The organism is Achromobacter ruhlandii, from assembly GCF_002082135.1.
GTDB lineage: Bacteria > Pseudomonadota > Gammaproteobacteria > Burkholderiales > Burkholderiaceae_B > Achromobacter > Achromobacter ruhlandii.
This window is the reverse complement of record NZ_CP017433.1, coordinates 526,231-693,729: the sequence shown is the minus strand read 5'-3', so window position 1 is coordinate 693,729 and position 167,499 is coordinate 526,231. Positions and strand designations below refer to the sequence as shown.

General features: G+C 66.9%; 165 protein-coding genes, 4 tRNA genes, 3 rRNA genes and 1 other RNA gene (1 of these 173 only partly in view). 76 read left to right on the top strand and 97 right to left on the bottom strand.

Annotation, left to right across the window (positions count from 1 at the left end; translation table 11 throughout):
- Window positions 1-51 precede the first annotated feature (51 nt).
- The 6 genes from rrf to AruCF_RS03165 form a co-directional block, all read right to left on the bottom strand.
- Window positions 52-164 (bottom strand): 5S ribosomal RNA (rrf, locus tag AruCF_RS03190).
- 201 nt (window positions 165-365) lie between these two features.
- Window positions 366-3,246 (bottom strand): 23S ribosomal RNA (locus tag AruCF_RS03185).
- A 296-nt stretch (window positions 3,247-3,542) separates the two neighbouring features.
- A tRNA-Ala gene (locus AruCF_RS03180) sits at window positions 3,543-3,618 on the bottom strand.
- Between the two features lie 30 nt (window positions 3,619-3,648).
- Window positions 3,649-3,725 (bottom strand) — tRNA-Ile (locus AruCF_RS03175).
- A 130-nt stretch (window positions 3,726-3,855) separates the two neighbouring features.
- Window positions 3,856-5,386: ribosomal RNA gene (locus tag AruCF_RS03170) — 16S ribosomal RNA — on the bottom strand.
- The 16S, 23S and 5S rRNA genes sit together here with 2 tRNA genes alongside, the layout of an rRNA operon.
- Before the next feature lie 1,350 nt (window positions 5,387-6,736).
- On the bottom strand, window positions 6,737-7,213 hold the full coding sequence (locus tag AruCF_RS03165) for an Lrp/AsnC family transcriptional regulator (protein WP_006392938.1): 477 nt from the start codon (window positions 7,211-7,213) through the stop codon (window positions 6,737-6,739).
- A 156-nt stretch (window positions 7,214-7,369) separates the two neighbouring features.
- Here AruCF_RS03165 and hppD point away from each other — a divergent pair, with 156 nt between their 5' ends.
- A complete protein-coding gene (hppD, locus tag AruCF_RS03160) occupies window positions 7,370-8,482 on the top strand; it encodes a 4-hydroxyphenylpyruvate dioxygenase (RefSeq protein ID WP_049071368.1) in 1,113 nt (370 codons plus the stop codon).
- 84 nt (window positions 8,483-8,566) lie between these two features.
- On the opposite strand, the gene msrA is transcribed toward hppD, so the two are convergent.
- The 3 genes from msrA to ilvD are packed head-to-tail and all read right to left on the bottom strand — an operon-like array spanning window position 8,567 to window position 11,164.
- Entirely contained in the window at window positions 8,567-9,121 is a 555-nt protein-coding gene (gene msrA / locus AruCF_RS03155; RefSeq protein ID WP_049071366.1) for a peptide-methionine (S)-S-oxide reductase MsrA, read from the bottom strand.
- Between the two features lie 38 nt (window positions 9,122-9,159).
- Window positions 9,160-9,495: a c-type cytochrome gene (locus AruCF_RS03150; protein ID WP_049071364.1), complete on the bottom strand. Its 336-nt coding sequence runs from the start codon at window positions 9,493-9,495 to the stop codon at window positions 9,160-9,162.
- Window positions 9,479-11,164: a dihydroxy-acid dehydratase gene (gene ilvD / locus AruCF_RS03145; protein WP_049071362.1), complete on the bottom strand. Its 1,686-nt coding sequence runs from the start codon at window positions 11,162-11,164 to the stop codon at window positions 9,479-9,481. Before ilvD ends, AruCF_RS03150 begins: the two co-directional genes overlap by 17 nt.
- 174 nt (window positions 11,165-11,338) lie before the next feature.
- Between ilvD and lgt the strand changes: the two genes are divergently transcribed.
- Window positions 11,339-12,127 (top strand): prolipoprotein diacylglyceryl transferase, encoded by a 789-nt coding sequence (gene lgt / locus AruCF_RS03140; RefSeq protein WP_049071361.1) that lies wholly within the window; start codon window positions 11,339-11,341, stop codon window positions 12,125-12,127.
- Here the strand turns inward: lgt and AruCF_RS03135 are convergent.
- The 4 genes from AruCF_RS03135 to AruCF_RS03120 all read right to left on the bottom strand — a co-directional run bounded on the left by AruCF_RS03135 (window position 12,102) and on the right by AruCF_RS03120 (window position 14,018).
- A complete protein-coding gene (locus AruCF_RS03135) occupies window positions 12,102-12,872 on the bottom strand; it encodes an SIMPL domain-containing protein (RefSeq protein WP_049071359.1) in 771 nt (256 codons plus the stop codon). The genes lgt and AruCF_RS03135 overlap by 26 nt on opposite strands.
- 75 nt (window positions 12,873-12,947) lie before the next feature.
- Window positions 12,948-13,132: non-coding RNA, 6S RNA (ssrS, locus tag AruCF_RS03130), on the bottom strand.
- A gap of 44 nt (window positions 13,133-13,176) precedes the next feature.
- On the bottom strand, window positions 13,177-13,488 hold the full coding sequence (locus AruCF_RS03125) for a cell division protein ZapA (RefSeq protein WP_006388757.1): 312 nt from the start codon (window positions 13,486-13,488) through the stop codon (window positions 13,177-13,179).
- Entirely contained in the window at window positions 13,488-14,018 is a 531-nt protein-coding gene (locus AruCF_RS03120; RefSeq protein WP_100504555.1) for a hypothetical protein, read from the bottom strand. The genes AruCF_RS03125 and AruCF_RS03120 overlap by 1 nt, the downstream gene beginning before the upstream one ends.
- Window positions 14,019-14,416: 398 nt before the next feature.
- Here AruCF_RS03120 and AruCF_RS03115 point away from each other — a divergent pair, with 398 nt between their 5' ends.
- From AruCF_RS03115 to AruCF_RS03100, 4 genes are all read left to right on the top strand, one after another.
- Window positions 14,417-14,881 (top strand): tripartite tricarboxylate transporter TctB family protein, encoded by a 465-nt coding sequence (locus AruCF_RS03115; RefSeq protein ID WP_049071356.1) that lies wholly within the window; start codon window positions 14,417-14,419, stop codon window positions 14,879-14,881.
- A 13-nt stretch (window positions 14,882-14,894) separates the two neighbouring features.
- Window positions 14,895-16,400, top strand: coding sequence for a tripartite tricarboxylate transporter permease (locus AruCF_RS03110; protein ID WP_049071355.1), 1,506 nt, complete (start codon window positions 14,895-14,897; stop codon window positions 16,398-16,400).
- A gap of 202 nt (window positions 16,401-16,602) precedes the next feature.
- A complete protein-coding gene (locus AruCF_RS03105; RefSeq protein ID WP_054416340.1) occupies window positions 16,603-18,207 on the top strand; it encodes a gamma-glutamyltransferase family protein in 1,605 nt (534 codons plus the stop codon).
- A gap of 52 nt (window positions 18,208-18,259) precedes the next feature.
- On the top strand, window positions 18,260-19,165 hold the full coding sequence (locus AruCF_RS03100; RefSeq protein WP_049071353.1) for an NAD(P)-dependent oxidoreductase: 906 nt from the start codon (window positions 18,260-18,262) through the stop codon (window positions 19,163-19,165).
- A 49-nt stretch (window positions 19,166-19,214) separates the two neighbouring features.
- Here AruCF_RS03100 and AruCF_RS03095 read toward each other — a convergent pair whose 3' ends face one another.
- On the bottom strand, window positions 19,215-19,847 hold the full coding sequence (locus AruCF_RS03095) for an FMN-dependent NADH-azoreductase (protein WP_049071352.1): 633 nt from the start codon (window positions 19,845-19,847) through the stop codon (window positions 19,215-19,217).
- A 124-nt stretch (window positions 19,848-19,971) separates the two neighbouring features.
- Between AruCF_RS03095 and AruCF_RS03090 the strand changes: the two genes are divergently transcribed.
- Window positions 19,972-20,913 carry a LysR family transcriptional regulator gene (locus AruCF_RS03090; protein WP_049071350.1) on the top strand — a complete coding sequence of 314 codons (942 nt, stop codon included), beginning with the start codon at window positions 19,972-19,974 and terminating at the stop codon, window positions 20,911-20,913.
- Here AruCF_RS03090 and AruCF_RS03085 read toward each other — a convergent pair.
- The 6 genes from AruCF_RS03085 to AruCF_RS03060 form a co-directional block, all read right to left on the bottom strand.
- The gene (locus AruCF_RS03085; protein WP_049071348.1) at window positions 20,907-21,836 is read right to left on the bottom strand and encodes a 2-hydroxyacid dehydrogenase; all 930 of its coding nucleotides are present in this window, start codon (window positions 21,834-21,836) and stop codon (window positions 20,907-20,909) included. The two genes, AruCF_RS03090 and AruCF_RS03085, sit on opposite strands and share 7 nt — an antisense overlap.
- A gap of 111 nt (window positions 21,837-21,947) precedes the next feature.
- Window positions 21,948-23,471: a tripartite tricarboxylate transporter permease gene (locus AruCF_RS03080; RefSeq protein WP_049071345.1), complete on the bottom strand. Its 1,524-nt coding sequence runs from the start codon at window positions 23,469-23,471 to the stop codon at window positions 21,948-21,950.
- Between the two features lie 6 nt (window positions 23,472-23,477).
- Window positions 23,478-23,957 carry a tripartite tricarboxylate transporter TctB family protein gene (locus AruCF_RS03075; protein WP_049071344.1) on the bottom strand — a complete coding sequence of 160 codons (480 nt, stop codon included), beginning with the start codon at window positions 23,955-23,957 and terminating at the stop codon, window positions 23,478-23,480.
- 212 nt (window positions 23,958-24,169) lie between these two features.
- A complete protein-coding gene (locus AruCF_RS03070; protein ID WP_231891652.1) occupies window positions 24,170-25,702 on the bottom strand; it encodes a sensor histidine kinase in 1,533 nt (510 codons plus the stop codon).
- 7 nt (window positions 25,703-25,709) lie between these two features.
- A complete protein-coding gene (locus tag AruCF_RS03065; protein WP_020925157.1) occupies window positions 25,710-26,396 on the bottom strand; it encodes a response regulator in 687 nt (228 codons plus the stop codon).
- A complete protein-coding gene (locus AruCF_RS03060) occupies window positions 26,377-26,949 on the bottom strand; it encodes an RNA pyrophosphohydrolase (protein ID WP_049071340.1) in 573 nt (190 codons plus the stop codon). The genes AruCF_RS03065 and AruCF_RS03060 overlap by 20 nt, the downstream gene beginning before the upstream one ends.
- A 65-nt stretch (window positions 26,950-27,014) precedes the next feature.
- Here AruCF_RS03060 and AruCF_RS03055 point away from each other — a divergent pair, with 65 nt between their 5' ends.
- The 10 genes from AruCF_RS03055 to AruCF_RS03010 all read left to right on the top strand — a co-directional run bounded on the left by AruCF_RS03055 (window position 27,015) and on the right by AruCF_RS03010 (window position 36,011).
- On the top strand, window positions 27,015-28,745 hold the full coding sequence (locus AruCF_RS03055) for a proline--tRNA ligase (protein WP_083036510.1): 1,731 nt from the start codon (window positions 27,015-27,017) through the stop codon (window positions 28,743-28,745).
- 57 nt (window positions 28,746-28,802) lie between these two features.
- Window positions 28,803-29,225, top strand: a complete 423-nt coding sequence (ybgC, locus tag AruCF_RS03050) for a tol-pal system-associated acyl-CoA thioesterase (protein ID WP_049071336.1) — start codon at window positions 28,803-28,805, stop codon at window positions 29,223-29,225.
- 2 nt (window positions 29,226-29,227) lie between these two features.
- Window positions 29,228-29,908: a protein TolQ gene (gene tolQ, locus AruCF_RS03045; protein ID WP_049071335.1), complete on the top strand. Its 681-nt coding sequence runs from the start codon at window positions 29,228-29,230 to the stop codon at window positions 29,906-29,908.
- Window positions 29,908-30,366, top strand: a complete 459-nt coding sequence (locus AruCF_RS03040) for an ExbD/TolR family protein (RefSeq protein WP_006392914.1) — start codon at window positions 29,908-29,910, stop codon at window positions 30,364-30,366. Before tolQ ends, AruCF_RS03040 begins: the two co-directional genes overlap by 1 nt.
- A gap of 39 nt (window positions 30,367-30,405) precedes the next feature.
- Entirely contained in the window at window positions 30,406-31,518 is a 1,113-nt protein-coding gene (gene tolA, locus AruCF_RS03035) for a cell envelope integrity protein TolA (RefSeq protein ID WP_049071333.1), read from the top strand.
- Between the two features lie 16 nt (window positions 31,519-31,534).
- Window positions 31,535-32,857, top strand: a complete 1,323-nt coding sequence (tolB, locus tag AruCF_RS03030) for a Tol-Pal system beta propeller repeat protein TolB (RefSeq protein WP_049071331.1) — start codon at window positions 31,535-31,537, stop codon at window positions 32,855-32,857.
- A 31-nt stretch (window positions 32,858-32,888) separates the two neighbouring features.
- A complete protein-coding gene (gene pal / locus AruCF_RS03025) occupies window positions 32,889-33,389 on the top strand; it encodes a peptidoglycan-associated lipoprotein Pal (RefSeq protein ID WP_006388738.1) in 501 nt (166 codons plus the stop codon).
- Window positions 33,390-33,475: 86 nt separating this feature from the next.
- The gene (ybgF, locus tag AruCF_RS03020; protein WP_049071329.1) at window positions 33,476-34,168 is read left to right on the top strand and encodes a tol-pal system protein YbgF; all 693 of its coding nucleotides are present in this window, start codon (window positions 33,476-33,478) and stop codon (window positions 34,166-34,168) included.
- Window positions 34,168-35,211 carry a FecCD family ABC transporter permease gene (locus tag AruCF_RS03015; RefSeq protein ID WP_049071327.1) on the top strand — a complete coding sequence of 348 codons (1,044 nt, stop codon included), beginning with the start codon at window positions 34,168-34,170 and terminating at the stop codon, window positions 35,209-35,211. Before ybgF ends, AruCF_RS03015 begins: the two co-directional genes overlap by 1 nt.
- On the top strand, window positions 35,208-36,011 hold the full coding sequence (locus AruCF_RS03010) for an ABC transporter ATP-binding protein (protein ID WP_049071325.1): 804 nt from the start codon (window positions 35,208-35,210) through the stop codon (window positions 36,009-36,011). The genes AruCF_RS03015 and AruCF_RS03010 overlap by 4 nt, the downstream gene beginning before the upstream one ends.
- A gap of 54 nt (window positions 36,012-36,065) precedes the next feature.
- Here AruCF_RS03010 and AruCF_RS03005 read toward each other — a convergent pair whose 3' ends face one another.
- Window positions 36,066-36,563, bottom strand: a complete 498-nt coding sequence (locus AruCF_RS03005) for a YbaK/EbsC family protein (protein ID WP_049071322.1) — start codon at window positions 36,561-36,563, stop codon at window positions 36,066-36,068.
- Between the two features lie 141 nt (window positions 36,564-36,704).
- On the opposite strand from AruCF_RS03005, the gene AruCF_RS03000 reads away from it, so the two are divergent.
- Window positions 36,705-37,514, top strand: coding sequence for an alpha/beta fold hydrolase (locus AruCF_RS03000; RefSeq protein ID WP_049071321.1), 810 nt, complete (start codon window positions 36,705-36,707; stop codon window positions 37,512-37,514).
- Window positions 37,515-37,527: 13 nt separating this feature from the next.
- Here the strand turns inward: AruCF_RS03000 and AruCF_RS02995 are convergent, their stop codons facing one another.
- Window positions 37,528-37,998, bottom strand: a complete 471-nt coding sequence (locus AruCF_RS02995; RefSeq protein ID WP_006388732.1) for an Lrp/AsnC family transcriptional regulator — start codon at window positions 37,996-37,998, stop codon at window positions 37,528-37,530.
- 244 nt (window positions 37,999-38,242) lie between these two features.
- Between AruCF_RS02995 and AruCF_RS02990 the strand changes: the two genes are divergently transcribed.
- Complete coding sequence (locus AruCF_RS02990) at window positions 38,243-39,199, top strand: DMT family transporter (RefSeq protein WP_235432735.1); 957 nt, start codon at window positions 38,243-38,245, stop codon at window positions 39,197-39,199.
- 70 nt (window positions 39,200-39,269) lie between these two features.
- On the opposite strand, the gene fusA is transcribed toward AruCF_RS02990, so the two are convergent.
- From fusA to AruCF_RS02970, 4 genes are all read right to left on the bottom strand, one after another.
- Window positions 39,270-41,381 (bottom strand): elongation factor G, encoded by a 2,112-nt coding sequence (fusA, locus tag AruCF_RS02985; protein ID WP_049071316.1) that lies wholly within the window; start codon window positions 41,379-41,381, stop codon window positions 39,270-39,272.
- 280 nt (window positions 41,382-41,661) lie between these two features.
- Window positions 41,662-42,126 (bottom strand): universal stress protein, encoded by a 465-nt coding sequence (locus AruCF_RS02980; RefSeq protein WP_006388728.1) that lies wholly within the window; start codon window positions 42,124-42,126, stop codon window positions 41,662-41,664.
- Window positions 42,127-42,213: 87 nt separating this feature from the next.
- Complete coding sequence (locus tag AruCF_RS02975) at window positions 42,214-42,558, bottom strand: protein tyrosine phosphatase family protein (RefSeq protein WP_025137488.1); 345 nt, start codon at window positions 42,556-42,558, stop codon at window positions 42,214-42,216.
- A gap of 46 nt (window positions 42,559-42,604) precedes the next feature.
- Entirely contained in the window at window positions 42,605-44,008 is a 1,404-nt protein-coding gene (locus AruCF_RS02970) for an aminotransferase-like domain-containing protein (protein ID WP_144419196.1), read from the bottom strand.
- Between the two features lie 173 nt (window positions 44,009-44,181).
- Here AruCF_RS02970 and AruCF_RS02965 point away from each other — a divergent pair, with 173 nt between their 5' ends.
- Window positions 44,182-45,108, top strand: a complete 927-nt coding sequence (locus tag AruCF_RS02965; protein ID WP_100508681.1) for a DMT family transporter — start codon at window positions 44,182-44,184, stop codon at window positions 45,106-45,108.
- Window positions 45,105-45,749 carry a LysE family translocator gene (locus tag AruCF_RS02960; RefSeq protein ID WP_049071312.1) on the top strand — a complete coding sequence of 215 codons (645 nt, stop codon included), beginning with the start codon at window positions 45,105-45,107 and terminating at the stop codon, window positions 45,747-45,749. Before AruCF_RS02965 ends, AruCF_RS02960 begins: the two co-directional genes overlap by 4 nt.
- A gap of 52 nt (window positions 45,750-45,801) precedes the next feature.
- On the opposite strand, the gene AruCF_RS02955 is transcribed toward AruCF_RS02960, so the two are convergent.
- Together AruCF_RS02955 and AruCF_RS02950 are read right to left on the bottom strand one after the other, a co-directional pair.
- Window positions 45,802-46,494 (bottom strand): LrgB family protein, encoded by a 693-nt coding sequence (locus AruCF_RS02955; RefSeq protein ID WP_049071309.1) that lies wholly within the window; start codon window positions 46,492-46,494, stop codon window positions 45,802-45,804.
- Window positions 46,484-46,888 carry a CidA/LrgA family protein gene (locus tag AruCF_RS02950; protein ID WP_049071308.1) on the bottom strand — a complete coding sequence of 135 codons (405 nt, stop codon included), beginning with the start codon at window positions 46,886-46,888 and terminating at the stop codon, window positions 46,484-46,486. Before AruCF_RS02950 ends, AruCF_RS02955 begins: the two co-directional genes overlap by 11 nt.
- A 94-nt stretch (window positions 46,889-46,982) precedes the next feature.
- On the opposite strand from AruCF_RS02950, the gene AruCF_RS02945 reads away from it, so the two are divergent.
- From AruCF_RS02945 to AruCF_RS02905, 9 genes are all read left to right on the top strand, one after another.
- Window positions 46,983-47,870 (top strand): LysR family transcriptional regulator, encoded by an 888-nt coding sequence (locus AruCF_RS02945; protein WP_049071306.1) that lies wholly within the window; start codon window positions 46,983-46,985, stop codon window positions 47,868-47,870.
- 71 nt (window positions 47,871-47,941) lie between these two features.
- A complete protein-coding gene (locus AruCF_RS02940; protein WP_049077449.1) occupies window positions 47,942-48,829 on the top strand; it encodes an alpha/beta hydrolase in 888 nt (295 codons plus the stop codon).
- 254 nt (window positions 48,830-49,083) lie between these two features.
- Complete coding sequence (locus tag AruCF_RS02935; protein ID WP_049071304.1) at window positions 49,084-49,995, top strand: dihydrodipicolinate synthase family protein; 912 nt, start codon at window positions 49,084-49,086, stop codon at window positions 49,993-49,995.
- Between the two features lie 76 nt (window positions 49,996-50,071).
- A complete protein-coding gene (locus tag AruCF_RS02930; RefSeq protein WP_049077448.1) occupies window positions 50,072-50,827 on the top strand; it encodes an ABC transporter ATP-binding protein in 756 nt (251 codons plus the stop codon).
- Window positions 50,820-51,539 carry an ABC transporter ATP-binding protein gene (locus AruCF_RS02925; protein ID WP_049071301.1) on the top strand — a complete coding sequence of 240 codons (720 nt, stop codon included), beginning with the start codon at window positions 50,820-50,822 and terminating at the stop codon, window positions 51,537-51,539. The genes AruCF_RS02930 and AruCF_RS02925 overlap by 8 nt, the downstream gene beginning before the upstream one ends.
- A gap of 86 nt (window positions 51,540-51,625) precedes the next feature.
- A complete protein-coding gene (locus AruCF_RS02920; protein WP_049071300.1) occupies window positions 51,626-52,831 on the top strand; it encodes an ABC transporter substrate-binding protein in 1,206 nt (401 codons plus the stop codon).
- Between the two features lie 112 nt (window positions 52,832-52,943).
- Window positions 52,944-53,846: a branched-chain amino acid ABC transporter permease gene (locus AruCF_RS02915; protein WP_006388713.1), complete on the top strand. Its 903-nt coding sequence runs from the start codon at window positions 52,944-52,946 to the stop codon at window positions 53,844-53,846.
- Window position 53,847: 1 nt separating this feature from the next.
- Window positions 53,848-54,813 carry a branched-chain amino acid ABC transporter permease gene (locus AruCF_RS02910; protein ID WP_049071298.1) on the top strand — a complete coding sequence of 322 codons (966 nt, stop codon included), beginning with the start codon at window positions 53,848-53,850 and terminating at the stop codon, window positions 54,811-54,813.
- Entirely contained in the window at window positions 54,813-55,463 is a 651-nt protein-coding gene (locus AruCF_RS02905; protein WP_006392889.1) for a GntR family transcriptional regulator, read from the top strand. The genes AruCF_RS02910 and AruCF_RS02905 overlap by 1 nt, the downstream gene beginning before the upstream one ends.
- On the opposite strand, the gene AruCF_RS02900 is transcribed toward AruCF_RS02905, so the two are convergent.
- Window positions 55,438-55,929 carry a multidrug/biocide efflux PACE transporter gene (locus tag AruCF_RS02900; RefSeq protein ID WP_047993461.1) on the bottom strand — a complete coding sequence of 164 codons (492 nt, stop codon included), beginning with the start codon at window positions 55,927-55,929 and terminating at the stop codon, window positions 55,438-55,440. The genes AruCF_RS02905 and AruCF_RS02900 overlap by 26 nt on opposite strands.
- A 105-nt stretch (window positions 55,930-56,034) precedes the next feature.
- On the opposite strand from AruCF_RS02900, the gene AruCF_RS02895 reads away from it, so the two are divergent.
- On the top strand, window positions 56,035-56,898 hold the full coding sequence (locus AruCF_RS02895) for a LysR family transcriptional regulator (protein ID WP_049071297.1): 864 nt from the start codon (window positions 56,035-56,037) through the stop codon (window positions 56,896-56,898).
- A gap of 38 nt (window positions 56,899-56,936) precedes the next feature.
- Here the strand turns inward: AruCF_RS02895 and AruCF_RS02890 are convergent, their stop codons facing one another.
- Window positions 56,937-57,755: a ChbG/HpnK family deacetylase gene (locus AruCF_RS02890; RefSeq protein WP_049071295.1), complete on the bottom strand. Its 819-nt coding sequence runs from the start codon at window positions 57,753-57,755 to the stop codon at window positions 56,937-56,939.
- A gap of 36 nt (window positions 57,756-57,791) precedes the next feature.
- Between AruCF_RS02890 and AruCF_RS02885 the strand changes: the two genes are divergently transcribed.
- A complete protein-coding gene (locus tag AruCF_RS02885) occupies window positions 57,792-58,187 on the top strand; it encodes a GtrA family protein (protein ID WP_080977312.1) in 396 nt (131 codons plus the stop codon).
- Here the strand turns inward: AruCF_RS02885 and AruCF_RS02880 are convergent.
- Window positions 58,144-59,733 (bottom strand): ArnT family glycosyltransferase, encoded by a 1,590-nt coding sequence (locus tag AruCF_RS02880; protein ID WP_049071294.1) that lies wholly within the window; start codon window positions 59,731-59,733, stop codon window positions 58,144-58,146. The two genes, AruCF_RS02885 and AruCF_RS02880, sit on opposite strands and share 44 nt — an antisense overlap.
- Window positions 59,733-60,785 carry a glycosyltransferase family 2 protein gene (locus AruCF_RS02875; protein ID WP_049071292.1) on the bottom strand — a complete coding sequence of 351 codons (1,053 nt, stop codon included), beginning with the start codon at window positions 60,783-60,785 and terminating at the stop codon, window positions 59,733-59,735. The genes AruCF_RS02880 and AruCF_RS02875 overlap by 1 nt, the downstream gene beginning before the upstream one ends.
- A 267-nt stretch (window positions 60,786-61,052) precedes the next feature.
- On the opposite strand from AruCF_RS02875, the gene AruCF_RS02870 reads away from it, so the two are divergent.
- The 5 genes from AruCF_RS02870 (at window position 61,053) to AruCF_RS02850 (ending at window position 65,185) form a co-directional block, all read left to right on the top strand.
- Window positions 61,053-61,544 carry a GNAT family N-acetyltransferase gene (locus AruCF_RS02870; protein WP_049071291.1) on the top strand — a complete coding sequence of 164 codons (492 nt, stop codon included), beginning with the start codon at window positions 61,053-61,055 and terminating at the stop codon, window positions 61,542-61,544.
- 160 nt (window positions 61,545-61,704) lie between these two features.
- A complete protein-coding gene (gene gltS, locus AruCF_RS02865; RefSeq protein WP_054416318.1) occupies window positions 61,705-62,913 on the top strand; it encodes a sodium/glutamate symporter in 1,209 nt (402 codons plus the stop codon).
- Between the two features lie 2 nt (window positions 62,914-62,915).
- Window positions 62,916-64,412, top strand: coding sequence for a TAXI family TRAP transporter solute-binding subunit (locus tag AruCF_RS02860; RefSeq protein WP_144419073.1), 1,497 nt, complete (start codon window positions 62,916-62,918; stop codon window positions 64,410-64,412).
- Window positions 64,413-64,454: 42 nt separating this feature from the next.
- Window positions 64,455-64,718, top strand: a complete 264-nt coding sequence (locus AruCF_RS02855) for a hypothetical protein (RefSeq protein WP_006388697.1) — start codon at window positions 64,455-64,457, stop codon at window positions 64,716-64,718.
- Entirely contained in the window at window positions 64,718-65,185 is a 468-nt protein-coding gene (locus tag AruCF_RS02850) for a YaiI/YqxD family protein (protein ID WP_049071287.1), read from the top strand. The genes AruCF_RS02855 and AruCF_RS02850 overlap by 1 nt, the downstream gene beginning before the upstream one ends.
- Before the next feature lie 28 nt (window positions 65,186-65,213).
- On the opposite strand, the gene AruCF_RS29000 is transcribed toward AruCF_RS02850, so the two are convergent.
- The 7 genes from AruCF_RS29000 to AruCF_RS02820 all read right to left on the bottom strand — a co-directional run bounded on the left by AruCF_RS29000 (window position 65,214) and on the right by AruCF_RS02820 (window position 72,306).
- The gene (locus AruCF_RS29000; RefSeq protein ID WP_006388695.1) at window positions 65,214-65,381 is read right to left on the bottom strand and encodes a hypothetical protein; all 168 of its coding nucleotides are present in this window, start codon (window positions 65,379-65,381) and stop codon (window positions 65,214-65,216) included.
- Between the two features lie 284 nt (window positions 65,382-65,665).
- A tRNA-Val gene (locus AruCF_RS02845) sits at window positions 65,666-65,740 on the bottom strand.
- Window positions 65,741-65,801: 61 nt separating this feature from the next.
- Window positions 65,802-66,524, bottom strand: coding sequence for a DNA polymerase III subunit epsilon (gene dnaQ, locus AruCF_RS02840; RefSeq protein WP_049071285.1), 723 nt, complete (start codon window positions 66,522-66,524; stop codon window positions 65,802-65,804).
- Between the two features lie 4 nt (window positions 66,525-66,528).
- Window positions 66,529-69,645, bottom strand: a complete 3,117-nt coding sequence (locus tag AruCF_RS02835; protein ID WP_083036509.1) for an efflux RND transporter permease subunit — start codon at window positions 69,643-69,645, stop codon at window positions 66,529-66,531.
- Between the two features lie 30 nt (window positions 69,646-69,675).
- A complete protein-coding gene (locus AruCF_RS02830) occupies window positions 69,676-70,764 on the bottom strand; it encodes an efflux RND transporter periplasmic adaptor subunit (protein ID WP_049071282.1) in 1,089 nt (362 codons plus the stop codon).
- Window positions 70,765-71,015: 251 nt separating this feature from the next.
- Window positions 71,016-71,477: a ribonuclease HI gene (rnhA, locus tag AruCF_RS02825; RefSeq protein WP_049071280.1), complete on the bottom strand. Its 462-nt coding sequence runs from the start codon at window positions 71,475-71,477 to the stop codon at window positions 71,016-71,018.
- A 49-nt stretch (window positions 71,478-71,526) separates the two neighbouring features.
- Window positions 71,527-72,306 (bottom strand): class I SAM-dependent methyltransferase, encoded by a 780-nt coding sequence (locus AruCF_RS02820; RefSeq protein ID WP_049071278.1) that lies wholly within the window; start codon window positions 72,304-72,306, stop codon window positions 71,527-71,529.
- Window positions 72,307-72,327: 21 nt separating this feature from the next.
- Between AruCF_RS02820 and gloB the strand changes: the two genes are divergently transcribed.
- The 3 genes from gloB to fabI all read left to right on the top strand — a co-directional run bounded on the left by gloB (window position 72,328) and on the right by fabI (window position 75,484).
- Window positions 72,328-73,149 carry a hydroxyacylglutathione hydrolase gene (gene gloB / locus AruCF_RS02815; RefSeq protein ID WP_049071277.1) on the top strand — a complete coding sequence of 274 codons (822 nt, stop codon included), beginning with the start codon at window positions 72,328-72,330 and terminating at the stop codon, window positions 73,147-73,149.
- 7 nt (window positions 73,150-73,156) lie between these two features.
- On the top strand, window positions 73,157-74,575 hold the full coding sequence (locus AruCF_RS02810; RefSeq protein ID WP_063569692.1) for a transglycosylase SLT domain-containing protein: 1,419 nt from the start codon (window positions 73,157-73,159) through the stop codon (window positions 74,573-74,575).
- A 123-nt stretch (window positions 74,576-74,698) separates the two neighbouring features.
- Window positions 74,699-75,484 carry an enoyl-ACP reductase FabI gene (gene fabI / locus AruCF_RS02805; protein ID WP_006392868.1) on the top strand — a complete coding sequence of 262 codons (786 nt, stop codon included), beginning with the start codon at window positions 74,699-74,701 and terminating at the stop codon, window positions 75,482-75,484.
- A 76-nt stretch (window positions 75,485-75,560) separates the two neighbouring features.
- Here fabI and AruCF_RS02800 read toward each other — a convergent pair whose 3' ends face one another.
- A complete protein-coding gene (locus tag AruCF_RS02800) occupies window positions 75,561-75,959 on the bottom strand; it encodes an OsmC family protein (RefSeq protein WP_049071273.1) in 399 nt (132 codons plus the stop codon).
- 179 nt (window positions 75,960-76,138) lie between these two features.
- Here AruCF_RS02800 and AruCF_RS02795 point away from each other — a divergent pair, with 179 nt between their 5' ends.
- Complete coding sequence (locus tag AruCF_RS02795; RefSeq protein WP_049071270.1) at window positions 76,139-76,816, top strand: tellurite resistance TerB family protein; 678 nt, start codon at window positions 76,139-76,141, stop codon at window positions 76,814-76,816.
- Window positions 76,817-76,887: 71 nt separating this feature from the next.
- Here AruCF_RS02795 and AruCF_RS02790 read toward each other — a convergent pair whose 3' ends face one another.
- The 3 genes from AruCF_RS02790 to AruCF_RS02780 form a co-directional block, all read right to left on the bottom strand.
- On the bottom strand, window positions 76,888-77,874 hold the full coding sequence (locus tag AruCF_RS02790) for a tripartite tricarboxylate transporter substrate binding protein (RefSeq protein ID WP_049071268.1): 987 nt from the start codon (window positions 77,872-77,874) through the stop codon (window positions 76,888-76,890).
- Window positions 77,875-77,902: 28 nt separating this feature from the next.
- A complete protein-coding gene (gene nadC, locus AruCF_RS02785) occupies window positions 77,903-78,781 on the bottom strand; it encodes a carboxylating nicotinate-nucleotide diphosphorylase (RefSeq protein WP_049071267.1) in 879 nt (292 codons plus the stop codon).
- A gap of 84 nt (window positions 78,782-78,865) precedes the next feature.
- Window positions 78,866-79,801 (bottom strand): NUDIX hydrolase, encoded by a 936-nt coding sequence (locus AruCF_RS02780; RefSeq protein WP_049071265.1) that lies wholly within the window; start codon window positions 79,799-79,801, stop codon window positions 78,866-78,868.
- Window positions 79,802-80,035: 234 nt separating this feature from the next.
- Between AruCF_RS02780 and AruCF_RS02775 the strand changes: the two genes are divergently transcribed.
- A complete protein-coding gene (locus AruCF_RS02775; RefSeq protein ID WP_049071263.1) occupies window positions 80,036-80,269 on the top strand; it encodes a hypothetical protein in 234 nt (77 codons plus the stop codon).
- A 35-nt stretch (window positions 80,270-80,304) separates the two neighbouring features.
- Here the strand turns inward: AruCF_RS02775 and AruCF_RS02770 are convergent, their stop codons facing one another.
- The gene (locus tag AruCF_RS02770) at window positions 80,305-80,640 is read right to left on the bottom strand and encodes an STAS domain-containing protein (protein ID WP_049071260.1); all 336 of its coding nucleotides are present in this window, start codon (window positions 80,638-80,640) and stop codon (window positions 80,305-80,307) included.
- A gap of 208 nt (window positions 80,641-80,848) precedes the next feature.
- Between AruCF_RS02770 and AruCF_RS02765 the strand changes: the two genes are divergently transcribed.
- Together AruCF_RS02765 and alr are read left to right on the top strand one after the other, a co-directional pair.
- Complete coding sequence (locus AruCF_RS02765) at window positions 80,849-81,280, top strand: ATP-binding protein (RefSeq protein ID WP_049071258.1); 432 nt, start codon at window positions 80,849-80,851, stop codon at window positions 81,278-81,280.
- A gap of 131 nt (window positions 81,281-81,411) precedes the next feature.
- Window positions 81,412-82,563, top strand: a complete 1,152-nt coding sequence (gene alr / locus AruCF_RS02760; protein ID WP_049071257.1) for an alanine racemase — start codon at window positions 81,412-81,414, stop codon at window positions 82,561-82,563.
- Between the two features lie 66 nt (window positions 82,564-82,629).
- Here alr and AruCF_RS02755 read toward each other — a convergent pair whose 3' ends face one another.
- The gene (locus AruCF_RS02755; RefSeq protein WP_083036507.1) at window positions 82,630-85,098 is read right to left on the bottom strand and encodes an MFS transporter; all 2,469 of its coding nucleotides are present in this window, start codon (window positions 85,096-85,098) and stop codon (window positions 82,630-82,632) included.
- A gap of 109 nt (window positions 85,099-85,207) precedes the next feature.
- Here AruCF_RS02755 and AruCF_RS02750 point away from each other — a divergent pair, with 109 nt between their 5' ends.
- From AruCF_RS02750 to AruCF_RS02735, 4 genes are all read left to right on the top strand, one after another.
- The gene (locus AruCF_RS02750) at window positions 85,208-87,211 is read left to right on the top strand and encodes a SpoIIE family protein phosphatase (protein ID WP_049071253.1); all 2,004 of its coding nucleotides are present in this window, start codon (window positions 85,208-85,210) and stop codon (window positions 87,209-87,211) included.
- Window positions 87,208-88,395 (top strand): ABC transporter substrate-binding protein, encoded by a 1,188-nt coding sequence (locus tag AruCF_RS02745; protein ID WP_049071251.1) that lies wholly within the window; start codon window positions 87,208-87,210, stop codon window positions 88,393-88,395. Before AruCF_RS02750 ends, AruCF_RS02745 begins: the two co-directional genes overlap by 4 nt.
- 186 nt (window positions 88,396-88,581) lie before the next feature.
- Entirely contained in the window at window positions 88,582-89,154 is a 573-nt protein-coding gene (locus tag AruCF_RS02740; RefSeq protein ID WP_049071249.1) for a BspR family type III secretion system anti-sigma factor, read from the top strand.
- Between the two features lie 250 nt (window positions 89,155-89,404).
- Window positions 89,405-89,971: an RNA polymerase sigma factor gene (locus AruCF_RS02735; protein ID WP_049071248.1), complete on the top strand. Its 567-nt coding sequence runs from the start codon at window positions 89,405-89,407 to the stop codon at window positions 89,969-89,971.
- Window positions 89,972-90,000: 29 nt separating this feature from the next.
- On the opposite strand, the gene sctC is transcribed toward AruCF_RS02735, so the two are convergent.
- The 23 genes from sctC to AruCF_RS02620 all read right to left on the bottom strand — a co-directional run bounded on the left by sctC (window position 90,001) and on the right by AruCF_RS02620 (window position 107,390).
- Entirely contained in the window at window positions 90,001-91,890 is a 1,890-nt protein-coding gene (gene sctC, locus AruCF_RS02730) for a type III secretion system outer membrane ring subunit SctC (protein WP_049071246.1), read from the bottom strand.
- A 47-nt stretch (window positions 91,891-91,937) separates the two neighbouring features.
- Window positions 91,938-92,336, bottom strand: coding sequence for a CesT family type III secretion system chaperone (locus AruCF_RS02725; protein ID WP_049071244.1), 399 nt, complete (start codon window positions 92,334-92,336; stop codon window positions 91,938-91,940).
- Window positions 92,333-93,391, bottom strand: coding sequence for a type III secretion system export apparatus subunit SctU (gene sctU, locus AruCF_RS02720; RefSeq protein ID WP_049077446.1), 1,059 nt, complete (start codon window positions 93,389-93,391; stop codon window positions 92,333-92,335). Before sctU ends, AruCF_RS02725 begins: the two co-directional genes overlap by 4 nt.
- On the bottom strand, window positions 93,388-94,188 hold the full coding sequence (gene sctT, locus AruCF_RS02715) for a type III secretion system export apparatus subunit SctT (RefSeq protein WP_049071242.1): 801 nt from the start codon (window positions 94,186-94,188) through the stop codon (window positions 93,388-93,390). The genes sctU and sctT overlap by 4 nt, the downstream gene beginning before the upstream one ends.
- Window positions 94,189-94,203: 15 nt before the next feature.
- Window positions 94,204-94,470, bottom strand: a complete 267-nt coding sequence (sctS, locus tag AruCF_RS02710; protein WP_049071240.1) for a type III secretion system export apparatus subunit SctS — start codon at window positions 94,468-94,470, stop codon at window positions 94,204-94,206.
- Window positions 94,471-94,477: 7 nt separating this feature from the next.
- A complete protein-coding gene (gene sctR, locus AruCF_RS02705) occupies window positions 94,478-95,146 on the bottom strand; it encodes a type III secretion system export apparatus subunit SctR (RefSeq protein WP_049071239.1) in 669 nt (222 codons plus the stop codon).
- A complete protein-coding gene (gene sctQ / locus AruCF_RS02700; protein WP_049077444.1) occupies window positions 95,143-96,222 on the bottom strand; it encodes a type III secretion system cytoplasmic ring protein SctQ in 1,080 nt (359 codons plus the stop codon). The genes sctR and sctQ overlap by 4 nt, the downstream gene beginning before the upstream one ends.
- Before the next feature lie 12 nt (window positions 96,223-96,234).
- Entirely contained in the window at window positions 96,235-96,795 is a 561-nt protein-coding gene (locus AruCF_RS02695) for a hypothetical protein (RefSeq protein WP_049071237.1), read from the bottom strand.
- Window positions 96,792-97,298 carry a type III secretion protein gene (locus tag AruCF_RS02690; RefSeq protein WP_049071235.1) on the bottom strand — a complete coding sequence of 169 codons (507 nt, stop codon included), beginning with the start codon at window positions 97,296-97,298 and terminating at the stop codon, window positions 96,792-96,794. The genes AruCF_RS02695 and AruCF_RS02690 overlap by 4 nt, the downstream gene beginning before the upstream one ends.
- Entirely contained in the window at window positions 97,295-98,626 is a 1,332-nt protein-coding gene (gene sctN / locus AruCF_RS02685; RefSeq protein WP_049071234.1) for a type III secretion system ATPase SctN, read from the bottom strand. The genes AruCF_RS02690 and sctN overlap by 4 nt, the downstream gene beginning before the upstream one ends.
- Window positions 98,627-98,628: 2 nt before the next feature.
- Window positions 98,629-99,279 carry an HrpE/YscL family type III secretion apparatus protein gene (locus AruCF_RS02680; RefSeq protein ID WP_080977311.1) on the bottom strand — a complete coding sequence of 217 codons (651 nt, stop codon included), beginning with the start codon at window positions 99,277-99,279 and terminating at the stop codon, window positions 98,629-98,631.
- Window positions 99,249-99,905, bottom strand: a complete 657-nt coding sequence (locus AruCF_RS02675) for a SctK family type III secretion system sorting platform protein (RefSeq protein WP_049071231.1) — start codon at window positions 99,903-99,905, stop codon at window positions 99,249-99,251. Before AruCF_RS02675 ends, AruCF_RS02680 begins: the two co-directional genes overlap by 31 nt.
- 2 nt (window positions 99,906-99,907) lie before the next feature.
- Window positions 99,908-100,753 carry a type III secretion system inner membrane ring lipoprotein SctJ gene (sctJ, locus tag AruCF_RS02670; protein ID WP_049071229.1) on the bottom strand — a complete coding sequence of 282 codons (846 nt, stop codon included), beginning with the start codon at window positions 100,751-100,753 and terminating at the stop codon, window positions 99,908-99,910.
- Entirely contained in the window at window positions 100,753-101,169 is a 417-nt protein-coding gene (gene sctI / locus AruCF_RS02665; protein WP_049071227.1) for a type III secretion system inner rod subunit SctI, read from the bottom strand. Before sctI ends, sctJ begins: the two co-directional genes overlap by 1 nt.
- An 11-nt stretch (window positions 101,170-101,180) precedes the next feature.
- Window positions 101,181-101,573 carry a hypothetical protein gene (locus AruCF_RS02660; protein ID WP_231891649.1) on the bottom strand — a complete coding sequence of 131 codons (393 nt, stop codon included), beginning with the start codon at window positions 101,571-101,573 and terminating at the stop codon, window positions 101,181-101,183.
- A 69-nt stretch (window positions 101,574-101,642) separates the two neighbouring features.
- The gene (locus AruCF_RS02655; protein WP_269449578.1) at window positions 101,643-102,122 is read right to left on the bottom strand and encodes a SycD/LcrH family type III secretion system chaperone; all 480 of its coding nucleotides are present in this window, start codon (window positions 102,120-102,122) and stop codon (window positions 101,643-101,645) included.
- Window positions 102,123-102,148: 26 nt separating this feature from the next.
- Window positions 102,149-103,495, bottom strand: a complete 1,347-nt coding sequence (sctE, locus tag AruCF_RS02650) for a type III secretion system translocon subunit SseC family protein (protein WP_167385867.1) — start codon at window positions 103,493-103,495, stop codon at window positions 102,149-102,151.
- Window positions 103,458-104,279 (bottom strand): type III secretion system translocon subunit SctB, encoded by an 822-nt coding sequence (gene sctB, locus AruCF_RS02645; RefSeq protein WP_049071221.1) that lies wholly within the window; start codon window positions 104,277-104,279, stop codon window positions 103,458-103,460. The genes sctE and sctB overlap by 38 nt, the downstream gene beginning before the upstream one ends.
- Window position 104,280: 1 nt before the next feature.
- Window positions 104,281-104,784: a SycD/LcrH family type III secretion system chaperone gene (locus AruCF_RS02640; RefSeq protein WP_049071219.1), complete on the bottom strand. Its 504-nt coding sequence runs from the start codon at window positions 104,782-104,784 to the stop codon at window positions 104,281-104,283.
- A 25-nt stretch (window positions 104,785-104,809) separates the two neighbouring features.
- Window positions 104,810-105,121 (bottom strand): hypothetical protein, encoded by a 312-nt coding sequence (locus AruCF_RS02635; protein WP_049071217.1) that lies wholly within the window; start codon window positions 105,119-105,121, stop codon window positions 104,810-104,812.
- Window positions 105,122-105,158: 37 nt separating this feature from the next.
- Window positions 105,159-105,755 (bottom strand): hypothetical protein, encoded by a 597-nt coding sequence (locus AruCF_RS02630; protein ID WP_053085988.1) that lies wholly within the window; start codon window positions 105,753-105,755, stop codon window positions 105,159-105,161.
- 84 nt (window positions 105,756-105,839) lie between these two features.
- Window positions 105,840-106,643 (bottom strand): hypothetical protein, encoded by an 804-nt coding sequence (locus AruCF_RS02625; RefSeq protein WP_139122230.1) that lies wholly within the window; start codon window positions 106,641-106,643, stop codon window positions 105,840-105,842.
- Window positions 106,644-106,664: 21 nt separating this feature from the next.
- A complete protein-coding gene (locus AruCF_RS02620; protein WP_232732940.1) occupies window positions 106,665-107,390 on the bottom strand; it encodes a hypothetical protein in 726 nt (241 codons plus the stop codon).
- Between the two features lie 226 nt (window positions 107,391-107,616).
- Between AruCF_RS02620 and sctW the strand changes: the two genes are divergently transcribed.
- The 8 genes from sctW to AruCF_RS02580 are packed head-to-tail and all read left to right on the top strand — an operon-like array spanning window position 107,617 to window position 113,921.
- Window positions 107,617-108,717, top strand: a complete 1,101-nt coding sequence (gene sctW, locus AruCF_RS02615; protein WP_049071211.1) for a type III secretion system gatekeeper subunit SctW — start codon at window positions 107,617-107,619, stop codon at window positions 108,715-108,717.
- Window positions 108,714-109,094 (top strand): type III secretion system chaperone family protein, encoded by a 381-nt coding sequence (locus tag AruCF_RS02610; RefSeq protein WP_049071209.1) that lies wholly within the window; start codon window positions 108,714-108,716, stop codon window positions 109,092-109,094. The genes sctW and AruCF_RS02610 overlap by 4 nt, the downstream gene beginning before the upstream one ends.
- Before the next feature lie 24 nt (window positions 109,095-109,118).
- Window positions 109,119-109,526, top strand: a complete 408-nt coding sequence (sctX, locus tag AruCF_RS02605) for a type III secretion apparatus assembly protein SctX (RefSeq protein WP_049071207.1) — start codon at window positions 109,119-109,121, stop codon at window positions 109,524-109,526.
- 8 nt (window positions 109,527-109,534) lie between these two features.
- Window positions 109,535-109,894 carry a type III secretion apparatus assembly chaperone SctY gene (sctY, locus tag AruCF_RS02600; protein ID WP_049077437.1) on the top strand — a complete coding sequence of 120 codons (360 nt, stop codon included), beginning with the start codon at window positions 109,535-109,537 and terminating at the stop codon, window positions 109,892-109,894.
- An 8-nt stretch (window positions 109,895-109,902) separates the two neighbouring features.
- Window positions 109,903-111,996: a type III secretion system export apparatus subunit SctV gene (gene sctV / locus AruCF_RS02595; protein ID WP_049071206.1), complete on the top strand. Its 2,094-nt coding sequence runs from the start codon at window positions 109,903-109,905 to the stop codon at window positions 111,994-111,996.
- 25 nt (window positions 111,997-112,021) lie between these two features.
- Window positions 112,022-113,347, top strand: coding sequence for a type III secretion system inner membrane ring subunit SctD (gene sctD, locus AruCF_RS02590; RefSeq protein WP_049071205.1), 1,326 nt, complete (start codon window positions 112,022-112,024; stop codon window positions 113,345-113,347).
- 24 nt (window positions 113,348-113,371) lie between these two features.
- Window positions 113,372-113,644 carry an EscE/YscE/SsaE family type III secretion system needle protein co-chaperone gene (locus AruCF_RS02585; RefSeq protein WP_049071203.1) on the top strand — a complete coding sequence of 91 codons (273 nt, stop codon included), beginning with the start codon at window positions 113,372-113,374 and terminating at the stop codon, window positions 113,642-113,644.
- A gap of 10 nt (window positions 113,645-113,654) precedes the next feature.
- Window positions 113,655-113,921, top strand: a complete 267-nt coding sequence (locus AruCF_RS02580) for an EscF/YscF/HrpA family type III secretion system needle major subunit (protein WP_025137564.1) — start codon at window positions 113,655-113,657, stop codon at window positions 113,919-113,921.
- A gap of 27 nt (window positions 113,922-113,948) precedes the next feature.
- Here AruCF_RS02580 and AruCF_RS02575 read toward each other — a convergent pair whose 3' ends face one another.
- On the bottom strand, window positions 113,949-114,392 hold the full coding sequence (locus AruCF_RS02575) for a CesT family type III secretion system chaperone (protein WP_235432734.1): 444 nt from the start codon (window positions 114,390-114,392) through the stop codon (window positions 113,949-113,951).
- 162 nt (window positions 114,393-114,554) lie between these two features.
- On the opposite strand from AruCF_RS02575, the gene AruCF_RS02570 reads away from it, so the two are divergent.
- Both AruCF_RS02570 and AruCF_RS02565 read left to right on the top strand, forming a co-directional pair.
- On the top strand, window positions 114,555-115,469 hold the full coding sequence (locus AruCF_RS02570) for a hypothetical protein (RefSeq protein WP_049071200.1): 915 nt from the start codon (window positions 114,555-114,557) through the stop codon (window positions 115,467-115,469).
- A complete protein-coding gene (locus AruCF_RS02565) occupies window positions 115,466-117,259 on the top strand; it encodes a patatin-like phospholipase family protein (RefSeq protein ID WP_049071199.1) in 1,794 nt (597 codons plus the stop codon). The genes AruCF_RS02570 and AruCF_RS02565 overlap by 4 nt, the downstream gene beginning before the upstream one ends.
- Window positions 117,260-117,296: 37 nt before the next feature.
- Here AruCF_RS02565 and AruCF_RS02560 read toward each other — a convergent pair whose 3' ends face one another.
- Both AruCF_RS02560 and AruCF_RS02555 read right to left on the bottom strand, forming a co-directional pair.
- A complete protein-coding gene (locus tag AruCF_RS02560) occupies window positions 117,297-118,775 on the bottom strand; it encodes a glutamate-cysteine ligase family protein (protein WP_049071197.1) in 1,479 nt (492 codons plus the stop codon).
- A gap of 158 nt (window positions 118,776-118,933) precedes the next feature.
- A complete protein-coding gene (locus tag AruCF_RS02555; RefSeq protein ID WP_049071196.1) occupies window positions 118,934-119,839 on the bottom strand; it encodes a LysR substrate-binding domain-containing protein in 906 nt (301 codons plus the stop codon).
- A 144-nt stretch (window positions 119,840-119,983) separates the two neighbouring features.
- Between AruCF_RS02555 and AruCF_RS02550 the strand changes: the two genes are divergently transcribed.
- Both AruCF_RS02550 and AruCF_RS02545 read left to right on the top strand, forming a co-directional pair.
- Window positions 119,984-120,976: a Bug family tripartite tricarboxylate transporter substrate binding protein gene (locus AruCF_RS02550; RefSeq protein ID WP_049071194.1), complete on the top strand. Its 993-nt coding sequence runs from the start codon at window positions 119,984-119,986 to the stop codon at window positions 120,974-120,976.
- Between the two features lie 23 nt (window positions 120,977-120,999).
- Complete coding sequence (locus AruCF_RS02545; RefSeq protein WP_049071193.1) at window positions 121,000-122,274, top strand: hypothetical protein; 1,275 nt, start codon at window positions 121,000-121,002, stop codon at window positions 122,272-122,274.
- A 22-nt stretch (window positions 122,275-122,296) separates the two neighbouring features.
- Here the strand turns inward: AruCF_RS02545 and AruCF_RS02540 are convergent, their stop codons facing one another.
- Both AruCF_RS02540 and AruCF_RS02535 read right to left on the bottom strand, forming a co-directional pair.
- A complete protein-coding gene (locus AruCF_RS02540; protein WP_049071192.1) occupies window positions 122,297-122,839 on the bottom strand; it encodes a DsbA family oxidoreductase in 543 nt (180 codons plus the stop codon).
- Window positions 122,840-122,990: 151 nt separating this feature from the next.
- Window positions 122,991-123,956 (bottom strand): GlxA family transcriptional regulator, encoded by a 966-nt coding sequence (locus AruCF_RS02535; RefSeq protein ID WP_049071190.1) that lies wholly within the window; start codon window positions 123,954-123,956, stop codon window positions 122,991-122,993.
- Between the two features lie 131 nt (window positions 123,957-124,087).
- Between AruCF_RS02535 and AruCF_RS02530 the strand changes: the two genes are divergently transcribed.
- A complete protein-coding gene (locus tag AruCF_RS02530; RefSeq protein WP_049071189.1) occupies window positions 124,088-124,804 on the top strand; it encodes a GNAT family N-acetyltransferase in 717 nt (238 codons plus the stop codon).
- 64 nt (window positions 124,805-124,868) lie between these two features.
- On the opposite strand, the gene AruCF_RS02525 is transcribed toward AruCF_RS02530, so the two are convergent.
- Together AruCF_RS02525 and AruCF_RS02520 are read right to left on the bottom strand one after the other, a co-directional pair.
- A complete protein-coding gene (locus AruCF_RS02525) occupies window positions 124,869-125,645 on the bottom strand; it encodes a putative nucleotide-diphospho-sugar transferase (RefSeq protein WP_235432733.1) in 777 nt (258 codons plus the stop codon).
- Window positions 125,646-126,037: 392 nt separating this feature from the next.
- Window positions 126,038-126,418, bottom strand: coding sequence for a tautomerase family protein (locus tag AruCF_RS02520; RefSeq protein WP_049071188.1), 381 nt, complete (start codon window positions 126,416-126,418; stop codon window positions 126,038-126,040).
- Window positions 126,419-126,501: 83 nt separating this feature from the next.
- Between AruCF_RS02520 and AruCF_RS02515 the strand changes: the two genes are divergently transcribed.
- On the top strand, window positions 126,502-127,359 hold the full coding sequence (locus AruCF_RS02515; protein ID WP_049071187.1) for a LysR substrate-binding domain-containing protein: 858 nt from the start codon (window positions 126,502-126,504) through the stop codon (window positions 127,357-127,359).
- Window positions 127,360-127,521: 162 nt separating this feature from the next.
- On the opposite strand, the gene AruCF_RS02510 is transcribed toward AruCF_RS02515, so the two are convergent.
- The 4 genes from AruCF_RS02510 to AruCF_RS02495 all read right to left on the bottom strand — a co-directional run bounded on the left by AruCF_RS02510 (window position 127,522) and on the right by AruCF_RS02495 (window position 132,530).
- A tRNA-Ser gene (locus tag AruCF_RS02510) sits at window positions 127,522-127,612 on the bottom strand.
- Between the two features lie 182 nt (window positions 127,613-127,794).
- The gene (locus tag AruCF_RS02505; RefSeq protein WP_049071186.1) at window positions 127,795-129,345 is read right to left on the bottom strand and encodes a SpoVR family protein; all 1,551 of its coding nucleotides are present in this window, start codon (window positions 129,343-129,345) and stop codon (window positions 127,795-127,797) included.
- The gene (locus tag AruCF_RS02500) at window positions 129,342-130,601 is read right to left on the bottom strand and encodes a YeaH/YhbH family protein (RefSeq protein ID WP_049071185.1); all 1,260 of its coding nucleotides are present in this window, start codon (window positions 130,599-130,601) and stop codon (window positions 129,342-129,344) included. Before AruCF_RS02500 ends, AruCF_RS02505 begins: the two co-directional genes overlap by 4 nt.
- A 12-nt stretch (window positions 130,602-130,613) precedes the next feature.
- Window positions 130,614-132,530: a PrkA family serine protein kinase gene (locus tag AruCF_RS02495; RefSeq protein WP_369816849.1), complete on the bottom strand. Its 1,917-nt coding sequence runs from the start codon at window positions 132,528-132,530 to the stop codon at window positions 130,614-130,616.
- A gap of 823 nt (window positions 132,531-133,353) precedes the next feature.
- Between AruCF_RS02495 and AruCF_RS02490 the strand changes: the two genes are divergently transcribed.
- Window positions 133,354-134,616, top strand: coding sequence for a DUF3142 domain-containing protein (locus tag AruCF_RS02490; RefSeq protein WP_235432732.1), 1,263 nt, complete (start codon window positions 133,354-133,356; stop codon window positions 134,614-134,616).
- Entirely contained in the window at window positions 134,603-137,098 is a 2,496-nt protein-coding gene (locus AruCF_RS02485; RefSeq protein WP_049071183.1) for a hypothetical protein, read from the top strand. Before AruCF_RS02490 ends, AruCF_RS02485 begins: the two co-directional genes overlap by 14 nt.
- Window positions 137,099-137,117: 19 nt before the next feature.
- On the opposite strand, the gene ribD is transcribed toward AruCF_RS02485, so the two are convergent.
- Complete coding sequence (ribD, locus tag AruCF_RS02480; protein WP_144419195.1) at window positions 137,118-138,233, bottom strand: bifunctional diaminohydroxyphosphoribosylaminopyrimidine deaminase/5-amino-6-(5-phosphoribosylamino)uracil reductase RibD; 1,116 nt, start codon at window positions 138,231-138,233, stop codon at window positions 137,118-137,120.
- Between the two features lie 239 nt (window positions 138,234-138,472).
- Here ribD and AruCF_RS02475 point away from each other — a divergent pair, with 239 nt between their 5' ends.
- Both AruCF_RS02475 and AruCF_RS02470 read left to right on the top strand, forming a co-directional pair.
- Window positions 138,473-139,042 carry a cysteine hydrolase family protein gene (locus AruCF_RS02475; RefSeq protein ID WP_049071182.1) on the top strand — a complete coding sequence of 190 codons (570 nt, stop codon included), beginning with the start codon at window positions 138,473-138,475 and terminating at the stop codon, window positions 139,040-139,042.
- A 12-nt stretch (window positions 139,043-139,054) separates the two neighbouring features.
- On the top strand, window positions 139,055-140,014 hold the full coding sequence (locus tag AruCF_RS02470; RefSeq protein WP_144419194.1) for a GlxA family transcriptional regulator: 960 nt from the start codon (window positions 139,055-139,057) through the stop codon (window positions 140,012-140,014).
- 141 nt (window positions 140,015-140,155) lie between these two features.
- Here AruCF_RS02470 and nrdR read toward each other — a convergent pair whose 3' ends face one another.
- The gene (gene nrdR, locus AruCF_RS02465) at window positions 140,156-140,635 is read right to left on the bottom strand and encodes a transcriptional regulator NrdR (protein ID WP_006392798.1); all 480 of its coding nucleotides are present in this window, start codon (window positions 140,633-140,635) and stop codon (window positions 140,156-140,158) included.
- A gap of 206 nt (window positions 140,636-140,841) precedes the next feature.
- Entirely contained in the window at window positions 140,842-142,092 is a 1,251-nt protein-coding gene (glyA, locus tag AruCF_RS02460; RefSeq protein ID WP_049071180.1) for a serine hydroxymethyltransferase, read from the bottom strand.
- 205 nt (window positions 142,093-142,297) lie between these two features.
- On the opposite strand from glyA, the gene AruCF_RS02455 reads away from it, so the two are divergent.
- A complete protein-coding gene (locus AruCF_RS02455; protein WP_049071179.1) occupies window positions 142,298-142,936 on the top strand; it encodes a LysE family translocator in 639 nt (212 codons plus the stop codon).
- A 79-nt stretch (window positions 142,937-143,015) separates the two neighbouring features.
- Here AruCF_RS02455 and AruCF_RS02450 read toward each other — a convergent pair whose 3' ends face one another.
- Window positions 143,016-143,672, bottom strand: coding sequence for a YbhB/YbcL family Raf kinase inhibitor-like protein (locus tag AruCF_RS02450; protein ID WP_049077430.1), 657 nt, complete (start codon window positions 143,670-143,672; stop codon window positions 143,016-143,018).
- A gap of 72 nt (window positions 143,673-143,744) precedes the next feature.
- Window positions 143,745-144,974: a tyrosine--tRNA ligase gene (tyrS, locus tag AruCF_RS02445; protein WP_049071178.1), complete on the bottom strand. Its 1,230-nt coding sequence runs from the start codon at window positions 144,972-144,974 to the stop codon at window positions 143,745-143,747.
- Between the two features lie 259 nt (window positions 144,975-145,233).
- Between tyrS and AruCF_RS02440 the strand changes: the two genes are divergently transcribed.
- Together AruCF_RS02440 and AruCF_RS02435 are read left to right on the top strand one after the other, a co-directional pair.
- Window positions 145,234-146,646, top strand: a complete 1,413-nt coding sequence (locus tag AruCF_RS02440) for a M23 family metallopeptidase (protein WP_049071177.1) — start codon at window positions 145,234-145,236, stop codon at window positions 146,644-146,646.
- A gap of 79 nt (window positions 146,647-146,725) precedes the next feature.
- Complete coding sequence (locus AruCF_RS02435) at window positions 146,726-147,835, top strand: anhydro-N-acetylmuramic acid kinase (protein WP_049071176.1); 1,110 nt, start codon at window positions 146,726-146,728, stop codon at window positions 147,833-147,835.
- A gap of 105 nt (window positions 147,836-147,940) precedes the next feature.
- Here AruCF_RS02435 and erpA read toward each other — a convergent pair whose 3' ends face one another.
- From erpA to pmbA, 12 genes are all read right to left on the bottom strand, one after another.
- Window positions 147,941-148,312 (bottom strand): iron-sulfur cluster insertion protein ErpA, encoded by a 372-nt coding sequence (erpA, locus tag AruCF_RS02430; RefSeq protein ID WP_006388644.1) that lies wholly within the window; start codon window positions 148,310-148,312, stop codon window positions 147,941-147,943.
- A gap of 86 nt (window positions 148,313-148,398) precedes the next feature.
- Window positions 148,399-149,139, bottom strand: coding sequence for a DUF6776 family protein (locus AruCF_RS02425; RefSeq protein ID WP_049071175.1), 741 nt, complete (start codon window positions 149,137-149,139; stop codon window positions 148,399-148,401).
- Window positions 149,140-149,180: 41 nt separating this feature from the next.
- Complete coding sequence (gene argC, locus AruCF_RS02420; protein WP_049071174.1) at window positions 149,181-150,245, bottom strand: N-acetyl-gamma-glutamyl-phosphate reductase; 1,065 nt, start codon at window positions 150,243-150,245, stop codon at window positions 149,181-149,183.
- 187 nt (window positions 150,246-150,432) lie between these two features.
- Window positions 150,433-150,825 carry a 30S ribosomal protein S9 gene (gene rpsI / locus AruCF_RS02415; protein WP_006388641.1) on the bottom strand — a complete coding sequence of 131 codons (393 nt, stop codon included), beginning with the start codon at window positions 150,823-150,825 and terminating at the stop codon, window positions 150,433-150,435.
- Window positions 150,826-150,834: 9 nt separating this feature from the next.
- Window positions 150,835-151,263, bottom strand: coding sequence for a 50S ribosomal protein L13 (rplM, locus tag AruCF_RS02410; RefSeq protein WP_006217309.1), 429 nt, complete (start codon window positions 151,261-151,263; stop codon window positions 150,835-150,837).
- Between the two features lie 393 nt (window positions 151,264-151,656).
- A complete protein-coding gene (locus AruCF_RS02405; RefSeq protein WP_006388640.1) occupies window positions 151,657-152,370 on the bottom strand; it encodes an ABC transporter ATP-binding protein in 714 nt (237 codons plus the stop codon).
- A complete protein-coding gene (locus AruCF_RS02400) occupies window positions 152,367-153,155 on the bottom strand; it encodes an ABC transporter ATP-binding protein (RefSeq protein ID WP_049071173.1) in 789 nt (262 codons plus the stop codon). Before AruCF_RS02400 ends, AruCF_RS02405 begins: the two co-directional genes overlap by 4 nt.
- On the bottom strand, window positions 153,148-154,014 hold the full coding sequence (locus AruCF_RS02395; protein WP_006388638.1) for a branched-chain amino acid ABC transporter permease: 867 nt from the start codon (window positions 154,012-154,014) through the stop codon (window positions 153,148-153,150). Before AruCF_RS02395 ends, AruCF_RS02400 begins: the two co-directional genes overlap by 8 nt.
- 2 nt (window positions 154,015-154,016) lie before the next feature.
- Window positions 154,017-154,898, bottom strand: a complete 882-nt coding sequence (locus tag AruCF_RS02390) for a branched-chain amino acid ABC transporter permease (RefSeq protein WP_006388637.1) — start codon at window positions 154,896-154,898, stop codon at window positions 154,017-154,019.
- Between the two features lie 249 nt (window positions 154,899-155,147).
- Entirely contained in the window at window positions 155,148-156,302 is a 1,155-nt protein-coding gene (locus AruCF_RS02385) for an ABC transporter substrate-binding protein (RefSeq protein ID WP_049071171.1), read from the bottom strand.
- 256 nt (window positions 156,303-156,558) lie between these two features.
- On the bottom strand, window positions 156,559-157,782 hold the full coding sequence (locus AruCF_RS02380; RefSeq protein ID WP_049071169.1) for a TRAP transporter substrate-binding protein: 1,224 nt from the start codon (window positions 157,780-157,782) through the stop codon (window positions 156,559-156,561).
- A gap of 164 nt (window positions 157,783-157,946) precedes the next feature.
- Window positions 157,947-159,311, bottom strand: a complete 1,365-nt coding sequence (pmbA, locus tag AruCF_RS02375) for a metalloprotease PmbA (RefSeq protein ID WP_006388634.1) — start codon at window positions 159,309-159,311, stop codon at window positions 157,947-157,949.
- 58 nt (window positions 159,312-159,369) lie between these two features.
- Between pmbA and yjgA the strand changes: the two genes are divergently transcribed.
- From yjgA to AruCF_RS02345, 6 genes are all read left to right on the top strand, one after another.
- Window positions 159,370-159,918, top strand: a complete 549-nt coding sequence (yjgA, locus tag AruCF_RS02370) for a ribosome biogenesis factor YjgA (protein ID WP_049071168.1) — start codon at window positions 159,370-159,372, stop codon at window positions 159,916-159,918.
- A 15-nt stretch (window positions 159,919-159,933) separates the two neighbouring features.
- Window positions 159,934-160,611, top strand: coding sequence for an alpha/beta hydrolase (locus AruCF_RS02365; protein WP_049071166.1), 678 nt, complete (start codon window positions 159,934-159,936; stop codon window positions 160,609-160,611).
- Between the two features lie 315 nt (window positions 160,612-160,926).
- Entirely contained in the window at window positions 160,927-161,934 is a 1,008-nt protein-coding gene (locus AruCF_RS02360; RefSeq protein ID WP_049071164.1) for an ABC transporter substrate-binding protein, read from the top strand.
- A complete protein-coding gene (locus AruCF_RS02355; protein WP_006388630.1) occupies window positions 161,934-162,746 on the top strand; it encodes an ABC transporter ATP-binding protein in 813 nt (270 codons plus the stop codon). The genes AruCF_RS02360 and AruCF_RS02355 overlap by 1 nt, the downstream gene beginning before the upstream one ends.
- A gap of 3 nt (window positions 162,747-162,749) precedes the next feature.
- A complete protein-coding gene (locus tag AruCF_RS02350) occupies window positions 162,750-163,586 on the top strand; it encodes an ABC transporter permease (RefSeq protein ID WP_049071162.1) in 837 nt (278 codons plus the stop codon).
- A gap of 9 nt (window positions 163,587-163,595) precedes the next feature.
- Window positions 163,596-164,288 carry a cysteine hydrolase family protein gene (locus AruCF_RS02345; protein WP_049071161.1) on the top strand — a complete coding sequence of 231 codons (693 nt, stop codon included), beginning with the start codon at window positions 163,596-163,598 and terminating at the stop codon, window positions 164,286-164,288.
- 47 nt (window positions 164,289-164,335) lie between these two features.
- On the opposite strand, the gene AruCF_RS02340 is transcribed toward AruCF_RS02345, so the two are convergent.
- Window positions 164,336-166,777, bottom strand: coding sequence for a bifunctional acetate--CoA ligase family protein/GNAT family N-acetyltransferase (locus AruCF_RS02340; RefSeq protein ID WP_049071159.1), 2,442 nt, complete (start codon window positions 166,775-166,777; stop codon window positions 164,336-164,338).
- 120 nt (window positions 166,778-166,897) lie between these two features.
- On the opposite strand from AruCF_RS02340, the gene gltX reads away from it, so the two are divergent.
- A protein-coding gene (gene gltX / locus AruCF_RS02335) for a glutamate--tRNA ligase (RefSeq protein ID WP_049071156.1) crosses the window boundary here: on the top strand, window positions 166,898-167,499 show its 5' portion. The gene runs 805 nt beyond the window's last position; only the first 602 of its 1,407 coding nucleotides appear in the window; its start codon is at window positions 166,898-166,900; its stop codon lies off the right edge, out of view.

Genomic DNA, 167,499 nt, shown 5'->3' with positions numbered 1-167,499 from the left:
CCAAAGACAAAACCCCACAGGCGCGAGCCTATGGGGTTTTGAGCAATAAAAGCCTGACGATGACCTACTTTCACAGACGTCCGTCCACTATCATCGGCGCAAAGGCGTTTCACTGTCCTGTTCGGGATGGGAAGGAGTGGTACCACCTTGCTATGGTCGTCAGGCGTAACTGGTTGAGAGATTGTCTTTGAGGGACAACCGCTCCAATCTTGGAAGAAGCGCAACGTGTGGGGGATCAGAGACTAGCTCGATGATCCCGCACAGTGGGTGTAATTGGTGTTGGCTGGCTGCTGACGGGGCAGCCAGATTTTGTATTGAACGACACTTGGAACGCTATATCACCAGGTCATAACCATCAGTGTTATAGGATCAAGCCTCACGAGCAATTAGTATCGGTTAGCTTAACGCATTACTGCGCTTCCACACCCGACCTATCAACGTCCTGGTCTCGAACGACTCTTTAGGGGGATCAAGTCCCCGGGATACCTAATCTTCAGACGAGTTTCCCGCTTAGATGCCTTCAGCGGTTATCTCTTCCGTACTTAGCTACCCGGCAATGCCATTGGCATGACAACCGGTACACCAGAGGTACGTCCACTCCGGTCCTCTCGTACTAGGAGCAGGCTCCGTCAAGTATCCAACGCCCACGGCAGATAGGGACCAAACTGTCTCACGACGTTTTAAACCCAGCTCACGTACCTCTTTAAATGGCGAACAGCCATACCCTTGGGACCGGCTACAGCCCCAGGATGAGATGAGCCGACATCGAGGTGCCAAACACCGCCGTCGATATGAACTCTTGGGCGGTATCAGCCTGTTATCCCCAGAGTACCTTTTATCCGTTGAGCGATGGCCCTTCCATTCAGAACCACCGGATCACTATGTCCTGCTTTCGCACCTGTTCGACTTGTCAGTCTCACAGTCAAGCACGCTTATGCCATTGCACTATCAGCACGATTTCCGACCGTACCTAGCGTACCTTCGAACTCCTCCGTTACACTTTGGGAGGAGACCGCCCCAGTCAAACTGCCCACCATGCACTGTCCCCGATCCGGATAACGGACCAAGGTTAGAACCGCAAACAAACCAGGGTGGTATTTCAAGGATGGCTCCACGTGATCTAGCGACCACGCTTCAAAGCCTCCCACCTATCCTACACAGGCCGGTTCACAGTCCAATGCAAAGCTACAGTAAAGGTTCATGGGGTCTTGCCGTCTAGCCGCGGGTAGATTGCATCATCACAAACACTTCAACTTCGCTGAGTCTCAGGAGGAGACAGTGTGGCCATCGTTACGCCATTCGTGCAGGTCGGAACTTACCCGACAAGGAATTTCGCTACCTTAGGACCGTTATAGTTACGGCCGCCGTTTACCGGGGCTTCGATCAAGAGCTTGCACCCCATCACTTAACCTTCCGGCACCGGGCAGGCGTCACACCCTATACGTCGACTTTCGTCTTTGCAGAGTGCTGTGTTTTTAATAAACAGTCGCAGCCACCGATTCTCTGCGACCCCATCATGCTAAGCGCGCAGGCGCTTCACACTACCGGGGTATACCTTCTCCCGAAGTTACGGTATCAATTTGCCGAGTTCCTTCTCCTGAGTTCTCTCAAGCGCCTTGGAATATTCATCCCGTCCACCTGTGTCGGTTTGCGGTACGGTCTCGTACAGCTGAAGCTTAGAGGCTTTTCTTGGAACCACTTCCAATCACTTCGCAAGCAATGCTCGCTCGTGCCGTACCCTTGATTTACGCGCCCGGATTTGCCTAAGCGCCATCTTCGATACGTCAACAGGGACATCCAACACCCTGATGATCTTCCGCGATCCGTCCCCCCATCGCACTGTACGACGGTGCTGGAATATTAACCAGCTTCCCATCAGCTACGCATCTCTGCCTCGCCTTAGGGGCCGACTCACCCTGCGCCGATGAACGTTGCGCAGGAAACCTTGGACTTACGGCGAGGGGGCTTTTCACCCCCTTTATCGCTACTCATGTCAGCATTCGCACTTCTGATACCTCCAGCAGCCTTTACAAGCCACCTTCGCAGGCTTACAGAACGCTCTCCTACCGCGTGTACAAAGTACACACCCGCAGCTTCGGTTTATCGCTTAGCCCCGTTACATCTTCCGCGCAGGACGACTCGATCAGTGAGCTATTACGCTTTCTTTAAAGGATGGCTGCTTCTAAGCCAACCTCCTGACTGTCTATGCCTTCCCACTTCGTTTCCCACTTAGCGATAATTTGGGACCTTAGCTGGCGGTCTGGGTTGTTTCCCTCTTGAGTCCGGACGTTAGCACCCGGTGCTCTGTCTCCCAAGCTGTACTTGCGGGTATTCGGAGTTTGCCATAGTTTGGTAAGTCGCCATGACCCCCTAGCTATAACAGTGCTCTACCCCCCGCAGTAATACTTGAGGCACTACCTAAATAGTTTTCGGAGAGAACCAGCTATTTCCAGATTTGTTTAGCCTTTCACCCCTATCCACAGCTCATCCCCTAATTTTTCAACATTAGTGGGTTCGGTCCTCCAGCACGTGTTACCGTGCCTTCAACCTGGCCATGGATAGATCATCTGGTTTCGGGTCTACACCCAGCGACTGAATCGCCCTATTCGGACTCGCTTTCGCTACGGCTTCCCTATTCGGTTAACCTTGCCACTGAATGTAAGTCGCTGACCCATTATACAAAAGGTACGCAGTCACCCCACAAGGAGGCTCCTACTGTTTGTATGCATACGGTTTCAGGATCTATTTCACTCCCCTTCCGGGGTTCTTTTCGCCTTTCCCTCACGGTACTGGTTCACTATCGGTCGATCACGAGTATTTAGCCTTGGAGGATGGTCCCCCCATCTTCAAACAGGATTTCACGTGTCCCGCCCTACTTTTCTCACGCTTAGTTCCACACACAAAATTTCGTCTACAGGGCTATCACCTGCTACGGCCGGACTTTCCATTCCGTTCGACTATCTTGCATGCTAAAACGTGAAGGCTCTTCCGATTTCGCTCGCCACTACTTTCGGAATCTCGGTTGATTTCTTTTCCTCGAGCTACTGAGATGTTTCAGTTCACCCGGTTCGCTTCCACTGACCTATGTATTCAGTCAGGGATACTGCTTGCGCAGTGGGTTTCCCCATTCGGACATCTGCGGATCAAAGCTTGTTTGCCAGCTCCCCGCAGCTTTTCGCAGGCTACTACGTCCTTCATCGCCTGTGATCGCCAAGGCATCCACCATATGCACTTAGTCGCTTGATCCTATAACGCTGTAGGCTATAGGACCTGAGTATTAGCGTTTGTGCCGTTCATAAGTTTCAAAGCAGTCTGAGGTTATTCACCCCAGTCTTGAGAACTTGGAACAAAATTAATGCAATCACAACCCGTACCCATCTTCATCAGCAAGCTGATTACTCGATGAGCACATTTCGTTGTGCTTCTTCCAGATTGTTAAAGAACGAATATAGCTGTCAGGTAAAACCTAACTCATAAGACCGGGCAGACATTATCCGCACGACGCTATGAGTTAGCCTCTACATCCCACCAGGCACAGGTCTTGGTGGAGGTGAACGGGATCGAACCGATGACATCCTGCTTGCAAAGCAGGCGCTCTCCCAGCTGAGCTACACCCCCATATTCACGGCATCTCTACCTGCGAATACTTGGTGGGTCTGGTTGGATTCGAACCAACGACCCCCGCCTTATCAAGACGGTGCTCTAACCGACTGAGCTACAGACCCAAAACCTTCCCGGATCAGTAGTCAGAAGTCATGGACACAGGGAGGAGTCCCTCTACCCAAGCCCACAACCGATCCCAGCTATATCAAACAACCGATAAGAGTGGACGCTTAACACGAGCACTAAGCTCTGAAAGGAGGTGATCCAGCCGCACCTTCCGATACGGCTACCTTGTTACGACTTCACCCCAGTCATGAATCCTACCGTGGTAATCGCCCCCCTTGCGGTTAGGCTAACTACTTCTGGTAAAACCCACTCCCATGGTGTGACGGGCGGTGTGTACAAGACCCGGGAACGTATTCACCGCGACATGCTGATCCGCGATTACTAGCGATTCCGACTTCACGCAGTCGAGTTGCAGACTGCGATCCGGACTACGATCGGGTTTCTGGGATTGGCTCCCCCTCGCGGGTTGGCGACCCTCTGTCCCGACCATTGTATGACGTGTGAAGCCCTACCCATAAGGGCCATGAGGACTTGACGTCATCCCCACCTTCCTCCGGTTTGTCACCGGCAGTCTCATTAGAGTGCCCTTTCGTAGCAACTAATGACAAGGGTTGCGCTCGTTGCGGGACTTAACCCAACATCTCACGACACGAGCTGACGACAGCCATGCAGCACCTGTGTTCCGGTTCTCTTGCGAGCACTGCCAAATCTCTTCGGCATTCCAGACATGTCAAGGGTAGGTAAGGTTTTTCGCGTTGCATCGAATTAATCCACATCATCCACCGCTTGTGCGGGTCCCCGTCAATTCCTTTGAGTTTTAATCTTGCGACCGTACTCCCCAGGCGGTCAACTTCACGCGTTAGCTGCGCTACCAAGGCCCGAAGGCCCCAACAGCTAGTTGACATCGTTTAGGGCGTGGACTACCAGGGTATCTAATCCTGTTTGCTCCCCACGCTTTCGTGCATGAGCGTCAGTGTTATCCCAGGAGGCTGCCTTCGCCATCGGTGTTCCTCCGCATATCTACGCATTTCACTGCTACACGCGGAATTCCACCTCCCTCTGACACACTCTAGCCCGGTAGTTAAAAATGCAGTTCCAAAGTTAAGCTCTGGGATTTCACATCTTTCTTTCCGAACCGCCTGCGCACGCTTTACGCCCAGTAATTCCGATTAACGCTTGCACCCTACGTATTACCGCGGCTGCTGGCACGTAGTTAGCCGGTGCTTATTCTGCAGGTACCGTCAGTTTCACGGGGTATTAGCCCATGACGTTTCTTTCCTGCCAAAAGTGCTTTACAACCCGAAGGCCTTCATCGCACACGCGGGATGGCTGGATCAGGGTTTCCCCCATTGTCCAAAATTCCCCACTGCTGCCTCCCGTAGGAGTCTGGGCCGTGTCTCAGTCCCAGTGTGGCTGGTCGTCCTCTCAAACCAGCTACGGATCGTCGCCTTGGTGAGCCGTTACCCCACCAACTAGCTAATCCGATATCGGCCGCTCCAATAGTGCAAGGTCTTGCGATCCCCTGCTTTCCCCCGTAGGGCGTATGCGGTATTAGCTACGCTTTCGCGTAGTTATCCCCCGCTACTGGGCACGTTCCGATACATTACTCACCCGTTCGCCACTCGCCACCAGACCGAAGTCCGTGCTGCCGTTCGACTTGCATGTGTAAGGCATCCCGCTAGCGTTCAATCTGAGCCAGGATCAAACTCTTCAGTTTAATCTCTGTATTTGTTTCGTATTTCTTAGTTCCGAAGAACCGAGTCATACGTCGCTACTCAAAGGAAGTGAGGTATGTGCTTAGACTTGACATCTAAGGTACTTCACTTCTAGTGAGCACTTGATTTCATTGTGCTTGTGACGGGTTTTAAAAACCAGTCACTGTGCACTCGTATCAAGCGCCCACACTTATCGGTTGTTTAATTGTTAAAGAGCGGTACTGCTAAATTCTGTACTACCAAACTACTTGCTGCATCTTCTGCTTTCTTCGGCGATTTCGCTTTCGCGTCGATCGCTGTGTCAGCAGCAGAGAAACGAGATTATGAAGAAGTTTTTATCGTTTGTCAAGTCAGCGTTGTTTGCTTCACTTCGCTGCCTTGCCTACGACCCCTTCAGGTCTCACCAGGCTCGCGCCCGGCTTTCTCTTTAGCAGCTATCGAAATATCAGGGTTAACCCTAATTTTTCGGTAACCGCCAAGCCTGAAACTATAACACAACTTTTGCAGATTATGCAACCGGCTTTTGCCTAATTTGCACTCTATCTTGCAACCCCACCACTTCGTGAATCGCTTCACTTTGCAGCAGCCCCGGATCGCTCCAGAGGTTGGTTACCGCCCAGTTGGCTTGCAACGCCATTCAGACCACCCTACCGGGTAAACCCTGATTCGCCGTCACCAGCCAAGCCCAAGACTATAGCACAATTTTTGCAGATCGTGCAACTGGCTTCTGCCTGATTTGCACCGACTTACGCAAAATTCGCTGACCGCCGGTTCGAGAGAATCATCGCTGACTCACCGCCTTGCTGCCCTGCGACAGATTCGTCGCCGTGGCGTCAAATCCGTTGCACTTGCCTAGCTTCGCGGCTCACAAAACTGCGTGAACTGCGAAGGAGCGAGACTATAGCACAGATTTTTGGCTTGTCACGCCGGGATGACAGCCATTTTGCAGAAAGATGATGATTTCGGGGGACGCACCCCGCATTTGCCATGGAAAAGTCATCCGTTCTGCGCCATCTGCTCTACATGGAATGCGTATCACCAGGACCGAGCCTTGCGCGAAGCACCCCGCGGCTGACGGCACATCTGTAGCGCGCCGAGATGGATATACATCTCCACTCTATATATAGAGGTGTCTCCGTTTTCCATAGCGCCATATCCGTTTTCGCCCCTACGCCCAGGTGCAGTGGACCTGGCAGACGGTCTCGCCTGATAGCGGCCTATATATAACAAGGCGCCGTGGCGGGGAACATCCGCCCACTGCCACGCGCTCTGGTCTCTCTATATATAGACATCCTCTATGGGGGGGCTGATATAGAAGGCCTGATAGACACGAAGGGACGCATCCCGCTCCGCTACAGCCGCAACTCTGTCGTTTCCTTGATCTGCTGGAGCGCAAAGAACGAGCGCATGTCCACCACGGCGGGATGTCGCATCAGGGTGTCCATGGCGAACTTGGAGAAATGCGCCAGGTCGGCGACTTGAATGCGCAGCAGGTAGTCCATGTCGCCGGACATGGCGTAGCACTCGACCACCTCGGGCCAGAGCTGGACGTCGCGAGCGAAGTCGCTCATGGGCGCATGGCTGGAGCCGCTGTGCTTGTTCAGGCGGATGTTGACGTAGGCCAGCAGGCCCAGCCCGACCTTTTCGGCGTCGATCAGCGCCACGTATTTCTTGATGAAGCCCTTCTCTTCCAGCCGTCGCACCCGGCGCAGGCAGGGGCTGGGCGACAGGGAAACGCGGTCGGCCAACTCCTGGTTGCTCAGGCGGCCGTCGCGCTGCAATTCGGCCAGAATCCTTATATCTGTCCTGTCCAGCTCTATGTCAGACATTTTCAGCCCCATATTTTTTATCCTGGGCAATATTATTGCTCAACCTTGCCGCTTCCGCGACATGTTTGCAATTGTCTGCCTGCCTTTCCTCCCTACAATCTTCATCCTAGACTTGAACGACAAGTCGCCTCTATAACGACTCAAGGGAGCAGACTCATGAGCAGCGCTTTCCAACCCTGGGACAACCCGATGGGCACCGCCGGGTTCGAATTCATCGAATATGCCGCGCCGGACCCCGCCGCGCTGCGCAAGGTGTTCGAACTGCTGGGCTTCAAGGCGATCGCCAAGCATCGCCACAAGGACGTGACGCTGTACCGCCAGGGCGGCGTGAATTTCCTGATCAACGCCGAACCCGATTCCTTTGCGCAGCGCTTTGCCCGGCTGCACGGCCCGTCGATCTGTGCGATCGGTTTCCGTGTGCAGGACGCGGCCGCCGCGTACAAGCGCGCGCTGGAACTGGGCGCGTGGGGTTTCGACTCGCACAGCGGCCCGATGGAACTGAACATTCCCGCCATCAAGGGCATTGGCGATTCGCTGATCTACCTGGTGGACCGCTGGAACGGCAAGGAAGGCCATGGCGGCATCGGCGACATCAGCATCTATGACGTCGACTTCGTGCCGGTGGATCCGCAGAACGCGCAGGCCGACCTGAACCATCGCGGCGCCGGGCTGACGCTGGTGGACCACCTGACGCACAACGTGCACAAGGGCCGCATGGCCGAGTGGTCGGAGTTCTACGAGCGCCTGTTCAACTTCCGCGAAGTGCGCTACTTCGACATCGAGGGCAAGGTGACGGGCGTGAAGTCCAAGGCCATGACCTCGCCGTGCGGCAACATCCGCATTCCCATCAACGAGGAAGGCACCGAGGAGAAAGGCCAGATCCAGGAGTACCTGGACCTGTACCGCGGCGAGGGCATCCAGCACATCGCCATGGCCACCGAGGACATCTACGGCACGATCGAGGCGCTGCGCGCCAACGGCGTGGTGTTCCTGGATACCCCGGAAACCTACTACGAGCTGCTGGACCGCCGCCTGCCCAATCACGGCGAGGACGTGGCGCGCCTGCAGAAGAACCGCATCCTGCTGGACGGCGCCCCCGACGGCGGCCTGCTGCTGCAGATCTTCACCGAGAACCAGATCGGCCCGATCTTCTTCGAGATCATCCAGCGCAAGGGCAACGACGGTTTCGGCGAAGGCAATTTCAAGGCGCTGTTCGAGTCCATCGAGCTGGACCAGATGCGCCGCGGCGTGGTGAAAGCCGTCGACTGACCGCTTCCCCCGCCAGCGCCGGTACCCATGTGCCCGGCGCCGGCCTTGAAACCTCGCCTTGCGCGAGGTTTTTTTTCGCCTGTCCTACTTCTTCAGGCGATCCTGGAACTGCTTGCGGAACTTGGCGACCTTGGGCGCGATCACGAACTGGCAATAGCCCTGCTCGGGATGCAGCGCGAAATAATCGCGGTGATAGTCCTCGGCCTGCCAGAAACGCGCGGGCGCCAGCAGCTTGGTCACGATGGGCGCGTCGTAGACTTTCTGCGCCTCGACCTCGGCGATGACGGCCTCGGCCTGCTCGCGCTGCGTGTCGTTCTGCCAGAAGATGGCCGACTCGTACTGCGGGCCGATGTCGTTGCCCTGGCGGCCCGGAGTGGTCGGGTCGTGGGTGGCGAAGAAGACGCGCAGCAGGTCGCTGTAGGACAGTTCGGCCGGATCGAATTCGACGCGAGCCACTTCGATGTGGCCGGTGTCCTTGCCGCAGACCTGTTCGTAGCTGGGGTTGTCGACGTGTCCGCCGCTGTAGCCGGGCAGCACACTCTTGACGCCGCGCAGGTCGGTGAAGACCGCCTCGACGCACCAGAAACAGCCGCCGCCGAGAACGGCGACCTCATTGCCCGGGAAGGGTTGTTCTGCCATGACGATTCCTTTGCTGAAACTTTCCAGAGACGATACGACTACTTCTTGGCCGGCGCCAGCGTCAGGATCCATTCGGCCAGCAGGCGGGCGTCTTCCTGGCTGACGTGGGTTTGGGCCGGCATCGGCACGGCGCCCCAGGCGCCGCGGCCGCCCCCGCGGATCTTGCCCGCCAGGTAATCCACCATGGCATCTCCCTGCCCGGCGTAGCGCTCGGCCACGCTGGCCAGCGGCGGTCCGACGCGCTTGACGTCGATCTGGTGACAGGCCATGCAGGCCTTGCTCTTGGCCAGATCCAGGCCGGTGGTTTGCCCCTGGGCCGCGCCGGCGGCCAGCAGGCCGGCGGCGACCGCCAACAGACTACGTATCAAATGCATCGGTTACCGCCCCACGGCTCGCGGTGCTGGCGAGCTTGCCGAACTTGGCAAGCACACCGCGTGTATAACGCGGCTTGGGCTGGACCCAGGCCTGGCGACGAGCCGCCATTTCTTCGTCGCTGATATTGAGCTGCAACAGCAGCTGGTGGGCATCGATGGTAACCGAATCTCCCTCCCGGATCAGCGCGATGGGCCCGCCCACGAAGGCCTCGGGCGCGACGTGGCCGACCACCATGCCCCAGGTGCCGCCGGAGAAGCGGCCATCGGTGATGAGGCCCACGGTTTCGCCCAGCCCCTGTCCGACCAACGCGGAGGTCGGCGCCAACATCTCGCGCATGCCCGGCCCGCCCTTGGGGCCTTCGTAGCGGATCACCACCACGTCGCCGTCACGGATCTGGCGCGCCATGATGGCGGCCATGGCGTCATCCTCGGAATCGAAGACCCGCGCCGGTCCGGTGATGACCGGGTTCTTCAGGCCGGTGATCTTGGCCACGCAGCCTTCCGGCGACAGGTTGCCCTTGAGGATCGCCAGGTGGCCCTGGGGATAGAGGGCGCGGTCCAGCGGCATGATCACGTCCTGGTCGGCGCGCGGCGTATCGGGCACGTCGGCCAGCGATTGCGCCACGGTCTGGCCGGTGATGGTGATGCAATCCCCGTGCAGCAGGCCGGCGTTGAGCAACAGCTTCATGACCTGCGGAATGCCGCCGGCGCGATGCAGGTCGGTCGCCACGTATCTGCCGGATGGCTTGAGGTCACACAGCACCGGCACGCGCTGGCGAATGCGTTCGAAGTCGTCGATGGTCCAGGGCACCTCGGCGGCGTGGGCGATGGCCAGGAAATGCAGCACGGCATTGGTCGAGCCGCCCGTTGCCATGATGACGGAAACGGCGTTCTCGATGGACTCGCGCGTGATGATGTCGCGCGGACGCAGCCCCCGCCTGACCGCCTGCACCAGTACCCGGGCCGATTCCGCCGCCGACACGACCTTTTCGTCGTCCTCGTTGGCCATGGTGCTGGAATACGGCAGGCTCATGCCCATGGCTTCGAAGGCAGAGCTCATGGTGTTGGCGGTGTACATGCCGCCACAGGAGCCCGAACCGGGGATGGCGCATTTCTCGATCTGCTTGAAGTCGGCCTCTTCCATGCGGCCCATGGTGTATTCGCCGACCGCCTCGAACACCGAGACGATGGTCAGGTCCTTGCCCTGGTAGCGGCCCGGCTTGATGGTGCCGCCATAGACGTAGATACCCGGCACGTTCATGCGCGCCAGCGCGATCATGCCGCCCGGCATATTCTTGTCGCAGCCGCCGATGACCACCACGCCGTCCATCCACTGGCCCTGCGCGGCGGTCTCGATACAGTCGGCGATGACCTCGCGCGACACCAGCGAGTACTTCATGCCCTCGGTGCCCATGGACATGCCATCGGAAATGGTGGGCGTGCCGAACACCTGCGGATTGGCCTTGGCGCCGCGGATGGCCTCGATGGCGGCATCGGCCAGGCGCTGCAGGCCGCTGTTGCACGGCGTGATGGTCGAATGGCCGTTGGCCACGCCGATCATGGGATTCTCGAAATCGGCTTCCTGGTAGCCCAGCGCGTAATACATGGCGCGATTGGGAGCCCGGGCGACGCCGTGCGTGATGTGGCGGGAACGTTCGTTGTGCGACATGGTCTGTTGTCTCCTGTCGGCCGTCAGGGCGCGGACATGGCGATCGCGCCCGGGTGGGTAGCCAGCTCGCTCGCGGGCGAGTCTCGGGATACACCGGCATGCTGGGGCTTGCATGTCGATCTACCGCGGGGCTCGCCGGTTATTATCATTCAACTTCATTGTGTCGGGCGGAACATGCTGCAATATCCAAAATTCGACCCCGTTGCCCTGCAGATCGGGCCCCTGTCCATCCATTGGTACGGGCTGATGTACCTGGTGGGCTTCGCGCTGGTATACGTGCTGGGCCGGCGCCGCATCACGCGCGGCCACACCACTTCCCTGAACGTGCGCGACCTGGAGGATCTGATCTTCTACAGCGTGCTGGGCGTGGTGCTGGGCGGACGGCTGGGCTATGTGCTGTTCTACAAGCCGAGCTATTACCTGGCGCATCCGCTGGAAGTGGCCTACCTGTGGGAAGGCGGCATGTCGTTCCACGGCGGGCTGATCGGCGTGATCCTGGTGATGCTGCTGTTCGCCCGCAAGAAGGGCCTGCCCTTCTTCGCCGTCAGCGATTTCATCGCGCCGCTGATCCCGCTGGGGCTGGGCTTTGGCCGACTGGGCAATTTCATCAATGGCGAGTTGTGGGGCCGCCCCACCGACGTGCCGTGGGCGATGGTGTTCCCGAGCAGCGGCGACGGCATAGCGCGCCATCCGTCCCAACTGTATGAGCTGGGGCTGGAAGGCATCGTGCTGTTCGCGCTGATGTGGTGGTTTTCGAGCAAGCCGCGCCCCCTGGGCCAGGTGAGCGCGGTATTCCTGATGGGCTACGGAACGTTCCGTTTTCTGGTGGAATTCACCCGCGAGCCGGACAACTTCCTGGGCCTGCTCGCGGGCGGGTTGAGCATGGGACAATGGCTGTCCCTGCCGATGGTCGCCCTGGGCGCCATCATGTTCGTGCTTACTGCAAAACGATCGTCCCGTTGACCGAAATGCTGACCGTGACGTCCCCTGCTTCCAGGGGGACGTCCGCGCTGTAGCCTGCGCCGCCGGAGGCGTCCTTGGCCATGGCGCCCATCATGCGCGGCATCGGCGTGACGCCGCCGGCGCCGCCGAGTTCGAGCTTGCTCAGTCGGTAGCCCGAAAAACCGAAGGCGTTGGCCGCGGCCAGCGCGCGATCCTTGAAGGCCTGCGCGGCTTCCTTGAGCAGCTTGCGCTCCTCGGCCTCGCGCACCTCGCGCGACAGCGAGAAGCTGATGTTGGAAATGGCGGTCTTGTCGGACAGCTTCGAGGCCAGCGCGGCGGCGGCGGCAAAATCCTTCGATTCCAGGATGATCTCACCCTGGCCACGCCAAGTGGTGCTGGTCTTGCCCTTGCTGCTGCTGGTGGAATTGGGCCAGACGTTGAAGCTGCCGGTGCGCACGTCGACGCCCTTGGTGTCGCGCGCGCGCTTGGCCACGTCGTCCAGCATCTCGGTCAGCTTCTTGCCGGCGGTGGGCTGATCCGCCGCTTCGGTCTCGGCCGACAGCGAGATGCGCACCGTGTCCTGCTTGACCTCGGACGAGGCGGTGGCCTGCAACGTCAGTTCCGGCGACCGGTTGGCGGCGGATTCCGCCGTGGCGGGAGCCGTCGTCGGTGCCTGCGCAAAAACAGGCTGCGCCAGCGAGAGAGCGGCCACGGCCGCGCACGCCGCGCCAAGTTTGGTCAGCGAAAAAACGGGGGATTTCGACATGGACTGGTCCTATGAGGGAGGACGATGGGGGAGGCGCCCGGCGCGGACCTGCGCTCGTGGCAGGTCCGCTGGGATAGATGCCCCGCCTGTGCCGTCAAGGCCGGCATCTCGAACCCTGAGGTTCAAGGTGGTCGCGTTCCGAAGAGCGTCGGGTTCGTCTACGAGAGACAATCGCTCCAGCTCTGCACTCCCGCAACCAATATGCCATAAGACATAGGTTCAGAGAATGTATGGCCAGGTCACGGACACGGCAGGGACAAACTGAAAAACTTGAAAAAACCTGGGTGAAAACCGCTTATGAACGTCAGAGCAGCTTTTCTTGCCCTGACAGCGCGTCGTCTAGGACTGCGTTCATGTCCTCGATTCTACGCTTGAAGTCGCCGACCGCCAAACCGCCCAGCGGACCATCGGGCGCCTTCATGGCGAGCAGCTCGCCCGCAACCTGCAACGCGGCCATCACCGCGATGCGTTCGTTGCTGGAAACCTTGCCGGTGCCCTGGATGCGCAGCATGAGCTGGTCGACGTGGCGCACGGCAGCCAGCAGCGTGGGCTTTTCTTCGGCCGAGCACGCCAGCGAGTAGTCGCGCCCGAGGATCGTTACATCTACGCGTTCCATCAGTGTTGCTCTCCGGACGGCGCACCCGGCAGACGGGCCAGGACGGCGTCGATGCGCTCGCGGGCCGCGGCGGCGGCCACGCGCAGGCGCTGTAGTTCGGTGTCGCGGCTTTGCAGGTTGCCCTGCAGTTCGGTTTCGCGGGCGGAGAACCGCGCCTCGAGCGACTGGCGTTCGGCGGCTTCGCGAGCGAGCTGTTCGCGCAAGGCCACTTCGGCCTTCTGCGCCTGCTCCAGCATCGCGGTGACGGCGCCGTCGTTGTCCTGCAATTTGGCCTGCAGGGCGGCAATATCGGCGTCGCGGTCGGCGGCGCGTTGCTTGAGCGCGCGCGTCTCCGCTTCGGTTTCGTTCAGGCGGGCGCGCAATGCGTCACGCTCGGCATGAAGTTGCCGGGTGCGTTGCACCAGTTGCCCGATACGGGCGGCGAGTTGGTCTAGGTCTTGCAGCATGGGCGCTATCGTAAACCATCCAGGTGGGAATCGGGCCGCTTCACGCAAGGTGAGAAACACGGCAATATTCAGTAGGAAATGCAGCGGCATGGCCGGCGGCGGGCAACATACCTGATCAGGCACAACTAGAAAAGTCCCGCGCGCCCGGCAAGCGGCAGGTCACGCGAACCTGCTTTCGCATTTCTTTCTATCAACTTTCACTTAGCTTTCAAACAGCCCTCAATCTGCCCGCCCCGTTACATCTGGGGATCGGGAGTTCCCCAATTTTAGGGAAAACCCCAGGCTTTCACCTAGCTTACAGGGTTTGCATCGCTGCAGGCGTCCATTACCATTCGCCCTTTCAAGAAGCCACGCCGAAGCTTTCAGAAGAACACCGGGCACCGAGTCGTGCCTTTTTTGTGCCTGTCACATGGCTTTCCGGCAGCCGGGGCAGATCACAAACCTCTTTTTATCTACATGCTGTAAACAGGAGCCAACCAATCATGCAGCTACGCAATCGACAGGACTTCTGGTCGGGGGTGATGTTCATCGCCCTTGGACTGGGATTCGCCTGGCAAGCCAGCAGCTACCAAATGGGTACTGCCGCCCGTATGGGCCCCGGGTATTTTCCTTTCTGGCTGGGCATTGTCCTCGCATTGCTGGGTGCCATCGTGCTGCTTGGCTCGATGTCGAAGAAGGCCCAGGAAACCCACGTCGACAAGTTCGACTGGCGCATCGTGTTCCTCGTGGTCGGATCCGTGGTCGTCTACGGCCTGGTCCTGAAACTGCTGGGTATCTATATCTCGGTGTTCCTGCTGGTGGTGCTCAGCAGCCTGGCCAGCCACGAGTTCAGCCTCAAGGTCGCCGTCGCCAACGGCATCTTCCTGGTGGTGTTCTCGTATCTGGCGTTCGTCAAGGGGCTGGGGCTGATTTTCCCGCTGTGGCCGTCGTTTCTGGGCATGAACTGAGGAGCTACCGGTCATGGAATTGTTTGACAACCTGATGTTGGGTTTCTCGGTGGCGTTCACGCCCGAGAACCTGTTGTACGCGCTGCTGGGCTGCGTTCTGGGTACGCTGATCGGCGTGCTGCCGGGCATCGGCCCGGTCCCGACCATTGCGATGCTGCTGCCGATCACGTACGTGCTGCCGCCGGTGGCCGGCCTGATCATGCTGGCGGGTATCTACTACGGCGCTCAGTACGGTGGTTCGACCACGGCCATCCTGGTGGCATTGCCCGGGGAAACGTCCGCGGTGGTGACCGTGCTGGACGGTCACCAGATGGCCCGTAACGGCCGTGCCGGCGCCGCGCTGGCCATCGCCGCCCTGGGTTCGTTCTTCGCCGGTTGCGTGGCCACGCTGCTGCTGGCCGCCTTCGCGCCCCCGCTGGCAGAAGTCGCTTTCAAGTTCGGCCCCGCCGAGTACTTCTCGCTGATGTGCCTGGGCCTGGTCGGCGCCGTGGTGCTGGCCTCGGGTTCGCTGCCCAAGGCGATCGCGATGATCATCCTGGGTCTGCTGCTGGGCATGGTCGGCACCGACGTCAACTCGGGCGTGGCCCGCTTCGACTTCGGCGTGCCGGAACTGCAGGACGGCATCGACTTCGCCATCGTGGCCATGGGCGTGTTCGGCTTCGCCGAAATCATGACCAACCTGGAGCAGAAGGAAAACCGCGTCGACATCACCGACAAGATCGGCTCGCTGTACCCGAACAAGCAGGAATTCAAGGAATCCGCGCCCGCCGTGCTGCGTGGCACGGCCCTGGGTTCGGCCCTGGGCATCCTGCCGGGCGGCGGCGCGGTGCTGTCGTCGTTCGCGTCGTACACGCTGGAAAAGAAGATCTCCAAGAATCCGCAACGCTTCGGCAAGGGCCACCCGGCCGGCCTGGCGGGCCCCGAATCGGCCAACAACGCGGCCGCGCAGACCTCGTTCATCCCGCTGCTGACCCTGGGTATCCCGGGCAACGCCGTGATGGCGCTGATGGTCGGCGCGATGACGATCCACAACATCCAGCCCGGCCCGCAAGTGATGACGAGCCACCCCGAGCTGTTCTGGGGCCTGATCGCCTCGATGTGGATCGGCAACCTGATGCTGGTGGTGCTGAACCTGCCGCTGATCGGCCTGTGGGTCAAGCTGCTCAAGGTGCCCTACCGCATCCTGTTCCCGGCGATCCTGGTGTTCTGCACGATCGGTGTGTACTCGCTCAACTACAACTCGTTCGACATCTTCACGACGGCCATGTTCGGCGTCGTGGGCTATGTCTGGTCGAAGCTGAAGTGCGAAGGCGCGCCGCTGCTGCTGGGCCTGGTGCTCGGCCCCATGATGGAAGAGAACTTCCGTCGCGCCCTGCTGCTGTCGCGCGGCGACTTCAGCACCTTCGTGACGCGTCCGCTGTCGGCCTCGCTGCTGGCCGTGGCGGTGTTCCTGGTGATCCTGGTGGCCCTGCCGGCGATCCGCAAGAAGCGCGAAGAGACTTTCGTCGAAGAAGACTGAGGACGGCGCCGCCGCATTGCTCGGCGGTTTCGCTCCCGCCCAAACCCCCGGCTTGCCGGGGGTTTTTCTTTGGCCGCGCGGTTGCGCCTGCGCCGAGCGCGCACCGCGCTAGAAACCAGTTGCTACAACTCAATACAGGGTGTGGATGCAAACGCCGGCATCTACGTTAAGCTACGGGTTTACCCCCACGCGATGATTCGAGATGAATTTCGACTGGAACAACCCCTATCCCACAACGCGCACGCCGGTCTTCGCCCGCAACATCGTGGCCACTTCGCAGCCGCTGGCGGCGCAGGCCGGGCTGCGCGTATTGGCCGGTGGCGGCAACGCGGTGGATGCGGCCATCGCCGCGGCCGCGACGCTGACGCTGACCGAACCCGTCAGCAATGGCCTGGGATCGGATTGCTTCGCCATCGTCTGGGACGGCTCCAAGCTGCATGGCCTGAACGCCTCGGGGCCGGCGCCCGCCGCCTGGAGTCCGGACTATTTCCGCCGCCGGCACCAGGGCGCGATTCCGACCCGCGGTTGGGACAGCGTCACGGTGCCGGGCTGCGTGGCCGGTTGGGCCGCGCTGCATGAAAAACTGGGCCGCCTGTCGTTCGCCGACGTGCTGGCGCCCGCCATCGACTATGCCGAGCGCGGCTTCGCCGTCAGCCCCATGGTGCACCAGAAGTGGGCCGCACAGGCCGACGTGCTGCAGCCGCAACCCGGTTTCGCCGAACACTTCCTGCCGCGGGGCCGGGCGCCGCACATCGGCGAGCACTTCACGCTGAAAGGCGCCGCGGCGACGCTCAAGCGCATCGCCGCCAGCGGCGGCCGCGATTTCTACGAAGGCGAAACGGCCCACAAGCTGGTGGCCCATGCGCAGGCCCACGAGGCCGCCATGACGCTGGCCGACCTGCGCGACTACGCGCCGGAATGGGTGACGCCCGTCAGCCAGGCGTATCGCGGGCATACGCTGCACCAGATTCCGCCGAACGGCCAGGGCATCGCCGCCCTCATCGCGCTCGGGATCCTGCAGAACTTCGACCTGGCGGCGCGGCCGATCGATCATCCCGACACCCAGCACCTGCTGCTCGAGGCCATGAAGCTGGCCTTCGCCGATGTCTATGCGCACGTCGCGGACGCGCGCCACATGCGCGTGACGCCCGAACAGATGCTGCGCGCCGACTACCTGGCCGAACGCGCGCGGCTGATCGATCCGAATGTCGCCCAGGCATTCGCCTGCGGTCATGCGCCGCAGGGCGGCACGGTCTACCTGACTGCCGCCGACCGCAGTGGCATGATGGTCAGCTTCATCCAATCGAACTACATGGGGTTCGGTTCAGGCGTGGTTGTGCCGGGCACCGGCGTCAGCCTGCAGAACCGCGGCCATTGCTTCAGCACCGAAGCCGACCACCCCAACGCGGTGGCGGGTGGCAAGCGCCCCTTCCACACCATCATCCCGGGCTTCCTGATGCGCGACGGCGCGCCGGTCATGAGTTTCGGCGTGATGGGCGGCAACATGCAGCCGCAAGGCCAGGTGCAGACGCTGGTGCGCATGCTCGACTACGGCCAGCAGCCGCAGGCCGCTTGCGACGCGCCGCGCTGGAAATGGAACCAGGGGCTGGCGGTGGATGTGGAGCCCTCGATATCCGCCGCCGTGGCGCAAGGCCTGCGCGCCCGCGGCCACGTGCTCGAAGGCATCGACGACCCGTACATGGATTTCGGTTCCGGCCAGTTCATCTGGCGCCTGGGCGACCCGGCGGTGGATGGCTACGTCAGCGCCAGCGACAGCCGTCGCGACGGACTCGCCGCCGGCTTTTGATTGCGTTAAGGTTACTGCCTCAGGTTTTCCTTTCCACAGCGGAGTCCCCTGCATGGCATCGATCGGTACCAAGAGCTACGACGCAGTCGTGGCCCAGAAAGTCGCATTCCTCGGATTGGGCGTGATGGGCCTGCCCATGGCCGGCCACCTGGCCCGCGCCGGGCACGACGTCACCGTCTACAACCGCACGCCGTCCAAGGCGCAGGCCTGGGCCGCCGAGTTCGGTGGCCGCAGCGCCGTGACGCCGCGCGAGGCCGTGGCCGGCGCGCAGATCGTGTTTGCCTGCGTCGGCAATGACGACGACCTGCGCAGCGTGACGCTGGGCCCTGATGGCGCGTTCGCGGGCATGGCGCCGGGCGCGGTGTTCGTGGACCACACCACCGCCTCGGCCGACGTGGCGCGCGAGCTGTACGCGCAAGCCAAGGACCTGGGCCTGAATTTCATCGATGCGCCGGTATCCGGCGGCCAGGCCGGCGCGGTCAACGGCGTGCTGACGGTCATGTGTGGCGGCGAGCAGGCGGTGTTCGATGCGGTCAAGCCGGTGGCGCAGGCCTTCGGCCGCGCCGTCACGCGCGTGGGCCCGCCGGGCGCCGGACAACTGGCCAAGATGGTCAATCAGATCTGTATCGCCGGCATCGTGCAGGGCTTGTCCGAAGCCGTGGCGTTCGGCCAGGCGGCCGACCTCGACATGAAACTGGTGCTGGATGTGATCAGCAAGGGCGCGGCGCAGAGCTGGCAGATGGAGAACCGCGGCGGCACCATGGTCGACGACAAGTTCGACTTCGGCTTCGCGGTGGACTGGATGCGCAAGGATCTCGGCCTGGTGCTGGCCGAGGCGCGCCACAACGGCGCCCGACTGCCACTGACGGCGCTGGTGGATCAGTTCTATGGCGACGTGCAGAAAATGGGCGGCGGCCGCTGGGATACGTCCAGCCTGATCAAGCGCCTGCGCGATTGACCGACAGTCTGACAAAAAAAGCGGCCCCGAGGGGCCGCTTTTCATTGCGTCATGCGGCCTGCAGCGCACTCCGCGCCGGGGCCAGGTCGAGGGCGTCGATGCGCTGGCGCGCCAGCGCCACGCCTTCGAGCGCCGCGACTTCGCCCATGGCCATGCCTTCGGCGGCGATGAAGGTGACCTCGTTCATGCCCAGGAAGCCCAGCATCTGCCGCAGGTACGGCGTCATGGTGTCGTTGGGGGTGCCTTCGGCCTTGCCGCCACGCGCCGTCAGCACGAACACCTGCTTACCCTTCACCAACCCCTCCGCCACGCCTTCCGGCGTATAACGGAACGTGACGCCGGCCCGGGCCACGTGATCCAGATAGCTCTTGAGCTGGGCCGGCAGGGTGAAGTTGTATACCGGCACCGCGAACACGATGCGGTCGGCCTGCAGCAGTTCCGCGATCAGGGCGTCACTGCGTTCGACGATGCGCTGCTGCTCCAGGGTGCGCGCATCGGCGGGCGTGAACAGCGCGCCGGCGGTGGCGCCGTCAAAGTACGGCAACGGCTCGGCGCCGATATCACGGGTGGTGATAACAGCGGCGGGGTCGGCCTGCTTGATGCGGGCCACCATGTGATCGGCCAGCTCCTTGCTGTGCGAGCGGTTGCCGAGAATCGAGGACAGGATGACGAGGGTCTTCATAACGTGATCTCCAGTGCGGACCGCGAAAAGCGCGGGTCTTGAGTGCATGGCTTCACTGTAGATCGCTTAATTGATCACATAAACCCGGGTATGATGAACTGTTCGTTCCAAGCATAGAACAATCATGCAAGATCTAAATGACCTCTATTATTTTTCCCAAGTCGTAGAGCAAGGCGGCTTCAGCGCGGCGGCGCGGGCCCTGGATATCCCCAAATCCCGCCTGTCGCGCCGTATTTCCCACCTGGAGGAAAGCCTGGGCGTGCGGCTCCTGCACCGCACCACGCGGCGCCTGCGCCTGACCGCCGCCGGGGAACGCTATCTGCACTACTGCCGCGAGATGGCTGCCTCGGCCCGCGCGGCCGACGACGCAATGCGCCAGTTGCAGGCCGAACCCACCGGGCCGGTGGTGGTGAGCTGCCCGGTCTCGATCGCGCAGGACGTGCTGGCGCCGCTGCTGCCGGAATTCCTGGACGCCTGGCCGGCCATTTCGGTCCAGCTGCTGGTGACCAACCGCCGGGTGGACCTGATCCGCGAAGGGGTCGACCTGGCGCTGCGGGTGCGCACCAAGCTCGATACCGACGCCGAACTGGTGGTGCGCCACCTGGGCACGGCGCGCGGCACGCTGGTGGCCAGCCCGGCCTACATCCAGCGCCACGGCGCGCCCGACACGCCGCAGGACCTGGCCTCGCACACCACCCTGAGCTTCAGCGACCCGCAAAACGAAGTGCGTTGGCCGCTGCGCAACGACAAGGGCGAAGAGGTTCATATCGAACTCAAGCCGCAGTTGTCGTGCAACGACTTCATCGTGCTGGTGGAGGCCGCCGTGCGCGGCCGCGGCATCGCGCTGCTGCCGTCGATCGCGACCCAGGAGGAACTGCGCCGCGGCCAACTGGTGCCGGTCCTGCCGCAGTGGCAGTCGCCGGAAGGCATCGTCCACTGCATCTATCCGTCGCGGCGCGGCATGATGCCGGCGGTGCGCACCTTGCTGGATTTTCTGTCGCAGCGCCTGCCCCCCACCTACCAGCGGCTGGAGAAGCAAGGCGCCGCGGCGCCTGCCGCTCAGTAGCCGCGCTCGCGCTCGACCACGCCGGTGATGGGCTCGCCGCGCATCAGCCGGGCGACCTTGCCGGCAATCTGCTCGATGCTTTCGTCGCGCAGCGTGCGGGCGGCGATGTGCGGCGTGACATGCACGCGCGGATCGCGCCAGAACGGATGGTCCTTGGGCAGCGGCTCGGTATGGAACACGTCGAGCGTCGCGCCGGCGATCTCGCCCTCTTCCAGCATCCGCACCAGGTCTTCCTCGACCAGGTGTTCACCACGGCCGACGTTGACCAGATGCGCCTCGGGCAGCAGTTGGCCGAGCGTGTCGCGGTTGAGGATGCCACGGGTGTCGGGCGTGAGCGGCAGCACGTTCACCAGGAAGCGGGTGCGCGCCAGGAAGGCCGGCAACGCGTCCTGCCCGGAGAAGGACTCCACGCCGGGGATCTCGCGCGGCGTGCGCGACCAGCCCGCCACCGGATAACCGAACTCGGCCAGCGTCTGCGCCACGCGCGCGCCCACCTGGCCCAGGCCCAGCACGCCCACCGGCCAATCGGCCTGGCGCGTGCCTTCGCGGGTATCCCAGTGCTGGCGCGCCTGTGATTCGTCGAAGGCCTGGAAGTCGCGCGACACGCGCAGCAGCGCGTACAGGGCGTACTCGGCCATCTGCACCGACATGCCCGCGTCCTCGAGGCGGACGATGCGCACGTGCGGCGGGATTTCCTTCATCTTGAGCAAGGCATCCACGCCCGCGCCCAAATTGAACAGCGTCTCGATGCGGGCCTCGTGCCGGAACAGTTCCACAGGGGGTTTCCACACCAGGGCGACCTCGGCGCCGGAGGGCGGGCCATCGGGATTCCAGACGGAGATGCGACAGCCGGGCATGGCGGCTTGCAGGCGCGGAACCCAGACGTCGGGGTCGTGCAGGGGGCAGGCGAAAAGGATATGCATGGCTAGATCCGGACGGGCTCGGGAAATCGCAAGCATGGGGGAAGACGGCGCACAAATCAAACGGCCCGGCATGAAAGCCGGGCCGTGTCTGCACGCGGAACGCGAGGCCGGTCAGGCGGCTTGCGTCACTTGCGGCTTGTTCTTGTTCTTGCCGCGGCGCAGGAAGGCCCACACCTGCAGCAGGATCAGCAGTGCGCTGGCGCCGATGAACCAGGCGCTGATCGGACGTTCGACGAACACCGCCAGGTCACCGCGCGACAACAACAAGGCGCGACGGAAGTTCTCTTCGACCATGGGCCCCAGCACGAAGCCGAGCAGGATCGGCGCGACCGAGAATTCCAGCGTCATCAGGACGGCGCCGATCACGCCGAAAGCCAGCACTTCCCAGATCTGGAAGAGGCTGTTCTGGGTACTGAACACGCCCACCGCGATGAAGAACAGCGCCGACGGGAACAGGTAGCGGTAAGGCACCTGCAACAGCTTGACCCAGACGCCGATCAGCGGCACGTTGAGCACCATCAGCAGCACGTTGCCGACCCAGAAGCTGGCGATCAGGCCCCAGAAGATGTCCGGATGCTCGGTGATCAGCTGCGGGCCGGGCTGGATGCCCTGGATCAGCAGCGCGCCCAGGATCAGCGCCATCACCGCGTCGCCGGGGATGCCCAGGCTCATCGTGGGGATGAAGTCGACCTGCGTCTTCGAGTGCGACGAGGCTTCGGGCGAGGCCACGCCGGCGATCATGCCGGTGCCGAACTTCTCGGGCGTCTTGGAAATCTTGCGTTCCAGCGCGTAGGCAACGAAGGTGGTGATGGTCGGGCCGGTGCCGGGCATGGCGCCGAACAGCGTGCCCACGGCGGTGCCGCGCACCATGGGCCAGAAGGCCGTCTTCAGTTCCTGCTTGCTGGGACGCATGTCGCGCAGGCGCAGCTTGGCGCCGCTGCCGATGATGGTCATGCGATTGACGCTCATCAGGAAGTCGGCCACGCCGAACAGGCCCATCGAGATCGCCACCAGTTCCAGGCCGTCGGACAGGTCGAGCAGGCCGAACGAGAAGCGGATGGTGCCGGTGTTCACGTCGGTGCCGACCACGCCGCACATCAGGCCGAACAGCGTCATGGCCACGCCCTTGAGCGGCGAACCGCGCGACATGGTGGCGCCGGCCAGCAGGCCCAGCAGCATGATCGAGAAGATCTCGGTCGGGCCGAACTTGAAGGCGACTTCGACCAGCAGCGGCGAGGCGAAGATCATGACGATGATGCCGACCGAGGCCGCGAAGAACGAGCAGATCATCGTAATGCCGAGCGCCGTTCCTCCCTTGCCCTGTTTGGTCAATGGATACCCGTCAAGGCACGTCACCGCGTGCGGCGGGTGCGAAGGCAGGTTGAGCAGGATGGCGCCGATGGCGCCGCCGTATTGCGAGCCGTAGAAAATACCGGCCAGCATCAGGATGGCGGGCACCGGCTGCATCACGTAGGTCAGCGGCAGCAGGATCGAGATGGCCGACAGCGCGCCCATGCCGGGCAGCACGCCGATGAGGTTGCCCACCAGCACGCCGAAGAACGACCACATCAGGTTGTGGAGCTGGAACGCGACGCCGAAGCCGTACCAGAGGTCGGTTAGAGCTTGAGAAATCATGGCGCATCAACCCCAGCGAAACAGCGGCAGCTGCAGTTGCAGCGCCCACCAGAAAACCACCACCGCGATCACGGACATGCCGACCGACAGCACGAATGCCTGCTTGACCGTGTTCTTGCGGTCGCCCAGGGCGGAGATGAAGACAATGGCAAACGTGGCGGGCAGCAGGCCGCCATAGTGGCCCAGCAGCAGGAACGCGAGCGTACCCAGCAGGATGCAGACGCTGCCGCGCAGATCGGGCAGGCCATGCGCATGGCCGTCACCCGGGGCGGGTGGCGTGGATTCGCCGGAACGCGCCGAGATGGCGATCAGGATTCCCGTCAACGCCAGCAGGCCGCCCAATGCCGCGGGGAAGAACCCCGGACCCATGTGGCTGAGCGTTCCGATGTGATAGTCCGTACCACCGTAGATCGCCCCCAATCCGATAAGGACCATCAGCGCGCCGCCGTAATAGTCCTTTCTATTAATTGTTTTTTGCACTTCCATCCTCCTGAAGCAGGGCCGTGCCGGCCCTCGGGATGGCGCCAAGAGCGTGCGCCATCCGGCTCTTTACAACAAGCCGGCTGGCAGATTACGGAAGGAAGCTGCTAATCCGCTTTCTATGCGCTGCCGCAATCCTGAATCCGGGGGTTATCCCTGATGGAAAACGGTGTGATGCGCAATGCGGACTAGGAGGAAGGAATGAAAGCTTCGCGGAATTATTGTTCGCCGGTGAACTCGACGTCGGCGGGCCGCGGATACTGCGACACGGTCGTCGCCAGCGGCAGCCACAGCACCGAGGCCAGGCCCACGCCCCCCTGCGCATTGGGCTCGCCGTCGCGCAGTTCGATATCGCCGTCGTTGCGCCGCGCATAGGCGCGGGCGATGGCCAGCCCCAGGCCCGACCCCGATGAGGCCACCGGCTTGTCGGTGCCGACGCGCTCGAAGCGGGCGAAGGCGCGGGCGCGCAGCATCGGTTCCAGGCCGGGGCCGTTGTCGGACACGGCGACCTCGACCCGGTCGCCGAGCCGGCTGACCGAGACGGTGATGCGGGCGCCGACCGACGCGTAGTGGATGGCGTTGTGCACCAGGTTGGACAGCGCCTCGTGCAGCTCGGCCTCGTTGCCGGACACCGGGGCGTCGATTTCCTGGCCTTGTCCGTTGGCGGCCTGCACCCAGCCAAGGTCCTGCTGTTTTTCGTGCGCCAGCGGCAAGTATTGCAACACCACTTCGCGCGAGACCGCGTTCATGTCGAGCAACTGGCGCGGCAACGGGTCCGCCTGGTTGGCGTGCGCCAGCGACAGCAATTGCTCGGTCAGGCGGCGGGTGCGCCCCAGCTGATCGACGATGGCGCGCAAGCCTTCCTGGGCGCGCGCCGGATCGCGTTCGCGCAGGGCGTATTGCGCCTGGGTCAGCATGATGGCCAGCGGCGTACGCAACTGGTGCGAGGCGTCAGCCAGGAAATGCGATTGTTCTTCGAGGACGCGGCGATAGCGGGCGATGTGGTGGTTGACGGCATCGACCAGCGGCGCCACTTCGCTGGGCACGCGCGAGGCGTCGAGCGGCGTCAGGTCATCGGGCCGGCGGTTGCGGATGTCGGCGCGCAGGCGGCGCAGCGGCTTCAAGGCCCAGGACACGCCCCACCAGACCAGCAGCACGACCAGCGCCAGCATGCGCGCATCACGCAGGATTTCCTGGCGCCGGGCGTTGTTCTCGGCCTCGATACGCTTGCCGGTGCTTTCGGCGACCAGCACCAGCACCTGACGGTGCGCGCCCTGGTAATACAGGTCGCGCACCAGCGACACTACCCGCACCGGGTCATTGCGATAGACCCCGTCATAGAACACCGGCAGGCCATTGGAACGGGGCCAGGTCGGCGGGCGCGGCAGGTCCGGCATGCCCAGCAGCGTCTTGCCCTGTTCGGCCGGCACCGGGGAATCGTCAGGCAGCGGCGGATCGATCTGCTCGATGCGGAAATACTTGCGCAGCCCGGCGCGCGACTCCAGCATGACCTGGGCGTACAGCGGCGTGGCCACCTGCAGCGCGCCGTCGGGCGTGAATTCCAGGCTGCTTTCGAGCACGCGGGCGGGCTCGACCAGGGCGCTGTCGTAGGCCTCGTTGGTGATCTCGGACAGGGTGCGGTAGTCGTTCAGGCTGTCGATGACCAGCAGCGCCACCACGCCGGGCAGCAGCAGGATGATCAACAGGGCGCGAATGCCGACCCGCGGCAACCCAGGGATCCGGAGGCTCACGAGGGTGTCAGGAGTCGGCGGCTTCGCTGGCGACGCTTTCCAGCATGTAGCCGAGCCCGCGCACGGTGACGATGCGCACGTCGCTGCCGGCGAGCTTCTTGCGCAGGCGGTGCAGCACCACCTCGATGGCGTCGGGGTTGGCCTCGCTGTCGTGGGTGAAGACCTTGCCGAACAGCTGCGACTTGTCCACCGGATAGCCGCTGCGGGTCAGCAGCGCCGCCAGGGCGGCGTGCTCGCGCGGGGTCAGGAACAACAGCGAGCCGTCGAGCGTGAAGGCGCGGCTCTCGCTGTCGTAGGACAGCGAGCCGCACTGCAGGCGCGGGTGCTGGCGGCCGCGGCTGCGGCGCACCAGCGCGGTCAGGCGGGCTTCCAGTTCTTCCAGCGCGAACGGCTTGGTGAGGAAATCGTCGGCGCCCAGGTTCAGGCCGCGCACGCGGTCCTGCAGCGCGCCCTGGGCGGTCAGCAGCAGCACCGGGGTGCGGTCGTCGCGGTTGCGCATCTCGCGCAGCACCACCAGGCCATGCTTGTCGGGCAGGCGCAGGTCCATGACGATGGCATCGTATTCGGTGCCCGCCATGAAGGCTTCGGCCGTGCGGGCATCGGCCGCGTGATCCGGCACGAACCCGCTCTGCGCGAGCGCGCGCATCAGCCAGGACGCCATGTCCCGTTCATCTTCAACCAACAATATGCGCATGACCGTCCGTTCCTTCGGGCAAGTTCTCTGCCGTCCGCTGCCCATGCACGCGCTGACGCAGGTAGCGGGTTTCGTGATGACGCCGAAAGAGGATTGCCGACAACTCGTTCAACGCCTGGGTATAGACGTCCCGCTTGAACTCGATCACGGCATCCAGCGGCACCCAGTACTGGCTCCAGCGCCAGGCGTCGAATTCCGGATGCTGCGTCGCGCGCAGGCAAACGTCGCTGTCACGTCCCACCAGGCGCAACAAGAACCAAATCTGTTTTTGTCCTTTATAGTGGCCACGCCACTCACGCCGGACGAAGTGATCGGGCACGTTATAACGTAACCAATCGCGTGTACGCCCCAAAATACGGACATGCTCGGGCTTCAGGCCCACCTCTTCATGGAGCTCGCGATACATGGCCTGCACCGGGCTTTCGCCGTACTTGATGCCGCCCTGCGGGAACTGCCAGGCATGTTCCCTGATACGCTTGCCCCAAAAGACCTCGTTTCGACCGTTGACGAGAATGATGCCGACATTGGGGCGGTAGCCTTCGCGGTCAAGCATGGGCCACCCCCACCGAATTCAATACAATTACAGTCGATTATACGTATCTGCTGCCACCTTTAAACATGCGCGCATCCAACTACCACATCAACACCCTCAAAGAAGCCCCTTCCGAAGCCGAAGTCGCCAGCCACCAGCTGATGACCCGGGCCGGCATGATCCGCAAGCTCGCGGGCGGCATCTACACCTACATGCCCCTGGGCCTGAAGATCATCCGCAAGGTCGAGGCCATCGTCCGCGAGGAAATGAACGCCTCGGGCGCGATCGAGCTGCTGATGCCGGTGGTCCAGCCGGCCGAGCTCTGGATGGAATCGGGCCGCTGGGAGCAATACGGCGCGGAACTCCTGCGCATCAAGGACCGGCACCAGCGCGATTTCGTGCTGCAGCCGACCTCGGAAGAGGTGATCACCGACATCGCCCGCAACGAGATCCACAGCTATCGTCAGCTGCCGCTGAATTTCTATCACATCCAGACCAAGTTCCGGGACGAGCGCCGCCCCCGCTTCGGCCTGATGCGCGGCCGTGAATTCACCATGAAGGACGCCTACTCCTTCGACCGCGACGAAGCCGGCGCCCAGAAGAGCTACGACACCATGTACGCCGCCTACATGCGCATCTTCGGCCGCCTGGGCCTGGAATTCCGCGCCGTGGCGGCCGACACGGGCTCCATTGGCGGCACCCGCAGCCATGAATACCAGGTGATCGCCGACACCGGCGAAGACCTGCTGGTCTACAACGCCGATTCCGACTACGCCGCCAACATCGAGCTGGCCGAGGCCCCCAGCCTGTACGCCGAACGCGGCGCGGCCACCCAGCCCATGGCCGACGTGGCCACCCCGGGCGCCGCCAAGTGCGAAGACGTGGCCCGCCTATTGGACCTGCCGCTGGAACGCACGGTGAAGTCGATCGTCCTGGCCACCGACGGCGACAAGGGCAAGGTCGATATCTGGCTGCTGCTGCTGCGCGGCGACCACGAACTGAACGAGATCAAGGCCAGCAAGCTGCCCGGCCTGGCAGGCTTCCGCTTCGCCACCGAAAGCGAAATCGTCGAGCATTTCGGCTGCAAGCCCGGCTACCTGGGCCCGGTGCGCACCGCGCGCCCGGTGCACGTCATCGCCGACCGCACCGTGGCCAACATGGCCGATTTCGTCTGCGGCGCCAACCGCGAAGACTTCCACATCCAGGGGGTGAACTGGGGCCGCGACCTGCCCGAGCCCGAGCAAGTGGCCGACCTGCGCAACGTGGTGGCCGGCGACCCCTCGCCGGACGGCAAGGGCACGCTGTCGATCCAGCGCGGCATCGAGGTCGGACACGTTTTCTACCTGGGTAAAAAGTACTCCGAAGCCCTCAAGGCCACCTTCCTGGACGAGACCGGCAAGCCGGCCGTCCTGGAGATGGGCTGCTACGGCATCGGCATCACCCGGATCGTCGGCGCGGCCATCGAACAGAACCACGACGACCGCGGCATCATCTGGCCGCGCGCCATCGCGCCGTTCGAAGTGGTGATCTGCCCGGTGGGCTGGGGCAAAAGCGAAACCGTGCGTAACACCTCCTTGAAGCTGTACGAATCGCTGCTGGCGCGCGGCGTGGACGTCATCCTGGACGACCGCGATGCCCGCCCCGGCGTGATGTTCGCCGAGTGGGAATTGATCGGCGCGCCGCTCCGTGTAACAGTTGGAGAACGCGGTCTGAACGACGGTGTGGTGGAATTGCAGGCCCGTCGGGAAACCGAAGCGGCCAAGATTCCGGTAGAGTCCGCGCTTGAAGCCGTGCTGACGAAACTCGACACGCTGTAAACCTTATAGCAACTACGGACTTTTCGCGTCCCGACCCGCATCATCGAAACCCGCATCGTGACCGATCCGAAGTCCCCCGAATCCCGCCTGCAGGTCCGTGTCTACTATGAAGACACGGACGCGGGCGGGGTGGTTTTCTACGCCAACTACTTGAAATTCCTGGAACGCGCCCGCACCGAGTGGCTGCGCGACCTGGGAGTCAACCAATCCGGCCTGGCCGCCAGCGAGCAACGGCTGTTCGTCGTCCGCTCGCTGGACATGTCCTATCGCAAGCCGGCCAGACTGGACGATTTGCTTACCATACGCAGCCGGGTCACACGACTGGGCCGCGCTTCGATACACTTCGCGCAGCGCGCAGAACGGGACGGGGAACTGCTTGCCGAAGGCAATATCCAAGTCTGCTGCGTCGATGCCGTCAACATGCGGCCGGTGGAACTGCCGGCCGACGTCCGCGCCAAACTGGAATCAATTCAGGAATAACCATGCAAGCCACCAACGACATGTCGTTGCTTTCGTTGATTTCGCACGCCAGCGTGCCGGTCCAGCTGATCATGCTGATGCTCCTGGGCATCTCGATCATGTCCTGGACCTACATCTTCGCCAAGCGGCTGGCCATCAAGCGCGCCCACGCCCAGACCCGCCGCTTCGAGGATGATTTCTGGTCGGGCGGCGACCTGTCCATGCTGCAGCAGGCCGTGGCCTCGCGCCGCGACGAGCAAGGCGCCCTGGCCCGCATCTTCGACGCCGGCATGACCGAATTCCTGAAAGCCCGCCGCGGCAGCGCCAGCACGGACGCCACCGCCCTGCTCGACGGCCCGCGCCGCGCCATGCGCGCCGCCTACCAGCGCGAAATGGATGCGCTGGAATCGCACCTGAACTTCCTGGCTTCGGCCGGCTCCGTTTCACCCTACATCGGCCTGCTGGGCACGGTCTGGGGCATCATGCACGCCTTCATCGGCCTGTCGAACATGCAGCAGGCCACGCTGGCCTCGGTGGCTCCGGGCATCGCCGAAGCGCTGATCGCCACCGCCATCGGCCTGTTCGCCGCCATTCCCGCGGTGGTTGCCTACAACCGCTTCACCAACGACATCGACCGCATCTCGATCCGCTTCGACAGTTTCGTCGATGAGTTCCTGAACATTCTGCAACGGCAGGTGCGCTAATGCCCTCGGTAAGCTCGCGCGGCAGATCCGGCCGCCGCATGAAAGCCGACATCAACGTGGTGCCCTACATCGACGTGATGCTGGTGCTGCTGGTCATCTTCATGGTGACCGCGCCGCTGATCACGCCCGGCCTGATCCAGTTGCCCTCGGTGGGCGCGGCGTCCGATGTCCCGGTCAAGCCGCTTGAAGTCCAGATTTCGGAAGACGGCAAGATCGCGCTGCGCATGCGCGAACCGGGCGCCACCCTGCAGGACATCGCCCGCCCCGAACTGGTGGCGCAGGTGCGTTCGCGCATCACCGCGGAAACCCCGGTGGTGATTGCGGCCGACGGCAAGGTGCCCTACGAGACGGTCGTGAAGGTCATGGACGAGCTGCGTACCAATGGCATCACCCGCCTGGGCCTGCTGGTGGACCAGTCCGCCGGCGGCAACCAGCCCGCTCCCGCGAAGAAACGCTAACGCGACGCCCTCCGCCGGCGCCGCCGGCTTGCAACGCTCATGACGCCACCCATCATTCGACACCACAGCGGCCCCCCGGCCACGCCGCCCAACAACGACAACCGGATCGCCCTGATCCTGGCGTTGCTGGTGCACGCGCTGCTGCTGGCCGTGTTGATCTTCAACCTGAACTGGCGCACCGAAAACCCCGGCCCGGTGGAAGTGCAACTGTGGGCCGACGGCAATTCGCCCGTCTCGCCCCCGCCGCAACCCCAGCCCGAGCCTCCCAAGCCCCAGCCCCAGCCCAAGCCGCAGCCCGAGCCGGAACCGGAAAAGAAGCCCGAGGCTCCTCCTCCGCCGCCGCCCAAGCCGGAAGCCCAGGTCCAGCCCAAGCCCGACGAAGTCGACCCTGAGATCGCCCTGCAGGAAGCCAAGAAAAAGCGCGAGCAGGAAGAAAAGGCCCGCCAGGCCGCCGAAGCGGCCAAGGAGAAGGCGCGCCTGGAAGAAGAGCGCAAGCAGGCCGAACTGAAGGAAAAGAAGCGCCTCGAACAGGAACGCCAGGCGGCCGAGAAAGCCGCGGCCGACAAGGCGGCGGCGGAAAAGGCCGCTGCCGAGAAGGCCGCTGCCGAGAAGGCGGCCGCCGAGAAGAAGGCCAAGGAAGACGCCGCCAAGAAGGCTGCCGCTGACAAGGCTGCCGCCGACAAGGCCGCGGCGGAAAAGGCGGCAGCCGAGAAAGCCGCCGCTGAAAAGGCCGCGGCCGAAAAGAAGGCCAAGGAAGAGGCCGCCAAGAAGGCCGCCGCCGACAAGGCCCTCAAGGATGCGTTCCGCAACGACGCCCTGGGCGCGGCCGGCATCCCGGGCGGCACCGCCGACCGCAACCAGGCCGGTGGCGGGCGCGACAGCGGCTATGGCGCCAAGGTGCGCGCCTGCGTGCAGCCCGGCGTGGCCTACCCGCCGCCGCCGCGCAGCGGATCGGACAATCCGACGGCCCAATACCGGGTACAGTTAGGTTCTGACGGGAAGGTTAACGGGGTCACGTTGACCAGTTCTTCCGGCAACCCGGGCTTCGACCGCGCGGTCGAGACCGGCATCCGCCGTTGCAACCCCTTCCCCAAGCCTTCTACCGGCCGCTACGAGCCCATCATTGACGTTGTGTACAGAATGTATGATTGACAGGAGATTGCTGATTATGACTCCCGCCCATAGCCGACGAGCTTCCCCCCTCGTTCTCTGGCGATCGTATGGATTCGGCCTGTTGCTGCTGGCGCTTGCCTGCCTGATGGCCATCAAGCCCGCCCAGGCCCAGCTGCGTGTCGATATCTCCGGCACCGGCGCCACCCAATATCCCGTCGCCATCGCCGATTTCGCGGTGGACGACACCCATGGCCGCGCCCTGGCCGACGTGATCCGCGCCGACCTGACCCGTACCGGCCAGTTCCGCCTCATCAACGCCGCAGGGTCTGGCCTGAACGTCGATTCGCCCATCGCCCATGACGACTGGCGCGCCAAGGGCGCCGACTTCATCGCCTATGGCAGCATCGTGCGCGGCAACGACGGCCGCTACGACGTGCGCTACCGCTTGGCGGACACGGTCAAGAAGGGCCAGCTGGATGGCGTCGCATTCTCCGGCACCGAGCAGGAACTGCGCCGCGTCGCCCACCAGATCGCCGACCGCATCTATGAAAAGATCACCGGCGTGCGCGGCGTGTTCTCGACCCGCATCGCCTACGTGCTCAAGCAAGGCGCCACCTATGAACTGCAGGTGGCGGACGCCGATGGCCAGAATCCGCAGGTCGCCCTGCGCTCGCGCGAGCCGATCATTTCGCCGTCCTGGTCGCCCGATGGCTCCAAGCTGGCGTACGTGAGCTTCGAATCCGGCAAGCCGGTGGTGTACGTGCACACGCTGGCCACCAGCGCCCGCGTGCCGGTCGCCAACTTCAAGGGCAACAACAGCGCCCCCGGCTGGTCGCCCGACGGCACCCAGCTGGCCGTGGCCCTGACGCGTGACGGTCTGTCGCAAATTTACATCGTTAGCGCGGCCGGCGGCTCGAATATGAAGCGAGTTACGCGTTCTCCCGGGATTGACACCGAGCCGAGCTTTACGCCGGACGGCCGTTCCATTATCTTTACCAGTGACCGCAGCGGCGGGCCGCAGATTTACCAAACCGGCCTGGACGGTGGCGATGCTCGCCGCCTCACGTTTAATGGTGGTTACAACATCTCACCCCGAATTTCCCCCGATGGATCGACGCTGCTGTACGTTGCCAGACGCGACGGCGCGTTCCGTATCGCATCGTTGAACCTGTCCTCCGGCTCGGAGAACTTGTTGACCGATGGTCGTGACGATCAGTCGCCAAGCTTCGCGCCGAACGGCATGCAAGTCCTCTACGCCGCGATCCAAAACGGACGTAGCGTGCTTGCAGGTGTTTCGAGCGATGGTCGCGTACGGCAGACGCTTTCGGTACTGAACGGGGAAATACGTGAACCGACTTGGGGCCCATTTACCCGATAACACGTGTGACTCTCTTTGCAAAGGAACTATCATGAAGTCGCGCATTGCCAAAAGCCTAACCATCGCCGCTCTGGCCGCCACCCTGGCAGCTTGCAGCTCCGTCCCTCTCGACGATAAAGCGGGTCAGGGCGGAGGCGCTGGCCAAGGATCCTCGGCCTCCGGCCAGATCCTTGATCCCTTCAACCCCCAAAGCATCCTGGCGCAACAGCGCTCGGTATACTTTGACTTCGACAGCTACACGGTGTCCGACCAGTACCGCGGCTTGGTGGAAACCCACGCCCGTTACCTGGCCTCGCACCAGCAGCAGAAAATCAAGATCGAAGGCAACACCGACGAACGCGGCGGCGCCGAATACAACCTGGCCCTGGGCCAGCGCCGTGCCGACGCCGTGCGTCGCATGATGACCCTGCTGGGCGTCAGCGACAACCAGATCGAAACCATCAGCTTCGGCAAAGAAAAGCCGAAGGCGACTGGCTCGTCGGAAGCCGACTTTGCGGAAAACCGCCGCGCCGATATCGTTTATCAGCGCTAAGCTTTCCGTATAGTTAAGTGCCCCACCACGCGTCGGGACGGTCAACCGGCCGTCCCGACGTTTGTTTTTATCCCCCGGGAATTTTCATGCGCGATAACGTTCTGTCCCTGCGTCCCCTGATGGCGGCCACTGGCTTGGTGCTGGCCGCCCTGACGGCGCCCGCCCACGCTTTCTCCGATGATGAGGCCCGCAAGGCCATCCTGGATTTGCGCCAGCAGGTGCAGCAACAGAACGAGCAGAGCCAACGGGCCAAGCTGCAATTGGCCGACCAGATCCAGGCGCTGCAGCAGGAAATCGCCCAATTGCGCGACCAGCTCGAACTGGTGTCGCGCCAGCAGCCCAGCGCCAATAAGCCGGGCGGCGCGCCAGGCGGCGCCAACCCGCCGGGCGCCACGGCCGGCGACCCGCAGGAGCAGGCCGCCTACGACGGCGCCATCGACCTGTTCCGCAAGGGTCAGTACAAGGAGGCGTCCGAATCGCTGGCCGCCTTCACCGCGCTCTACCCCGCCAGCCAGCTCGCGCCCAGCGCCCAGTTCTACCTGGGCAGCAGCCGCTACGCGCTGAAGGACTTCAAGGGCGCCATCGAGCAATTGAACGCCATGGTGCAGAAGGCGCCCGACAACGCCCGCGCCCCCGACGCGCTGCTGGTGATCGCCGGCAGCCAGATCGAGATGAACAACCGCGCCGGCGCCAAGACCACGCTGCAGCGCATCGTGCGCGACTACCCGACCACGCCGGCCGCCAACACGGCCAAGAGCCGCCTGCAACTGTTGCAGTAATGGCGCGAGCCGCTTCCGCGGTCGCCGCTTACCGGCACATCCTGCGCCGCCGCGCGGGGCTCATCGCCCTGCTGCTGGCGGCGATTTGCATTGGGCTGCTGCTCGACTTCACGCTCGGCCCCTCGGGCCTGGGTTGGAGCGAGCTGTGGCGCACGCTGAGCGCGCCGGCGTCGGCCGATCCGACGCTGCGCGTGATCGTCTGGGACATCCGGCTGCCCTACGCCCTGATGGCCGCGCTGGTCGGCATGGCGCTGGGCCTGGCCGGGGCGGAAATGCAGACCATCCTGAACAATCCCCTGGCCAGCCCGTTCACGCTGGGCGTGTCGTCGGCGGCCGCCTTCGGCGCGTCGCTGGCCATCGTGCTGCACCTGGGGCTGCCCGGGATCCCCGACGGCTGGCTGATTGCCGGCAACGCCTTCCTGTTCGCCATGCTGGCGGCCCTGCTGCTGGACGGCGTGGCGCGCCGGGGCGGCATCAACACCTCGGGCGTGGTGCTGTTCGGCATCGCCATGGTGTTCACCTTCAACGCGCTGGTATCGCTGGTGCAGTTCACCGCCAGCGCCGAGGCGCTGCAGAGCCTGGTGTTCTGGACCATGGGCAGCCTGGCGCGCTCGAGCTGGACCACCGTGGCCGCCCTTGGACTGGCGTTCGCGCTGGCGCTGCCGCTGGCCATGCGCCAGTCCTGGAAACTGACCGCGCTGCGGCTGGGCGAGGAACGCGCCGCCAGTTTCGGCGTGGACGTGCGCCGCGTGCGCGTGACGGCGCTGGCGCGCGTCAGCCTGCTGTCGGCGCTGGCGGTGGCGTTCGTCGGCACCATCGGTTTCATCGGCCTGATCGCGCCCCATATCGCCCGCCGGCTGTTGGGCGAGGATCACCGCTTTTTCCTGCCGGGCAGCGCGCTGGTCGGCGGCGTCATCCTGTCGCTGGCCTCGGTGGCATCCAAGAACCTCGCGCCCGGCGTCATCGTGCCGGTCGGGATCGTCACCTCGCTGATCGGCATTCCATTCTTCGTCGCGGTGGTGCTGCGCCGGAGGCTGCCATGACGGGCGCCACGCGTGCGCCGGCGCTGGCGATCGACGGCATCAGCGCCGGCTATGGCGGCACGGACGTGCTGCACGACCTGTCCTTGCCGCGCCTGGGCGCTGGCGAGGTCACGGCCCTGCTGGGCCCCAATGGCAGCGGCAAATCGACGCTGCTCAAGGCGCTGGCGGGACTGGTGAAGGTGCGCGCCGGACGGGCGCGACTAAACGACCTGGAGCTGGCGCGGATGGATTTCGCCACCCGCGCGCGCCATCTGGTCTATCTGCCGCAAAGCCTGCCGGCCGCCGTGCACCTGCGCGTGTTCGAATCGGTGCTGGTGGCGGCCCGCGCCAGTGAGGCCGAGGGTCCGCCGACGGACCTGCACGGGATCGACCGGCTGCTGGAAAGGCTGGGCATCGGCCATCTGGCGCTGTCCTACCTGGACGCGCTGTCCGGCGGCCAGAAGCAGCTGGTGGGGCTGGCGCAGGCGCTGGTGCGGCGGCCGCGCGTGCTGCTGCTGGACGAACCGCTGTCGGCGCTGGACCTGAATTACCAGTTCCATGTGATGCGGCTGCTGAAACAGGAAACCGCCGACCACGGGCTGATCACGGTGATCGTGCTGCATGACCTGAACGTGGCGCTGCAGCACGCCGACCGGGCGGTGATGATCCATGGCGGCAGGCTGGTCGCCGCGGGCGCGCCGGCCGACGTCATCACGCCGGCCTCGCTGGCCGCCGTGTATGGCGTGCGGGGCCGGGTCGAGGCCTGCTCGCGGGGACGGCTGCAGGTGCTGATCGACGATCTGGAGGCCGATCCGCACTGACCCTGCGGCGGCGTCCGTCTGCCCGCGCCATGGCGCGGGGCTTTCCAGGCTGCGCTAGGCGCGCTGCGCCACGTCGGCGACCGGCGCGCCGGTCATGGCGGCCAATTGCCGCGGCGTCAGGTTGAAGACCGCGTGCGGGTGCCCCGCCGCCGCCCACAGGCTGTCGTACTGGAACAGGTCCTGGTCGAGCAGCATCACAGGCTTGACCGCGTGACCGATCGGGCAGACGCCGCCGATGGCGTAACCGGTCATCTCGCGCACGAACTTGGCATCGGCCTTGGCCAGCGCGCCGACCTGCTCGGCGACCTTGGACTCATCGACGCGGTTGATACCGCTGGCGATGACCAGCACCGGCGCGTCATCGGCGGCCCGGCGGAAGATGATCGACTTGGCGATCTGTGCCACCTCGCACCCCAGCCCCGCCGCCGCCTCGGCCGAGGTCTTGCCCGTCTGCGGTAGCACCACCACCGGCTTGTCATGGCCCATCTCGGCCAGCAGGCGGGCGACGCGTTGGGCGGACTCGGGAAGATCGGCGGGGGTGGCGAGCGACATCTGGCGAACTCCGTTCAGGACAAAAAGATCGGGAATCGAGTTTATCAGCCCGGCGAATGCCCCCGCCGCGGACGCGGGCGTGCCGCTGCCGCGGGAGTGAAACGGCTAGAATGCCCGGCTGGCTTTCCCGACCCCGACCCGATGCGTTCCGAACCCGTCCTGCCCCTGCAAAGCGCCGATATCGGCGGCTATGCCATGTCCTACACCGAATACGGCGAAGGGGCGCCCCTGGTGCTGGTGCACGGCTCGCTGTCGGACTGTCGCTACTGGAAATCGCAGATGGCGCCGCTGGGCCGTTCGTTCCGGGTGCTGGCGGTATGCCTGCGCCGCTATTGGCCCGAAAGCTGGGATGGCGAAGGCGACGGTTTCTCGGTGGCGCAGCACGGCGCCGACGTGCTGGCGTTCATCGACAAGGTGGCGGGCGGTCCCGCCCATCTGGTGGGCCATTCGCGCGGCGGCCGCGTGGCCCTGGAAGCCGCGCTGACCCGCCCCGACGCACTGCGCAGCCTGACGCTGGCCGACCCCGGCCTGCCGCTGCCTGGCGGCGACGACGCCCGGGGCGGCTTTCGCCAGCGGGCGCTCGAACTCATCCGCGACGGCGCCGTGGAAGAAGGCCTGGCGCTGTTCGTGGACACGGTGACCGGACCGGACACCTGGCAACGCATGGTGCCCTGGTTCAAGGAAATGGTGCGCGACAACGCCGGCACGCTGTTCGGCCAGGCTCGCGAGACGCCGGCCTCGCTGAGTCCGCAGGAGATCGCCTCGCTGACACTGCCGACGCTGCTCATCGGCGGCGCGTTGAGCCCCGATCCCTACCCCGCCGTGCTCGACGCGCTGGAGAGCTGGCTGCCGCAATCGCGGCGGGTGGACATTGCCGGCTCGTCGCACGGCATGAACCTGGGCAATCCGCGCGCCTTCAACGGCGCCATCGAATCGTTCCTGCGCGGTTGAGCGGCGCGAGTCGTCAGGGCTCGACCGACGGCGTGTGCTTGAGGCGCTTGAGCACGAAGGTCGAGCGGCTGTGCCGCACACCGGGCAGCTTGTAGAGCCGCTTGCGCAGGAACTCTTCATAACCTTCGGTGCCGGCCACCGCGACCTTGATCAGGTAGTCGTATTCGCCCGTCACCAGGAACGCTTCCACCACTTGCGGCAGGCGGGTGATCGCCTCGCCGAAGCGCGCCAGCGTGTCGTCGTCGTGGTGCTCGAGCGTGACCTCGATCATGACCGTGTCCGGCAGGCCCAGCGCCTTCTGGTTCAACAGGGCCGCGTAGCCCTCGATCACGCCCGCGTCCTCCAGCGCCTTGACCCGGTTCCAGCAGGGCGTGGGCGACAGGCCGACCTGCTCGGCCAGCTTCAGGTTGGTGAGGCGGCCGTCGGTGCGCAGCGCGCGCAGGATCTTGCGGTCGGTTTCGTCGATTTTGGGTGGGGTGGACACGGCGGAAAATCCGTAGAAGAGACTATCCCTGCAAAACCTGATTCTAGAGGATATATATTCCTTCAATACCGCCAAATTGGCGGGAATCAGGAAACCTATTTTCCCGACCCGGCCGTAGACTCTCCATCAAGACGGGTATTACCCCGCCCGTCGGATCCAGCGCCCGCGCCGTGGCACAACCCGGCGCTGGCGCCGGTGTAGTCCACCGCAGTGTGCCGCGCGCCGATCCGCGCGGCGGGAAATCATGTCTCACGCAGCAGCAGTCCCCGCAAGAACCGGCCTGGGCCTGTCCGGCACCGCCATGCTCCTGGCCGCGCCGGCGCTCTTCGCCTCCAACATGGTGGCCGCCCGCTGGGCCCACGACGCCGCCCTTCCCCCCGTGTTCCTGGCTTTCGGCCGCTGGCTGATCGCCTTCCTGATCCTGTTGCCGCTGGCCGCGCCGGCCTTGCTGCGGCATCGCCAGGCGCTGTGGCGCGGCCTGCCCACGCTGCTGCCGCTGGCGGTGCTGGGCATGGGCGTGGCGGTGGCGCCGCAGTACATCGGCGCCCAAAGCACCAGCGCCACCAACATCGCCCTGATCTTCTCATGCAGCCCGATCCTGGTGGCGCTGCTGGAGGCAGTCATCTGGCGCAAGCCCCTTTCGCCCCTGCGCGCCGCCGGGCTGGCGCTGGCGCTGGGCGGCGTGCTGGTGGTGCTGACGCGCGGCGACGCCTGGGCGCTGGCGCGGCTGGCGTTCGGCCAGGGCGACCTGTGGGTGCTGCTGGCCGCCACCGGCTGGGCGCTCTATACGGTGCTGCAGAAGCGCCTGGCGCAGCCGGCGGTGCCGGATGGCGCGCGGCTGGCGGCGATGATGCTGGGCGGCGCGATCGCGCTGGCGCCGTTCGCCGGCATCGAAGCCGCCACCGGCGCCACCCCGCCCTGGAGCGATCCACGGCTGGCGGCGGTGCTGCTGTTCCTGGCGGTGGTGCCGAGCCTGGGCGCGTATTACGTCTACGGCCGGTTGATCAGCCGCGCCGGTCCCGCCACGGCGGGCCTGTCGATGTTCCTGGTGCCGGTGTATGCCGCGCTGCTGGCCTGGCCGCTGCTGGGCGAGGCGCCGCAACTGTTCCATGCCTACGGCTTCGTGATGATCCTGCTGGGCGTGAAGCTGGCGTCCTCGCGCATGCGGGCGACGACGGGCGGGGCCGCCGCGCCGGCATGAAGCACACGTAGCGCCGACATGAAAAAAGGGCCACCCGCACGGGTGGCCCTTGTTCCGAGCCGATCGGAATTCAGCGGCCCGAACCCTGGGCCGCGATCACTTCCTGCGCCACCTGGCGCGGCGCTTCGGCGTAGTGCTTGAACTCCATCGTGTAAGTGGCGCGGCCCTGCGTCAGCGAGCGCAGCGAGGTGGAGTAGCCGAACATCTCAGCCAGCGGCACCTCGGCCCGCACCACCTTGCCGCCGCCCCCGGCGATGTCTTCCATGCCCTGCACCATGCCGCGACGCGACGACAGGTCGCCCATGACGTTGCCGGTGAAGTCCTCGGGCGTTTCCACCTCGACCTGCATCATCGGCTCCAGCAGCACCGGATCGGCGCGCCGCATGCCTTCCTTGAAGGCCATCGAGCCGGCCATCTTGAAGGCGTTTTCGTTCGAGTCCACGTCGTGATACGAACCGAAGAACAGCGTCACCTTGACGTCGACCACCGGATAGCCCGCCAGCACGCCGGCGTTGAGCGATTCGCGGATGCCCTTGTCCACCGCCGGGATGAACTCGCGCGGCACCACGCCGCCCTTGATGGCGTCGACGAACTCGTAACCCTTGCCCGGTTCCTGCGGCTCAATCTTGAGCACCACGTGGCCGTACTGGCCGCGGCCGCCCGACTGCTTGACGAACTTGCCTTCGACTTCGTCACAGGTCTTGCGGATGGTCTCGCGGTAGGCCACCTGCGGCTTGCCCACCGTGGCCTCGACGCCGAACTCGCGCTTCATGCGGTCGACCAGGATTTCCAGGTGCAGCTCGCCCATGCCGGAGATGATGGTCTGGCCGGATTCCTCGTCGGTGCGCACGCGGAACGAGGGATCTTCCTGCGCCAGCCGGCCCAGGGCGATGCCCATCTTTTCCTGGTCGGCCTTGGTCTTGGGCTCGACCGCCTGCGAGATGACCGGCTCGGGGAACACCATGCGTTCGAGCACGATGACGTGCGCCGGATCGGTCAGCGTGTCGCCGGTGGTGACATCCTTGACGCCTACCGCCGCGGCGATGTCGCCGGCATAGACCTCGGTGATCTCGCGCCGCTCGTTGGCGTGCATCTGCAGGATGCGGCCCAGGCGTTCCTTCTTTTCCTTGACCGGGTTGTAGACCGAGTCGCCGGACTTGACCACGCCCGAATAGACGCGGAAGAACACCAGCTGGCCGACGAACGGGTCGGTCATGATCTTGAAGGCCAGCGCCGAGAACGGTTCCTTGTCGGTGGGATGGCGCTCGATTTCGTGGTCGCGCTCGTCGTGGCCCTTGATGGCGGGCACGTCGACCGGCGACGGCAGGTAGTCGATGACCGCGTCCAGCATGGCCTGCACGCCCTTGTTCTTGAAGGCGCTGCCGCACAGCATGGGCACGATCTCGTTGGCGACCGTGCGCTGGCGCAGGCCCTGCTTGATCTCGGCCTCGGTCAGCGCCTCGCCGCCCAGGTATTTCTCCAGCAGCGTTTCATTGGCCTCGGCGGCCTTCTCGACCATCTTGTCGTGCCACTCCTGCGCCTGCGCCTGCAGCGCCGGCGGAATATCGCGGTACTCGAAACGCACGCCCTGGCTGGCGTCGTCCCAGATGATGGCCTTCATCTTGACCAGGTCGATGACGCCCTCGAAGCCGTCCTCGGCGCCCACCGGCAGTTGCACCGGCACGGCATCGCCCTTCAGGCGTTCGCTGATCTGGCGCTGCACGCGCAGGAAGTCGGCGCCGACGCGGTCCATCTTGTTGACGAAGGCCAGCCGCGGCACGCGGTACTTGTTGGCCTGGCGCCAGACGGTCTCGGATTGCGGCTGCACGCCGCCGACCGCGTCATAGACCATGACCGCGCCGTCCAGCACGCGCATGGAGCGTTCGACCTCGATGGTGAAGTCGACGTGGCCCGGCGTGTCGATGATGTTGATGCGGTGTTCGGGATAGTTGCCGCCCATGCCCTTCCAGAAGGCGGTGGTGGCGGCGGACGTGATGGTGATGCCGCGTTCCTGTTCCTGCTCCATCCAGTCCATCACGGCGGCGCCGTTATGCACTTCGCCGATCTTGTGGGTGATACCGGTATAGAAGAGGATGCGCTCGGTGGTCGTCGTCTTGCCCGCGTCGATGTGGGCGCTGATGCCGATGTTCCGGTATAGCTCGATAGGCGTCTTGCGAGTCATGGCCTCGTTCCTTGCAGTAATCACCAGGAATGGGCGGCAGGTCCGACCGGATACTGCCGCGGCGGGCGCCATGCCGCGTTGAGAGGTGTGCTCGGGTGTTGCGAAACCGCGCCCGCACTATCCTTGAATATTACGCGCCGCGAGCCGGTTTACAAGCTTTAGCCATAAGCGCCATAGGGGATGGCGCGGGCAAGAAAAAGCCCCTCGGCGGGGAGGGGCTGGGCGGGCGGCGCCGCCGGCGGGCCTGACAGCGGCCTGACGCCGGCGAGGCGGGCCGGGATTACTTCTTTTCTTCCTTGACGCGGTACACCAGCACGGCGGTGCTGGCCAGCGACAGCACCTTGGCGGTGACGCTGCCCAGCAGCAGGCGCGACAGGCCGCTGCGGCCGTGGCTGCCGATGAAGATCAGGTCGCAACCGGCGTCGGCGGCGGCCTGGACGATGCCGTCGGCCACGTTGAAGTTGGACACGGCGCGCGCCTCGGACTTCACGCCGGCGGTGTCGGCGCGGTCGGTGATCTGCTTGAGGTACTTGTCGGCCTGCTCGGCCGAGGCCTTTTCGTAGTCTTCGTCGGTGATGGCGTAGGCCGCGGCCATGCCGTCGAAACCGATGGTGGCGGCGAACGGCTGCGTCACGTAGAGGGCGACGACGTCAGCGCCCACCGAGCGCGCGAAGGAAATGCCGGCGTTGGCGGCTTGGGCCGACAGCGGCGAGCCGTCGGTGGGAATCAGGATCTTCTTGAACATCTTGCCTGCTCCTGTTTGAGAGGAAGCTCCATGCTACCGGAAACCCGCCAGGTTCACATCAAGCGAACCCGGCGCCATTGATACGCATCAACCCAGTTGCTGGGCGGCGGCGAACAGGTTGGTGCAGCGGGTGCCGGTGCGGCAGTACGCCAGCACCGGGCCCGGCAGGGTGCGCAGCAGTTCGGCGAAGCGGACCACGTCGGCCGCGGTCATGGCGCTGCCGACGACCGGCTGGTATTCGATTTTCAGGCCGGCGGCGGCGGCGGCCTTGGACACGTCGGCGGCGGTCGGCTGGTCGGGGCCGCCCTCGAAGTCGGGACGGTTGATGATGACGCTCTTGTAGCCGGCGGCGGCCACGTCGGCCATGTCGTCGGGACCCAGTTGCGGGGCGACGGCGAAGTTCTCGGTGAGGGGCTTGATGGGTGCGGACATGGCGATTCCTTGATGGGGGTGACTGCGTATTATTGTAGGAGCCGTTTCAGCCGAAAAGCTTTTCCAGCACGTTCCAGACGCCGCGATCATCGGCCATGGAAACGGAAAAGCGCAACATCGTCGACGGCCCCTGCGAGGGCGAGAACAGCGTGCCGGGCGCCAGCAACATGCCGCGGTCGGCGGCGGCGCGGGCCAGCACCTCGCTATCGCGGCCGCAATCGGCCCAGACGAACATGCCGGCCTGCGGCTCATGCCGGATGGTCAAGCCCAGCTTGAGCAACCCTTTCAGGCAGCGCTGGCGGGCCTCGTCCACGCGCTGGCGCACACGCTCGATGTGGCGTCGGTACTGGCCTTCCATCAGCACCCGGTGCACCACCCGCTCGCCCAGTTCGGGCGAGGTCAGCCCGGCCAGCATTTTCAGGTCGGCCAACTTCTGCAGGATATCGGGATTGGCGGCCAGGTAGCCGACCCGCAGGCTGGCCGCCAGCATCTTGGAATAACCGCTGACCAGGATAACGCGGTTGAGCCGGTCCAGCACCGCCAGCTTCATGGCGCCGCCGGGGTGCAGCTCGCCGTAGGTATCGTCTTCCACCACCAGGAAATCGTGGCGCTCGGCGATGCGCAGGATGTCGTAGGCGGCGCCCGCCGACAGGGTATGGCCGGTAGGGTTGTGCACCGCGCTGTTGATGATGAACAGCTTGGGCTTGTGCTGCGCCGCCAGTTGCTCCAGCAGGGCGATATCGGGGCCGTCGGGGCCGCGCGGCACCCCGATCAGGCGCGCGCCGAAGGCCGCCAGGCGGCCGAAGATAACGAACCAGGCCGGGTCCTCGACCAGCACGGTATCGCCCGGCTGCACCAGCAGGCGGGCGATCAGGTCGAGCCCGTGGGTGACGCCGTTGGTGGTGAGCAGATTGCGTTCGGGATGGGCCGGCACGCCGTCGCTCTGCAGCGACGCCGCGATCTGCTGGCGCAGCGGCGAAAACCCCTGCGGGTGGCCATAGGACACCAGATGGCCGCGCACCGAGCGGCCGACGGCGCGCACCGCGCCCGCCACCATTTCCGGATCGAGCCATTCCGCCGGCAGCAGGCCGGCGCCGCCCGGCATACCGGGACCGCCCCCCTCGCGGAACATGCTGCGCAACAGCCAGGCGATGTCGACCCGCGCGGGCGGGACAAAGGCCTGGCCGGCAGGCGCGGGCACGCTGGCCGCGGGAGCCAGCGGACCGCTGCGGGCGCGCACGAAGAATCCGGCGCCACGGCGCGACTGCACCAGGCCGCGTGCCACCAGCCGGTCGTAGGCCTCCACCACCGTGAAGCGGCTGACGCCGGATTGCTCGGCCATCTTGCGGATCGACGGCAGGCGGGTGCCAGGCCGCAGGCCCTGTTCGTCGATGCGCCGGGCCAGGCCGTCGGCCAGTTGCGCCACCAGCGTGGCGTCGGCCTGGCGCACGGGCTGCCAGGGCATGGAAGGCGAAGCAACTGTCATGGGAATTTCACCAGGCCAGTGGTTAAAGTGACATGCAAAGGTGTACCGGTACTGTACCGATGACTATGCGTAGAGTGACAGCAATGGCGTCAACCCGCAAGCCCTGTGGACCGCCCCTTTTTTCTGGACGCCCACCGATGCGCCGCACCGCGTTGTATCCCTCGCCCCAGGCCGCCCCCGTTGCGTCCCGCCCCTCGCCCTGGGAGGGCTATGGCTACGGCCTGCTGGGCGTGCTGGTGTTCTCGCTGACACTGCCGATGACACGGCTCGCGGTGGCCGAATTGCCGCCGCTGCTGGTGGGCCTGGGACGGGCCTTGCTGGCGGCTGTGCCGGCACTGGCCCTGCTGTGGCTGACCCGCAGCCGGCGGCCCGATCGCCGCGAATGGCCCGGCGTCATCCTGGCCGCGCTTGGCATCGTGGTGGGGTGGCCGCTTGCCTCGACGCTGGCGATGCAGACCGTCGCATCGTCGCACGGCGCGGTGTTCAACGGCCTGCTGCCGCTGTCCACGGCCGTCTTCGCGGCCTGGCGCAGCGGCGAACGTCCCTCGCCGGCATTCTGGGGCTGGGCCATGGTGGGCGCCGCCCTGGTATGCGCATTCGCGCTGCGCGAGGGCCAGGGCGCGCTGGCGATGGGCGATTTCTGGCTGTTGCTGGCGGTGCTGCTGGGCGGGATGGGCTATGCCGAGGGCGCGCGCGCCTCGCGCACGCTGGGGGGCTGGCGCACCATCTGCTGGGCGCTGGCCATCAGCGCGCCGGTGCTGGCGGTGCCGGTCGGCTGGATGGCCTCGCGGCAGGCCGGCTGGCCCGCCGTCGACGTCATCTGGGCCTGCGCCTATCTGGCGTTCGGCTCGATGTTCCTGGGATTTTTTGCCTGGTATCGCGGCCTGGCGGCGGGTGGCATTGCCCGCGTCGGACAGATCCAGTTGCTGCAGCCGTTCCTGACGGTCCTGGCCGCGGCCCTGTTTTTCGGCGAGGCCGTGGACCTGACCACGTTCCTGTTCGCCCTCGCCGTCATCGTGGTCATCGCCGGCGGCCGCCGCGCGATCGTTGGAGTCAAGAAATGACGCTGTTCCCTTCCAGTCTGGCCGACGTGCCGCTCACTTCCCTGTCCTTGCTGGGGCCCCTGGCCCTGTTCGCGCTGGTCAGCTCGATCACGCCCGGGCCCAACAACGTCATGCTGGCCGCATCCGGCCTGAACTTCGGCTTCCGCCGCAGTATGCCGCACCTGCTGGGCGTGAACCTGGGCTTCACGCTGATGATCTTCCTGGTGGGCATCGGCCTGGGTTCCGTGTTCCAGCAGTTGCCGGTGCTGTACACCGTGCTGAAGTACGGCGGCGCCGCCTACCTGCTGTACCTGGCCTGGAAGATCGCCAATTCGGGCGGGGTGGAAGAAGGCCATGCCCGCGGCAAGCCGATGACTTTCCTGCAGGCGGCAGCCTTCCAGTGGGTCAATCCCAAGGCCTGGGTGATGGCGGTGGGCATTATCGCGACCTACACGCCGCAAGCGGGCTTCTTCGCCAACCTGGTGATCGCCACGCTGGTCTGCGGCCTCGTCAACCTGCCCAGCATCGGCATCTGGGTCACCTTCGGCACCGCGCTGCGCCGGGTATTGCACAAGCCGCGGGCGATCCGGGCTTTCAACATCACCATGGCCCTGTTGCTGGTGGCCTCGCTGTATCCGGTGGTGCTGGAAGCGCTGCGCTGAACGCGCCGCCGGCGCCTGCAAGCGTCGGCCGGCCGCCGTGTCCACCACGCCGTCAGGCCAGCAGGGCCACCACCACGGCCGGCGTGACGAGCACGTTGAACAGGCCCGCCATCACCATCACCAGGCCTGCGACCGCGCCCTCCTCGGCCGCCAGTTCGCGCGCCTTGGCCGTGCCGGCGCCATGCGCGCCCATGCCGAACAGCGCGCCGCGCGCCAGGGCCGAGCGCAGCGGCAGCCAGCGCCGCATGAACTGGCCGATGGCCGCGCCGAACACCCCGGTGACGATCACGAACACCGCCGTCAGGTCCGGCGCGCCGCCGACGTGCGAGGAAACCGCCACCGCGAACGGCGTGGCCACCGAACGCGGCAGCAGGCTCAGCCGCAGGTCTGGCGGCAGGTCCAGCAGGCTGCCCAGCAGCCAGGCGCTGGCGCCGGCAATGGCGCTACCGACCGCCACGCCCGCCCCCAGCACCGGCCAGTAGCGCCGGATCAACGCGCGCTGCTCGTACAGCGGCAGCGCGAACGCGACGATCACCGGCCCCAGCATCATCATCAGCCAGTGCGAGCCCGACATGTAGTCGCGGTAGCCGGTATGCAGCAGCAGCGCCAGCATCAGCAACAAAGCCGGAGCCACCACCAGCGTGGAGGTCCACCAATAGGCATAGCGGCGGTAGAACAGCCGCGCGCAGGCATAGGCCAGTACCGTCGCCAGCGGCCAGAAAAGCAGGTTGAATTCAGTGCGCATGGCGGTTCATCCAGCGGTAGCAGAGGTCGATCGTCAGCGCCGTGCCGACCATGACCAGGGCCGTGCCCAGCAGGATCACGGCCAGCAGCTTGGCGCCCAGCACGCCCAGGAATTCACGGTGGTCCAGCAGCGACATCACGGCGGGCACGAAGAACAACAGCATCTCGCCCAGCAGCCAGCTCGCGCCCCGGTGCACGTTGCGCACCCGCAGCAGGCCCGAAGCCAGCAACGCCAGCACCAGCGCCATGCCGATGACGCCGCCGGGGATCGGCAGGCCGGCGACATTGGCCAGCGCCTGGCCCAGCAGGGAGAACAGGATGAGAAGAACGATCTGCAGCACGCGGCTGCGGCGCAGCAGGCTGCGCAGGACGATGGGGTAGCGAGGGCGAGACATGGAAATTTCCGGCGGACAGGAAACGTTTTACGCCGGGCAAGGCCATAGATAAAATGAATTTGTCGAATTCTCCCTATTCCAATCAGGCATAACCATGGATCTGCGCCCGCTGCGCGCGCTGGTGGAGGTGGTCCGCCAGGGTGGCTTCTCCCAGGCCGCCAAAATCGTTTTCGCCACCCAGCCCACGGTCAGCAAGGCGGTGCGCCAGCTGGAGGATGAAATCGGGATGCCGCTGCTGGACCGCCAGGCGCAGCCGCCCCGGCTGACCGAGGCCGGCGAAATCGTGTACCGGCGGGCCGTGAAGATGTTGGCCGAACGCGACGATCTGTACGCCGAGCTGGACGAGTTGCGCGGCCTCAAGCGCGGCGTGCTGCGGCTGGGCCTGCCGCCGCTGGGCAGCAGCACGCTGTTCGCGCCCATGTTCGCGCGCTTTCGCAGCCGCTATCCGCAGGTCGAGATCAGCCTGCTGGAACACGGCGGCCACCGGCTGGAGGAAATGGTCATGGCCGGCGAGATCGAGCTGGCGGCGTCGCTGCGACCGGTCTCCGAGGATTTCGACTGGCAGCCGGTGGCGCGCGAGCCGCTGATGGCGCTGCTGCCAGCCGATCATGCGCGTGCCCGCGCCGCCACCGTCGGCCTGGAACAGTTGCGCGATTCGCCTTTCATCCTGTTCGAGACCGGGTTCGCCCTCAACCGCATCATCCAGGAAGCCTGCCAACGGGCCGGTTTCGCGCCGGCCATCGCGGCGCGCAGCGGCCAGATCGACTTCATCGTGGCGCTGGTCAGCGCCGGACTGGGCGTGGCCTTCCTGCCCCGCGTGAAGGCCGAGGAAGAACGGCACGCGGGCGTGGCGCTAGTGCCGCTGCGCGATGCCCGGACCGACTGGGAGATGGGCCTGGTGTGGCGGCGCGGCGGGTATCTGTCGCCAGCGGCGCAGGCCTGGCTGGCCCTGGCGCGCGAGATGCATCCGGACACCGCTTGAAGCGATCCGCCAACGATCCGCGTTGTATGCTGGCGGCGCAACCACGCTCGTCGGCGTGGGTCTCATCCATCATGCCCGCCCTGCCCCGATTCACCGTCCGCCGCCTGATCGGCGCCGCCGTGCTCGCCGCCGCCAGCGTGGTCGGGTGCTCGCAACTCGACTCCTGGCAACGCCAGACCATCTTCTCCCCGCAGTCCGAGCCGCAGACCTGGTGGCGAGAGCCGGCCAAGGGCACGCAGGTCTACGACCTGGCGCTGGCCAATGGCGACAAGGTGCGGGCCTGGTATTGGCAAAGCCCGCAAGCCGACGCGCCCACCGTGCTGTATCTGCACGGCGCGCGCTGGAACCTGAACGGCAGCGCTTTTCGCATCGACGGCTGGACCCGCAAGGGCTATTCCGTGCTGGCCATCGACTACCGGGGCTTCGGCGCGTCGACGCCGCGCCTGCCGTCCGAGGCCAGCGCGCTGGAGGACGCCATGGCCGGCTTGAAGGAACTGGCCCGGTTGCAACCGGACCCGGCGCGCCGCTTCGTCTATGGCCACAGCCTGGGCGGCGCCATCGCCATCAACCTGGCGGCCCGCCCGGAACAACCGGACTTCGCCGGGCTGATTGTGGAGTCCAGTTTCACCAGCATCAGCGCGATGCTGGCCACCATGAAGTGGGGCCGCGTGCCCGGCGCCAGCCTGCTGGTCACGCAACCGTTCGACTCGGTGCAGACGCTGGCGCAGCTCCACACCCCGATGCTGTTCATGCATGGCACCGCCGATCGGGTGGTGCCGCACACGATGAGCGATGAGCTCTACGCCGCCGCCCGAGGCGTGGCGCCCGAGCTGAAGCGGCTGGTCAAGATCGAGGGCGCGACGCATTCGGGCGCGTTCCGCAGCGGCGAGCAATACGACGACGCCGTGAAGACTTTCATGCGCGACGCCAGCCGCGCCTATCAACGCAAGGCCGGCTGACCCTCGCGCCGCGCAACCACGGGTCGAGCCATCCGTTGCGCCCGCGGGATCGGGCGTGCGCGCCCGGCATTCGCTGGCTCCCTTGCCGCCCACTCCCCTGCGCCTTATCAGGCGCCCGCGCCGTCCTCCCCGGGGAAACCCGCTCTCGGGAAACTCCCATATCAAAATATCTTCTAAATATATTTAGCAGATATTAGACTTTCTCCCACCCGCCGCCCTTCCTTCGCGGCGCCGGCCATCCGAGGAGAATCCAGTTGAGTAACGTGCGTTGGCAGGGCGTCTTTCCTGCCGTAACCAGTAAGTTCCATGCCGACGAAACCCTCGACTTCGAAGCGATGCGCAAGCACTTCGGCTTCCTGATCGACAACGGCGTGCATGGCCTCGTCACCTGCGGTTCGCTGGGCGAAGCCAGCACCCTGACGCTGGAGGAAAAGCTGGCCGTGACGCGTTGCGCCGTGGAAGTCAGCGGCGGCCGCATCCCCGTGCTGGCCAACGTGTCGGAGACCAGCACCCGCGAGGCGCTGCGCTTCATCAAGGCGGCGGTGGACCTGGGCGTGGACGGCTTCATGCTGATGCCCTCGCTCATCTACGTGGCCGATGCGCGCGAGGCGATGCAGAGCATCCGCACCATGGCCGAGGCCGCCGCCAAGCCCTGCATGATCTACAACAACCCGGTCGCGTACCGCGTCGACCTCAAGCCCGAGCACATGGCCGAGCTGGCCGACTGCCCCTGGCTGGTGGCGATCAAGGAAAGCAGCGACGACATCCGCCGCGTGACCGACCTGCGCAACAAGCTGGGCGACCGCTTCCAGCTGTTCATCGGCGTCGACGACCTGTCGTTCGAAGCCCTGGCGCTGGGCGCCGACGGCCTGCTTGCCGGCCTGGTGACCGCCTTCCCGCGCGAGACCGTGGCCCTGTACGACCTGATGAAGGCCGGCAAGTGGCAGGAAGCGCTGGCGCTGTACCAGTGGTTCACGCCGCTGCTGCACCTGGATGTCTCGACCAAGCTGGTGCAGAACATCAAGCTGGCCGAGACCCTGGCCGGCGTCGGCAACGAGCACGTGCGCCGTCCGCGCCTGCCGCTGGTGGGCGCCGAGCGCGAGCGCTGCGCCGGCATCATCGAAGCGGCGCTGGCCAAGCGGCCGCGGCAATACCAGTCGAAGTAAACGACCCAGCCCGAAGCAGGACCGGCGCGCCCGCATGGCCGTGGCGCGCCGTCCTTGCGCCAGCCTCTCGGACACCATGCACAGCGACATCATCCTTCAGACCCGGGGCCTCACCAAGGAATTCCGCGGCTTCGTGGCGGTCAACGACGTCAACCTGAGCGTCAGGCGCGGCGCGATCCATGCGCTGATCGGTCCCAACGGGGCCGGCAAGACCACGGTCTTCAACCTGCTCACCAAGTTCCACATCCCGACCCGCGGCCAGATCGTCTACGACGGCGTCGACATCACCGGCGAACGGCCGGCGCAGACGGCGCGGCGCGGCATCGTGCGCTCGTTCCAGATCTCGGCGGTGTTTGCGCAGCTGTCGGTGCGCGAGAACGTGCGCGTGGCCTTGCAGCGCAAGCTGGGCGTGGACTACTGCTTCTGGCGTTCGGAGCGCTCGCTGGAGCGGCTGCATGCGCGGGTCGAGGAATTGCTCGACCAGGTCGGCCTGCGCGCGCAGCTGGACGTGGCCGCCGGGGACCTGCCCTACGGCCGCAAGCGCACGCTGGAGATCGCCACCACGCTGGCGCTGGAGCCCGAGCTGCTGTTGCTGGATGAGCCGACGCAGGGCATGGGCCACGAGGACGTGGACCGCGTCAAGCACCTGATCAAGCAGGTCTCGGCCGGCCGCAGCATCCTGATGGTGGAACACAACATGAAGGTGGTGGCCGACATCTGCGACACCATCACCGTCCTGCAACGCGGCGAGATCCTGGCCGAGGGTCCGTACGCCGAGGTGTCCGCGAACCCCGCGGTGCGCGAAGCGTACATGGGAGCGGAAGATGAATGACAAGACCCCGGCGCGGCCCATGCTGGAGATCCGCGATCTGCACGCCTGGTATGGCGAGTCGCACATCCTGCACGGCATCGACCTGGACGTGAAGGCGGGCGAGTGCATCACGCTGCTGGGCCGCAACGGCGCCGGCCGCAGTTCGACCCTGAAGTCGGTGCTGGGCCTGGTGGGCCGGCGCAGCGGCTCCATCAAGGTGCAAGGCCAGGAAACCATCGGCCTGCCGCCGCACAAGATCGCGCGCCGGGGCATCGGCTATTGCCCCGAAGAGCGCGGCATCTACGCCTCGCTGACCGCCGAGGAGAACCTCATGCTGCTGCCCTCGGTGGGGCCGGACGGCATGTCGGTGGAAGAGATCTACACGATGTTCCCCAACCTGAAGGAACGCGCCCACAGCCCCGGCACCCGGCTGTCGGGCGGCGAGCAGCAGATGCTGGCGATGGCGCGCATCCTGCGCACCGGCGCCCGCCTGCTGCTGCTCGATGAAATCACCGAAGGGCTGGCGCCTGTCATCGTGCAGGCGCTGGGCCGGGTGATCCGGCAATTGCAGGAGCGCGGCTACACCACCGTGCTGGTCGAGCAGAACTTCCGCTTCGCCCGGCACCTGGCCGACCGCCATTACGTCATCGAGCATGGCCAGGTGGCCGCCGTGATCGAGCGGGCCGAGGTCGAGCGGTCGCAGGACCGGCTCAACACCCTGCTCGGCATCTGAAGGCCGTCGCGCGCAGTTCCCCGTCGTTGCAGTTCCCGTGGTGCTTCCGACCGCAGTCCCCCCATTCCCCTACGGAGCGTAGTCAGATGAAATTGAATCGAATCGCAGCGGCGCTGTGCGCCATCGGCCTGGCGGGCGTCGCCCACGCCGAGGCCGGCATCAGCGACGGCATCGTCAAGGTCGGCGTGCTGACCGACCTGTCCGGCGTCTATTCCGATCTGGCCGGCAACGGCTCGGTGATCGCGGCGCGCATGGCGGCCGAAGAGATGGGCAACAAAGTGCTGGGCAAGCCGGTCGAAGTGGTGGCCGCCGACCACCAGAACAAGCCCGACGTCGCCGCCAACCTGGCGCGCGAATGGTTCGACCAGGGCAAGGTCGACATGATCACCGACTTTCCCACCGCCTCGACCGCGCTGGCCGTGATGGAGATCGCGCGCCAGAAGAACCGCGTGACCATGCCGTCCGCGGGCCTGTCGACCGCGATCCTGGGCGAAAAATGCTCGCCGCTGAACGCGCAGTGGACCACCAACACCTACGCGCTGGCGGCGGGCACGGCGCGCGCGCTGGTCAAGGAAGGCAAGAAGACCTGGTACTTCATCACCGCCGACTACACCTTCGGCCACTCGCTGGAGAAGGACGCGACCGAAGTCATCCAGGAGAACGGCGGCAGCGTCGTCGGCGTGTCGCGCCATCCCTTCCCCGGCAACGATTTCTCGTCGTTCCTGCTGAAGGCGCAGGCCTCCAAGGCCGACGTGATCGCCCTGGCCAACGCCGGCAACGACACCGTCAACGCGGTCAAGCAGGCCAACGAGTTCGGCATCACCAAGAAGCAGATCGTGGCGCCGCTGCTGACCTATATCTCGGACGTGCACAGCATGGGCCTGGCCAAGGCGCAGGGCATGTACCTGACCGAGGCGTTCTATTGGGATTACGACGACGCCTCGCGCGCCTGGGCCAGGAAGTTCTTCGAGAAGGCCAAGAAGATGCCGACGGCCTCGCAGGCCGGCGTCTACTCGGCCACGCTGTCGTACCTGAAAGCGATCGAGGCGGCCGGCACCGACGAGGCGCCGGCGGTCATGGCCAAGCTGCGCGAGATGACCATCAACGACGCCGTGATCCGCAACGGCAAGCTGCGCGCGGATGGCGCGCTGGTGCATGACATGCTGCTGTTGCAGGTGAAGGCGCCGGCCGAGTCCAAGGCGCCGTGGGACTACTACCACGTCAAGGCCGTGCTCAAGGGCGACGAGGTCTTCCCCAAGCCGCAGGCCGCCTGCGCGTTGAACAAGTCATGACGGCGCCCGGCGCCGGGCGGCCCCCGCCCGGCGCTGGCTCGATCCGCCCGTGGCGCGCGCTGGCGCGCGCCTCCCGCAACCCGACGCGTCCCGTGTCCGACCGCCGCCCACTATGTTCGACATCTCGCTTCCCGCCCTGCTCGCCCAACTGCTGGTGGGGCTGATCAACGGCTGCTTCTACGCCATCCTCAGCATGGGACTGGCCATCATCTTCGGCCTGCTCAACATCGTCAATTTCACCCACGGCGCCCAGTTCATGATGGCGGCGTTCCTGGCGTGGATCGGCTTCACCCAGCTGCCGCAGCTGCTGGGCCCGGGCGCGCAGATCAACTTCTGGGCGGCCCTGGTGCTGGCGCCGTTGATTGTCGGCGCGGTCGGGGTGGTCATCGAGAAGACGCTGCTCAAGCGGCTCTACCATCTGGACCACCTGTACGGCCTGCTGCTGACCTTCGGCATCGCGCTGATGATGGAAGGCGGGTTCCGCTACTTCTACGGCATTTCCGGCGTGGGCTACGAGCCGCCCGAGATCCTGCAGGGCGGCTTCGACCTGGGCTTCATGTTCCTGCCGGCGTACCGCGCCTTCGTGGTGGTGGCGTCGCTGCTGCTGTGCCTGCTGACCTGGTACCTGTTCGAGCGCACCCGCCTGGGCGCGCTGCTGCGCGCCGGCACCGAGAACGCCCGGCTGCTGCAGGCCTTCGGCGTCAACGTGCCGGTGATGATCACCCTGACCTACGGCTTCGGCGTGGCGCTGGCCGGCGTGGCGGGCGTGCTGGCCGCGCCCGTCATGCAGATCAACCCGCTGATGGGCTCCAACCTGCTCAATATCGTGTTCGCGGTGGTGGTGATCGGCGGCCTCGGCTCGATCATGGGCGCCATCGTCACCGGCCTGGCGCTGGGCCTGCTGGAAGGCCTGGCCAAAGTGTTCTACCCCGAAGCGTCCACCGTGGTCGTGTTCATCGTGATGGCGGTGGTGCTGCTGACGCGCCCCGCGGGCCTGTTCGGCAAGGAGAAATAAGGTGTCGCGCTTTCCTCTTTCCCTCCGCATCCTGGCGCTGCTGCTGGTGCCGGCGCTGCTGGTTCCGTGGTTCCCGCAAGTGGTCTATCCGGTGTTCGTGATGAAGGTGCTGTGCTTCGCGCTGTTCGCGCTGGCCTTCAACCTGCTGACGGGCTTCACCGGCCTGGTGTCGTTCGGCCATGCCGCCTTCTTCGGCTGGGCCGGCTATGCCGCCGGCGAAATGATGATCCTGTACGGCGCGGCCGGCCTGCCGCCCGAGCTGGCGATGCTGTGCGGCGTGGCCATGGCCGCCGCCATCGGCTATGCCATCGGCTGGCTGGCGATCCGCCGCACCGGCATCTATTTCGCCATGATCACGCTGGCGCTGTCGCAGGTGGCCTACTTCATGGCGGTGCAGGTGCGCTGGACGCGCGGCGAGGACGGCATGCAGGGCATTCCGCGCGGCAAGTTCCTGGGCCTGGTCGACCTGAGCGCCGACACCAACATGTATTACTTCACGCTGGGCGTGTTCGTGCTGGGGTTCCTGTTCGTCTACCGGGTCATCCATTCGCCCTTCGGACAGGTGCTCAAGACCATCCGCGACAACGCGCCGCGGGCGATTTCGCTGGGGTACGATACGGATCGGTGCAAGCTGCTGGCGTTCGTGCTGTCGGCCTCGGTGGCCGGCCTGGCGGGTTCGCTCAAGGCGCTGGTGCTGCAGCTGGTGGCGCTGAACGACGTGTCGCTGGCCACCTCCACCGAAGTCCTGCTGATGACGCTGCTGGGCGGGATCGGCACCGTGTGGGGCCCCGTGGTGGGCGCCACGCTGGTCGTCAGCCTGCAGAACTACCTGGCCACCCTTGGCGATGTCGTCACCATCGTCATCGGGTTGATTTTCGTGTTGTGCGTGTCGTTCTTCCGGCGCGGGTTCGTCGGCGAATGGCTGGCCTACACGCAGTGGCGCAAAACGAAGGAAAACAACCGTTGATGGCAGGAGCAGAACCCAAAAGGCGCGCGGCAGACGTCGCCTATGACCAGATCGAAAGCATGATCGCCACCCTGCAATTGCAGCCGGGCAGCGCGGTGGTGGAAGCCGATCTGGTCGAAAAGACCGGCCTGGGCCGCACCCCGCTGCGCGAAGCTTTGCTGCGCATGGTGGCGGCCGGCCTGATCCGCCAGGAACCGCGGCGCGGCCTGCGGGTCTCGATGATCCAGCTGGCCGACCACATGGACCTGATCCAGACCCGCCGGGCGCTGGAGCAGTTGATCGCCGCCAGCGCCGCGCGCCGCGCCACGCCGGCGCAACGCGCCCAGATCGTCGAATGCGCGACGCAGATGGTGCGCGCGGCCGAGGGCGGCAACCTGGACGACTACATGCAGGCCGACCAGTTGCTCGACCACGTCTGCCACAGCGCCTGCCGCAACGTCTCGGCGGTGAACGCGGTGGAACCGCTGATCATCCAGTGCCGGCGCTTCTGGTACGCCTACCAGCACGAGGGCGACATCGCCGAGGGCGCGCGCCGCCACATGGCCATGGCCGCCGGCATCGCCACGGGCGACGAAGCGGCGGCCATCCAGGGCGCGGATTCGCTGATGGACTACCTGGAGATGTTTACGCGCAAGGTGATTGACGCGTAGCGCTCGCGGCCGGGGCGGCGGCGTCCTTGGCGCCGCGCGCCAGCCAGGCCATGACGCGCGGGCGGGCGCGGTCGTAGCCCAGGTTGTAGAAGAAGGCGTACGGCAGGTAGAACAGCACCAGCGCGATGTCCAGCACGAAGGCCTGCCACAGGCTGATGTTCAGCCACCAGGCGGCCAGCGGGATCACGATCAGGATCAGCCCGAGCTCGAAGCCGAACGCGTGGATCACGCGCACGCGCAGGTTGCGAGTGATGCCCAGGCGATTTTCGAGGCGGTCGAAGCCGGCGTTGTAGATCATGTTCCAGACCAGCGCGATCCAGGCGATCACGGCGGTCAGCACGCCCATTTCGAACAGCGACTTGCCCATGGCCCAGGCGGCCACCGGCGCGCACAGGCCGATGGCGAGGATTTCGAACAGGAAAGCGTGGATGAAGCGCTCTTTGATGGTTTTCTTGGCTTGCGTCATGACCCACCTCTGAGGTCGTTTGTTTCAGTGACCGGGGGATTTTCGACGATATTTCCGGTACGATAAAGATAGAATCCATCGGAAATTCCGATACAACACCCCACCATGCGCCATTCCCTGGAATCCCTGGCCACCTTCGCCCAGGTGGCCGCCGAGGGCACCTTTTCAGCGGCGGCCCGCAAGCTGGGCAAGAGCCAATCCACCGTCAGCGAGACCATCGCCAACCTCGAGGTCGACCTGAACGTGACGCTGTTCGACCGCAGCCAGCGCCAGCCGTCCCTGACCGAGGCCGGCCAGGTGCTGCTGGGCCAGGCCTTGCAGGTGCTGGCGGCCAACGACCGCCTGAACCGCAGCGCCAGCCAGCTGTCGGCCGGCCTGGAGCCGCGCCTGACCGTAGTGCTGTCGGATACGTTTCAGTCCGAAACCTTTGAGAACATGCTTAGCCAGATCGACCAGCGCTATCCGGCGCTGCGCTTCGAATGCCTGATCGCGGAATATGAGGACGTGGTGGCGCTGGTGCAGCAGGGCCGCGCCCACCTGGGGCTGATGGCGGCGCAGGAAAGCTATCCGCCCGACATGGCCCACGCGACGCTGCGCGAAGCGTCGGAGATCGTGCTGTGCGTGGGCCGCGGCCATCCGCTGGCGACGCTATCGGGGGTCACCCGGGACCACCTGAAGACCGAGCGCGAGCTGCGCCTGAGCACCTATGAGCTGGACGACAAGGACTCCGCGCCGTCGCAGTCGACCTGGTCGGCGCCGGGCTACCTGATGCTGCTGGAAATGGCCACGCTGGGATTCGGCTGGACCGAACTGCCGCGCTGGATGTTGCAGCGCTTCGGCCGCGGGCAACTGGTGGAACTGGCGGTGCCGGGTTGGCCGCGCCAGATCCGGGTGGACGCGGTGTGGTCGACCCGCCGCCCGCTGGGGCCCGCCGGCGCCTGGCTGCTGCAGAGCCTGACGCGGGCCTGATGGCGGAAAACGCGGACGCCCTGGCGTCCCCGGCGCGCCTAGCGCGCGTTGAGCGGCAGGCGTGAAATGCGCACGCCGTTGGCGGCCAGCCAGTCGCCGAGCTTGGGGCAGGCCAGCACGTCATATTCCGCGCGGCGCTGGCGCGCCATGGCGCTGTCGTCCTGGCAGTCCTTGGCCGGATGGCACATCAGAAGGTCGCAATCCCGGGCATTGAACAGCCAGTTCTGCAGCAGGTCGGCGTAACGCCGCTTGCCGCCTTCGAAACCGTACACGCCCAGCAGGCGCCGGTTGGTGCGCAGGCCTTCGCGGCTGGCGCGGCGGCCCAGTTCGGCCGCGCCCAGCGCGCCGATGATGCGGGCCTTGATCGATTCCTTCAGCGGAATACCGGAAAGCATGCCAGGCGCGGTCTGGCGCAACCACGGCATGCGCGCGCCGTAGCGCTGCTTGAGCATGGCCAGCAGGCGCTCGCGGATCATCGGCAGTTGGTGCACGTGCTGATGCCCGTCGACATAGTCGGGCGCGCGGCCGAAGGCCGCCTCGAAAGCGTCGAACTGGCGCGCCAGATGCTGGTCGATCCAGGCCGTGTCCAGGCGGCGGGTGTAGGCGCGCAGGATCAGTTGCGACAGCGACGGCAGGTCGGCATCGAACGCATTGCCCAAGGGCTCGGTGAAGTTCACATGCAGGCCGAGATCGGCATCCTGCGCGGCCAGCCGCGCGGCGTTGGCGTTGAAGGTCGGGCCCAGCGACAGGCAGCTGACCGCGCTCAACCGGCCCATGCCGGCCAGCGTGATCATGCCTTCATCAATGTCGGCATTCATGCCAAAATCATCACCGCAAACCACTATGCGTTTGGTCAAGCTCTCACCCCGGTTTTTTTCATCGACACGCCCCACATGCGCGCCCTGGTCCAGCAAGTCACCCTGTTCATCATTGTCGGATGCGCAGCGGCCGCCACCCACTGGGGCGTCGCCGTCGCCTGCGTCGAAGGCCTGGGCGCCGCGCCGCTCCTGGCCAACCTGCTCGGCTGGCTGGTGGCGTTCGTGGTGTCCTTCAGCGGACACTATCGGCTCACGTTCAGACATTCGAAAACACCCTGGACCATAGCAGTACGTCGTTTCTTCTTCATTTCAGCCGCGGGCTTCGTCATCAATGAATCCGCTTACGCCTGGTTGCTGCGGGTAACCGCCGTCCGCTACGACATCCTGCTGGCGTTCATCCTGATCGGCCTGGCGATCGCCACCTTCATCACGAGCCGGCTTTGGGCATTCCGCCACAAACCCGCTGCTTGAAGGCGGCGTCCGACACCACCTGCCAGATCACGTATTTCACGCTGTTCGCCACCGGCTCCAGCCCCGCCAGCACGGGGTAAGCGCCCGAATCCGATTTGGTGCCCCAGACCCAGTAGCGCGCCCCATCGGGCGCCGCGCACAGGCGGGCCTGGAATTCCTGCGGACTGATCAGCACCTGCTTGCCCACCTCGGGTTCGAATTTGGCCGCGTCGTAGAGTTCCTTGCGCCAGTTGTCGCGCACCGGCACTTCCGGATTGAGCCAGTCGTCCACCACCCAGCTCGGCTTGGGCGCCTGGGCGTACAACGCCAGGTCGAACGGATAGGTGTGCAGCGACACATAGGTATCGCCAGGCTGCGCCAGCGGCCGGACCACGGCGGCCAGCGGTCCCGCGCTGCCCCGGGCACTGTGGGCGGCGATGCCGATGGCCACCACGCAGATGCCCGCGCCGACGCCAACGCAGATCCGCACCAGGCGCGGTGTCAGCTCGTCCGACTTCTGGCGCCCCGCGGCGACGATCACTTCGGCCAGCAGGAAGGCCAGCGGCGCAAGCGCCGGCAGCACGTAGCCGACCAGCTTGGAATTGGGCAGCGAGAAAAAGCCCACGATCACGACGAACCAGATCAAGGCCAGGCGCCGCAGGTCGCGCTGCGGGCCGTCGGCCCAGAAGGCCTTGCGCAGCACGCCGCCGCCCCACAGGGACCACGGCAGGCTCAGGCCCACCACCACCGGCAGGTAGAACCAGAACGGCTGGGCGTTGTTGAAGCCGGAGGCGGCAAAGCGCTGGAAGTGCTGGTAGACGAAGAAGTAGTCGTAAAAGCCGGGATAGCGGATCTGCATCAGCACGAACCACGGCACGGCGACCGCCGCGAACACCAGCAGCGCCGGCGGCCACAGCAACGCGGCCAGCGCGCGCCAGCGGCGCCCCCACACCAGCCAGATGAACAGGATGGCGCCGGGCAGCACCAGCCCGATAAGCCCCTTGGCCAGCACCGCCAGGCCCGCCAGCGCCGCGGCGGCCAGCGACATCCAGCGATAGGCCTGGCCGCGCTCCAGGCGCAGCACGGTATCGGCCGCGGCCAGCACGCACAGCGTGATCATGCCGGCCACCAGCATGTCGAGGTTGGCGAACTGCGAGCCGCCATAGAAGAACGGCACCGTGGCCAGCACCAGCGCGGTCAGCGTGGCAGTGGCGGCGTCGCGATAGCGCCGCACGAAGCCGTACAGCGCGGCAATCGCGGCCCAGGCCGCCAGCAACGACGGCAGGCGCGCCGCCCAGGGATGCACGCCGAACACGCTGAACGACAGTTCGGTCAGCCAGTAGTACAGCGGCGGCTTGTGGAAATACGGCATGCCATCGAGCAGCGGCACCATGTGCGACCCGCTGCGCAGCATGTCCCAGGCGACGCCGGCATAACGGCCCTCGTCGGGCAGCGTCAGCGGCCGCACCCAGGCCAGGAAGGCCAGCCAGAAGCCGATGGCGAGCAGGAACCATCCCGCCGGCGGGATCCTGTAGGAACGCGCCGGATCTTGCATCGCGGCGCCCATCAGTGTGCGACCTTGTCGGAGCGGGCGGCCTGCCCCTGGCGACGGCGCACCACGAACAGCGGGCGCCCTTTGACCTCGTCGAAGATACGGGCGACATACTCGCCCACCACGCCCAGCGATATCAGGTTGACGCCCGCAAAGAACAGCACCGCGGTGACGATCGTGGTCCAGCCGGAAACCGGGTTGCCGGACACCAGGTAATCGATCACCAGGAAGATCGCGTAGGCCATCGCCAGCACGGCGAACAGCACGCCGACCAGGCTCACCAGCCGCAGCGGCCAGGTGGTGAACGCGGTCAGGCCGTCCAGCGCGAGGCGCGCCAGGCGCATGCCGCCGAAGCGGCTGTCGCCATGCATGCGTTCGTCGGGCGTGTACGGCAAGGCCTCGCCCTTGAAGCCGACCCAGGCGTACAGGCCCTTCATGAAACGGGTGCGCTCGGGCAACGCGTTCAGCGCGTCCACCACGTTGCGGCTCATCAGGCGGAAGTCGCCGGCGTGAGCCGGCACATCAACGCCGCGGGCGCCGCTGAGCAGCTTGTAGAACCAGCGGGCGCCGGTGCGCTTGACCCAGGATTCGTCGTTGCGGGTCTCGCGCACGGCGTAGACCATCTCGGCGCCCGCGGCCCAGCGCGCCAGCATCTGTTCGATCAGGGCCGGCGGGTGCTGCATGTCGGCGTCCAGGCAGATGACGACGTCGCCGGTGGCGCTTTCCAGCCCCGCGCTCAGCGCCGCTTCCTTGCCGAAGTTGCGCGACAGCTGCACGTAGCGAAAGCCGTCGTACTGCGACCATTCGGCCATCAGCGCTTCGGTGCCGTCGGTGCTGCCATCATCGGCGACGATGATTTCCCAGCCGGTGGCCAGCGCCGCCAGCCGGCTGCGCAGCAGCGGCAGCAGCACGCGCAGGTTCTCGCATTCATTCAGGCAGGGAATGACGCAGGTCACGCAGGCGTCGTAAGGCACGTTGACGGTCGCCGTGCGCCAGACCGCGTCCACGGGCAACGCTTTGGTCAAGACTTGCTGCCCCATGGGCTCGGACCGGAATTGGATATGCATGATGCTCTGGAATTGGAATGCGGGACACTATGGCGGGCAGTATGCGCAGGCCGTCGTCGAATTTTCATCAAATGCGGCGGCTATCGGACGGAGGGCAATCAGCACGATTCTAGGAAGCATGGCGGGCCAATTTATGAAGTGCCGTGAAGACGAGGTTAATTTCTGTCCCTAGTTTGTGAAGGGACGTAAAGCGGCCGCCCGCGCGCCTCGGTAAAATGCGCGAAGTTCTTGTTTTCACAGGTGGTTATGCAATACCGAGTCCGCCCCATGCTGGCCGGCGACGTGGACGGCATCCTGGCCGTCCAGGCCCGGGCCTACCCGGGTTTCCTGCTGGAAAGCGCCGACTTCTTCCTGAACCGGCTGGCGCTGGCCCCCGCGCACTGCTGGGTGGCGCAGGCCGCCACGGACGACTTGCTCGGCTATCTGGTGTCGTATCCGTGGGACGCGGGCCTGCCCCCGACCCTGGACGCGCCCCTGGCCGCCTTGCCCGAGGCGGCCGACCACTGGTTCCTGCATGATTGCGCGGTGGCGCCCACGGCCCAGGGCCTGGGCGTGGGCCAGGCCCTGCTGCGCACCGCCGCCGGGCACGCCGCGCGGGCGGGACTGCGGCGCGCCAGCCTGGTCTCGCTGGGTTCGGCCGTGGGCTACTGGATACGCCACGGCTATGCGCCGGTCGCCGCGGGCGGCCGCGAGCTGGCCGACAAGCTCGAAGGCTACGGGCCGCAGGCCAGTTACATGGCGCGCGCCTTTCCGCTCTGACCCGCGGCGGCCGAGCGCCCCTCCCTTTTCCGTCCGTTGCCGCGCATGTCGCCCCGCCCGCGCCCCGGTAAGATGGGGGACGCAATCCCTGAAAGACATGGCGGCAACGATCCCGACAGCCTGACTTCGCTGCGTCCCGCGCCGGGACGCGAAGGTTTCCATGATTTCACTCTCGCCCGTCCAATCCCTGCTGGCCTGCTGCCTGGTGCTGGCCATCGGCCGCGTCCTGACCACCCGCATCGGCGTGCTGGCGCGCTACAGCATCCCGGACCCGATCGTCGGCGGCCTGCTGTTCGCGATCGGCGCCTATGCGCTGTCGACCTGGGGCGGCCATGCCATCTCGCTGGAAACCAGCATCAAGCCGACCCTGTTGCTGCTGTTCTTCGGCTGCATCGGCCTGACTGCCAACCTGAAGCTGCTGGCCAAGGGCGGCCCGCGGCTGATCGCCTTCCTGCTGGCGCTGATCCCCTTCCTGGTACTGCAGAACGCGGTCGGGCTGGGCATGGCCTGGCTGCTGGACATGCACCCGCTGATGGGCCTGCTGGGCGGCACCATCACGCTGGTCGGCGGACACGGCACGGGCGCGGCCTACGCCACCCGCTTTGCCGACGTCAACAACATCCAGGACGTGATGGCGCTGGCCATGACCGCGGCGACGATGGGCCTGGTGCTGGGCGGCGTGGTGGGCGGCCCCGTGGCGGAATGGCTGATGCGCCGCCACAAGCTGGCCGGCAGCCTGGATCGCCGCTCGACGGCGGGCCACGAGGCGCCCGACCTGACCGGGGCGCAACCGCCATCGACGGCGGCCTCGTTCATCACCTCGATGACCGCCGCCTTCGTCTGCCTGGTGGCGGGCGGCTACCTGGCCACGCTGGTGGAAGGCGCGCCGGTCAGCCTGCCCAATTTCCTCTGGTGCCTGGCGACCGGCGTGCTGATCCGCAACGGCGGCGAGCGCCTGGGCCTGAAGCTGGATGACCGCGCCACCGAAATCATCGGCACCATCACGCTGTCGCTGTTCCTGGCCATGACGATGATGACACTGGACCTGGGCAGCGTGGCGCGGCTGGCCGGGCCGCTCGCGCTGATCCTGGCGGTGCAGACGCTGTTCTGTGCGCTGTATTCGGCCTGGGTGGTGTTCCGCCTGCTCAGGAGCGACTACGAGGCCGCCATCATGTCGGCCGCGTTCTGCGGCTTTTCGCTGGGCGCCACCGCCACCGCCATCGCCAACATGCAGGCGCTGACGCGGCGCCACGGGCCCGCGCCGCAGGCCTTCATCGTGGTGCCGGTGACGGGCGCGTTCCTGGTGGATATTCTCAACGTGATCGTCTTGACCTCGTTGATCTCCCTGCCGTTCGTGGGAGGGATGTGATCATGCTCAAGCGCTTCTTCCTGCTGGCCCTGTGCCTGCTCCTGGCCGCCTGCGGCCGCGCCCCCGACACCGATACGCTGCGCGCCGACGTTGAACGCGGCCTGGCCGCCACCTATGGCGCGGACCTGTTCCGCATCGATGAAATCAAGCGCATGGGGTCCGCCGCCGACAGCAACGCGCCGGCAGGCGAGACCCGCCGCGTGGTCTATTACGACCTGCGGCTGGAAGTGACGCGCGACATCGCGCTGGGCGCCTGGGACCAGCCTGGCGCCGCCGCGCTGGTGACGCTGCTGGGCGCGGGCCCGCGCAGTATCAGCGGCGTGAAATCCAGCGGCAACCAGGCCGGCGACCGGATCGTTGCGCATGCCAGCGCCATCTACCGCAAAGCGGGCGAGGGCTGGGAGCGGGTGACGCCCGCCGGCTTCAAGGCCGCCGAAGCGCCCTCACTCGATACCGGCGCGCAGCCGCCCGTGACGCAGCGGCTGCTCGAAACGCTGGACCAGATCACGCATTCGGTCGCCTACAGCGCCTCCAGCACGGCGCAGCACGTGGTGCAGCAGGAACTGGAGCGCTCCGTCGCCCGCATCAACGGCCGGCTGGCGCGCATGCAACAAGGCTATCCGCTGGCCGGCGGCCCAGACCGCGGCGAGTACCTCACCTTCGCCCGGGCGCTGGGCGCGGTGGGCCAGGCGCGCCAGATCCGCGTCACGCCGCTGATTACCGGCGGCGGCGCCGAAAACATCGCCCTGCTGCGCAGCGGCGACGCCGTGGTCGGGCTGGCCCAGGCCGACACCGCCAAACTGGCGTACGAGGGCCGCGGCCCGTTCGCGTCGCAGGGGCCGTTCGCCGGCCTGCGCGCGCTGGGCAGCCTCTATCCCGAAATGGTGCATATCGTCGTGCGCGACGACGCCAAACTGCGCGGCGTGCGCGACCTGAAAGGCAAGAAGATCGCGCTCGGCGCGGAGGGTTCGGCGGTGCGGGCCACACTGGAGGCGGTGCTGGCGGCGCATGGCCTGCAGGCCGGACGCGACTACGAGGCGATTCCCACGCCTTTCACCGCCTCGCTGCCGGCGCTCAAGGCCGGCACGATCGATGCGGCGGCGCAGGTGATCGGCATTCCCGCCACGCCCCTGCGCGACGCGTTGACCCAGGCGCACCTGAAACTGCTGCCGCTCGATCCGGCCGCGGTCAAGGCACTGGCCGCGCAGGACAACGGGCTGATGCCGCTGGAGATCTCGGCGGGCACCTATCCGAACCAGCCCGAGCCGGTCGCCACCATCGGCACCGCGGCGCTGTTGCTGACCACCTCGGAGCTGACCCGCGACGAAGCCCTGCAGGTGGTGCGGGCGGTCTACCAGACCGGGCTGGACCTGCTGGCCGCCGGCTCGACCCAGGGCGCCCAGGTAAACGTCGCCAACGCCCGGCGCGGCCTGACCGTGCCGCTGCACGACGGCGCGGAAGAAGGCCTGGCCGCGCTGGAGAATGCCAAACCCCGCTGACGGCGCTTGCGCTTATGATGGCGCTCCCAATCAGGAATATCCATGAACAAATTCGATCTGCAAAAGAACCAGGCGCTGAAACTGGCCGGCCAACTCAAGCAAGCCGGCACGCCCGACCGTTTCGGCGCCGCCTCGCAGGTGCCCGACCGCCGTGAACAGCGCAAGCTCGACCAGGCCGCCGGCCTGGTGCCGTTTCCGCTGAAGCTGTCGCAGGCCCAGGCGGACCAGTTGCGCGCGGCGGCCGCCGAGCGCGGCCTGAGCACCAACGACATCATCGCCGAAGCCTTGCAGAAGGCCCTGGGCTGATGCATATCTGGGTCGACGCAGATGCCTGCCCCGGGGTCATCAAGGACATCCTGTTCCGCGCCGCGCAGCGCTGGCAGGTGCCCCTGACCCTGGTGGCGAATCAGGCGCTGCATACGCCGCCCTCCCCGCTGATCCGCGCGGTGCAGGTGCCGCGCGGCTTCGACGTGGCCGACGCTCACATCGCCGAACGCGCGGCGGCCGGCGACCTGGTGATCACGGGCGACATCCCGCTGGCCGCGCAGGTACTTGAAAAAGGCGCCATGGCGCTGAACCCGCGCGGTGAACGCTATTCACCGGAGACCATCCGCGAACGGCTGGCCCTGCGGGACATGATGGAGGAATTGCGCGCGAGCGGCGTGGACACGGGCGGACCGGCTTCGTTCAGCCAGGCGGACCGCAAGGCCTTCGCCAACCAGCTCGACACGCTGCTGGCGCGCGCGGCGCGACTGGCCGCGCCCAAGGCCTGAATGGCGCGGGACCGCGCGCCCGGCCGCGTCAATAGAACGTGATGTACGCCTTGTAGATGATGGTGCCGATGGCCGTGATAAGGCCGATGCCCATCAGCCCCATGCCGATATTGCGGTCGCGCAGTCCAAACCCGAGCAGCATGAGCGCCACGCCCGTGACGATGATGATCAACATGGTGTTGGTGCTGGGGTGCATGAAGGTCTCCCGGTAAGCGACCCGGCCGCGCTTTTTGGCCGAAAATTTTGCCGAAATTGCGACTTCAGGTTTCATCATAGACAACCCGGGGCACGATGGCGCGCAAATCCGCAAGCGACGCTTGCGGCATATCAAGGGCGCGCGCAAAACAAAAAAGCCAACCGGCTAAGGTTGGCTTCATTGTCGTTCGGGTTTTTGGCGTTTTTGCTTGGCGCAAAACGCTTACACCGATCTCGAATCACGATTGCCCGCTTTTCAGCCTGGCGATGCGCTTCGAGGGTCTTTGGTGGGTAGTACTGGGTTCGAACCAGTGACCCCTGCCGTGTGAAGGCAGTGCTCTACCACTGAGCTAACCACCCCGAAAGAGGCGAAATATTAGCACGCTTTTTTGAAAGTGTGCAAGTCGCCCCGCAAAAACTTTCAGGCGGCCGCCACCGGCGCGTCGAGCTTGCGCCAGACGCACTCGCCGCCCACCGACTTGTCCAGCGCCGCCAGGTAGGTTTCGTGCTCGGCCAGTTCGGCCTCGCTGGCCTTGACCACCGGCAGGCCGGAGGCGTCGAACCTGGCCAGCACCACGCCGCCACCCGCGCCCGTGTCGTTGTCGTCGACGTCGATCAGCAGCGCGTCCTGGCCGCGGGTCATGGCCAGCCAGACTTCCGCCAGCAACTGCGAGTCGAGCAAGGCGCCGTGCAGCGTCCGGTGCGCATTGGAGATGCCGAAGCGGTCGCACAGCGCGTCCAGCGAGTTGCGCTTGCCCGGGAACAGCGAGCGCGCGTGCAGCAGCGAGTCGGTGACCGTTTCGCAGTACTCGGTGATCGGGCCACGGCCGGTCTTGGCCAGTTCGGCGTTGAAGAACTTCACGTCGAACGCGGCGTTGTGCGCGATCAGCTCGGCGCCCTGTATGAACTTGACGAACTCGTCGGCGACGTCGCCGAAGCGCGGCTTGTCGGACAGGAATTCGGTGGTCAGGCCGTGCACCGCCAGCGCCTCGGGGTCGCTGTCGCGATCCGGGTTCAGGTAGATGTGCAGGTTGTTGCCGGTGGCCATCCGGTTGACCAGTTCGACGCAGCCGATTTCGACGATGCGGTGTCCCTGGGCGGGATCCAGCCCGGTGGTTTCAGTGTCAAAGATGATCTGGCGCATAAAGCTATTCCGACGCTTGGGCCGCGGGCGCCGACGGCGCCTGGCCATCCGCCGGGCCGGCCGGGGGATGCGCTGCGCTGCCGGCCGGGCCGGGTTTCCTGCGTGCGGTGGCGATCAGGGTGTAGGCCACCGGCACGACGAACAAGGTCAATAGTGTACCCAGCATCAGGCCGCCCACCAGGACCCAGCCGATCTGCTGGCGCGATTCGGCGCCCGCGCCCGAGGACAGCGCCAGCGGCACGGTGCCCAGCACCATGGCGCCGGTGGTCATCAGAATCGGCCGCAGGCGCAGCACGCTGGCCTCGGTCACGGCCTCGAATAGCGCCTTGCCCTCGTCGCGCAGCTGGTTGGTGAATTCGACGATCAGAATGCCGTGCTTGGTGATCAGGCCCACCAGCGTGATCAGGCCGATCTGGCTGTAGATCGACAGCGTGCCGCCGGTCAGCCACAACGCCAGCAGCGCGCCGGTCATGGACAGCGGCACCGACAGCATGATGATGAACGGGTTGCGCCAGCTCTCGAACTGCGCGGCCAGCACCAGGTAGATGAAGGCCAGCGCCATGGCGAACACCAGGTAGATGCTGCCCGACGAATCGCGGAATTCGCGCGACTGGCCGTCCAGATCGGTCACGACCGTGTTGGGCAGCACTTCGCGCGCCACCTGGTGCATGTGGGCCAGCACCTCGCCCAGCGCGTAGCCGGGGGCCACGGCGGCGTCGATCTTGACCGCGCGCAGGCGGTTGAAGTGGTTCAGCGACTGCGGCGACACGCCTTCGTGCACGGCCACCAGGTTGTCCAGCTGCACCATGCTGCCGTCGCGCGCCCGCACGTGGATGCCGGAAATATCCGTGGGCGTGGCGCGGTCGCGCGGCGTGACCTGCACGATCACGTCGTATTGCTCGCCCTGGTCCTTGTAGCGGGTCACCTGGCGCCCGCCCAGCATCGATTCGAGGGTGCGGCCCACGGTGTCGACGTTGGCGCCGACGTCGGCCATCTTGTCGCGGTCCACCCGCACCCGCAGCTCGGGCGTGTTCAGGCGCAGGTCGGTCTCCAGGTTGAGCAGGCCGGGATACTTGCGCAGCTCCGCCAGGAACACTTCGGTCAGGCGCGACAGCTCCGCGTACGAGGCCTGGCTCATGATGATGAACTCGACCGGCTTGGAACGCGCCGACTGGCCCAGCGACGGCGGATTGGTGGGGAACGCCCGCACGCCCGGCAGCGACGAGAACAGCGGCTGCAGCTCCTGGGTGATGGCCTGCTGGCGGCGGCCGCGTTCTTCCCAGGGTTTGAGGCGCAGGATGGCGGTGCCGTCGGTCACCGTGGGAAAGCCCACCGTGACCTGGCTGCCGCTGGCCTCGGGAATGGCGGCGTAGAACTGCTCGATGCCGAGCATGCTGTCGAGGGTGTAGTTCAGCGTCGCGCCTTCCGGCGAGCTGACGATGCCGAACACCACGCCGCGGTCCTCGACCGGGGCCAGCTCGCTCTTGACCACCTTGAACAACACGCCGCTGCCGGCCGCGACCGCCAGGCCGATCGCCACCACCACCCAGCGATGGCGCAGCGACAGCGCCAGCGCCCGCCGGTAGCCGTTGCTCATGGCGTTGAGCCAGCCTTCGATCAGGTTGTACCAACGGCTGTGGCTGCTCTGGTGGCGCAGCAGCACCGAACACATCATGGGCGTCAGCGTCAGCGCCACGAAGCCGGACACCAGCACCGCGCCGGCCAGCGCCAGCGCAAACTCGATGAACAGCCGCCCGGTGCGGCCGGTGGCGAACGCCAGAGGCGCGTACACCGTCACCAGGGTCATGGTCATGGCCACCACGGCAAAGCCGATCTCGCGCGAGCCGCGCAGCGCCGCTTCCTTGCGCGACATGCCGTCCTCGATGTGGCGGTAGATGTTCTCCAGCACCACGATGGCGTCGTCCACCACCAGGCCGATGGCCAGCACCATGGCCAGCAGCGTCAGCGTATTGATCGAGAAGCCGAACAGGTACATCAGCGCGCAGGCGCCCACCAGCGACACCGGAATGGTGACGATGGGAATGATGCTGGCGCGCAGGTTGCGCAGGAAGAAGAAGATCACCAGCACCACCAGGATGATGGCTTCGCCAATGGTGTGGAACACCGAGTCGATGGAGCGTTCGATGAACACCGACGAGTCGTAGGCGATGGTCAGCTTCATGCCCGCGGGCAGGTTCTCGTTCAGGCGCGCCACTTCCTCGCGCGCGGCCTTGGACAGCTCCAGCGGGTTGGCGGTGGACTGGCGCGTCACGCCGATGTTGATGGCCGGCTTGCCGTTGAAGCGCGACAGGATGCGGTCGTTGGCCGCGCCGATCTCGACCTTGGAGACGTCGCGCAGCCGCACCGGATAGCCCTTGACGTTGGCGACGATGACGTTCTCGAACTGCGCCGGCGTCTGCAGGTCGGTGGACGACACCACCGAGAACTCGCGCGCCCGCGACTCGATGCGGCCGGCCGGGATCTCCACGTTCTGGCTGCGCAGCGCCGACTCCACGTCCTGCACCGTCAGGCCGTAGGCGGCCAGCTTGTCGCGGTCCACGTAGATGCGCATGGACGGCAGGCGTTCGCCGAACACGCGCACCTCGGCCGCGCCGGGCAGCACCGACAAGCGGGTCTTGATGTAGCGGTTGATATAGTCGGAAGTCTGGATCGCCGAATACGCGCCGGACTCGACCGCGATGTAGATGATGGGCTGCGAATCGGCCTCGACCTTGCCGATGATGGGCTCGTCGATTTCGTCGGGCAGGAAGCGGCGCGCGCGCGAGACCTTGTCGCGCACCTCGGCCGCCGCCGCGTCCGGATTGCGCGACAGGTTGAACTTGATGTTGATCAGGCTGCGCTCGGAGCGGCTGCGTGAGGTCATCACGTCCACGCCCTCGATGCCCGCCAGTTGGTCCTCCAGCGGCTTGGTCACCTGCGACTCGATCACCTCGGGCGAGGCGCCCTTGTAGGTGGTGTCGACCGACACGATGGGCTCGTCGATCTTCGGATATTCGCGCACCGTCAGGCGCGAATACGAGATCAGACCGATCAGCACGATGACCAGCGACAGCACCGACGCGAACACCGGCCGGTTGATACAGGTTTCCGAGATACGCATGAAGGGCCGCCGTCCGCTGGAATGATGGCGTCAGGCGCCGTTGTTCACGACCTGCACGGCGCCGCCATCGGTGACGCGCTGCAGCCCCGACACCACCAACTGGTCGCCGGCCGCCACGCCCGTCAGGATCTCGACCTTGCCTTCGCGGCGCTCGCCGATGGTGACTTCGCGGCGCTCGGCCACGCCGTCCTTGACCCGGTACACGTACTGCGTCTCGCCGGACGGCGACAACGCCGCCTCGGGCGCGACCAGCGCCTTGTCCTGGTTGAACAGCAGTTGCACCCGCGCGAACATGCCCGGGCGCAGCAGCGAATCGGCGTTGGCCACGGTGGCGCGCAGCAGGATGGAGCGCCCGCCCGCGTCGACCAGCGGACTGACGGCATACACCAGGCCGGGGCGTTCCTGGCCGGGCAAGGCGTCCAGCCGCAGCGTGAGCTGCTGGCCCACGCCGACCTTGCTCAGATACATCTCGGGCACGCGGAAATCCACCTTGAGCGGGTCGATCGCCTCCAGCGGCGCCAGGTCCTGGCCCTGGTTGACGTAGTCGCCCACCGACACGCTGCGCAAGCCGGCAAAACCGGCGAAGGGCGCGCTGATGGTCATCTTGTCCAGGCGCGCCTGCGCCAGCGCCACCGCGGCTTCCTGCACCTTGAGCGTGCTGGCCGATTCGTCGCGCGCCTGCTGGCTGACGAAGCCCTTGGCCTGCAGCGCCACGGCGCGGCGATAGTGGCTCTGCGCCAGCGCCAGGTTGGCGCGCGCCTGCGCCAGTTCGGCGCGCGGCACGGAATCGTCCAGGCGGATCAGCGCCTGGCCGCGCTGGACCGGCTGCCCTTCCTTGAATTCGATCGACTGGATGCGGCCGGCCACTTCGGGCCGCAGCATCACGGCCTCATCCGAGCGCAGGCTGCCCACCGCCGACAGACCGCGGGCGAACGGAATTTCCGTGACGGCGGAGACTTCGACCCGCACTGGAGCCGCCTTGGAAACGGGTTTGGCGGGCGCGGCGGCGGTGGCCGCCGGCGTGGCGGCCGGCGCGAGCCAGCGCGGCACGAATACGCCCAGAGCGGCCCCCGCGGCCACTCCTGCCGCGATGGCGGCCAGCAATGCAGCTTTTTTCATGCGAATGTGGCGGTATCGCGGCGCGTGCCAGGCATCCGCCGCTGGGACGGCGCCGCAGGAACAGGATCAAGGGTTGGCACTTTAGCACCGGATTTACAACCTGGAACAATCCTGAAGCGCGCTGAAAGCACTAAACCAGCCGACCCAGGGTATTTCCCGATGCGGGCGGCCACGCCCGCGCGTCCGCATTGGTGAAAACGCGGAGCAATTGACGGACACCAGGCGGCACGCCGCGCCGCCCGGCGGGTGGCTCAAGCGCGCCGGACCGACTCGACGCCCTGGTTGGCCAATTGGTCGGCGCGCTCGTTGCCGGGGTCGCCGGCGTGGCCGCGGACCCAGCGCCACGACACGGTGTGACGCCGCACCTGCTCGTCCAGGGACTGCCACAGCTCGGCATTCTTGACCGGCTTCTTGTCGGCCGTCATCCAGCCGCGCCGCTTCCAGTTGGCCAGCCATTCGGTCATGCCTTTCATGACGTACTGGGAGTCGGTGTGGATGGTGACCGTGCACGGACGCTTGAGCGCGCGCAGACCCTCGATCACGGCCAGCAGTTCCATGCGGTTGTTGGTGGTCTGGGCCTCGCCGCCGTGCATGGTCTTTTCGTGCGCGCCGGCGCGCATCAACACGCCCCAGCCGCCCGGACCGGGATTGCCCTTGCAGGCGCCGTCGGTCCACATTTCCACTTTCTGGTCGTTCGCGTTGTTGTCCTGCATGGTGCTGCTTGTATGTCCTTGTTCTTTCGATATGAATCCGGCCCGCCGCTCAGGAGCGGTCGAAGCCGTCGCCGGCCTGGCGGTTGACCACCACCGACGCGGCGCGGGCGCGTTTGGGCTTGGTTTTCCAGGCGGGGCCGATGATACGCATGCCGGCCACGCGCTTGACGGCCGACACCAGGTAGACCGCGCCCCCCAGGCTCCACCAGCGCGCGCCGGCCGATTCCAGGAATCCCCAGCGCTGCAGCCATTTCTCGCTGCGGCAGGCCGGCGCGTAGCAGCCGAAATGGCTTTGCTCCACTTCCAGCGACAGCAGCTTGAACCAGTCCTTCAGGCGCGGCAGCGAGACCTGCGACGACGGCGGCTGCGGCAGCCAGGGCTCCATGCCGGGCATGCGGGTGCGCGCGCCCCACATGCTCCAGGGATTGAAACCGGAGATCACCACCCGCCCTTCCGGCACCAGCACCCGCTCGACCTCGCGCAGCACGTTGTGCGGCTCGCTGGTGCATTCGAAAGCGTGCGGCAGGATCAGCAGGTCGACGCTCTGCGATTCGAACGGCAGCGCTTCGGGCTGGGCCAGCACCACGCGCGACTGCCAACCGGCGATGTTCTCGGGCGTGGGGGTTTCAGTGCCGACATAGCCCTTGAAGGGCATGCGGTTGGCGCGCAGCAGATTCAGGTCGGCCAGGCCGACCTGCCAGGCGTAATATCCAAAGACGTCCGCCACGGCCGCGTCGAACTGCGCGCGCTCCCAGGCCAGGGCGTATTGCCCTGGCGGAGTCTGGAACCATTCGGCCAGTTCTACAATCGGCGGAGTTTCTTCTGCCACGTTTTCATCCCTTCGAATCCCATGCAAGCCTTGACCGCCCCCGCAGGCGGCCGCGAGCGCAACGCCGCGGTCTTGCCTCTGCCCGCCTTCACCGACAACTATATCTGGGCCATCGTCCGCGACGGCCAGGCCGCCGTGGTCGACCCGGGAGAAGCCGGGCCGGTACTGCAATGGCTGGCCCGTGAAGACCTGAAGCTGCGCGCCATTCTACTCACGCACCACCATGGCGACCATGTGGGCGGCGTGCTTGAATTGTCCCGCATCGGCGACATCACGGTATATGGCCCGGCGCGCGAGAAGCTGCCGCGCTGCGACGTGCCGCTGGCCGAGGGCGACCGCGTGGTGCTGCCGGAGCTGGACCTGGACCTGACCGTGCTGGACGTGCCGGGGCATACCGCCGGCCACATCGCCTACACCGGCCGGGCGGCGGGAAAACAGCCTGTGCTGTTCTGTGGCGACACCCTGTTTGCCGGGGGCTGTGGCCGGCTTTTCGAGGGCACTCCCGCGCAAATGTATGATTCCTTGGAAAAATTTTCCGTTTTACCGCCAGATACACAGGTTTTTTGCGCACACGAGTACACTCTAGCGAACTTGCGCTGGGCCACGGCGGTCGAACCCGCCAACCGCACCCTGCAACAGTGGTATCAGCGGGCCCGGCAATTACGCGCAGAAGGTCTCCCCACGCTTCCGTCGACCATCGGCCAGGAATGCGCGACCAATCCGTTTTTGCGTACGCAGCAAGTTGACGTCGTCCGCGCCGCAGGCAACTGGGCCGGCCACGACCACCCGACGCCGGTAGAGGTTTTTGCCTCCCTTCGTGAATGGAAGAACGATTTCAAGTGACCGCCCGATGAATTTCTCCCGACTCCTTCTGCCGCTTCTGCTGGCAGTCCTCGCCGGTTGCGCAGGAACCAAATCCCACGACAGCAAGAACCTCACCACCAACTCCCAAGGGCGCTACATCGCCCGCGACACGTCCCGCACGGTCGACCTGACCAATCCGCCGGTCGACGCCTGGGACCGCATCCGCCGCGGCTTCGCCATCCCCAACCTGAACACCGACCTCTCGCAGCAGTGGACCGACTACTACGCGTCCCACCCCGAGGCGGTGCAGCGCATGGCCGAGCGTGCCGGCAAGTACCTATATTTCATCGTCGACGAGATCAACCGCCGCGGCCTGCCGACCGAGCTGGCGCTGCTGCCGTTCGTCGAAAGCGCCTACAACCCCACCGCGCTCTCGCGCGCCCAGGCCTCGGGCCTGTGGCAGTTCGTGCCGGCCACCGGCCAGCACTTCAACCTGAAGCAGGACTGGTGGCGCGATGAGCGCCGCGACCCCATCGCCTCGACCAACGCGGCGCTGGACTACCTGGAAAAGCTGTTCGAAATGCAAGGCGACTGGTACCTGGCGCTGGCCTCGTACAACTGGGGCGAGGGCTCGGTGCAGCGCGCCATGGCCAAGAACGAGGCCGCCGGCCAGCCCACGGACTACCTGTCCCTGAACATGCCGGACGAGACCCGCAACTACGTGCCCAAGCTGCAGGCCATCAAGAACATCATCGCCGACCCGCAGCGCTACGCGGTGGCGCTGCCGCCGGTCGGCAACACGCCGTACTTCGTGACGGTGCAGAAGAACAGTGACATCGACCTGGAAATCGCCGCCAAGCTGGCCGAGATGCCGCTGGACGAATTCAAGGCCCTGAACCCGTCGTTCAACCGGCCCGTGATCCGCGGCGACCACGCCCCCACGCTGCTGCTGCCGGCCGACCGCGTCGAGATCTTCAACGCCAACCTGACCAACTACAAGGGCGACCTGAGCGCCTGGAAGGTCTACCACTCGCGCCGCGGCGAGTCGTACGCCTCGATCGCCAAGCGTTTCGGCGTGACCGAAGCCAAGCTGCGCGAGACCAACGACATCGGCTCGCGCCAGAAGGTGGCCTCCGGCCAGTCATTGCTGGTGCCGGGCGACCCCGGCGCCGGCGGCGTGCAACTGGCCTCGCTGGCCGCGCCGGTGGGCGCGCTGGATTCGGCCCCCGTCAATACCGGCAAGGCGCCGGCGCCGCGCGGCAAGGCCGCGGCCCCCGCCGTGCGCGGCGCGGCCGCCCGCCCCAATGTGCGCACGCACAAAGTGCGCCAGGGCGATACGCTGTTCTCGCTGGCCAAGCAGTACGGCACCTCGGTGGACGCGCTGCGCGCCCTGAACAACCTCAAGGGCAACGCCCTCAAGATCGGCGCCCAGCTGCGCGTGCCGGGCACCAACGCCCGCGGCTGATTTCTCCGCCGATCCGTCTTTCGCAGCGGCGCCCACCCGGGCGCCGCGCTGTTTTGTCCGCGAGACCGCCAAACTCCTTAAAATAGGCGGTCTCCAGCAGGTAAAAGATCAAAGGAATCACACATGGGCTTTCTCGCCGGCAAACGCATCCTGGTCACCGGGGTGCTTTCCAACCGCTCCATCGCCTACGGCATCGCGCGCGCCTGCCACCAACAGGGCGCCGAACTGGCCTTCACCTACGTCGGTGACCGCTTCAAGGACCGCGTGGCCGAATTCGCCGCCGAATTCGGCAGCGACATCGTGCTGCCCTGCGACGTCGCCGAAGACAGCCAGATCGAAGCCACCTTCACCGACCTGGCCAAGCGCTGGGACGGCCTGGACGGCCTGGTGCACTCGATCGGTTTCGCCCCGCGCGAAGCCATCGCCGGCAACTTCCTGGACGGCCTGTCGCGCGAAGGCTTCCGCATCGCCCACGACATCTCGGCCTACAGTTTCGCCGCCATGGCCAAGGCCGCGCTGCCGCTGATGGAAGGCCGCAACGGCTCGGTGCTGACGCTGACCTACCTGGGCGCCGAACGCGTGGTGCCCAACTACAACACCATGGGCCTGGCCAAGGCCTCGCTCGAAGCCAGCGTGCGCTACCTGGCCACCGCGCTGGGCCCGCGCGGCATCCGCGCCAACGGCATCTCGGCCGGCCCGATCAAGACGCTGGCCGCCAGCGGCATCAAAGACTTCTCGGCAATCCTGAAGTTCGTCGAGGCCCAGGCGCCGCTGCGCCGCAACGTCACCATCGATGACGTCGGCAACGTCGCCGCGTTCATGCTGTCGGACCTGGCCGCCGGCGTCACGGGTGAAATCACCCACGTGGACGCCGGTTTCTCGACCATCGTCCCGGGCATGGAAGAGTAATTCGACTGACCGGCCGGGCGCCCTGCCCGGCCGCCTCCCCGCACCAGGCGGTTCATCCGCCCGGCGGGCCGATCCCTCAGGCCGGCCGCACGATCAGCGTGGATACCTGCACGTCCACCGCCGTCATCAGCTTGTGGATCGGGCATTTCTCGGCCACGGCCAGCAATTCGTCGATCTGCGCGTCCGACAGTTCGCCATGCAGCGTCAGCTTGGCGGTCAGGCGATAGACGCCCTTGCGTTCCTCACTGGCATCGCGCACCACGTCCACCCCCACCGATTCCAGCGGCAGCCCCTTGCGCTGCGCGTAGACCATCAACGTCATGGCCTTGCAGCCGCCCAGCGCCGTGTCGAAGTAATCGTGCGGATCGGGGCCGGCGCCTTGCGGCTGCGGCATGTCCAGCGGCAAGTCGTGGCCTTCGGCCGTGGCGGTGAATTGCAGGGTCTTGGGCGCGTTCTGGCGCACGTGGATAGTCATGGGCGGAATTCCTCGCGTTGCGGGCGGCGCGCATGGCCGCCCCACCCCAGGTTGTAGCATCCGACGCCGCCGCCCCGGTCCGGCGCAACATCCATTTCTGACTGTAAGCTGAACTTCCTGCGGCGATGGCGGTCGCATATTCCTGTCCGCAAGAGGATTGCATTCACCAGGAAACCCGCATGAGCGCCAGACAACTTCTAGACCAATTGCTGCAATCCGGCCAGGGCCTGTTGGCCGACGCCGGTTCGAAAGTGCAGACCGCCACCGGCGGCAAGGGGGGCTCGTTCCTGACCGGCCTGGGCGGCGGCGCCCTGGGCGCCGGCGCGCTGGGGCTGCTGCTGGGCAGCAAGAAGGCCCGCAAGATCGGCGGCAAGGTCGCCATGTACGGCGGGATGGCCGCGCTTGGCGCCCTGGCCTACCGCGCCTACGGCGACTGGCAGCGCAATCAGGCCGGCGCGCCCGCCGCGCCGCCGCAGACGCTGGATCGCCTGCCGCCCCCCGAGGCCGAGCAGCACAGCAGCGCGGTGCTGACCGCGATGATCGGCGCGGCCAAGGCCGACGGCCATATCGGGCCGGAAGAACGTTCGCTGCTGGAAACCGAGATGGCCAAGCTGTCCGGCGACGCGCAGGACCAGCGCTGGCTCGAGGCCGAACTGGCGCGTCCGCTCGATCCCGCCCAGATCGCGCAATCGGCCAGGACGCCGGAGATGGCGGCCGAGATGTACCTGGCCAGCCTGCTGGTGGTGGACGAGGAGAGCTACATGGAACGCGCCTACCTGGACGAACTGGCGCGCCAGCTCAAGCTGCAGCCGGGCCTGAAGGAACAGTTGGAACAACACGCGCGCGCGGCCGCCTGACGGCGCCGCCTCGCCTCGACGCGGGACGGGCCAAGCGGCCAGGCCGCCTGCCCCGCCATTTCTCTTGCCCGTCAGTCGGCGCGCAATCCGATCGCATTGGTCAGCGCCGTATAGCGGTCGATGTCGGCATTGATCATGTCCTGGAACGCGCGCGGCGAACTGGTCGCGGGCGTGAAACCCTGTTCGCGCAGCGCCGCCTGCACGTCGGGCCGCGACATGATGCGCGTCAGCGTGGCATTCAGCTTGGCCACCACCGCCGGCGGCGTGGCGGCCGGCGCCAGCAGGCCGTGCCACTGGTCCAGCGCGTAGCCGCTCACGCCCTGCTCGGCCACCGTCGGCACCGCCGGCAACAGGGGCGAGCGCTGCGGCGACGTGACCGCCAGCGCGCGCAATCTGCCCGCGGCGATCAGGGGCGCGGCACTGGAAGCGGTGACCACGCCCACCCCGACCTGACCGGACGCGACGTCGGTCAGGGCCGGCCCGCAACCCTTGTAGGGCACGTGCTGCAACGATGCGCCGCTGGCTCGCGCCAGCATTTCACCGGCCAGGTGCTGCGGCGTGCCATTGCCGCACGAGGCGAACGCCAGCGGCCGCTCGGGCCGCGCGGCGTTGAGCGCGTCATCCAGCGTGCGCAGCGGCGACGCCGCCGGCACCACGAATACGGACGGCACGAAGGCCACATTGATCACCGCCGCGAAATCGCGCCTGGGCGCAAAGCCCAGGTTGCGGTAGACCCCGGGATTGATGGCGAACGAACTGTTGACCATCAGCAGCGTATAGCCGTCGGGCGGCGATTCGGCGACGATGCGGGCGCCGATGTTGCCGCTGGCGCCCGGCCGGTTCTCGACCACCACCGGCTGGCCGAACTGTTCCTGCAGGCTGGCTCCCAGGCGTCGCGCCAACAGGTCGGTGCCGCCGCCGGGCGGAAATGTCACCACGATGGTGACCGGGCGGGTCGGATAGGTCGCGTCCGCCGGCGCGTCGCCCGAAGGCGGGTTGCCGCAGGCGCCCAGCGCCAGGGCCAGCAGTAGCGGGGAAAATCGAAGCGCGCGTTTCATGATGCGTGTCCGTGACAGACGGCCGGTCTCAGGCGTCCAGGCCGATATCCAGCACCTTGGCGCTATGGGTCAGCCAACCCACCGCGATCTGGTCGACGCCGGTGGCGGCCACTTCGGCGGCGGTTTCGGGCGTGATGCGGCCGGAGGCTTCGGTGACGGCGCGGCCTCGCGCCATGGCAACCGCCTGGCGCAATTCGTCCAGGCTCATGTTGTCCAGCAGCACCACGTCCACGCCCAGGGCCAACGCGGTTTCCAGTTGCGCCAGGGTGTCCACTTCCAGCTCGATCCTGACCATGTGGCCGACGCCGGCGCGGGCCCGCCGCACCGCCGTCTCCACGTCGCCGGCCAGGGCGATGTGGTTGTCCTTGATCAGCACGGCATCGTCCAGACCGTAGCGGTGGTTGCTGCCGCCGCCCACGCGCACCGCGTACTTCTGCACCGCGCGCAGGCCCGGCAGGGTCTTGCGGGTGCAGGTGACACGGGCGCCGTAGCCGGCGATGGCGCGGGCGATCGAGGCCGTGGCCGTGGCCACGCCGCTGAGGTGGCAGAGAAAGTTCAGGGCCACCCGTTCGGCGCTGAGCATGGCGCGGGCATTGCCCCGCACGGTCGCGATTTCGGTGCCGGGTGCGAGCTCGGCGCCATCGCGCCGCGCCACGCGGAACTCGATGGCGGGGTCGAGCGCGCGGAACGCCAGGCGCGCCAGGTCCAGGCCGGCCAGCACGCCTTCCTGGCGCGCCACCAGGCGGGTCTGCGCCACCGCGTCGGCGGGCACGATGGCGTCGGTGGTCAGGTCTCCGGCCCGTCCCAGGTCTTCGAGCAGGGCCGCGCGCACCAGCGGCTCCAGCATGACATCCGGCAGGGAGGGAACGGCCAAACGGGCGGCAGGCGCTTCAGCATTAATGCTCATTTTGAGTATTTTGTGATTAAAAAAAGGCGCGCACCAATTGCGCATGCACTTATGCTAAAGATGAGTATATGGCCTTGTCAAGCGTCACAGGCTGCGCGACAGCGGCAGCTTGCTGCCCGCGATGGCGCGCTCCAGCAGCACGTCGCGGCGGAAGCGGAACAATTTGGCGGGCCGGCCCGCCGTGCCCGTCGCCATTTCGCCGGTCTCTTCGACCAGCGCCTGCTGCTCGATCAGGCGGCGGAAGTTCTGCTTGTGCAGGCCGCGCCCCGCCAAGGCTTCGACCGCCTGCTGCAGCTGCAGCAGGGTGAATTGCGCCGGCATCAGTTCGAACACCACCGGCCGGTACTTGATCTTGGCGCGCAGGCGCGCGATGCCGGTGGCCAGGATGCGGCGATGGTCGTGGCGCATCGGCTCGCCCGGCAACGGCGCGGCGCGCGCGTCCGGCTGGCGCCGCGCGGCCTCGGGCACCAGGCCGGCCTCGAACAGCAGTTCGTAGCGTTGCAGCACCATGTCTTCGTTCCAGGCCGCGCCTTCGAGCCCGAAGGTGATGGCGACGCGCTGGCCACGGCGGCTGCGCGTGGCGGCATCGGCGGCGGCGTCGCACCAGGCCCGCAGGCGCGGCACGATCAGCTCGTCCACCAGCGCCGGCGTGTCCGCGCGCCGGTCTTCCCAGGGGAAATAGCGATACCAATCCTGCCAGCCGACCTGCGCCACGCCGGTCTCGCCGGCTTCGCGCGTCAAGCCCAGGTAGCTGACCGACATGACGCGCGCGCCCGACTCATCGGAGCGATCGCCGTCGGCGAACGTGTAGAGCTGCTCGACGTAGCCGAGCGGATGGTGCGTCTGCGCCTCGACCCACGCGCGCAGGCCGGCCTGCAGCGATCGGTGCGACAGTTCGAACGGCCCCGCCGGCAAGGCCCGCGCGTCTTCGGTCGTCAGGACGCGCGGTTCGCCGTTGGTGACGGCGACCAGGACGGCAACGAGTTCGGCATGGACAGAGCGTTCGACGGATTCGGTCAAGGTAGATGGCTGGAAATGAGGGGAACCGGGCGCCGTGAGGCAAGGTCGCGAGCCACCGGGCGCGCCCTGTTTGGCGGCACCGCGACGCGCTCGGCATTATAAGGGCCGGGCCCTGCAACAGCCCCTTGCAAACGTGACAACGCAAACGGCGCCGCGCGCCGCCAGCGGCCCTAAGATGGGGAGGAATACCCGGCGCGTCGCCATCCTGGGACGCCCGCAACCGGAGACGTCATCATGCTGAAAACCGTCATCGATTCCTCCGCCACGAGCAAGCCGGAGCCGGCCGCCGACAAGGCCCCCGCCGTCGATCCCCGCAAGGGCACCGGTATCCTGCCGATGCCCGACCAGAGTCCCACGGTGGCAGGCATGCCGCGGCAGGGCCGCGCCATCGAGGCGCCGGGCGATCCCGGCGTCATCACGCCCGAGGACGATCTGCTCGACACCTCGCACGACAACCGCAAGCCGTGAGGCGGCCTGCGCGCCCACCCAGGGCGCGCGCCGCTTCAGGCGACCTTGGCGACCGCTTCCTGGCGCGTGTCGACCACCGTCAGGATGGCCAGGAAACCGCTGATGTCGAACACTTCTCGCACGTGCGGCTGCATCGCGCACAACGCCAGCGCGCCCGCCCCCTGCTTGAGCCGCTTGGCCAGCACCAGCACCACGCGCAGCCCGGCGCTGGAGATGTAGTTCAGGTTCGACATATCGAGCACAAAGCGGCGCTCGCCCTTTTCCACATGCGACAACAGGTCCGCCTCGATACCCGCGGCGTTGCCGCTGTTGATCTGGCCTTCGGGCGAGACAACCAGCACTTCCCCGACTTTCTCGATTGCGAGATTCATAGTGGTTCCCGGAAATTGACCGGCGCCCCGGATCCCGGCGCTTGCGGGCGGCGGCGCGATGCCGAGATGATACGCGAGGCGCCGGCGCGGCCAAACGCAAACTTCAAAACGCGCGCGCCATAGCCTGCCGATACGTCTGCCGATACGCCTGCCGGCCGCAATCGTGCATACTTCCACCTGCACGTGTACCCCTGAACGCAAGGCAACCATGCCCTCTCAGTCCGATACGCTTGATCTCGTCCCCGACGCCCGCGCCGTCGCTTCCGCCATCGAATGGCTCGAGGCCATTGCCGAGCGCGAGGGCTGGTCGCCGAAGCTGAGTTTTGGTCTGTCCTTGAGCCTGGACGAAGCGCTGACGAACATCGTTTCCTATGCCTTCGACGATCCCCTGCTCACCCCCGGTCCCGCCCATGTCCGCCTGGCCTGCCGCCAGGACGACGCGTGGATCTCGCTGGAGATAATCGACAATGGCCGGCCGTACGATCCCACCCTGACCCCGCCTCCCCCATTGGCCACTTCGCTCGATGACGCCGAAATCGGCGGCCACGGCGTGCGGCTGATGCAGCACTATCTGCACGACCTGCGCTACACGCGCGACGGCAACGAGAACCGCCTGACGCTCGTGATGCGCGCCGCGTGACTTCACCGGCGCGTCCAATGAAGACGCGCTATCGACAACTTGCAATGCATAGACAGAAAGTACCGAACAAAACCCGGTCCTCTGTCACTCATGCATAGACTGCGCGCCGGTTGCGCGCAGCCCTCGCCCAGATGCCGCCCGTGAACGCTCCCTATCGTCCAGAAGGATTGCTTGCCCGCCCCTTGTATGCCCGCGTCGACGCGGCTGCCGTGGCCCACAACCTCGCCCGCCTGCGCGCGGCGCTGCCCGCCACCGGCGCGCCCCGGCTGTGGGCCACGGTCAAGGCCGATGCCTACGGCCATGGCCTGGCAAGGGTGCTGCCGGCGTTGCGCGGCGCCGACGGCCTCGCGGTGCTGCACCTGGACGAAGCGCGCACCTGCCGCCGGCTGGGCTGGAAAGGCCCCGTGCTGGTCTATGGCGGCCTGTATTCGCCGGCCGACACGCTGTTGCTGGACACGCCGCAACTGCACCTGGTCATCACCCATCTCACGCAACTGCACTGGCTGGCGCAAGCGCCGGCGGCCGAGCGGCCGGCGATCTGGCTGCGTTTTGCCGGCGATATCCACCACACCGGTTTCAGCGCCGAGGACTATCACGCCGCGTTCGAACTGGCGCGCGCGCTGGCCGCGCGTGGCGTGGTGGGCGAAGTCGGCCACCTGAACCACTATGCGCGCGCCGACGAAGCCGATGGCGTGGATCACGCCGACGCGCGCTTTCGCGCCCTCATCGACGGCCTGCCGGGCCCCGTTTCCACCAGCAATTCCGCCGCCGTGCTGGGCCATGCGGCGCGCGCGGCAACCACCCAATGGGTACGCCCCGGCCTGGCGCTGTATGGCGCCAGCCCGTTCGCCGACCGCGGCGCCGCGCAGCTCGGCCTGCTGCCGGCGATGTCGCTGCACTCGCAGGTGGTGGGCATCCAGCGCGTGCAGGCCGGCGCGGGCGTGGGCTACAGCGGCGCCTTCCTGGCGCCCACCGGCATGGACGTGGGCATCGTCACCTGCGGCTACGCCGATGGCTATCCGCGCCATGCGCCCACCGGCACGCCGGTGGTGGTGGCCGGCGTGCGCACGCGTCTGCTGGGGCGCGTCTCGATGGACATGATGGCGGTGGACCTGGGCCCCGTGCCACACGCCGCAATCGGCGCGCCCGTGACCCTGTGGGGCGCGGATGGCCTGCCGGTCGAGGAAGTGGCGATGGCCGCGGGCACCATCGCCGCCCAATTGCTCACGGGCCTGAGCGCACGCGTGCCGGTGGCGTTGGCGGGCGCGAGTCCGGCGCGCTGAATGACGGCGCCCCCGCACCGCGGCGCCACACTCCGCACCGCGGCGGCGCGCACCGCCCGCGGCCGTTCAGGCCGAGTCCTGGCGCGGCCTGGCCGGCGCGAACAGCAGGAACAACAGCGTAGCGCCCAGATAGATCACACCGGTCGCGGCCAGGCCCGCGCCCATGCCGGCCGCGCCGAACATGGCGCCGACCACCAGCGGGCCCGCCATCTGCCCGAGCTTGTCGGCGGCGCGCATGACGCTGGTGGCGCCCGCCGCGCCGTAGCGCTGCACCTGCGGCAAGGCCAGCATGTAGGGCGATTGCGAAGCGCCGGCAAAGCAACTGGCCAGCGCCAGCAGTAGCACCGCGGCGGCGGCGGCCAGCAGGCCGCTGTTGAAGTACAGCCCCAGCATGCCAAGGCTGCCCACCAGCCCGCCCAGCACGATCCAGCTTTTCTTGATGCGGCTGCGATCCACCACCCGGCCCATCAGCGGCCCGACGTAAATCACACACAGGCCATAGATCATCAACACGCGGCCGATGCTGGACGCGGCCACGCCCTCGGCCTCCAGGTACAGCGGCAACGCGAACGACAACAGGCCCACCTGCGCGATCGAGAACGGAATCACGCTGCCCACCAGCAGCAGGCCGAAGTCGCGCGTGAACAGCAGTTTCAAGGTATCCGAAAGATGGGCGCGGGCGCGCCCAGCGGCCTGCGCGGCCAGCTTGCGGCCGCGGTCCATGTAGGGGCGCATCAGGATCAGCACGCCGGCCAGCGGCATCGCCAGCATCACGGCGCCCACCGCGAACACCGCGCGAAAGCCGACCTGCTCCATCAGCATTGCGCCGACCGCCGCGCCGGACAGGTGCCCCGCGAACAGGCCGGCGATCACGCCAGTCATGTTGCGGCCGCGATATTGCGGCGGGCTGCGGGTCACGATGAAGCCCTGCAGGCCCATCCAGGTCAGGCCATAACCCAGGCCCACCAGGCCGCGCGCGGCGCTGAACATCAGCAGGTTGGCGGCGGCCGCGCACGCCAGCATGCCGGCGGCCGACACGCCCAGGCCCGCCAGCACCGGCACCTGCCAGCCCTTGCGGTCGGTCAGGCGGCCGGCCAGCAGCGAGGTCAACAGGCCGCAGCCCATTTCCACCGAGATCGGCAAGGCCAGCAGCAGGTTGGCCGGCAATTCGAGACCGCCCGTCGGCAGGCTGCGCGCATACAGCGGCAGAAAGCCCAGCGGCAAGGCCCAGGCGAACAGGAAGCCGAACATCACGGGCCGCGCGATGCGGCCCACCTCGGACTCGTCATCCGGGCCGACACGGCTGCCGTCGGGCAGCGTGGCGCGCGCGGCGAAGGCGCGGTTCATCAACAGCGCCAGCAGCAACAGCATTTCGATCGCGGCCACCAGGGCCACCGCGACCACCGTGACCGCGTCGAGCGCGCGGCCGCGCACCCCGGCGGCAATCACGTCGCCCGACAGGCGCAACACCAGGTCGCCATGGGCGCGGGGGTCGGCCAGCGCCGCGCCCAGCGGCAGCACCAGCGTCAGGTCATCGGCCCGCGGACGGGCCCGCGGCAGGCCCGACACATCAAGCGGACCGCGCGCATCGGCCCCGTAGAGGATGCGGCCATCGCGATCGGCCAGCTCGATCTGCGCCACCGCCGGAAAGGTGGCGGCCAGGCGCGTGAATGGCGCGTCCACGCCGCGCAGCCGGTCCACCTCCAGGCCATACCCGAGCACCCGGTTCAGGTCGCGTTGCAGGCCTTCGGCCAGCAGCCCGACGTTGTTGCGCGTCACGTCGAGCCAGCCGCTGCGGAAGGTGGAAATGGTGTAGGCGGCGTAGACGCCCTGCGCCAGCACCAGCGCCAGCAACGGCACCACGAAACGGGCCCGGCCGCCGGCGGCCAGCGAGGTCAGCGGCACGATGTACTTGAAGACCGCGGCCAGGCCCAGCCCCACCAGCACCGTCACCACCAGCAGCACCTGCAGGTTGTCGATGATCAGCTGGCGGCTGGCCTCGCCGTCCTTGGCCGCCGACAGCACCACGGCGCCCAGCGCCTTGCCGCCCGCGGCGATCAGTGGCACGGCCACGGTAACGCGATCGTTGGCCACCGCGACCAGCGCGCCGGAGCCGCGCCGCGACAAGCCGGCCGCCGTGGCGCCGCCGCTGTCCAGCGTGCGCGCCAGCTGCGCCGCGTCGTCAGGCAGCTCACCCTGCGTCGCCAGGGCCTGGCCGTCGGCCAGCAGCACCGCCGCGCCCTGCAAGCCGCGCGAGCCCGCGACGCCGTCACGCAAGGTATCGCGCAGGCCGAAGAATTGTTCCAGCGGCTTGCCCAGGCGCAGGCCGTTTTCGATGTTGCCGGCCACGCGCCGCGCCACCACTTCGACGCGATCGGCGGTGGTGTCGACCACCAGCCGGTTCAATGCGGACAGGCTGAGCGCGCCGATCAGCGCCTGTGCGAGCAGCAGCACCGCCAGACAGGCCAGAGTGACTTCCAGTACCGGGCGGCGACGCAACCCATCGAGCACTATTTGTATTGGTTCGCTACGCATGGGACCACGCCGCCGCAAAGTATTTACACACGGGCACTAATGGTATTTACAATTAATGCAAATTGCATCTTATTTCACGCCCTTACCTCACCCGCCCCCTATCGCCCCCATGTCGTTGCGCTCGCTCCGTAGCAAGATTTTTCTACTGGTCGTAGCGCTGCTTCTGGCGGTGGCGGCATTCGTGATGCTGACGTCGCAACGCAACGTCACGCGCACGGTGGTGAACAGCGAACGCCACGCCGTCAGCAACGTGATGGAGCTGGTGTTGCGCGACGCCGAGGCGCGCTGGGGCGCGCTGCTGGCCGACAAGATCTCGACCGTGCGCAGCGGCCGACGCCAGCTGATGCAAAGCGGCACGGTGGTCGCGGCGGCGCTCAATGCCTACGCCGACCTGGCCGAGCGCGGCCTGGTGACGCCCGGCGCGGCCAAGGGCATGGCGCGCGCCTGGATCAACCGCCTCCGGCTGGACGACCGCCGCTACGCCTTCGTCTACGACGCCGACTTCCAGGTGCTGGCCAGCGGCAACCCCGACATGATCGACCGCGACCTGTCCACGCTGTCCGATTTCAAGAACCGGCCGCTGGCGCAGGCGCTGCTGGAAGAAAGCCGCACCTCGGGCTACGGCTTCGCCATCTACCGCTGGCCGCCGTCCGCGCAGCGCGGCGATGGCGAAACGCGCTACGCCTATTTCGGCTATTTCCGGCCGTGGAACTGGGTGTTCGCCATTTCCGACAGCGCCCAGGACGTGATCGAGCAGATCGACACGCGCCGCGCGCAGCTGGAAAACTCGGTGCGCGACACCCTGTCGAAACTGACCCTGGCGCAGTCGGGCTTCATCTTCATCGCGGCCGATGACGGGCGCATGATTGTGCCGCCGCCCGAGGCCCGCGCCGGCCTGCTGGACGCCACCGACCAAGCCGGTGCAACCCTGCGCGCGCTGCTGGCGCGGCAGGACGCTGGCGGCAAGCTGCAAAGCCTGCGCTTCGAGGGCGGCGACGGCCCCTGGCAGATCGACAGCGCGCGCTTCGCGCCGCTGGGCTGGACCGTGGTGGCAGTGGTGCCCGAAAGCGACCTCACCGCGCCGGCGCAAGAGCTGCTGAACCGGCAGGCGCTGATCTTCGTGGGCATGATGCTGGTGGCGCTGGTGTGCGCCTGGCTGGTGGCGGCACGCATCGTGCGGCCGCTGGAAACCCTGACCCACTATGCCCGCCTGCTGCCCGAACAGGACCTGACCGCGCAGTCGAGCGTGCCGGCCCACATCGCCGCCTTGCCCGACAAACACAAGGACGAAGTCGGCCGGCTGGCGGCGTCGTTCCTGTTCATGGACCACAAGCTGCGCGAGAACATTGCCCGCCTGATGCGCGAGACCACCGCGCGCGAACGCTTCGAAAGCGAACTGAACATTGCCCGCGCGATCCAGCTCGGCCTGCTGCCGGTGCCGTTGTCGCCCATCACGCGCGAACAGATCGACCTGAACGCGGTAATGCTGCCGGCCAAGGAAGTGGGCGGCGACCTGTACGACTACTTCACGCTGCCCGACGGCCGGCTGTGCCTGGCCATCGGCGACGTGTCGGACAAGGGCGTGCCGGCGGCGTTGTTCATGGCGGTCACGCGCACCCTGATCCGCGCCACCGCCGAGGACGAGACCGACCCGGCGCTGATGATGCAGAAGATCAACAACCGCCTGTCCGAGAACAACCCGAACATGATGTTCGTCACGCTGCTGGTGGGCGTGCTCGACATGACCACGGGCGAACTCAAGTGGGCCAATGCCGGCCACCTGCCGCCGGCGGTGGTCGGCGCCGACGGCGTGGTGCGGCTGCTGGAAGGCCGCAGCGGTCCGGCCTGTGGCGTGCAGGAAAACCTGGAATACCGCTGCCTGTCGACGGTGCTGGCGCCCGGCGAAATGCTGGTGGGCTATACCGACGGCATCACCGAGGCCGTGAATCCGCAGAATGCGCAGTACGGCGACCCGCGCCTGCTGGCCGTGCTGTCCAACCCTCCCGTGCCGGCGGCCAGCCTGGCCAAGCGTCTGCTGGAAGACGTGCAGGCCTTCGCCGACGGCGCGGAACAATCCGATGACATCACCTTGATCGTGATCCGCCGCCCATGAAGACATCGCTGTCCACCCTCTTGATGAGCCTGGCCCTGCTGGCGCCCGCCGCCAGCCACGCCCAGGCCGGGGCGGCGCCGTCCCCCACGGCCGCCACGTCCGCGGCCGCCGCGCCGCAGGTATTCCCCACCAAGCCCGTGGCGCGCCCCGATGGCGGGAAATGGCGCATCGGCTATTTCGAAAGCGGCGACTACAGCGAATATCCGCGCACGCTGCGCGTCACGGTCGACGGCTTGCAGAAGCTGGGCTGGATCACCGTGCCGGCCATTCCCGACGGCCTGAACGGCAGGCAGATGTGGGAGTACCTGGCGGACAACGCCCGCAGCGACACGCTGGAATTCGTGCGCGACGCCTGGTGGCAGCCCGGCAACTTCGACGCCGCCCAGCGGCCGGCGGTGCGCGCGGCGATCAAGCAGCGGCTGGAAGGCAAGAAAGACATCGACCTGATCATCGCCATGGGCACCTGGGCCGGCCAGGACATGGCGGCGATGGGCGCGCCGGTGCCCACCATCGTCGCCTCGACCAGCGACGCGGTCGGCGCCCGCATCACCCGTTCGGCGCAGGATAGCGGCCTGGACAACCTGCATGCCCGCGTCCAGCCCGAGCGCTATCAGCGCCAGGTGCGGCTGTTCCACGAGATCGTGCCGTTCAAGCGCCTCGGGCTGGTGTACGAGGACAGCCCGGAGGGCCGCACCTACAGCGCGGTCGACGCCGTCGAACAGGTGGCGCGCGAACAGGGTTTCAAGGTGCTCACCTGCAATGCGCCGTCCAACGGCATTGCGCAGGAGGCCGCCACCCGCAACGCGCTCGAGTGCTATGCCAGGCTGGCGCCGCAGATCGACGCCGCCTACGTCACCGTGCATCGCGGCGTGACGCCCGCGTCGATCGACACGGTCGCCGAGATCCTGCGCCAGGCCCGCGTGCCGAGCTTCTCGATGCTGGGCTCGGAGGAGGTCAAGCACGGGCTGCTGCTGAGCCTGGCCCAGGCCGACTACTCGTACGTGGGTCTGTTCTACGCGGAAACCATGGCGCGCATCTTCAACGGCGCCAAGGCGCGCGAACTGAGCCAGGTCTGGATCGATCCCGCCAAGATCGCCTTGAATCTGCAGACCGCGCGGGTCATCGGTTTCGACCCGCCGGTGGACATCCTGCTGGCGGCCGACGAGGTCTACGAAGCGCAGTGACGGCCTGACGGCAATGCCGTGGTGGTGGCGCCCTGTTTCCCGCCGGCGGCCGGAAATCTCACAATGGCATAAAATCCGCCTACGTGTCGTGGCGATGGAACCAAAGCGCTACTCGGGTTACTCAATCACAGGGGCTGTTGAATCTCCTATGGGCCCGATATCGGACACGCCGGATTTATTGGCTGCATGACAATCTCATCGGTTACCCCTTCCTCGCCGTTCGTCTCTCTCGACGCCTTCGCCCAGGCGGCGCAGAGCGGCCAGGACATCTACGTCGACATCGCGGGCGAAACACTGCGGGTGTTGGGCATGGGCACCACGCCCGGCGGCCGCAGCGTGGCGTGGGTCGCGCCCAATGTCGACACCACCGCGATGTTCGCGCAGGCCCTGGCGCACAGCTACGGCCAGGGCATCGCCAGCGCGGTGTCGCGTGAACTGGGCCTGGAACCGAATCCCGGCAAGCCACTGTCCGCGCGCACCGTCACGCTGGCGCTGGACATGGCGCAAACCTCTCGCGACGCCCTTTCCGGCGTCGACTTCCTGACGCGCCTGGCCCTGTCGGCCAGCAACGGCGCGCCTGCCTTCCAGCAAGCCTGTAGCGACGCCGGCGTGGCGCCCGCCAGCCTGGACGCCGCCCGCCGCGGCGCCCTGGACCTGGCCATGCAGGCCCGCTTCGACCAGGCCGCCCAATCCGGTCAGAGCCCGGTCTCCCTGGCCACCGCCGCCGCCTGGCTGCGCGACCTGCTCAAGACCGGCTGAGGGCCCGCGCGCCCTTGCGGCGTCGGATTCCGTCCCTCGAAATATCACCCGGATTGGCTTACTTGTTTTTACATATCTGACTTAAAAAAAGCTACTTTTGCCTCAATATTTCCATTTTCGAAATATTGTGACACCGGTAAGCTGCGATAATTCGCGGCACGCCGGTAGTAACTTGTAGCTTAATACACGTTTCTTTTCCCAATCCATGACCCATCCCAGCGACTGCACAGCCGCTTCCCAGGAAGCGGATTTGCCGCCCGTTCGCGCCGACGGCGAGGGGCAGGGATGGGATTCGGGCGAGGAATACCTGCTGCGCGACCTGGTGCGGGAACACGCCACCCGGCTGCAACGCTTCATCATCAAGCACATCGGCAATACCACCGAGGCCGAAGACCTGGCGCAGCAGGCCTTTGTCGAAGCGGCCCGCTCGTACCGCAGCTTCCGCGGCGAATCGCAACTTTCCTCCTGGCTCTACGGCATCGCGCTGAACCTGGTGCGCAACTACCTGTCGCGCGCGCCGGAACGGCGCCATGACTTCGTCAGCGACAGCGTGCTGGCCGAGCATGCCGCCAGCGACCTGTCGCCCGAGCGCGTGCTGGAACAGAACCAGACCATGGCGCTGCTGCAGGAATCGCTGGACGAACTGCCCGACAACATGCGCGACATCCTGCTCATGGTCGGCGTCGACGAGATCTCGTACGAAGATGCCGCCGCGATGCTGACGGTGCCCGTCGGCACCGTGCGCAGCCGCCTGTCGCGCGCGCGCGCGGCGCTGCGCGACAAGCTGGCCCAGAAGGGGCTGCGGCTCGACGACTGAGCCGCCCCCCCCGCGCGCCGCCGTCAGCGCTACGGCGCCCTGCCCGTCCCGGGCGCCGCCACCGGCTCGACCTGGATCACCGGCCCCTGCTGTGCGTTGGACTTGCCTTCCAGCACCGGCGCGGCCGTGGGCGTGCCATCCAGCCACTCGGAGGCCCGCACCGGGCCGCTGCTGCGGCGCAGTTCCACATTCGGTCCGAACACGATGCGCGTGCGCTGACTCTGCGCCAGGTCGAGGTATTGGCCCGCCGTCATGCGGTCGCCCCCCCAGGTGGCGTTAAGCATGGGACCGGTGCCGGCCCCGCCCGGCGTGGCCACCACTTCGCCGTTGATCGCGACCACTTTGGGGCGGATCAGGAACAGGCGCTCGCGCCGCTGCACGGTCTTGGACTTGTTCGAAAACAACAGCCCCAGGCCCGGGATGTCGCCCAGGATCGGCACCTTGTCGACCTGCTCGGAATTCTGGCTGCTGTTGTAGCCGCCGATCAGCAGCGTCTGGTCATTGCCGACGATGGCCAGGGTGCTGATGTTGCTCTTGCGCACCGTGGGCAGGTTGTCGATCTGGCGCTCTTCCTGGATGCGGCCGTCCTCGATGTCGACCGTCAGCTCGACGCGCGCGCCATTCTTCGATTCGATATGGCGCGGCGTCACGCGCAACGACGTGCCCACGGTCACCGGCGTCACGGTGGCCACGCGCTCGCCACGGGTCTGGATATAGAAGGTATCCGACAGGTCGATCATGGCGCCCAGGTTGTCGGCCGTCAGGATCGACGGCTGCGACAGGATGTTGGCCTGGCCCTTGGTCTGCAGCGCACGCAGGCGCGCCGCCAGCGTGTTGCCGACGCTGACGCCGATGGTGCCGGGCGACAGCGCCGCGCCGCTTTCCAACGGCAGGCCGCCGCTGGGGCTCAGGCCCAGGTTGCCATAGCCGAAGGTGGTGGAGCCGGCGCGCGCGCCCCAGGTCACGCCCAGCTCGCTGACAAGGTCGGAGTTGACGTCCACGATCATGGCCTCGATCTCGACCAGCGTGCTGGGCAGGTCGAGTTGCTCGATCAGGCTGCGGTAGATGGGAATGCGGTCCGGGATGTCCTGCACGATGATGGCGTTCAGGCGCGCATCGGCCTGCACGGTGGGCTCGCGCAGGCGCAGGCCCGACTTGCCGGTGCTGGCGGGCGCGGCTGGCTGGCCGACCGCCTGCCCGGCGGGCGCCGCGCCGCCATCGCCGCCGACCTGCGGGAACGCCGGCGGATTGTCGCGCAGCGGCGCCGCGATCGCGGCCAGGGTCTCGTTGTTGGCGCCGCCGCCGCCGCCCGTGATCAGGTTGCGCAGCACCGTCGACAGGCCCGGCGTCACCACCTTCTGGTCGCGGTAGCTGATGGTGCGGTCGTTAACCGAGGCGTGCTTGAGCCGGAACACCGCCACCTGCTGGCCGCCGGCGCCCATCGGCAGCGCGGCCACGGTGCGTTCCACCAGATCGACATAGCCCGGCGGGCCCGACACCAGCGCGATGCCCTGGTCGGGCAACTCGCCCCAGCCAAAGCGCGGGTCCAGCACGCCCAGCTGCTGCAGCGCCTGGCGCAGGGCGCTGATGGAACTGCCCATGGCGCTGACCGAACGCGTCTTCATGTCATTGGTGCGGCTGACGAACAACGTGCCGGCATAGACGAACCAGTTAAACCCATACACGCCGCCCAGGCGGTCCATGAACTCGGTTGGCGTGTTGGCATTGAACTTGCCATTGACCGTGCCGGTGACATTCGGGCCCAACTGCAACGACAGGCTGAAGCCGCCGGCGAACTCGCGCAGCAGCGTCTGCAAGTTCTCGTCGCGGGCATAGTAGCTGTAGGGCACGTTCGGCCAGTTCGGCGCGGCCTGCGCGCTCGCCGCCAGGCCCAGCGACAACGCGGTCGCCAGAATCATCCGCTTCAACACTCTCTCTCCTCGGGCGCCACGCCCGTCACGCTTGTTCATGCCAGCCGCCGCACGGCGCCGGCCCAAAAGGAAAGCGCATTGGTGAACGCGCCCAGGGCTTCGTCCAGCGCCAGTTCGCCGCTGCCGGGCTGCAGCGACTGCTGCAGCCACAGCGCGCGGCCCTGCGGGTCGACCACGCAGGTGGCCGCGTGCCGCGCCAGCATGCCCGCGGCCAGCTTGCCGATTTCGGTCACCAGCCGGTCGCGGTCGACATCGCCCGCCGGCAGCGCGCACAGGCGCGCGCTCATCGCCAGCCAACCGTCGCGCGCCGGCTGCAGATGCACGCGGTAGGTCTGGTCGACCACCACGGTGAGGCGGCCATCGGCACGGGTCGAAGGCGGCAGGCCGTGCCGCGCCGCGTAGGCGGATATCAGGGGATGTTGGGGTGCATTCATGTCGGGTCGTCCGGATTGCCGGCCAGCTTCCTGACGAGCCGCAGGACTTCGGCGACCGGCTCGATCAGTTCGCTGGGGATGTATTGGTCGGGCTGCGCGGACGCCATCAGCGCGCGCGCCAGGGGAATGTTCTGCATCACCGGCACGCCGGCCTCGCGCGCCGCGGCCATCATCTGCTCGGCCAGCGCGCCTTCGCCCTTGGCCAGCACCACCGGCAGCGGCGTCTCGTCAGGCTCGTAGTAAATGGCCACCGCCAGGTGGGTCGGGTTGGTCACCAGCACCGACGCCTTGCGCGTGCTGGCGACCGCGCCGTGCATCACCATCTCCTGGTGCAGGTGCTTGCGCTTGTGCTTGATGTGGGGGTCGCCCTCCATCTCCTTGAACTCCTGCTTGATGTCTTCCTTGCTCATCATCAGCCCCTTGCGGTACTGCATGCGTTGCCAGACGAAATCGGCCAGGGAAATCACCACATAGGCCACCGCGATGTTCACGATCAGCGTGCGCATCATGCCGCCCACGCCCGCCTCCAGGCCCGCCAGGCCGCTGTGCGGCACGGCCATCAGTTCCGGCAGCGCGTCGCGCACCACCAGCGTCACCAGCACCGACAGGAAGGCGATCTTGATGACGGATTTGAGCAGCTCGACCAGGTTCTTCTTGGAAAAGATGTTCTTCAGGTTGCTCATCACGTTGAGCTTCTTGGCCGAGGGCTTGAGCTTCTCGAACGCCAGCACCACGCCCACCTGCAGGAACTCGGCGAACATGCCCACGATCAGCACGATCAGCACGAACGGCAGCACCAGGTAGACGGCTTCGCGCAGGGCGGCCTCCAGCGCCACGGGCAGCGCCTGTTCGAACGGCTGCCCCACCAGCGTGGACGGGATCAGGACCAGCCGGCCCAGCGCCTCGACGATGCCGTGGGCATTGCCCAGCAAGTAGCCGAACAGCGCCAGCACCAGCAACGTCTGCGTGAAGTCCTTGCTGTGCGCGACGTCGCCCTTCTGGCGCGCTTCGCGCAGCTTCTTGTGGGTGGGCTGTTCGGTCTTTTCGCCGCTCATGGGGCCCGCCATTGGTTGTCCAGGAACGGCAGCGCCGAACCGATCTGCCCCGTGGCCTCGGCGGCATACTCGAACAGTGTGCTCATGTAGAGCACCATCACCAGCAGCGCCAGCGCGCTCTTGATCGGCATCGCCAGAAAGAACACCTGCAACTGCGGCGCGAAGCGGCTGACCAACGCGAGCCCGACTTCGGCCAGGAACATCGAGATGATGGCGGGCGCGGCGAACAGCAGCGTCAGCCGCAGGAAGCGACCCAGCTGGTCCAGCATCAGGGGCACGCTCTCGCGCCGCAGGGTCGGCGCCCAGTCCCACAGGTCCCACAGGCGAAAACTGTCGTACAGCATGGTCAGCATCAGCATGAAGCCGCCGCCCACCAGGAAGAACACCATGAAGGCCTGGTTGAACAGGATGCCCAGCGGCGAGGAATCGTTGCCGGTGGCCGGGTTGATGGTGGCGCCCAGGCTGGCGCCGCGCTGATTGTCGACCACGAAGCCCACCGCCTCGAAAATCCAGAACGGGATCGCCACCAGGAAACCCATCACCAGGCCGATGAAGACTTCCTTGGCCACCAGCAGCACCAATTCCACCGCGCCCAGCTCGATCACGGCGTAGCGCGGCGCCAGCGCGGGAACCAGCACGAGGCCGATGGCGGCGCACAAGGCGTAGCGCAGCATGCCGGGCAGCAGCTGGCGGTTGAACAGCGGCAGCATCGCGCACAGCGCCAGGATGCGCGGCTGCGTCAGCGCCAGCGTACCCAGGAAGACTTTCGCTTCGGCGTAGGTGATGCCCGAGATCATGGTGGCGCGCCGCTCCTAGTGGATCTTGTAGAAGAGGTCGAACACGGAGATCGTGAAGTTGTAAAGCTCGGCGCTGAGCCAGCGCGCCGTCAGCAGGATCGTGGCGAACACCGCGATCAGCTTGATGGCAAACGACAGCGTCTGTTCCTGGATCTGCGTCAACGCCTGGAACAGCGAAAACAGCGTGCCCACGATCGCCGCCACGGCGATCGGCGGCAGCGACAGCCACAGCACCAGGTAGAGCGCCTGGGTCATGTAAGAGACGAGGTCGACGGTGCCCATGGCGGCCTCAGGTATAGGACAGCACCAGGCCCTGGATCAGCCGCGTCCAACCGTCGACCATGACGAACAGGAACAGCTTCAGGGGCATGGAAATCGTGACCGGCGACACCATCATCATGCCCATCGCCAGCAGGATGTTGGAGACGATCAGGTCGATGATGACGAACGGCAGATACAGCAGGAAGCCAATCTGGAACGCGGCGGTCAGCTCCGACAGCAGGAACGACGGGATCAGCACCAGCAGGTCGTCTTCCTTGAGGTTGCGGGCCTGCTGCTCGCCCCACAGGCCGCGCGCGGTGCGCAGGAAGAAATCGCGCTGCTCCGCGCGGCTGTTCTTGAGCATGAAGGCGCGCATGGGCTCGGCGCCGCGCGCCACCGCGTCCAGGATGCCTTCGAGCCGGTCCGGCTCCGGCGTGCCCGGCGCCACCGCCGCCGGCGGGGCGCGCAGTTCGTCGCCGATCTGCATCACCACCGGCCCCATGACGTAGGCGGACAGGATCAGCGCCAGCCCGTACAGCGCCATGTTGGGCGGCACCTGCTGCACGCCCAGGGCATTGCGCACCAGCGTCAGCACCACCGCGATCTTCAGGAACGAGGTGGTCATGACCGCGGCCAGCGGCACCAGCGCCAGCAGCGCCAGGACGACCGCCAGGCTGATCGGATCCGCGCCGCTCATGCGCCCGCCTTGCCCAGCCGATGCAGCGTGACGCCGATGCGGCCGTCGATCTCGACCAGCTCGCCGCTGCCCACCAGCGCGCCGTTGGCGCGCACCAGCACCGGGCCATCGGCCAGCGGCCGCGCCAGGTCGAAGGTCTCGCCGGGTTGCAGTTGCCGCAGCTCGCCCAACGTAATCTGGCGTTCGCCCAGCTCGAACGTCAGTCGGACGGGGATGGCGTCGATATCGAGCGGTGTCTGGGCGCCCGCTTCGGCGTCCTGCGGCGGTTGCGGCGTCTCGGTCATGAGGGAAGTCCAGCCTTGGGTAACGAGGTATGAGGAATCCTGGCGGCGCACGCGCAGCCCCTGGCCGCCGGCGCCCAGCCACAGTTCGCCGTCGGGCGACACCAGATAGTGGTCGAGAAAAAGGGTGTCGCGCGGCGCCAGCCCGCGCAGTTCGGCGGCGCCCAGGTCGGTCCAGCCCAGGCAGGCGGCGATGCGCACCGGCACGGCATCGGTATCGATCTCATTGGCCGTCGGCGTGGCGCGGCCGACCAGGCCGGCCAGCAGCATCAGACCCAGCCCATCCGCCGCCAGCGTGGCGTAGATCGTCTCGCCGCTGGCGGGATGGCGCGCGGCCAGCGTCCAGTCATGCGCCAGCGCCGGCGCGGGGGTATCGCGGCCCACCACCCGCAGCGGACCGCCGGGCGATGCCTCGCCCAGCCCCGCGACCACTTCGGCCAACAGCGTCTCGATGGCGGCCGATGCCAGGGCCGGCGGCAATTCGCCCGCGTCCAGGTCCGGCAACCGCGCCGCCAGCCAGGCCGCGGCGGCACCCGCTGGCAGGCCCAGGCGCAACCGCGCGCCGGCCCATTCCAGGTCCGCCGACAGCGTGGCCGACTGCCGCAAGGCGTCGGGCACCCCGGGCGTAAAGCCCAGGCGCCAGCGTGTGGGCTCGGCATCGCCGCCGGCCAGCGGCGCCAGGGTGACCGCCAGATCGGCGCCGTGGCGGGCCACCAGCGAACGCGCGCGGGCCTCGTTGCCGGACAGGCGCGGCAAGGGCAGCGGGGACGGAGAGAGAAGCGTGCTTTCGGTCATGGGTTCCAGCAATCAACGGAGCGGCGCGTCGGCGTCGGTCTCCGCCAGGCAGGGGTCTTCCGGGTCGTCGGTGGCGACGCGCACGCGTGTCGGCCGGCCCAGGCTCTCGGCCAATTGTTCGGCCAGCGGCCGGGCCAGGGCAGTGAGGCGTTCGCGCGAGGTTTCGATGGCGCAGATGAAATCGGCGATCACGCGTCCTTCGGCCTCGTAGACCGACACGCTCACCCCCGGCAACACCTCGTCCTTCAATTCCACCCGCACCTGGCGCCGGCCCTGGCTGCCATCGGCCACCAGCAACTGCTCGGCGCTGCCCAGCAGGGCCTCGGCCAGCGCCCGGGACGGCCCGTCGGCGGGCGGGGCGGCATCGCCGCGCACAGCGCCGAACAGCGAAAACGGCGTGGGCGCCGCGGGCGGGGCCGGACGCGGGTCGTCGCCGTCTCGCGCCAGGGCCTGCTCGAATGCGCGGCGATCGGCATCGCTGGCCTGGCGGCCAGCCGCCTGCCCGTCCGACTGGGTCAACCCCGAACCCTGGGCAATCGCGGTGTCCAGGCCGATGCGTCGGTCGATGCTCATACCGGCTCGAACTCCTCGTGCTGCTCCCAGTCCTCGCGGTCGCGCGATAGCGATGCGGCCTCTTCCATCTCCATGTCTTCCTTGTGCTCCAGTGCCTTCAGGTGCTCGGCCAGGTGAATGCTGGCCAGTTCCACGAACTTGCCCGTCAGGCGCACCGCCTGCTGATGCTGGTCGCGGCGCTCGGCCAGCGCCTGGGCTTCGTCGCGCAGGCGTTGCGCGGCCTGGTCCAGCGCCTGCTCGCGCTGGCGCTCGCCTTCGCGCAGGCCAGCCACGCCCTGCAGCACGCTCTCGATCTCGCGCACCCGCACCACCCGGCTGCACAGGTCGCGGTACATGGCGCGCTCACGCCGCTCCGACTCATCGCGGAAATCCGCCAGCGCTTGCTCGGACGCCTGGCGCTCGGCCTCGGCCTCGGCGTGCCGCAGGCGCTGGCGCGACACCGCGATCTCGGCCTGGCCTTCGCGAAAGCGCTTGATGGCGAGCAATTCGTCGAACACGCTCATGCCGACCCCACGATGCCGGTCATCTGCGCCAACGCCTCGGGCAGCGTGGCCCGCTCATCGGTGCGCTGCCGCAGGAACTGATTGATCGCGCCGATCTTGTCGATGGCCTCGTCCGTCACGGCGTCGCCGCCGCGCTTGTATTCGCCGATCTTCACCAGCAGCTCGACTTCCTGGTACTTGGCCATCAACTCGCGCAGCCGGCCGGCGGCGCGTTTGTGCTCGGGCGTGATGACCGCGTTCATGACGCGACTGGCGGAGGCCAGCACGTCGATCGCCGGATAGTGGTTGGCCGCGCCCAGCTTGCGCGACAGCACGATGTGGCCGTCGAGGATGGAGCGGGTCTCGTCGGCGATGGGCTCGGTCATGTCGTCGCCCTCCACCAGCACGGTGTACAGCGCGGTGATCGAGCCGTGTTCGTTCATGCCGGCGCGCTCCATCAGCTTGGGCAGCGTGGCGAATACCGATGGCGGATAACCGCGGCGGGTCGGCGGTTCACCGGCGGCCAGGCCGATCTCGCGCTGGGCGCGCGCAAAACGCGTCACCGAGTCCATCAGGAACAGCACGCGCTTGCCCTGGTCGCGGAAGTATTCGGCGATGGCCGTGGCCACGTAGGCGGCCTTGGCCCGCTCCATCGACGACTTGTCGCTGGTGGCGCAGACGATCACGCTCTTGCGCCGGCCTTCGCGGCCCAGCTCGTGCTCCAGGAATTCACGCACTTCGCGGCCACGTTCGCCGATCAGCGCCACCACCGTCACGTCCACCGCCGCGCCCTTGACCAGCATGCCCATCAGCGTCGATTTGCCGCCCCCGGCGGCCGCGAAAATGCCCATGCGCTGGCCTTCGCCGCAGGTCAACACGCTGTCCAGCGCACGCACGCCCAGTTCCAGCGGTTGCGAAATGATGCGGCGCTTGAGCGGATCGGGCGCTTCGGCGAACACGGGGTAGAACTTGCTGGCCTCCAGCGGCCCCAGCTCGGCCTCGTCCAGCGGCCGGCCCAGCCCATCCAGCACGCGGCCCAGCAGGCCCGGCCCCACGGGCACCATGTGGGCGCGGCCGGTGGGGATGACCTCGGTGGCGGTGGAAATGCCGTACATGTCGCCGATCGGCGTGAGCAGCGCGGCGTCGCGGGCGAATCCGACCACCTCGCCCTTCATCTCGAAGTTCTCGCCGGGATTGCGCAGGATGCAGACCTCGCCCACCTTCACCGACGGCACCACCGCCTTGATGATGGTGCCGATCACCTGGGTCACGCGGCCCTTGATGCGCAGCGTCGGCGTGTCCTGCAGCGCCAGCTCCATCATTTCGGAGATGTAGTCGAACTGGCGCATCGCTAGACCCGGCTTCCCAAGGTGCGCTGGAAGGCCTGGCGCAGCGCCTGGATCTGCCCTTCCAGGCTGGCCTCGACCATGCCGATCTCGCTTTCCAGGATGCAGGCGCCGCGCGCCAGCCGGCCGTCGGCCAGGATGTCAAGGTAGCCGACACCCGGATACGCGGCCAGCAGGTCGTTGATCTGCTCGCGCACCGTATCGACCTCGGCCGGATTCAGGCGCAGGGTCATCTGCTTCTGGTTGCGCACCACCGCCAGGGCGTTGCGCACCACCACCATGACCTTCTCACGATCGTCGAAGCCATCGACCACCTTGCGCACGGCCGACATCACCAGTTCCACCATCTCGTTCTCGACGCCGGCGAAATACTCGACCGTGCGGCCGACGGTTTCGATCATCTTCTCGGCCTGGTCCAGCAGCGCCGTTTCGTGGCCCTCGTCATAGCCGCGCTGGCGCTCGGCCTCGAATGCCGCCTGGGCGCCGCCGATGATCTCATCGGCGCGCGCCCGCGCCTGCGCCAGCAACTGCCCGGCGTCGGCCCAGGCCAGATGTTCGGCGGCGCGCAGCACGCGCGCGGCGGGATCGACGCGGCCCGCGCCGCCCTCGTCCGCCTGGCGCGGGGTCAGCGGATCGCGGGGAATGAGGAAAGCCATGAGGAATCCGTTTGCTTGAGCAGGGACAGGCCCAGCGCCAGCGCCTGCGGCGCGGGCAGCGGCGCCGGCGGCGTGGGCTGGTCGGGCAGTTTCAATTCGGCCCGCAACGCCAGTTCGGGGCCGGCGCCGCTCAGGGCGGCGCGCAAGGCGCCCAGGCCCAGCGTGTCCACCGCGGCGGTGGTTTCGGCCAGGGTCCAGCCGGCGCTATCGGGCAGGCCGCCGTGCAGGCCGGCGGCGGCGCGGCGCGTGAAGTCGAGCAGTTCCGCGCCGAAATGGGCGATCAGCGTCCGCACCTCGTCACCGGCAATGGCGCGGCGCAAGCGCGGACCGCACAGCACCGCGCCCAGGCGTCGGGCGCACTGCGCCAGCGCATCCGGCGCCAGCAACGCCAGCGCCAGCTCGGGCCGCGCCGCATCGACCACCGGGCGCTGGCGCAGCCCGAGCGCGTCGAGGATCTCGCGCGACCAATGCCGATGCCAGGCCGGCGCCAACGCCGGCGCCGCGGCGATCACCGCAAGCGCCGCGGGCGGCGCATAGGTCGCGTGGCGGCTCGGATGCAGGGTACGGCTGGGCAGCTGGTTGAAAGCCACCAGTCCCCGCTCCAGCAGCGCCGATGCGGACGCCATCGCTAGCGCGCCTCGGCCACGGGTTCGCGGCGTTCGGGCCGGCCGCGGCCGGGCACGCCATAGCGCCACAGCACATAGCCCAGGGCGCCGGCCAGCGCCAGCACCAGCAGAACCAGCAGCGCCAGCCACGCCAGCAGCGTGGCGGACGATCCTTCCCCGACTTCCAGGCCCAGCACCTGGCGCGTGGCGGCGCCGGCGGCCGACGCCGGAGCGGCCGGTTGCGCCGACACCAGCGCGATCGAAACCCGGTCTTCCGTCAGCCCGGGAATCGCGTGCGTCACCAGCTTGCGGATCTGCGGTTGCAAGGCGTCGAGGTTGTAGCCCGTCTGGTGCTTGATGAACACGGCGGCGGTCGACGGCGTGGTGTTCTCGCCCACGCCGCCGCGCTCGGGCAGCACCACGTGCACCCGCGCGGCCAGCACGCCATCCATCTGCGACAGCGTGTTGGTCAGCTCCTGCGACAGGGCATAGATATAGCGGGCGCGCTCTTCCAGGGGCGACGACACCAGCCCTTCCTTGCGGAAGATCTGTCCCATGCCGTCGAAACGCTCGCGCGGCAGGCCGCGGGCCCGCAGGATATCGAGCGCGCGCGCCACCTGCTGGCCATCCACCGACACCGCCACGCCGGTCTTGGTGGTGGCCTTCTGCGCGGCGATGCCCGCGTCCAGCAGCACCGACAGCACCTCGTTGGCCTCGCTTTCGTTGGCGGCCGAGAACAATTCCACGCGCGAGCCGCAGGCGGCCAGCAGCAGCGCCAGGCACAGCAGCAGCCAGCGCAGGCGCGGCAGCGCCCCGGCCGGGCCAGGGCCGCGCGGCGCCGCGAGAGGCAGGGTTGTAGCGGCGTGCATTAGGACATCCTGACGAGCGAATCGATGTTCTGCGTGGTGCGCGAGACGGCCTTGCCGACCAGCTCGTACTGCACCGACACCTGCACCAGGTCGGCCTGCAACCGCAGCATGTCGGCGATGGCCGGCGCCGACGACATGGCGTCCAGGCGGCCCGAGATGTTCTGCCACTTTTCCGAATACTCGGTGGTGGTGCTGCGCAGGCTGGCCAGGATCTGGTTGCCAAGCGTGGCTGGCGCGGCGTCGACCGCGGGCGTGAAGGCAGTCTGCAGCGCGGCCTGCAGGCCGGTCAGCGCGGGCGCGCCGGCTTCGGGCGCGGCCATCAATTGCGCGAAGCGTTGCGTGACCAGCTCGGACGGCGCGGTCTTTATCGTGTCCAGCACGGGCGCCATTGCGGCGGAAAGCGCGGTGATCTCCATGATTTTCCTAGCTAAAACGTGTCGTTGTTCATCTCGTTCCGCAACCCCAGCAGCGAACGCGCCAGCGCGGCGCCTTCGTCACCGGCCGCGCCCTGCGCGCAAGCCTGCAGCACGCGCGTGCTCTCGGCCTTGCGGCCAGCCAGTTGCAGGGCCAGGCCGCGCCAGGCCGCCAACAGCGCGCGCTCGCCCGCGGCGCTGGCCTCTCCCTGCTCCAGCAGACGCACCGCCTCGTCCGCGCTACCTGCGTTCAGGCGCGCCACTGCCAGCCCCAGCCACGGATAGGCACGCCCCGGCCGAAGGGCGCGCAACGCCTGGAAGATGGCGTCGGCATGAGGCACGTCGCCGCGACCGGCGGCCAGAAATCCCACTTCGGCCAGGATGCGTGCGTCATCCGCATCAAGCACAAAAGCCGTCTCACCCGAGACGGCTGTTGCCGCGCCTGCGCCCGCCCTATCGATCATTGCATTCCCGTCTCACGAGGAGGCTCCTTTTCCCGTCAACACCAGCAGACTCGCCGCGCGCGCCCCCAATTGGGCGTAGGCGTCGTCGTCCTGGGCGGCGGCCGCCACCAATTGCAACGATTCGCGCGCGGCCTCGGCCTGCCCCAATGCCAGTTGGCATTCCGCCACGCGCAGCGTCGCTTCGGGCGCCAGCGGAAACAGCACGCCGACCAATGAATGGATCCGGATCGCTTCTTCGTAGCGTGCCTGCATCTGCAGGCACAGGGCCAGTCCCGCCAGGTAGTGCTTGCGGGTGGGACCGTACTGCGACAGAAAGGCGAACAACGGCAGCGCCTGGGCGTATTGGGCCTGCGCCACATGCGCATAGGCCATGGCGTAGATCACCTCGAGCTGGTCGGCCGTGAGCCGCTGGCTGGCCGGCAAGGCCGCCAGGCCGTCATACAGCTGCTGCCCGAAGGCGCTGCGCGAAGTCGCGGATGAGGTTTGGGACACGTGGTTTGCTCCGATATTGACGCCAGTCAGACCATGGCGCGCTTGCCGATATTGGCGGTGACCTGACTCATGCTGTCGGCCGCCGCATTAATCATCTTGCTGACCATCTGCATCGATTCGTCCATGGCCTGCATCACGCTCTTGATCTTCTCGCGGTCCTCCTCCATCGAAGCCTGCAGCTTGACCAGCAGCGCCTCCAGCGCTTTCTTGTCGGCCAGCACCTTGTCGGCAGCCTCCTGCGCCTGCGCCGACTTGATGGTCTCGGCGCCCGTGATGACCTGCCCCGCCCCCTTTGCCACCGCCGCGGCGCCCGACGCCACCTGGCCCGCGGTCTTGACGCTGTCGGCCACGGTGCGCGCCGTTTGCGAACCGACATTGGCGGCCGCGTTGGCGCCAGCGGACACCGCCCCCGCGCCGAACGAAGCCACCGCCATCACCACTCCGACCGTAATCGTCGCGGCCAGACCGACCGCCATCGCGATATAGCCCGCGGTCTGCGGATCGGCTCCCGCGACGACCGCGATGGCGCCAGCCATCTTGCCCAAGGCACCCGGCTCGATCAGGATGGCGCCGGTCATCAGCATCGCGGCGCCGGCAACGATGTTGCCAATCTTCTCGGCCAGCTCCGGTTCCACGCCGAACGCCTGCAACAGCTTGCTCACCACCTGGGTGACCAGATTGCTGATGCTGATTTCAGGGCCGCCGCACTCGGCCGATATCTGATTGGCCAGCAGACTGACCGCCCCCGCCACCGCGATGGCCGCGAGCGTCACCATGACCGGGCCGGCCGCGCCGCCCGTGACGGCCGTGGCCGCCACCGCCGCCACCACCATCAGCGCCGCCGCGATCGCGGCCACGATGGCGCCAATCCAGCCGAAGATCTTTCCCAGGATGCCGCCCTTCTCTGCCTCCTTGCTCTTCTGGATCCATTCGTCGACCTTGCGCGCCTGCTCCTCGTTGTTCTTGGCCTGCTCGATGCGGTTGTTTTCGATGTTTTCCTTGGCGCTGCGCAACTGCGCATCCTGCGTCTTGCCTTGCAGGGCGCGCAGCAGATCGACCATTTCGGCGGCAGAGAATTCACGGGCCGGCGGCGCGATGGCCGGCTTGCCGTTGGCGTTGGTCACGCCATCTCCGCCGCCGCTGCGGGCCTGCGCCACACTGGAGGCCCACTGCGATGCCAACGCGGCCAGGTCAAGCCCGCTGGCGGCGCGCAGGGCGGCCTCGGCCGCCGCGCCAGCGGCGGCTCCAGCGCCGGACGGCTCCAGCGTCGGTGTCAATCCGGCATTGACGGTCGATGGGCGGATGTCCATGGTGTCGGTTCCTCTTCTGACGGACTCAGAGATTGCGGGCGATGCCGCGATTGGTCTCGCCACGGCTCTGCTCGATCGCGCCGAGCTTGTCGCGGATGTCGCGGATGACGTCCATCATCTGCTGCATCATGTCATTGGCATGCTGCGCGCCGGACTCGGCCACCTTGGCCTGGGCCTCCAGCTGGGCCCTGGCGGCATCGGCCTCGCCCGCCTTGCGGTCATAGGCAGCCTGGACAATGCCGCCGACACCTCCGGCCATGCCGCTCAAGCCTTGGCCAATGCCGGAGGAATTGCTGGCAAAGCCATCCAGCCTGGCCTGCGTGACGGTCTGCTGCGCGGTCAACGGACTGGAGGTGGTGGTCATGCGGGCCGAGGCGCCCATGGCCGCCACGCCAGCGGCGCCGACGCCCGCCTGCAACGCGCCTCCCACGATCTGACTGATGCCTTGCGCCAGCGCGCCCTTGAAGCGCTCCTCCGCCGCTTCCTTGATCTTGTCGGCCGCGGCCAGCAGCGACTGTGTCTGCGCATCCAGCGATGCGGCGCGATCGGCCCGGGCCGCGTTGCGCTGTTCCTGCGATATCTTCTGCAGCAACGCCATCACCGCATACATATCGGTGTCGGCATTGGCCATCAGTTTGTTCAGCGCGTCGGCGGCGCCGGCAAAGGCGCCGCTCGCCGGCGGTGGCAGACCCAGCGCGGCCAGCTTGTCGGCCGCGCCCCCCTTGCCAATGAACTGCGCGGGGTCCAGCGCGGTGTAACCGGGAGCCGTCGCCTTGGCGGCTTCCGCGCCGGCCAGCGGGTCGAGCAACGCCGGGTTGATGCCGGCCGAATTATTGACGTTGATCATCTCAATTCTCCTTGGCGCCGCGCGCCGCCAACAGATCGCGCAAGCCTCGCGCACGCTCGGCCAGCGCGGCATGGCGATCCGGTTTGCACATGGCCAGCGCCAGGTCGCAGGATTGCAGGGCGGCCGCGGGCTGGCCCATTTCCAGCAGGCATTGCGCGGCATGGAACACGGGCGCCGGCTCCAGCGGATCGAGCAGTGTCGCGGCCATGTATTGCTGCAACGCGTCGGCATGCTTGCCCATGGCCTGGGCCGCGGCCCCCAGGGCCACGAGATAGCGATGCTCGGTGTGGTCCAGAGTCACCAGGTAGGCCAGCACCTTGAGGGCATCGGCATAGCGCCCCTTCTCATACAGGCCGTAGCCCAGCGCATAGAGCGCCTCGCATTCATCGGCGGTCATGCCCTTGAGCTGGCGCAGGCTGCCCCCGCGGGCCATCTGGTCGACGATCTGGTCTTGCAGCGCTGCATATTCCTCGCCGGTCATCGGCGCCTGGGCGGCGGTATTCATCACGGGCTCCCGGAGACGTCAGGCGTCAGACCATCGTGCGCGGACGCTTGACCGGCGCGCCTGGCGCGCGCGGCGTGGTGCGCTGGCGGGCGTAGGCGGCTTCCTGCTCGACTTCGCGGTCGACAGCCTCCATGTCCTGGCGGAACAACGCCTCGGCCTCCTGGCGCTGGCGCTCGTCCATCGGTTGCGCCTGCAGCGTGGCGCGCACCTTGTCGGGATCCAGCCCGAGCTTGCGCAGGTTGTCGTCCGATGCTTCGATTGACCGCTGGGCCTCGCGCACGGCGGCTTCTGCGCGTTCGATGAGGTCCTGGATGTTCTGGTCTTGGGTGTCGGCCATTGCCGTTCTCCGGATTGCGAGCGGGTGGAAAGGAGATTCAGCGCATATTGCCGATGATCGACGAACGGCTGTCCTGCATCTTCTTGATGAAGTTGGTCATGGTGTCGAAGGCTTCATTGCGCTTGTTCGACAGGCTCTGCAGGCGCAGCATGTCCATCTGCTGGCTGTTGCTGGCCGAGTCGAGCTTGCTCTTGAGGTCCGGGATCGCCTTCTCCAGGCCTTCGCGGGTCGGCATGCCGGTCACGTTCGCGCCGACGACATTGCCGGCGGCGTCCTTGATCGGCGTGGCCGTCACCGGCGCCGGGTCCATGCCCAGCTTGAACGCCTGGGTGGCATATTCGGTGGCCAGCGTCTTGTTGGTGGGCGTGCCCGCGCCTTCGCTGACCTTGTCGCCCGGCTTGGCGTCCTTGGAGTCCAGCGTGCCCTTCATGCCGTTCAGCTTGGCCTGCATATCGTTCAGCGCGCCGGTAAGCTCGTTGCGCTTCTGCACTTCCTCGATCTGGCTCTTGAGCTGGCTGTCCAGCAGCTTGGTACGCTCGGTCTGCACCATCATCAGGGCGGTCTCGATATCCATGCCGGAGATATCGGTCATGTTGATGGCGCCGACGCCGGCGGGGTTCATATTCACGCTCATGGGAGAGGCTCCTGGTCCGGGCGAATCGCCTGGTTTCGATGTTGCGGTTGGCCGACTATGCAGCGTAAGTAACGGAACCGGGCGTCAGGTTCCACGAATCTTTTCGGAAATCGCCATCCGGCTGTCCTGCATCTTCCTGATGTAGTTGGTCAGCATGTCGGCGGACTCATTGCGGCGGTTCATCAGCGCCTGCAGCCGCAGCAGCTGGTCCTGTTGCAGATTCGAAGCCTCGTCGATGGCGCCCTGGACCCGGGTCACCGCTTTGCGCAATTCGCCATATTCCGAGTCGTAGCGGATGCCGCCCGGGCAACGATTAAGGGTTTGCCCGGGGTAGTCGGGCGTCATGAAACCGTCGTGGCCCGCCATCCGGTCGACAAGTTGCGCGGCCAGCAAGTGGCCGCGCAGGTCTGCCTTGTCGCGCCACTGCTCCAGCAGATGGGCCTGCTCCGAAGGCAAATAGGCACGGGCAAAGTCTTTCATGTCGCCCATGTGGCCGAACAGGCGCCAGGTATTGCTGTCGGAGGCGAATCCCAGGTTGATGCCGGCCTCCGCCGCCGCCCGGTTGATGCGGTCGGCCTGGCGATAGCTCCAGCCGCCGCTGGCGTCATCCCATTCCTTGTCGTACTTGGCGCCCGCATTGAACTGCGCCTGCACCGCTTTCAGGCCGGCCTGCACGATGTTGAGCAACTCCAGGCGCCGGTTCAGCGCGCGTAATTCCTGGATCTGCGTCTCGACCTGCTTGTCCAGCAGACGGGCGCGCTCGCCCTGCACGCTGAGCATCGCGGTCTCCTGGTCGGCGCCCACCAGGTCAGCGCCGCGCACGCCGCTGGAACTCTCCAGGCCTACGCCTCCCAGGCTGGGCTGACTGGCATTGGCTGCTCCGACCATAATCCGCCCCCTTTTATTTCATCACCGCATGTTGCCGAGAATCGAAGAACGGCTCTCCTGCATCTTCTTGATGAAGTTGGTCATGACATCGAAGGCCTCATTGCGCTTGCCCGTCAGCCCTTGCAGCCGCAGCATTTCCATCTGCTGGGTATTGCTCAGGTTATCGAGCGAGCTCTTGATCTCGTTGACCGCCTGCTTGTTGGCATCGATGGCCTTGCCGTTGCTGGCCACCTGGGCCTCGAGCGCCGAGATCTTGGCGCCGAGCTGGTCGACGAACCCCTGCACCACGCGCCCCTTTGCATCCATGGTGCCGTTGCGATCGACGTCGCGGGGCGCATCGTCGCCGCTGGGAATCGTCAGCCCGGCCGCCTTGATCTGGTCCAGCGTGGCGTGCGAAAGCGCCTTATCATCGCCTTGCCCCCAGGACAGCCCGTACCAGCCCTCGGGGTTGGGACACTTGCTCGCCGACAGGCGGCCCTGCAGGTCCTTGAGCTGGTCAATCTGCCCCTGCAGCGCCACGTTGGACGACTCCAGCTTCAGGCTATCGGCGTTCTTGGCGTTCATGGCCTCGTTCAAGCCGGCCATCTGCGCATTGCGGCCATTGACCGAATCCAGCTGTTGGCGCAAGGCGTCCTCCAGCATCTGCGAGCGCTGGGTCTGCACCGCCATCAATGCGGTCTCCAGATCCATGCTGGACAGGTCCATGCCCGCAACGCCCCCCACTCCCACTCCGGAAACCGTAGCCATTCCTTTCTCCTTGATCGACCGTCCTCGTCGACACACGACAGCCGGACGGCACGGGTTAACCCTGAAACGCCTTGCGGCCTGGCCGAACTCCGTGGAATCCGCGGCCTGCCCGTGTACGTAACCGCCGCCGTGCCAGGGTTCCATGCAAAGAAGATGGAACTTTCCCCGCCCATCCGTTACTACCCCTGACTGTGCGCGGCCTTCGTCCGCCGTTCCTCGCGCCTTCATGAACCGTATCGACGCCGGCCTGCCTCCTTCCGCTTTCTCGTCCACGACCTCGCACGCCGACATCCAGCACGGCCAGCAGCAGGTCGGCACGATGCTGGGCCAGGCCGCCGTGGCGGTCGACGGCGAGGTCTCGCTGGCCGATTCCGCCGAGGAACTCAGCCTGCACATGGCCGAGAAGACCGAGGACAAGCACCACGCCGAACGCAAGATCGGCCGCGACGCCCCGCTGCAGCTGCTCAGCGCCGAGGCCATCGTGGCCTACCTGGCCGAGTCGCACGATGCCGACGCCCAGGAAAAACTGATCGAACTGGCGCGCCACCTGCTGGCCGGCGGCGCCGACCCGCGCCAGGCCGCCGCCCGGGCCTTCGGCGATGCCGCCCGCCAGTACCTCGGCCTGCAGTACGCGCTGCGCCAGGGCGAACGCGACGGCGCGCCCGAGGACGTGCTCGACGGCTTGCGCGAGGCGCTGGCCGACCTGGAACTGGAAAGCGGCCCGCAGATCCGCGCCAGCCTGAACACCATCGGCGCGGCCGCCGGCTATGCCGGCGACGCGCGCGGCGTGGCCGACTTCCAGCGCACCTATCAGGACGTGGTGCTGGGCGAAGCGTCGCTGGCCAAGACCCTGACGCTGGCGCTGGAACGCTTCGGCGGCAAGGACGTCGGCCGCGGCCTGCAGCAGCTGATCCAGGCGCTCGGCCAGGACCTGGCGGCGGCGCGCCCGTCCACCAGCCCGGACCGCCTGCAGGCCCTGATGCAGGATCTGTATCAGCTGGGCGTGGCGGTCACGGTGCTGGACGGCTGCGGCGAACTGGGTGAAAAGATGGCCCGTGACCACGGCAAGCCGCTGGCGGCCGACCGGCTGATGCAGGACCTGGTCAACATCAGCAACGAGAAATGGCTGTCGGAATCGCGCTTCGCCGCGCTCGCGGCCTCGCATGGCGCGGACTCGGTGGCGGCGCGCATCACATTCCTGGGCGGCGTACGGGCGGTGCTCAAGGACCTGCCGCTGCCGATGTTTCCCGACGTGGACGCGCGCCAGTCGGCCCTGAGCGCGGCGCAACTGGCCCTGGACGCGGCCATCGACGAGGAATACGAATGAACGGCCTGGATCGCGCCCTGGGCGCCTTCGGCGAAACCATCGGCCTGGAGCGGCTGGCCCTGGGCCCGCGCGGCAATGTGGCGCTGCAGCTGGACTCGGGCCGCCGGATTGCCATCGAGGCGGCCGGCGACGAGGTGCTGGTCTACGTGTCCGAGCCGGTGCCCTACGACGCCGCGCAGCGCCTGCTGCGGGCCTGGCGGCGGGCCCACCATGCCCACCTGGACGGCTCGCCGGTGCAGGCCGCCCTGCGCGAACAGGACGGCATCCCGCGCCTGCTGGCGCTGACGCGGCTGCCGGCCGCCCACAGCGACGCCCCCGCCTTGCGCCAGGCGGTGGAGCGGCTGGCGCGCTGGCTCGACGACACCCGCGCCGATTGACCCCGCGACGGAGACCCTCACACCATGTCCGATATGCGCATCAGCGGTTTCGCCTTCGACCGCGGCCTGGACGGCATTTCCTATGCCGGCCGCGAAGCGGCGGGCCAGCATTTGCCGGAGCGCCAGGAACTGACCCCGCCCGCCGACGGGGTCAAGGCGCAACTGGCCCAATTGCTGGACACGCCCAACACCGACCGCTACCTGGACAACCAGTTGCGTCCCACGCTGGCCAACCGCGACCTGCTGCTGCCCGGCAAGTTCGCCCAGGCCCTGCAGGCGACGCTGGATGGCCTGTCCGCCGCGGCCGAGCAGAGCCAGGACCGCAGCCCCGAGGACGCCCGCGCGCTCAACCGCGCCGTGCGGCTGCTCAAGGACGAGGCCGGCCTGCGCGACCTGGTCGCCATGTACCGCAGCGCGCTGTACCAGGGATGACCGCCGCCATGCCCTTGACGCCCGACGCCCGCGAGCTGCTCAGCCTGCTGGCCTATGTCTACCTGGAAAACAACCGGCCCGAAAAGACCGCCGTGGTGCTGAACGCGCTGCGCACGCTGGGGCTGGCGGACCCCCGCCAGCTCGCCACGCTGGCGCTGGCGCAATTGCGCGCCGGCAAGCCCGACGCCGCCCTGTCGACCCTGGACCAACTGGCCATGCAGGGCGGCGTCGATGCGCCCTTCCATCTGATCCGCTCGCAGGCCCTGCTGGCCCTGGAGCGGCGCGACGAGGCCGCCTCGGCCATGCGCGCCTACGTTGCCCTGCGCCCCGCCCCCGCGGCCGCGCCCACCGAAGCGGAAACGACGTGAGCCGCCCCATGCAAGCCCTGAACCGCGTCGTCGCCGCCGCCACCAGCCGCAACGATATCGTCCTGGCGGTCCTGATCGTCTCGATCATCTTCATGATGATCCTGCCGCTGCCGACGACACTGGTCGACGTGCTGATCGGCGCCAACATGACGCTATCGGCCATCCTGCTGATGGTGGCCATGTACCTGCCGTCGCCGCTGGCGTTCTCGTCATTCCCGTCGGTGCTGCTGGTCACCACGCTGTTCCGCCTGGGCATCTCGATCGCCACCACCCGCCTGATCCTGCTGCAGGGCGACGCCGGCCACATCATCGAGACCTTCGGCAACTTCGTGGTCGGCGGCAACCTGATCGTCGGCCTGGTGGTGTTCCTGATCCTCACCATCGTGCAGTTCGTGGTCATCACCAAGGGCGCCGAGCGGGTGGCCGAAGTGGCGGCGCGCTTTTCGCTGGACGCCATGCCCGGCAAGCAGATGTCGATCGACGCCGACCTGCGCGCCGGCACCATCGACATGGACGAGGCGCGCAAGCGCCGCTCGGTGGTGGAAAAGGAAAGCCAGCTGTACGGCGCCATGGACGGCGCCATGAAGTTCGTCAAAGGCGACGCCATCGCCGGCCTCATCATCGTCGCGGTCAACCTGCTCGGCGGCATTCTCATCGGCACCATGCAGCGCGGCCTGTCCGCCGGCGAAGCGGTGCAGGTGTATTCCATCCTGACCATCGGCGACGGCCTGATCGCGCAGATCCCCGCGCTCTTCATTGCCATCTGCGCCGGCATCATCGTGACCCGGGTGCAGACCGGCGACGGCCCCTCCAACGTCGGCAAGGACATCGGCGCCCAGGTGCTGGCGCAACCGCGCGCGCTGTTGATTGCCGCCGCCATCGCCGTCGGCATGGGCCTGATCCCCGGCATGCCCACCCTGACCTTCCTGGCGCTGGCCGCGGTGGTCGGCACCATCGGCTTCGTGCTGCTGCGCGGCACGCGCAAGGTGGTGGACGAAAAGACCGGCGAAATCACCGAGATCCCGGCGCTGGCGGCCGACGGCCAGAAGCCGCAGGCCAAGCCGCGCGCCGACGGCAGCGCCGAATTCGCGCCCACGCTGCCGCTGATGATCGACGTGGCCGCCGCGCTGCAGCGCAGCTTCGACGCCGATGAACTGAACGAGGAACTGCTGAAGATCCGCCGCGCGCTCTACTTCGACCTGGGCGTGCCGTTCCCCGGCATCCAGCTGCGCTTCAACGATGCGCTGCCCGCCGACACCTACAACATCCTGCTGTCCGAAGTGCCGGTATCGCAAGGCAAGCTGCGGCCGGGCGCGGTGCTGGTGCGCGACACGGAACAGAACCTGCAGGCGCTGCAGGTGCCCTACGAAACCGACAAACGCTTCCTGCCCAACATCCCCACGCTGTGGGTCGACGCCGGCCTGGCGCCGACGCTGTCGGCCGCCGGCATTCCGTTCCTGGACCCGCACCAGGTACTGACCTGGCATCTGGCCTTCGTGCTGAAGAAATACTCGTCGGACTTCATCGGCATCCAGGAGACGCGCTTCCTGCTGACGGCGATGGAAGACCGCTTCCCCGATCTGGTCAAGGAAGCGCTGCGCGTGATGCCGGTGCAGAAAATCGCCGAGATCCTGCAGCGGCTGGTGTCCGAGGATATCTCGGTGCGCAACCTGCGTGCGGTGCTGGAAGCGCTGATCGAATGGGGCCAGAAAGAGAAGGACTCGGTGCTGCTGACCGAATACGTGCGCGTCTCGCTCAAGCGCCATATCAGCTACAAATATTCGAGCGGCCAGAACATCCTGCCCGCCTACCTGCTGGCGCCCAACGTCGAAGAGACCGTGCGCGGTGCCATTCGCCAGACCTCGGCCGGCAGCTACCTGGCGCTCGATCCCAATGCCTCGCGCAAGCTGGTGGACAACATCAAGCGCGCCACCGGCGACCTGGCCGCCGCCGCGCAAAAGCCCGTGCTGCTGACCTCAATGGATATCCGCCGCTACCTGCGCAAGATGATCGAGCAGGACCTGTACGAATTGCCGGTGCTGTCCTACCAGGAGCTGACGCAGGAGATCAACGTACAGCCGCTGGCCAGGGTGGACCTGTGAACGCCCCCGCAACCGGAGCCCCCTCATGAGCGAAGCGCTGGAATTGCGCGTGCTGTCCGGGCTGCACCGCGATGCCCGCTGCCAGGTCGCGGACGGCTCGGTGCTGGGCGCCGATCCGGCCTGCGACATTGTGCTGGCCGACGATGGCATGGGCCCGCGCGCCGCGCGCATCCGCATCGGCGAAGCCGGCTGGGACCTGACGCTGGACGATGCCACGCCCGCCCGGCAGCCTGGCACGCCGTTCAACCGCCCGGTGCCGCTGGGCCCGGTCTGGATCACGGTGGCGCGGCGTGGCGATCCCTGGACCCACGCGCCGGATGCCGCCAACGATGCCGAGGCGCCCGTGCCCGAGCCCGCGGCGCCGCCCACGCCAACGGCCACTGCCGACAACGCTGACGAGGAACGCCAGCTGGAACGGCGGCTGCCCCTGCCACCGGCGCCCGGCAGGCGCCGAAAGCGCGACTCCTGGCCGGTGCTGCTGGGCCTGGGCGCGGTGGTGCTGACCATCTGCGTCGCCATCTTCCTGGCCTTGATGCCGCCCTCGACCGCCAGCCGCGCGCCGCGGGTCGACCCGCGCCTGGCCGCCGCCGAGCAGTCGGTGGGCCAGATCTCCGCCGTGTTCGAACGCATGGGCCTGACCTCGCGGCTGCATGTCTCCATGGCGCGCGACGGCATGGTCACGGTGTCGGGCTGGGTGCGCAATGCTGCCGAACAGGACGCGGTGGCGGCGGCGCTATCGCAGATCTGGCCGATGCCGGCGATGCGCATCAGCAACGAAGACGAGGTGGTGCGCACGGCCCGTGGCGCGCTGCGCGCCTTCAACGTGCGCTACGAACCGCGCTACGAAGGCGACGGCCGGCTGGCGGTGGCTGGCGTCGCCAGCAGCGCGCGCGAACGGGCCTCGGCGCTGGACGCGCTGCGGGCGCAACTGCCGGGCATGACGGTGCTGGGCAACGACATCGCGCTGACCCAGCAGCTCAGCGACACGCTGTCGAGCCAACTGGTGGACGCCGGCCTGTCCGGCGTCACGCTGACCTGGAAACCCGACCATCTCGAAATCGCCGCCGGCGCGCTGGACGACGACCAGCAGGCGCGCCTGGCGGACGTGCTGGACGACTTCAACAAACGCCACCTGGGCGTGGCCAGATTGGCGACCGCCAGTGCCGCGCCCGCCGCCGACAGCGTGCCTTTCGTGATCCGCAGCGTCGTCGGCGGCCCGCAGCCCTTTGTGGTGCTCGAAGACGGCAGTAAGCTGCTGGTGGGCGGGGTCTATCGCAAATACCGCCTGGTCGCCGTGGAAAACACCCGCATCATTTTCGAAGGCCCGCGCACCGCCATCGTGACGCGCTGACATGTCAACCGCCCGCCCGCACACATGAACGACCCGACCGCCCTCACTGAACTGGAACAACGCCTCGCCGGCCCCGACGGCGCCACGCTGCGCGCCGCGCTGGCGCAACGCCTTGCCACGCTCGAGCAGCAGGCCCGCCAGCGCCTGGACTCCGGCCTGGTGCCCGTCGCGTTCCAGCAATGCCAGGCGGTGGCGCAGGCCGCCGCCGCCGCGCGCGAAGTGCTGGCCGGGCTCGCCCTCGATTCCGACACCGGCGCCCCCGCGCCGCGCATGCCCTTTTCTCCCCTGAACCGCTAGGAGACGCACCATGGCCCTGAACGGATTGACCGGCTCGTCCGGCCTGAATTTCAACAGCGTGAACAACACCATCTACGACAGCATCCGCTCGCAGGAAAGCAATCTGCAGACAACGCTGTCGAACATGCGCACCAACGCCGACGGCAGCGTATCGCAGGCCGACATGCTGAAGATGCAGCAACAGGTGCAGCAATGGACCATGCTGATCGAAATCCAGAGCACCATCACCAAGCAGATCGCGGACTCGCTCAAGGGCGTGATCCAGAAGGCCAGCTAAGCCCTGCCCGGCTTCGGCCGCGCGGGTTCAGACCGACTGCATCATGAAGGCGGGATTGCGCCACGGCGCATCCGCGCCCGGTTCCGCGCGCGCGGCGCGTTTTTCCCAGGCCTCGACCTGGTTGAGCAACGCGTCGATCGCGGCCAGCAGCGCGTCCGCGCCGCATTGTTCGCGCGCCACGCCCAGCTGCAGATGCATGCGGCCGTCGGGGGCCGCGCATGCCACCACGCCGCCGCCCGCCTGCAGGAAATTGCCCTGCGCGGCCAGCAGGGCCAGCGCGCCATCCATCTTGCCCCCGCCCACCGCGCACGACAGCAGGATCTGGCCGCGCGCGCCGTGCGCCATCAGTTGCACCAGGTGGCGGCCATCGAAGGCCAGCTGGCACAGGCCGCCGTCAGCGGGCGCCAGCGCGGGAATGCCCAGCGCCTGGCCGAGTTCGGAAAGCACCTGGGCGAAATGAGGGTCTGACACGGTGACGAGTGGCGAGGCGGGCGCGGACTGGCGCGGCCGCGCCGGAGCGCGAGATGGACGAGGCGACATTATGGCACTCGCGCCGCGCGAATCCCAAGTCCCACGGAACCGGAAGGCATGCTGCCGTTACTCATGGGGTGATTTCCACTCCGCGAGTTATCCATGGCGCACAACTCCCTCACCGACATCGCGCGGGCCGCCGCCGAATACGCACAGGCGCATTTCCAGGCCGGCGACACCGAACAGCCCGCGCAATGGGCCGTCCCGCTGGACGACCATCATCAACTGGGCATGGCGCGCAACGCGCACGACGGCAGCGTGGTGCTGACCGCCTGGCGCCTCGCCTTCAACGACACGCCCGGCTTCGACGACCCGCAGGGCGAAGCGTTGCTGCGCCGCAGCTTCGATACGCGCCTGGGCGCCGGCCTGATCGGCGGCATCTCGCCCGAGCTGGGCCCGAGCCTCAGTCTGCCGCTGTACGCGGCCTGCGACGCGCAGGCGCTGCACGACATCGCCGAGGCCCTGTTGCGCGAACTCGACCGCCTGGCCGGCCCCGCCCCCGACGACGCGCCGACCGCGCCGCTGCCGCGCGGTCCGCAAGGCGATGCGCGGCAGGCCGAACGCGACCTGGCGCGGCTGGCGCGGGCCTGCGGACGGGATGCGCTGCCCGCCGGCGCGCGGCAGTTCGACCTGCTGTTCGACGACCTGCCCGGCCGCGTCACGCTGCATCCCGACAACCGCCGGCTGCTGACCGATTTCTTCCTGCATGACGCCGCCGTGCTGCATGGCAGCCTGCGCCGCGCCGTCATCAAGAGCGCGCTGCTGGTCAACCAGAACGCGCTGCGCGGCCACGCCTATGTGGTGGGTCTGGACAGCCGCCAGTTCATGACTGGCACCGGCCGCATCGCGCTCGACAGGCTGGACGACGACACCTGGCCGCGCTGGCTGCAATACCAGCTGGCGCAGGCGCGGGACACGCGCGCGCTGGTGCGCGACCTGGCGCTCGAAGGCGCGCAGATTTCCTTTGGCATGTCGGCTGGCGCCACGAGCGCCGCCGCGCCGGGAGCGCTGGTATGAACGGCATCTCCAGCGCCATCCAGAACAGCGCCGCAGCCTCCGTCTGGCAACCGCCAGCGCAGACGCCCACCTCGCTGCTCGGCCAGCTCAAAGGCCTATTCGTCACGCCCGACCGCGACGCCGCCCACGTTGACGCGGCCAAGCGTTCGTTCGAACAGTACTTCATGCGCGAGACCAGCGCGCTCGCTGACATGATGGGCCCCAAGGGCATCGAGAACTTCGCCGGCGACGTGCAGGCGCGTTTCGACGCCATCGTCCAGCGCGCCTTCGACGCGCTGCCGCGCAAGCAGGACGGCTCGGTCGATGGCAAGGACTTCGCCAGCGCCATGAAGTCGGCCGGCAAGGCCGCCTCCATGGCCCTGGACCGGTTGAAAGTGGACGCGGCGCGATCCGAGCTGATGGCCAACCAGCCACAGGCCGACATCCGGCCGCAGATCATTCCGCGTGGCGATAAGTACATCGTCATCCGCCCTGCGCCGCAGCTCGAGAACATGGCGCTGCGCGGCGGCGGCGCCAAGGGCATTGGCTACAGCGCCCACCTGGACCAGATGGAAAAGAGCGGCATGCTGACCGGACTCAAGCACCTGTCGGGCTCGTCCGCCGGCGCCCTCACCGCCACCTGCCTGGCGGCGGGCCTGAGCGCCGCGCAGTTCGAGCAGGGGCCGGCCGACGCGTTGTTCCGCCCGGGCATGCTCGATGCGCTCAAGGGCGGCGGCGACCTGGCGCGCATCTATCCCGACCTGAAGATGGAAGGCGGCCTGGCGCCCGCCGTCGCTTCCTTGAAGGTGGTCGACCAGACCACCGCGCGCAGCGTGCACGACTACCTGACGACGCACTGGAACACGCATGCGTTCCAGGACAAGCTGGTCGCGCTCGCCGGCCAGGGCCAGTTGAGCGACCGCCAGCTCGAACGCCTGAGCCGATTGCAGCAGTTGCCGGATTTCGACAAGGAACACAAGGACAGCATGATCACGTTCGGCGACCTGAAGCTGCTGAACACGCTGGCGCCCGACAAGTTCAAGCAGCTGACGCTCACCGGCTGGAACAAGACCGACCAGGTCGAGGAATACTTCGACGCCGACAGCGCGCCGGACATGCCCATCGCCTATGCCGCGCGCATGTCGATGTCGTTCCCGATCGCGTTCAAGGCGGTGTCGGTGGAGACGGCCGACGGCGGCAAGAAGGTCTACGCCGACGGCGGCATCGGCAGCAACATGCCGTCCGAGGTCTTCACCCACCCGAAGGACGCGCAAGGCGTGCCCACCGCATTGACGGGCGACGCACTCGGCCAGACGCAGGCCCGCACCCTGCTGCTGACCTTCGACGAAAACGGCAAGGCCTACCAGATCATGCATGGCGGCCCGCCTCAGGCCCCGACGCCGGGCGTGCTGGGCAAGATCAAGTCGTTCTTCGTCAACTTGATCACCAGCCATCCCGATCAGGCCGGCGCCGACTTCGCCGACAAGGTCAAGCTCCACGCGGCCGGCCCGAACGCCTTGCCGGTGTTCCACGGCGGCATCAGCACGCTGACCTCGGGCATCAGCGACGAAGTCCAGCACCAGGCGCACATGCTGTCGGCTTGGAAGTCGCTGGAGCAGATCGCGGTGCGCATCAATCAGGCCTATTCGATGGAATGCGACAACCTGGCGGACCTGGCGGGCTTGCTGACCGACGGCGAAAAGCAGGCGCTGCGCGCTCATGCCGCGCTGGATGGCCCGCAACGCCAGCTACTGGCGCTGGTGGACGGCAACGTCGCGCCCGGACCGGGACTGATGCCGCAACTGGCCTGAGCGACGGCCGGCCCCCTCCCGGGACCGGCCGCGCGATTCAGAGCGGCACCACCGCCCGGGCCTCGCACACCTTGGCCAGGCGCCTCGGATCGCCGTCCAGTTCGTGCCACAGGCGCAGCAGGCGGTCCGCGCCGCTGCTGCGCGCGGCCAGCGCGTAGCGCGCGTAGCCGAGCCAATGGCGTTCTCCCGGCGCCAGCCCGCCTTCGGCCACTGCCAGCACCTCGCCGGCCAACGCGTGCACCGCGGGATCGTGCAGCGCGTCGCGCATGGCGTCGGCGCGCATGGCCCGCAGCCGTAGCCAGCCCCATGCGCGCAGCAGGTCTTCGGCCTGCGACAGATTGCGCATCAGGCCCAATTGCAGCGCCGACGGCGCCATCACCAGCGTGGCCGCGATCTCGCGCCCCGCCTCCCGCAGCAGTTGCGCGTCGGCAAAACCGGCCCCGGGCGCACGGCCTTCGATATAGCCGTCGGCGCCAAGCTGCGCATACAGCTCCTCGATGCCGCCCGGCCGCCGCCAGGCCTCGCGCAACGCCTCCAGCGACGGCGGCGTCGCCAGCCGGTAGCGCCAGCGCGCATCGAGGAAGTGCGCAAACTGCGAGTACTCGAAGTGCGCGCCCCGCGGCGCGATGCAAAGGTTTTCGCCGGTGTCCGAACGACGGCCCGGCCATCCATCCGACGCCAGGAACGCCGACAGGCAGGGCGATCCGCGCAGGTACACCCCGGTGGCCGACTTATAGCCATCGTCCGTCGCCAGCGGCAGGCAGCGGCTGGCGGTGCCGGGCGCGAACATCCAGCGGAAGTAATCGCCCAGATCCACGAACGGCCGCTCGGGCAGGCGTTGCAGGTGGTGGTCGCCGGCATAGCGCGAATGGCGGAACATGCGGTCCCACACCGTCAGCCGGTTCTCCTTCAGGCCGGTGACGCGACCGCTCTCCAGCGGACTGTTGGCAAATAGCGCAATACTGGCGGGCGCCAGTGCCAGCACCACATTGAGCGCGCGCGCCGCCTGCGTCACGTCCACCGACGTGCACGGACTGTTCTGGGCCTTGGCGTCGATCCCCACGCGATGCAGCCATTCGCGATGGCCCACCAGCTCGCGGTAGATCGGACGCGGCACGTGCACCGCCGCGTACCACGACGCGTCCAGCGTGCAATCCGGGTGTTCCGACGCGTTCAGCAGCGCCGCGCCTTCCGCTTCCAGCGCGCGGCAGGCGTCGTGCAATTCACGCGTGGCGCGCCGCGCCAGTTCATCCAGTCCGCCCTCGTCTTCGGACACCGGGGCGAACGCGGTCTCGAGCAGATTGAAGCCATTGTCCAGGCCGCTCTCGCCGGCCGCCACCGACACACCCACAATGCGCCCGTCGATGCGCGCCAGGTCCGGCGCCTCGCCGCGCGCCGCCTTGATCGCGGCCAGGGCCTCGAAGTAGCCGCCCACCGGATGGCTGGCGCCGGTATCGCGCCGCGCCACCGCCATTTCCATCTCCAGTCCCAGCGTGCGTCCCGCGCGCGCCGTCATCGCGCCGCTCCGGCGGCGCGCGGACGGGTCCGCACAGGCGGAACGGAAGCGGTGGCGGCGTGCATCAAGACTGTCTCCTTGTTCTTCTGGCGCGGGACGCGCCGCAAGCTGAGTAACACCGATGGCGCCGGCGTTCCCCGGCGGCCGGCGCGATCGCCTCAGGCGGGCTCGGCCATGTCCTGGAAGCGCCGCGTCAGAATATCGACGAAGGCCTCGGTCACCACCGACGGCGCCGTCTGCGCGGGATACGCCATGCAGACCCGCACGGGCAGCTTGGGCGTGAACGGCCGTATCGACAGCTGTTGCGCGAACACGTCGGCAATGTAGGGATTGACGATGCCCAGCCCGGTGCCGGCCGCGGCCAGCGCGCAGATCGTCGAAGAATAGGTGGTCTCGATTTCGGACACCGGCTGCACCTGGTGCGCCAGCATCGCGCCGCGCAACTGCAGGTACACGTCGTCGTCCGCGTTCAGCACCAGCAGCCGGCGCTCGTTCAGGTCCGCGATGCCGATGGCCGGCAGCGCGGCCAGCGGATGATCCGGCCGCATCACGCAGACCGCGGCGCTCTCGTGCAGGGTTTGCAGCGCCAGGTGCGCGCCGTCCAGCGGCACCGTCGTCACCACCACGTCATAGGTGCCATGCAGCAGGCCTTCGCGCAGGTACTGGCTGCCCACCGTCTGCATGTTGATGTGCACATCGGGATAGCGCTGCGCGAATTCCTCGACCGCGCCGGGCAACATGCCCAGGCCCAGCGCCGGCGTGCAGGCCAGCCGCAGCACGCCGCTGCCGCTGCGGCGCATGGCGGCCACGCGGTCCTCGATGCGCTCCAGGCCGACGAAGTGGCGTTTGACCGTATCGAACAGGTCCTTGGCCTCGCGCGTCGGCCGCAGGCGGCCACGCTCCATGTCGAACAGCTTGAGGCCGCTGGCCTGCTGCGCCTGCGCCAGCAGGCGGCTGATCGAGGGTTGCGTGGTGCGCAGCATTTGCGCCGCGCCGGTGGTGGTGCCGGCCAGCATTACCGCGTGGAAGGCTTCGATCTGACGGAAATTCAGCGGTCGGCTCATGGGGTCACAGGGTATAGCAAACTTGCATAGACTATGCCGAAAAAAGAATTTTTTCAAATACTTATCGACTCCTACACTCGTGGCTCCTCAGGTGCTCTTGCTCCCGCACCCCAACGAAAAACCAACCGCTGTAGGGGAAATACCATGCGTTCAAGCCGTCCCTGGCGCCGCCGCGTCCTGCAAGCCTTCTGCCTGACCCTGGCGAGCGCGGCCCTGCCGTTCGCCGCCCAGGCCCAGTCCAATTATCCGGACCGCCCGTTACGAATCATCGTGCCGTTCACCGCCGGCGGCAGCTCCGACATCCAGGGCCGGCTGCTGGCCAAGTACCTGGGCAAGCTCTACAACCAGCCGGTCGTGGTCGAGAACCGGCCCGGCGCCGGCGGCCACATCGGCGGCAAATTCGTCGCCGAATCCGACCCCGACGGCTACACCCTGCTGCTCGGCTCCATCGGCCTGCATGCCACCTACGGCGTCTACAAGCACCTGAACTACCGCCCCGCCGACGCCCTCAAGGTCATCACCATCGTCGCCGAGATGCCGCACGTGGTCGTGGCCAGTCCGACGCTCCAGGCCAACACCCTGGCCGAACTCACCGCCCAGGCCAAGGCCAGCCCCGACAGCCTGCATTTCGGCTCGGCCGGCGTCGGCTCCTCGGTGCATATGGTAGGCGAACTCTACAAAATGGCCGCGCAGGCCCCGATCGCGCACATTCCCTATCGCGGCAGCTCGGCCGCCATCAACGACCTGATCGGCGGCCAGATCCAGCTGCTGTTCGAAAACGTGCCCACCACCATCGGCTACATCCAGACCGGCAAGCTCAAGGCGCTGGCCATCACCGGCGCCACGCGCTCGGCCGCGCTGCCCGACGTGCCCACCGCCGCCGAGGCCGGCCTGCCCGGCCTGACCGTGACCTCCTGGACCACCCTGGCCGCCGGCAAGGACGTGCCCGACGCGCTGATCGACAAGCTCAGCGCCGACCTGCGCCGCGTCTACGCCGATCCGGAATTCCGCGCCGGGCTCGAGCACCTGGGCATGGCGCCGGTGGGCAACAGCCCGGCCGAGGCGCGCGCCTTCGTCGAGCGCGAGCGCGCCCGCTGGAACAAGGTCATCGAAACCGAACACATCAGCGCCGGCTGAACGCCCTTCCCCTTCCTTCATTGATGAATCGCATGACCACTCCCGCCATCGCCTGCCGGCGCCTGGGTGGCCCGCCGGGCCACCACTTCTTCGGCTACTACAACAAGACCGTCTGGCACCAGAGCGGCCGCTATCTGCTTGCCAATCGGACCGCCTTCAAGGATGCGGTGCTCACGCCCGGCCTGCATGCCGAGGTCGGCTACTTCGACCTGCATGAAGGCGGCCGCTACCACGCCGTCGGCGCCACCACGGCATGGAACTGGCAGATGGGCTGCCAGCTGCAATGGCTGGACGGCAAGGCCGAACCGCAGCTGATCTACAACTGCCGCCGCGATGACGGCAGCGGCTTCTATCCCGGCTTTCGCTCGGCCGTGCACAACCTCGCCAGCGGCGAAACCCGCTACCTGCCATTGCCCATCTATGTCGCCTCGCCCAACAGCCGCTACGCGCTGTGCGTGGATTACCGCAGGCTCTACATCACGCACCAGACCATCGGCTACAGCGAGCACGCGCCCGGCCCCGTGGCCAACGCCCCGGCCGACGACGGCATCCATGCGCTCGACCTGGACAGCGGCGACCACCGCCTGCTGGTCAGCTACGCCGACCTGCGCAATTTCCATCCGCGCGCGTCGATGGAACGCGCCATCCACTGGGTCAGCCACATCGAGGTCAACCCCTCGTCCACGCGCATCCTGTTCCTGCACCGCTGGACCGAGCGGGTCGAGGACGAGACCTGCTTCCTGCACCGCCTCATCACCATGAACCCGGACGGCAGCGACATGCGCCTGCTGGAATGTTCCGACCACCCCCTGCCGCAACTGGCCGCCGACTTCGACCCGGCCGCGGTCGGCACCTTCGACTACGAGAAGTCGGAATACCAGATCTCGCATCCGCTGTGGCGCGACGACCGTTCGATCATCGTCTGGGGCCCGCACGCCGGCAGCATCCACTACCACTTATACGAAGACGCCGACGGCGGCCCGGTGCAGGTGGTGGGCGACGGCATCCTCACCGAAAACGGCCACATGACCTTCTCGCCCGTGGACACTCGCTGGCTGCTGAGCGACACCTACCCCGATCCCGTCACTCACGAACGCGTCCTGTTCCTGTACGACATGGAAACCGGGCAGCGCCATGACCTCGGCAGCTTCTACGCCGACCCCAAGCTGTCCAAGGAAAACCGCTGCGACCTGCATCCCCGCTGGAGCCGTGATGGCACCCAGGTCTGCATCGACTCGGTGCACGAAGGCGAGCGGCAGATGTACGTGCTGGACGTCGAGCCGATCGTGCGGACTTGAACCCGGCGGCGGCGCCGGCCCCTCAACCTTCGCGCGCCACCTGGCGCAGCGCCTGCTCGAACACGTCCGCCGGCTGTCCGCCGGACACCAGGTACTTGCCGTTCAGGATCACCGACGGCACCGACGTGATGCCGCGATCGCGCCACTCGGCCTCTTCCTTGCGCACCTCTTCGGTGTAGCGGCCCGAGGCCAGCACCGCGCGCGCCTCGGCCGCGTCCAGGCCGGCGAGGCCCGCCCAGTACAGCAGGCGATGGGCATCGAAGGTATTGAACGAGCGGTTGTCATCGGCCATGCGCATGCGCATGCCGACGGCCGCCGCGCGTTCGCTGATGACCTTGCGATTGGCCTGCACCTGTTCGCGGCTGTAGCCGTACTTCGCCATGAGCCGTTCGATGGTGTTCTGCCCGCCCTTGGGCATGTCGGGGTTGAGTTCGAACGGCCGGAAATGCAATTCGACCTCGGCCTCATCCCGCACACGCTCAATGGCGGCCAGCAGGCCTCCCAGGCCGACCGCGCACCACGGGCAGGCAACATCGGACACGAAATCGATAGTGATCTTGGACATGGCAATCTCCGGGAACAGTCCTCAAGCGTAGACCAAACCGGCGCGCGTCGATCAAGAAACCCTGGATGCGCCAGGGCCAGGGCGCCGCTATGTTCGCGCCGTATCCTCATGCCCCGCCGCGCGTCCCGCGCGCAGCCCATGCCGGGCCGCCTCAGGCCCCGGCGTCGCGCCGCAATTCCCGCACCCCGCGCCCGAGCTTCCTGCGCAACAGGCTGCGCAGCGTCGAGGTGTCGGCATAGCCGACCTGCGCCGCAACGGTGTCCAGGTCGCAACCATTGGCCACCAGCTGCCGCGCGCGCTGCACCCGCAGGTCCTGCACAAACGCCAGCGGCGACTTGCCCAGGACCAGCTCGGTGCGCCGCTGCAGCGTTCTGGCATGCACGCGCAGCGCCGCGGCCGCCTCCTGCAAGGCAAAGCCCCTGGAAAGATTCTCGCGCGCCCAGCGCTCGAAGCGCGCCACCAGCGGATCGGCATGCGCCAGGAAGTCGGGGATGATGTATTGCGCCTGCGACGAACGGTTGTCGATCAACAGGAATCGCGCCACCACCTCCGCCAGCCCGGGGCTGGCCTGCCGCATCAACCACAGCGCCAGATCCAGGTGCCCCATGGCCGCGCCCGCTGTCACCAAGCCGTCACCGGCAACAATCATGCGCGTGTCATCCAGGCGCACCGTCGGGTAGCGCTCGCGGAAAAGCGGCGCCAGCGACCAGGTGGTGGTGGCCTCGCGTCCATCCAGAAGACCGCTGTCGGCCACCACGAAAGTGCCAATGCACGCCGCCGCCACCCCGATGCCCTGCCCGCGCCAAGCGCGCAACTGCGCCTTGGCGCGCACCACGTCGGGCCGCGCCAGCGCGGCCAGCAGCTTGGGCGGCGTCTTGGCGTTCAGCGCTGGCACCACGACCCAATCCGGCCGCGCTACCTCGCCGGCCGGCCGCACCGCCATGGACAGTCCCAGCGCGGTGCGGATGCGCCGGCCCACGCCTGCCACGGTCACCTCGAACGGCGCCGGCGCATCCGACTGCATGGATGCCAGTTCGTTGGCGGTGTCGAAGGTGTCCAGCAGCGCCGTCAGGCCGGTGTCGAACACCCCATCCAGCGCGAGCAGGCAGATGCGCATGTCGTAAATAACCCGAATATTGTCATTTACGACTATAGATCGGCGCCTCTCGCGCTGTCTAGAATTCTCTCGGATTCAACGGCCCCGGCATCCGTCCGGTCACCCGGAGTCCCACAAACGAGACCCCCATCATGGAACACCCCGATCAGACCCAGCTCGACAATCCGGCCTGGTTCGCCCTGGCCGGCCGCCAGGCGCACCTGCGCCAAGGCGATGGCCTGGCCGCGCGTTACATGCCCGACGTCGCGCCCTTCGCCGCCGTGCGCAACACCACGCGCGACGCCTTCGACGCGCTGCGGCGACTCATTGCCCCGGACACGCCCGCCATGCTGCAGGCCTTGTATCTGCCGCCCCCGCTCGACGGCCTGCGTTCGGAGCCGCTGTTCTCCTTCTTCCAGATGATCGACCACGGCCCCGCCCCCGCCGCCGCCGACGAGCAGGATTTACTGACGCTGGGCGCGGGCGACGTCGCCGACATGATGGCGCTGGCCGCCGCCACGCGGCCGGGCCCGTTCGGTCCGCGCACCATCGAGACCGGCCAATACGTCGGCATGCGGCGCCGGGGCCGCCTGGTCGCCATGGCCGGTGAACGCATGCGGCTGGACGGCTACGTGGAGATCAGCGCGGTGTGCGTGGACGCCAGCTGCCGCGGCCAGGGCCTTGCCGGCCGCCTGATGGATCGACTACGGCGCGATATCCGTCTGCGCGGCGACACACCGTTCCTGCATGTCCGCGACAACAACGCGGCGGCCATCGCGCTCTACCAGCGCCTGGGCTTCCGTACGCGGCAGACTTTTCAGCTCCACCGCATTACAACGCTGGACACGCACGAATCCGCCTGTCTTTGAAGTCGCCCGACCGTCGATCGAACGGCCGCCTGGCGGCGCCGACATGCCGGGGCGGCAGCGCCCGCTATCGCGCCGCGTCCCGATCGAACAGGATCCGCTCGATCGCGCGCACCCTATCCCGGCGGCGCCTGACCGCGCGCACCGGCCTGCCGAAAAAGCGCTTGCGCTGCGTGGCTTCCCGGCTGGCCTGCAGGTGCTCGATGAACACCTCGGCGCACGGCGCGTTGTCAGTCTTGTCGAAGATCCAGCAGTAGGCGACGGGCAGACGCGCCTGCCGATAGCGCGGCGCGGCCGATGCGGCATCGCTGGCAAGCAGGCGCTCCAGCACCAGCTGATCCCACTCCTCTGGATTCTCCGCGCAGGCCTGGGCCCAGGCCTGCAACAGCTCGGCGGCGGCCGGCGTATGGTTGATGAACAGCGTGCCGCTCAGCAAATGGCCTTCGGGCTCATGGTAGGCGGCGATGTCACAGTCCAGCGCCGCCAGCGTCGGCCACGGATCGCGGTGGAACACTGCGTCCACGTCGACATACAACAACGGCCCCGTGTGTTTCCTGCGCATGGCGACCAGCACCGACGGCTTCATGGACGCGTTGCGCACCCAGGACCCGGTGGATTCGATCGGTTCGGCATCGACGGCAAGCCCCAGCCGTTGCGCCGAGCGCAGCAGGCGGTTCTTTTCCGTCTCGTAAATACTGTCGCGGGTGAAGAATGCCACCACCATGCCCGTCGCGCTGCCTCCCCGCCCGGCCGGCGCCGCCTTGTCGGGCCCCGGAAAGCTCGGAACCACCCGCGTCTGCTCCGCGGACCAGCCGAACCACTTGCGTCGAAACCAATCGAACATGATGCGCCACGCTTTTCGAGATCAGGTAAAGCGGGCGTACCGGCAACGTCATGGCGACAGCGCGGCGGCAGGCTCGCACAACGCTCCTCCCGCCGTCATGCGACGCACAGAGGGCGAGCGAGACGGGCACGGGGTCGAAGCGCAGGCGGAGTTTATGGATCGACACGATAAGCGTCGATGCTATTGCAATCAGTCGAAATCCAAATCGTCACGCTGAAACATTCTTCGCGCGGCTTCTCTCTGAAGCGCCTTTCCAGGCCCAACAGAACTTTCAACCGGCTTTCTCGAATACCGCTCGCGCCGCGGGTCGCGGCAAGCGCGACCCGTCCAAGGCCAACCTGCTCGCGGCGGCCGGCCTGGCCGCCTACACGAGAATCCTGTCGTCGGCCGGATCAGGCGTACTGCGCAAGGCCGCCTCCCAGCGACCAGTTTTCCTTCAAGACCTCGACGAGATTCACGAACACGTCCTCCGACCGCAGGCCGGGATTTTCACCGAGCAGCTGCGCAATCCGCCGGAACAGCGCCTTCTTCTGTTCCAGCGTGCGCGTATTGTTCGCGGTGATCTGGATGAACACAAGATCGTCGCTGCGAGCGATATCAAAATAGGTCGCGCCGTAGCGGAAGTTGGCCGCCTCGTGCTCGGTCATGACCATGAACTGGTCATCTTCGGGCACGTCGAACGTTTCATGCAGCGCGCGGTAAACGCCGTCGAAGATGGCCTGCCGGTAAGCCTCCGTCTTTCCGGAACGCAACGAGATTTGAGCGAATGGCATGGGAAATTCCTCCTTTGTGGTCCCGTGGCCTATTATCTATTCTGATAACTTATTCATTTTTATTTCAACGATAAAGTTTTGAAATGACAAAGCGTGCCCTTGACCTGGAAGCCGTCAGAGCCTTCATCCGCATCGCCGAGCTGGGCAGCTTCACCCGCGCCGCCGAAGCGTCACGGACCACGCAGGCCGCGGTCAGCTTGAAGCTGAAACGGCTGGAAGAAAGGCTGGGCTTCAGACTGGTCGAGCGAACGCCGCGCTACGTGGAGCTTTCGGCCCAGGGCGCGACCTTTCTTGACCATGCGCGCAAGCTGATCGAAGCCCATGACCGGGCGATCTCGGTCGTTGGAGGAACGCGGCAGCGCCTTGCCATCGGCATCAGCGACCACGTCGCGGGTCCGGAGCTGCCCGCGCTGATCGCGCGCATGAATGCCCAGGATCCTCACCTGCTGATCGAGATCCGGATCGGATCGTCGGCGGAACTGCTTCAACGTTTCGACCGCCGCGAACTCGATACAGTGATCGTGCGCTTCCAGGCGGGGCGCGGCGATGGGGAAATCCTGGCCGAAGAAAAATTCGGTTGGTTCGCGATGCCGGGTTGGCAGCATCGCGCGGGCGAGCCGCTGCCGCTGGCCACGATGGCGGAACCCTGCGGCGTGCGCGCCCTGGCCGGACAACTGCTCGACGAGGCCGGCATGCCCTGGACCGAGGTTTTCGTCGGCGGCGGCGTGATGACGGTCGCCGCCGCCGTCATGGCCGGGCTGGGGGTCGCCGCGCTCGCCCCGCGCATGGTGCCGTTCGGCGCGGTCGACGTCGGCCCCAGGCTGGGGCTGCCGGACCTGCCGCGGCTGCCCATCCTTCTGCACACCCGGGTCCGCGACAGCCGCGCGCGGGATGCGCTGGTCGCGCTCTCGGCGGCCTTTCGCGGCGTGGCGCGAAGCTAGGATCAGCAAGCGATGCCACGCCCCCCCCTCCGGGCCCCCGACAAAGGAGAACGCCGCCGCCGACGATCCTCCGGACAACAAAAAACCCGCAGAACCAATGTTCATGCGGGTTTCGGGGCAAAGCGCCAACGGGCTGCGCCGGGGCGACTCTTGCTAGATTCTTGGCGGACAGAGGGGGATTCGAACCCCCGATACGCTTTTGACGTATACACGCTTTCCAGGCGTGCGCCTTCAACCACTCGGCCACCTGTCCTGATCCGGTACGCATTGCTGAAAATGCGAATCCGCGATTCTAGCAGATCGGCAAGAAAGCTGCAGCGGCGTAGCGGCCCCAGAAAAAGGGGACGCGATTGCGTCCCCTTTTTGCCACGGGCGCCCGTGCGCACCCGGTGGCGACTGTCCCGGACGCAGTTGCCCGGGGCAGCCCTTGGCCGCTCAAGCGTTGGGCGGATCCTGCTCGCGGTACGAACTGACGGTGCCGTCGGGTTCGGTCTCCTCCAGCCGCACCCGGAAGCCCCACAGCCGCGCCAGATGCTTCATCACCTGCTCCGCGTCCTCGGCCGCGAGCGGCCGGCCGCGGCTCTTCAGGTGCCGCAGCACCAGCGAACGGTCGGTGTCGCGGTTGAAGCGGACCACCTGGATGTCCGGCACCAGATTGTCGCGGTTGTGCTGCGCGGCCAGCAGGCGGCGGATGTCGCGGTAACCCTCGTCGTCGTGGATCGCGGCGACCTCCAGCTTGGGATTGGCCTGGTGGTCCGAGATCGCGAAGAAGCGGAACTCGCGGATCAGGCGCGGCGACAGGTACTGCGAGATGAAGGACTCGTCCTTGAAGTTGCGCATGGCGAAGTCCAGCGTCTTCAGCCAATCGCCTCCCGCGATGTCCGGGAACCAGCGGCGATCCTCGTCGGTGGGCTTTTCGCAGATGCGGCGGATATCCGACATCATCGCGAAGCCCAGCGCGTACGGGTTGATGCCGCCGTAGCCGCGTTCGTCGAAGCCGCGCTGGCTGACCACGTTGGTGTGGCTCTGCAGGAACTCCATCATGAAGCCGTCGTTGACCAGTCCCTTCTCGTGCAGCCGGTTCAGGATGGTGTAGTGCCAGAACGTGGCCCAGCCTTCGTTCATCACCTTGGTCTGGGTCTGCGGATAGAAGTACTGGGCCACCTTGCGCACAATGCGCACCAGTTCCTTCTGCCACGGCGCCAGCTTGGGCGAATACTTCTCGATGAAGTACAGCAGGTTCTCTTCCGGCTCGGGCGGGAACACCGACGCGGCGACCCGCTCGTCCTTGTCGGCCTCCAGCCGCGGCAGCGTGCGCCACAGGTCGTTGTATTGCAACCGCGCGTGCTCCTGGCGCTCGGCCTGGCGCGCGGCCTCTTCCTTGTACGAGATCGGCGTCGGCCGCTTGTAGCGGTCCACGCCATGGTGCGACAGCGCGTGGCAGGAATCCAGCAGCGCCTCCACCGCGTCGATGCCGTAGCGGTCCTCGCAGTCCATCACGTACTTGCGGGCGAACACCAGGTAGTCCAGCACGCCGTCGGCGTCGGTCCACTGGCGGAACAGGTAGTTGCCCTTGAAGAACGAGTTATGGCCGTAGCAGGCGTGCGCGATCACCAGCGCCTGCATCGTCATGGAGTTCTCTTCCATGAGATATGCGATGCAAGGGTTGGAGTTGATCACGATCTCGTAGGCCAGGCCCTGCATGCCGCGCCGGTAGTACTGCTCGTTGCGGATGAACTCCTTGCCGTACGACCAGTGCGGATAGCCGATGGGCAGGCCCGCCGACGCGTACGCGTCCAGCATCTGCTCCGAGGTGATGACCTCGATCTGGTTCGGATAGGTGTCCAGCCCGTACTCGCGCGCGACCTGCGAGATCGCGTCGTCATAGGACTGGATCAGTTCGAACGTCCATTCGGAACCTTGCGACAACGGCCGGGGGCTGTCGGCCGATTCCGGCTCCACCAGTGCGCCCAGGATGGCATTCATACGGTTTCCTTCTTGAACAGGTCATGGAACACGGGATAGATTTCCCCGCGATCGCAAATCCGCCGCATCACGAAATGCGGCGCCAGCTTCTGTTCATATTCCGCCCACAGGCTGCTCTTGCGCGCCTCCTGCGAGTCGGGCACCTCGATATAGGCGAAGTAGCGCGTGGCCGGCAGCAGGTGCTCGGCCAAAAAGCGCGCGCTCTTGCCCGCGTCGGCGCCGAACGAGTCGCCGTCGCTGGCCTGCGCCGCATACACGTTCCAGGCCGTGGGCGGATAGCGCTTCTCGACGATCTCGCGCATCAGCTCCAGCGCCGACAGCACGATGGTGCCGCCGCTCTTGGGATCGTAGAAGAAGGTCTGCTCGTCCACTTCCTCGGCATTGTCGGTATGGCGGATGAAGACCAGGTCGACGTGCTCGTACTTGCGCGACAGGAACAGGTATAGCAGCGTGAAGAAACGCTTGGCCAGGTCCTTCTTGCCCTCGTCCATCGAGCCGGACACGTCCATCAGGCAGAACATGACCGCGCGCGCCATCGGGATCGCGACCGACACGCGGTTGCGGTAGCGCAGGTCCAGATCGTCCAGGAACGGCACGCGCGCCAGGCGCTCGCGGCAGTCCTCGACATCCTGCTCCAGGGCCTTGATCTGGTCGGCGGGCGCGCCCGCCGCCTTGGCCTTGGCCAGGCGTTCTTCCGCGTCTTCCAGGTCGGCGCGCGCCTTCACGCTCAGCGCCACCCGCCGCGCCAGCGACGACTTCAGCGTGCGGCTGATGCTGAGCATGCTGGGCGAGCCGGTAGTGGTATAGCCGGCGCGTTGCCATTTCTTCTGGCTGACCTCGCCCAGCTGGGTGCGCGCCAGGTGAGGCAGTTCCAGGTCTTCGAAGAACAGGTTGAGGAATTCGGCCCGCGACAGGCTGAAGGTGAACTGATCGACCGCCTCGCCCTCGCCGGGCTCGGAGCCGCCCTGGCCTTCTCCCCCCTGAGGCCGGTCGAACGTGTCGCCCTTGGCGAACTCGCGATTGCCCGGATGCACCATTTCCCGGTCGCCGCCCGCGCCGTGCCGGAAGGTCGGCTCGGAAATATCGCGGGCGGGCAGGTTGATCTCGCCGCCCTGATCCATGTCCTGGATCGAGCGGTCGCGGATCATCCCGTGGACCGCCTTGCGGATCTGGTCCTTGTAACGCCGCAGAAAGCGCTCCCGGTTAACGGCGCTCTTGTTGCGCCCGTTAAGACGGCGATCGATCAGTGAATTCATGATTCACCTCGCTCAGGAAGACTTCCTCACACGGAGATACCACTCGCACAGCAGCCTGACCTGCTTTTCCGTGTAGCCTTTCTCCACCATCCGATCCACGAAGCTCTGGTGCTTGGACTTGTCCTCGGCCGACGCCTTGGCGTTGAACGAGATCACCGGCAGCAGGTCCTCCGTATTCGAGAACATCTTCTTCTCGATCACTTCGCGCAGCTTTTCATAGCTGGTCCAGGTCGGGTTGCGGCCGTTGTTGTTGGCGCGCGCCCGCAGCACGAAGTTCACGATCTCATTGCGGAAGTCCTTCGGATTGGCGATGCCGGCCGGCTTCTCGATCTTCTCCAGTTCGTCGTTCAGGGCGCTGCGGTCGAAGCTCTCGCCGGTTTCCGGGTCGCGGAATTCCTCGTCCTGGATCCAGCAGTCGGCGAACGTGACGTAGCGGTCGAAAATGTTCTGGCCATACTCCGAATACGATTCCAGATACGCGGTCTGGATCTCCTTGCCGATAAACTCGGCGTAGCGCGGCGCCAGGAAGCCCTTGATGAACTCCAGGTAGCGCCGGCGGATTTCCTCCGGATAGTCCTCGCGCCCGATGCGCTGCTCGAGCACGTACATCAGGTGCACCGGATTGGCCGCCACCTCGGTCTGGTCGTAGTTGAAGACGCTGGACAGGATCTTGTACGCGAAGCGTGTCGAGACCCCGTTCATGCCCTCGTCGGTGCCGGCGTAGTCCTTGTACTCCTGCAACGCCTTGGCCTTCGGATCGACGTCCTTCAGGCTTTCGCCGTCATAGACGCGCAGCTTCGAGTAGATGCTGGAATTCTCCGGCTCCTTCAGCCGGGTCAGCACCGAGAACTGCGCCATCATGTCCAGCGTTCCCGGCGCGCACGGCGCCGTCGACAGCGAGCTGTGATGCAGCAGCTTCTCGTAGATGCGGACTTCTTCCGAGACCTGCAGGCAGTAAGGCACCTTGACGATATAGATACGGTCGAGGAACGCCTCGTTGTGCTTGTTGTTGCGGAAGGTCTGCCATTCCGACTCGTTCGAGTGCGCCAGGATGCAACCGTTGAACGGGATCGCCGAGAAACCCTCGGTGCCCTTGAAGTTGCCTTCCTGGGTCGCCGTCAAGAGCGGATGCAGCATCTTGATCGGCGCCTTGAACATTTCAACGAACTCGAGCAGGCCCTGGTTGGCCAGGCACAGGCCGCCGGAATAGCTGTAGGCGTCCGGGTCGTCCTGCGAATGGCGATCGAGCTTGCGGATGTCGACCTTGCCGACCAGCGACGAGATGTCCTGATTGTTCTCGTCGCCCGGTTCGGTCTTGGCGATCGCTACCTGGCGCAGCACCGACGGGTTCAGGCGCACCACGCGGAATTGCGAGATGTCGCCGTCGAACTCCTTCAGCCGCTTGACCGCCCACGGCGACATGATGCCTGTGAGGTAGCGGCGCGGAATGCCGTATTCCTTTTCGAGCGTGTCGCCGAAGCGTTCCGGGTGGAACAGGCCAAGCGGCGACTCGTTCACCGGCGAGCCCTTGAGCGCGTAGATGGGGAAGCTCTCCATCAGCACCTTGAGGCGTTCGGCGATGGACGACTTGCCGCCGCCGACCGGCCCCAGCAGATAGAGGATTTGCTTGCGCTCTTCCAGTCCCTGCGCGGCGTGCTTGAAGAACGCCACGATCTGCCCGATGACGTCCTCCATGCCGTAGAACTCCTGGAACGCTGGATAGCGCCGGATGGTCCGGTTGGAAAACAAACGGGAAAGACGTGGGTCGTTGCGCGTATCCACGATTTCAGGTTCGCCAATCGCCGCCAGCATGCGCTCAGCGGGGCTGGCGTACGCCATCGGGTCGCGTCGGGCGAGATCCAGATACTCCTCGAGAGAGAGCTCTGACTCCTGTTCTCTTGCATACTGCGACTTGAAGCCTTCGACGATGTTTTGCACGGAAACCTCCTACAACACGCGAAAAAGCCATGACGTCCCTACGTGTCCCCATTGTGTGCCTCAGTGCTTCAGCGTGACTAGTCAATCTCGCTATTAGCAATTTCGGCACGGTCGTATGTTGCTTTCGCCACACATCAACCATGAGCACGATCGGGCCCTTTCCGTTTAGGCTGCGCCCTTCGGACACAAGTTCCGTCAGGGATTGCAACCAACGTGAATAAGTTCACTCGTTCGCCTTCAGCATATTGCTGTAGAACGCGCACGGGATGCGTCCATGCATGAAATGGTCAGCAATGATTTGAAGGGATGAGCGATATCCCGGTGGATTCTTATGATCCGGACGCAAGTCCGGTGCGTTCGCTATGCGATGGCAGCGAACGGTCTGAACGGCGCGACAGCGACTGCGTTCAGCAAGTATCGATCCGGTGTGTGAAAGCGCCGGTACGCGATACTGGAATCCGTGGTGACGAGGGCGCGTGGCGGGTCGTGGTGCAAGCCATGCGCGCGTAGCGCCAAGTCATGGCCTAGCTTAAGCCCAATTGACGGTTTTGTGGCAATTCATTTGGGGCTACAGGGTAAAAAAACACCATCGACAACCCTTAGCCCGTGTCGCGAAAATCGTTCCCAAACTTGCTGCGATCCCGCCGCAAGCCGCGCCGGCAAACGCTATCCCCGCGATCGCCATGCGCTATCGCGCGATCAATTGGCAGCCGGGCAGGTCGAGTGCTAATACCCATTGCGCCGTCAAGGATAGAATCACGCATTCGTCGAACCCGCGTCCCACGCCTTTATTCAAACGCTGTCCCGCCTACCCATGTCGCCACGCCCGCGCCTGATCATGCAGGGGTCGCGCATCACTCGCGTGGCCAGGCGCGGCCGGCGCCTCGCGGCACTTTGCGCGCTGCCGCTCTGCGCCCTGCTGCTGGCGGCCTGCGAACGCGCCACGCCTCCTTTGCCCAACGATGCCTATGTCTGGCAACGGCGCTGGACGCCGGCCTTGGCGCATGCGCTGCGCGACAGCGCGGACGTGCTGCGCTCGTGGCGGGTGCTGGCGGCGGAACTGCGCGCCGACGGCGCCTGGGTCGACGCGGCGCCCGATCTGGCCGCGCTGGCCGCGACCGCGCGCCCGGTCGTGCCGGTGCTGCGGCTGGACGGTCGCGTCGGCGATCTGCGCGAGGCCGACATCGCCGCGCGCATCGCCGCCACGCTTGCCGCGTGGCGCGGCGCCGGCATCCGCGTGGCCGGCCTGGAAATCGACTACGACTGCGCCACCGCGCGATTGCCGGCCTATGCCGCGCTGCTTGCCAAACTGAAGACATGGCTGCCCGCGGACCTGCCGCTGTCGATCACCGCGCTGCCCACCTGGCTAGACAGCCCCGCGCTGGCCGACCTGCTGGCGGTGCCGGACGAAACCGTGCTGCAGGTCCACGCCGTGCTGAACCCCGCGCAAGGGTTGTTGTTCGACGCCACGCGGGCTCGCGCCTGGATCGATGCCTATGCCCGCCGCACCGGCAAACCGTGGCGGGTAGCGCTGCCGGCATACGGCAGCCGCGTCTCCTGGGACGAAAACGGCCGGATCGCCGCCGTTGAAAGCGAACGGCCCGCCTTGCTGCCCGGCGGCCGTTCAGCCGAGCTGCTGGCCGCGCCCGAAACCCTCGCGGCCTTCGTCAGCGTGCTGGACCGCGAACCGCCCGCGGGGCTGGCGGGCATTGTCTGGTTCCGCCTGCCAACCCAGGCCGATGCCCGCGCCTGGAGCCTGTCGACCTGGCGCGCGGTGCTGGCGCGCCAGCCCCTGGCGCCGGCGCTGGCGGTCGCGGCCGATCCGGCCGGGGCGGACGGCGCGCGCAACGTGATGCTGGCCAATCGTGGCAACGCCGACACGCCGCTGCCCTTCATCGTCAGGCTGGACGCCGCCTGCGACGCCGCCGACGGCATCAACGGCTACACCCTTGAATACGACCGCGACGGCAGCTATCTTCGCCGCGCGCGGGACGGCCTGCTGCGCGCCGGCGCCGAACGCGCCATTGGATGGATCCGCTGTGACGCCACAACCCCGAGCTTCCATGTACAACCGTAAATCGCTTGTCGCCGCGCTGGTGCTGGCCTGCGCCGCCGGCGCCGGCATCGTCATCGCCTGCGGCCCGGACTTCCCGCCGCAGTTGCTGGACGACCGCGCCGGCACGCTGCAGGGCACGCCCGCCAACTCGTTCGCGTACGAGGCGGCGCGGCTGCTGCCGGCCACCGACGCGTTGCGGGCCAACGAATCACCGCTGCTACCGGACGGCACGTACCGCTCCGACGCCATCCCTGAGGCGTTCGACGCGACGTTGACGCCGGCGCAACGGGAACAGGCGCGGGCGATGCGCGCCCGTCCCGACGGCGACCAGGCCTATGCTGCCGGCGACGGCCTGCCGGAAGCCGCGCGCCTCTATGCCGCCGCCGCGGTGGACTACCGCAGCGCCGCCCAGGCGCCGGACGAACCGCGCCTGGAACGCGCGCGCCAGCGCCTGCTGGCCATCCTGGCGCTGCCAGCGGAGCAGGCCGCGACCCGCAGCGTCTGGGCGGCCTATCTGCTGGCCGAAATCGGGGACATCGGAACCACGCCGGCGACGGATCACCCGGCGCAGGCCTATGCCCGGGTGCGCGAACTGGCGCGGCAAGGCGCGCCCGACCCCCTGGGCCTGGCCGTCGCCAGCTACGGCCAGGAAGCGCGCCTGTCGTTGTCCGGCAGCCTGGGCCAATGCGCCTACGAAGACCTGTTCAACGCCTCGCCCTGCATGGATGCGATCGCGCCGGCCGACCTGCAGCGGGCCGTGCGCCTGTACGCCGCCCAGGCCGCGCGCGAGTCGGTCAGCGGCCGCGAATCGTTGCGCCTGATGGCCGACTGGGCGCTGGCCGCGCCGGCGCGCGCCCTCCGCCTGATCGACGATCCGGTCAGCCAGCGCCTGCTGGTGGCGTACGGCCTGGCCCGCATCGGCGACATCGTCGACGGCAAGCCCGACAGCGCGCGCGATCCCTTCGCCAACTTCGAGGCCACCGGCCGCCTGAGCCTGGCCGATGCCGCCGACGGCACGCCCAATGTCACGCCCAACCCCGCGCTGCAATCGCTGGTGGCCGCGCTGCAGGCCCGGGATCCGCAACGCATCGCCGACGCCGACCGGGTCGCGGCGCTGGCCTACCGTGTCGGTCGTTACGACCTGGCGCAAGGTCTGGCCGACCGGCTCGACACGGCGCTGGCCTGGTGGGTGCGCGCCAAGCTGGCGATCCGTCGCGGTGACAACACGCTCGCCGCCCAGGCCTACGCCCGCGCGGTGGCCGCGTTCCCGCGCGGCGACGGCAGCGTCGAGGCGGAAGCGGGCGCCCTGCTCAAAGGCGAACAGGGCGTGCTGTCGCTGTCGCGCGGCCAATACGTCGAAGCCCTGGACCAGTTGTACCGGGCCGCGGCGGCCGGCGATGGCGCCCCGCCGCCGGAAGAAGGCTGGCCGCTCTCGCCCTATTGGAACGACGCGGCCTACGTGGCCGAACGCGTGCTGACGACCGATGAGCTCAAGGCCTATGTCGACCGGCTGCCGGCGCCCCCGCCCGCGCCATCGCGGCCGCCGGGTTTCAGCCGCTACACGACCGACCAGTTCTACGAATGGAGCCGGCTGAACCAGCCGCCCGTGCACGACCGCCTGCGCCAGCTGCTAGCGCGGCGGCTGGTGCGGGAGAACCGGGTGGCCGAGGCCCTGCCCTACCTCCCCGCGGATTCCGACCCGCGCTTCGCCTCGCTCGACTACGACAACGGCAACTGGAAGATCCAGGAATCCAATGTCCGCCAGCGCGCCGCGCAATACGGCGACGCGCTGCAGGCCGCCGGCAACGCCTGGGGCCGCACTGCTCGCGCCGAAGCCTGGTACAACGCCGCCACGCTGGCACGCCGCGACGGCATGCGCATCATGGGTTATGAGCAGGGACCGGACTACGCCGTCTATGAAGGCAACTATTCCGCCGGCGCCGGCCGCGATGCCAACCCCTGGTGGCGCGAGTCCCGTGCCGATGCCGGCATGCCGATGGAAACGCCGCAACAGCGGGCCGAGGCCGACCTGCCCGGCCCCTTCGTCACCCAGGAGGAACGCGCTCGCTATGCGGCCAGCGAGGCCCGGCCCAACGTGCGCTACCACTATCGCCAGATCGCCGCCGACTACGCGATGAAAGCCGCCGACGAACTGCCGACCCGCTCGCAGGCGTTCGCGGCGGTGCTGTGCCGAGGCGCCCGTTACGTCATCGACGACACGCCGGAACGGGCCACCGCCCTGTACCTGCGCTATGTCGACCAGGGCGCCCAGGTGCCCTTCAGCGCCACCTTCGGCCGCGAATGTCCGGAGCCGGACTTCCAGTCGGCCGCGCGCTTTCACTACATCCAGGCGTGGAAGGCCTGGGAGCGCGCGCGCCAACAGCATCCGGGCATCCTGCTCGCCGGCGGCCTGCTGGCGCTGGCGGCGCTCGGCGCCGGGCTGTGGGCCTGGCGCAATGGCACGCCGACCGGAGGCGGCAAGCGGCGCCAGGACGGCCTTTGAATATCGATGCTCCCAAGGGCTACCCGGCGGCGGGCAGTTCGACCCTGCGCAGCAGCCCGCGCCAATGCTCGGGCACCCGCGCCCGCACACGCAGGTCGGCCGCCACCCGCTCGGCTTCGATGAACTCGTAGCGCGGAGCCGCGTCCAGCCGTTCCAGCAAAGGCAGCTTGACCAGGCCCGCGGCGTCGCCCAGCAGCATCGGCGCCATATAGATAAGCAGCTCGTCGATGCAGCCGGCCGCGACCAACGCGCCGCTCAGGCCGGCCCCCGCTTCGACGTGGACTTCGTTGAACTGCTGCGCGGCCAGCCAGCGCATCATGGCCGGCAGGTCGACCCGGTCGGGCGTCTCGTCGGGCAGCGCCACCACCCGCACGTTGCGGGCCTCCAGCCGCGCCTGCTTGGCGGCGTCGGCGCGGGCCGTGAACACGATGACCTCGCCGCCGTCGAACAGCCGCGCGTCCTCGGGAATCTCGAAGCGGCCGTCGACCACCGCCCGGCGCGGCTGGCGCGGCGTCTGGACGCTGCGTACGGTCAGTTGCGGATCATCCTTGAGCACGGTGCCGATGCCGGTCAGCACCACGCAACTACGGGCGCGCCAGTGATGGCCGTCGGCGCGCGCCTCGGGCCCGGTGATCCATTGCGACAGGCCGTTGTGCAACGCGCTGCGGCCGTCCAGCGACGTCGCCATCTTGAGCCAGGTCCAGGGCAACCCGCGGCTCATGCGCGAGATGAAACCGGCATTCAGGGCCAGCGCCTCTTCGCGGCAAATGCCCGTGGTGACGGCGATGCCGGCCTCGCGCAGCCGCGCCAGCCCCTTGCCGTTGACCAGCGGATTGGGATCGCCGATCGCCACCACCACGCGCGCCGGCGCGGCCGCCAGCAGCGCGTCGACGCACGGCGGCGTGCGGCCGAAATGGCTGCACGGCTCCAGCGTGACATAGACGGTGGCCCCCCCCACCGATTCGCCGCGCGCCTGGGCATCGCGCAGGGCGCAGACTTCCGCGTGCGGGCCGCCGGGCGGCTGGGTCGCGCCTTCGCCCAGCACCCGGCCGTCGCGCACGATGACGCAGCCCACCCGGGGGTTGGGCGCGGTCGAGTACATGACGGTCTGCGCCAGGGCCAGGGCGCGCCGCATCCAGGACAGGTCGTCGGATTCGCTGGGGTTCTTCATCATGCAGGGATTGTATGTCCGCGGCGGATCGCCGGCACGCCGCGCCCGCCGTCCCGGGCCGGCGCGCTATGATCATGCCAGCGGCCCTGAAGCCATGTCCGTTTTGGGCCGATGCTGGTCTCGGGACGGTCTCGCCCGGGTGCCGGAGCGGGACCACAATACGCCACACACCCCTGAAATTCCAAGGCACGGAGCCCGCCGCCATGAAACAAGCACTGATCGTCATCGACGTCCAGGATTCCTTCCGCCAGCGTCCGTTTTGGGATGAGTCGGAATATCCGGCATTCGTGTCGCAACTGCAGGGCCTGATCGATGCCGCCCGCGCCCGCGACATCCCGGTGCTGCAGGTGTTCCACATCAGCGCCGCCAACGATCCGGCCAACCCGTTCTCGCTGGCCTCCGGCCACGTCAAGACGCTCAAGGAACTGCGCATCGCCCCCGACGCCGTGTTCCACAAGACCGTGCATTCCTCGCTCTACGCTAAGGACGCCGACGGCGCCACGCTGCGGGACTGGCTGCGCGAGCACGGCATCGAAGGCGTCATCGTCAGCGGCATCCGCACCGAGCAGTGCTGCGAGACCACCACCCGCCACGCCAGCGACGACGGCTTCAAGGTGGTGTTCCCGACCGACGCCACACTGACCTTCGCGATGCAGAGCCCGTCCGGCAAGCACTACACGCCGGCCGAGATCCGCGACGCCACCGAACTGGTGCTGCAGGGCCGCTTCGCCCGCATCGCCCGCGCCGCCGACGTCTTCGCCGACGCGCAATAGGACGGCATGGCCATGATTCCCGTGCACTTCGTCCTGCCCCGGGGAATCGTGCTGCTCGACGTGGCCGGGCCGGCCGAGGCGTTCCGGGTCGCCAACAAGCTGTGCCCGGACGCCTTCGCCCAGCATTTCTGCGGTCCGTCCACCGAAATCGAAAGCGGCATTCCCGGGCTGCACCTGGCCCGGATCCAGCCGCTGCCCGAGAAACTGCCGCCCGAGGCGCTGGTGATCGTGTCCGGCGTGGTCGGCAAGCACATCCGCCTGGATGAGCCCGAGGCCCGCGTCATCATCGACTGGCTGGCGGCTCGCCATCCGGCCGACGGCTTCACGCTGATGACGGTCTGCGCCGGCGCCCTGTTCGCCGCGGCGGCAGGCCTGACGCGCCAACGCGAATGCACCACCCACCATAGCTGCCTGGCGCAACTGGCCGACCTGGATCCCAGCGCCCGGCTGCACGACAACCGCATCTTCGTGGAAGACGGCAATCTGGTCAGCAGCGCCGGCATCACCGCCGGCATCGACCTGGCGCTACACATGGTGTCGCGCCATTGCGGCCCGCGCGTGGCCAGCGAAGTGGCGCGCGACATGGTGGTGTATCAGCGCCGCGCCGGCACCGACTCGGCGCTGTCGCCCTGGCTGGAACACCGCAACCACATGCATCCGGGCGTGCACCGCGTGCAGGACGCGGTGGTGCGCAACCCGGCGGCGCCGTGGTCGGCACAGTCGCTGGCCGAACAGGCCCACACCAGCCCGCGCCACCTGACGCGGCTGTTCCGCGAACACGCCGGCTGCACGCCCATGGACTACCTGTATCAGATACGCGTGGCGCTGGCGCGCGACATGCTGCGCGAAACGCGCTTGAACCTGGAGTTGGTGGCGGAGAAATCGGGCTTCGGCTCGGCTCAACACCTGCGCCGCGTGTGGCGCCGGTTCCAGCCACAGACGCCCAGCATGGCGCGAACGGTGGCGCCATAGCGCGCCGGGCGGCAAGCCGCCGGTAGCGCCACCGCGGCCGCCTGCGGATCAGGCCGCGCCAGGGCCGGCCGCGTCAGACCGGGCCGCGTCGGGCCGGGCTGCGACAAGCCGGGCTGCGATAGGCCGACCCGCGCGACGGCATCACTCCTTGCGCAGCTTGCCGGGCAACACCGGCCCCTGCATCTCGCGGATCGCCTCGACGAACTCGCCGATGTCCTCGAAGCTCTTGTAGACCGAGGCGAAGCGCACGTAGGCCACTTTGTCGAGCTTGCGCAGCTCGTTCATGACCAGCTCGCCGATATGCCCGGAGGCCACTTCGCGCAGGCCGCTGGCCAACAGTTGTTCCTCGATGCGGGCCACGGCGGCGTCCACGTCCTCGGTGCTGACCGGACGCTTGCGCAGCGCCAGGCTCAGGCTGGCGCGCAGCTTGGCGGGATCGTAGTCGCTGCGGCTGCCGTTGCGCTTGACCACGGAAGGCAGCGCCAGCTCCACCCGCTCGTAAGTGGTGAAGCGCTTGTCACAGGACTGGCAACGGCGCCGGCGGCGGATCGCGTCGCCCTCTTCCGAGACACGGCTGTCGACGACCTGCGTTTCGGAGTTGCCGCAAAATGGACACCGCATGTGTGATCCCTGAAAACACGGAAAGCAATAATTCGCCGATATTGTAACGATGCGACAGTCTGTCCGCGTCGACTATGACAAATTCGTCCCTATTATTTTTGCCACGATGACCGCCGGCGCGCAAGCGCCATTGGCCTGAAAACAAAAGGACGGCCCCTTGCGGAGCCGTCCTTGTCAGCCACGGGCGGAAAAGATCCGCCGTCGCATCACTTCTTGCCGTACACCGGCAGGCGCGAGGTCAGTTCGTTGACCTTGGCGCGCACGGCGGCGATGTTGGCTTCGTCGCGCGGGTTGTCCAGCACGTCGGCGATCAGGTTGGCGGTCAGCTCGGCCTCGGCTTCGGTGAAGCCGCGGGTGGTCATGGCCGGCGTGCCCAGGCGGATGCCGCTGGTCACGAAAGGCTTTTCCGGATCGTTCGGGATGGCGTTCTTGTTGACCGTGATGTGGGCCTGGCCCAGCACGGCTTCGGCTTCCTTGCCCGTGATGCCCTTGGAGCGCAGGTCCACCAGCATGACGTGGCTTTCGGTGCGGCCCGAGACGATGCGCAGGCCGCGCTTGACCAGCGTGTCGGCCAGAACCTTGGCGTTCTTGACCACTTGCTGCGCGTAGGTCTTGAATTCGGGTTCCAGCGCTTCCTTGAAAGCCACCGCCTTGCCGGCGATGACGTGCATCAGCGGACCGCCCTGGATGCCGGGGAAGATGGCCGAATTGACGGCCTTTTCGAACTCGGCCTTCATCATGATGACGCCGCCGCGCGGGCCGCGCAGCGACTTGTGCGTGGTCGAGGTGACGAAGTCGGCGTGCGGCACCGGGTTGGGGTAGGCGCCGCCGGCCACCAGGCCGGCGTAGTGGGCGATGTCGACCATGAACAGCGCGCCGTTGTCGTGGGCGATGCGGGCCATGCGCTCGAAGTCGATGTGCAGGGCGTAGGCCGAGGCGCCGGCGACGATCAGCTTGGGCTTGTGTTCCTTGGCCAGCTGCTCGACCTGGGCGTAGTTCAGGACTTCGTTTTCGTCCAGGCCGTACGAGATGAAGTTGTACAGCTTGCCCGAGGCGTTGACCGAGGCGCCGTGCGTCAGGTGGCCGCCTTCGGCCAGGCTCATGCCCAGCACGGTGTCGCCCGGCTTCAGGACGGCCATGTACACGCCCTGGTTGGCTTGCGAACCCGAGTTGGGCTGCACGTTGGCGGCTTCGGCGCCGAAGATCTGCTTCAGGCGGTCGATGGCCAGTTGCTCGACCACGTCGACGTATTCGCAACCGCCGTAGTAGCGCTTGCCCGGGTAGCCTTCGGCGTACTTGTTCGTGAGCTGCGTGCCCTGGGCTTCCATGACGGCCGGGCTGGCATAGTTCTCCGAAGCGATCAGCTCGATGTGCTGTTCCTGGCGAACGTCTTCCTTCTGGATGGCGGCCCAGACGTCCGGGTCAGCCTTGGAGAGGGTGAGGTTGCGGTCAAACATGACGGGGGGTTCCTGAGGCGGTAAGAGAGGAGGAAACTGCGCCCGGGTGGGTAAACCCGGATAATGACGAATAGTTTACCGCGTACCGCCGCTTCCCCTGTCGCCAAAATGCCCCGAATGGCGGCAAAATTCCCGCCAAGGGCGCGAAAATTCGGGCATTCGTCCATGGCTGGAAAACGCGCTCAACCCGACTTGAGAAACTTTCATGCAAACCCAGACTTTGATCGCGTACACCCTGGTCGCCGCCGTCAGCGTCGTCACCCCCGGCCCCGCCAGCATCCTGGCCATGCGCAACGGCGCCGCCGGCGGCCTGCGCGCGGTGCTGCCCTCGTCGCTGGGCAATGTCACCGGCCTGTTCCTCTTGTCCGCCGCCGCCATGCTGGGCCTGGGCGTGGTGCTGCAATCGTCCGCCCTGCTGTTCGCCGCGCTCAAGATCGCCGGCGCCGCCTACCTGATCTACCTGGGCCTGCGCCATCTGCTGGGCCGCAGCAGCGTGGCCGCGCCGCCGCCCGACAGCGCCGGCCGCCCGCCGCGCGGCGCGCTGGCGCTGTATCTCGAAGCGACCTTCGTGGCCGGCCTGAATCCCAAGCCCATCCTGTTCTTCACCGCGCTGTTCCCGCAGTTCCTGAACGCGGCCGAACCGCTGCTGCCACAGTTCTTCATCCTGACGGGCATCTTCATGGGCCTGTCGCTGCCGTCACTGCTGGCCTACGGCCTGCTGGCGCGCCGCGCCCGCCGACTGTTCCAGCAGCCGCGCGCGGTGCGCTGGATCAACCGGGCCGTGGGTTCGGTATTCATGGCCTTCGGCGTGGCGCTGTTGCGCCTGAAGCGCGCAGGCGCCTGAGGGCGCGGCGCATCCGACGGATATGTCGGAAATAAAAAAGGGCCGCATCGAATGCGGCCCTTTTTGCTGATCGCGGCAATCAGGACGCCGAGGTCGCCCCGATCTGCTTGGGCGCCAGCTTCGGGTTGAGCGTATAGGTGCCCGTCAGCGACGCCTGCGCCAGCACGTGCTTCTGGATGGCCCGCAACGCGTCCTCGCCCGTGAATGCCCCTTGCAAGTTCAACGTGCGCACGTCCAGCGCGTACAAGGTGAACACGTAACGGTGCACCAGCGCGTCGTTCCAGGGCGGGCACGGGCCGTCATAGCCGAAATAGTCGCCGCTCATGTCGTGGTCGTTGGCGAACCAGGACGAGTACGAGTTGATGCCCTGGCGGGCATCCAGCGGCGCCAGCGGGCCGCCCTTGCCGCGCGGCGTGATGCCGCTGGAAAAGGCGCCTTCGTCGATTTCGCGCATGTCGGCCGCCAGGTCGACCAGCACCCAGTGGAAGAAATCCACGCGCGGCAGGTCGGCGGGGACTTCGCGTCCCTCCTGGTTGACGTCGTCGGGCTTGGAGGGAACGTCCGGATCGTGGCAGATCAAGGCGAACGACTGCGTGCCCGCCGGGACGTCGTCCCAGGAAAACTGCGGGTTGTAGTTGTCAGCCAGCGCGACGTGCGATTGCGCATCGATCTTGCCGAAGGCGTAGCGCTCCGGAATCGACTCGTGATCGGAAAAAGACAAACTCGAAAGTTTCATGTCGTGCTCCTTGAAGTGCTGCGAAGGCATTCCAGCCTTGAACGTCCCTCCAGCGTATCAAAATCTTCGCGATTATGGGTTCAACTTAACACGCGCGAACTTGCGCTTGCCCACCTGGACGACGTAAGTCCCGGCAGGCAGTTGCAACGATTTGTCTTCGACCCGGTCGCCATTGACCCGCACCCCGCCCTGCTCGACGTTGCGCTGGGCTTCGGAACCCGATGCCACCAGCCCCGCCTCGCGCAGCAGCTTGAGGATGCCGACCGGCGCGCCGCCGATGCTGACTTCGGGCATGTCTTCCGGAATCGCGCCGTCGCGGAAACGCGCCTCGAACGCGGCCAGCGCGTCGTCGGCCGCCTTGGCCGAGTGGAAACGCGCAATGATTTCCTGGGCCAGCATGACCTTGGCGTCGCGCGGATTGCGGCCGCCGTCGATCTCCTGGCGCAGCGCGGCGATGTCTTCCAGCGAGCGGAACGACAGCAGCTCGAAGTAGCGCCACATCAGCGTGTCGGAAATCGACATCAGCTTGCCGAACATCGAATCGGGCGACTCCGAAATGCCGATGTAGTTGCCCTTGGACTTGGACATCTTCTCGACGCCGTCGGTGCCGACCAGCAGCGGCATCGTCAGGATGCACTGCGGCTCCTGGCCATACTCCTTCTGCAGCTCGCGGCCGACCAGCAGGTTGAACTTCTGATCGGTGCCCCCCAGCTCCAGATCGGACTTCAGCGCCACCGAGTCGTAACCCTGCATCAGCGGGTACAGGAATTCGTGCACCGAAATCGGGATGCCGCCCTTGAAGCGCTTGGTGAAATCCTCGCGTTCCATCATGCGCGCCACGGTATAGCGCGACGCCAGCTGGATCATGCCGCGCGCGCCCAGCGGGTCGCACCACTCGGAGTTGTAACGGATCTCGGTGCGGGCCGGATCCAGCACCAGGCTGGCCTGCGCATAGTAGGTCTTGGCGTTGGCCTCGATCTGCTCGCGCGTCAGCGGCGGGCGGGTGCTGTTGCGGCCGCTGGGATCGCCGATGGTCGAGGTGAAGTCGCCGATCAGGAAGATGACCTCGTGGCCCAGGTCCTGCAACTGGCGCATCTTGTTGAGCACCACGGTGTGCCCCAGATGGATGTCCGGCGCGGTCGGGTCCAGCCCCAGCTTGATCCGCAGCGGCACGCCGGTGGCGCGGCTGCGGGCCAGCTTGCGGGCGAATTCGGACTCGACCAGCAGCTCATCGCATCCGCGCTTGGCAATACGCAGATCGGCTTCGACTTCGGGGGTGATGGGGGCTTCTGAAGGTGACATTTTTAGGGGGGCCGCGACGGCTTCAGCCGATAAAAAGGTGTAAAAAGTGACGAAAACTATCGAAAATTCTAGCCGAATCAGCTAGGATACCGCCCTAATCATACGCAACTGTCATATATACGCAGTTGCGCGTCCGGTTACCACCCGTTGTTCACAAGATGCGCCCCGCGCCAGCCCTTGCCCCGGAAAACGTGGCGCGCGGGGGCCGTTCGTGTCACGCACCCTGCGAGCTCATGCCACCTGAGAGGGTATCTTCACGATGAATCGTGGCCTCCACGACCTGGCGAGTAGCATCAAGCGCAAAGTTGCTGCCGTGTTTGCGCCCGTCGAACCCAAGCCCCATCGCTCGGGACTTCTCCGTCGCACTCTCCTCGTCACCGCCATGGGTCTGTTTGCCGGCGCCGCCGCCTTGGGCATGGTGCAGCAACCCGACCGCAGCGAAATCCCCCCCACCCGCGTCATCCAGAGCATCCTGCCGCTGACCACCGAACAGGTCGAAGTCAGCACGCCCAGCGCCGCGCCCTACATCAGCGAAACCCGCATCCGCGCGGGCGACACGCTGGCCGCCGTGCTGCAGCGCCTGGAACTCGATTCCCCGGATCTGCAGACCTTCCTCACCCACGACGCCAGCGCGCGCAGCATCTACAAGCTGTACCCGGGTCGTTCGGTGCAGGCCGCGACCGACGCGGAAGGCAACCTGATCTGGCTGCGCTACATCCACACCCCCGGCAACGAGGCTGACGGCCAGGTCGTCACCCGCATGCTGCACGTGGCGCGCACCGACAACGGCTACAAGGCCGAGGAAATCACCGAGAGCACCGATCGCCAGACCCGCGTCGCCGTGGGCACCATCCGCTCCTCGCTGTTCGGCGCCACCGATGCCGCCGGCATCCCGGATTCGGTCACCATGCAGATGGCCGACATCCTCAGCGCCAAGATCGACTTCCTGCGCGATCTGCGCCAGGGCGACCAGTTCCGCGTGGTCTACGAAGTGCGCTCGCACGACGGCCGCTACGCCGGCGCCGGCCGCGTGCTGGCCCTGGAGTTCATCAACGGCGGCAAGACCTACTCCGCCGTCTGGTTCAGCGCCGACAACAACAAGACCGGCTCGTACTACGACTTCGACGGCACCAGCCTGCGCGGCGCGTTCCTGCGCACCGCCCTGAAGTTCAGCCGCATCAGCTCGACGTTCGGCATGCGCATGCATCCGATCCACAAGACCTGGACCGGCCACAAGGGCGTGGACTACGCCGCGCCCTCGGGCACGCCGATCCACTCCACGGCCGACGGCACGGTGGAGTTCTCGGGCTGGCAGAACGGCTACGGCAACGTGGTCATCATCAAGCACCACGGCAAGTACTCGACGCTGTACGCTCACCAGAGCCGCATCGCCGAAGGCATCACCAAGGGCAGCAAGATCTCGCAGGGCCAACTGATCGGCTACGTCGGCGCCACCGGCTGGGCCACCGGTCCGCACCTGCACTACGAGTTCCGCGTCGACAACCAGCCGATCGACCCGCTGTCGGTCGACCTGCCCGTCGCCCGCGCCCTGGAGCCCGCCGAGATCCGCGCCTTCAACCAGGCCGTGGCGCCGTACAAGCAGCAGATCCAGCTGCTCACCGAATTCCAGCAGACCCTGCCCGACGCGCTGACCAACGTGGCCAGCCGCTGAGGCGGACCTGCATGACGCACCCGCAAGGCGGCCCGCGCATCTCGATGCCGGGCCGCTTTTTTTTCCAGGCAGCCCCGACATGACCGTACCCCAGCACTTCATCGGCCTGATGTCCGGCACCAGCGTGGACGGCGTCGACGGCGTCCTCGCGCGCCTGCGCGACGGCCAGCCGCCGCAGGTGCTGGCCAGCGCCAGCCTGCCGATGCCAGCGGCGCTGCGCACCGAATTCCTGGCGCTGAACCAGGCCGGCGACGACGAGCTGGCCCGCGCCGCGCTCGCCGCCAACGAACTGGCCCGCCTGTATGCGCAGGTGAGCGCCGACCTGCTGGCCGCCGCCGGCCTGCGGGCACAGGACATTGCCGCCATCGGCGCCCATGGCCAGACGGTGCGCCACCGCCCCGACAGCGGCTATACCTTGCAATTGAACGCGCCCGCCCTGCTGGCCGAGCTGACCGGTATCGACGTGGTGGCCGACTTCCGCAGCCGCGATGTGGCCGCTGGCGGCCAGGGCGCGCCGCTGGTGCCGCCCTTTCACGCGGCCGTGTTCGGCGCGCCGCAAGGCCGCGCGGTGCTCAACCTGGGCGGCATCGCCAACGTCACGCTGCTGGCGCCCGGCCAGGCGCCGCGCGGCTTCGACACCGGTCCGGCCAACGTGTTCCTGGACGGCTGGTGCCAGCGGCACCTGGGCCTGCCCTACGATGCCGACGGCCGCTGGGCCGCGAGCGGTCAGGTGCTGGCGCCGCTGCTGGAACAACTGATCGCGAGCGAACCCTGGTTCGCGCTGCCGCCACCCAAATCGACCGGCCGCGACCTCTTCAACATGCGCTGGTTGGACGACCGGCTGGCGGCCTATGACGGCCCCAAGCCGACGCCGCGGGATGTGCAGGCGACATTGCAGCGCCTGACGGCGCGCACCGTCGCCAACGCCATCGACGCCGCCGGCGCCGACGTGCGCGAACTCTACGTGTGCGGCGGCGGCGCCTGCAACCCGGGGCTGATGCGCGAATTGGCTTACTGCCTGCAGCGCCCGGTGTATGCCACCGACGCCCTGGGCGTCCCGGCGCAGCAGGTCGAGGCGCTGGCCTTCGCCTGGCTGGCGCAGGCCTTCCTGGCGCGCCAACCCGCCGGCCTGCCCAGCGTCACCGGCGCCCGCGGCCCGCGTATCCTGGGCGCGCTATATCCCGCCTGACACGCGGCCCGCGCCCAGCAAAAAGCCCTTCGGTAAACCGAAGGGCTTTTTTATCGGCCGGACGCTTGGTCCGCGCCGTCATCTCGGCATCAAGCCGAGCGCGGCTTACACCGAGAACGACGAACCGCAGCCGCAGGTGGTGCTGGCGTTGGGATTGCGGATGACGAACTGGGCGCCTTCGAGGTCTTCCTTGTAGTCGATCTCGGCGCCGACCAGGTACTGGAAGCTCATGGGGTCGACCAGCAGTTGCACGCCCGCCTTGTCGAGCACGGTGTCGTCTTCGTTGACGACTTCATCGAAGGTGAAACCGTACTGGAAACCCGAACAGCCGCCGCCCTGCACGAACACGCGCAGCTTCAGCTCGGGATTGCCTTCCTCGGCCAGCAGGTCCTTGACCTTGGCGGCCGCCGAGTCGGTGAACACCAGGGGAGCAGGCGGGGCGGCCTGCAGGTCGACGGTTTCGGTCACTGCATTCATGATTCACTCCTGGCCGCTGGGGCCGTATTCCGATGAGCGGCTGCGCCGCTCGCATGTAGTCACTATAGCGCAGGCGCCGCCCGGACTCAAAGTTCAAGCTTGACACTGCGGGAGGCACGGACCACATCGCCCTCCAGGATGCTGATGGTGACGCTTTCGGGGACAAATCCCTCGGGCAGGGCCAGGACGCCCTGGCTGCGCTGGTACTGGTCGAACTGCAAGGCCAGCGACGCCGCTGTCGTGGTTTCACCGGTGGCGGGTACCGGCCCGCTTTCCGCCTTGACCTGCATCGGCGCAAGGTCGACGGTGACGGTTTCGCCCTTGAGCGTGCCGGTGGCCTGGAACCGCAAGGTACCGGCGAACTGGGCGCCACCGTTGCGGCCGCTGCGCATCAGCAGCACCTTGTAGCGCAGCCCGCCGCCTTCGCGGTCGATCTGGGCGCCACGGATGTCCACGGTGCCTTCCGGCCCCGGCGGCAGCAATTGCTCGTAAAACGCCAACTGGTCGCGCACCCGGCCGACTTCGGCCTGCGCGGCATGCAACTGCGTTTCGAGTTCCTGACGCGCCGAGCGCTCGATCACCAGTTCGCCGTCGGCGGTATCGAGCTGGCCGCGCAGGTAGCGCAACTGGACCGCCTGCTGGCGCATGGCTTCGTCGCGCGTCTCGACCTGCGCCGCGCTCAGCACGACCGCATCGACCGGCTGGTAGACGCCGCGCGCGTAGTAATACCCTGCCGCCCCGCCCGCCAGGAGCCCCACCAGCACGCCGGCGGCGACCCGCAGGCCGGGGCGGGAGGTTCGAGGGGTCGCGGAGGAATCGTTGGACATGAAAAGCGGGCCGGCGGGCTTGCCGCCGGCCCGGCGCGACGTCAGGGCAGGATCGCGACCTGATCCAGGCCGACGGTCTCGGGCAAGCCGAACATCAGGTTCATGTTCTGCACGGCCTGGCCGGCCGCGCCCTTCACCAGATTGTCCTGCACCACCATGATGATGAGCTGGTCGCCGCCACCCGGACGCGATAGCGCGATGCGCAGGGTGTTGGAAGCGCGCACCGAGCGCGTCTCGGGCAGGCTGCCGGCCGGCATGACGTCGACAAACGGCTCGTCGGCGTAGCGCTGCTCGAACAGGGCCTGGAAGTCGGTGTCGCGCGCCTCGGGCTTGATGCGGGCGTAGAGGGTCGAGTACATGCCCCGGATCATCGGCACCAGGTGCGGCACGAAGGTCAGGCCGACCTTGCCGCCGGCGATCTTCTCGAGCTGGGCGACGATTTCGGGATGGTGGCGGTGGCCGGCCACGCCGTAGGCCTTGAAGTTGTCCGAGGCTTCGGAGAACAGCGAGCCGACCTCGGCCTTGCGGCCGGCGCCGGACACGCCCGACTTGCAGTCGGCGATCAGGGTCTGCGCATCGACCAGTTGCTTGCCGCCTTCGAGCAGCGGGGCCAGGCCCAGCAGCACGGTGGTCGGGTAGCAACCCGGGTTGCCGATGACGCGCGCCTTGGAGATGGCTTCGCGGTTCAGCTCGACCAGGCCGTACTGCGATTCGGCCAGGATGTCCGGGCAGGTGTGGGGAATCTTGTACCAGCGTTCGAAGGTGGGCACGTCCTGCAGGCGAAAGTCGGCGGCCAGGTCGATGACCTTGGTGCCGGCGGCGATCAGTTCCTGGGCCTGGGCCATGGCCACGCCGTGGGGCGTGGCGAAGAACACCACGTCGCAGTCGGTCAGCGTGGCCTTTTCCGGCGAGGAAAAGGCGATCCGCACGCGGCCGCGCAGGTTCGGGTACATGTCGGCCACGGGCAGCCCGTCTTCCTTGCGGGACGTGATGGCGGTCAATTCCACATGGGGATGCTGCGACAGCAAGCGCAGCAGTTCGACGCCGGTGTAACCGGTGCCGCCGACGATACCAACCTTGATACGGGAGTTCGATGCTTGGGCCATGATGTGTGCTCTTCGTAGAACGAGGCTCGATTGTATCGCTCGGACAACCGGCCTTGCCGCCCTGCGCAATCCGCGTGGCGGCCGGTGTCCGACCGGACGAAGCCCGCGGAGTTCCGCGGGCCGGCATGGGGGCCAGGGCCCCGGGATGTAAAAAAAAGCCCGCACGAGGCGGGCTTTTTCGCAGCGATTAACGCTTGCTGAACTGCTTGCGACGGCGCGCCTTGCGGAAGCCGACCTTCTTGCGTTCGACTTCGCGGGCATCGCGGGTCACGAAACCAGCTTGCGACAGCGCGGGCTTCAGGGTCGCGTCGTAGTCGATCAGGGCACGCGTGATGCCGTGACGGACTGCGCCGGCCTGGCCGGTTTCACCGCCGCCGTGCACGTTGACCTTGATGTCGAACGATTCCAGGTGGCCGGTCAGTTCCAGCGGCTGGCGCACGACCATGCGGCCGGTTTCACGAGCGAAGAACTCGTCGACGGGCTTGCCGTTGACGACGATCTTGCCGGTGCCCTTCTTGATGAAAACGCGAGCCACCGAAGTTTTGCGACGGCCGGTTCCGTAGTTCCAGTTACCGATCATGGCGTTTCCTTAGATATCCAGCGTCTTGGGCTGCTGGGCGGTGTGCGGGTGCTCGGCACCGGCATAGACCTTCAGCTTCTTGATCATGGCGTAGCCCAGAGGACCCTTGGGCAGCATGCCCTTGACGGCCTTCTGGATGGCGCGACCGGGAAAACGCTCTTGCATCTTCTCGAAGTTCGTTTCGCGGATACCGCCCGGGTACGTGGTGTGGCGGAAGTACTTCTTGTCCTTCGCCTTGGTACCGGTAACGACGATATCGGAAGCGTTGATGATGACGATGTAATCGCCGGTATCAACGTGCGGCGTGAATTCAGGTTTGTGCTTGCCACGCAGACGACGTGCGACTTCGCTGGCCACACGACCGAGGACTTTGCCCTTGGCGTCGATCACAAACCAGTCACGTTGGACTTCATGCGGCTTGGCCACAAAGGTCTTCATGATGGTTCCTAGATATGAAAAATGGTCTCTGACTGGACGATCCAGCCAGGCTTTTCCCCTCAACTAGACAATGGAGCCGGAATCTTTCCAGCAACTGGGGTTCAGTGCCGGGTTTCAGCCGATCGGGTTTTAGCCCATCGGGTTTTAGCCCATCCGTTGTCCCTATCGACGTCCCGCCTAAGCGTTATTACCCGCCCGTGCAATGGTCAAAATGAGGGAAAGCCTGAAATTCTACCACGGATGCTCAAAAAATGGGCAGCCGTGGCCGGATCCAGGCGAATGGACAGCCGTTCCCGGGGGAACGACTGTCGCATTTTTAAAAGGGACGCAATTGCGCGCTGCCAGTGACCCTGCCCGCGCGCTCCTGCTCCCGTCCGCGCCGCGCGGCGCGGATCAGGCGCCCAGGTAGGCTTCCAGCACCCGCGGATGGCCGAGCAGGCCGCGGCCGGTGCCCGACAGCGCCATGGCGCCGTTCTCCAGCACGTAGCCGTGCTGGGCGATCTTGAGCGCCTGACGCACGTTCTGCTCGACCAGGAACAGGGTCAGGCCGTCGGCATTGATCGCCCGCAGCGAGCGGAAGATCTCCTGCACCACGATCGGCGCCAGGCCCATCGACGGCTCGTCCAGCAGCAGCAAGCGCGGCTTGGCCATCAGGGCGCGGCCGATCGCCAGCATCTGCTGTTCGCCGCCGGAGAGGTTGCCGGCGATGCCGGTGATCCGCTCTTTCAGGCGCGGGAACAGGTTGAAGACGTATTCCAGGTCCGAATCGATGTTCTTCAGGCCGCGGCGGTAGGCGCCCAGCTCGAGGTTCTCCAGCACGGTCATGGTGGTGAGGATGGCCCGGCCTTCCGGCACCTGGACGATGCCGCGCGCCACCAGCTGGTGCGGCGCCAGGTTGGTGACGTCCTCGCCTTCGAACAGGATCTTGCCGCGCGCCTTGGGCAACAGGCCCGACAGCGCCAGCAGCGTGGTCGACTTGCCGGCGCCGTTGGCGCCGACCAGGGCGGTGATTTCCTTGGCTTCCAGGTCCAGGTCGATGCCGCGGACGGCTTCGATGTGGCCGTAGTTGACCTCGAGTCCGCGGACTTCCAGCATTGCGCTGCTCATTGTGCGGCCTCCGCGTTGTCGGTGTCGTCGTCGTCCTCGCGGCCCAGGTAGGCCTCGATGACCTGCTCGTTGTTGCGGATCTCTTCAGGCCCGCCGCAAGCGATGATCTTGCCGAAGTTCAACACCGCGATGCGTTCGCACAGCCCCATCACGAAGCGCATGTCGTGCTCGATCATGAGGATGGTGTAGCCGCGGTCGCGGATCGCCAGGATCTCGCGCATCAGCTCGGCGCGCTCGCCGGTGTTCATGCCGGCGACCGGCTCGTCCAGCAGCAGCAGCTTGGGCTCGGTGGCCAGCGCGCGCGCCAGCTCCAGGCGGCGCTGCTCGCCGTACGACAGGTTGTCGGCCAGGTCGTTGGCCTTGTGATCCAGGCGCATCCACGTCAGCAGCTCGTGGGCGCGCTCGCGGGCGCGCTTTTCGTGCTCGCGGTAGCCCGGCAGGCCCAGCAAGAGGCTGGGAAAGCCGTAGTTCATGTGGCGGTAGGCGCCCACCACCACGTTTTCCAGCAGCGTCATCTCCTTGAAGAGACGGATGTTCTGGAAGGTGCGGGCGATGCCCATGCGGGTGATGGCGTGCGGCTTGCGACGCAGCAGGCTCTCGCCATTGAAGGCGATGCCGCCGCCGCTGGGCGGCAGCAGGCCGGTGATCAGGTTGAACACCGTGGTCTTGCCGGCGCCGTTGGGACCGATCAGGCCGAAGATCGCGCCTTCGGGCACCGACAGGCTGACGTCATGCAGCACGTGCAGGCCGCCGAAGCTCTTGGAAACGGAGGTCAGCTCAAGCATGGCGCTTGCCTCCTTGACGCATCCAGCGCTTGAAGCGCGCCGGATCCCAGATGCCTTGCGGCAGGAACAGCACAATCACCACCAGGATCACTCCGTTGATGACCAGGCGGAAATCCGCGAACCCGCGCAGCAGCTCGGGCAGCACGGTGATGATGAAGCTGCCCAGCACGGGGCCGGCCAGGCCGCCGATACCGCCCAGGATGGCCATCGTCAGGATTTCCACGCCACGGTCGAAGCCGTATTCGTTGGGGCCGATGAAGAAGGTCAGGTGCGCGTTGAGCGCGCCGGCCAGGCCGGCGATCATGGCGCCCGCCACGAAGGCCAGCATCTTGTTGGCGCGCACGTCGATGCCCATCAGGCCGGCCGCGGTCTCGTCGCCGCGGATGGCCTCGAAGGCGCGTCCGATCTTGGAGGCGCGCACGCGCCACAGCACGAACAGCACGATGACGACCGCCAGGATGACGTGCCACCACTGCGTCAGCTGCGGAATGCCGTTAAGGCCCAGCGCACCGCCGGTGATCGACTCGGTGTTCAGCACCGTCACCCGCACCACTTCGCCAAAGCCCAGCGTGGCCATGGCCAGGTAGACCCCTGAGAGCCGCAAGGTCGGCAAGCCGATCAGCGCCGCCACCAGGGCCGGCGCTGCCATGCCGCCGGCCAGCGCGACCGGGAACGAGACGTCGTAGTTCATGGTGAGCAACGCCGCCGCGTAGGCGCCGATGCCCATGAAGGCCGCATTGGCCATGGCCAGCATGCCGCAGGCAAGCGTCAGCCAGATGGAGAGGGCCAGCAGGGCGTTGGTGCCGAGCGTCAGCACCAGGTTGCCATAGATGGCCCAGAAGTTTTCGAATCCGCTCATACTCAAGCCTTGCGTTGAACCACTTTGCCGAACAGACCTTGCGGGCGTACCAGCAGGATCAGGAACAGCAGGCCGAATGCCACCGCGTCGCGCATGGTGGAGCCGATGTAGGCCACCGACAGCACTTCCGCGAAGCCCAGGAACAGCCCGCCCAGCATGGCGCCACGAATGTCGCCCATGCCGCCCAGGATGATGACCGCGATGCCCTTGTGCAGCATCGGCTGGCCCATCAGCGGGAACAGCGCATTCGAGTACAGGCCGATCAGCACGCCCGCGACACCGCCCAAAGCGGCGGCGGCGAACGAGGTGGTGATGAAGAGCTTTTCGACGTTGATGCCCAGCAGCCAGGCGGCCTTGGGCGATTCGGCAATGGCGCGCAGGGCGCGGCCGAACTGCGTGCGACGCATCACGAACATCAGCAGGGCCATCAGCGCGAACGACAGGAAGATGATGCCCAGTTCGATCACGGTCAGGTGCAGGCCGGCGATCTCGATGACTTCCTCGGGCACGGTGCCGTGCGGGAAGCGCAGGTTGCTGGCGCCGAAGATGCCTTGCGCGCCGTTGTTCAGGATGATGCCCACGCCGATCGTGGCGATCATGGGGATCAGGTGGGGCGCATTGCGCTTGCGCAGCGGCTTGAGCACCAGGTAGTCGATGATGACCCCGGTGAACCCGGCGACGAAAAATGCCACCATCAGCGCCGCCCACAGGGGCAGCCCGAAATGCTGCACCACGGAGAGCGCCGCGTAGGCCCCCACCATGAAGACGGCGCCATGCGCGAGGTTGATCACCCCGAGCACGCCGAATACCAGCGTGAAGCCCAGCGCGAACAGTGCGTACACACAGCCCAGCGACAAGGCGTTAACGAATTGTTGTTCCAACATGATGGGACATATTCCAAATCAAAAAAGAGCCCCCACGCCGCGCCCCCTGCGTGGACTTGCCGCTCGCCAGGCTCGGCTTCGGGACCCGGGGCAGGCCTGTGTAAGGCCTTCCACGCCGCGCATTGCGTGGACCTGCCGCCCTGAGAGAGCCGTTCTATTCCTGGGGAGTCCTACGATAAAAAGCGCCTTGCGGACCGCGGCCAGCCGCGGTCCGCAAGGCGCATCCCCCCGCGCGGGGATGCGGATTGCTTACTTCTCGATGACGTACTTGCCGTCCTTGGTCACGCTGACGATCGGCGCCTGGTCGGCGTCGTAGCCGGCGGGCTTGCCGGCGCGGTCGGTGGCCTGGCGGAACTTGAAGGCGCCGGTGGCGCCGGTCCATTGCACCGAGGGCAGCGCGTCACGCAGGGCGGCGCGATCCTTGGCCAGTTCGCCGGTGATCTTGGTGTTCTTCAGGGCCTGGGCGACGATGTACATGGCGTCGTACGACTGCGCGGCGAACTGGTCGGGCGCGCCGTTGAACTTGGCCTTGTAGGCGTCGATGAACTTGACGTTCTCGGGGGCCTTGTTCTCGATCGACCACGGGCTGCCGATCCACAGATTGTTCGACGCGCCGCCGGGGGCCAGGTCGAAGATCTTGACCGAGTTCATGCCGTTGCCGCCGATGACGGGCACGTTGATGCCCAGCTGGCGGGCCTGCACCATGATCGGGGCGCCTTCGGCCAGCAGCGCCGACAGCACGATGGCGTCGGGGTTGGTGCCCTTGATCTTGGTCAGCTGGGCCTTGAAGTCGACGTCGCCCTTGGCGAACGTTTCGGTCGTGGTGACCGGGATCTTCTGGTCTTCCAGGGCCTTCTTGAAGTTGTCGTAGCCGCTCTTGGTGAAGACGTCGTCGTTGCCGTACAGCACCGCCACGTTCTTCAGGCCGGTCTTGGCCTTGACGGTGGAGATGGTGGCGGGCAGCACGTCGGCTTCGGTGACCGAGTTGCGGAACACGTAGTTGCCGATGGAGGTGATGCCGTCGGCGGTGTTGGAGGTGCCGAAGGCGACCGTCTTGGCGGCCTGGGCGATCGGGTCGGCGGCCTGGGCCGAGTTCGACAGCGTCGGGCCGAACACCATCAGGACGTTGTCCTTGAAGATCAGCTTCTTGAAGACGTTGATGGCTTCTTCTTTCTTGCCTTGCTCGTCCTCGACCACCAGCACGATCTTGTTGCCATTGATCCCGCCCGCGGCGTTGATCTCGTCGGCCGCCAGCTGGAAGCCGTTGCGGATCGACGCGCCGTACTGGGCGGCGCCGCCGGACAGGGCTTCGGCCACGCCCAGCTTGAGGTCGGCCGCATGGGCAGCCGGGACGATGCCGGCGGCGATCAGCGCGGCCAGCAGCTTCTTGGTCTTGGATTGCATGGTTGATACCACCTTAAAGTCTGTCTCGGAATGTTGGTTATCCAGGCCGGGATGTTCCCGCCGGATTGACGTCCAATGGCGCCTGAAGGCGTCACGTTTGCGCGTCAAGACCCGGGATATTACTCCTTTGTATCAGGCCGAAACTCGAATGCCGTTCAACAAAAGGAGTAAAACCGCCCATTTTTTTGTAAAAAACACGGGGTTATCAGCGAAAACCCCACCTCCTGCCGAATGCCATTCGGCACCCGGACCCTGCTCAACTGCGGGCGGACAGCGCGACGCCCAGATACTGGTCGTAGGCGCCCTCGGTCAAGCGGAACCAGGGCATCGCGTTGTCGCGAAAACCCATGTAGTTGTCGTGGATCGCCTTGAATTTCGGGTCCTTCTCGCCCAATTCCTTATAGACCTGCTGGGCGGCTTCGAAGGCGGCGTCCATGACCGAGCGCGGCAAGGCGCGCACCTGGGCGCCGGCCGCGACCAACTGGGCCAGCGCGGCCGGATTGCGGGCCGCATAGGCCGCCGTGGTGCGCGTATGCGCGGCCAGGGCGGCGGCCTCGAGCACAGCCTGGTAATGCTTGGGCAGCTTGGCCCAGGCTTCCTCATTGATATAGAGGGACAACTGCTCACTGGCGGCCCACCAGCTCGGACCGTAATAGAACTTCGCGGTCTTGTTCAGGCCCAGCTTGCCGTCGTCGTAGGCGCCCGCGCCGGCCACCGCGTCCGGACCGGACTTCGCCGCGCCCTCGCCGGGTTTGGCATCCTTCGCGGCCGCGGCATCCTTGGGGGTTCCGGCGTCCTTGGAGGTTCCGGCATCCTTCGCGGCCCCGGCATCCTTGGCGGCCCCGGCGTCCTTGGCAGCCCCGGCATCCTTGGCGTCCTTGGCAGCCGCGACATCCTGCGGCATGACGCCAAGACGCGCCAGCACCTGCGCCGCGAGGCCGTCGACGCGCATCTTCAGGTCTTTCAAGTCGGTGGCGCGCTTGATTTCGCGGTTGGACCACAGCCCCATCTGCGGGCCGGTATTGCCCAGCGGGAAATTGACGATCTTCTGCGCCTTGAACAGTTCGCGCGTCAGGCGCAGGCCGTCACCCTCGAGCATCCAGGCGTCCATCAGCGCGGCGTCCAGGCCGAACGGCACGGCCGCGTCGAAGCAGAAGGCGGGATTCCTGGCGAAGTAGATGGCCGATGACACGTGGGCGCATTCGACCTTGGCGGCGCCGACCGCGTCCATCAGTTCCAGCGCGGGCGCGACCTCGCCGCCGTCCACCTGCTTGATGCTGAACTTGCCGCCAGTGGCCTCGGAGACGAACTTGCGGAAAATCTCGCCGGCGCCGACACGCAGGTCCAGCGCGGCCGGGAAGCCCGACGCCAGGCGCCAACTGATCGAAGGGGAATCCTGCGCCAGGGCGGGAGCGCTGACCGCCGCCCCCGCCGCCACAGCGCCCAGGCCGGCCTGCTTCAAGAATGAACGTCGTTGCATCTCTTTGCTCCTCTACAGCGATACCAGTTTGAGCAATACCCGCCGGATATTACACGGTGCCATCGCCGCTGACGGCTAGAGGAATTCCCGAGCGGTCAAGGATTGCAAAGAGTGGCCCGGCCAGGCCCCGCACAGGCGGGCGCTGGCCGCGCTCGCACCCGGGATCAGGTGCCCGCGATCGCCATCTGCTCGATCAGGATCGAGCCGGTGGTCTTGGTGCCGCGCGAGATGGTGTCCGCGCCCACCGCGACGATCTGGCGGAACATGTCCGACAGGTTGCCGGCGATGGTGACTTCCTGCACCGCGTGCTGGATCTGGCCGTTCTCGACCCAATAGCCGAACGCGCCGCGCGAGTAGTCGCCGGTGACGTAGTTCACGCCCTGGCCGATCAGCTCGGTGACCAGGAAGCCCGTGCCCATTTTCTTGAGCATGGCTTCGAAGTCGTCGCCCCGGCGCGTCAGCGTGGAGCTGAAGACCAGGTTGTGCGAGCCGCCCGCGTTGCCGGTGGTCTGCATGCCGAGCTTGCGCGCGGTGTAGGAGGACAGGAAGTAGCCTTCCAGCACGCCGGCCGACACCACGTTGCGCTTGCGGGTGCGCACGCCTTCGTCGTCGAACGGCGAGCTGCCCATGGCGCCGCGGATGTGCGGGTCTTCGGTCAGGTTGATGTGTTCCGGGAAGATCGGCTTGCCCAGGGCGTCGAGCAGGAAGCTGGCCTTGCGGTACAGCGCGCCGCCATTGGCCGCCTGCGTCAGGGCGCCGACCAGGCCGAGCGCCAGCGGCGCCTCGAACAGGACCGGGAACTTGCCGGTGCGGATGCGGCGCGCCGACAGGCGCGACAGCGTGCGCTCGGCGGCATAGCGGCCGACGGCCTCGGGCGTGGCCAGCTTGGCGGGGTCGCGCTCGGAGGTGTACCAGTAATCGCGCTGCATGCCGTTGCCGCGTCCGGCGATGGGCGCCACCGACAGGCTGTGGCGCGAATACGGGTAGCCGCCCAGGAAGCCACGGGTGTTGCCCATGACGAACTGGCCTTCGTAGGTGCCGACCGTGGCGCCATCGGTGTTGGTGATGCGCGCATCGACCTCGCGCGCGGCGCGCTCGGCGCGCAGGGCCAGTTCAGCGGCTTCCTCGGTGGAAACCGTCCAGGCGCGATGCAGGTCGAGGTCGGGGAATTCGGTGGCCAACTGGTCGGCGTCGGGCAGGCCGGCGGCCGGATCGGCGGCGGTGTGACGGGCGATGTGCCAGGCAGCTTCGACCGTCTGGCGCAGCGCGGCTTCGGAGAAGTCGGAAGTCGAGGCGGAGCCGCGGCTCTGGCCGGCGTAGACCGTCAGGTCGAGCGAGCGGTCACGGGTCTGTTCGACGGTCTCGATGTCGTTCTTGCGCACCGACACCGACAGACCCAGGCTTTCGGAGACTTCGGCCGCGGCGTCCGAGGCGCCGATCTGGCGCGCGTAGGCCAGGGTTTGCTCGACGAGTTCGGAAAAACGCGCGTGATTGGCCGCCAGCGGCAAGGAGGAGGAGGATTTGACCATTGCTGTCCAATTTGCAGAGACGGTTATCATAGCCAAGTCTGTCATTGCGCAGTTTTCCATGAATTCCCACATCGAAGAAGAATCCACCGACGGCTACGACGAGAACGGCTACGATCGTCCCAGCAAGTCCCAGGTCAAGCGCGACATGCACGCGCTGCTGGACCTGGGCAAGCAGTTGATCGAACTGTCCCCCGAACGCCTCAAGCAGTTGCCCCTGGCCGAACGCCTCTACGAAGCGATCCGCGAGGCGCAGCGCACCACCAGCCGCGAAGGCCGGCGCCGCCAGACCCACTTCGTGGGCAAGCTGATGCGCGACGCCCCCGCCGACGAGATCCGCGCCCAGCTCGACGTGTGGGAAAACGGCTCGCGCGAGGAAACCGCGGCCATGCACCGCCTGGAAACCCTGCGCGACCGGCTGCTCGACGACGACGACGCGCTGACCAAGCTCCTGAACGACAATCCGCAGGCGGATGTGCAGCAGCTACGCGCGGTGATCCGCGCCGCCCGCAAGGAAAAGGCAGCCAACGCCGTGCTGCTGCAAGGCCAGGAACCACAGAAGAAGCACTATCGCGCCCTGTTCCAGGCCCTAAAGACCCTCACCCACTGATTGCGCCCGCCGTCCATGAACGCCCCCACCGACCTGCTCGATTGCATCGAGATCGAAACCGCCTCCAATCCCACGCACGCCGTGATCTGGCTGCACGGCCTGGGCGCCGACGGCAACGACTTCGCGCCCATCGTGCCGGAGCTGGACCTGCCGGCCGGCCTGGGCGTGCGCTTCGTCTTCCCCAATGCGCCGGTGCAGCGCGTCACCATCAACAATGGCATGGCGATGCGCTCCTGGTACGACATCCTGGTGATGGACCTGGTGCGGGTGGAAGACGCCAAGGGCATCCGCGCCTCGGAAGCCGCGATCCACAAGCTGATCGCGCGCGAGAACGCGCGCGGCGTCCCGACCTCGAACATCGTGCTGGCGGGCTTCTCGCAGGGCTGCGCCATGACGCTGCACACGGGCCTGCGGCTGCAGGACAAGCTGGCCGGCATGATGGGCCTGTCGGGCTATCTGCCGCTGCTGGACAGCGCCGAGGCCGAGCGCGCCCCGGCCAACCAGCGCACCCCGATCTTCCTGGCCCACGGCCTGTATGACCCGGTGGTATCGCTGCCGCGCGCGGAGGCCTCGCGGGCCGAGCTGGAGCGCCTGGGCTACGACGTGCGCTGGCACACCTACCCCATGCCGCACTCGGTCTGCGCCGAGGAAGTGGCGGACATCTCGCGCTTTCTGAACCAGGTGCTGGTGTAACGCGGGCGGCGCGCGCCGCGCCGCCACCCTCCCCCGGGCCCGGCTTCTCCGGGCCGTTCGCACGGGGATCCCCTGCTTTGTATACCAAGTGGTATTCCAGCCCCGAATTTTCCGGGGCGCGACTTCGCTCGTCCATAGAGAAAAACGCCAATACCAAAACCCTTGTCGCTCGCTATTGTTGAATATAGTATTCAATCCAAGCCGTATTGGCCCGATCGCAATCGCCTCGGGCTTCCCTGTTGTTGCAGTCGATCCATCCCATTGGCCGTGCCGCGCCGGGTTTCGGCGAGGCATATAGACGCAGGAGAAAGTCCCGTGAAGCCCTTGCCATTGCCTCGCCTAGCGGCGGCGGCGCTGCTTGCCGCCGTCCTCGCCCCTTTCGCCAGCCACGGCGAAGCCCTCAATCCCCCGGTAAAGGTACGCTACGAAGAGGTGGTCCGCTCCATCCTCTACGTGCCCAAGTACGTCGCCCTGTCGCAGGGCTATTTCAAGGACGCCGGGCTGGACGTGTCCATGAAGACCTCGCAGGGCACCGACAAGGGCATGACCGCCCTGCTCTCGGGCAGCGCCGACATCGTGCTGATCGGCCCCGAAGCCTCGATCTACGTGCAGAACAGCGAATCGCCGGTCAAGCCGAAGATCTTCGCCGGCCTGACCGCCACCGACGGCTTCTTCCTGCTGGCGCGCAAGCCGGTCGAGAAATTCGACTGGAGCATGCTCAAGGGCAAGGAGGTGATCGGCTTCCGGCCCGGTTCGAACCCCATCGTGTTCCTGGAGACCGCGCTGCGCAAGCACGGCCTGGACCCGCAGAAGGACGTCAAGCTGCTCAACAACATCGGCATCCCCGCGCGCGCCGGCGCCTGGATGGCCGGCCAGGGCGAGTACGGCATCTTCCTGGAACCCGAGGCCGGCGAACTGGTGCGCAACGGCAAGGGCTACATCGTGGCCTCGGTCGGCCATGAGGTCGGCCAGGTGGACTACACGGTCTTCACCGCCACCGACAAGTACATCCGCGACAACCCCAAGGTGATCCAGGCCTGGACCAATGTGGTGGCGCGCGCCGAGAAATACGTCAAGGACACGCCGGCGGCCACGCTGGCGCCGCAGATCATGACCTACTTCCCCGGCATGGACGCGGCCGCGGTGACCGACGCCATCGAGCGCTACAAGCAGTACCAGATCTGGAAGACCACGCCGCTGGTGACGGCCGAGGCGATGAGCCAGCTGCAGGACATGCTGATCGCCAGCGCGGTCATGAAGGATAGCGCCCGCGTCAAATACGAAGACGTGGTGGTGGCGGACTTCGCCAGGAAGGTGCCGTGATGAGCGCCGTCGTCCACAACCTCAAGCCGGACCCGGCCACCGCCAAGATCGAACTGCGCGATGTCTGCCTGAGCTATTTCACGCCGGAGGGCGAGACCGAAGCGCTGTCGCAGGTGTCGTTCGCGCTGGCGCCGGGCGAATTCGTCAGCCTGATCGGCCAGAGCGGCTGCGGCAAGAGCACGCTGCTGTCGCTGATCGCCGGTCTGCACGCGCCAACCTCGGGCACGGTGATGATCGACGGCCAGGCGGTCACCGAACCCAACCCGCGCATCGGCTACATGCTGCAGCAGGACTATCTTTTCGAGTGGCGCACCATTCTCGACAACGTCATGCTGGGCGCCGAGATCCAGGGCCGGCGCGATGCGCGCAGCGAAGCCCGGGCCGTGCACCTGCTGGAAAAGTGCGGGCTGGGCGCGTTCCTGTCGCACACCCCGCGCCAGTTGTCGGGCGGCATGCGCCAGCGCGCGGCGCTGGCGCGCACGCTGGTGACCGAGCCCGACGTGATCCTGCTGGACGAACCGTTCTCGGCGCTCGATTCGCAGACCCGGCTGGCGATCTCCGACGAGGTCGTCGACATCCTGCGGCGCGAGGGCAAGACGGTGGTGCTGGTGACCCACGATATCGGCGAGGCCATCGCCATGACCGATCGCGTCATCGTGCTGTCGCGCCGGCCCGGCCGGCTCAAGAGCCAGTACCGTATCCATTATGGCGACGGCGCGCGCCCCACGCCGTTCCAGGCCCGCTCGCGGCCGGAATTCAATGCCTACTTCAAGCAGCTCTGGGACGAGCTGGATGTCCATGTGGAGGGTTGAGCCGTGAACGCACCGATTGCCAACACCGTGCCGCTGCGCGCCGTGCCCGCGCCCAGCCAGAAGTACCTGGACTACCTGCGGCGCGACCGCGCCCGCCGCCGCAACATCCGCATCGCCCAGGCGCTGCTGCTGGTGGTGTTCCTGTGCGCCTGGGAGATCCTGCCGCGCATGCACATCCTGAACCCGCTGCTGACCAGCTATCCGAGCGCGCTGTGGCCGACCTTCCTGGAGCTGTGGAACCAGGGCAACCTGGCCCACCACATCGCCACCACGCTGTCGGCCACGCTGGTCGGCTTCACGCTCAGCATGGTGATCGGCATCATCGTCGCCGCCGCGCTGTGGTGGTCGGACTTCCTGTACAAGGTGCTCGATCCGTTCCTGGTGGTGGCCAACGCCATGCCCAAGATCGCCTTCGTGCCGATCTTCTACCTGTGGCTGGGGTCGGACTACGCGGTCTACGGCATGGCCGTGGCGATCGCGGTGTTCGTGACCATCATGGTGGTGTACGCCGGCTTTCGCGCCATCGACCTGAACAAGGTCAAGCTGGCCCGCACCTTCGGCGCCAGCCGCTGGCAGGTGCTGACCAAGGTGGTGCTGCCCGGCAGCGTGCCAACCCTGATCGCCGCGGTGAAGATGAACATCGGCCTGGCGCTGGTGGGCGTCATCGTCGGCGAATTCCAGTCGGCCGACTCGGGCCTGGGCTTTCTCATCATGAACGGCAGCCAGGTCTTCAAGCTGAACATCGTCATGACCGCCATCGCCATGCTGGCGCTGATCTCCAGCGTCATGTACCTGGTGGTGTACCGCATCGAAGCCGCCGTGGCGCGGCGCTACGGATAAGGAGCCGCCATGCAGATTCCGCAATGGGTGCAGGACCGCGTCATCGCCCGCCAGGGCTGCCTGCATCCCTACGACAGCCTGCCCGGCGCCCGCACCGCGGTGGTGGTGATCGACATGCAGCAGTACTTCACGCTGCCCGGCTACCAGGGCGAATGCGCGGCGGCGCGCGACATCATCGCGCCGGTCAACCGCCTGTGCGACGCGGTGCGCGCGGCCGGCGGCACGGTGGTCTGGGTGCAGACCGCCTCCGACAACGCCGACGCCTTCTGGTCGCACCACCATGGCGTGATGCTGACGCCCGAGCGCAGCGCGCGGCGCCTGGAAACCCTGCGCCGCGATGCGCCGGGTTTCGCCCTGCATCCGGACCTGCGGCCGGCCGACAGCGACCTGCGCGTCACCAAGCGCTTCTACAGCGCCATGGCCACGGGCTCGTCGGAACTGGAGCCGCTGCTGCGCGGACGCGGCGTGGACACGCTGCTGATCGCCGGCACGGTCACCAACGTCTGTTGCGAATCGACGGCGCGCGACGCCATGATGCGCGACTTCCGCACCATCATGGTGGACGACGCGCTGGCCGCGGTGACGCCGGCCGAACACGAAAACGCCCTGCATGGCTGGCTGCTGTTCTTCGGCGACGTGCTGTCGGTGGATGAAGTGGCGACGCGGCTGCGGCCGGCGCAGGCCGCGCGCAAGACGGCCTGAAGCCGGCATGGCCCCGGCCGGGCGCTGGCACGCGCCGGCCGGGACGCTCAGCGCAGGTTGAGCCAGACCCGCCGCATGGTCGGGTCTTCCGGATCCGGATCGTTGGTGAAGCCCAGGCTGGTCATCAGCGACAGCATCGGCCGGTTGGTCGACAGCACCAGGCCGTCGATGTATTCCAGCCCCTGCTCGCGCGCCGCGTCGATCAGCGCGGTCATCAACTGGCGACCCAGGCCGCGCCGCTGCCAGTCGTCGCCGATCACCAGCGCGTATTCCGCGCCGCGCCCGTCCGGGTTGCGCAGGTAGTGCGCAAACCCCACCAGCACTTCGTGCGGATGGCCGCGGTTGGCCGGGTTGGGCACCTGGGTGGCGGCCACCAGCGCCAGCTCGCGGTGGTAGTCCACCTGGGTGTAGCGCGACACCATGCGCGGGGTCAGCTCGCGCATCATCGACACGAATCGCATGTAGCGCGAGCGTTCCGACAGGCCGCGGATGAAATCCTGCAGCGGCTGGCCGTCCTCGGGGCGGATGGGCCGCAGCACCCACGGGATGCCGTCGGCGAAACGGCGCACCTGCACCAGGCGCGCCGGGTACGGGTGGATCGCCATGTGCGGATAACCGGCGGTCTGCGGCGTCTCGCAACCCGGCTTTTCGGCCAGGGTCATGCGCAGGCCGCCGGCCCGCAGATGGGTCTCGCCGGCATACAGCGGATCGATGTCGAGCGTTTCGATGTCCGGCAGCTCCGACACCATCTCCGAGACCAGCACCAGCGCCTGCTGCAAGGCCTCGGCGGCCAGGTGGCCGACGCGCGGCGCCAGCACCCGGCGCCACAGCCGGCTGCGTTCGATCATCTGGCGCGCCAGGAAGCCGTTGAGCGGCGGCAGGTCGATGCCGCGATCCGATTGCGACAGCACCGCGTCCGGGCCGCCGGCGCCGAAGCGGATGACCGGCCCGAACTGCGGATCGCGCCGCACCCGGATCGCCATGGGACGCGACTCGGGCTCGGCCGCCGCCACGTCCAGCGGCATGTCGCGCAGCGGCACGTAGAACAGGGACAGCAGCGCGCGGACCTCGGACGTATTCAACTCGCGCCGGCAATCGGCCCGCACCCGCGCCAGGATTTCGCGCGCGGCGGCCAGGTCGGGCACGTGGGTGGCCGGCTCGGGCGGCTGGGTCTGCAGCAGCAGTTGCTGGTTGTAATGATGCGTGGCCAGCACGCCGAAGGCGTCGGCGGCGGACTCGGGCGTGCGGAACGCCGAGGTGCCGGCGTCGTCCAGCATGCGCCGCAGCGGCCGCATGCCGGCATCGCCCATGAAGCAGGTGACCACCGGTTTCTTGGCTTTGGGCGCGATCAGCGCCAGCTCGCGCGCCACCGCCGGCATGTCGGCCAGCGCGTCGGGCGCCAGCAGCACCAGCACGCCGTCCACGCCAGTGTCGTCCAGCACCACGTCGAGCATGGCGCGGATGCGTTCCGGCGTCAGCGGCACGTAGGTGATGACCGGATTGGCGCTGGCCGCGTCCGGCTCCAGCATCGCCGCCAGCGCGCGCTGCGTGGCCGGCGCCAGGTCGGCCCGCAGCACCGCGGCGTCCGGGCCGATCAGGTCCATGGCCAGTTGGGGAGGCCCGCTGCCGTTGGAGATCAGCGCCACGCGCCGGCCCTTGGGGCGGCGCGTGTAGCCCAGCACCTTGACCGCCGAGAACAGCTGCACGAAGTAGCGCACCCGCACCGCGCCGGCGCGCCGCAGGGCGGCGTCGAAGATGGCGTCGGCGCTGTCGGTGTCGGCGCGGCCGGCCTTGAGCACGATGACCGGCTTGACGCTGGCCGCGGCCCGCAGCGTGCTCATGAATTCGCGCGCCGGGCCCACGTCTTCCAGGTACAGCACGATGCTGTCGGTGCGCGGGTCGCTGGCCAGGTAGTCCAGCACCTTGGACAGGCCCACCACCGCCTCGTCGCCCAGCGACACGGCGGTGGAAAAACCGATATGCACGTCCTCGGCCCAGTCCATGACGGCCGCCATGATGGAGCGCGACTGCGCCAGCAGCGCCACGCGGCCGGCGCGCGCCAGCACCGGGTGCTGGCTCAGGTTCAGGCCCGCATGCGGGCGCTGCGCGCCGAACGAGCGCGGCCCCAGCAATTCGCAGCGGTTTTCCTCGGCCCAGGCGCGGCACAGCGCCAGCGTGCCGCGCGGGTACGGGTCGGGCAGCTCGTGCGGCAACAGGATGACCGAGCGCGGGGCCAGCGGGGACAGCCGGCGCAGGGTCTCGGGCAGCACGGCCGGCGAAACGCAAACCAGGGCCAGATCGGGCCGCTCGCCAGCGGCCAGCCCCAGAAGCGTCTCCGGCAGGTCGGGCGCGGCGCCAGGGTCGCAGGCCACCACCGTGGTTTTCGCCTTGAGCGCGGGCGACAGGGAGCCCGCCGCCGGCAGCGGCCGATCGGCGACGATCACCAGCGAACCGGGTTCGAACATCGGGGCAAGAGCGTGTCGCAGCATGGCGGGAACAGGCACTAATCTAAAATAGCGTTCATCGTAACAAGACAACCCCCACGTCCGCTTGATCCAGGCCCGGTCCGCCGCCGCTTCGTGGCGCCGCAGCCGCTATCATTGCCACCTATGACCTCCAACGCCTCCTCCCCCATCCGCACCCGCTTCGCGCCTTCGCCCACCGGCTTCCTGCACCTGGGCGGCGCCCGCACCGCGCTGTTCTCCTGGGCCTTCGCGCGCCACCACAAGGGCACCTTCGTGCTGCGCATCGAAGACACGGACGTCGAACGCTCCACGCCGGAAGCGGTGCAGGCCATCCTGGACAGCATGGACTGGCTCGGCATGCAGCCAGACGAAGGCCCGTTCTACCAGATGCAGCGCATGGACCGCTACCGTGAAGTGGTCGCGCAGATGCTGGCCGCCGGCACCGCCTACCACTGCTACAGCTCGCCCGAGGAAGTCGAGGCCATGCGCGAGGCCGCCCGCGCCCGCGGCGACAAGCCGCGCTACGACGGTACCTGGCGCCCCGAGCCCGGCAAGACCCTGCCACCGGTGCCCGCAGGCCGCAAGCCGGTGGTGCGCTTCAAGAATCCCCAGGACGGCGCCACCGCCTGGAACGACATGGTCAAGGGCCCCATCAGCTTCGACAACACCGAGCTGGACGACCTAATCATCGCGCGCCCGGACGGCACCCCCACCTACAACTTCTGCGTGGTGGTGGACGACTGGGA

What these genes read in the sequence shown, in the direction of transcription:
- AruCF_RS03095 (WP_049071352.1), bottom strand. Translation starts at nt 19,847, where the DNA reads ATGAAGACCCTCGTCATCCTGTCCTCGATTCTCGGCAACCGCTCGCAC.
- AruCF_RS02500 (WP_049071185.1), bottom strand. Translation starts at nt 130,601, where the DNA reads ATGAATTCACTGATCGATCGCCGTCTTAACGGGCGCAACAAGAGCGCC.
- AruCF_RS02900 (WP_047993461.1), bottom strand. Translation starts at nt 55,929, where the DNA reads ATGACGCAAGCCAAGAAAACCATCAAAGAGCGCTTCATCCACGCTTTC.
- AruCF_RS02955 (WP_049071309.1), bottom strand. Translation starts at nt 46,494, where the DNA reads ATGCGCACTGAATTCAACCTGCTTTTCTGGCCGCTGGCGACGGTACTG.
- nrdR (WP_006392798.1), bottom strand. Translation starts at nt 140,635, where the DNA reads ATGCGGTGTCCATTTTGCGGCAACTCCGAAACGCAGGTCGTCGACAGC.
- AruCF_RS02835 (WP_083036509.1), bottom strand. Translation starts at nt 69,645, where the DNA reads ATGCGTATCTCGGAAACCTGTATCAACCGGCCGGTGTTCGCGTCGGTG.
- AruCF_RS02450 (WP_049077430.1), bottom strand. Translation starts at nt 143,672, where the DNA reads ATGAAACTTTCGAGTTTGTCTTTTTCCGATCACGAGTCGATTCCGGAG.
- AruCF_RS03115 (WP_049071356.1), top strand. Translation starts at nt 14,417, where the DNA reads ATGCAGCTACGCAATCGACAGGACTTCTGGTCGGGGGTGATGTTCATC.
- erpA (WP_006388644.1), bottom strand. Translation starts at nt 148,312, where the DNA reads ATGAATGCAGTGACCGAAACCGTCGACCTGCAGGCCGCCCCGCCTGCT.
- AruCF_RS02610 (WP_049071209.1), top strand. Translation starts at nt 108,714, where the DNA reads ATGAACGGCCTGGATCGCGCCCTGGGCGCCTTCGGCGAAACCATCGGC.
- tyrS (WP_049071178.1), bottom strand. Translation starts at nt 144,974, where the DNA reads ATGTCACCTTCAGAAGCCCCCATCACCCCCGAAGTCGAAGCCGATCTG.
- sctN (WP_049071234.1), bottom strand. Translation starts at nt 98,626, where the DNA reads ATGCGCCAGTTCGACTACATCTCCGAAATGATGGAGCTGGCGCTGCAG.
- AruCF_RS03150 (WP_049071364.1), bottom strand. Translation starts at nt 9,495, where the DNA reads ATGCATTTGATACGTAGTCTGTTGGCGGTCGCCGCCGGCCTGCTGGCC.
- pal (WP_006388738.1), top strand. Translation starts at nt 32,889, where the DNA reads ATGAAGTCGCGCATTGCCAAAAGCCTAACCATCGCCGCTCTGGCCGCC.
- AruCF_RS02400 (WP_049071173.1), bottom strand. Translation starts at nt 153,155, where the DNA reads ATGCTTGAGCTGACCTCCGTTTCCAAGAGCTTCGGCGGCCTGCACGTG.
- AruCF_RS02725 (WP_049071244.1), bottom strand. Translation starts at nt 92,336, where the DNA reads ATGAATGCACCCCAACATCCCCTGATATCCGCCTACGCGGCGCGGCAC.
- AruCF_RS02425 (WP_049071175.1), bottom strand. Translation starts at nt 149,139, where the DNA reads ATGTCCAACGATTCCTCCGCGACCCCTCGAACCTCCCGCCCCGGCCTG.
- AruCF_RS02950 (WP_049071308.1), bottom strand. Translation starts at nt 46,888, where the DNA reads ATGTCTCGCCCTCGCTACCCCATCGTCCTGCGCAGCCTGCTGCGCCGC.
- AruCF_RS02580 (WP_025137564.1), top strand. Translation starts at nt 113,655, where the DNA reads ATGGCCCTGAACGGATTGACCGGCTCGTCCGGCCTGAATTTCAACAGC.
- AruCF_RS02545 (WP_049071193.1), top strand. Translation starts at nt 121,000, where the DNA reads ATGAATCGCATGACCACTCCCGCCATCGCCTGCCGGCGCCTGGGTGGC.
- AruCF_RS02365 (WP_049071166.1), top strand. Translation starts at nt 159,934, where the DNA reads ATGAACGCCCCCACCGACCTGCTCGATTGCATCGAGATCGAAACCGCC.
- AruCF_RS02345 (WP_049071161.1), top strand. Translation starts at nt 163,596, where the DNA reads ATGCAGATTCCGCAATGGGTGCAGGACCGCGTCATCGCCCGCCAGGGC.
- lgt (WP_049071361.1), top strand. Translation starts at nt 11,339, where the DNA reads ATGCTGCAATATCCAAAATTCGACCCCGTTGCCCTGCAGATCGGGCCC.
- AruCF_RS02885 (WP_080977312.1), top strand. Translation starts at nt 57,792, where the DNA reads ATGCGCGCCCTGGTCCAGCAAGTCACCCTGTTCATCATTGTCGGATGC.
- glyA (WP_049071180.1), bottom strand. Translation starts at nt 142,092, where the DNA reads ATGTTTGACCGCAACCTCACCCTCTCCAAGGCTGACCCGGACGTCTGG.
- msrA (WP_049071366.1), bottom strand. Translation starts at nt 9,121, where the DNA reads ATGGCAGAACAACCCTTCCCGGGCAATGAGGTCGCCGTTCTCGGCGGC.
- AruCF_RS02860 (WP_144419073.1), top strand. Translation starts at nt 62,916, where the DNA reads ATGCTCAAGCGCTTCTTCCTGCTGGCCCTGTGCCTGCTCCTGGCCGCC.
- AruCF_RS03165 (WP_006392938.1), bottom strand. Translation starts at nt 7,213, where the DNA reads ATGTCTGACATAGAGCTGGACAGGACAGATATAAGGATTCTGGCCGAA.
- AruCF_RS03085 (WP_049071348.1), bottom strand. Translation starts at nt 21,836, where the DNA reads ATGCATATCCTTTTCGCCTGCCCCCTGCACGACCCCGACGTCTGGGTT.
- sctC (WP_049071246.1), bottom strand. Translation starts at nt 91,890, where the DNA reads ATGATTCTGGCGACCGCGTTGTCGCTGGGCCTGGCGGCGAGCGCGCAG.
- AruCF_RS02895 (WP_049071297.1), top strand. Translation starts at nt 56,035, where the DNA reads ATGCGCCATTCCCTGGAATCCCTGGCCACCTTCGCCCAGGTGGCCGCC.
- AruCF_RS02875 (WP_049071292.1), bottom strand. Translation starts at nt 60,785, where the DNA reads ATGCATATCCAATTCCGGTCCGAGCCCATGGGGCAGCAAGTCTTGACC.
- AruCF_RS02630 (WP_053085988.1), bottom strand. Translation starts at nt 105,755, where the DNA reads ATGAGCGTGAATATGAACCCCGCCGGCGTCGGCGCCATCAACATGACC.
- sctD (WP_049071205.1), top strand. Translation starts at nt 112,022, where the DNA reads ATGAGCGAAGCGCTGGAATTGCGCGTGCTGTCCGGGCTGCACCGCGAT.
- AruCF_RS02380 (WP_049071169.1), bottom strand. Translation starts at nt 157,782, where the DNA reads ATGCAACGACGTTCATTCTTGAAGCAGGCCGGCCTGGGCGCTGTGGCG.
- sctW (WP_049071211.1), top strand. Translation starts at nt 107,617, where the DNA reads ATGAACCGTATCGACGCCGGCCTGCCTCCTTCCGCTTTCTCGTCCACG.
- sctB (WP_049071221.1), bottom strand. Translation starts at nt 104,279, where the DNA reads ATGATCAACGTCAATAATTCGGCCGGCATCAACCCGGCGTTGCTCGAC.
- AruCF_RS02880 (WP_049071294.1), bottom strand. Translation starts at nt 59,733, where the DNA reads ATGGGCGCCGCGATGCAAGATCCGGCGCGTTCCTACAGGATCCCGCCG.
- AruCF_RS02520 (WP_049071188.1), bottom strand. Translation starts at nt 126,418, where the DNA reads ATGCCATTCGCTCAAATCTCGTTGCGTTCCGGAAAGACGGAGGCTTAC.
- tolB (WP_049071331.1), top strand. Translation starts at nt 31,535, where the DNA reads ATGACTCCCGCCCATAGCCGACGAGCTTCCCCCCTCGTTCTCTGGCGA.
- AruCF_RS02535 (WP_049071190.1), bottom strand. Translation starts at nt 123,956, where the DNA reads ATGCGCATCTGCCTGCTCGCGCTGGATGGGGTGTTCGACACCGGCCTG.
- AruCF_RS03125 (WP_006388757.1), bottom strand. Translation starts at nt 13,488, where the DNA reads ATGGAACGCGTAGATGTAACGATCCTCGGGCGCGACTACTCGCTGGCG.
- AruCF_RS03040 (WP_006392914.1), top strand. Translation starts at nt 29,908, where the DNA reads ATGCCCTCGGTAAGCTCGCGCGGCAGATCCGGCCGCCGCATGAAAGCC.
- AruCF_RS02455 (WP_049071179.1), top strand. Translation starts at nt 142,298, where the DNA reads ATGCAAACCCAGACTTTGATCGCGTACACCCTGGTCGCCGCCGTCAGC.
- gltS (WP_054416318.1), top strand. Translation starts at nt 61,705, where the DNA reads ATGATTTCACTCTCGCCCGTCCAATCCCTGCTGGCCTGCTGCCTGGTG.
- AruCF_RS02405 (WP_006388640.1), bottom strand. Translation starts at nt 152,370, where the DNA reads ATGAGCAGCGCAATGCTGGAAGTCCGCGGACTCGAGGTCAACTACGGC.
- AruCF_RS03000 (WP_049071321.1), top strand. Translation starts at nt 36,705, where the DNA reads ATGCGTTCCGAACCCGTCCTGCCCCTGCAAAGCGCCGATATCGGCGGC.
- hppD (WP_049071368.1), top strand. Translation starts at nt 7,370, where the DNA reads ATGAGCAGCGCTTTCCAACCCTGGGACAACCCGATGGGCACCGCCGGG.
- AruCF_RS03055 (WP_083036510.1), top strand. Translation starts at nt 27,015, where the DNA reads ATGCGCGCATCCAACTACCACATCAACACCCTCAAAGAAGCCCCTTCC.
- AruCF_RS03075 (WP_049071344.1), bottom strand. Translation starts at nt 23,957, where the DNA reads ATGGAAGTGCAAAAAACAATTAATAGAAAGGACTATTACGGCGGCGCG.
- AruCF_RS02920 (WP_049071300.1), top strand. Translation starts at nt 51,626, where the DNA reads ATGAAATTGAATCGAATCGCAGCGGCGCTGTGCGCCATCGGCCTGGCG.
- sctQ (WP_049077444.1), bottom strand. Translation starts at nt 96,222, where the DNA reads ATGACCGAAAGCACGCTTCTCTCTCCGTCCCCGCTGCCCTTGCCGCGC.
- argC (WP_049071174.1), bottom strand. Translation starts at nt 150,245, where the DNA reads ATGGCCCAAGCATCGAACTCCCGTATCAAGGTTGGTATCGTCGGCGGC.
- AruCF_RS03100 (WP_049071353.1), top strand. Translation starts at nt 18,260, where the DNA reads ATGGCATCGATCGGTACCAAGAGCTACGACGCAGTCGTGGCCCAGAAA.
- AruCF_RS02830 (WP_049071282.1), bottom strand. Translation starts at nt 70,764, where the DNA reads ATGAAAAAAGCTGCATTGCTGGCCGCCATCGCGGCAGGAGTGGCCGCG.
- sctR (WP_049071239.1), bottom strand. Translation starts at nt 95,146, where the DNA reads ATGAGCGGCGCGGATCCGATCAGCCTGGCGGTCGTCCTGGCGCTGCTG.
- AruCF_RS02640 (WP_049071219.1), bottom strand. Translation starts at nt 104,784, where the DNA reads ATGAATACCGCCGCCCAGGCGCCGATGACCGGCGAGGAATATGCAGCG.
- gloB (WP_049071277.1), top strand. Translation starts at nt 72,328, where the DNA reads ATGCAAGCCTTGACCGCCCCCGCAGGCGGCCGCGAGCGCAACGCCGCG.
- AruCF_RS02960 (WP_049071312.1), top strand. Translation starts at nt 45,105, where the DNA reads ATGACGCTGTTCCCTTCCAGTCTGGCCGACGTGCCGCTCACTTCCCTG.
- fusA (WP_049071316.1), bottom strand. Translation starts at nt 41,381, where the DNA reads ATGACTCGCAAGACGCCTATCGAGCTATACCGGAACATCGGCATCAGC.
- sctX (WP_049071207.1), top strand. Translation starts at nt 109,119, where the DNA reads ATGTCCGATATGCGCATCAGCGGTTTCGCCTTCGACCGCGGCCTGGAC.
- AruCF_RS02435 (WP_049071176.1), top strand. Translation starts at nt 146,726, where the DNA reads ATGACCGTACCCCAGCACTTCATCGGCCTGATGTCCGGCACCAGCGTG.
- AruCF_RS02695 (WP_049071237.1), bottom strand. Translation starts at nt 96,795, where the DNA reads ATGAGCATCGACCGACGCATCGGCCTGGACACCGCGATTGCCCAGGGT.
- AruCF_RS02530 (WP_049071189.1), top strand. Translation starts at nt 124,088, where the DNA reads ATGGAACACCCCGATCAGACCCAGCTCGACAATCCGGCCTGGTTCGCC.
- ilvD (WP_049071362.1), bottom strand. Translation starts at nt 11,164, where the DNA reads ATGTCGCACAACGAACGTTCCCGCCACATCACGCACGGCGTCGCCCGG.
- AruCF_RS02945 (WP_049071306.1), top strand. Translation starts at nt 46,983, where the DNA reads ATGGATCTGCGCCCGCTGCGCGCGCTGGTGGAGGTGGTCCGCCAGGGT.
- AruCF_RS02750 (WP_049071253.1), top strand. Translation starts at nt 85,208, where the DNA reads ATGTCGTTGCGCTCGCTCCGTAGCAAGATTTTTCTACTGGTCGTAGCG.
- AruCF_RS02850 (WP_049071287.1), top strand. Translation starts at nt 64,718, where the DNA reads ATGCATATCTGGGTCGACGCAGATGCCTGCCCCGGGGTCATCAAGGAC.
- rplM (WP_006217309.1), bottom strand. Translation starts at nt 151,263, where the DNA reads ATGAAGACCTTTGTGGCCAAGCCGCATGAAGTCCAACGTGACTGGTTT.
- sctV (WP_049071206.1), top strand. Translation starts at nt 109,903, where the DNA reads ATGCAAGCCCTGAACCGCGTCGTCGCCGCCGCCACCAGCCGCAACGAT.
- sctT (WP_049071242.1), bottom strand. Translation starts at nt 94,188, where the DNA reads ATGATCTCGGGCATCACCTACGCCGAAGCGAAAGTCTTCCTGGGTACG.
- AruCF_RS02540 (WP_049071192.1), bottom strand. Translation starts at nt 122,839, where the DNA reads ATGTCCAAGATCACTATCGATTTCGTGTCCGATGTTGCCTGCCCGTGG.
- yjgA (WP_049071168.1), top strand. Translation starts at nt 159,370, where the DNA reads ATGAATTCCCACATCGAAGAAGAATCCACCGACGGCTACGACGAGAAC.
- AruCF_RS02470 (WP_144419194.1), top strand. Translation starts at nt 139,055, where the DNA reads ATGATTCCCGTGCACTTCGTCCTGCCCCGGGGAATCGTGCTGCTCGAC.
- AruCF_RS03090 (WP_049071350.1), top strand. Translation starts at nt 19,972, where the DNA reads ATGCAAGATCTAAATGACCTCTATTATTTTTCCCAAGTCGTAGAGCAA.
- AruCF_RS03010 (WP_049071325.1), top strand. Translation starts at nt 35,208, where the DNA reads ATGACGGGCGCCACGCGTGCGCCGGCGCTGGCGATCGACGGCATCAGC.
- AruCF_RS02485 (WP_049071183.1), top strand. Translation starts at nt 134,603, where the DNA reads ATGTACAACCGTAAATCGCTTGTCGCCGCGCTGGTGCTGGCCTGCGCC.
- AruCF_RS02555 (WP_049071196.1), bottom strand. Translation starts at nt 119,839, where the DNA reads ATGAGCCGACCGCTGAATTTCCGTCAGATCGAAGCCTTCCACGCGGTA.
- ribD (WP_144419195.1), bottom strand. Translation starts at nt 138,233, where the DNA reads ATGCGGCGCGCCCTGGCCCTGGCGCAGACCGTCATGTACTCGACCGCG.
- alr (WP_049071257.1), top strand. Translation starts at nt 81,412, where the DNA reads ATGCCGCCCGTGAACGCTCCCTATCGTCCAGAAGGATTGCTTGCCCGC.
- AruCF_RS02625 (WP_139122230.1), bottom strand. Translation starts at nt 106,643, where the DNA reads ATGGTCGGAGCAGCCAATGCCAGTCAGCCCAGCCTGGGAGGCGTAGGC.
- AruCF_RS02795 (WP_049071270.1), top strand. Translation starts at nt 76,139, where the DNA reads ATGAGCGCCAGACAACTTCTAGACCAATTGCTGCAATCCGGCCAGGGC.
- AruCF_RS02810 (WP_063569692.1), top strand. Translation starts at nt 73,157, where the DNA reads ATGAATTTCTCCCGACTCCTTCTGCCGCTTCTGCTGGCAGTCCTCGCC.
- AruCF_RS02990 (WP_235432735.1), top strand. Translation starts at nt 38,243, where the DNA reads ATGTCTCACGCAGCAGCAGTCCCCGCAAGAACCGGCCTGGGCCTGTCC.
- sctS (WP_049071240.1), bottom strand. Translation starts at nt 94,470, where the DNA reads ATGGGCACCGTCGACCTCGTCTCTTACATGACCCAGGCGCTCTACCTG.
- AruCF_RS02675 (WP_049071231.1), bottom strand. Translation starts at nt 99,905, where the DNA reads ATGGCGTCCGCATCGGCGCTGCTGGAGCGGGGACTGGTGGCTTTCAAC.
- AruCF_RS02355 (WP_006388630.1), top strand. Translation starts at nt 161,934, where the DNA reads ATGAGCGCCGTCGTCCACAACCTCAAGCCGGACCCGGCCACCGCCAAG.
- AruCF_RS02770 (WP_049071260.1), bottom strand. Translation starts at nt 80,640, where the DNA reads ATGAATCTCGCAATCGAGAAAGTCGGGGAAGTGCTGGTTGTCTCGCCC.
- AruCF_RS02550 (WP_049071194.1), top strand. Translation starts at nt 119,984, where the DNA reads ATGCGTTCAAGCCGTCCCTGGCGCCGCCGCGTCCTGCAAGCCTTCTGC.
- dnaQ (WP_049071285.1), bottom strand. Translation starts at nt 66,524, where the DNA reads ATGCGCCAGATCATCTTTGACACTGAAACCACCGGGCTGGATCCCGCC.
- AruCF_RS02565 (WP_049071199.1), top strand. Translation starts at nt 115,466, where the DNA reads ATGAACGGCATCTCCAGCGCCATCCAGAACAGCGCCGCAGCCTCCGTC.
- AruCF_RS02775 (WP_049071263.1), top strand. Translation starts at nt 80,036, where the DNA reads ATGCTGAAAACCGTCATCGATTCCTCCGCCACGAGCAAGCCGGAGCCG.
- AruCF_RS03110 (WP_049071355.1), top strand. Translation starts at nt 14,895, where the DNA reads ATGGAATTGTTTGACAACCTGATGTTGGGTTTCTCGGTGGCGTTCACG.
- AruCF_RS03080 (WP_049071345.1), bottom strand. Translation starts at nt 23,471, where the DNA reads ATGATTTCTCAAGCTCTAACCGACCTCTGGTACGGCTTCGGCGTCGCG.
- AruCF_RS02790 (WP_049071268.1), bottom strand. Translation starts at nt 77,874, where the DNA reads ATGAAACGCGCGCTTCGATTTTCCCCGCTACTGCTGGCCCTGGCGCTG.
- sctJ (WP_049071229.1), bottom strand. Translation starts at nt 100,753, where the DNA reads ATGCACGCCGCTACAACCCTGCCTCTCGCGGCGCCGCGCGGCCCTGGC.
- AruCF_RS02965 (WP_100508681.1), top strand. Translation starts at nt 44,182, where the DNA reads ATGCGCCGCACCGCGTTGTATCCCTCGCCCCAGGCCGCCCCCGTTGCG.
- AruCF_RS03135 (WP_049071359.1), bottom strand. Translation starts at nt 12,872, where the DNA reads ATGTCGAAATCCCCCGTTTTTTCGCTGACCAAACTTGGCGCGGCGTGC.
- AruCF_RS02905 (WP_006392889.1), top strand. Translation starts at nt 54,813, where the DNA reads ATGGCAGGAGCAGAACCCAAAAGGCGCGCGGCAGACGTCGCCTATGAC.
- ybgF (WP_049071329.1), top strand. Translation starts at nt 33,476, where the DNA reads ATGCGCGATAACGTTCTGTCCCTGCGTCCCCTGATGGCGGCCACTGGC.
- AruCF_RS02385 (WP_049071171.1), bottom strand. Translation starts at nt 156,302, where the DNA reads ATGCAATCCAAGACCAAGAAGCTGCTGGCCGCGCTGATCGCCGCCGGC.
- sctI (WP_049071227.1), bottom strand. Translation starts at nt 101,169, where the DNA reads ATGGAGATCACCGCGCTTTCCGCCGCAATGGCGCCCGTGCTGGACACG.
- AruCF_RS02570 (WP_049071200.1), top strand. Translation starts at nt 114,555, where the DNA reads ATGGCGCACAACTCCCTCACCGACATCGCGCGGGCCGCCGCCGAATAC.
- AruCF_RS03105 (WP_054416340.1), top strand. Translation starts at nt 16,603, where the DNA reads ATGAATTTCGACTGGAACAACCCCTATCCCACAACGCGCACGCCGGTC.
- tolA (WP_049071333.1), top strand. Translation starts at nt 30,406, where the DNA reads ATGACGCCACCCATCATTCGACACCACAGCGGCCCCCCGGCCACGCCG.
- rpsI (WP_006388641.1), bottom strand. Translation starts at nt 150,825, where the DNA reads ATGATCGGTAACTGGAACTACGGAACCGGCCGTCGCAAAACTTCGGTG.
- AruCF_RS02755 (WP_083036507.1), bottom strand. Translation starts at nt 85,098, where the DNA reads ATGCGTAGCGAACCAATACAAATAGTGCTCGATGGGTTGCGTCGCCGC.
- AruCF_RS02680 (WP_080977311.1), bottom strand. Translation starts at nt 99,279, where the DNA reads ATGGCTTTCCTCATTCCCCGCGATCCGCTGACCCCGCGCCAGGCGGAC.
- sctY (WP_049077437.1), top strand. Translation starts at nt 109,535, where the DNA reads ATGCCCTTGACGCCCGACGCCCGCGAGCTGCTCAGCCTGCTGGCCTAT.
- AruCF_RS02870 (WP_049071291.1), top strand. Translation starts at nt 61,053, where the DNA reads ATGCTGGCCGGCGACGTGGACGGCATCCTGGCCGTCCAGGCCCGGGCC.
- AruCF_RS02925 (WP_049071301.1), top strand. Translation starts at nt 50,820, where the DNA reads ATGAATGACAAGACCCCGGCGCGGCCCATGCTGGAGATCCGCGATCTG.
- AruCF_RS02395 (WP_006388638.1), bottom strand. Translation starts at nt 154,014, where the DNA reads ATGAGCGGATTCGAAAACTTCTGGGCCATCTATGGCAACCTGGTGCTG.
- AruCF_RS29000 (WP_006388695.1), bottom strand. Translation starts at nt 65,381, where the DNA reads ATGCACCCCAGCACCAACACCATGTTGATCATCATCGTCACGGGCGTG.
- rnhA (WP_049071280.1), bottom strand. Translation starts at nt 71,477, where the DNA reads ATGCAGGACAACAACGCGAACGACCAGAAAGTGGAAATGTGGACCGAC.
- nadC (WP_049071267.1), bottom strand. Translation starts at nt 78,781, where the DNA reads ATGAGCATTAATGCTGAAGCGCCTGCCGCCCGTTTGGCCGTTCCCTCC.
- AruCF_RS03060 (WP_049071340.1), bottom strand. Translation starts at nt 26,949, where the DNA reads ATGCTTGACCGCGAAGGCTACCGCCCCAATGTCGGCATCATTCTCGTC.
- AruCF_RS02560 (WP_049071197.1), bottom strand. Translation starts at nt 118,775, where the DNA reads ATGACGGCGCGCGCGGGACGCACGCTGGGACTGGAGATGGAAATGGCG.
- AruCF_RS02475 (WP_049071182.1), top strand. Translation starts at nt 138,473, where the DNA reads ATGAAACAAGCACTGATCGTCATCGACGTCCAGGATTCCTTCCGCCAG.
- AruCF_RS02855 (WP_006388697.1), top strand. Translation starts at nt 64,455, where the DNA reads ATGAACAAATTCGATCTGCAAAAGAACCAGGCGCTGAAACTGGCCGGC.
- AruCF_RS02515 (WP_049071187.1), top strand. Translation starts at nt 126,502, where the DNA reads ATGACAAAGCGTGCCCTTGACCTGGAAGCCGTCAGAGCCTTCATCCGC.
- AruCF_RS02390 (WP_006388637.1), bottom strand. Translation starts at nt 154,898, where the DNA reads ATGTTGGAACAACAATTCGTTAACGCCTTGTCGCTGGGCTGTGTGTAC.
- AruCF_RS02340 (WP_049071159.1), bottom strand. Translation starts at nt 166,777, where the DNA reads ATGCTGCGACACGCTCTTGCCCCGATGTTCGAACCCGGTTCGCTGGTG.
- AruCF_RS02800 (WP_049071273.1), bottom strand. Translation starts at nt 75,959, where the DNA reads ATGACTATCCACGTGCGCCAGAACGCGCCCAAGACCCTGCAATTCACC.
- AruCF_RS03005 (WP_049071322.1), bottom strand. Translation starts at nt 36,563, where the DNA reads ATGTCGCTCGCCACCCCCGCCGATCTTCCCGAGTCCGCCCAACGCGTC.
- AruCF_RS02620 (WP_232732940.1), bottom strand. Translation starts at nt 107,390, where the DNA reads ATGGCTACGGTTTCCGGAGTGGGAGTGGGGGGCGTTGCGGGCATGGAC.
- AruCF_RS02980 (WP_006388728.1), bottom strand. Translation starts at nt 42,126, where the DNA reads ATGTTCAAGAAGATCCTGATTCCCACCGACGGCTCGCCGCTGTCGGCC.
- fabI (WP_006392868.1), top strand. Translation starts at nt 74,699, where the DNA reads ATGGGCTTTCTCGCCGGCAAACGCATCCTGGTCACCGGGGTGCTTTCC.
- AruCF_RS02940 (WP_049077449.1), top strand. Translation starts at nt 47,942, where the DNA reads ATGCCCGCCCTGCCCCGATTCACCGTCCGCCGCCTGATCGGCGCCGCC.
- AruCF_RS02930 (WP_049077448.1), top strand. Translation starts at nt 50,072, where the DNA reads ATGCACAGCGACATCATCCTTCAGACCCGGGGCCTCACCAAGGAATTC.
- AruCF_RS02975 (WP_025137488.1), bottom strand. Translation starts at nt 42,558, where the DNA reads ATGTCCGCACCCATCAAGCCCCTCACCGAGAACTTCGCCGTCGCCCCG.
- AruCF_RS02525 (WP_235432733.1), bottom strand. Translation starts at nt 125,645, where the DNA reads ATGTTCGATTGGTTTCGACGCAAGTGGTTCGGCTGGTCCGCGGAGCAG.
- AruCF_RS02490 (WP_235432732.1), top strand. Translation starts at nt 133,354, where the DNA reads ATGTCGCCACGCCCGCGCCTGATCATGCAGGGGTCGCGCATCACTCGC.
- AruCF_RS02745 (WP_049071251.1), top strand. Translation starts at nt 87,208, where the DNA reads ATGAAGACATCGCTGTCCACCCTCTTGATGAGCCTGGCCCTGCTGGCG.
- pmbA (WP_006388634.1), bottom strand. Translation starts at nt 159,311, where the DNA reads ATGGTCAAATCCTCCTCCTCCTTGCCGCTGGCGGCCAATCACGCGCGT.
- AruCF_RS02915 (WP_006388713.1), top strand. Translation starts at nt 52,944, where the DNA reads ATGTTCGACATCTCGCTTCCCGCCCTGCTCGCCCAACTGCTGGTGGGG.
- sctU (WP_049077446.1), bottom strand. Translation starts at nt 93,391, where the DNA reads ATGAGCGGCGAAAAGACCGAACAGCCCACCCACAAGAAGCTGCGCGAA.
- AruCF_RS02635 (WP_049071217.1), bottom strand. Translation starts at nt 105,121, where the DNA reads ATGGCCGACACCCAAGACCAGAACATCCAGGACCTCATCGAACGCGCA.
- AruCF_RS03065 (WP_020925157.1), bottom strand. Translation starts at nt 26,396, where the DNA reads ATGCGCATATTGTTGGTTGAAGATGAACGGGACATGGCGTCCTGGCTG.
- AruCF_RS02440 (WP_049071177.1), top strand. Translation starts at nt 145,234, where the DNA reads ATGAATCGTGGCCTCCACGACCTGGCGAGTAGCATCAAGCGCAAAGTT.
- AruCF_RS03015 (WP_049071327.1), top strand. Translation starts at nt 34,168, where the DNA reads ATGGCGCGAGCCGCTTCCGCGGTCGCCGCTTACCGGCACATCCTGCGC.
- AruCF_RS02690 (WP_049071235.1), bottom strand. Translation starts at nt 97,298, where the DNA reads ATGAGCGTGTTCGACGAATTGCTCGCCATCAAGCGCTTTCGCGAAGGC.
- AruCF_RS02765 (WP_049071258.1), top strand. Translation starts at nt 80,849, where the DNA reads ATGCCCTCTCAGTCCGATACGCTTGATCTCGTCCCCGACGCCCGCGCC.
- tolQ (WP_049071335.1), top strand. Translation starts at nt 29,228, where the DNA reads ATGCAAGCCACCAACGACATGTCGTTGCTTTCGTTGATTTCGCACGCC.
- AruCF_RS02740 (WP_049071249.1), top strand. Translation starts at nt 88,582, where the DNA reads ATGACAATCTCATCGGTTACCCCTTCCTCGCCGTTCGTCTCTCTCGAC.
- AruCF_RS02585 (WP_049071203.1), top strand. Translation starts at nt 113,372, where the DNA reads ATGAACGACCCGACCGCCCTCACTGAACTGGAACAACGCCTCGCCGGC.
- AruCF_RS02505 (WP_049071186.1), bottom strand. Translation starts at nt 129,345, where the DNA reads ATGAATGCCATCCTGGGCGCACTGGTGGAGCCGGAATCGGCCGACAGC.